At 52.8% G+C, this 230,686-nt stretch carries 212 protein-coding genes, 5 tRNA genes, 2 rRNA genes and 29 pseudogenes (2 of these 248 running past the window's edge); 64 read left to right on the forward strand and 184 right to left on the reverse strand.

Features of this window, described 5'->3' with window-relative positions; translation table 11 throughout:
• Both QSJ10_RS07980 and QSJ10_RS07985 read right to left on the reverse strand, forming a co-directional pair.
• Positions 1–39 carry the 5' portion of a DNA topoisomerase III gene (locus QSJ10_RS07980; RefSeq protein WP_049625997.1) on the reverse strand. Its footprint begins 2,118 nt before the window's first position, so the window shows 39 of its 2,157 coding nt (coding positions 1–39); its start codon is at positions 37–39; the stop codon falls past the left edge of the window.
• 12 nt (positions 40–51) lie between these two features.
• The gene (locus tag QSJ10_RS07985; RefSeq protein ID WP_053532841.1) at positions 52–942 is read right to left on the reverse strand and encodes an aldo/keto reductase; all 891 of its coding nucleotides are present in this window, start codon (positions 940–942) and stop codon (positions 52–54) included.
• Positions 943–1,031: 89 nt separating this feature from the next.
• Here QSJ10_RS07985 and pepF point away from each other — a divergent pair, with 89 nt between their 5' ends.
• Positions 1,032–2,888 carry an oligoendopeptidase F gene (gene pepF, locus QSJ10_RS07990; protein ID WP_053532842.1) on the forward strand — a complete coding sequence of 619 codons (1,857 nt, stop codon included), beginning with the start codon at positions 1,032–1,034 and terminating at the stop codon, positions 2,886–2,888.
• Between the two features lie 383 nt (positions 2,889–3,271).
• Here the strand turns inward: pepF and QSJ10_RS07995 are convergent, their stop codons facing one another.
• From QSJ10_RS07995 to QSJ10_RS08025, 7 genes and pseudogenes are all read right to left on the reverse strand, one after another.
• Positions 3,272–4,741 carry a nicotinate phosphoribosyltransferase gene (locus tag QSJ10_RS07995; RefSeq protein ID WP_015374911.1) on the reverse strand — a complete coding sequence of 490 codons (1,470 nt, stop codon included), beginning with the start codon at positions 4,739–4,741 and terminating at the stop codon, positions 3,272–3,274.
• Between the two features lie 80 nt (positions 4,742–4,821).
• Positions 4,822–5,373, reverse strand: a complete 552-nt coding sequence (locus QSJ10_RS08000) for a cysteine hydrolase family protein (RefSeq protein ID WP_053532844.1) — start codon at positions 5,371–5,373, stop codon at positions 4,822–4,824.
• A gap of 166 nt (positions 5,374–5,539) precedes the next feature.
• Entirely contained in the window at positions 5,540–6,289 is a 750-nt protein-coding gene (gene yidC / locus QSJ10_RS08005; RefSeq protein ID WP_033017024.1) for a membrane protein insertase YidC, read from the reverse strand.
• A 42-nt stretch (positions 6,290–6,331) separates the two neighbouring features.
• Positions 6,332–6,601 (reverse strand): hypothetical protein, encoded by a 270-nt coding sequence (locus tag QSJ10_RS08010; RefSeq protein WP_033016997.1) that lies wholly within the window; start codon positions 6,599–6,601, stop codon positions 6,332–6,334.
• Between the two features lie 81 nt (positions 6,602–6,682).
• A complete protein-coding gene (locus QSJ10_RS08015; RefSeq protein ID WP_053532845.1) occupies positions 6,683–10,843 on the reverse strand; it encodes a bacteriocin-processing peptidase family protein in 4,161 nt (1,386 codons plus the stop codon).
• A 146-nt stretch (positions 10,844–10,989) separates the two neighbouring features.
• Positions 10,990–11,340, reverse strand: a pseudogene (locus QSJ10_RS08020) (alpha/beta hydrolase); the annotation flags it as partial.
• Between the two features lie 34 nt (positions 11,341–11,374).
• Entirely contained in the window at positions 11,375–11,878 is a 504-nt protein-coding gene (locus QSJ10_RS08025; RefSeq protein WP_033017000.1) for a metal-dependent hydrolase, read from the reverse strand.
• 194 nt (positions 11,879–12,072) lie between these two features.
• Here QSJ10_RS08025 and QSJ10_RS08030 point away from each other — a divergent pair, with 194 nt between their 5' ends.
• From QSJ10_RS08030 to narI, 4 genes are read left to right on the forward strand one after another with little or no spacing between them, the layout of a single operon-like run.
• Positions 12,073–15,759, forward strand: coding sequence for a nitrate reductase subunit alpha (locus QSJ10_RS08030; RefSeq protein ID WP_033017003.1), 3,687 nt, complete (start codon positions 12,073–12,075; stop codon positions 15,757–15,759).
• Positions 15,749–17,218 carry a nitrate reductase subunit beta gene (gene narH, locus QSJ10_RS08035; protein ID WP_033017004.1) on the forward strand — a complete coding sequence of 490 codons (1,470 nt, stop codon included), beginning with the start codon at positions 15,749–15,751 and terminating at the stop codon, positions 17,216–17,218. The genes QSJ10_RS08030 and narH overlap by 11 nt, the downstream gene beginning before the upstream one ends.
• Positions 17,219–17,272: 54 nt before the next feature.
• Positions 17,273–17,848 carry a nitrate reductase molybdenum cofactor assembly chaperone gene (gene narJ, locus QSJ10_RS08040; protein ID WP_014195921.1) on the forward strand — a complete coding sequence of 192 codons (576 nt, stop codon included), beginning with the start codon at positions 17,273–17,275 and terminating at the stop codon, positions 17,846–17,848.
• Entirely contained in the window at positions 17,824–18,528 is a 705-nt protein-coding gene (gene narI / locus QSJ10_RS08045; protein WP_033017006.1) for a respiratory nitrate reductase subunit gamma, read from the forward strand. Before narJ ends, narI begins: the two co-directional genes overlap by 25 nt.
• A 218-nt stretch (positions 18,529–18,746) precedes the next feature.
• Here the strand turns inward: narI and QSJ10_RS08050 are convergent, their stop codons facing one another.
• The 5 genes and pseudogenes from QSJ10_RS08050 to QSJ10_RS08070 all read right to left on the reverse strand — a co-directional run bounded on the left by QSJ10_RS08050 (position 18,747) and on the right by QSJ10_RS08070 (position 23,434).
• Positions 18,747–19,274: a hemerythrin domain-containing protein gene (locus tag QSJ10_RS08050; protein ID WP_020278823.1), complete on the reverse strand. Its 528-nt coding sequence runs from the start codon at positions 19,272–19,274 to the stop codon at positions 18,747–18,749.
• A 111-nt stretch (positions 19,275–19,385) separates the two neighbouring features.
• A pseudogene (locus QSJ10_RS08055) lies at positions 19,386–19,487 on the reverse strand (pyruvate synthase alpha chain); the annotation flags it as partial.
• A gap of 171 nt (positions 19,488–19,658) precedes the next feature.
• Positions 19,659–20,453: a uroporphyrinogen-III synthase gene (locus QSJ10_RS08060; RefSeq protein ID WP_033017009.1), complete on the reverse strand. Its 795-nt coding sequence runs from the start codon at positions 20,451–20,453 to the stop codon at positions 19,659–19,661.
• 209 nt (positions 20,454–20,662) lie between these two features.
• A complete protein-coding gene (locus tag QSJ10_RS08065; protein WP_053532846.1) occupies positions 20,663–20,908 on the reverse strand; it encodes a hypothetical protein in 246 nt (81 codons plus the stop codon).
• A 159-nt stretch (positions 20,909–21,067) separates the two neighbouring features.
• Positions 21,068–23,434: an immune inhibitor A domain-containing protein gene (locus QSJ10_RS08070; RefSeq protein ID WP_053532850.1), complete on the reverse strand. Its 2,367-nt coding sequence runs from the start codon at positions 23,432–23,434 to the stop codon at positions 21,068–21,070.
• A gap of 270 nt (positions 23,435–23,704) precedes the next feature.
• On the opposite strand from QSJ10_RS08070, the gene QSJ10_RS08075 reads away from it, so the two are divergent.
• The gene (locus tag QSJ10_RS08075) at positions 23,705–25,009 is read left to right on the forward strand and encodes an ATP-binding protein (protein WP_033017012.1); all 1,305 of its coding nucleotides are present in this window, start codon (positions 23,705–23,707) and stop codon (positions 25,007–25,009) included.
• A gap of 162 nt (positions 25,010–25,171) precedes the next feature.
• A complete protein-coding gene (gene map, locus QSJ10_RS08080) occupies positions 25,172–25,921 on the forward strand; it encodes a type I methionyl aminopeptidase (RefSeq protein WP_033017013.1) in 750 nt (249 codons plus the stop codon).
• A gap of 174 nt (positions 25,922–26,095) precedes the next feature.
• Here the strand turns inward: map and QSJ10_RS08085 are convergent, their stop codons facing one another.
• Positions 26,096–26,497, reverse strand: a complete 402-nt coding sequence (locus QSJ10_RS08085) for a secondary thiamine-phosphate synthase enzyme YjbQ (RefSeq protein WP_033017027.1) — start codon at positions 26,495–26,497, stop codon at positions 26,096–26,098.
• A gap of 143 nt (positions 26,498–26,640) precedes the next feature.
• Here QSJ10_RS08085 and QSJ10_RS08090 point away from each other — a divergent pair, with 143 nt between their 5' ends.
• Positions 26,641–27,648: an MBL fold metallo-hydrolase gene (locus QSJ10_RS08090; protein ID WP_033017014.1), complete on the forward strand. Its 1,008-nt coding sequence runs from the start codon at positions 26,641–26,643 to the stop codon at positions 27,646–27,648.
• A 43-nt stretch (positions 27,649–27,691) separates the two neighbouring features.
• Here the strand turns inward: QSJ10_RS08090 and QSJ10_RS08095 are convergent, their stop codons facing one another.
• The 5 genes from QSJ10_RS08095 to QSJ10_RS08115 form a co-directional block, all read right to left on the reverse strand.
• The gene (locus QSJ10_RS08095; RefSeq protein WP_053532847.1) at positions 27,692–28,537 is read right to left on the reverse strand and encodes a TIGR03943 family putative permease subunit; all 846 of its coding nucleotides are present in this window, start codon (positions 28,535–28,537) and stop codon (positions 27,692–27,694) included.
• Between the two features lie 15 nt (positions 28,538–28,552).
• On the reverse strand, positions 28,553–29,419 hold the full coding sequence (locus QSJ10_RS08100; RefSeq protein ID WP_033017017.1) for a permease: 867 nt from the start codon (positions 29,417–29,419) through the stop codon (positions 28,553–28,555).
• 117 nt (positions 29,420–29,536) lie between these two features.
• Positions 29,537–31,405: a PTS fructose transporter subunit IIABC gene (locus QSJ10_RS08105; RefSeq protein ID WP_053532848.1), complete on the reverse strand. Its 1,869-nt coding sequence runs from the start codon at positions 31,403–31,405 to the stop codon at positions 29,537–29,539.
• Between the two features lie 24 nt (positions 31,406–31,429).
• Complete coding sequence (gene pfkB / locus QSJ10_RS08110; RefSeq protein ID WP_033017020.1) at positions 31,430–32,341, reverse strand: 1-phosphofructokinase; 912 nt, start codon at positions 32,339–32,341, stop codon at positions 31,430–31,432.
• Positions 32,338–33,090: a DeoR/GlpR family DNA-binding transcription regulator gene (locus QSJ10_RS08115; RefSeq protein ID WP_053532849.1), complete on the reverse strand. Its 753-nt coding sequence runs from the start codon at positions 33,088–33,090 to the stop codon at positions 32,338–32,340. The genes pfkB and QSJ10_RS08115 overlap by 4 nt, the downstream gene beginning before the upstream one ends.
• 229 nt (positions 33,091–33,319) lie before the next feature.
• Here QSJ10_RS08115 and QSJ10_RS08120 point away from each other — a divergent pair, with 229 nt between their 5' ends.
• Positions 33,320–34,507 (forward strand): IS701 family transposase, encoded by a 1,188-nt coding sequence (locus QSJ10_RS08120; RefSeq protein WP_289492945.1) that lies wholly within the window; start codon positions 33,320–33,322, stop codon positions 34,505–34,507.
• A gap of 233 nt (positions 34,508–34,740) precedes the next feature.
• Here QSJ10_RS08120 and QSJ10_RS08125 read toward each other — a convergent pair whose 3' ends face one another.
• From QSJ10_RS08125 to QSJ10_RS08140, 4 genes are all read right to left on the reverse strand, one after another.
• Positions 34,741–34,950, reverse strand: a complete 210-nt coding sequence (locus tag QSJ10_RS08125; RefSeq protein WP_033017032.1) for a hypothetical protein — start codon at positions 34,948–34,950, stop codon at positions 34,741–34,743.
• A 113-nt stretch (positions 34,951–35,063) separates the two neighbouring features.
• A complete protein-coding gene (locus tag QSJ10_RS08130; protein ID WP_080706570.1) occupies positions 35,064–35,210 on the reverse strand; it encodes a FeoB-associated Cys-rich membrane protein in 147 nt (48 codons plus the stop codon).
• A gap of 14 nt (positions 35,211–35,224) precedes the next feature.
• Positions 35,225–37,216 (reverse strand): ferrous iron transport protein B, encoded by a 1,992-nt coding sequence (gene feoB, locus QSJ10_RS08135; protein WP_033017034.1) that lies wholly within the window; start codon positions 37,214–37,216, stop codon positions 35,225–35,227.
• Entirely contained in the window at positions 37,217–37,438 is a 222-nt protein-coding gene (locus QSJ10_RS08140) for a FeoA family protein (protein ID WP_033017036.1), read from the reverse strand. It lies immediately after the preceding gene.
• 226 nt (positions 37,439–37,664) lie between these two features.
• Here QSJ10_RS08140 and QSJ10_RS08145 point away from each other — a divergent pair, with 226 nt between their 5' ends.
• Entirely contained in the window at positions 37,665–38,624 is a 960-nt protein-coding gene (locus QSJ10_RS08145; protein ID WP_033017038.1) for a bile acid:sodium symporter family protein, read from the forward strand.
• A gap of 163 nt (positions 38,625–38,787) precedes the next feature.
• Here QSJ10_RS08145 and QSJ10_RS08150 read toward each other — a convergent pair whose 3' ends face one another.
• The 5 genes from QSJ10_RS08150 to QSJ10_RS08170 form a co-directional block, all read right to left on the reverse strand.
• Complete coding sequence (locus tag QSJ10_RS08150; RefSeq protein ID WP_033017040.1) at positions 38,788–39,714, reverse strand: endonuclease I family protein; 927 nt, start codon at positions 39,712–39,714, stop codon at positions 38,788–38,790.
• Between the two features lie 63 nt (positions 39,715–39,777).
• The gene (locus QSJ10_RS08155) at positions 39,778–41,283 is read right to left on the reverse strand and encodes a Na+/H+ antiporter NhaC family protein (RefSeq protein WP_033017041.1); all 1,506 of its coding nucleotides are present in this window, start codon (positions 41,281–41,283) and stop codon (positions 39,778–39,780) included.
• A gap of 164 nt (positions 41,284–41,447) precedes the next feature.
• A complete protein-coding gene (locus tag QSJ10_RS08160; protein WP_033017042.1) occupies positions 41,448–42,296 on the reverse strand; it encodes a metallophosphoesterase in 849 nt (282 codons plus the stop codon).
• Positions 42,297–42,356: 60 nt separating this feature from the next.
• Positions 42,357–42,932, reverse strand: coding sequence for a YkoP family protein (locus tag QSJ10_RS08165; RefSeq protein ID WP_033017043.1), 576 nt, complete (start codon positions 42,930–42,932; stop codon positions 42,357–42,359).
• Positions 42,933–43,255: 323 nt separating this feature from the next.
• Positions 43,256–43,561: a MerR family transcriptional regulator gene (locus tag QSJ10_RS08170; RefSeq protein WP_033017045.1), complete on the reverse strand. Its 306-nt coding sequence runs from the start codon at positions 43,559–43,561 to the stop codon at positions 43,256–43,258.
• 181 nt (positions 43,562–43,742) lie between these two features.
• On the opposite strand from QSJ10_RS08170, the gene QSJ10_RS08175 reads away from it, so the two are divergent.
• Entirely contained in the window at positions 43,743–43,958 is a 216-nt protein-coding gene (locus QSJ10_RS08175) for a Fur-regulated basic protein FbpA (protein ID WP_080706572.1), read from the forward strand.
• Positions 43,918–44,055: a hypothetical protein gene (locus QSJ10_RS08180; RefSeq protein WP_011231352.1), complete on the forward strand. Its 138-nt coding sequence runs from the start codon at positions 43,918–43,920 to the stop codon at positions 44,053–44,055. Before QSJ10_RS08175 ends, QSJ10_RS08180 begins: the two co-directional genes overlap by 41 nt.
• Positions 44,056–44,161: 106 nt before the next feature.
• Here QSJ10_RS08180 and QSJ10_RS08185 read toward each other — a convergent pair.
• The 6 genes and pseudogenes from QSJ10_RS08185 to QSJ10_RS08210 all read right to left on the reverse strand — a co-directional run bounded on the left by QSJ10_RS08185 (position 44,162) and on the right by QSJ10_RS08210 (position 50,966).
• Positions 44,162–45,429: pseudogene (locus tag QSJ10_RS08185) on the reverse strand (molybdopterin-dependent oxidoreductase).
• A gap of 11 nt (positions 45,430–45,440) precedes the next feature.
• A complete protein-coding gene (nirD, locus tag QSJ10_RS08190) occupies positions 45,441–45,743 on the reverse strand; it encodes a nitrite reductase small subunit NirD (RefSeq protein ID WP_049626735.1) in 303 nt (100 codons plus the stop codon).
• Between the two features lie 221 nt (positions 45,744–45,964).
• On the reverse strand, positions 45,965–48,391 hold the full coding sequence (nirB, locus tag QSJ10_RS08195) for a nitrite reductase large subunit NirB (protein ID WP_053532762.1): 2,427 nt from the start codon (positions 48,389–48,391) through the stop codon (positions 45,965–45,967).
• A gap of 354 nt (positions 48,392–48,745) precedes the next feature.
• Entirely contained in the window at positions 48,746–49,150 is a 405-nt protein-coding gene (locus QSJ10_RS08200; RefSeq protein WP_014195972.1) for a DnaA N-terminal domain-containing protein, read from the reverse strand.
• 18 nt (positions 49,151–49,168) lie between these two features.
• Positions 49,169–49,568, reverse strand: a pseudogene (locus QSJ10_RS08205) (acyl-CoA thioesterase).
• A 222-nt stretch (positions 49,569–49,790) separates the two neighbouring features.
• Positions 49,791–50,966, reverse strand: a pseudogene (locus QSJ10_RS08210) (iron-containing alcohol dehydrogenase).
• Positions 50,967–51,073: 107 nt separating this feature from the next.
• Here QSJ10_RS08210 and QSJ10_RS08215 point away from each other — a divergent pair.
• Positions 51,074–51,292 (forward strand): hypothetical protein, encoded by a 219-nt coding sequence (locus tag QSJ10_RS08215; protein ID WP_033017050.1) that lies wholly within the window; start codon positions 51,074–51,076, stop codon positions 51,290–51,292.
• A gap of 95 nt (positions 51,293–51,387) precedes the next feature.
• On the opposite strand, the gene QSJ10_RS08220 is transcribed toward QSJ10_RS08215, so the two are convergent.
• The gene (locus QSJ10_RS08220) at positions 51,388–52,824 is read right to left on the reverse strand and encodes an aldehyde dehydrogenase family protein (RefSeq protein WP_033017052.1); all 1,437 of its coding nucleotides are present in this window, start codon (positions 52,822–52,824) and stop codon (positions 51,388–51,390) included.
• A gap of 420 nt (positions 52,825–53,244) precedes the next feature.
• Here QSJ10_RS08220 and QSJ10_RS08225 point away from each other — a divergent pair, with 420 nt between their 5' ends.
• Complete coding sequence (locus QSJ10_RS08225; RefSeq protein ID WP_033017055.1) at positions 53,245–53,895, forward strand: cyclase family protein; 651 nt, start codon at positions 53,245–53,247, stop codon at positions 53,893–53,895.
• Positions 53,896–53,954: 59 nt separating this feature from the next.
• Here the strand turns inward: QSJ10_RS08225 and QSJ10_RS08230 are convergent.
• Positions 53,955–54,499: pseudogene (locus tag QSJ10_RS08230) on the reverse strand (sugar O-acetyltransferase).
• A 51-nt stretch (positions 54,500–54,550) separates the two neighbouring features.
• Positions 54,551–55,930 (reverse strand): D-serine ammonia-lyase, encoded by a 1,380-nt coding sequence (gene dsdA, locus QSJ10_RS08235; RefSeq protein ID WP_033017061.1) that lies wholly within the window; start codon positions 55,928–55,930, stop codon positions 54,551–54,553.
• Between the two features lie 269 nt (positions 55,931–56,199).
• Between dsdA and QSJ10_RS08240 the strand changes: the two genes are divergently transcribed.
• Together QSJ10_RS08240 and QSJ10_RS08245 are read left to right on the forward strand one after the other, a co-directional pair.
• Positions 56,200–57,369 (forward strand): MFS transporter, encoded by a 1,170-nt coding sequence (locus QSJ10_RS08240; protein WP_053532763.1) that lies wholly within the window; start codon positions 56,200–56,202, stop codon positions 57,367–57,369.
• 329 nt (positions 57,370–57,698) lie between these two features.
• A complete protein-coding gene (locus tag QSJ10_RS08245; protein ID WP_033017062.1) occupies positions 57,699–58,178 on the forward strand; it encodes a GNAT family N-acetyltransferase in 480 nt (159 codons plus the stop codon).
• A gap of 210 nt (positions 58,179–58,388) precedes the next feature.
• Here QSJ10_RS08245 and QSJ10_RS08250 read toward each other — a convergent pair whose 3' ends face one another.
• Complete coding sequence (locus tag QSJ10_RS08250; RefSeq protein ID WP_289492946.1) at positions 58,389–59,756, reverse strand: ISLre2 family transposase; 1,368 nt, start codon at positions 59,754–59,756, stop codon at positions 58,389–58,391.
• Between the two features lie 151 nt (positions 59,757–59,907).
• Between QSJ10_RS08250 and QSJ10_RS08255 the strand changes: the two are divergent.
• The 3 genes and pseudogenes from QSJ10_RS08255 (at position 59,908) to QSJ10_RS08265 (ending at position 63,777) form a co-directional block, all read left to right on the forward strand.
• Positions 59,908–61,092 (forward strand): annotated as a pseudogene (locus QSJ10_RS08255) (IS701 family transposase).
• A 240-nt stretch (positions 61,093–61,332) separates the two neighbouring features.
• Positions 61,333–62,973 carry a PTS transporter subunit IIBC gene (locus QSJ10_RS08260; RefSeq protein ID WP_033017073.1) on the forward strand — a complete coding sequence of 547 codons (1,641 nt, stop codon included), beginning with the start codon at positions 61,333–61,335 and terminating at the stop codon, positions 62,971–62,973.
• A 3-nt stretch (positions 62,974–62,976) separates the two neighbouring features.
• On the forward strand, positions 62,977–63,777 hold the full coding sequence (locus QSJ10_RS08265; RefSeq protein WP_033017069.1) for an endonuclease/exonuclease/phosphatase family protein: 801 nt from the start codon (positions 62,977–62,979) through the stop codon (positions 63,775–63,777).
• Here the strand turns inward: QSJ10_RS08265 and ybaK are convergent.
• The 8 genes and pseudogenes from ybaK to QSJ10_RS08305 all read right to left on the reverse strand — a co-directional run.
• Positions 63,774–64,274: a Cys-tRNA(Pro) deacylase gene (ybaK, locus tag QSJ10_RS08270; protein WP_033017071.1), complete on the reverse strand. Its 501-nt coding sequence runs from the start codon at positions 64,272–64,274 to the stop codon at positions 63,774–63,776. The genes QSJ10_RS08265 and ybaK overlap by 4 nt on opposite strands.
• 141 nt (positions 64,275–64,415) lie before the next feature.
• Positions 64,416–67,022 carry a bifunctional acetaldehyde-CoA/alcohol dehydrogenase gene (gene adhE / locus QSJ10_RS08275; protein ID WP_033017072.1) on the reverse strand — a complete coding sequence of 869 codons (2,607 nt, stop codon included), beginning with the start codon at positions 67,020–67,022 and terminating at the stop codon, positions 64,416–64,418.
• A gap of 312 nt (positions 67,023–67,334) precedes the next feature.
• Positions 67,335–68,468 carry an IS4 family transposase gene (locus QSJ10_RS08280; RefSeq protein ID WP_287136219.1) on the reverse strand — a complete coding sequence of 378 codons (1,134 nt, stop codon included), beginning with the start codon at positions 68,466–68,468 and terminating at the stop codon, positions 67,335–67,337.
• 169 nt (positions 68,469–68,637) lie between these two features.
• Positions 68,638–68,919 (reverse strand): annotated as a pseudogene (locus QSJ10_RS08285) (tripartite tricarboxylate transporter substrate binding protein); the annotation flags it as partial.
• A 379-nt stretch (positions 68,920–69,298) separates the two neighbouring features.
• Entirely contained in the window at positions 69,299–70,207 is a 909-nt protein-coding gene (locus tag QSJ10_RS08290; protein WP_053532862.1) for an Rpn family recombination-promoting nuclease/putative transposase, read from the reverse strand.
• 724 nt (positions 70,208–70,931) lie between these two features.
• Positions 70,932–71,435, reverse strand: a complete 504-nt coding sequence (locus tag QSJ10_RS08295) for a PIN domain-containing protein (RefSeq protein ID WP_049625855.1) — start codon at positions 71,433–71,435, stop codon at positions 70,932–70,934.
• The gene (locus tag QSJ10_RS08300; RefSeq protein ID WP_230847164.1) at positions 71,428–71,724 is read right to left on the reverse strand and encodes a UPF0175 family protein; all 297 of its coding nucleotides are present in this window, start codon (positions 71,722–71,724) and stop codon (positions 71,428–71,430) included. The genes QSJ10_RS08295 and QSJ10_RS08300 overlap by 8 nt, the downstream gene beginning before the upstream one ends.
• A 480-nt stretch (positions 71,725–72,204) precedes the next feature.
• Positions 72,205–72,976 (reverse strand): annotated as a pseudogene (locus QSJ10_RS08305) (aldo/keto reductase family protein); the annotation flags it as partial.
• A gap of 219 nt (positions 72,977–73,195) precedes the next feature.
• Between QSJ10_RS08305 and QSJ10_RS08310 the strand changes: the two are divergent.
• A complete protein-coding gene (locus QSJ10_RS08310; RefSeq protein ID WP_033017100.1) occupies positions 73,196–73,723 on the forward strand; it encodes a YceI family protein in 528 nt (175 codons plus the stop codon).
• Between the two features lie 97 nt (positions 73,724–73,820).
• Here the strand turns inward: QSJ10_RS08310 and QSJ10_RS08315 are convergent.
• The 4 genes and pseudogenes from QSJ10_RS08315 to QSJ10_RS08330 all read right to left on the reverse strand — a co-directional run bounded on the left by QSJ10_RS08315 (position 73,821) and on the right by QSJ10_RS08330 (position 76,440).
• Positions 73,821–74,592 (reverse strand): annotated as a pseudogene (locus tag QSJ10_RS08315) (3-hydroxybutyrate dehydrogenase).
• Positions 74,589–74,894 (reverse strand): 4a-hydroxytetrahydrobiopterin dehydratase, encoded by a 306-nt coding sequence (locus tag QSJ10_RS08320; RefSeq protein ID WP_033017101.1) that lies wholly within the window; start codon positions 74,892–74,894, stop codon positions 74,589–74,591. The pseudogene QSJ10_RS08315 and the gene QSJ10_RS08320 overlap by 4 nt, the downstream one beginning before the upstream one ends.
• A 2-nt stretch (positions 74,895–74,896) precedes the next feature.
• Positions 74,897–75,484 carry a Uma2 family endonuclease gene (locus QSJ10_RS08325; RefSeq protein ID WP_033017103.1) on the reverse strand — a complete coding sequence of 196 codons (588 nt, stop codon included), beginning with the start codon at positions 75,482–75,484 and terminating at the stop codon, positions 74,897–74,899.
• Between the two features lie 131 nt (positions 75,485–75,615).
• Complete coding sequence (locus QSJ10_RS08330) at positions 75,616–76,440, reverse strand: lipase-like domain-containing protein (protein ID WP_230581411.1); 825 nt, start codon at positions 76,438–76,440, stop codon at positions 75,616–75,618.
• On the opposite strand from QSJ10_RS08330, the gene QSJ10_RS08335 reads away from it, so the two are divergent.
• On the forward strand, positions 76,426–76,785 hold the full coding sequence (locus QSJ10_RS08335) for a CBO0543 family protein (protein WP_230581412.1): 360 nt from the start codon (positions 76,426–76,428) through the stop codon (positions 76,783–76,785). The two genes, QSJ10_RS08330 and QSJ10_RS08335, sit on opposite strands and share 15 nt — an antisense overlap.
• Before the next feature lie 174 nt (positions 76,786–76,959).
• Entirely contained in the window at positions 76,960–77,778 is an 819-nt protein-coding gene (locus QSJ10_RS08340) for a rhamnogalacturonan acetylesterase (RefSeq protein ID WP_033017104.1), read from the forward strand.
• Positions 77,779–77,937: 159 nt separating this feature from the next.
• On the opposite strand, the pseudogene QSJ10_RS08345 reads toward QSJ10_RS08340, so the two are convergent.
• From QSJ10_RS08345 to QSJ10_RS08355, 4 genes and pseudogenes are all read right to left on the reverse strand, one after another.
• Positions 77,938–78,096, reverse strand: a pseudogene (locus QSJ10_RS08345) (bile acid:sodium symporter family protein); the annotation flags it as partial.
• Positions 78,081–78,179 (reverse strand): annotated as a pseudogene (locus QSJ10_RS15640) (MBL fold metallo-hydrolase); the annotation flags it as partial. The pseudogenes QSJ10_RS08345 and QSJ10_RS15640, both read right to left, overlap by 16 nt.
• Before the next feature lie 332 nt (positions 78,180–78,511).
• Positions 78,512–78,829: a hypothetical protein gene (locus QSJ10_RS08350; protein WP_033017107.1), complete on the reverse strand. Its 318-nt coding sequence runs from the start codon at positions 78,827–78,829 to the stop codon at positions 78,512–78,514.
• Positions 78,830–79,191: 362 nt separating this feature from the next.
• Positions 79,192–80,349, reverse strand: a complete 1,158-nt coding sequence (locus QSJ10_RS08355) for a CapA family protein (protein WP_033017108.1) — start codon at positions 80,347–80,349, stop codon at positions 79,192–79,194.
• 241 nt (positions 80,350–80,590) lie between these two features.
• On the opposite strand from QSJ10_RS08355, the gene QSJ10_RS08360 reads away from it, so the two are divergent.
• The 3 genes from QSJ10_RS08360 to QSJ10_RS08370 all read left to right on the forward strand — a co-directional run bounded on the left by QSJ10_RS08360 (position 80,591) and on the right by QSJ10_RS08370 (position 81,783).
• Positions 80,591–81,061: a hypothetical protein gene (locus QSJ10_RS08360; RefSeq protein ID WP_049625766.1), complete on the forward strand. Its 471-nt coding sequence runs from the start codon at positions 80,591–80,593 to the stop codon at positions 81,059–81,061.
• A gap of 73 nt (positions 81,062–81,134) precedes the next feature.
• On the forward strand, positions 81,135–81,527 hold the full coding sequence (locus QSJ10_RS08365; RefSeq protein WP_049625765.1) for a helix-turn-helix domain-containing protein: 393 nt from the start codon (positions 81,135–81,137) through the stop codon (positions 81,525–81,527).
• Positions 81,517–81,783 carry a transposase gene (locus tag QSJ10_RS08370; protein ID WP_230581423.1) on the forward strand — a complete coding sequence of 89 codons (267 nt, stop codon included), beginning with the start codon at positions 81,517–81,519 and terminating at the stop codon, positions 81,781–81,783. Before QSJ10_RS08365 ends, QSJ10_RS08370 begins: the two co-directional genes overlap by 11 nt.
• A gap of 101 nt (positions 81,784–81,884) precedes the next feature.
• Here QSJ10_RS08370 and QSJ10_RS08375 read toward each other — a convergent pair.
• The 4 genes and pseudogenes from QSJ10_RS08375 to QSJ10_RS08390 form a co-directional block, all read right to left on the reverse strand.
• Positions 81,885–82,577: pseudogene (locus QSJ10_RS08375) on the reverse strand (ABC transporter ATP-binding protein); the annotation flags it as partial.
• Between the two features lie 114 nt (positions 82,578–82,691).
• Positions 82,692–83,447, reverse strand: a complete 756-nt coding sequence (gene istB, locus QSJ10_RS08380; RefSeq protein WP_047817696.1) for an IS21-like element IS5376 family helper ATPase IstB — start codon at positions 83,445–83,447, stop codon at positions 82,692–82,694.
• Positions 83,444–84,646, reverse strand: coding sequence for an IS21-like element IS5376 family transposase (gene istA / locus QSJ10_RS08385; RefSeq protein WP_053532453.1), 1,203 nt, complete (start codon positions 84,644–84,646; stop codon positions 83,444–83,446). Before istA ends, istB begins: the two co-directional genes overlap by 4 nt.
• A 239-nt stretch (positions 84,647–84,885) precedes the next feature.
• Positions 84,886–86,376 carry a peptide MFS transporter gene (locus QSJ10_RS08390; RefSeq protein WP_053532254.1) on the reverse strand — a complete coding sequence of 497 codons (1,491 nt, stop codon included), beginning with the start codon at positions 86,374–86,376 and terminating at the stop codon, positions 84,886–84,888.
• A 451-nt stretch (positions 86,377–86,827) separates the two neighbouring features.
• Here QSJ10_RS08390 and QSJ10_RS08395 point away from each other — a divergent pair, with 451 nt between their 5' ends.
• Positions 86,828–87,037: a hypothetical protein gene (locus QSJ10_RS08395; protein WP_047818497.1), complete on the forward strand. Its 210-nt coding sequence runs from the start codon at positions 86,828–86,830 to the stop codon at positions 87,035–87,037.
• 391 nt (positions 87,038–87,428) lie between these two features.
• Here the strand turns inward: QSJ10_RS08395 and ilvD are convergent, their stop codons facing one another.
• Positions 87,429–89,108 carry a dihydroxy-acid dehydratase gene (gene ilvD / locus QSJ10_RS08400; RefSeq protein WP_049624951.1) on the reverse strand — a complete coding sequence of 560 codons (1,680 nt, stop codon included), beginning with the start codon at positions 89,106–89,108 and terminating at the stop codon, positions 87,429–87,431.
• 504 nt (positions 89,109–89,612) lie between these two features.
• Between ilvD and proB the strand changes: the two genes are divergently transcribed.
• Together proB and QSJ10_RS08410 are read left to right on the forward strand one after the other, a co-directional pair.
• Positions 89,613–90,737 (forward strand): glutamate 5-kinase, encoded by a 1,125-nt coding sequence (gene proB, locus QSJ10_RS08405; RefSeq protein ID WP_033017091.1) that lies wholly within the window; start codon positions 89,613–89,615, stop codon positions 90,735–90,737.
• Positions 90,734–91,978, forward strand: coding sequence for a glutamate-5-semialdehyde dehydrogenase (locus QSJ10_RS08410; RefSeq protein ID WP_033017089.1), 1,245 nt, complete (start codon positions 90,734–90,736; stop codon positions 91,976–91,978). Before proB ends, QSJ10_RS08410 begins: the two co-directional genes overlap by 4 nt.
• 91 nt (positions 91,979–92,069) lie before the next feature.
• On the opposite strand, the gene QSJ10_RS08415 is transcribed toward QSJ10_RS08410, so the two are convergent.
• The 12 genes and pseudogenes from QSJ10_RS08415 to QSJ10_RS08475 all read right to left on the reverse strand — a co-directional run bounded on the left by QSJ10_RS08415 (position 92,070) and on the right by QSJ10_RS08475 (position 104,102).
• Positions 92,070–92,474: a GtrA family protein gene (locus QSJ10_RS08415; RefSeq protein WP_080997625.1), complete on the reverse strand. Its 405-nt coding sequence runs from the start codon at positions 92,472–92,474 to the stop codon at positions 92,070–92,072.
• Positions 92,446–92,940: pseudogene (locus QSJ10_RS08420) on the reverse strand (glycosyltransferase); the annotation flags it as partial. The pseudogene QSJ10_RS08420 and the gene QSJ10_RS08415, both read right to left, overlap by 29 nt.
• Positions 92,933–93,111 (reverse strand): annotated as a pseudogene (locus QSJ10_RS08425) (glycosyltransferase family 39 protein); the annotation flags it as partial. The pseudogenes QSJ10_RS08420 and QSJ10_RS08425, both read right to left, overlap by 8 nt.
• 100 nt (positions 93,112–93,211) lie before the next feature.
• Positions 93,212–96,465 (reverse strand): annotated as a pseudogene (locus QSJ10_RS08430) (hypothetical protein).
• Positions 96,466–96,675: 210 nt separating this feature from the next.
• Complete coding sequence (locus QSJ10_RS08435) at positions 96,676–97,242, reverse strand: shikimate kinase (RefSeq protein ID WP_053532257.1); 567 nt, start codon at positions 97,240–97,242, stop codon at positions 96,676–96,678.
• A 6-nt stretch (positions 97,243–97,248) separates the two neighbouring features.
• Positions 97,249–98,286, reverse strand: a pseudogene (locus QSJ10_RS08440) (LacI family DNA-binding transcriptional regulator).
• Positions 98,287–98,459: 173 nt separating this feature from the next.
• Positions 98,460–99,194 (reverse strand): CaiB/BaiF CoA transferase family protein, encoded by a 735-nt coding sequence (locus QSJ10_RS08450; RefSeq protein WP_033017082.1) that lies wholly within the window; start codon positions 99,192–99,194, stop codon positions 98,460–98,462.
• A 24-nt stretch (positions 99,195–99,218) separates the two neighbouring features.
• Positions 99,219–99,992, reverse strand: coding sequence for a type I 3-dehydroquinate dehydratase (gene aroD, locus QSJ10_RS08455; protein ID WP_014196097.1), 774 nt, complete (start codon positions 99,990–99,992; stop codon positions 99,219–99,221).
• A 12-nt stretch (positions 99,993–100,004) separates the two neighbouring features.
• Positions 100,005–100,763 carry an IclR family transcriptional regulator gene (locus tag QSJ10_RS08460; RefSeq protein ID WP_121625905.1) on the reverse strand — a complete coding sequence of 253 codons (759 nt, stop codon included), beginning with the start codon at positions 100,761–100,763 and terminating at the stop codon, positions 100,005–100,007.
• Between the two features lie 594 nt (positions 100,764–101,357).
• Positions 101,358–102,158: an ExeA family protein gene (locus tag QSJ10_RS08465; RefSeq protein WP_289492947.1), complete on the reverse strand. Its 801-nt coding sequence runs from the start codon at positions 102,156–102,158 to the stop codon at positions 101,358–101,360.
• On the reverse strand, positions 102,151–103,404 hold the full coding sequence (locus QSJ10_RS08470) for an IS481 family transposase (RefSeq protein ID WP_061567316.1): 1,254 nt from the start codon (positions 103,402–103,404) through the stop codon (positions 102,151–102,153). The genes QSJ10_RS08465 and QSJ10_RS08470 overlap by 8 nt, the downstream gene beginning before the upstream one ends.
• Before the next feature lie 152 nt (positions 103,405–103,556).
• On the reverse strand, positions 103,557–104,102 hold the full coding sequence (locus QSJ10_RS08475) for a DUF6431 domain-containing protein (protein ID WP_049625295.1): 546 nt from the start codon (positions 104,100–104,102) through the stop codon (positions 103,557–103,559).
• 228 nt (positions 104,103–104,330) lie between these two features.
• On the opposite strand from QSJ10_RS08475, the gene QSJ10_RS08480 reads away from it, so the two are divergent.
• The 4 genes from QSJ10_RS08480 to QSJ10_RS08495 all read left to right on the forward strand — a co-directional run bounded on the left by QSJ10_RS08480 (position 104,331) and on the right by QSJ10_RS08495 (position 107,597).
• Positions 104,331–104,624 carry a helix-turn-helix domain-containing protein gene (locus QSJ10_RS08480; protein ID WP_080985650.1) on the forward strand — a complete coding sequence of 98 codons (294 nt, stop codon included), beginning with the start codon at positions 104,331–104,333 and terminating at the stop codon, positions 104,622–104,624.
• Positions 104,618–105,427: a hypothetical protein gene (locus QSJ10_RS08485; protein WP_289492948.1), complete on the forward strand. Its 810-nt coding sequence runs from the start codon at positions 104,618–104,620 to the stop codon at positions 105,425–105,427. Before QSJ10_RS08480 ends, QSJ10_RS08485 begins: the two co-directional genes overlap by 7 nt.
• Positions 105,420–106,613: a hypothetical protein gene (locus QSJ10_RS08490; protein ID WP_289492949.1), complete on the forward strand. Its 1,194-nt coding sequence runs from the start codon at positions 105,420–105,422 to the stop codon at positions 106,611–106,613. Before QSJ10_RS08485 ends, QSJ10_RS08490 begins: the two co-directional genes overlap by 8 nt.
• Before the next feature lie 108 nt (positions 106,614–106,721).
• Complete coding sequence (locus QSJ10_RS08495) at positions 106,722–107,597, forward strand: IS982 family transposase (RefSeq protein WP_289492950.1); 876 nt, start codon at positions 106,722–106,724, stop codon at positions 107,595–107,597.
• A 321-nt stretch (positions 107,598–107,918) separates the two neighbouring features.
• On the opposite strand, the gene QSJ10_RS08500 is transcribed toward QSJ10_RS08495, so the two are convergent.
• The 3 genes from QSJ10_RS08500 to QSJ10_RS08510 all read right to left on the reverse strand — a co-directional run bounded on the left by QSJ10_RS08500 (position 107,919) and on the right by QSJ10_RS08510 (position 109,922).
• Complete coding sequence (locus QSJ10_RS08500) at positions 107,919–108,602, reverse strand: hypothetical protein (protein ID WP_259463356.1); 684 nt, start codon at positions 108,600–108,602, stop codon at positions 107,919–107,921.
• 228 nt (positions 108,603–108,830) lie between these two features.
• Positions 108,831–109,682, reverse strand: coding sequence for an HAD family hydrolase (locus QSJ10_RS08505; protein ID WP_053532839.1), 852 nt, complete (start codon positions 109,680–109,682; stop codon positions 108,831–108,833).
• Positions 109,683–109,703: 21 nt separating this feature from the next.
• Positions 109,704–109,922 (reverse strand): hypothetical protein, encoded by a 219-nt coding sequence (locus tag QSJ10_RS08510; protein ID WP_147432153.1) that lies wholly within the window; start codon positions 109,920–109,922, stop codon positions 109,704–109,706.
• A 130-nt stretch (positions 109,923–110,052) separates the two neighbouring features.
• On the opposite strand from QSJ10_RS08510, the gene QSJ10_RS08515 reads away from it, so the two are divergent.
• Positions 110,053–110,466, forward strand: a complete 414-nt coding sequence (locus QSJ10_RS08515; RefSeq protein WP_023633522.1) for an EamA family transporter — start codon at positions 110,053–110,055, stop codon at positions 110,464–110,466.
• Positions 110,467–110,746: 280 nt separating this feature from the next.
• Positions 110,747–111,865 carry a Delta(10) desaturase DesB gene (desB, locus tag QSJ10_RS08520; protein ID WP_053532840.1) on the forward strand — a complete coding sequence of 373 codons (1,119 nt, stop codon included), beginning with the start codon at positions 110,747–110,749 and terminating at the stop codon, positions 111,863–111,865.
• 149 nt (positions 111,866–112,014) lie between these two features.
• Here the strand turns inward: desB and QSJ10_RS08525 are convergent.
• From QSJ10_RS08525 to QSJ10_RS08580, 12 genes and pseudogenes are all read right to left on the reverse strand, one after another.
• Positions 112,015–112,398 (reverse strand): annotated as a pseudogene (locus QSJ10_RS08525) (DUF302 domain-containing protein).
• 149 nt (positions 112,399–112,547) lie between these two features.
• Positions 112,548–113,330: a sulfite exporter TauE/SafE family protein gene (locus tag QSJ10_RS08530; RefSeq protein WP_033015458.1), complete on the reverse strand. Its 783-nt coding sequence runs from the start codon at positions 113,328–113,330 to the stop codon at positions 112,548–112,550.
• A gap of 71 nt (positions 113,331–113,401) precedes the next feature.
• Complete coding sequence (locus tag QSJ10_RS08535) at positions 113,402–114,538, reverse strand: MBL fold metallo-hydrolase (protein ID WP_033015460.1); 1,137 nt, start codon at positions 114,536–114,538, stop codon at positions 113,402–113,404.
• Between the two features lie 48 nt (positions 114,539–114,586).
• Positions 114,587–115,156: a sulfurtransferase TusA family protein gene (locus QSJ10_RS08540; RefSeq protein WP_033015461.1), complete on the reverse strand. Its 570-nt coding sequence runs from the start codon at positions 115,154–115,156 to the stop codon at positions 114,587–114,589.
• A gap of 21 nt (positions 115,157–115,177) precedes the next feature.
• A complete protein-coding gene (locus tag QSJ10_RS08545; RefSeq protein ID WP_033015463.1) occupies positions 115,178–115,474 on the reverse strand; it encodes a rhodanese-like domain-containing protein in 297 nt (98 codons plus the stop codon).
• 12 nt (positions 115,475–115,486) lie between these two features.
• Positions 115,487–115,852 carry a rhodanese-like domain-containing protein gene (locus QSJ10_RS08550; protein WP_033015466.1) on the reverse strand — a complete coding sequence of 122 codons (366 nt, stop codon included), beginning with the start codon at positions 115,850–115,852 and terminating at the stop codon, positions 115,487–115,489.
• A gap of 12 nt (positions 115,853–115,864) precedes the next feature.
• Positions 115,865–116,347: a DsrE/DsrF/DrsH-like family protein gene (locus tag QSJ10_RS08555; RefSeq protein WP_015375138.1), complete on the reverse strand. Its 483-nt coding sequence runs from the start codon at positions 116,345–116,347 to the stop codon at positions 115,865–115,867.
• 51 nt (positions 116,348–116,398) lie between these two features.
• On the reverse strand, positions 116,399–116,626 hold the full coding sequence (locus tag QSJ10_RS08560; protein WP_020278577.1) for a sulfurtransferase TusA family protein: 228 nt from the start codon (positions 116,624–116,626) through the stop codon (positions 116,399–116,401).
• Between the two features lie 103 nt (positions 116,627–116,729).
• On the reverse strand, positions 116,730–116,990 hold the full coding sequence (locus QSJ10_RS08565) for a metal-sensitive transcriptional regulator (protein WP_013145015.1): 261 nt from the start codon (positions 116,988–116,990) through the stop codon (positions 116,730–116,732).
• Positions 116,957–117,349 (reverse strand): hypothetical protein, encoded by a 393-nt coding sequence (locus QSJ10_RS08570; RefSeq protein WP_033015468.1) that lies wholly within the window; start codon positions 117,347–117,349, stop codon positions 116,957–116,959. The genes QSJ10_RS08565 and QSJ10_RS08570 overlap by 34 nt, the downstream gene beginning before the upstream one ends.
• An 89-nt stretch (positions 117,350–117,438) precedes the next feature.
• Complete coding sequence (locus QSJ10_RS08575; RefSeq protein ID WP_015375142.1) at positions 117,439–118,008, reverse strand: class I SAM-dependent methyltransferase; 570 nt, start codon at positions 118,006–118,008, stop codon at positions 117,439–117,441.
• An 88-nt stretch (positions 118,009–118,096) separates the two neighbouring features.
• Positions 118,097–118,225: a hypothetical protein gene (locus QSJ10_RS08580; protein WP_259463666.1), complete on the reverse strand. Its 129-nt coding sequence runs from the start codon at positions 118,223–118,225 to the stop codon at positions 118,097–118,099.
• Between the two features lie 429 nt (positions 118,226–118,654).
• Here QSJ10_RS08580 and QSJ10_RS08590 point away from each other — a divergent pair.
• Positions 118,655–119,290 (forward strand): annotated as a pseudogene (locus QSJ10_RS08590) (transposase); the annotation flags it as partial.
• A 64-nt stretch (positions 119,291–119,354) separates the two neighbouring features.
• Here QSJ10_RS08590 and QSJ10_RS08595 read toward each other — a convergent pair.
• The gene (locus QSJ10_RS08595) at positions 119,355–120,542 is read right to left on the reverse strand and encodes an IS701 family transposase (RefSeq protein WP_289492951.1); all 1,188 of its coding nucleotides are present in this window, start codon (positions 120,540–120,542) and stop codon (positions 119,355–119,357) included.
• A gap of 202 nt (positions 120,543–120,744) precedes the next feature.
• Between QSJ10_RS08595 and QSJ10_RS08600 the strand changes: the two genes are divergently transcribed.
• The 4 genes from QSJ10_RS08600 to QSJ10_RS08615 are packed head-to-tail and all read left to right on the forward strand — an operon-like array spanning position 120,745 to position 124,274.
• The gene (locus QSJ10_RS08600) at positions 120,745–121,863 is read left to right on the forward strand and encodes an ABC transporter permease (protein ID WP_094239823.1); all 1,119 of its coding nucleotides are present in this window, start codon (positions 120,745–120,747) and stop codon (positions 121,861–121,863) included.
• A gap of 13 nt (positions 121,864–121,876) precedes the next feature.
• Positions 121,877–123,175, forward strand: a complete 1,299-nt coding sequence (locus QSJ10_RS08605) for an ABC transporter permease (protein WP_287136191.1) — start codon at positions 121,877–121,879, stop codon at positions 123,173–123,175.
• 2 nt (positions 123,176–123,177) lie between these two features.
• On the forward strand, positions 123,178–123,867 hold the full coding sequence (locus QSJ10_RS08610; protein ID WP_062679206.1) for an ABC transporter ATP-binding protein: 690 nt from the start codon (positions 123,178–123,180) through the stop codon (positions 123,865–123,867).
• On the forward strand, positions 123,864–124,274 hold the full coding sequence (locus QSJ10_RS08615; RefSeq protein ID WP_094239821.1) for a hypothetical protein: 411 nt from the start codon (positions 123,864–123,866) through the stop codon (positions 124,272–124,274). The genes QSJ10_RS08610 and QSJ10_RS08615 overlap by 4 nt, the downstream gene beginning before the upstream one ends.
• A gap of 116 nt (positions 124,275–124,390) precedes the next feature.
• On the opposite strand, the pseudogene QSJ10_RS08620 reads toward QSJ10_RS08615, so the two are convergent.
• Positions 124,391–124,766: pseudogene (locus QSJ10_RS08620) on the reverse strand (transposase).
• Between the two features lie 125 nt (positions 124,767–124,891).
• On the opposite strand from QSJ10_RS08620, the pseudogene QSJ10_RS08625 reads away from it, so the two are divergent.
• From QSJ10_RS08625 to QSJ10_RS08645, 5 genes and pseudogenes are all read left to right on the forward strand, one after another.
• Positions 124,892–126,025: pseudogene (locus tag QSJ10_RS08625) on the forward strand (IS4 family transposase).
• A gap of 480 nt (positions 126,026–126,505) precedes the next feature.
• Positions 126,506–127,180 carry a GNAT family N-acetyltransferase gene (locus tag QSJ10_RS08630; RefSeq protein ID WP_015375151.1) on the forward strand — a complete coding sequence of 225 codons (675 nt, stop codon included), beginning with the start codon at positions 126,506–126,508 and terminating at the stop codon, positions 127,178–127,180.
• 15 nt (positions 127,181–127,195) lie between these two features.
• Positions 127,196–127,867, forward strand: coding sequence for a GNAT family N-acetyltransferase (locus tag QSJ10_RS08635; protein WP_033015477.1), 672 nt, complete (start codon positions 127,196–127,198; stop codon positions 127,865–127,867).
• Between the two features lie 133 nt (positions 127,868–128,000).
• Positions 128,001–128,360, forward strand: coding sequence for a bis-aminopropyl spermidine synthase family protein (locus tag QSJ10_RS08640; protein ID WP_289492952.1), 360 nt, complete (start codon positions 128,001–128,003; stop codon positions 128,358–128,360).
• Positions 128,276–128,629, forward strand: a complete 354-nt coding sequence (locus QSJ10_RS08645; protein WP_080706523.1) for an exosporium glycoprotein BclB-related protein — start codon at positions 128,276–128,278, stop codon at positions 128,627–128,629. Before QSJ10_RS08640 ends, QSJ10_RS08645 begins: the two co-directional genes overlap by 85 nt.
• 196 nt (positions 128,630–128,825) lie before the next feature.
• On the opposite strand, the gene tnpB is transcribed toward QSJ10_RS08645, so the two are convergent.
• The 5 genes and pseudogenes from tnpB to QSJ10_RS08670 all read right to left on the reverse strand — a co-directional run bounded on the left by tnpB (position 128,826) and on the right by QSJ10_RS08670 (position 134,720).
• Positions 128,826–129,938, reverse strand: a complete 1,113-nt coding sequence (gene tnpB / locus QSJ10_RS08650) for an IS200/IS605 family element RNA-guided endonuclease TnpB (RefSeq protein WP_053532577.1) — start codon at positions 129,936–129,938, stop codon at positions 128,826–128,828.
• 209 nt (positions 129,939–130,147) lie between these two features.
• Entirely contained in the window at positions 130,148–131,311 is a 1,164-nt protein-coding gene (trpB, locus tag QSJ10_RS08655) for a tryptophan synthase subunit beta (protein ID WP_053532579.1), read from the reverse strand.
• Positions 131,312–131,553: 242 nt separating this feature from the next.
• Positions 131,554–131,877 (reverse strand): annotated as a pseudogene (locus QSJ10_RS08660) (D-glutamate cyclase family protein); the annotation flags it as partial.
• Between the two features lie 61 nt (positions 131,878–131,938).
• Complete coding sequence (locus tag QSJ10_RS08665; RefSeq protein ID WP_053532581.1) at positions 131,939–134,386, reverse strand: DEAD/DEAH box helicase family protein; 2,448 nt, start codon at positions 134,384–134,386, stop codon at positions 131,939–131,941.
• On the reverse strand, positions 134,379–134,720 hold the full coding sequence (locus QSJ10_RS08670; RefSeq protein WP_289492953.1) for a nucleoside triphosphate pyrophosphohydrolase: 342 nt from the start codon (positions 134,718–134,720) through the stop codon (positions 134,379–134,381). Before QSJ10_RS08670 ends, QSJ10_RS08665 begins: the two co-directional genes overlap by 8 nt.
• Before the next feature lie 198 nt (positions 134,721–134,918).
• Between QSJ10_RS08670 and QSJ10_RS08675 the strand changes: the two genes are divergently transcribed.
• The 3 genes from QSJ10_RS08675 (at position 134,919) to QSJ10_RS08685 (ending at position 135,780) form a co-directional block, all read left to right on the forward strand.
• Positions 134,919–135,116, forward strand: a complete 198-nt coding sequence (locus tag QSJ10_RS08675) for a hypothetical protein (RefSeq protein ID WP_289492954.1) — start codon at positions 134,919–134,921, stop codon at positions 135,114–135,116.
• Positions 135,031–135,378 carry a CBO0543 family protein gene (locus QSJ10_RS08680; RefSeq protein ID WP_289492955.1) on the forward strand — a complete coding sequence of 116 codons (348 nt, stop codon included), beginning with the start codon at positions 135,031–135,033 and terminating at the stop codon, positions 135,376–135,378. The genes QSJ10_RS08675 and QSJ10_RS08680 overlap by 86 nt, the downstream gene beginning before the upstream one ends.
• A 69-nt stretch (positions 135,379–135,447) precedes the next feature.
• Complete coding sequence (locus QSJ10_RS08685) at positions 135,448–135,780, forward strand: hypothetical protein (RefSeq protein WP_015375207.1); 333 nt, start codon at positions 135,448–135,450, stop codon at positions 135,778–135,780.
• A 96-nt stretch (positions 135,781–135,876) separates the two neighbouring features.
• Here QSJ10_RS08685 and QSJ10_RS08690 read toward each other — a convergent pair whose 3' ends face one another.
• From QSJ10_RS08690 to QSJ10_RS08745, 12 genes and pseudogenes are all read right to left on the reverse strand, one after another.
• Positions 135,877–136,848 carry a sugar phosphate isomerase/epimerase family protein gene (locus tag QSJ10_RS08690; RefSeq protein WP_053532584.1) on the reverse strand — a complete coding sequence of 324 codons (972 nt, stop codon included), beginning with the start codon at positions 136,846–136,848 and terminating at the stop codon, positions 135,877–135,879.
• A 103-nt stretch (positions 136,849–136,951) separates the two neighbouring features.
• Positions 136,952–138,106: a Gfo/Idh/MocA family protein gene (locus tag QSJ10_RS08695; protein ID WP_053532586.1), complete on the reverse strand. Its 1,155-nt coding sequence runs from the start codon at positions 138,104–138,106 to the stop codon at positions 136,952–136,954.
• Positions 138,103–138,852: a ThuA domain-containing protein gene (locus QSJ10_RS08700; protein ID WP_053532588.1), complete on the reverse strand. Its 750-nt coding sequence runs from the start codon at positions 138,850–138,852 to the stop codon at positions 138,103–138,105. The genes QSJ10_RS08695 and QSJ10_RS08700 overlap by 4 nt, the downstream gene beginning before the upstream one ends.
• 495 nt (positions 138,853–139,347) lie before the next feature.
• Positions 139,348–140,427 (reverse strand): Gfo/Idh/MocA family protein, encoded by a 1,080-nt coding sequence (locus tag QSJ10_RS08705; protein WP_053532336.1) that lies wholly within the window; start codon positions 140,425–140,427, stop codon positions 139,348–139,350.
• Between the two features lie 141 nt (positions 140,428–140,568).
• On the reverse strand, positions 140,569–141,582 hold the full coding sequence (locus tag QSJ10_RS08710) for a LacI family DNA-binding transcriptional regulator (RefSeq protein ID WP_033017212.1): 1,014 nt from the start codon (positions 141,580–141,582) through the stop codon (positions 140,569–140,571).
• Positions 141,470–141,964: a MaoC/PaaZ C-terminal domain-containing protein gene (locus tag QSJ10_RS08715; RefSeq protein WP_230581417.1), complete on the reverse strand. Its 495-nt coding sequence runs from the start codon at positions 141,962–141,964 to the stop codon at positions 141,470–141,472. Before QSJ10_RS08715 ends, QSJ10_RS08710 begins: the two co-directional genes overlap by 113 nt.
• Positions 141,965–142,208: 244 nt before the next feature.
• Positions 142,209–143,036 carry a carbohydrate ABC transporter permease gene (locus tag QSJ10_RS08720; protein WP_033017210.1) on the reverse strand — a complete coding sequence of 276 codons (828 nt, stop codon included), beginning with the start codon at positions 143,034–143,036 and terminating at the stop codon, positions 142,209–142,211.
• A gap of 13 nt (positions 143,037–143,049) precedes the next feature.
• Positions 143,050–144,371 (reverse strand): annotated as a pseudogene (locus QSJ10_RS08725) (carbohydrate ABC transporter permease).
• A gap of 182 nt (positions 144,372–144,553) precedes the next feature.
• A pseudogene (locus QSJ10_RS08730) lies at positions 144,554–145,243 on the reverse strand (extracellular solute-binding protein); the annotation flags it as partial.
• A 37-nt stretch (positions 145,244–145,280) separates the two neighbouring features.
• Positions 145,281–145,685: a hypothetical protein gene (locus QSJ10_RS08735; RefSeq protein WP_033017209.1), complete on the reverse strand. Its 405-nt coding sequence runs from the start codon at positions 145,683–145,685 to the stop codon at positions 145,281–145,283.
• A gap of 13 nt (positions 145,686–145,698) precedes the next feature.
• On the reverse strand, positions 145,699–146,625 hold the full coding sequence (gene glsA, locus QSJ10_RS08740; protein WP_049624785.1) for a glutaminase A: 927 nt from the start codon (positions 146,623–146,625) through the stop codon (positions 145,699–145,701).
• Between the two features lie 136 nt (positions 146,626–146,761).
• Positions 146,762–147,337: a Uma2 family endonuclease gene (locus QSJ10_RS08745; protein ID WP_033017207.1), complete on the reverse strand. Its 576-nt coding sequence runs from the start codon at positions 147,335–147,337 to the stop codon at positions 146,762–146,764.
• A gap of 135 nt (positions 147,338–147,472) precedes the next feature.
• Here QSJ10_RS08745 and QSJ10_RS08750 point away from each other — a divergent pair, with 135 nt between their 5' ends.
• Positions 147,473–147,934 carry a Uma2 family endonuclease gene (locus QSJ10_RS08750; RefSeq protein WP_049624783.1) on the forward strand — a complete coding sequence of 154 codons (462 nt, stop codon included), beginning with the start codon at positions 147,473–147,475 and terminating at the stop codon, positions 147,932–147,934.
• A 225-nt stretch (positions 147,935–148,159) separates the two neighbouring features.
• A tRNA-Pro gene (locus QSJ10_RS08755) sits at positions 148,160–148,233 on the forward strand.
• Positions 148,234–148,385: 152 nt separating this feature from the next.
• On the opposite strand, the gene QSJ10_RS08760 is transcribed toward QSJ10_RS08755, so the two are convergent.
• A complete protein-coding gene (locus QSJ10_RS08760; protein ID WP_230581419.1) occupies positions 148,386–148,772 on the reverse strand; it encodes an aminotransferase class I/II-fold pyridoxal phosphate-dependent enzyme in 387 nt (128 codons plus the stop codon).
• Complete coding sequence (locus QSJ10_RS08765; protein ID WP_230581416.1) at positions 148,679–148,948, reverse strand: PLP-dependent aminotransferase family protein; 270 nt, start codon at positions 148,946–148,948, stop codon at positions 148,679–148,681. The genes QSJ10_RS08760 and QSJ10_RS08765 overlap by 94 nt, the downstream gene beginning before the upstream one ends.
• A gap of 206 nt (positions 148,949–149,154) precedes the next feature.
• Between QSJ10_RS08765 and QSJ10_RS08770 the strand changes: the two genes are divergently transcribed.
• On the forward strand, positions 149,155–149,337 hold the full coding sequence (locus tag QSJ10_RS08770; RefSeq protein ID WP_049624782.1) for a small acid-soluble spore protein H: 183 nt from the start codon (positions 149,155–149,157) through the stop codon (positions 149,335–149,337).
• On the opposite strand, the gene QSJ10_RS08775 is transcribed toward QSJ10_RS08770, so the two are convergent.
• The 6 genes and pseudogenes from QSJ10_RS08775 to QSJ10_RS08800 all read right to left on the reverse strand — a co-directional run bounded on the left by QSJ10_RS08775 (position 149,320) and on the right by QSJ10_RS08800 (position 152,236).
• On the reverse strand, positions 149,320–149,445 hold the full coding sequence (locus QSJ10_RS08775) for a hypothetical protein (protein WP_269057511.1): 126 nt from the start codon (positions 149,443–149,445) through the stop codon (positions 149,320–149,322). The two genes, QSJ10_RS08770 and QSJ10_RS08775, sit on opposite strands and share 18 nt — an antisense overlap.
• 1 nt (position 149,446) lies before the next feature.
• A pseudogene (locus QSJ10_RS15575) lies at positions 149,447–149,656 on the reverse strand (YhfC family glutamic-type intramembrane protease); the annotation flags it as partial.
• A 23-nt stretch (positions 149,657–149,679) separates the two neighbouring features.
• Positions 149,680–150,327, reverse strand: a complete 648-nt coding sequence (locus QSJ10_RS08785; protein ID WP_053532335.1) for an SdpI family protein — start codon at positions 150,325–150,327, stop codon at positions 149,680–149,682.
• Positions 150,314–150,598, reverse strand: a complete 285-nt coding sequence (locus tag QSJ10_RS08790; RefSeq protein ID WP_015375228.1) for an autorepressor SdpR family transcription factor — start codon at positions 150,596–150,598, stop codon at positions 150,314–150,316. The genes QSJ10_RS08785 and QSJ10_RS08790 overlap by 14 nt, the downstream gene beginning before the upstream one ends.
• Before the next feature lie 509 nt (positions 150,599–151,107).
• Entirely contained in the window at positions 151,108–151,467 is a 360-nt protein-coding gene (locus tag QSJ10_RS08795; RefSeq protein ID WP_049624779.1) for an AMP-binding enzyme, read from the reverse strand.
• A 253-nt stretch (positions 151,468–151,720) separates the two neighbouring features.
• A complete protein-coding gene (locus QSJ10_RS08800; RefSeq protein ID WP_033017197.1) occupies positions 151,721–152,236 on the reverse strand; it encodes a DoxX family protein in 516 nt (171 codons plus the stop codon).
• A 494-nt stretch (positions 152,237–152,730) separates the two neighbouring features.
• Between QSJ10_RS08800 and QSJ10_RS08805 the strand changes: the two genes are divergently transcribed.
• Complete coding sequence (locus tag QSJ10_RS08805; protein ID WP_434543315.1) at positions 152,731–152,982, forward strand: diguanylate cyclase domain-containing protein; 252 nt, start codon at positions 152,731–152,733, stop codon at positions 152,980–152,982.
• Positions 152,983–153,104: 122 nt separating this feature from the next.
• On the opposite strand, the pseudogene QSJ10_RS08810 reads toward QSJ10_RS08805, so the two are convergent.
• Positions 153,105–153,616, reverse strand: a pseudogene (locus tag QSJ10_RS08810) (sodium:solute symporter family transporter); the annotation flags it as partial.
• A gap of 158 nt (positions 153,617–153,774) precedes the next feature.
• On the opposite strand from QSJ10_RS08810, the gene QSJ10_RS08815 reads away from it, so the two are divergent.
• A complete protein-coding gene (locus QSJ10_RS08815; protein WP_033017195.1) occupies positions 153,775–155,016 on the forward strand; it encodes an aminopeptidase in 1,242 nt (413 codons plus the stop codon).
• Positions 155,017–155,118: 102 nt separating this feature from the next.
• On the opposite strand, the gene QSJ10_RS08820 is transcribed toward QSJ10_RS08815, so the two are convergent.
• The 8 genes and pseudogenes from QSJ10_RS08820 to QSJ10_RS08855 form a co-directional block, all read right to left on the reverse strand.
• Positions 155,119–157,932 (reverse strand): tetratricopeptide repeat protein, encoded by a 2,814-nt coding sequence (locus QSJ10_RS08820; protein ID WP_049626616.1) that lies wholly within the window; start codon positions 157,930–157,932, stop codon positions 155,119–155,121.
• Between the two features lie 153 nt (positions 157,933–158,085).
• Positions 158,086–158,397: pseudogene (locus QSJ10_RS08825) on the reverse strand (IS701 family transposase); the annotation flags it as partial.
• A gap of 504 nt (positions 158,398–158,901) precedes the next feature.
• Positions 158,902–158,978 (reverse strand) — tRNA-Arg (locus QSJ10_RS08830).
• A gap of 175 nt (positions 158,979–159,153) precedes the next feature.
• A tRNA-Gly gene (locus QSJ10_RS08835) sits at positions 159,154–159,224 on the reverse strand.
• Positions 159,225–159,324: 100 nt separating this feature from the next.
• Positions 159,325–159,398, reverse strand: a tRNA-Arg gene (locus QSJ10_RS08840).
• 10 nt (positions 159,399–159,408) lie between these two features.
• Positions 159,409–159,480 (reverse strand) — tRNA-Gly (locus QSJ10_RS08845).
• Between the two features lie 56 nt (positions 159,481–159,536).
• Positions 159,537–162,473, reverse strand: a 23S ribosomal RNA gene (locus QSJ10_RS08850).
• A 346-nt stretch (positions 162,474–162,819) separates the two neighbouring features.
• Positions 162,820–164,378 (reverse strand): 16S ribosomal RNA (locus tag QSJ10_RS08855).
• The 16S and 23S rRNA genes sit together here with 4 tRNA genes alongside, the layout of an rRNA operon.
• A 549-nt stretch (positions 164,379–164,927) precedes the next feature.
• Between QSJ10_RS08855 and QSJ10_RS08860 the strand changes: the two genes are divergently transcribed.
• The 3 genes from QSJ10_RS08860 to QSJ10_RS08870 all read left to right on the forward strand — a co-directional run bounded on the left by QSJ10_RS08860 (position 164,928) and on the right by QSJ10_RS08870 (position 166,539).
• Positions 164,928–165,386: a winged helix-turn-helix domain-containing protein gene (locus QSJ10_RS08860; protein ID WP_434543316.1), complete on the forward strand. Its 459-nt coding sequence runs from the start codon at positions 164,928–164,930 to the stop codon at positions 165,384–165,386.
• Positions 165,387–165,740: 354 nt separating this feature from the next.
• Positions 165,741–166,031, forward strand: coding sequence for a protein YoyC (yoyC, locus tag QSJ10_RS08865; protein WP_011231630.1), 291 nt, complete (start codon positions 165,741–165,743; stop codon positions 166,029–166,031).
• A 64-nt stretch (positions 166,032–166,095) separates the two neighbouring features.
• A complete protein-coding gene (locus QSJ10_RS08870; protein WP_033014044.1) occupies positions 166,096–166,539 on the forward strand; it encodes an Hsp20/alpha crystallin family protein in 444 nt (147 codons plus the stop codon).
• Positions 166,540–166,555: 16 nt separating this feature from the next.
• Here the strand turns inward: QSJ10_RS08870 and QSJ10_RS08875 are convergent, their stop codons facing one another.
• Genes QSJ10_RS08875 through QSJ10_RS08890 form a run of 4 tightly spaced genes read right to left on the reverse strand, consistent with a single transcriptional unit; the run spans position 166,556 to position 171,331 of the window.
• Positions 166,556–167,578 (reverse strand): LacI family DNA-binding transcriptional regulator, encoded by a 1,023-nt coding sequence (locus QSJ10_RS08875; protein WP_015375239.1) that lies wholly within the window; start codon positions 167,576–167,578, stop codon positions 166,556–166,558.
• A gap of 56 nt (positions 167,579–167,634) precedes the next feature.
• A complete protein-coding gene (gene galT, locus QSJ10_RS08880) occupies positions 167,635–169,161 on the reverse strand; it encodes a UDP-glucose--hexose-1-phosphate uridylyltransferase (protein WP_033014043.1) in 1,527 nt (508 codons plus the stop codon).
• A gap of 2 nt (positions 169,162–169,163) precedes the next feature.
• Positions 169,164–170,150, reverse strand: a complete 987-nt coding sequence (galE, locus tag QSJ10_RS08885; protein WP_049624914.1) for a UDP-glucose 4-epimerase GalE — start codon at positions 170,148–170,150, stop codon at positions 169,164–169,166.
• Positions 170,147–171,331, reverse strand: a complete 1,185-nt coding sequence (locus QSJ10_RS08890; protein ID WP_033014041.1) for a galactokinase — start codon at positions 171,329–171,331, stop codon at positions 170,147–170,149. The genes galE and QSJ10_RS08890 overlap by 4 nt, the downstream gene beginning before the upstream one ends.
• A 145-nt stretch (positions 171,332–171,476) precedes the next feature.
• Between QSJ10_RS08890 and QSJ10_RS08895 the strand changes: the two genes are divergently transcribed.
• A complete protein-coding gene (locus QSJ10_RS08895; RefSeq protein WP_049624916.1) occupies positions 171,477–172,259 on the forward strand; it encodes an EcsC family protein in 783 nt (260 codons plus the stop codon).
• A gap of 58 nt (positions 172,260–172,317) precedes the next feature.
• On the opposite strand, the gene QSJ10_RS08900 is transcribed toward QSJ10_RS08895, so the two are convergent.
• The 11 genes from QSJ10_RS08900 to QSJ10_RS08950 all read right to left on the reverse strand — a co-directional run bounded on the left by QSJ10_RS08900 (position 172,318) and on the right by QSJ10_RS08950 (position 184,023).
• Positions 172,318–174,507, reverse strand: coding sequence for an alpha-galactosidase (locus QSJ10_RS08900; RefSeq protein ID WP_053532460.1), 2,190 nt, complete (start codon positions 174,505–174,507; stop codon positions 172,318–172,320).
• An 89-nt stretch (positions 174,508–174,596) separates the two neighbouring features.
• On the reverse strand, positions 174,597–175,415 hold the full coding sequence (locus tag QSJ10_RS08905) for a carbohydrate ABC transporter permease (RefSeq protein WP_053532480.1): 819 nt from the start codon (positions 175,413–175,415) through the stop codon (positions 174,597–174,599).
• Positions 175,415–176,251: a carbohydrate ABC transporter permease gene (locus tag QSJ10_RS08910; protein WP_053532482.1), complete on the reverse strand. Its 837-nt coding sequence runs from the start codon at positions 176,249–176,251 to the stop codon at positions 175,415–175,417. The genes QSJ10_RS08905 and QSJ10_RS08910 overlap by 1 nt, the downstream gene beginning before the upstream one ends.
• 174 nt (positions 176,252–176,425) lie before the next feature.
• Entirely contained in the window at positions 176,426–177,667 is a 1,242-nt protein-coding gene (locus QSJ10_RS08915; protein WP_053532461.1) for an ABC transporter substrate-binding protein, read from the reverse strand.
• Positions 177,668–177,802: 135 nt separating this feature from the next.
• The gene (locus tag QSJ10_RS08920; protein ID WP_053532463.1) at positions 177,803–178,858 is read right to left on the reverse strand and encodes a LacI family DNA-binding transcriptional regulator; all 1,056 of its coding nucleotides are present in this window, start codon (positions 178,856–178,858) and stop codon (positions 177,803–177,805) included.
• 210 nt (positions 178,859–179,068) lie between these two features.
• Entirely contained in the window at positions 179,069–180,745 is a 1,677-nt protein-coding gene (locus QSJ10_RS08925) for a glycerol-3-phosphate dehydrogenase/oxidase (protein ID WP_053532464.1), read from the reverse strand.
• Between the two features lie 158 nt (positions 180,746–180,903).
• Entirely contained in the window at positions 180,904–181,458 is a 555-nt protein-coding gene (locus tag QSJ10_RS08930) for a glycerol-3-phosphate responsive antiterminator (RefSeq protein WP_053532466.1), read from the reverse strand.
• Between the two features lie 15 nt (positions 181,459–181,473).
• Positions 181,474–181,629 (reverse strand): hypothetical protein, encoded by a 156-nt coding sequence (locus QSJ10_RS08935; protein WP_162839629.1) that lies wholly within the window; start codon positions 181,627–181,629, stop codon positions 181,474–181,476.
• A 16-nt stretch (positions 181,630–181,645) separates the two neighbouring features.
• A complete protein-coding gene (locus QSJ10_RS08940) occupies positions 181,646–183,043 on the reverse strand; it encodes a HAMP domain-containing sensor histidine kinase (protein WP_049624922.1) in 1,398 nt (465 codons plus the stop codon).
• Entirely contained in the window at positions 183,040–183,714 is a 675-nt protein-coding gene (locus QSJ10_RS08945) for a response regulator transcription factor (protein WP_033014032.1), read from the reverse strand. The genes QSJ10_RS08940 and QSJ10_RS08945 overlap by 4 nt, the downstream gene beginning before the upstream one ends.
• 186 nt (positions 183,715–183,900) lie before the next feature.
• Positions 183,901–184,023 (reverse strand): hypothetical protein, encoded by a 123-nt coding sequence (locus QSJ10_RS08950; RefSeq protein WP_255350134.1) that lies wholly within the window; start codon positions 184,021–184,023, stop codon positions 183,901–183,903.
• Between the two features lie 258 nt (positions 184,024–184,281).
• On the opposite strand from QSJ10_RS08950, the gene QSJ10_RS08955 reads away from it, so the two are divergent.
• On the forward strand, positions 184,282–184,746 hold the full coding sequence (locus tag QSJ10_RS08955; protein ID WP_033014031.1) for an Hsp20/alpha crystallin family protein: 465 nt from the start codon (positions 184,282–184,284) through the stop codon (positions 184,744–184,746).
• Between the two features lie 84 nt (positions 184,747–184,830).
• Here the strand turns inward: QSJ10_RS08955 and QSJ10_RS08960 are convergent, their stop codons facing one another.
• On the reverse strand, positions 184,831–184,971 hold the full coding sequence (locus QSJ10_RS08960) for a hypothetical protein (protein ID WP_162839628.1): 141 nt from the start codon (positions 184,969–184,971) through the stop codon (positions 184,831–184,833).
• 116 nt (positions 184,972–185,087) lie between these two features.
• Between QSJ10_RS08960 and QSJ10_RS08965 the strand changes: the two genes are divergently transcribed.
• Together QSJ10_RS08965 and QSJ10_RS08970 are read left to right on the forward strand one after the other, a co-directional pair.
• Positions 185,088–185,273: a hypothetical protein gene (locus QSJ10_RS08965; RefSeq protein WP_033011257.1), complete on the forward strand. Its 186-nt coding sequence runs from the start codon at positions 185,088–185,090 to the stop codon at positions 185,271–185,273.
• A complete protein-coding gene (locus QSJ10_RS08970) occupies positions 185,273–185,527 on the forward strand; it encodes a sigma-G-dependent sporulation-specific acid-soluble spore protein CsgA (RefSeq protein WP_033011258.1) in 255 nt (84 codons plus the stop codon). The genes QSJ10_RS08965 and QSJ10_RS08970 overlap by 1 nt, the downstream gene beginning before the upstream one ends.
• Before the next feature lie 35 nt (positions 185,528–185,562).
• Here the strand turns inward: QSJ10_RS08970 and QSJ10_RS08975 are convergent, their stop codons facing one another.
• Positions 185,563–185,907, reverse strand: a complete 345-nt coding sequence (locus tag QSJ10_RS08975; RefSeq protein WP_049624923.1) for a YppG family protein — start codon at positions 185,905–185,907, stop codon at positions 185,563–185,565.
• Positions 185,908–186,104: 197 nt separating this feature from the next.
• On the opposite strand from QSJ10_RS08975, the gene QSJ10_RS08980 reads away from it, so the two are divergent.
• A complete protein-coding gene (locus QSJ10_RS08980; RefSeq protein ID WP_033011260.1) occupies positions 186,105–186,305 on the forward strand; it encodes a YppF family protein in 201 nt (66 codons plus the stop codon).
• A gap of 85 nt (positions 186,306–186,390) precedes the next feature.
• Positions 186,391–186,561, forward strand: coding sequence for a hypothetical protein (locus QSJ10_RS08985; RefSeq protein WP_162839627.1), 171 nt, complete (start codon positions 186,391–186,393; stop codon positions 186,559–186,561).
• 53 nt (positions 186,562–186,614) lie between these two features.
• Here QSJ10_RS08985 and QSJ10_RS08990 read toward each other — a convergent pair whose 3' ends face one another.
• Positions 186,615–186,857, reverse strand: coding sequence for a hypothetical protein (locus tag QSJ10_RS08990; RefSeq protein ID WP_033014029.1), 243 nt, complete (start codon positions 186,855–186,857; stop codon positions 186,615–186,617).
• A gap of 213 nt (positions 186,858–187,070) precedes the next feature.
• Here QSJ10_RS08990 and recU point away from each other — a divergent pair, with 213 nt between their 5' ends.
• Both recU and QSJ10_RS09000 read left to right on the forward strand, forming a co-directional pair.
• On the forward strand, positions 187,071–187,676 hold the full coding sequence (recU, locus tag QSJ10_RS08995) for a Holliday junction resolvase RecU (RefSeq protein ID WP_033010104.1): 606 nt from the start codon (positions 187,071–187,073) through the stop codon (positions 187,674–187,676).
• 33 nt (positions 187,677–187,709) lie between these two features.
• Positions 187,710–190,415, forward strand: coding sequence for a PBP1A family penicillin-binding protein (locus QSJ10_RS09000; protein WP_053532471.1), 2,706 nt, complete (start codon positions 187,710–187,712; stop codon positions 190,413–190,415).
• A gap of 102 nt (positions 190,416–190,517) precedes the next feature.
• Here QSJ10_RS09000 and nth read toward each other — a convergent pair whose 3' ends face one another.
• The 17 genes from nth to QSJ10_RS09085 form a co-directional block, all read right to left on the reverse strand.
• Positions 190,518–191,189, reverse strand: a complete 672-nt coding sequence (gene nth, locus QSJ10_RS09005) for an endonuclease III (protein ID WP_033010102.1) — start codon at positions 191,187–191,189, stop codon at positions 190,518–190,520.
• Positions 191,190–191,277: 88 nt separating this feature from the next.
• The gene (locus tag QSJ10_RS09010) at positions 191,278–191,982 is read right to left on the reverse strand and encodes a DnaD domain-containing protein (RefSeq protein ID WP_033014027.1); all 705 of its coding nucleotides are present in this window, start codon (positions 191,980–191,982) and stop codon (positions 191,278–191,280) included.
• Between the two features lie 63 nt (positions 191,983–192,045).
• The gene (asnS, locus tag QSJ10_RS09015) at positions 192,046–193,338 is read right to left on the reverse strand and encodes an asparagine--tRNA ligase (protein ID WP_033014026.1); all 1,293 of its coding nucleotides are present in this window, start codon (positions 193,336–193,338) and stop codon (positions 192,046–192,048) included.
• Positions 193,339–193,499: 161 nt separating this feature from the next.
• Positions 193,500–194,681 carry a pyridoxal phosphate-dependent aminotransferase gene (locus QSJ10_RS09020; protein WP_049624833.1) on the reverse strand — a complete coding sequence of 394 codons (1,182 nt, stop codon included), beginning with the start codon at positions 194,679–194,681 and terminating at the stop codon, positions 193,500–193,502.
• A gap of 21 nt (positions 194,682–194,702) precedes the next feature.
• Positions 194,703–195,182, reverse strand: coding sequence for a cell wall elongation regulator TseB-like domain-containing protein (locus QSJ10_RS09025; RefSeq protein WP_049624832.1), 480 nt, complete (start codon positions 195,180–195,182; stop codon positions 194,703–194,705).
• Between the two features lie 5 nt (positions 195,183–195,187).
• On the reverse strand, positions 195,188–195,358 hold the full coding sequence (locus tag QSJ10_RS09030; RefSeq protein ID WP_064502496.1) for a YpmA family protein: 171 nt from the start codon (positions 195,356–195,358) through the stop codon (positions 195,188–195,190).
• 306 nt (positions 195,359–195,664) lie between these two features.
• On the reverse strand, positions 195,665–198,418 hold the full coding sequence (dinG, locus tag QSJ10_RS09035) for an ATP-dependent DNA helicase DinG (RefSeq protein ID WP_053532472.1): 2,754 nt from the start codon (positions 198,416–198,418) through the stop codon (positions 195,665–195,667).
• A 50-nt stretch (positions 198,419–198,468) separates the two neighbouring features.
• Positions 198,469–198,852 (reverse strand): aspartate 1-decarboxylase, encoded by a 384-nt coding sequence (gene panD, locus QSJ10_RS09040; protein ID WP_033010095.1) that lies wholly within the window; start codon positions 198,850–198,852, stop codon positions 198,469–198,471.
• 15 nt (positions 198,853–198,867) lie between these two features.
• Entirely contained in the window at positions 198,868–199,737 is an 870-nt protein-coding gene (gene panC / locus QSJ10_RS09045) for a pantoate--beta-alanine ligase (RefSeq protein ID WP_033014059.1), read from the reverse strand.
• Entirely contained in the window at positions 199,737–200,573 is an 837-nt protein-coding gene (panB, locus tag QSJ10_RS09050; RefSeq protein WP_033010092.1) for a 3-methyl-2-oxobutanoate hydroxymethyltransferase, read from the reverse strand. The genes panC and panB overlap by 1 nt, the downstream gene beginning before the upstream one ends.
• Positions 200,574–200,838: 265 nt before the next feature.
• Positions 200,839–201,828: a bifunctional biotin--[acetyl-CoA-carboxylase] synthetase/biotin operon repressor gene (locus QSJ10_RS09055; protein ID WP_033014022.1), complete on the reverse strand. Its 990-nt coding sequence runs from the start codon at positions 201,826–201,828 to the stop codon at positions 200,839–200,841.
• Positions 201,786–203,000 (reverse strand): CCA tRNA nucleotidyltransferase, encoded by a 1,215-nt coding sequence (locus QSJ10_RS09060; protein ID WP_033014021.1) that lies wholly within the window; start codon positions 202,998–203,000, stop codon positions 201,786–201,788. Before QSJ10_RS09060 ends, QSJ10_RS09055 begins: the two co-directional genes overlap by 43 nt.
• Positions 203,000–204,133, reverse strand: a complete 1,134-nt coding sequence (bshA, locus tag QSJ10_RS09065) for an N-acetyl-alpha-D-glucosaminyl L-malate synthase BshA (protein WP_049624829.1) — start codon at positions 204,131–204,133, stop codon at positions 203,000–203,002. Before bshA ends, QSJ10_RS09060 begins: the two co-directional genes overlap by 1 nt.
• Positions 204,130–204,840 carry a bacillithiol biosynthesis deacetylase BshB1 gene (gene bshB1 / locus QSJ10_RS09070; RefSeq protein ID WP_033014019.1) on the reverse strand — a complete coding sequence of 237 codons (711 nt, stop codon included), beginning with the start codon at positions 204,838–204,840 and terminating at the stop codon, positions 204,130–204,132. The genes bshA and bshB1 overlap by 4 nt, the downstream gene beginning before the upstream one ends.
• 5 nt (positions 204,841–204,845) lie before the next feature.
• On the reverse strand, positions 204,846–205,280 hold the full coding sequence (gene mgsA / locus QSJ10_RS09075; protein ID WP_033014018.1) for a methylglyoxal synthase: 435 nt from the start codon (positions 205,278–205,280) through the stop codon (positions 204,846–204,848).
• Between the two features lie 30 nt (positions 205,281–205,310).
• Positions 205,311–206,108, reverse strand: a complete 798-nt coding sequence (gene dapB / locus QSJ10_RS09080) for a 4-hydroxy-tetrahydrodipicolinate reductase (RefSeq protein WP_033014017.1) — start codon at positions 206,106–206,108, stop codon at positions 205,311–205,313.
• Positions 206,105–206,440: a nucleotide pyrophosphohydrolase gene (locus QSJ10_RS09085; RefSeq protein ID WP_033014058.1), complete on the reverse strand. Its 336-nt coding sequence runs from the start codon at positions 206,438–206,440 to the stop codon at positions 206,105–206,107. Before QSJ10_RS09085 ends, dapB begins: the two co-directional genes overlap by 4 nt.
• Before the next feature lie 159 nt (positions 206,441–206,599).
• Between QSJ10_RS09085 and QSJ10_RS09090 the strand changes: the two genes are divergently transcribed.
• The gene (locus QSJ10_RS09090) at positions 206,600–207,472 is read left to right on the forward strand and encodes a YitT family protein (protein ID WP_033014057.1); all 873 of its coding nucleotides are present in this window, start codon (positions 206,600–206,602) and stop codon (positions 207,470–207,472) included.
• Between the two features lie 115 nt (positions 207,473–207,587).
• Here QSJ10_RS09090 and ypjB read toward each other — a convergent pair.
• The 26 genes and pseudogenes from ypjB to mtrB all read right to left on the reverse strand — a co-directional run.
• A pseudogene (gene ypjB / locus QSJ10_RS09095) lies at positions 207,588–208,377 on the reverse strand (sporulation protein YpjB).
• Positions 208,378–208,466: 89 nt separating this feature from the next.
• Complete coding sequence (gene lhaT / locus QSJ10_RS09105) at positions 208,467–209,090, reverse strand: lipoprotein heptaprenylglyceryl N-acetyltransferase LhaT (protein WP_033014015.1); 624 nt, start codon at positions 209,088–209,090, stop codon at positions 208,467–208,469.
• Positions 209,091–209,167: 77 nt separating this feature from the next.
• Positions 209,168–209,932 carry a menaquinol-cytochrome c reductase cytochrome b/c subunit gene (locus tag QSJ10_RS09110; RefSeq protein WP_033014013.1) on the reverse strand — a complete coding sequence of 255 codons (765 nt, stop codon included), beginning with the start codon at positions 209,930–209,932 and terminating at the stop codon, positions 209,168–209,170.
• A 49-nt stretch (positions 209,933–209,981) separates the two neighbouring features.
• The gene (gene qcrB / locus QSJ10_RS09115) at positions 209,982–210,656 is read right to left on the reverse strand and encodes a menaquinol-cytochrome c reductase cytochrome b subunit (RefSeq protein WP_011231676.1); all 675 of its coding nucleotides are present in this window, start codon (positions 210,654–210,656) and stop codon (positions 209,982–209,984) included.
• A gap of 3 nt (positions 210,657–210,659) precedes the next feature.
• Positions 210,660–211,169: a Rieske (2Fe-2S) protein gene (locus tag QSJ10_RS09120; protein ID WP_033014012.1), complete on the reverse strand. Its 510-nt coding sequence runs from the start codon at positions 211,167–211,169 to the stop codon at positions 210,660–210,662.
• Positions 211,170–211,314: 145 nt separating this feature from the next.
• Positions 211,315–211,770: a YpiF family protein gene (locus tag QSJ10_RS09125; protein ID WP_033014011.1), complete on the reverse strand. Its 456-nt coding sequence runs from the start codon at positions 211,768–211,770 to the stop codon at positions 211,315–211,317.
• Positions 211,771–211,856: 86 nt separating this feature from the next.
• Entirely contained in the window at positions 211,857–212,390 is a 534-nt protein-coding gene (locus QSJ10_RS09130; RefSeq protein ID WP_033014010.1) for a ReoY family proteolytic degradation factor, read from the reverse strand.
• Positions 212,391–212,446: 56 nt separating this feature from the next.
• Positions 212,447–213,703 (reverse strand): tetratricopeptide repeat protein, encoded by a 1,257-nt coding sequence (locus QSJ10_RS09135; RefSeq protein ID WP_053532474.1) that lies wholly within the window; start codon positions 213,701–213,703, stop codon positions 212,447–212,449.
• A 329-nt stretch (positions 213,704–214,032) separates the two neighbouring features.
• Positions 214,033–215,322, reverse strand: coding sequence for a 3-phosphoshikimate 1-carboxyvinyltransferase (aroA, locus tag QSJ10_RS09140; RefSeq protein ID WP_053532476.1), 1,290 nt, complete (start codon positions 215,320–215,322; stop codon positions 214,033–214,035).
• A gap of 28 nt (positions 215,323–215,350) precedes the next feature.
• On the reverse strand, positions 215,351–216,454 hold the full coding sequence (locus tag QSJ10_RS09145; RefSeq protein WP_033014007.1) for a prephenate dehydrogenase: 1,104 nt from the start codon (positions 216,452–216,454) through the stop codon (positions 215,351–215,353).
• Between the two features lie 89 nt (positions 216,455–216,543).
• Positions 216,544–217,641 (reverse strand): histidinol-phosphate transaminase, encoded by a 1,098-nt coding sequence (gene hisC, locus QSJ10_RS09150; RefSeq protein ID WP_049624825.1) that lies wholly within the window; start codon positions 217,639–217,641, stop codon positions 216,544–216,546.
• A 32-nt stretch (positions 217,642–217,673) separates the two neighbouring features.
• Complete coding sequence (gene trpA / locus QSJ10_RS09155) at positions 217,674–218,483, reverse strand: tryptophan synthase subunit alpha (RefSeq protein WP_049624824.1); 810 nt, start codon at positions 218,481–218,483, stop codon at positions 217,674–217,676.
• Positions 218,464–219,678 (reverse strand): tryptophan synthase subunit beta, encoded by a 1,215-nt coding sequence (trpB, locus tag QSJ10_RS09160; RefSeq protein ID WP_049624823.1) that lies wholly within the window; start codon positions 219,676–219,678, stop codon positions 218,464–218,466. Before trpB (QSJ10_RS09160) ends, trpA begins: the two co-directional genes overlap by 20 nt.
• 109 nt (positions 219,679–219,787) lie before the next feature.
• Positions 219,788–220,411, reverse strand: a pseudogene (locus QSJ10_RS09165) (phosphoribosylanthranilate isomerase); the annotation flags it as partial.
• On the reverse strand, positions 220,398–221,174 hold the full coding sequence (gene trpC, locus QSJ10_RS09170; RefSeq protein WP_053532478.1) for an indole-3-glycerol phosphate synthase TrpC: 777 nt from the start codon (positions 221,172–221,174) through the stop codon (positions 220,398–220,400). The gene trpC and the pseudogene QSJ10_RS09165, both read right to left, overlap by 14 nt.
• Positions 221,167–222,186: an anthranilate phosphoribosyltransferase gene (trpD, locus tag QSJ10_RS09175; protein ID WP_049624821.1), complete on the reverse strand. Its 1,020-nt coding sequence runs from the start codon at positions 222,184–222,186 to the stop codon at positions 221,167–221,169. Before trpD ends, trpC begins: the two co-directional genes overlap by 8 nt.
• Positions 222,180–223,706 (reverse strand): anthranilate synthase component I, encoded by a 1,527-nt coding sequence (gene trpE / locus QSJ10_RS09180; protein ID WP_033014003.1) that lies wholly within the window; start codon positions 223,704–223,706, stop codon positions 222,180–222,182. Before trpE ends, trpD begins: the two co-directional genes overlap by 7 nt.
• A gap of 230 nt (positions 223,707–223,936) precedes the next feature.
• On the reverse strand, positions 223,937–224,317 hold the full coding sequence (gene aroH, locus QSJ10_RS09185; protein WP_033010070.1) for a chorismate mutase: 381 nt from the start codon (positions 224,315–224,317) through the stop codon (positions 223,937–223,939).
• Positions 224,314–225,414, reverse strand: a complete 1,101-nt coding sequence (gene aroB / locus QSJ10_RS09190) for a 3-dehydroquinate synthase (RefSeq protein ID WP_033014002.1) — start codon at positions 225,412–225,414, stop codon at positions 224,314–224,316. The genes aroH and aroB overlap by 4 nt, the downstream gene beginning before the upstream one ends.
• 2 nt (positions 225,415–225,416) lie before the next feature.
• Positions 225,417–226,583 (reverse strand): chorismate synthase, encoded by a 1,167-nt coding sequence (aroC, locus tag QSJ10_RS09195; protein ID WP_033014001.1) that lies wholly within the window; start codon positions 226,581–226,583, stop codon positions 225,417–225,419.
• Between the two features lie 100 nt (positions 226,584–226,683).
• On the reverse strand, positions 226,684–227,454 hold the full coding sequence (locus tag QSJ10_RS09200) for a CheR family methyltransferase (RefSeq protein ID WP_033014000.1): 771 nt from the start codon (positions 227,452–227,454) through the stop codon (positions 226,684–226,686).
• Between the two features lie 72 nt (positions 227,455–227,526).
• Complete coding sequence (ndk, locus tag QSJ10_RS09205; RefSeq protein WP_033013999.1) at positions 227,527–227,976, reverse strand: nucleoside-diphosphate kinase; 450 nt, start codon at positions 227,974–227,976, stop codon at positions 227,527–227,529.
• A gap of 98 nt (positions 227,977–228,074) precedes the next feature.
• A complete protein-coding gene (gene hepT, locus QSJ10_RS09210; protein ID WP_033009740.1) occupies positions 228,075–229,037 on the reverse strand; it encodes a heptaprenyl diphosphate synthase component II in 963 nt (320 codons plus the stop codon).
• A gap of 15 nt (positions 229,038–229,052) precedes the next feature.
• On the reverse strand, positions 229,053–229,757 hold the full coding sequence (gene menG / locus QSJ10_RS09215) for a demethylmenaquinone methyltransferase (protein ID WP_033013998.1): 705 nt from the start codon (positions 229,755–229,757) through the stop codon (positions 229,053–229,055).
• A gap of 4 nt (positions 229,758–229,761) precedes the next feature.
• Complete coding sequence (locus QSJ10_RS09220; RefSeq protein WP_049624818.1) at positions 229,762–230,592, reverse strand: heptaprenyl diphosphate synthase component 1; 831 nt, start codon at positions 230,590–230,592, stop codon at positions 229,762–229,764.
• 61 nt (positions 230,593–230,653) lie between these two features.
• Positions 230,654–230,686 carry the end of a trp RNA-binding attenuation protein MtrB gene (gene mtrB, locus QSJ10_RS09225; protein WP_033013997.1) on the reverse strand. 192 nt of this gene lie beyond the right edge of the window, so only the last 33 of its 225 coding nucleotides appear in the window; the start codon falls outside the window, past its right edge; its stop codon occupies positions 230,654–230,656.

Consider the following 230,686-nt stretch of genomic DNA (forward strand, 5'->3'; position numbering starts at 1 on the left):
CGCCCCTTGGTCCGGCTTTTCCGCGATAATGACCTTCATCGTCCTCTCCCCTTACGGCACATCATGCCCCATGGAGCTTTGTAAGATAGCGAACCATTGCTCGCGGGAAAGCGGAAGCGACAACGCCCGCACCGCCCGCTCGATGCGTTCTTGTTTCCCCGAGCCGACAATCGGCATCATCCGCGCTGGATGAACGAGAAGCCACGCGTACAACACTTCGTCGATCGTCTCAGCGCCCACCTCACCCCGCACTTGTTCAAGCGTCCCGCGCAACCGCACCGCCCGGTCATCGTCAGCGGAAAAAATCACCCCGCCGGTGAGCGGCGACCATACCATTGGCGGAATGCGCTTCTCAAGGCAAAGGTCAACGGTGCCGTCTTCAAGATTTTCCAACTGATACGCCGATACTTCGATTTGGTTGGTCACGAGCGGAAACGGCAAATACGACTGAAGCATTTCCCACTGCGAACGTTTAAAGTTGGAAACGCCAAAATAGCGCACTTTTCCATCCTGCTTGAGTTGGAGAAACGCCTCGGCCACCTCTTCCGGGTTCATAAACGGATCCGGGCGGTGGATAAGCAATACATCAATATAATCGGTATGGAAGTGTCGAAGGGATTGCTCAACCGAAGCGATGATATGATTTTTGCTTGTATCGTATAATTTCATCCCGTACTTCGATGGCAGCTTGATGCCGCATTTCGTCACGATCTCGATCTGACCGCGCAAGCTTGGCTTTAACGCCAGGGCTTCGCCAAAGCGCGATTCACACGTATAGTCGCCGTAAATATCAGCATGGTCAAACGTCGTAATGCCGCGCTCAAGACAAAATTCAATGAGCCCGAGCAGCTGCTCGCGCGAATAGCCCCAGTCCGCAAGCCGCCAACAGCCGTGAATGAGGCGGGAAAACGTCAAATCGTCCGCCAACCGAATTCGTTCCATTGATTGTCTCCCTTTCTTTATTTTTGGCTAAAATCGTTCCGCTTGCGCATACTACCAACAAGAGGAAAAAACGGAAAGGACGTGATGATATGAAGCGCTGGCTTCTTGGGCTCGCCGCTGTGCTTCTTTTCGCCTCCCCATGGCCGGCATCAGCCGCCGAAACCGCATACGAATGGAACCTAGCCGACATTTATCCATCCGAAGCCGAGTGGATGCACGACTACAAGGCGGTGCAAAACGCCTTGCCGAAACTGGCGGCGTTTGAAGGAAAACTCGATGATGAAAAGACGATCGCCAAACTGTTCGCCCTCAACGAACAAACGGCCCGCAAGCTCGAAAAACTGGCGCTTTACACCCATTTAAAACGCGATCTGAACATTGAAGACGAGGCAGCGGCCCGGCTTGGGGCAAAAGTAGAAGCGCTCGCCGCCCAATATGCGGCGAAAACAGCGTTCATCGAGCCGGAACTGCTCGCCCTACCCGAGCGGACGCTCAAGAAGCTCCAAACGAGCAAAGAGCTGAAAGCGTACCGCTATTACTTCCATGAGTTGCGCGAGCAAAAGCCGCATACGCTTACGAAACGCGAAGAACGGCTGCTCGCGAAACTATCGCCGGTGCTCGGCGAGGCGGAGAACATTTATGACCACGCCGTCCGCGGCGATTACGAGCCGCCGTCTGTCACGATGCCGAATGGAAAAACAGTGACATTGACCGACGACCAATACGCCGCCATGCTCGAGCACCCGGACCGCCGCTATCGAAAGGCGGCGTTTGAAGCGAAAGCGAAAAGCTATGAGGCGCTCGAGCAGACCGCCGCGGCGACGTTGTACGCCTCGGTCAAAGCGGACGAATTGTATGCGAACGTGCGCCGCTATCCATCCGGCCTGGCCGCCGCTCTGGCCGCCGACGATGTCCCGAAGGAAGTGTTCGACAACTTAATCGCCGCCACCCGCCGCCATTTGCCGGCGCTGCACCGCTATATCGAATTGCGGCGGCGCGCGCTCGGGCTTGACCGCGTTCACAGCTATGATTTGTACGTGCCGCTTGTCGGCGAAACGGCGAAATCGATCCCAGTTGAAACAGCGAAAACGTTCATTGTCGAAGGGCTCAAGCCGCTCGGCGCCGACTATATCAAACAGGTGCACCGAGCGTTTCAAGAGCGATGGCTTGATGTCTTCCCGCGCCCGAAAAAATATACCGGCGGCTACAACACGGGAGCGTATGACACCCATCCGTTCATCTTGCTCAATTACAACGGTTCGCTTGATGGCGTATTGACGATGGCTCACGAGCTTGGGCACGCCATGCATTCCGTCTACACGAACCGCGCGCAGCCGTACCATTATTCCGGTCATTCGATTTTCACCGCCGAAGTCGCCTCGACCGCGAACGAATGGCTCATGCTCGATTATTTGTACAAACAGGCGAAAACAAAAGAAGAAAAACTCCGCCTGCTCGTCGAACAAATCGAGCAAATCCGCGGCACGTTGTACACGCAAGTGATGTATTCCGAATTTGAACGGATGATTCATGACAAAGTGCGCCAAGGCGGCAGTCTGACAGCGGACGAACTGAACCATCTTTGGCTTGGCCTGCTGAAAACGTATTACGGCCCGGCGTACGCCGCCGATCCCGGCGCCGCGCGCGGCTGGCTGCGCATCCCACATTTTTATGACGCCTTTTATGTATACAAATATGCCACTTCGCTCGCGGCGTCGTACACCATTGTGAGCGGCATCCAAACCGATGCAAGCGGCAAGGCGGTGAAGCGGTACACACAATTTTTGCGCTCCGGCGCATCCGATGATCCGATCCGTCTGCTCAAGCGAGTCGGAGTGGATATGACAAGCCCCGAACCGATCGAGCGGGTCTTAGGTCATTTCGCCGAACTCGTTGACGAACTCGATCGACAGCTGCCAAGCCAAAACCGTCAGCGGTCTATATAGATGCAATTTAAAGCTTTAACATTTTTTGTCTTTGCCGGTCATTGCATCCGACTGTCGAGTGACCGAACAACGCCGCTTAAAGACCCATATATGGGTCTGTGAAGCAGGTGGTTGTTCGGTCTTCCGTCACGCCTTGGCGTGACGGGGCAAGCCACACGCTTGCCTTCGACAGTCGAAAATGGACAAACCGCTTTTCCGTCAAGGATATGTTAAACTTCTTCGTTACATCTATATACATGAAAGAGGTGTCCCGCGCCGTTCGGGACACCTTTGTTATTGCGGCGGAAAAAAGAATATCGCTTTGCGTTGCAACGCGCGGGACCGGTTAAGGCGGTCGATCGCGTACAAAGCGACATCATGCGCTTGCCCCGCAGCCAAGACGGTTATTCACTTAAAGATGCGCCTGCAATTTTTTCTTTCACCTTGCGGATGTTTTCCATCTTATTGTCCCAACACGCTTGGCTCAAATCAACGGGATATTGCTCGGGATTGAGCGTCCGTTTGTACTCCTCCCAAAACAAGCGCAAGCTTTCTTTTGCGTACGCTTGAATGTCCGGAAGCGGCGGCGACGTATACACGAGCCGGCCGTTGTCGAAGATCGTCACATGCAAGTCACGCGCTTCGAAATTGGTGACGAATTTGCTGATGAACGTGTACACCGGATGGAACATTTTCAACCGCTCTTCTTGCTGCGGGTTTTCGCTCTCTAAGGCGATGTAGTCGCCTTCCGCTTTATGGTTGATTTTGTTGACGATGCGGTACACCCGCTTCAGCCCCGGCGTCGTCACTTTTTCCGGATTGCCGCTGATTTTGATCGTATCGACCATCTCACCGCGTTCGTTTTCGATCGCCACCATTTTGTACACGGCGCCGAGCGCCGGCTGATCGTACGCCGTAATGAGTTTGGTGCCGATCCCCCACACATCGATTTTCGCCCCTTGCGACTTCAAGTTTAAAATCGTATCTTCGTCCAAATCGTTTGAGGCGAAAATTTTCGCGTTCGGAAATCCGGCTTCATCGAGCATTTTCCGCGCTTCTTTCGACAAATAGGCCAAATCGCCGCTGTCGATGCGGATGCCGATAAAGTTGATTTGGTCGCCCAGCTCCTTCGCGACGCGAATGGCGTTTGGCACCCCCGACTTCAACGTATCGTACGTATCGACAAGAAAGACACAGTCTTTATGGCGGCGTGCATACTTCAAAAAGGCCGTGTATTCATCCTGATACGCTTGAATCATTGAATGGGCGTGCGTTCCGGCGACCGGAATGCCAAACAGCTTCCCGGCACGCACGTTTGATGTCGCCTCAATCCCGCCGATATACGCTGCGCGCGCGCCCCAAAGCGCCGCATCCATCTCCTGCGCCCGCCGGCTGCCGAACTCCAAGGCCGGCTCATCCCCGAGAATATGCTTAATGCGCGACGCTTTCGTGGCGATGAGCGTCTGGAAATTGATAATGTTTAAAATAGCCGTTTCGATGAGCTGCGCCTCGGCGAGCGGCGCCTCGATGCGCATAATCGGTTCATTGGCAAACACCACTTCCCCTTCGCGCATCGAACGGACCGTGCCGGTGAAGCGAAGCGTCCGCAAATAGTCTAAAAAGTCGTCGCGGTAGCCAAGTTCTTGGCGCAAATAGTCGATGTCGCTGTCAGAAAATCGGAACTGCTGCAAAAACTGAATGACGCGCTCCAACCCAGCGAACACCGCATAGCCGTTGCCAAACGGCAGCTTGCGGAAAAACACTTCAAACACAGCGCGGCGCTCATGCATACGATCTTCCCAATACGTCTCGACCATATTGATTTGATATAAGTCCGTATGAAGCATCAAGCTGTCATCAGCATATGTCTTCATGAATTGCTACCTCCAACACACGAATGACGGCGCCGCCGAATAAAACAATGTTCATCGTCTATTCTATCACGTTTTCTCCATTATTCCACTATTTTCGCGCCTAGCGTATGGCGAAAATGGCGGAGCGCCCATTCGTGTCCCGCCGCGTCGAAGCTCGCCACCGCCCGCCGGTGGACGACGATGCGAAATCCTTTGTTGTACGCATCGACCGCCGTATGGAGGACGCAAATATCGGTGCAGCAGCCGACCAAATGCACTTCCGTGATGCCTCTTTCGCGCAATTTCAGCTCCAAATCGGTCCCGGCGAACGCGCTGTAGTGCGTTTTGTCCATCCAGTAGACGTTGTCTTTATGCTTATTTGCTTGATACACCTCTTCGAGCTCCCCGTACAGCTTTCGCCCCTCCGTCCCTTCAATGTTATGCGGCGGAAACAACTTCGTTTCCGGATGATAGTCGTCTCCCGCCACATGTTTGTCAATGGCAAAGACGACAAAATCACCGTTGTCAATAAACTGTTTCGTCACCCGCACGAGCTCTTTTTCAATCGCCTGCCCCGGTTTCCCGCATGTAAGCGCGCCATGATCAGCGATGAAATCGACGGTGTAGTCGATGTTAATAAGCGCTTTGTTCATTCCCGTTCACTCCTTTTCCTCTTCCTGCATGGTCGGGTTGCTGTTTTTTCATCCCGCCTACATCTTGTTGGGCTTTTCTACCATTATACCATAGCAATATGGACAGCAGACAAGACAACAAATCCCCTGCCTGCTTTGAAGCAGACAGGGGATTGTCGAAGTCGTTTTAGCTGTTTTCCGCCGCTTTGGCCGCTTTCATTTGAGCACGCAAAATGAGCGACTGGATGATCGAGAAGCAGCCGCCGACGACCCAATAGAGCGACAGCGCCGATGGAACGGAGCTGGCGCCGATAAAAATCATAACCGGCATGATGTACGACATCATCGCCATTTGCGGCATTTGTTCTTCAGCCATCGACGGCGACAGGCGGAGCGAGATGAACGTCGTCAACGCCGCTAAAACAGGCAAAATGAAATACGGATCGCGATGACCGAGCTCGACCCATAAGAACGAATGCGTTTTAATTTCTTGCGTCCGCGAAATCGCGTAATACAGCGCCATAAAAATCGGCATTTGAATGAGCACCGACAGGCAGCCGCTCGCCGGGTTGACGCCGTGCTTTTGATACAGCTGCATCATTTCTTGCTGGAGCTTGCGCTGCGTTTCCGGGTCTTTGCTTTTATATTTTTCTTGCAGCTTCATAAGCTCCGGGCGCAGTTTTTGCATGGCGATCGATGCGCGGAACTGCTTCAAAATGAGCGGCAGCAAGCAAAAGCGGACGATGAGCGTCAGCACGATAATGGCGATGCCGTAATTGTCGCCAAACCAGTGCCCAAGCGTCAAAAGAAGCTTCGACATTGGATAGACAAAATAATGGTTCCAAATGCCTTGACTATGTTCGTCGATCGGTTCGTTGCGGTTACAGCCGGCAAGAAGCAAAACGGCGCCAAGCAGCACCAATACCCATTTTTTCATGAAAAGCCCTCCTTCAATATCATGTTGCAAAATCATGCCGTTTCAACATAAAGGAAAGGGCCTTCCATCCTCATCCGTTCGGCTTGTCCGTTCCCAAACGGGAATTTTCCGCCGCTGCGGCAAAAACAGCGGGCGCCATGGAAGCGCCGCCCGTTCGGCGCCTCCCTCTGCTTCATGCTCGCGAACCGCGGCCAACGCCGGTTCATAAAACAGCGAACCTGCCATCCGGCGCGCGCTCGTATGTCCTTTCATGATGATCCATAGCGCGCCGACAAGCGACATATACACAAGCAAATCAATAGGCGCTTCCATGCGTCCACCTCCCTTTCGCCTGTCGATTGTTCTCTTTCCATACAATAGCAAACTTTCAACCGAAAGAAAAGCAACAATTGATCACATCCGCTCCAAGCGGTGAAATGCCGGCTCGTCGGCTGCCAAGACGGCCAGCTCCCCGCTTTCATCGGCCGCCAGCGCCGCCCGAAGCTCTTCTTTCGCCTCATCGAAGCGTCCAAGCAGTGCGAGATAGCGGGCTCGTTCGTAGCGAAGCCGGGCATCGTTGGCCATATGGACGCACCGCTCGATGGTCGCGAGCGCCTGATCGATGCGCCCCGCTTCTTCATAAACAGCCGCAAGCTGCATATGGAACTCTTCATCCTCAGGATACCAATCAGCATAGCGCTCCCAAAGCGCCGCTGCTTCTTGATAGCGGCCCGTTTCCATATAATGCTCGCCAAGCAACATGAGCGCCTCACGGGCGAGCGGTTCTTCCGCCACAGTCTCCTCGAGCTGCCGCTCGGCTTTCTCGCGCTGTCCTTCTTGAAGCCAAACGACCGCCTGCAACACGCGCAGGTCGACATCATCCGGGTCATCAGCCAGCAGCCGCTCCAGCCAGCGCTTCGCTTCCTCGCGTTTTCTTTCCTCATCGGCGGCCAATAAATATTCCACAAATTCTTGCGCCAAAGACGGATCCCAAACGCGGGCGAGCGCTTTGCGCCACGTTTTCACGGCATCGCTGTCCAATTCGAGCGCGGCATATAAGCGGGCGAGCCGCCTGTAGGCTTCCGCATCGCTGCGGTTGAGGCGAATCGCTTCGTCGTAGAAATCGGTCACAATCGAAAACAAGACAACGGTGCCGACCCATTCTTTCGCTTTTGTCCACCATCGCACCGGTTCGTCATGCCCCCCCTTCTCCTCGCCAAAATACGGGAAAAGAGCCGAGGCAGTGTTCCGATACATCACGCTTTTCGCCTCGCGGCTTGCCTTCAGCCGCTCGAGTCGATGGCGCAGCTTCCCTAAGCCGCGCATCGTTTTCGGAAAGAGAGCCACATACAACGGGTACAACGATTCATCGTCCGGATGGCGCACCATCAACTGTTCGAGCAGTTTCGCCGCCTCTTTTTGGCTTCCTTCCGCGATCAGCACCATCGCCCAATGGCGGAGCACTTCAGGATGGTCCGGGTCAAGAGCAAGCGCCTTCTCGACGGCCGCCTTTTCTTGATCGCGGCGCTCAAGCGCTCCATAAACATATCCAAGGCTGTCGTAATACCACACCTCCCCTGCATGCGGACGGGCGTCAGCCAACGCGCGGAGAAGCGCGGAAGGCTCCGCGATCGCGGCAAGCTGCTCCATATCGATGCGCTTCGGGGCCAAGCGCACCGCCTGAAGCAAATGCGCGTGCTGCCGCTCTTCGTTTTCTTCCGCCTCATAGAGTGAAGCTAAGCGAAAATGGCAAAGGACAAACGATGGATCGGCTTTGAGACAAGCCTCATACTGTTGTTTCGCCTCTTCGTGGCGTCCAAGCGAGGCGCACAGCTCCGCGAGCCGGAAGAGGGAAAGCGCATGGCCCATGGCGGCAGCTTCTCGGTAAAACGCCATGGCCTTCGACGGCCGGCCTTGCCGTTCATAAAGGGCGCCGAGAGCGGAATGGGCCGAAGCGAGTGTCGGGCGAGCCGAGACAAGCTGCTCTAAAAACGCCCGGCCGCGTTCCTCTAAAGACGGCGTTGCCAGCTGATCAAGGTAAAACTCGTACGCTTCTTCCGCCTCAAACTCAGCCAGACGCAACCCTTCTTCCAACCACGACAGCGCCGTCTCGCGTCCTTCCCCCTCGTCGGCGAACCCATGGGCGACAAGCCATCTTCCCGCGTTCAGCCAATATTCGCTGTTGTTGGCAAAACGGGTGCGCTGCTTGATTACATACCGGCGCGCCGCTTCCACATCCCCGCGCTCCGCGAGGGCGGCCGCCAAGCCGAGATGGGCGAACACGTCATCGCTGTCATGGCGGATCGCCTCTTCGTAGCACGAAACCGCTTGTTCCGCCTCTCCTTCCTCCATATAGAGATCGCCAAGGCGGACGTAAAGCGGCGCCAACCGCCAGGCGGCGGCCAATCCCTCTTCCAACACCGCTTTCGCTTTTTCCCGATCACCGTCGTCATCATACAAGTCAGCCAACATCAAATACGGGTACGGTTCCTGCGGGTCGAGCGCTTTGGCGACGCAAAAGCCGCGTTCCGCCTTGCGCCTTCGGCCGAGCTCCCGATCGCAGCAGGCCCGCTCATACCAAAGCTGGGCATCCCGCCGCTCGCGGCGCACAAGACGATCAAACCAGTCGCGCGCTTCGGCAAACCGCTTCGCATGGAACAACAGCACACCGTGATTCGTTTCGATAAACAAATCGCCCGGATACAGGCTGACTGCCACGCGCGAAGAGATGAGCCCTTTTTCGATATGACCGGCGTACGCCGAGGCGAGCCCGAAATAGCTCCACACTTCCGGCTGGTCTGGGTCCAACTGGAGCGAGGTGCGAAAATAGCGAGCCGCCTCTTCATAGCGGCTGGCAAAAAAGGCGATTCGGCCGCGCAAATAATGGTAGAGCGGGCTTTGTGCCTTTCCTTTCACCCGTTTGAGCACCTCTTCAGCCTTCTCCATTTCTTGCGTGTAGACATACGCTTTCGCCGCCATCAGCAGCAAGTCGTTATGTTCCGGATACTCGTTCAAGACTCGTTCCGTATACTCCAATACAAGCGGCTTCGCCTCGTCGATGCCGAAATGCTTCATGACATACAGCCATGTGTACGGGATGTGCTCATGCTGGCGCAAAAAGGCGACAAAGGCGGCGAAATGCGCCTGTTCGTCCTCGTCCATCTTTTCAGCCAACGCGTGCAGCTCACGGAAATAGCGGTCCTCCTCCTCCGGAAGCTCGGCGGCGAGCGCCGCTTTTTCCCGGGGAAGCGCCACAATCGACAAATAATGCGTCCCTGCATACCACTTGGCAAGCTCGTCCTTGGAAACGACAAACGGATCAAACAGATTCGGGTCTTGCACATAAAACGCCTCGAGCCGTTCGTCATAGCCAAACAGCACTTGGACGTGTGATGACTGTTCGTAATCGACGCTTAACAGCACCGGAACGCCCTCATCAATGAGCCGCTTCCAGCGCGGCAGCGTGCCGATGAAAAAGCGGCAAACAAATCCAATATCTTCCAAATAATGTACGGTCGTGGACAGCTTCGATCCGCGCACATCAAAAATATGTTCGGCCACTTCATCCTGCGTGCGGGGGGAACCAAGCAATCGAAGCATCATTTCCAGACTCGCCGGCACGCAATAGTTGTGCTTTTGCACGACCGGCACAAGCGGCAGCGCCACCGACCGTTTCCCTTGCCGCCCAAGCGCGCGGGCGTACGGCGTTTTTTCAAGCTGCGGCTCCGCTTTCACAAGCGATTCAAGCTTCTCCCATTCCTCAAGCTGGTAATACAGTTCGGCGCGCAAATGGGCGAAATAACGGCGATGCATATGAAGCGGATTCAGGCGGTCAAGTTCCTCCATCGCCGCGAGCGCCTCGCGGTAGGCGCGCACATCGCGCAGGCGGCGCACGCGCTCAGCGTAAAACGCTAACACTTGCGGAAAACGCTGCTTTCCTTCTTCCAAAACGGCAAGCGCCTCGCGGTGGCGGCCATCGAGCGCATACAAATCGGCAAGAAGCAAATAGCACATATCGCCGCGCTCCGGGTCATCGAGACCGGCGCAAATCACCTGTTCGGCGCGCTTCCGGTCGCCGGTCTCGATATAAAAATAGCCCCACTTGTCATGCATCGGCGCCGTCTCATAGCGGGCAACCACATCCATCCATTCGTGCGCCTCATCGATCCGCTGCATATCCAATAAAGCGCGCACCAACGCAAACGCCGCCCGGGCGATCGCTTCCCTCGGCTCCTCCACCCGGCCATCGAGCGCGGCGGTCAGGCGCGGAGTGAGCGCCTCTTCCACATCGAGCGGCCGGCGTTGATCGAGCCATTCGTCGCACAACCACGCGAGCGTCTGCAGCGTGTTGAACTTCCGGTGGGCGTACCGGGCGACAAGCCCGCTATGCCGGTACATAAGCGCGTAGTCGAACAGGCGGACAAGCGTCCGAAACGGTTCGATCTCGTCCCACGAAGCCATGAGCGGCCGCCATTGAAACAATCCCATATTTTCTAAATGCGGCCGCACCTGGGCAAGGGCATCCACGATTCGTTTTTCTTCAACGAGCAATGCGATCGGTTTGATATGATTCATACAAAGAAAACTCCCTTATTCTTTTTCCAGCTATTTATTAAGTGTAGAACAAGCCCGGCAAAACAGCCACATATTTTTTCACAAAAATACCGACAAACAAAAAATGGCCTCTCCTTTGAACAGGATCAGCCATATACCGATTCGTTTTATCCGGCGTGCTTGGCGAAAAATTCGAGAGACCGTTCAATAATCATCGGTTGGTCGTAATCGAGCGTCGCCACATGGTAGCTGTTTCGGAGGCGGACGATCTCTTTCTCCGTCGATGAAATACCTTGAAAGATGATGTCGGCGTTTCCCGGCGGCACGACGTGATCTTCGTCAGAGACAAAAATCAACGCCGGACAGACGATGCGATCGAGTTTCGCTTTTGTCTGTGCCATCAGCCTAGCCAGCTGAAGAAGAGAAGCGGTCGGCATTTTCTCGTATGCCAGCTCTTTCACATCCGGATTTTTCAAGTCCGAACCGATCGAATCCAGATACCTCGGCAGCTCGCCCCCGCACCTCTTTTTTCCTTTTTTTGATCGGACGCCGTTACCACATCGACAACCATGACCACCACCATTCGTGAAACAAGCCGTTGACGCCAAAATAGACGAATGCGATCCAAGCGATGCCAACCAATGCTTTCTCCATCCCTTTTCCCGTCCGATAGAGCGGCACTTTCCACCGCTTGGACGAAAACGGCCAAAACAGCGGCACCCCTTGAACAGAAAAAAAGTCTTCCACAATATGAAACAAGTAGCCGAGCACGAGCCCAGCGGTAAACGGCGACGCCGAGTCGCGCCAGACGAGGGCGGCAAGCACCCCCCAAACGATGAGCGAATGCGTCATGCCGCGATGGCCGAACGCTTCTTTTACTTTCCCCGCGACGCCGAACGAACGGCGGCCGACGTATGACGACGGCTCGTCAATGTCAGGAAGAAGGCTGCCGATGACAAGCCCCACCGTATAGGCGGCGGTAAACGGCAGCTTTGTATGCGCGGCCGCCGCCGCGCCGAGGCATAATGTGGCAATGACATGGCTGGAGTATCGCAACGAAATCCCCTCAAACTTTTATCGTTTTCCCCATTATACCACATATCGTTTTCCCCATTATACCACAGAAAAGAATATTCGTTCGTTTTTTGACGGATTTGTGACAATGATGCCAAGTGTGACAAAGTTAACATCGCGTTATTAACATCATGGCTATAGTTAAAAGTACACAACGCTAATAAGGAGTGAAGCAAATGAAACGAAAACGATCTCCGTTCATCAACCGTTTCAAATATATTCGGCCGATCGAGCGCCAAGCCGACGGCCATAGCGAAACAACCTACGGCGACCGCGCCTGGGAAGATGCATACCGTCGCCGCTGGCAGCACGACAAAGTCGTCCGCTCGACCCATGGCGTCAACTGCACGGGGTCGTGCAGCTGGAACATTTACGTCAAAAACGGCATCGTCACCTGGGAAGGACAGCAGCTCGACTATCCGTCGACCGGGCCGGATATGCCGGACTTTGAACCGCGCGGCTGCCCGCGCGGCGCGAGCTTCTCATGGTATATGTACAGCCCGCTGCGCGTCAAATACCCGTATGTCCGCGGCATCTTGCTTGACATGTGGCGCGAGGCGCTCTCCCATCATCCAAACAACCCGCTTGAGGCGTGGAAAAGCATCGTTGAAGACCGCGAAAAAGCGAAGCGCTACAAACAGGCGCGCGGGAAGGGCGGATTCGTGCGCGTCAGCTGGGATGAAGCATTGACGCTTGTCGCCGCTTCTTTATTGTATACGGTCGTCAAATACGGCCCGGACCGCAACGTCGGCTTCTCCCCGATTCCAGCCATGTCGATGGTCAGCCATGCCGCCGGATCGCGCTTCATGCAGCTGATGGGCGGGCCGATGTTAAGCTTCTATGATTGGTACGCCGACTTGCCGCCGGCGTCGCCGCAAATTTGGGGCGACCAAACGGACGTGCCGGAGTCAAGCGACTGGTACAACGCCGGCTACATCATCACCTGGGGCTCGAACGTCCCGCTCACCCGGACTCCGGACGCTCACTTTTTAGCCGAAGTGCGCTACCGCGGCACGAAAGTCGTCTCCGTCAGCCCAGATTACGCCGAGTCGACAAAATTCGCCGACGACTGGCTGTCGGTGAAGCAAGGGACGGACGGCGCCTTGGCGATGGCGATGGGACATGTTATTTTAAACGAATATTACGTCAAACGGACCGTTCCATATTTTGAACGATATGCCAAAATGTACACCGATTTTCCGTTTGTCGTCACCTTAAAACAAAACGGCGGCACATGGACGGCCGGCCGCTTCTTGTTGGCGAAAGACCTTGGCAAACAAACGAACAATGCCGAATGGAAGCCGGTCATCTATGATGAAAACACCGACTCGTTTGTCGTGCCGAATGGAACGATCGGCGCTCGCTGGGAAGACAAAGGAAAATGGAACTTGCGTCTTGTTGATGAGGAAACAGAACAGCCGCTTGAGCCACGCCTGTCGTTTTTAGGGAGCGAAGATGAAGTCATCTCGATCCAGCTTCCATATTTCACCGCTGAGGGCGGAAAAACGATCGAACGCGCGGTTCCAGTGAAAAAAGTGCAAACCGTAACAGGAGACGTTTACGTCACGACCGTCTATGATTTGATTTTGGCCAACTACGGCATTGACCGCGGCATCGGCGGCACAGTCGCCCGCTCGTACGATGACGAGGTGCCATTCACTCCAGCATGGCAAGAAGCGATCACCGGCGTCGACCGCGAACTCGTCGTGAAAATCGCCCGTGAGTTTGCCGACAACGCGATCGACACAAACGGCCGGTCGATGATCATCGTCGGCGCCGGGATCAACCATTGGTTCAACTCCGATACGATTTACCGCGCCGTCTTGAACCTTGTCTTGTTCGTCGGCGCCCAAGGGGTGAATGGCGGCGGTTGGGCCCATTACGTCGGGCAGGAAAAGCTGCGGCCGGTGGAAGGATGGCAGACAATCGCCACCGCTCGCGACTGGGTCGGACCAGCGAAATTGCAAAACGGCACGTCATTCTTTTACTTTGCGACCGACCAATGGCGCTATGAAGAGCGGCCGGTCGATGAGCTCATCTCACCGCTGGCCAAAAAAGCGCGCTATTCACACCCTGGCGATTACAACGTCTTGGCCGCGCGGCTTGGCTGGCTGCCGTCGTACCCGACGTTTAACAAAAACGGCATCGAGCTGTATAACGAAGCAGTAAGCCATGGAGCCCGCACGCCGGAAGAGATCGGCGCCTACGTCGCGAAACAGCTGAAAAAGAAAGAATTGCAGTTTGCGATCGAGGATCCGGACAACGAGGCGAATTTTCCGCGCAACTTGATCGTCTGGCGCGCCAACTTAATCTCAAGCTCCGGCAAAGGGCACGAATACTTCTTAAAACATTTGCTTGGCACGACGAACGGCTTGTTAAACGATGACCGCGACAGCCTGCGCCCGGAAGAAATCCGCTGGCGCGATGAAGCGCCGGAAGGCAAGCTCGATCTGCTTGTCAACTTGGACTTCCGCATGGCCGGCACAGCGCTCTACTCCGATGTCGTCCTGCCGGCAGCGACATGGTATGAAAAACATGACTTAAGCAGCACGGATATGCATCCGTTCATCCATCCGTTCAATCCAGCCGTGCCTCCGCTCTGGGAAGCGCGCTCGGACTGGGATATTTTCAAATCACTCGCGAAAGCCGTATCTGATGTCGCCAAACAAGCCGGCTTAAAGCCAATGAAAGAAGTCGTCGCCACTCCGCTGTTGCACGATACGGCGCAAGAGCTGGCGCAGCCGTTCGGTGAAGTGAAAGACTGGAGCAAAGGCGAAACTGAACCGATTCCGGGCAAAACGATGCCGAACATTCACGTCATTGAACGCGACTATACCCTTCTTTACGACCAAATGACCGCCTTAGGTCCAAATGTCGCCCGCCAGCCGATCGGCACAAAAGGGATTGCCTGGTCAGCGAAAGACGAGTATGAACAGTTGAAACGCCGGCTCGGCACTGTCCGGCGCGCTTCCATCGCCGACGGCTGCCCGGATATCAGCGAAGCGAAAAAAGCGGCTGAAGCGATTTTGACGCTGTCATCAACTACAAACGGCAAAATGGCGGTGAAAGCGTGGGAGGCGCTTGAGAAAAAGACGGATTTGAAATTGGCCGATTTAGCGAAAGAACGCGAGGAAGAATGCTTTACGTTTGAACAAATCACCGCCCAGCCGAAAACGGTCATCACCTCACCGGCGTTCAGCGGCTCGGAAAAAGGCGGGCGGCGCTACTCGCCGTTTACGACGAACGTCGAACGGCTCATCCCGTGGCGGACGTTGACCGGCCGGCAGTCGTTTTACATCGATCATGAACTGATGCACGAGTTTGGCGAAACGATGGCGACGTTCAAGCCGGTGTTGCCGCACCGTCCGTTTTCAAACAAACGCCCGAAAGAAAACGGAAAGGAAGTCATCTTGAACTATTTGACGCCGCATAACAAATGGTCGATCCACAGCATGTATTTCGACTCCTTGCCGATGTTGACGCTTTTCCGCGGCGGGCCGACCGTGTGGATGAACAAAGATGATGCGGCCGAAGCCGGCATCAACGACAACGACTGGATCGAATGTTTCAACGAAAACGGCGTCGTCGTCGCCCGCGCCGTCGTCTCCCACCGGCTGCCGCGCGGCATGGCGTTTATGCACCACGCGCAAGACCGCCATATTAACGTGCCGGGCACGAAGCTGACAAACAACCGCGGCGGCACACACAACAGCCCGACGCGCATCCACGTAAAGCCGACGCATATGATCGGCGGATATGCACAGTTAAGCTACGGTTTCAACTATTACGGACCGACGGGCAACCAACGCGACCTGTACGTCGTCATCCGCAAACTCGAGGAGGTTGATTGGCTTGAAGATTAAAGCGCAAATCGGAATGGTGATGAATTTGGACAAATGCATCGGCTGCCATACGTGCAGCGTCACGTGCAAAAACACATGGACGAACCGCCCCGGCGCTGAATACATGTACTTTAACAACGTTGAAACGAAACCCGGAATCGGCTATCCGAAACAATGGGAAAACCAAGAGAAGTATAGAGGCGGCTGGGAGTTGAAAAACGGCGAACTGCGGCTCAAATCCGGCTCGAAAGCGATGCGGCTCGTCAACTTGTTCTACAATCCGTACCAGCCTACGATCGACGATTACTACGAACCGTGGAATTACGACTATGAAACGTTGACGAACAGCCCGCTAAAACAATACCAGCCAGTGGCGCGGCCGAAATCAAGCATCACCGGCGAATGGATGGAGCTGTCATGGGGGCCGAACTGGGAAGACGATCTGGCCGGCGTCCATATCACCGGTTTGCGTGATCCGAACGTTGTCAAAATGGAGCAGGCGATCCAAACGGAATTTGAGAATGTCTTTATGATGTACTTGCCGCGCATTTGCGAGCATTGCCTCAATCCGTCATGCGTATCGAGCTGCCCGTCAGGCGCCATGTACAAACGCGACGAGGACGGCATCGTCCTCGTCGACCAAAACGCCTGCCGCGCTTGGCGGTATTGCGTCACAAGCTGTCCGTACAAAAAAGTGTATTTCAACTGGCAAACGAACAAAGCGGAAAAATGCACGCTCTGCTTCCCGCGCATCGAAGCCGGCATGCCGACGATTTGTTCGGAAACGTGCGTCGGCCGCATCCGTTACATCGGTGTGATGCTGTATGACGCTGACAAAGTGAAAGAAGCGGCGAGCGTCACAGATGAGAAACAGCTGTACCACGCCCAGCTTGATATTTTCCTTGATCCAAACGATCCAGCCGTCGCCGCCGCCGCGAAAGAAGCGGGCATCCCAGACGAATGGATCGCCGCCGCACAGCGCTCGCCGATTTACAAAATGATCGTCGACTGGAAAATCGCTTTGCCGCTGCATCCGGAATACCGGACGCTGCCAATGGTATGGTACATTCCGCCGCTGAGCCCGATCATGAATACGATCGAAGGAAAAGGAAGCCAAGCGAGCGCCGATGACATCTTCCCGGCCATTGATGAAATGCGCATTCCGATCGAATATTTGGCGAATTTGCTGACGGCGGGCGATACGGCGCACATCCGCACGACATTGAAAAAAATGGCGGCCATGCGCTCATACATGCGGGCGAAACAAACGAACAAACAGCCGGACACCCGTCTCATTGAATCGCTCGGCTTAAGCCGTGAAGACATTGAAGAGATGTACCGTTTGCTCGCGATTGCCAAATACGAAGACCGCTTCGTCATTCCAGCATCGCACCGCGAAGAAGTCGCTGACCTCTACGCCGAACAAGGCAGCTGCGGGCTGGCGTTCGCCGGCGGCCCGGGCGCTTGCGGCACGCTGTAAAAGGAGAAAGAAGGCGAGCCCCGCCCCCTTCAATAATGAAATGGAGGATTTACGATGAACAGCGAACAACAACAAACGGTCTTTCTATGTGTATCGTATTTGTTGTCTTACCCGGACGAACAGTGGGCCGAATCGCTTCCTGACTGCCTAGACGCCATCCGCTCGCTTGACGATGAAACCGTCCGCGCGCCGCTTTTGGCAGTGGCCGAACAGCTCGCGGTCACCCCGGCTCGAGAGCGGATGGAGCAATATGTCGAAACATTTGATTTCGGCAAAAAAACGAATTTGTACTTGACGTATATGACAAACGGCGAGCAGCGGGAGCGCGGAATCGAACTCGTTGCCTTAAAAGCGCGCTACGAGGCGGCCGGATTCGCCGTCTCCGATCACGAGCTGCCCGACTACTTGCCGCTCATGCTTGAATGGATGGCCTATGCAGATCAAGAGCATACGACTGCCTTGCTCGCCGATTATGCCGGCCATATCCGCGAAATCGGCGACCGGCTGGCAGCGGCAGGCAGCCCGTATGCACAGTTGTTTGACGCGCTCAATCACACATTCACTCAACTCGGCGTGACGCCGCTCCCGAAAGGAGGTGCAACGGCATGGCCAGCCAATTTCTCTGGGTGATTTTTCCGTATTTGGCGCTTGTCCTATTTGTCGCCGGCCATATTTGGCGCTACCAGCGCGACCAGTTTGGCTGGACATCCAAATCAAGCGAACTGCTTGAAAAACGGCAGTTGCGCCTTGGAAGCCTTCTCTTTCACTGGGGCATTTTGTTCGTGTTTGTCGGCCACGTGATGGGCATTCTCATTCCCAAGCCGTTTTACGAGGCGCTTGGCGTGACAGAAGAGATGTACCACGCCCTCGCCTTGGCAGGCGGCATTCCGGCCGGCTTGGCGGCCTTCGTTGGTTTGTTGATCCTTTTTCGCCGCCGCTTGACGGTCAAGCGCGTACGGACGACAAGCAGCACCGGCGACTGGGTCGCGCTCGGATTTTTGCTTGTCGTGATCGCCAGCGGGTTGTCGTCGACGTTTCTGAACATCGATTCGCACGGGTTTGATTACCGGACGACAATCGGCCCGTGGTTTCGCGGCCTTCTTACGTTCCGTCCGAACCCAGCTTATATGGAAGCGGTGCCGCTTTGGTTTCAGATTCATATTCTCGCTGCATTCGGTTTGTTCGCCGTCTGGCCGTTCACCCGTCTCGTTCACGTATTCAGCTTCCCGCTCCGCTACTTGCAGCGCAGCTACGTCGTCTATCGAAAGCGAATGCCAAAACAAGCAGAGCCGGTCAACCGCGCCAAGTAAGCGAGCGGCGGGCGTCACATCAGGAACCCTAAACTGAACAGGCGGAGGGGGCAACCGATTGCCTGACAGCCGGCCTGTCAACTTTAACGGCGGCGGGAACGAAACAACGTGCGCTTCCGCATACCCTAACGATCATGCATAACAACCGGCCAACAAATGAACCAATAATAAAAAACAGGATGCCCGTCGTTTGGGGCATCCTGTTTTCCATTTGTTACTTAGTTAATGCGCGCAAACAGCTCCTCTTTCTCCGCATCGGACAACAACCGCTCGGCCATCGGGAAGAGCACGTTCTCCTCTTTCATGAAGTGCTCATCCAAAATATGATACGCCTCAATCACCGCGCCGGCAAGCGTCAACGCCTGCCTGCTGTCGATGTTCTCCGGCAGCTGGGCGGTCTTTTCTAAAAACATGGAAAGTCGCGTTTTCGCCTGTTCGTGTTCGTATTCCATAACGGCGATAGGGCCGGTCGTCCGCCCGATGTACCGAGCCATCATTGGGAACAATACGCCTTCTTCCCGCTCCGAATGCGGATCTAGGGCGGCGACGAACGATTCAACTTTTTCTCTCAAATCAGCGAGCGGCTCACGCCAGTTGCGGTCATTTTCCCCGCGGCCGATCGCCTCCGCTGCGGCAAGCAGCTGCTCCATTTGGGCGCGCAGCGGGCCGTGTTCTTGTTTTAATTGCGCCAGACCGGCGCATAATTTCACCCCTTCAGGGCCGCCCATATGGCAAAATGAATGCATCATCAATTCCTCCTTTTTATGACCCGTCCGTTGTTTCCATTATACTGTGTGCAGCATCTCCATCGTTGTGAGTCATATCACACCGCCGACAGACAAGCGCAAAAAAAACAGCACGCTCGCCCCCATGAGCGACGCGCCGTAGCAAATCCCCGCCGAACCGTGCTCGCCATCTGCTGGAATGAGCTTCGTTTCATGCTCGCCCCGCCCTTTCATATGAAAAATACATACCCAGTTTTATTATAAGCGGAAAATGTTCGAAAAACTGTGACAAAAAATAAACAGTTTAGCATTTTTGATGAAACACATAATATAAAACATTTAACAAAAAGATGGTCTCTTATATAGCAGGTTGGACAATTGATATAAAACAACCCTCAACAGGGCTTATTGTTGAAAATAACGGGCAAGCGTCACAATCATCGCTCCCATCCGCTCATGTTCCGGGGCGATGACGCGATCGACTCCCTCTTCTTCCAATGCTTCTTTTGTCACTTTGCCAACGGCGCAGGCCACGACATCGGTGCGAAACGCGTCAAAGAGCGGTGTGATCTCTTTTTTCTCGCGGGCGAACGAAAAGAAAAAGCGGACTTGCATCGCCGATGTAAAACAGACGGCATCGACTTCGCGCCCGACAATTTCTTTATACAATGTCGCCAGTGTCCCCTCATCCGGAGCGATATGCCGGTATGGCAACAATTCCGTATACAAAGCGCCTTGTTCAAGAAAAAACTGCTTCAAGGCTGGCGCGGTATCGCCGTACAGCTGTACAACAACGTTTTTTTCCGCAAAGTCGTGCCCATAAAGAGCAGCAATCAACCCTTTCGTCGTCCCGTCCTCGCTTGCGGCCACCGGGGTGACGCCGATTTGTTTCAACGCCGTCACCGTTTTATAGCCGCGGGCAGCCACGTTCGCTTCCTTGATCGTTCGATGCCATTGAGCAGCCATTCCCTCCCGGTCGGCCGCTTCCAACAGCGCCTCAAAGCCGATTCCCGTCGTAAATACGATCCAGTCCGGCCGCATGGCGATGACGGTTCGCATTTCCTCTCCCAGTTCGCTTCCCTTTGAAAAGACGGTCCCTTGCGCCGGACGAATGATGGCCGTTCCTCCTTGCTTTTCAATAAGCGTTGTCATTTCGTCCAGTTTGCGTGACGCGCATAAGGCAATCCGTTTGCCATGCATGTCCCTTCCCCCTTATGGTCAGTCGTTCGTCCTTTCCATTCTAAAAGATGGTCTTTGCCTATGCAACAAAAACCATTCCGCTCCCTGGCACATCGCAACGCGAATGCCGCCTTCATTGGGTATAGAGCCCAGCGCAACAGAACAGACCGCAGGCAGAAACAGCCGACCACCATCAAAAAAACACGCGCCCAAAGACGCGTGCCCTCCGTTCAACGAGTATGTACCATGGCCTCTTCTCCCCGACGGTCAAAGGAACCGATGATGCGCTTCGGCTCGACGGAAATGAGCCGGTCCAACGGAATGTTCATTAGACGCATTTGCCGGTTGTAAACAAACAGTTTGCGCGTGTCCTGATACAGCTTGACCGGCAGCACGACCGCTTCCCCTTGATAGGTTTTTACACGCACCGGCTGCTTCTCGGCAATCCACGCCGACAGCTGTTCATACCATTCCATTCTGATTGTTCCCCCTTCTCATCCGATCCTACTTATGATTATAAACGGAAAAAGCGAAAAAAAGGGGGAAAGAAAAATCAACAAATTCGACGAAGGGATGACAAACCGTGTCGATAAATGTTCAGCGCACGGAAACATTCCGTGCGCCTTTGGAGGTGGTCAGCGGTGGATCAACACACGCGCTGCCGTGCGGTCAGCGCTTTCACCGATGACGCGGATTTTTAGGCCATAGTTGGGCACGTTCCGCCCGGCGTCTTCCGCCCCTTTATTGTCATACGACCGGCTGTCGTCAAACGCCGGCGTCGGCGCTGTGTCGTTGTCGATCAGCTGTGAGCCATTGATTGCCACGCGGAATGGGGCTCCTTTTTGCAGGCTGAACGCCGCATCGTGCACTTGATAGAGAGTCGACGCTGTCGTATTGCCCGACCATTTCAACGTATGCTGGTCGGCATCCACAACGCCAAGAAACCCTTCGCCCGGATGGACGCCCGTCCAGTTGTTGTCATAGCCTTCATCCACATACCAGACGACAAGCCCTGGATCGTACGAAAGAAGCCGGTCGCCGCGCAAAATATGGGCGAGCCCTTCATCGACGCCGCGGTGGTTGCGCCATTCCAACAAATAGTAATGATCCGAATACCGCTTGCCATCGCTCTTTTCAAAGCCTTCCACCGCAAAGGCGCTGTCCCCTTCGGCGTCGTCGGCAAGCGCGGTTGTCCCATCAGCTGTCACTTGGATGTTGTCAATATACCAGCCGGCTTCCGACACCGCCGCATCAGTGATGTAATGGAAACGGAGGTCAATCGTTTGTCCTGCATAGGCCGACAAGTCAAATTCCGCCTTCACCCAGCCGTTTGACGTACCGGTAATGCCGTTGCCAGGGTTTTGCCTGTACGGATTGTCGGTCGTTGTAATGTTTCCTTGAATTGTTGTCCATTCGTTGCTGCCATGCGGTTTTACTTCTACCGCCCCATAATCCCAGTCTTTCTCAATCGCATACCATGTATCAAATGCCAGCGTCGCCTTGGACGCTTTCGTCAAATCGATCGTCGTTGCCATCGTATGATCTAAGTTGTTTCCGCTTCCAGAGAAATAGGCGTACGCACCGCTTGGCGGGGTCGTGATGATCGTTTCTTTGTCCGGCAAGTTGATGCGCACGGCATCGTTGTTCGTCCCTTTCGTGTTCGCTTCATCGAGCACGACTTCAACACCGTTTGGCGTTACTTCGTTCCACTCAACGGTCGTTCCGCTCAGCCAGTTGCTGCCGGGCATGGTCGACTGCAAAAACTGTTTCGCCCAGGCGCTGAAGCCGGTCGGCTCCGTGCCCGGAATGCGCCCCGCCCAACTCCCGCTGGACATAATCGACCAATAGGCAATGGGCTCGCCCAAGCCGGAGTAAATCGTATCATATTCATCCGGCAGCCCTAAATCGTGGCCGTATTCATGGGCAAACACCCCTGCCGCCCCATCGGCCGGTTCGATTGTGTAGTCGTACGCCGCCAGCTGGCCGCGCCAATACGGCACATCGGTTGTTGTGTTCGGGATGCGATAGACCGATCCTAAATTCCAGCGGTGCGACCAAATCGCGTCGCCGCCGAGCGAACCGCCGCCCGCCTCTTCACCGACGCTCGAGTGGATGATCATCAAATGATCGATCAAGCCGTCCGGCTCGCGGTAGTTGCCGTCGCCATCCAAATCATACCGATCCTCTCGGTCAAACTCGCGCAAATTGATGCTCGGGTCTTTCGCAGCCGCCGCCAGCGCCTCGCGCACAAGCGCCCGCGGATTGGCGTCATTGCCATCCGGGGTCGGCACGTTGCCGCCATAGTATTTAGCCGGATACTTCGCCTGATACCAGCCCGCCACTTTTCCTTCGATCGAATAGCTGCCGCCTGATTGCTCTTCATAATACTTTTTCACCGAGATGAGTTTTTCTCCGTTCGGTCCTGCGTAATAGCCGTCATCCCCGCCGAAAATCATGTCTTCATAATGTTCACGGGTATAATCTTTATAATACATATCCGTCTCATTCGGTTGAATGCGGTTGTGCGGAAAATCCGGGTATTCAATGAGCAAAACGAGCACGCGGTCCACCCGCTTGCCACCGTTCCATGCCTCTGGCTTGACAGACGGAACGGAATCTTTTTTCGTCTGGCCAAGCTTTTTTCCTTTCCCATTCAAAATACTGTTTTTCTGCCCCTTCTCGCGCAGCACATCAGCCCGCTTTGCCTCGTATTCGTGCAATTCTCCTTTTTCTTTCGAAGTGTGGGCCGCCTTTTGTTTTAAATAGGCGCGCACCGCTGCTTCCGCCTCAGCTGGGGTGGCGTCAGCGCGAAGCTTGCCGCTTTTTTTCAACATCTCCGCCAGCTTCTCTTCATTCGCCACCGCCAAATCGACCGGACCGCCGTGCCTGGCTGCCAAAGGTGCTCCCGAATTGGCGGCCTGCGGGGTAGCCGCCGGCACTGCCCATAGGCCCATTCCAAGCGACAGCGCAGCAACAAGTGATGTGATCGACCGTTTCTTCAAAAACATCCCTCCATATCAAATAAAATGTTGATAGAAAATATATACAATTAAAATATTATAGAATAATCCCAAAAAACGAAAGGGAATTTTTGACTAAGAACAAAACAGTTCTTTTTGCCTATATCTGTCGAAAAAACGAGATTTATAGCAAAAAAAGACTATCGATTTCACCTTAACAGACCCGTGATGTTCCAGTTACAATGTAATATATTCACGGTTTTTGTAGAAATTCTGGTTATGCATCTTGACGATGGGAAAGAAGGTGCCGCGATGCTGAATATTTTCAAAGACTTTTTGCTGAACTTGTTTTTTATTCTCCTGCCGGTGTTTCTTGTCCCGCTATGGACGGAGCAAGAAAAAGGGCCAAAGCGCCTCCGCCTGTATTTGCCGACCGCTTGTTACGCCATTGTAATCGTCCTATGCATCACTCTTCCGGTCGGAACAGAGAGCAATTTCATCTTCGACTTGCAGCAAATTCCTCTGTGGCTTGGCGGTTTGTACGGCGGAGCGGGGGCGGCGACGGTTTTAGCGTTTACGGCGATCGCCTACCGCTCGCTGTTCGGCGGAGCTGGCGTCTTCGTCACCGTCGTCGTTTCCATCGCCATCGCTGCAACAAGCAGTTTATTGACAAAACGGTTTGTCGAGCTGCCAACCAAACAGCGCACGCTGTTCGCTGCATCGCTCAGCTTCGGCTCTGGCCTATTGACCGTCGCCATAGCGGAGTGGATGGCTGCTGCGGTTTCTCCTCCGCCTTCCGTTGCGCTTATCTTTTTGTTTGTACAGCCCATCAGCATGCTCATCGTTTGTTCGTTTCAGGAAATGGTGCACCATAACATCGCGCTGCGCAAACGAGTGATTCGCGCCGAGAAAATGGAAGCCGTCACCCATTTAGCTGCTTCCATCTCTCATGAAATACGCAATCCACTCACCGCGGCGCGTGGGTTTATCCAACTGATCGAAGAGCAGCCGCTCGCTGCCGACAAACGACGCCAGTATGCGCGCATCGCCATTGAGGAGCTTGACCGAGCTGAAGCGATCATCACCGATTACTTGACGTTTGCCAAGCCGGCCCCGGAGATGCCGGAAAAGCTGAACGTCAAACTGGAAGTGAAGCGGGCCATCGACATCATCCGTCCGCTCGCCAATATGAGCTGCGTCGATATTCAAGCGACGCTTGCCCCATTTTCCGTCATCGGTGAGCGCGAAAAATTCCGTCAATGTTTGCTCAACGTAATGAAAAACGCCATCGAAGCGATGCCTAACGGCGGGACGTTGCAAGTATACGTCTCCATTGACAACGGACGTGTGCTCATCCGCATCGCTGATACCGGCGTTGGTATGACGAAAGAACAGCTCGAACGGCTTGGCGAACCGTATTTTACGACGAAAGGCGTCAAAGGCACGGGGCTCGGAATGATGGTCGTCTATCGCATTGTCGAATCAATGAACGGAACAATTCGAATTGAAAGCGAAATACATAAAGGAACGACGGTATCGATTTATTTGCCGCTCGCTCCGTCCCCATCCCTATCCACGATTTCCGATAAAGAAAAGCAGTTGTTTGCCGTCTTGTAAACGCCGCGGCCAAACCGGGGGAAGACAATAACCAGCGAAACAAAGGATGCCTGTTCGGGTGTCCTTTTTCTTTGTCCTATGTTCCCGACAGTTTATCACCACTGGCGTTTTTGTTACAATACTATAGGATGGAAACATACCAAAGGAAAAGGAGACAGTTGCATGATTCACGTCAAAACGGAACGAGAAATTCAGTTGATGCGTGAGGCGGGGAAACTCTTGGCCGCCTGTCATCAAGAGATCGCCAAACGCATCGGACCGGGCGTCACAACGATGGAAATCGACCGGTTCGTTGAAACGTTTTTGGCCAAATACGGCGCCAAACCGGAACAAAAAGGATACCGCGGCTATCCGTATGCGACATGCGCTTCCATTAACGATGAAATTTGCCACGGGTTTCCGCGCAATGAGCCGCTGAAAGAAGGCGATATCGTCACGATCGATTTTGTCGTCAATTTGCGCGGAGCGCTCGCCGATTCCGCCTGGACGTACGCCATCGGCGACGTCAGTGAAGACGTGCAAAAACTGCTTAACGTCACCGAGCAGTCGCTCTATAAAGGAATCGAGCAAGCCGTTCTCGGCAATCGGATCGGCGACATCGGCCACGCCATTCAAACGTACGTCGAAGCGCACGGCTTTTCCGTCGTACGCGATTTCACCGGGCATGGCATCGGGCCGACGATTCACGAAGAGCCGTACGTTCCCCATTTTGGTGAAAAAGGAAAAGGGATGCGCTTAAAGGAAGGGATGGTCATTACGATCGAGCCGATGGTTAACATGGGGGCATGGCAAAGCAAAATGGACGCAAACGGCTGGACGGCGCGCACCATTGACGGCTCGTATTCGGCGCAATATGAACATACGATCGCCATTACGAAAAACGGGCCGCTGATCTTAACGACGACGGCGTAAGGATACAGATATTTCTTGTTCTCAACAGCTTGATTTTTTCGACATTCGAAAAACCCGGGTACACGTTGGCCCGGGTTTTTCGTTCCCTTCTCTTTATTCTGGCCAGACTGTTGCGGCCGCTGTGTTGCCATTGCTTTTTCCTGCTATTTTGTTTACATAATATAATTATGGTTGCTACCCTTTCAGCACTTTCACGTAAAACGTCCGCTGGCGCGGCCCGTCGTATTCACAAAAATAGATGCCTTGCCAACGGCCAAGCAGCAGCCGGCCTTCATGAATGATAACATGTTGCGACGCGCCGACCGTGCTCGCTTTCATATGAGCGGCCGTGTTTCCCTCCATATGGCGGTCAAGCGGATGCTCCCACGGGTACGTTTCATCAAAGCGGCGCATCATATCGCGCTTCACGTCAGGATCCGCGTTTTCGTTAATCGTGATGCCGGCTGTCGTGTGCAGGCAATAAACGATCGCCACCCCCTCTTCTACCCCGGACTGGCGCACCGTTTCTTCGACAAATGACGTAATCTCCACCATTTCATCGCGCTTTGTCGTGCGAAGTGAAAAAGATTGAAGCAAGTCTTTCACCTCCTGAACAAATATTTTGTAGAACAACGCAAAATTTGCTACCATTTAATTATAGCATATGGAACGGCCTCCCACCTGCCATCCCTGCATGGAAACGGGAGTCTCCTAGCAAAGTCCATTGGGGTGAAACTGCCGTGCCGAAACGATACACGAATCTCGACAACGTCTCGACGCACAAAACATGGACCGATTTCCGCCGCTGGCAGCGGGAACGGAAACAAAAGCAAAAAGACTTGTCGTACGTCGTACCGCACGCCGTGCCGCCGCAATGGAACCGGCTTCATCATCCGAACGGACGGCCGCAGCTTTGTTGGATCGGCCATTCGACGTTCGTCGTGCAAATGAACGGCATCACGATCGTCACCGACCCGGTTTGGGCGAAGCGGATGGGCGCGGCCAAACGCTTGACGGCTCCTGGTGTTCCGCTTGACAAGATGCCGCCCGTGGACGTTGTGCTCATTTCCCACGGCCACTATGACCATTTGCATTTCGGCAGCCTCCGCCGTTTGCACGGTGACCCGCACATATTCGTGCCCGAGGGGCTCGGCCGCTTGTTCCGCCGCCGCGGCTATCGCCGTGTCACCGAACTGTCATGGTGGGAAACGGCCTCCTTTCACGGCGTATCGCTCACATTTGTTCCCGCCCAACATTGGACGCGGCGGACGCTGTGGGACACGAACACGTCGCATTGGGGCGGATGGGTGATCACATCAAACGGCGCCCCCACCATTTACTTCGCCGGCGACAGCGGCTACTTCCGCGGCTTTCGCGACATCGGCGAACGCTTTTCCATCGACTATGCGCTCTTGCCGATCGGCGCGTACGAACCGGAATGGTTCATGGGGCCGCAGCACACGACCCCGGAAGAAGCGGTGCAGGCGTTTTTGGACTGCCGGGCCCGCCTGTTTGTGCCGATGCATTACGGGGCGTTCCGCTTGGCCGACGATACGCCGAAAGAAGCGCTTGACCGCCTATGGGCTGAATGGCGGCGGCGCGAATTGGAAGAGGAGCGCTTGCTTTGCTTGAAGCTCGGCGAGGTGATCGATGCCGCCCAAGCGTTGACGGCCCTTTCCCCATTCGACAATTCGTTCAGCCAAACAAGCGCAATCACCACGGTGAAACAAGCGCGGCAAAAGGAATGAGCGCAACTTTATCCAAAAGAGCGAGCCAGTCCGCGGCTCGCTCTTATTCATTGAATTGGCGGTATACGTACGGCTCCTTCGGTTTGGCCACCCTCTCCCATGACGTCACTTTTACATACGGAAGCGTCATATGAAACGGCTGGTAATACATGGTGGATAGCGTACCTTTCACATGAATCCATTCATCATTTTGAAGCGGCACCGTCTTTGGAAACTGAAGGAGCAGCCCGTACACCCCTGAATCCGCAACACAATGAATGATTCCAAAGCGAAGGAGAAACGCCTCATTGGCGCGCGTCGTTTCCTCACGGTAAACAAACCCGGTGAATTCAATGTCGCGGGCGGCGAATGCACCGGGAAACTGATAAATCGTTTCCATGGCATTTAAATAGTTTTGATCATTCAACTCCAAGCGAGCAAGACGACCATATTTTTTCAGCTCTTTTTCCATGGCATTTTGATAATCGTCCCGCCCATAATACATGCTCGTATCCGGACGCAAAAACTGCCGCTGGGCAAACGGATCGCTGCCGTCAGCTGCCATCCCAGGAACATGAATCCCTTTCGCCTTTACGACTTCAGAATCCAGCGTCGCAACGGGAAACAAGAAGGCGGAAACAAGCGGAAAAACAAAAATAAGGTAATTCACCGCCCGCTTCCAGCGCGCGGACGGCTCATGATGATGACCGCAGCATTCTTCCCCATGATCGTGCGGTTCCTCGTTGCGGCTTGCCAGCACAAATTGCGCGATCGTTAAAAAAGCAAACACAAACATCGCACTAAACGAAATATACGAATACCGCATATTAATGTATTTGCTCAACTCTCCAGTAATATATAAATGAAAAAACAAAAACGCAAACCCAAGCAAAATATACATGCGAATCATGCCGCCACCTCCTTGCTAGATCAATAGCGATCCGGCAAACACAAACAACGTGATATAGGAAATCAGTTTCCACACAAACCGGGCTCGGAATGACTGAAACAACATGAGCGTATTTTTCACATCGAGCATCGGCCCGTAAACGAGAAACGCTGCCAGCGCGTGAAACGGAAATGTGCTTTGAAACGACGAGGCGATAAATGCGTCCGCCTCGGAACAGAGCGACAGCACGAAGGCGAGCGCCATCATGACCAAAGAGGCCGCCACTTTCCCATTGCCGATCGACACAAGCGCCGACGTTTTCACATACGTTTGCATCGCCGAAGCAATGAACGCCCCAATGATCAAATACTTCCCGGTCGCAAAAAATTCATCGATCGTATGGCGCAGGGTGCCAACGATTTTCTCTTTCCAAGTACGGGGCATCATCGGCATCTCGCGCCGTTCATGGCGCAACTCGCTGCCTTCATGCCGAATCGCCATCACGGCGCCGACAGTGACGGCGACGGCGCAAGCGAACAGCGCCCGGCACAATACCATCGTCCAACTGCTTCCGAAAGCGATATACGTCGAAAACAGCACAACCGGATTGATGACGGGCGCCGTTAACATAAACGGCACGGCCGCGTAAAGCGGCACCCCCTTGGCGACGAGACGGCGGGTGATCGGCACGATGCTGCATTCGCATGAAGGGAAAAACACTCCAAGCAATGTGGCATAAACAATGGCCAAAAGGCGGTTTTTCGGCACCCACCGTTGTACGGCCTCTTCACTGACAAACATTTGAATGACTCCGGAAACAAACACCCCGAGCACGACGAACGGCAACGATTCAATCAATATGCTGATAAAAATCGTATTCAGCTGCAAAAACGTGTTCATCATGGGTTCTCCTCTCATTTACAACCGTTCATTTTACCATGAGAAATGGCCATTGTCATGAAAATTTGGTAAGAAAAATCAAAAAGGCGCTTCGCCTTTGGCGAAACGCCTCTTCTTCTATTATTCTTCCACTTCTTTTTTCCACAGCCCGACCATCAATGCGGTCACGATGGAACCAATCAAAATAGCCAATATATAAAGCCATGCGCTGCCTTTGACGATCGGGATGACGAAAATTCCGCCGTGCGGCGCCGGAAGTCCGATGCCAAACAGCATCGTCAGCGCCCCGGCTACAGCTGAGCCGACGATAATCGACGGAATGACCCGCACCGGATCGGCCGCCGCAAACGGAATCGCCCCTTCCGTGATGAACGAAGCACCCATGACATAGCACGTTTTTCCAGCTTCACGCTCGGCTTTCGTAAACTTTTTCTTAAAGAACGTCGTCGCTAGCGCCAAGCCGAGCGGCGGCACCATCCCGCCGGCCATAATGGCCGCATGCGGCGCAAAGTTGCCCGCTTCAATCATGGCCAGCCCAAACGTATACGCCGCTTTGTTGATCGGTCCGCCCATATCAACCGCCATCATGCCGCCCAACACCGCACCAAGCAGCACTAAGTTCGCGGTTCCCATTCCGGAAAGCCAATGTTTCAACCCTTCATTCAGCGCTTTGACAGGATCGATGACCACATACATCATGATGACGCCAGTGAGAAAAATGCCGAATACCGGATAGAGCAGCACCGGTTTAATCCCCTCAAGCGACTGCGGCAGGCGGCTGAACAGTTTCCGTAATCCGACGACCAAATACCCGGCTAGGAAACCAGCAATCAATCCGCCGAGGAAACCAGCGCCGCCGTTGGCCGCCATAAAGCCGCCGACCATCCCCGGCGCAAACCCTGGTCGATCGGCAATGCTCATGGCGATGAATGCGGCCAGCACAGGAACCATCAACGCGAACGCATTGCCACCGCCGATGTCCATTAACAGTTTGGCAAACGGATGATACGACGGATCGTTCGGGTCAAACGCTTTAATGCCGAACGTGAAGGAAATGGCAATCAAAATCCCGCCGCCGACGACAAACGGAAGCATATTTGATACGCCGTTCATCAAATGCTTGTAAAAACCGGTGCGCGGTTTCGCCGCCCCCACGCTGCCCCGCGCCGCACCGCCTGCCCGATAAATCGGCGCGTCTTGGCGGAGCGCCTGCTCGATGAGCTTCTCCGGCTCGCGGATCGCACGAGCGACCGGCACTTGGATGACAGGTTTCCCGTCAAAACGGTCCATGTCGACTTGTTTATCGGCTGCGACAATGATCGCCGCGGCTTCTTCAATCTCCTGTGCGGTGAGAGCGTTTTTCACTCCATCTGAGCCATTGGTCTCGACTTTGATGGATACCCCCATTTCGGCTGCTTTCGCCTTCAGTGCATCAGCGGCCATATACGTATGAGCGATTCCGGTCGGACAAGCGGTTACTGCCAGCACTTTCCGCCCGTTCCCTGCCTGCACCGCTTGCTGTGGAGCTTCTTGCTCGCTTTCTTTCGCGGCAACCAAACGGATAATCTCCTCCTCGCTTGAAGCGGTTTCAAGCTGAGCACGGAACGATGCATCCATCAACATCGACGACAAGCGGGCGAGCGCCTCAAGGTGCATCTGCTCCCCGCCTTCTGGCGCGGCGATCATGAAAAACAAATGGCTTGGCTTGCCATCGAGCGACTCATAATCAATGCCTTCCACTGAACGGCCGAACGCCACCGCCGGGCGCTTGACCGCCGCCGTTTTGGCGTGCGGAATGGCGATGCCGTCGCCAACGCCGGTCGTGCTTTGTTTTTCCCGCGCCCAAATGGCTTGCTTAAACACTTCCACATCGCTGACCGCTCCCGCTTCGGCAAGCTTTTCAGCCAGTTCATCAATGACTTCGCCCTTTGTCTTCGCTTGAAGCGCGAGAATCATCGTTTCTTTTGTCAACAAATCTGTAATCTTCATTGGCCCAATCCCCCTTTATTTTCTTTATAAATGCACGATATGGACGCGGTCGACGAGCGCTTCCACTTCCTCTTTCGTACACAAATCTTCCGAAAACGCGGTCGCGCTTCCAGCGGCGACACTGTAAGCGAATGCTTCCTCAATCGATTTCCCATCCGCTTGAGCGGCCAAAAATCCAGCGACCATTGAATCGCCCGCCCCGACCGAATTTTTCACCGTTCCTTGCGGCGCTTCGGCAAACAACGCTGTTTCCTCGTTGAAGTAAAACGCCCCGTCGCCGCCCATTGACACAATGAGATGTTCCACTCCCTTTTCCACCAGTCGTCGGCCATACAACACGATGTCTTCTCTTGTCACCATCGCAACACCAAACAGTTCGGCCAGCTCATGATGGTTCGGCTTAGCCAAAAACGGGCGGCACGCAAGCAACGCCCCGAGCGCCGGACCGCTCGTGTCGACAACAAGGCGAACGCGCCGGTTCACCGCCCGAGCCGCTAATCGCTCGTACATGTCCGCCGGCAGCGACGTCGGCGCGCTTCCAGCAAGAACAAGCACATCACCGGCCGAAAGCGCTCCAATTTTCGCGATCAATTGCGCGGCATCGTCATCGGCAACCGCCGGGCCTTCGCCGTTAATTTCCGTCTCCCGCCCCGCTTTCAGTTTGACGTTAATGCGCGTTTGCCCTGGGACATGAACAAAATCGCAGGCAATGCCTTCTTTCCGAAGTTCGCTTTCAATGAACCCGCCGGTAAATCCGCCGATGAACCCAAGCGCCGTGCTGTCAACACCCAAGCGCTTCAACACACGCGACACGTTGATCCCTTTCCCGCCCGGAAATGTGAACGTTTTCACCGAGCGATTCAGTTCGCCAACATGAAGCTCATCGAGATGAACGATATAATCAACAGATGGATTCAACGTACATGTGTAAATCATGGAGCCACAACCTCTACTGTTGTTTTTGTTCGATACAAATCGTTCCACTCTTCATCCAATTCATCGGTGATCAACACCGCTTCATACAAATCCGCAATTTTTGCGAACGCGCTTTCATTCAACTTCGAATGGTCTGCAAGCACATACGCACGCTGCGCCAGCTGCATGGCCGTATATTTCACCAGCGCCTCTTCCGGGTCCGGCGTCGTATAGCCATAGTCGTAATGAACACCGTTTGCGCCGATGAAACATTGGTCGAAGCGGTACTGCCGCAGCGACTCGATGGCGCCGCGCCCGATTAACGCTTTCGTCTTCGGCTTGATCATGCCGCCGACCAAATACGTCGTGACGTTATGCTCAAGCAGCCGCTCGACATGCATCACGCCGTTCGTCGCCACAATGACCTCTTTGCCAGCCAAATGCGGAATCATTTCCCACGTTGTCGTTCCCGCATCCAAATAGATGCAGTTTCCTTTTTGTACCAAGCTGGACGCATAGACAGCGATCCGCCGCTTTTCTTCGATATATTTCAGCGATTTTTCCGACACGCTCAACTCTTCGCGCTTCTGCTGCAACAAGGCCGCCCCGCCGTGCACACGGCGCAGTTTCTTTTCGGTCTCAAGCTGTGTCAAATCACGGCGAATCGTCGACTCTGACGCCCCGGTCGCGTCAACGAGCTCTTGCAGCTTGATGACTCCTTTTTGCGCCAACAGGTCCAAAATGAGGCGGTGGCGTTCTTCGGTCAGCACACTCCCACCTCCGATCATCGGGGATATCGCTTACAACTCTATCATATCCCAAGACAACGAAAAAATCAATCAAAAACATTCATTATCACTCAATATTAATCAAAAATACTGTAGATGAGCAAATTCACTGACATAAATTGACAACTAAACAAAAAAGGAGACATGAACCGGACTCCTTGGGTAAAATAGATGTGTTCAAAACCCATTCACACAAGGAGGTTCATGTCTCATGAATAGATTAGCACATCACCAAGGAATCCACAAGTTTTTCTTCACGCTGGGGTTGACGCTGCAGCTTTCCAAACCGGTCATCAAGCATCTCATTCATATTGTCGATGCCTTGACCACCAAGGGATTCTCGGGAACATTGACTGATATTCATTACTGGAGCTTTCATCCGAATCATCGAACGACGCTCCGTCACTTTTTCACGAAAAGCCCTTGGAACGAGGAAAGGCTGCTTGGGAAGCTTCAAGAGTGGATCCTTTCCCAGGTCGAACGACTGGCCAAACGGAAGAATCAACCCCTTTTTGTTTCGATTGATGATACGATTTGCCAAAAAACGAAGCCTTCGTCACGGGCTGTGCACGCCATTCAAGGGTGCGACTGGCACTACTCGCATAAAGATCATCAATCGGTCTGGGGGCATTCGCTCGTTTGGCTGATGGTGCACACCTTCACGCAGGCGTTCCCATTTGCGTTCCGCCTGTATGACAAGAAAGCGGGAAAAAGCAAGATCGACCTGGCGATCGAGATGCTTTCCTCGCTCAAGGTGAAGCGGGCTCAGCCGGTGTATGTGCTCATGGATTCGTGGTATCCGTCCAAAAAGCTCATCGAAGCCTGTCTGAAACAGGGATTCCATGTCATCGCGATGCTCAAGACGAACCGGATTCTCTACCCGAAAGGCATCGCCATCCAAGCCAAGCAGTTTGCCCGCTATATCGAGTCCAAAGACACCCGCCTCGTCACGGTGGGGCAGGAGCGTTATCGCGTGTATCGCTATGAGGGGGCCATCCATGGCCTCGATGACGCGGTGGTGCTGCTGGCTTGGAAGGCGGATCAGCCGATGGCGCCGGAACATCTTCATTGCATCTTGAGCACCGACCGGGAACTCGGGGACGAAGACATCTTGCGTTACTACGCCCAGCGCTGGACGATCGAGTGCTTTTTCCGGCAGGCGCAAGATCAACTGAAGCTGGATGGATACCGCGTTCGCCACATTCGGGCGGTGAAACGGTATTGGGCGGTGGTGTTGCTCTCCTGCGTGTACAGCATCGCCGAATCCCGACAAAACCTCTCCACCAGGCTGGAGCTTCTTCGGTCGCGGAAAGACCACAGCGTCGTCGAGTTCATTTATGACGCTGCAAAGCAAGATATTCCCATTGATGTGATCAAAAAACAGCTCCGTATCGCGTAAGGAAGACCCTGTTTGTCTCTTAAGGCATGGGAATTATTGTAATGAAAAATGCTCATCTACAGTAATACACAAAATGCGGGCCAATTTCGGGTCAAGTTCAATTATTGCGTGAAATTCCATCGCCAACCCAGTAAACTTGGATGACAGGACCACAACGTCGTTTTTTGCTGCTTTGTTTTTACGCAACTGTGCGAACCTTGATCCAAAGACGCCTTTTCGCTATTCGCAGCTTTTCATACTTTTACCTTGCGGCAGGTATTGAGTATTGTCAAAAGTTTATCCTCCACACTCACGGTCTTCCCTTGAGTTTCAACGGTTGAACGAAAAAAGCTTTCTACCCCCGGTGTTTCGGCCATCATTGAGACAACAACACCCAACAGCCAAAACAAAGAGCGGCCTGATCTTTTGTCCTCCAGAGCCCGTTGAAACGAAAGTTTGCCCATTGCATCCCCGCTTATTTTTTGGCTATCCTACAACCATGGAAGCGAAAATCTTTCGTCGGAAAATGAAAAAACGGATTCCGATCATCGTCAGGAATCCGTTTGTCTTGAACGAATTATCTCTCCGTCCCGCAGCTGCCTCGGCAATGGTCCGCTGCATGGCATGACGCGCACGCCCCTTTGGCGCTTTTTTTCACGTGTCGGACCATCGTCCAGCCGGCGTAGGCAAAAATCGCTCCGCCAATGATGATATTCGCCATCATCATATTCTCTCCTTTCATGGAAAACCTACTATCTTTCCAGCTTGGTAGACAAGAAGTGAAATCATATAAGCAACCGTTAAGGAGATGCCAATCGACAACAGCGTCCATTTCCACGATCCGGTTTCTTTGCGGATCGCCGCCACGGTTGCCAGACACGGAGTGTAAAGCAGGACGAACACCATAAAGCTGAACGCCGACAGCGGCGTAAACTGGGCAGCAATCACTTTCTTCAGCCCGCTTGCTTCATGAACGTGGTAAATAATATTCATCGTCGACACCACAACTTCTTTCGCCAAAAAACCGGTGATCAACGCGGCGCCTGCCTGCCAGGCGCCAAAGCCAAGCGGCGACAACAACGGTGCGATCAACCCGCCGATCGCAGCCAGCAAACTGTCATCCATTGGAACGCCAACCCCACGCGGCCCGACATACGTCAGCAGCCAAATGGCGACCGAACCGCCGAAAATAAAGGTTCCTGCTTTGCGGATGAATCCTTTCCCTTTTTCCCATGTGCTTCGCCATAGTGTGAGCGCCTGCGGCACGCGGTATGGCGGCAATTCAATGACAAACAGCGAATTTTCGTTTTTCAAGAGCGTCGATGAGAACAACTTGGCAAGCCCCAAAGCCACTACAATGCCAAGCACGTAAAGCGAAAACACGACAAGCGCCTGCTCGCGGGCGAAAAACGTGCCGGCAAACAAGGCGTACACCGGCAAGCGGGCGGAACACGACATGAACGGCAGCGCCAAGATCGTCATGAGCCGCTCTTTCGGCTGCTCAATCGTCCGCGCCGCCATCACTCCAGGAACGTTGCAGCCAAAGCCAATGATCATCGGGATAAACGCCTTGCCGTTTAACCCGATCGCTTCCATCACCCGGTCCATCACCATCGCCACGCGCGCCATATATCCAGAATCTTCAAGCAGCGAAATGAAAAAGAACAAAATGAAAATTTGTGGCACAAACACCAACACCCCGCCGACCCCAGCAACAACGCCGTCCAAGACGAGCGCCTTGATAAACGGCGATGCCCCTGCCCAGTCGAGAAAACGGGACAACCCATCTGCCAGCGGACCGGAGAAAAACGCATCAAGCCGATCGGCAAGCGGCGTCCCCAGCCAGTTAAACGTCAGCATAAACACCACATACATCAGCGCCAAAAAAATCGGCAGCCCAACGTAGCGGTTCGTCACCACCGCATCGATTTTTTCCGTCCATGTCAACGGCTTATGTTTGAACTCAATGGCTGAAGCAGCGATCACCTCAGCGATCCAACGGTCGCGCGCCTCGTAAATATGCTTGGCGAGCGCGCCGCCAAGCGCCCGCTCCGTCTCCGCGCGAATCGCCGCGAGCGGCGAAAGGTTCATGCTATTATGCAAATACGCAGCCATGCGTTCATTTCCCTCAAGGAACTGCAACGCCGCCCATCGTTTGTTTCCAGGCACATCGTCCGGCAGCTGCTCGGCAATGCGTCTGATGGCGTTCTCCACTTCGGCGCCGTAATCGATTGTGATTGCCGGGTGCGGCTTATCTTTTGCCGCCAAAACGGCGTGAACCAATTCGTTCGTTCCTTTTCCGGTTCGGGCGATGACCGGGATAACAGGAACGCCAAGATACTTCGACAGTTTAGCGGCGTCCACTTTCACGCCTCGTTTTTCCGCCACATCAACCATGTTGAGCGCGATGACAACGGGACAGCCAAATTCCAGCAGCTGAACGGTCAAATGCAAATTGCGGCGCAACTGCGACGCGTCAACGATATTGACAATCGCTGAGCACGGCTCGGTCAATAAAAAATCAGTCGCCACTCCTTCATCACGGGACAGCGGCTGGAGCGAGTAAATGCCGGGCAAATCGACGACCGGCACACCGTGTTGGCGAAGCACTCCTACTTTCTTCTCGACCGTTACCCCACTCCAGTTGCCAACATATTCATAAGAGCCGGTTAAACAGTTAAACAATGACGTTTTGCCGGTGTTCGGATTGCCAAATAGAGCGACATACATTTATCTCACCTCAATCGACGCCGCCTCTTTGCGCCGCAAGCCGATTGCCTGCCCATCGACTTCGACCATCACCGGTCCGCCAAACGGCATCGCCGCTTTCAACCGCACCATTTTTCCTTCTTTCACCCCTAGATGAAGAAGACGCTGTTTCAGTGCCTCCTGCTCCACGGCCAGACGGACGACGACCGCTGTTTCCCCTTTATGCAAATCAGTCAGCACCATGATCATTTCCCCCTGTTTTTCTATCCGCTCTCCTGTGGTTCAATAATGATTCTTCTTCTCAATTTCAATCATACCATAAGCTAAGAAAAAAGGAGTGACATTTTTCACAATCATTCCTCATTGTCACCATTTCTTCAAAATTCGCCACCTCATCAGTTGAATTTTTCTGAAAAGTATATATAATTTTTTGTATATCTTTCCCATCTTTGCTCAAGGAGGAAGCTCAATGAACACACTAGGAAAAATCAGCAACTTTGTCGGCAACACCTTTGCCATCTGGGTGCTTCTGTTTGGAGCGCTCGCCTTTTTCGCTCCCAGCGCATTTACGTGGATCGCTCCGTATATCGTGCCGCTTCTAGGCATCGTGATGTTTGGCATGGGATTGACGCTGTCAGCGAACGATTTTAAAGAGGTGTTCAAGCGTCCGCTTGATGTGTTAATCGGCGTCGTTGCCCAGTTTCTCATCATGCCGCTTGTCGCGTTTTTGCTCGCTTATTTCTTGCCGGTTTCGCGTGAAGTGGCGCTTGGCATTATTTTAGTCGGCTGCTGCCCGGGCGGAACGGCGTCCAACGTCATGACGTATTTGGCGAAAGGGGACACGGCGCTGTCGGTCGCCGTCACCTCGGTTTCGACGATTTTGGCGCCGATTTTGACGCCTTCGCTCATCTTGCTTTTAGCTGGAAAATGGCTGTCCGTATCCGCTGCCGCGTTGTTTTGGTCAATCGTCAAAGTCGTGCTGATTCCGATTGTTTTAGGGCTCATCGCCCAGGCGCTGTTCCAAAAGCAAGTAAAAGCGTGCATCCCGGCGCTGCCGCTCGTTTCGGTCATCGCCATTGTAGCCATCGTCGCCGCCGTCGTCGGGCAAAACCAAGCCGCCATTGCCAAAAGCGGGCTTCTTATTTTTCTGATTGTAGTCGCTCACAACGGATTGGGGCTGCTGCTTGGGTATTGGTTTGCCAAACTGTTTCGCCTGTCGCCGCCAAAACAAAAGGCGATTTCCATTGAAGTGGGCATGCAAAACTCTGGGCTTGGTGCGGCCTTAGCGACCGCCCATTTTTCGCCGCTCGCCGCCGTTCCAAGCGCTATTTTCAGCGTCTGGCACAATATTTCCGGTCCGATGGTCGCAACATACTTCCGCAAACAAGCAGACCGCCACGCGGCGGACGAACAAACCATTTCCGCTTGATCTCTTTCACACTTTGTCTAGCAGCAAGGCAAAAAGCTGTCCCCGAAAGACGGTCGTTTATTTCGGGAGACAGCTTTTTTGCCATCACTCTTGTTTCTCCACTTCCAAGCGATTCAGATGCGCTTTGGAAACAAAAAAGCCGATATTCGCCTTCAACCTCATTTCACAACGCCCCCTCAAACGGAAACACCATCCTTCCCGCTAGTTCCGGGAAATCAATGAACGGATTGCGGTTGCCTTGGATGAAAAAAATCGCGCTGTTGCGATGATGCTCATACACTGTCGGCGGAAATTGTTCGTGCCAACGGACAAGGAGCGGAATATCGATTTTGCGCCGAAACGACTTCGCGATTGCCTTCGGGTAGCGAAGCAGAAAGTACAGCATCGCCCTTGCCGCCGTCCCTTTGCCGTATTCCGGCTCGAAATAGCCGTTATGGACGACGCCACAGCGGTTTTGGATTTGTTCGTCGGGATCTTCCGGATTGTAAAACGGGAAATCCGCGTACGGAAAATTCGACCGCATCGTATTGCACTCCGGCTGGCAGACGAACAAATGATGCAAATCGCCTTTCATCGGTTCACGCGCGCCAAACCATGACTGCGGGACAACATGTTCGGCATTGAATTTCCACTGCTGCTCGATCGTGTTCACCCGCTCGTGCACCTCGCCCGGCCCTTGTTTGGCTTTTTTCAGCAGCTGGCGGAATTCGTCATAACGCCGCTTCATCGTTTCCACATCTTGGACGATTAACGTTTTCGGATCTTTCCGCTCGCCCGAATACAAGCTGCGCACCGTTCCGTCCGGCTGCAAGTCGATCCATGTGTACAAATACTCATCCTTGCTGAAAAAATACGGCAGCCGTCGCTTATGGGTGCGCGCCGCTAATTCATGATAGCGGACAAACAACATCAATCCATCCCCTTCAAGCGGCAGACGGCGGTAATACCGTTCGCGCGCCCGCTCATCTTCTGCGGCCTGATGATACGCATCCTCCACCGCGAGCCGCTCATTCAGCTGCTCGAGCCGTTCTTTCGGATCTTCCTCCCGCCATTGGCCGAGCTCCTCAAGCCGCCGTTCCGCCTCTCCCATCAGCGTTCCCCTTTCTTTTTTCTTTTAGTGTATCACGGAAGACGAAAGAGGGCGATAACGGCGTTAATGCAAAAGAAACGATGTCGCGCCGAACAAAACGGCGGCGATGCCGGCGGCGATCAACGACGGAATCAGCTTCGTTCGCGCGTATTCCATCACCGGCAAATCCAAAATAGTGCAAAGCGTCACCGTATTGTCGCTAAGCGGCGACGCAAACGCCCCGAACGTCCCACTCGCAAACACCGCGCCGATGACCGGCAAAATGTTCGTTCCCGACTGGCTCGCGAGCGTCACACCAAGCGGCATCAACATCCCCCACGTCCCCCATGACGAGCCGATGAAGTAGGAAATGACGGCGCCAAGCAAAAACAAAATCGGGGCGACAAAAAACGGCGGAATCCATTGTTGCACATGGCTCGTAATGTATTGGGAAAACCCTAAGTCTTCCGCCACCGCCGACAGCGCCCAAATGAGCGCCAACATGACAATGACCGACATCAGCTCATTGCCGCCTTTCACAAAATGGGTCAACAAATCGTTCAATTTAAATCGTTGCCAAAGGAAAAAGGCGACAGCGATAATTACAGTAAACAACAGCGCCTCCAACATCGCGCCGAGCGCATCGCTCCGCAAAAAAGCATCCCAAAACGTCCGCGCTCCGCGATGGCCGTCCCACCAGCTTAAAAACAGCGTCAAAACAAGAACGACTGAAAGTGGAACGATCAAATTCCACGGTTTCACCGGCGTTTCTTTCTGATAGGCGCGCGGGCATGTCTGCATCGCGTCCCCTTCTTCCCCTTGCGCTTCGTTCGGCTCGCTGCCATCAGGCTGCTGTTCTTCCGCCATTTCGAGCGCCAACCGCTTGTTCCAGCGCCGAATCGGCTCCATTCCCCGCGCTTCGCTCACCGCCGCCTGCTTTCGCCGCGAATAAACAAAAAAACTATAGTAGAGCCCAACAGCGATAATCGCGTACGAGAAAAAGTTAAACGGAATGCTTCGGACGTACACGATGTACGGCTCCGCACCGATGCCGGCCGTATCAAGCGCCTTGTCGATGACCGACACCATATAGCCGACAAAGGCAGTGGCGATCGGAATCAAGGCAACGACCGGGTTGGAAGTCACCTCAATGGCAAAGCCGATTTGCTGGGACGACAGCCCGAGCCGTTTGCTCAGCGCCTTCATGATCGGCGCGACGGTGACGATGCGAAAATCGGGGTCGCTGAATGTCACCATCGTCGATATCCACGTCAAGAACATGGCGGTTTTCGCCGACTTCACTTTTTTGCTGACGAGATGGACGAATCCTTTGATTCCGCCGGTGTATTTGATCATGCTGACAAGGCCGGCGAACACATACAAGAACATGATGATGCGGATGTTGTTCGTCTGCATCAAGTTATCGACGACGTAATGAAGCATCGTCCGCAGCCCACCAAGCAAGGACGGGGTCATCAAATAACTGCCAACCAACAGCCCGACAAACAGCCCCGGGATGACTTGCTTCGTCCAAATCGAAATCGGGATGACGACGAAAAATGGCAAGAGAGCTTTCCACGACGGTTCCATTGGCCATTCACTCCTTTCTTTAAAAAGTATGGCGATTGTTTCCTCTGTCTATGCAATCCGCAGCGAATCTTCATCCAACAACACGGAAACAGCTGCGAAAAAAGTGCAAGAGGACATACATGAATGAAACCGCTTTCCTGCCCCGAAAATAAAAAAGCTGCCTATTAGACAGCTTTCACTGCTTCTTTTTGGGACGAGAGCGCCAACAAATGGAGCGTCATCTCCGGCTTCGAGCCGACTCGGATGTTTACCCCGGTTTGCCCGAGCCCTTCGTTAATGTAAAACGGTTTCCCGTCCCATTCGTGATAGCCTTTGATCATATCCCGTTCGGTGAGCGTTTTGCTCATTTTCGCCAAATGGTACGGCTTTGGCCAATGAATTTGTCCGCCGTGGAAGTGGCCGGACAACAAGTAGTCAAAATGATAGTCTTTCATATGCGGCACGATGTCTGGATCGTGCGTCAACACGAGGTTAAGGCCGTCTTTGACGCCCGCATACGCCTTTTCAATGTCGCTGCGCCCCGTGTAAAAGTCATCGATGCCAATGATATTGACGGTGTGACCGTTGACGGTAATCGTCTTCGTCTCGTTTTGCAAGACGACGCAGCCGTGCGCCTCAAGCGTCGCTTTCAGGCGCTCGAACGACTCGCCTTGCAGCACGTAATCGTGGTTGCCAAACACGGCGTACATGCCATATGTCGGATTCAACTGTTTCAACGCCGTCAAATACGGACCGAGTTTGACAATGCTTTCCTCACGGTCCAAAAAGTCGCCCGTTAAGGCGATCAAATCGATGCGCTCCCCTTTCAGCTTTTCATACACATCATCCGGGGAAATGGACAGCTTTTCCAAATGAAGGTCAGACAGCTGCAAAATGCGGATGGCGCGGTTCCCACCATCCAGACTGCCGACCTGAACTTTATGCAAAACCGCTTCATACGTGTTGCGGTGGGCTTTGCGAATGGCCAAAACAAGCAATAAAAAGATTGATAGAATAATGAAAACGAACGTCATTGTCTTCTCTCCTCCCTCCATCACTATTATAGTGAAACGGAGGAGAGAAGAAAGAGGGAGTTAGTGGATGAGATGGTAACCATACAATGAAAACAACTTTTCCTTCGACATCAACAAATATTTCGGCGGGCGAACAAGCGGCATGAGACGGTGTTGGGCCACTGTCATCATCGGCCAATGGGATGCCATTTTCAACCAACGGTAAAATGAATCCGCTATGTCAATGACATCAAATCCGAGTCTCTCACAACCTTTGTTTAACATCGTTACGCCGATAATCCCTTTTATGCAGGCGGACTGTTCGTGATGGTAAAGATAATGGGCAACATACGGCAAACTGGCCTTCACCTGTTCGAAAATATAACGTCCTTTTTGAATATCACCTCGATACTGCATCAGTTCGCGAAGCAGACGAACATTATGAAGGTGAATTTTCAACAGCCAGTCATTGGCCGCAATCGTCGTTCCGTCCGAAAGGCGAATGGTTTCACCCTTGTATCGAAGCAAACGGACGCGAAAAATGGAACGACAGCCGTTCTCTTTCCCACCAACATATTCGAGGCGTGAACATGCATAATAGAGCGGATCCATCAGTCCCCATACAGACAACAGCCACTGCGTCGCTTTGCTTCTCATTGGCGGCATCCTTCCCCTGTTCGTTCTATCCATTTACATTATGGAATCGATCGAGCGGCATTATAAATGGAGAAAAAAGGAGAAAAGATGGCTGCATGACCAGTCGGGAGACGTGCGTACTGAGGTCCAGTTCCATTTCGCCCCCTGCTCGAGGCTTTATCAAAAAAAGCGCGCACGAATCTCTATGCGCGCCAAACAACCATGCTCTTATGATTGGACAAACGCCACTGTGTTTACATCCTGTTGGCACACGGCCAGGCGGTTTTCCGCATGCTTTGCTTCCAAGCAGGGGATGCATCCAAAATTCGAATCTGCCCGCGCCCCTAGGAACGCATCCGAAAATGCGCATTCATTTGCCCTTTCAACATCCGCTCACGCAGCTCTTTCGTCATTTCCTGACGGATTTCCCACGTCGACACCCCTTCCTCGCGCTGATTGGCAATTTTCATCAACTGCTCCACATCGGCGAACGAATATTTGCGGATGCCTTTCGAACGGTCAGGGAACACAAGCTTCCGTTCCTCGTAATAACGAATTTGCCGCTGCGACAGCCCGGTCAGCTCGCTGACAATCCCGATCGAAATGACTTTTTTGTATTTGTAATGATCCTCTTGAGGATGATCTGTCATACTCCTCACCTCAATTCGTTGTATTTTCTAACGTAATTATACAAAAAATGATGTTAGCCCGCTAACTTTTGTAAATAAAATTAACATATTTTTTTAAATTTCCTGTAAATGTACTTAACACATTTGCTGTACACTGAAGAAAAAGATAGTATGGTAAAGGTAAAAACAGGGAGGGAATCGAATGGGGACATGGATGAGAAACGCCGTGCGGAAGAAAAAGCAATTTTATATTGAACAGCTCGTACGGTTCGGCTTAGCCGCTGACCGTGATCGGTTTGAAGAATGGACAATGGCCGAACTGCGACGCGAATACGAACGATTCCACCCCGCCCACACGATCGAAGGAGGACGCCGCCATGGACAAACAAGCGCTCGAACTGGCCAAACGCATCATTGAACTCGATCTTGAGCGCGACGCGATGTTTGAGCAACTGATCGCGCTCATCGGCAACCGAGCAGATGAACTGCTTCGATTTTTGCAAAATCGATTGTAAAACGATCGCAAATGAGAAAGTGCCCTGAATTTCTTCACGGGCACCTTTTTTCACCCTCATTCTTCAACAGAAATCCTTCCGAAATCAGCGCCAAGGCTGGAAAAACTTAAGAAACGCCGCGAACCCCCCTCTTTGTCAACCTAAAGAAAGGACTGTGTTCCCGACGGAGAACGGCTGACCCCCCCTTTCGCGGCAGCTCATCCGGCGCAACGCCCCATACGCTTGCGATATACCGCCGGTGTTGCGGATGCTCAATGCTTCGGTAGCCCGGCAGCTGATCGGCTTTTTGTCCATGCTCGCGCCCGCCCTGCCCGTTCCCTTGTCCGATGATCGAGCCAAACCCAGAGCCAGGACGGCCGATGTTTCCGGTTGCCAGCACGACGTTGATCCACTGTCTGACCGCCGCATAGCTGTCCGTCTGCTGCTCCAAGCCGCGCGCCGTGAGCACGATCGCATCGGCCGCCTCCCCGTACTTTCGCGCCGCTAAGCGAATCTTCTCTTCCGGCACGTCAGTCAGCCGGACGATCTCATCCATCTCCACTGCTTCTATGTGCTGTTTCCATTCGACAAACCCAACCGTCCGCTCGCGCACAAACGCTTCATCGATATATCCTTCGTCAAGCAGCACTTTCCCGATGCCGACGGCCAGCGCCGCATCCGTTCCGGGCTTGAGCGGCAGGTGCAGATCCGCCAACGCCGCCGTTTTCGTTTCCCGCGGATCCACCACGATGATAAAAGCGCCGTTCTTCTTCGCTTCATAAAAATACGGCATCAACTTCGGCTGGCATTCGGCGACATTGGTTCCAGCTAAAATGATCGTCTGGGCGAGTGGAATGTCGGAGAGCGGATTTGTCAACCCGCGGTCAAGACCAAACGCGTCGTTCATCGCGGCCGCGGTAGCCGGCATGCAAAAACGGCCGTTGTAGTCGATGTGCCGCGTCTTGAGCGCCACGCGGGCAAATTTCCCGAGCAAATACGCCTCCTCGTTCGTCAAGGATCCGCCGCCGTAAACAGCAAACGCATCGACTCCATCTCCTTCTGAATGGAGATGATTCGTTCCGCGATCAGCGAAAGCGCCTCCTCCCAACGGACCCGCACAAACCGGCCGCCCACTTTCGCAAGCGGAACCAACAGCCGCTCGGGATGCAAAGCGTGCTGGTAGGCGTTCATCCCCTTTAAACAAAGGCGGCCGTTGGACGTCGGGTTGTCGGTCGGGACCGCCTTGTAGCGGCGCCGCTCTACAATCCGCTCCTCCACCAGCTGAAGCGTGCACTGGACGCTGCAAAACGGACATTGCGTCGCGGCAGCCGTTTCTGACGCCCGTTCTTTTTCCTTGGCGCGAAAGTAGCGCAGCAATTCGTTCGTCATCGCCATTCCCCCGCTTCCTACAGCTCGACATATACCAAGCCGTCTTTCACCGCCGCGCGGTACGTTTTGACACACCCTTCATCCGGCGCCTGCACCCGGCCGTCTTTCAGGCAAATTTTCCAATCATGGAGCGGACAAAACACAAACTCGCCGCTCACAATACCTTGTGACAAATCGCCTCCTCGATGCGGACAGCGGTTTTCAACGGCAAATACTTGATCGTCACTCGTCCGGAACAACGCCAGCTCACGATTCCCGACCCGCACGCATTTTCCGAGCCGCTTCGGCAGCTGTTCCAATGTTCCCACTTCCACCTTCATCCTCTCTTCGTCCTCCCTCTGCATCGATGTCTGATCCTGTTTGGCCATTCCTTTACAAACTTTCATGAACAACAACGTAAAATCGTCGTTTCGCAAACGAAAACCTCGTTTCCGGCTGGACGATGGCCATCATTTCCCTCTCTTCGTTCCAGCATTGATCCTAACCCATGATCAATCCAGGCGGCGGAACATCAACTTTTTCCGCCCGCCGTCATCCCCCTTCATTCCACCGGCACCGGCTCTTTGTCGCCGATATCGCGGAACAACAGTTGCTGCACTCTCTCGTTTTCGACGATGTCCCGCCACGGATCTGTTGTCGTGGAAAGAGCTTTGTGAAGCCGCTCAAGCAGCGCGCGGCGCGTTTCCACATCGAACAACACTTCGCGGATATGCTCAAGCCCGACGCGCTCGACCCATTTGGACGTCCGTTCCAAATAATGCGCGGACTCGCGGTAATATTGCAAAAAAGCACCAGTCATCTCGATCACTTCGTCTTCCGTCTTGACCGTGCAAAGCAAGTCAGCTGCACGCAAATGGGTGCCGCCGTTGCCGCCGACATAAATCTCCCATCCGCCCTCGACGCCGACGACGCCGACATCTTTAATGCCCGATTCCGCACAGTTGCGCGGGCAGGCGGAGACGGCCATTTTCACTTTATGCGGCGTTTTCAGCCGCTCAAATGTTTGTTCCATCCGAATGCCAAGCCCGGTCGAATCTTGCGTCCCAAAGCGGCAAAACTGCTTGCCGACGCACGTTTTCACCGTCCGAAGCGCCTTGGCGTAGGCGTAGCCTGACGGCATGCCGAGATCGGCCCAAATGCGCGGCAAATCTTCTTTTTTCACCCCAAGCAAGTCAATGCGCTGCCCGCCGGTGATCTTAATCATCGGCACGTTGTATTTTTCCGCGACATCAGCGATGTTCCGCAGCTGTTCGGCTGTCGTCACCCCGCCATATATGCGCGGCACAACGGAGTACGTGCCGTCGGCCTGGATGTTGGTGTGCAGCCGCTCATTGACAAACAAGGATTCCGCTTCTTCATCGTACTCGCCCGGATACAACATGCCCAGGTAATAATTGAGCGCCGGACGGCATTTCAAACACCCTTCCTCGTTTTTCCATCCCAATACACTCATCACTTCTTTGACCGTCATCAACCGTCTTTGTTCGATGGCCTCGAGCACTTCCTCACGGCTTAAGTCCGTGCAGCCGCAGATCGTTTCTTTCGCCGCATACCGGTTCGCTTCTTCACCAAGCATATGCTCAAGCAGCTCGGCGACAATCCCTTTGCATCTGCCGCACGAGCGAGACGCGTTCGTATAGTCGCGCACCTCGGCGACCGTCTTAAGCCCGTGTTCGGCAATCGCCTGACAAATCGCGCCTTTTGTCACCCCGTTGCAACCGCAAACCACATCGGTGTCGGCCATCGCCGCCGCAAGGCTTCCCTTCCCGCCTAAAGCGGCTGGGGCAAACAGCGACAGCGAGAGCGCCTCAACCGAATCGCCGCGCTGGATCATATCGAACAGCTTTCGACCTTCGCTCGTATCGCCAAACAGCACCGCCCCAACGATTTTCCCTTGGCGAACGACGACTTTCTTGTACACCGAGCGCGCTTCGTCATACAGTTTGATCGACTCCGTCCCTTCGCCATCCATAAATTCACCAGCCGAGAACACATCGACACCGGACACTTTCAGCTGAGTCGCAACGACCGATCCTTCATACGGCTTTCCTTTTCGGCCGCAAATCGCCTCTGCCAGCACTTTCCCCTGCTCATAAAGCGGAGCGACGAGCCCATACACAACACCGCGATGTTCCGCGCATTCACCGACCGCGTAAATGTGCGGCACGCTCGTTTCCAAGTAGTCATTGACAACGATCCCTCGATTCACTTCAATGCCGCTTCTCCGCGCTAAATCAACATTCGGACGAATGCCGACCGCCATCACCACCAAGTCGGCGGCAATGGACGTACCGTCCTTAAACCGCACTCCTTCCACACGGCCGTTGCCGAACAATTCAGCCGTCTCTTTGCGAAGCAAAACGTTCATCTCTTGTTTCTCCAGCTCCCGCTGCAGCAGCTTGGAAGCGGTCGGATCAAGCTGGCGTTCCATCAAATAGTCGAAAATATGGATGACATCGACATCCATCCCTAAGTGAAGCAACCCGCGCGCCGCCTCCAAGCCAAGCAGGCCGCCGCCGATGACCGCCGCTTTTTTGTATGTCTTCGCATATTCGATCATCCGCTCGCAATCTTGGATATCGCGAAACGCCGTCACCCCGGGCAAATCCGCCCCCGGCACCGGCAAGATAAACGGATTCGACCCTGTCGCGAAAATCAATTCATCGTATTCGACTACCCTCCCACGGTCGGTCCGGACAAGCCGCCGCTTGATGTCGACTTCCGTCACCGTTTCGCCGACAAACAGCCGAATGCCGTTTCGTTCGTACCATTCCCAACTGTTCAACGTAATGTCATCAAGACGCGTATCTCCTTGCAGCACCTCCGACAACAAAATGCGGTTATAGTTCGGATGCGGTTCGCTGCCAAAAATCGTGATCTCAAACGCCTCGCGGTCAAGTTTCAAAATCTCCTCGATGCAGCGAACCCCCGCCATGCCGTTGCCGATTAACACGAGTTTTCGTCTCACGTCGCCATCCCTCCATCTTCGTTACTTTGTTTATCGTCATCGATGCAGCCAAAGTCGGATCGTCATCACCAGCAGCTCCCATAATCCGACTGTTTTTGTTCGCATCACCCTCACAATTTCCCCTTTGCCTTGGCTGTGCCCATCATATCACGTCAAACATGAAGCATGCATTTTTTTGTAAGATTATATAACACAATTTTAACAAGAAACATAATAATCATATAAAAATAAAAAATCAGATTAATATACGTATTTGTCGAAAAATGTAACTTTTTTATAACCATAAAAAAGCGACCTTCCGCTTGATGGAGCGGAGGCCGCTTCTTGTTGGAGGTTTACTCGTTAAGGGGATCATCAGTGAATCGGACGGGATTCCAGCAATTCATCGATAATGCGCGCGTAGTGGTCAATGCGCCGCTCCAGCTCCTCCATCTGCCGCTCAAGGCGGGTGACGTATTGACGGAAGGTCATCGGAGCGCCGAATCGCTGTTCGAGCCGCTCTTCGATTTTCTGCCGCTCGCCGTGGACAGAGACGAAGATGCGCATCTCGCGGCCGAACACTTCGCGGACGGTTTCACTGATGAGTTCGCCGTATCTTGTTTGCAGCCATTCACATTGAATGTCGTTGAGGCATTCAATGATGAGCCAATCGTCATCCACCGTCGCCGACGTCGAGGCAAACCACGTGTCAAACGACGGGCCGGGCAGCTTTTGCGCAAGCTTCGTTTTCACTTGTTCCCAAAGATGGTGCTCCTTCACACACTCACCTCCTTTCGTCTACTCGCCTGGCTGCCATACATGTTCGCGCAATTTCGCCCGAATGTCATCCGGAATCGGTTCAGGCCGCCCGGTGTCAAAATTGAAATTGACATACACCGCCCGCCCTTTCGCGCACACCACCCCGTTTTGGTGGATTTCTTCATAAATCGTGAGGCTTGTGTTGCCGATGCGCCCAATGCCGGTATACACAGTCACATCTTGCCCATAATACAGTTGGTTGACGTAGTCAACCTCCATGCGGATGATCACCATCCGCCAACGTTTGAATGACAAGTCAGGTGTAAACAGCTTGAAAATTTCATGCCGCCCTGCTTCAAACCAAACGGGCACTGTCGTATTGTTTATGGCCGACTCCGTCCGTTTCTGACACGCGCGGCGTAATGACAGTCGTAAACACGAACGCCCCTCCTCCACAAGAACTGGAATCGTCTTTTGTCGAATTTCGGCGGCTGATGTATATGTGTTCGCTTCACGACGTGGAAATTCCTGCTTCACCATCAAGAAAACATGAAAAACGTCGCCCCTTGAGCGGAAGGGGGATCCAACTTGAGAAGTGAGACCCTATTTCCAACAGCCAAAGAAAAAACAGGAGCCTGAAGCAGCCCCTGTTTGTTTCTCCTCACCCTTTATCCGGTTCGACGATCGTCCCTGTAAACGCTGCTTGATAAATCGCGCGGATGTCGGCTTCCGAAAGCGGCATCGGGCTGCGGGCGAGCAGCCGTTTTTGCTGGACGGCGTCTTTCGTCAGACTTTCTAATGCGCTTTCCGGAATGCCAAAACCGCTGAGCGTCTTCGGAATGCCGACATCGGCGACGAGGCGCTCAAGCTCCTCGACGCAGCGGTGCGACGCCTCCTCCTCTGATAAAAAGCTCGAGTTGCCGCCGAGGGCGTTTAAGATATCAGCCATTCGTTTCGTGCAGCTTTGGCGAATGTAGCCCATCACATACGGCAAGAGCACAGCATTTGATTCGCCATGGGCGATATGAAACTGTCCGCCGAGCGGATACGCAAGCGCATGCACGCCCGCCACGCCGGCGTTGAAAAACGCCAACCCAGCCAGGTAGCTGCCGTTCGCCATATCGATGCGCGCCTGTTGGTCCGCTCCATGTTCCACCGCCTTGCGCAATGAGGCGCATCGCCTGAAGCGCCAAGCCGTCCGACGTCGGGCTCGCATTGACCGACACGTACGCCTCGACCGCATGGGTGAGCGCATCGATCCCAGTCGCCGCCGTCACCCGCGGCGGGACGGAAACCGTAAGCTGCGGGTCGACGATCGCCACATCCGCCAACAAATAGTCATGCGTCACGACATCTTTCGGCGTGTCTAGCGACAAGACGGAGATGTTCGTCACCTCCGACCCGGTGCCTGATGTCGTCGGAATCAATATTTTCGGCAATCCTTTTTTCTCAAGCGTTCTCGTCCCCGTCAAGTTTAAATAATCGGCGACCGAACCTTTATGCACGGCCAAAACAGCGGCCAGTTTCGCCAAATCCATCGCGCTGCCGCCGACCCCGATGACGAGATCAAACTCTCCGCCGCGGGCAAACGCCACCGCCTTTTCCCCCGTTTCAAGCGGCGGCTCCGGCACAACATCCGTATACACATGCACGCTGCACCCTGCTTGCCGGAGCGGAGATGCCACTTGCTCGACGAGACCGAGTTTTTCAAGCGCTGGATCGGTGATCACCAACACGTGTGTACCCCCAAGCCTTTTTACTTCTGGAACCAACTGCGTAAGCGCCCCCCCCAGCCGACATAGCTGAGCGGCGGAAAGACGATGCGGGATGCGGTCATCAATACTGCCCCTTTCTTTCATTCGTAGTATCCTTCTGTGGATTTGCGAAATTGGCTAAATTGTTCTGCATCATGACCAAACCAAATTACCCGAGAAGCCCCATCCGTTGCGCGAGAAAGGTCGCTGGCCGCAAAATGCGGTCTTGACAGCAGAGCTTGCGAATGACCTCAAACCTCGGCACGGAGGACTGAAAACGTTCTTGCATACAAGCCGAAGCCTGCTTCTCGTGAAAAAAGCATGGTTCAGCAAACAGCTCGAGCATCAATACCACCTGTCTGTTCTCGCCTCGAACCGTTGGGGATATATTCTGGAAAAGCATGCTTAAACATACAGCCTTGGAGTGCCACTCTCTCCAAGGCTGCGCAACTATTCTTCTAGAATTTTAGGAACAAACTTTACTCCAATCTCTTCTCATCCCGCTTAATTCTGGTTAAAAATAATCAATTTCAACTCCGTCATTTCCTCGATCGCATAGCGGATCCCCTCGCGGCCAAACCCGCTTTCTTTCACGCCGCCGTACGGCATATGGTCGACGCGGAACGTCGGGATGTCGTTAATCAACACGCCGCCAACGTGCAGTTGTTTCGCCGCTTTCCACGCGGTATGGACGTTGTCGGTGTAGATGCCCGCCTGCAAGCCGTAGCGCGAGTCATTGACCAGTTCAATGGCTTCATCGATCGAACGGACGCGGTTGATCAAGACGATCGGGGCGAACACTTCTTGGCAAGACACTTTCATCGTCGGTTCGGCGTCCACAATGACCGTCGGAAGCAAGATATTGCCGTCGCGCTCGCCGCCGAGGACGACGTTTGCGCCGCCTTGTTTCGCCTCCTCGATCCAAGAGAGCGCCCGGTCGACATCGTTTGGCGTAATCAAGGCGGATACATCGGTGGTTGGATCCAACGGGTCGCCTGTTTTCAACTGTTTCGCGGCGGCGACAAATTTTTCGACGAACTCGTCATAACGATTCTCATGCACGTAAATGCGCTGGAGTGAAATGCACACCTGCCCTTGGAACGTGAACGCACCGAACACGCAGCGCGGGATGATGCGGTCAAGATCGACCTGTTCATCGACGATCACGGCCGAGTTCGAGCCGAGCTCGAGCGTCACCCGCTTTAAGCCAGCTTTATTGCGGATCGCGATGCCGACTTCCGGGCTGCCGGTGAAGGTGATCATGCTGATGCGCGGGTCGGTGACGATTTTGTCGCCGACCGTGCGGCCGCTTCCGGTGACGACGTTGAGCGCCCCTTTCGGCAAACCGGCTTTTTCGAACAGTTCGGCAATAAAGTAGGCGGACAGCGGCGTTTGGCTGGCTGGCTTCAACACAACGGTGTTGCCCGAGGCGATGGCCGGGCCAAGTTTATGGGCCACCAAGTTCATCGGGAAGTTAAACGGCGTAATCGCTCCAATGACGCCGATCGGCTCGCGGACCGTCAAGGCGATGCGATGTTCCCCGCCCGGCGCGGCGTCAAGCGGCAGCGTTTCCCCGTGAATGCGCTTCGCTTCTTCGGCGGCGAATTTGTACGTTTGGATCGTGCGGGCGACTTCCCCTTTCGCCGTGGTGATCGGTTTGGCTGCTTCCAGTGCGATCAACCTTGCCGCTTCTTCCTGCCGCGCTTTCAGCTGCTCGCCGACCCGCTCTAAAATGGCGGCTCGTTCATGCGCCGGCATAGCCGCCATCGTTTGCCGCGCGGCGTACGCCGCCGCGATCGCTTCGTCGACTTCTTGTTCGGTGGCCACAGGGATTTCGGCAATCGTCTCGCGTGAGTATGGCGATTTCAGCTCCGTGTACGACTTGGCTTCCCGCCATTTGCCGTTGATGTATAGCTTCTGTTTCTGCACCGCGATTGACATCTTTTCACCCTTCCCTTCTTTTAAGCACGCGGCCGAAAATTTCCCCTTCAGTATATGTCCCGCATGCCCTGTTTATTTGTTTCATTCGCCATCGCGCATGAAAATTCTTCCACTTGTCCTTTGTTTACGAAAGCCGTCCGTTGCCATGCAGCGCCATCATTCGCCTCTCTCGTTACGGGTGACGTTCCCCTCTCTATGATAACACTCCGTCGCTCGGTTTGCCGCCAAACTGCTTGCCCCTGTTCGTGGAAAGACAAGCAACATAGCCCTTGGTCACCGGATGCCCAACATCGGCGCAACATTTCCCCAGCTAACCGTCCAGCTCCGCAAGGCATGATGATGGCTTTCTAACTCCTCCTTCTCCTATGTTTTTGTTGTATGATAAAAGCAGCCAAAAATAGTGTAGAGGGAGATTTGGAAATGAACATCAAAACACTCATCGACCTCACCATGCCGATCACGGCCCAAACTCCGGTGTACCCGGGGGATCCGAAGCCGAAAATCGAACCGGCGGCGACGTTCGCCCAAGACGGCTATCACGTCAGCCGCCTTGTGCTTGGGTCGCATAGCGGCACGCATGTGGATGCGCCGTTTCACTTTTACGAACACGGTTGGCGGCTCGATGACGTGCCGCTCACGTATTTTCTTGGCCGCGGCGCCGTGATCAATGCCACCGGAAAAGCGGAAGGCGAAGCGGTGACGATGGCCGATGCCGCTCCGTATATCCCGAAGCTGTCGCCGGGAACCATTGTGTTGTTTCATACCGGCTGGTCGCAATACGCCGGAACAAAGCGGTATTTCCATCATCCGTACGTCGCGCCGGATGTGATTGAAGCAATGCTGGAGCGGGGCGTGCGGACGTTTTTCATCGACGCGCTCAACATCGACCCGCCGGACAGCTCGTCGTTCCGCGCCCACGAACTTATTCTTGGTGCCAACGGGGTGATCGGGGAAAATTTCGTGAACTTCGAGCGAATCGATTTTGATGACCCGTATATTATTGCCCTCCCCCTTTCCTTGCCTGGCTGCGACGGTTCGCCTGTTCGGGCGGTGGCGGTGCAGTGGGCGTAACAAAGAAGGATGATGCAACCAAACGCCCCGCACATGCTTTGCGCGGGGCGCGGCCTTGGCTATTTGAGCCATTTGATCACTTTCGCCGGGTTTCCGCCAACGACCGCGTTGGCGGGGACATCTTTTGTCACGACCGCCCCTGAGGCGATGACAGCGTTGTCGCCGATCGTGACGCCCGGGTTGATGACGGCCCGCCCGCCGATCCAGACGTTATGGCCGATCACAACCGGCTTTCCGTACCCCAACCCGGAATTTCGTTCGTGCGGATCGAGCGGGTGAGTCGCCGTATAAATGTGCACACCAGGACCAATAAAACAATGGTCGCCGATTCGCACTTCACATACATCCAAAATCACGCATCAAAGTTCATAAAAAAGTTTTCACCGACGTGAATGTTGTAGCCGTAGTCGCAGCGGAAGTTCGGCTCGATAAACAGCCGTTCTCCCGTTGAACCGAACAGCTCCTTCAGCAGAGCGGTTCGCTTTTCATATTCCGTTTCCAACGTTTCGTTATACAAACGAACGAGCCGCCGCTCCTTGACGAGCTCCGGATCAGCGGGATTGTACAAGTGTCCCGCTACCATCTTTTCTTTTTCGGTTTTCATCGAACCCCTCCAACATTTCATGCATTCGTTTCAAAACTCCATGGAATGATCTTATCGTCCTTCAGAAAAACCGTTCCCTGTCATCGTTTCGATGCGCACGCCTTCCCGATAATAGGCCTCCATCACATCCTTTGGCACCATGCTTCCACCCGTCGCCCAGCCAATATGGACGGCGTTTTTCATCTTTTCTTTCAAACCGTTTGCCTCTACGTACGTTTGCCCCGCCAAATCACGAAACAGCCGAACAGGCCCCGCCACCCCCGCCAAGGCGGACGGCTCTAAATAGATTTCCTCCGTTTCCACCATCGCCGCGAGCAAGCGGTAAAGCGTCGAATCGTCCACCGTATAGACGCCGCTGATGACGTTCTCAAGCATGTTCCCCACCAGCCGCGACGGCCGGCCCACCGCTAGCCCGTCCGCTTCGGTCTTATTGTCGAGGCCAAAATCTTGCACCGACACGCGGTCGTGCTCTCCTGTCATCAGGCCGAGCAGCATGCAAGGCGAATGCGTCGGCTCAGCGAAAAAGCAATGGACATGATCGCCGTACACGAGCTTCAGCCCAAACGTCACCCCGCCCGGACCGCCGCCGACGCCGCAAGGAAGATACACAAAGAGCGGGTGTTTTTCATCAACCGTGATGTTCATGTCCTCTAATTGCTTTTTCAGCCGAAACGCCGCCACCGCATAGCCTAAAAACAGATGGATCGAGTTTTCATCATCGATAAAATACGACGTTGGATCCTCGGCGGACTGTCTTCGCGCCTCTTCCACCACGTTGTTGTAATCAGTGAGATGTTCGATGACGGTGACCCCTTTGCTTCGCAATAAGTCTTTTTTCCATTGTTTCGCATCGGCTGACATATGAACGGTGACGCGGAACCCAAGCTTTGCCCCGATGATGCCGATGCTCAAGCCCAAGTTCCCTGTCGAACCGACGACCAGAGAATAGCGGGAAAAGAATTGCCTGAATTTCTCGCTGTCCATGACCGCATAGTCGTCTCCTATGGTGATCATCCCGTTGGCGAGCGCGAGGTCTTCGGCATGTTTCAGAACCTCGTAGATTCCCCCTCTCGCCTTGATCGACCCGGAGATGGGAAGATGGCTGTCGCATTTCAGCAACAGCTCCCCCTCAATGTTGGTCTGAAACATCTTTTCTAAACGCTGTTTCATGTTCGGAATCCGGACTAAAGGGGATTCGATGATGCCATAGGCCGGCCGCGTCTCGGGAAATGCCTTCGCGATGTAGGGGGCAAAGCGGCGCAATCGTTCTTCCGCCTCCTTGACATCGCGTTCGCGTAAAGGAATCGTTTGAATGGCTTGCGCAAACGCGTGATATTTTGGATTGCGCCAAAACACCTCTTCGGCCGCCATGATCATTTCAAGCAGCGGGAATTCCTTTACCCACTTTTGGATTTCGTTTTTGGTCATCATGCACCATCCTCTCCCATGCGTGTTTGTCGTTTCGCACCCTTGGCGGATGCCGGTCCAAAGTCCGCTTCATTGTTTGTCGAACCGTTTACCTCCAGTCTCGCGAAAACCGCTTCCATTGTCAATGGGGAGGAAGGAAAATGGGTTGTGGGCGACATTCAGGAGTGATCGCCAGCCTCGTCGGAACGGCCAAGCAAGGTGCGATCTGCTTGAAAAACGCCTGTCTTTCCATTATGATGAAAGAGGCAAACCATATCGTGGAGATGATGATCATGGGCAATCGCCGTGGTTTATCGCTTTTGTTTCTCGTGATGTTTTTGGTCATGGCCGGGTTTGGCATCATTATCCCTGTCCTTCCATTTTACGCAGAAAAAATCGGCGCGACACCAACGCAGCTCGGCTGGTTGATGGCCGTTTATTCGCTCATGCAATTTTTATTTGCGCCGATGTGGGGGAATTTATCGGACCGCTATGGACGAAAACCGATGTTGCTCATCGGTATTTCTGGCTTAGCACTTTCGTTTTTCTTGCTCGCCGTCGCGACAAAGCTTTGGATGTTGTTTGCCGCTCGCATCATCGGCGGATGTCTATCGGCGGCCACGATGCCGGCCGCTATGGCGTACGTCGCAGATGTGACAACGGAAGAAGACCGGGGCAAAGGAATGGGGATGATCGGAGCGGCCGTTGGGCTTGGATTCATTTTCGGACCGGGGATCGGCGGCGTGTTCTCGAAAGCGAGCTTAACCGCTCCGTTTTGGATGGCAGGCAGCTTGGCGCTCTTGACCGCTCTATTCGTTTTCGTTTTCTTGCATGAGTCGCTTCCGAGAGAAAAACGAACGAATATACGAACAAAGCGGCCCTCGCTTGCGGCCTCCCTCCAAGGGCCTGTAGCGCGCCTATACTTACTGCAGCTGATCACAACGTTTTCCCTCGCTGGACTTGAAGCGACGTTCGCCTATTTTGCCGCTGAACGTGCGGGGCTTTCGTCGACGGAACTTGGCTACATCTTTATGATCATGGGGCTTGCAGGGGCCATCGTCCAAGGAGGGTTGCTTGGAAAACTGATCCGCTCATTCGGGGAAGGAGCTGTCATTCGTGTCGGGCTGTTCTTGTCAGCAGTTGGCTTTTTTCTCATTTTATTCGTTCACAGCTTTTGGACAGCCGCGCTCTATTTAACGATTTTCGGCATTGGAAACGGCGTCATCCGCCCGTGCGTCTCCGCGTTGTTGACGAAATATACGGCGGATGGCCAAGGAAGCGCAACAGGCGTCTTATCATCGTTCGATTCGCTCGGCCGCATCGGCGGTCCGGCGATCGCCGGCTGGTTGTTCACCTTAAAGTCCAGTTTGCCATATATGGCAGGGATTGTGCTAACATTCATTTCCTTTGCTGTTTTTCACTCGTTTCAACGAACGATGATGCAAAAAGACTCGGCCCTTTGACACAAGAGGAGGACGGATGTGGACATCCCCTGTTACAGATCAGCGAGAAAGCCCACTCCTTGAGGGGTGGGATGAAAGCGAGCCCCGTCTAACCTAGCGCACTGGTCACAGGTGCGCCGCCCATTGGGGTACATCCTAACCCGATGGGACGGGGTGATGACACACCCCTGAATTTGGGCGTTGTCCGAACCAGAAATGGATGAGGACGCAAACGACCCAAGAATCCCACGCCTTTAGGCGTGCGGAGTGTCAAAATCACGCACGGAAGTGAACGTCTTATGCATTGGGGTGATCAAACATCATCATCTGCACAAAGGAGAAGGAGCGCCTTGAACATCGTTCCAACCAAACAGTTGGACCGCGCCATCGTCAACCAGTTTTTCACCAACCATTGGGGAAGTCCGCAAATGGTTGTTTCAACCGGCATCTATACCTGCAGCGAGCTGGATGGATTTGCGGCTGTTGAGAACGGTCAGCGGATCATCGGACTGATTACATTCATCATCCGTGGCAGCGAATGCGAGATCATCTCGCTAGACAGCATAATGGAAAACCGCGGCATCGGCAGCGCCCTTTTGCATGAGGCAGAGGCATGGGCGAGACAACAAAGGTGCACGGCTGTTCAACTGATCACTACCAACGACAACTTGCATGCCCTTCGTTTCTATCAAAAGCGCGGCTATCAAATTGTGAACGTCTTTCCCAACGCTGTCGACAAGGCGCGACAAATCAAGCCAAACATTCCGAAAACAAGTCCTGACGGCATTCCTATTCGAGATGAGTTGTTGCTGGTCAAACCACTGGTGTGACACGAGGTGATGATGACGCCGCATCGAAAAAGAAGCACCGGCCTTCTCCCAAGACCGGGAGTCAGTCAAGACTTTGTGGAGAACATTTTTTCGGTTCACTACGGGCGTTGTCAATCACTAGTTAGCGAACCATTTTCAGGAATTGATATCGTAAGCGCTTTCGGACTCTCATCCCTCATCTTGAAGTGATGATATTGTATTCCATTTTTTTTACACCCAACCACCATCCCGGAGCGCCGACAACGCTTGATGGATCGGCGTCCCGGATGACCGCTGCAGACACGGTAGATTCTGACGCACCACATCTGCCCATAACCGTCCGGCCTTCCGTTTGGCCTGTTCAACCCGCTTGGACTTTGTTGAGGCCGAGGCCGCCGTTCGGGTCTCTTCTTCCTCCACCAACTGCCCATTTCTCCGCCAAATCCCGTCGATTCGGGCCGCCATCGCCCTCAGAAACGCCCGAAGCCCTTGGTCTTTCCAGCTGCGGCGGGATTTCACCCGATGCGCAAACCGGCTCATCACGCTCTCGGCGTGGCCCATCGGACGCATGCCGGTCGTCTCCACCCCTTGCTCCGACAGCCACTCCCGATAGTCCCGGATGCATCCCGGCATCGACTCGATCCGGCGAATCAAGGCGGCCAGCTGTTGTTCTTTGCCTTCGTCCCCCAACGTGCCGACCGCGCTGTTCAGCTCGACCAAAAGTCCTTCTTCGTCTTGTTTCGCCAGCTTCCTCCGCACCTCCCGCCAACGCGGATGGCCGGACAGACACTGACGCAGCTCCCGCGCCACATGAAATCGATCCAGCTGAAAGCACGCCCGCTTCCCAAAATACTCCCGGCAGGCCGTGATCCACGACGCCGCGTCGCCGTTGATGATCAAAAGGTCCCGGCACGAATCATAGGCATATTCGTTCATCAGCCACTCTTCAAACCGTTCCCACACGTCTCCCGCCCCTTCATGGAGGTAGTGGCGCCGGTTCACGAGCTCGAGCTGCGAACCGTTTCGTTTCCATCCCTCGTGAACCGCCAGGATTTTCTCTTCTTTCGCCCGTTTCCCTTTCCCCTGGCGGGAAATAAACAGTCCATCCGCCTCCACAAACAGCACCCGGCCGTGCCGTTGGGAAACAGGGCGGTGCAGCGAGACAGGGGCCTCCAGCACCAGTTGGCGAATCGCCTCGTGGCTTAGGACCGCATACCCCACGATCGACTCCAACGTACGGGCCGCTTTGCGGTAGGAAGAGCACTCTACGGCCAACTCGACCGCCGTTTCCTCGAGGCAAGGGCTGATCGACTGCGCTCCATCAAAGCCCAGTTCGGCATCCAGCAAGAAGGTATACGCCCCCGCCTGCCGATCATAGTAGTAGTTCCGTCGGAACGTCACTTCTCCAAACAGCGTTTGGATCGTGGTCGGCCGTTTGTCTTTCAGCTGATACCGCCGCTTGTCCCGCGCTTCCGCCAGTTGTTGATCAATCTCCTCCAAAAGGGTCGCCAACAAGACAGCGAACACCTTTTGAAGAGTTCTGACTAATTGTTCCTCCAGCTCTTTTAATAAAGGCCATTCTGTGGTAAGATGTTTCATGGACTCTCTCCCTCCTGTTTTATGGATGTTGGTCATCACCATCATAGCAGGGAGAGAGTCCTTTTTGCATGACATTTGCTTTTTTCTACCGCGCTTCGCTTGGTGGCCCCGACGAGCGTCGCGAACAAAAGTTCGCAACCCTCGTCGGGGAATCATTCCGGAATGTCACCCACAAATATTTTACTCACACTTCACGCTGGGGTTGACGCTGCAGCTTTCCAAACCGGTCATCAAGCATCTCATTCATATTGTCGATGCCTTGACCACCAAGGGATTCTCGGGAACATTGACTGATATTCATTACTGGAGCTTTCATCCGAATCATCGAACGACGCTCCGTCACTTTTTCACGAAAAGCCCTTGGAACGAGGAAAGGCTGCTTGGGAAGCTTCAAGAGTGGATCCTTTCCCAGGTCGAACGACTGGCCAAACGGAAGAATCAACCCCTTTTTGTTTCGATTGATGATACGATTTGCCAAAAAACGAAGCCTTCGTCACGGGCTGTGCACGCCATTCAAGGGTGCGACTGGCACTACTCGCATAAAGATCATCAATCGGTCTGGGGGCATTCGCTCGTTTGGCTGATGGTGCACACCTTCACGCAGGCGTTCCCATTTGCGTTCCGCCTGTATGACAAGAAAGCGGGAAAAAGCAAGATCGACCTGGCGATCGAGATGCTTTCCTCGCTCAAGGTGAAGCGGGCTTAGCCGGTGTATGTGCTCATGGATTCGTGGTATCCGTCTAAGAAGCTCATCGAAGCCTGTCTGAAACAGGGATTCCATGTCATCGCGATGCTCAAGACGAACCGGATTCTCTACCCGAAAGGCATCGCCATCCAAGCCAAGCAGTTTGCCCGCTATATCGAGTCCAAAGACACCCGCCTCGTCACGGTGGGGCAGGAGCGTTATCGCGTGTATCGCTATGAGGGGGCCATCCATGGCCTCGATGACGCGGTGGTGCTGCTGGCTTGGAAGGCGGATCAGCCGATGGCGCCGGAACATCTTCATTGCATCTTGAGCACCGACCGGGAACTCGGAGACGAAGACATCTTGCGTTACTACGCCCAGCGCTGGACGATCGAGTGCTTTTTCCGGCAGGCGAAAGATCAACTGAAGCTGGATGGATACCGCGTTCGCCACATTCGGGCGGTGAAACGGTATTGGGCGGTGGTGCTGCTCTCCTGCTTGTACAGCATCGCCGAATCCCGACAAAACCTCTCCACCGGGCTGGAGCTTCTTCGGTCGCGGAAAGACCACAGCGTCGTCGAGTTCATTTATGACGCTGCAAAGCAAGATATTCCCATTGATGTGATCAAAAAACCGCTCCGTATCGCGTAAGGGGTACCCTGTTTGTCTCTCTAACCATGGAAATTATTGTAATGAAAAATGCTCATCTACAGTTAAAATTTTTTTACAAATCATCTCTTTCTATTGCATAATTTTACCCATTCAACTAAAATAGATAATGCAACCGGTTGCATTGAAGTTGATGAATTTGTTTGAAAATCACACAAGAAAATGTATTCACTTTCAACTAACCCCCTACCATTTAGAAGGGAGAGAGAAAAAATGAAAAAAATGAAATTGACATCATTCGATTTTTGGCAAAAGTTCGGGAAAGCATTGATGGTCGTTGTTGCTGTCATGCCTGCAGCCGGTTTGATGATTTCATTAGGAAAATTAATTGGCATGATGAGCGGAGATGTTTCATTCGTGCAATCGATTGCACGGATTATGGAGGATATCGGTTGGGCGATCATTGTCAATCTCCATATTTTATTTGCGGTCGCAATCGGGGGCTCTTGGGCAAAAGAGCGTGCAGGCGGAGCTTTTGCGGCACTTATTGCATTTATTTTAATTAACCGTATCACAGGAGCGATTTTTGGCGTCAATAATGCCATGTTGCAAGACCCAGAAGCAACTGTCGTCACCATTACTGGAAGCAAACTAATTGTTAAAGATTACTTTATCTCTGTTCTCGGAGCTCCGGCATTAAACATGGGGGTTTTTGTAGGAATCATTTCAGGATTTTTAGGAGCTTCCTTATATAATAAATATTATAACTTTGATCGTCTTCCAAAATCTCTTAATTTCTTTAATGGGAAAAGATTTGTTCCATTTGTTGTGATCGCTGGTTCAGTTATCACAGCGCTTATTTTATCGATCGTATGGCCGTCTGTTCAAAGCTTATTAAACGGATTTGGACGTTGGATCGCTACGTCTAAAGATACAGCGCCAATCATTGCACCTTTTATTTTCGGTACGTTGGAGCGTCTCTTATTGCCATTTGGCTTACATCATATGTTAACAGTGCCAGTGAACTATACAGAGCTCGGTGGAACCTATACGATTTTAACCGGTTCAAAAGCAGGACAAATCGTTGCTGGTCAAGATCCTTTATGGCTTGCATGGATCACCGATTTAAACAACCTGTTAGCTTCTGGAGACACAAAAACATACCATCATTTGCTTGAAACCGTTCATCCAGCACGATTTAAAGTTGGACAAGTGATTACATCGACCGCTTCTCTCATCGGTGTTGCATTAGCTATGTATATCAATGTTGATAAAGACAAGCGCGAAAAATATAAATCCATGTTTTTCTCTGCAGCATTAGCCGTATTTTTGACAGGCGTGACAGAACCGATCGAATTCATGTTTATGTTTGTCGCACCCGTTTTATATATTGTGTATGCGATTACAACTGGTTTAGCGTTTGCCCTTGCCGATCTAATCCATTTACGTATTCACGCATTTGGCTTTATTGAATTTTTAACAAGAACACCAATGATCATTAAAGCAGGACTTGTAAAAGATTTGGTGAACTTCGCTATTTCTTGCCTTGCATTTTTCGGCATCAACTTTGTTGTATTCAATGCACTGATTAAAAAACTGAACTTGCCAACACCGGGTCGAAACGGAAACTATATAGAAGCAGAAGAGCCAGCTCAATCTCAATCAAAAAATACAACCAATGACGATTCTTTAGCCGCTCATATTATTGAATTACTCGGCGGCAAAGATAACATTGAGGATGTCGATGCGTGCATGACACGTTTACGTGTAACGGTAAAAGATATTCATAAAGTGGCTTCTGAACAAGAGTGGAAAACAGCAGGAGCACTCGGATTAATTTTAAAAGATAAAGGCGTTCAAGCCATTTATGGACCAAAAGCAGATGTTTTAAAATCCAATATTCAAGATCTTTTAGGGGTTTAAGCCATGAAATTACTAACATTAAATTGCCACTCATGGCAAGAGGAAAATCAATTACAAAAAATTAAGTATTTAGCTGAAATCATAAACGAAAAAAAATACGATGTCATCGCTTTGCAAGAAGTAAGCCAATCGATTGAAGCTCCATACATCTATGAAAACATAAAAGAAGATAACTTTGCATTCATTTTATTAAAAAATCTTGAGCAACTCGGTTGTCGTGATTATTCTCTCGTTTGGGATTTTGCTCATATCGGCTATGAGAAATATGAAGAAGGATTAGCCATTTTAACAAAACATCCTATTATAAAGAAACATTCTTTCTATGTTTCTAAAAATCAGAATCCTTTATTTTGGAAAACTCGTAAAATCGTTGGGGCAACCATTCGTTGGCATGGACGCCCTCTCTCGTTTTATTCTTGTCATCTTGGTTGGTGGCATGATGAAGAAGAACCTTTCGGCGATCAGTTTGATACACTTCTTAAAAAAATTGAATATGAAGACGCTTTCTTCCTCATGGGCGATTTTAATAACGACGCCCACATTCGTGGAGAGGGCTATGATTACATGATGAGTAGAGGGCTTTATGACACATACGTACTAGCAAAAGAGAAGGATAGCGGTACTACGGTTCAAGGGAAAATTGATGGTTGGAATGAAAACGAAAAAAACTTACGCATTGATTTGATTCTATCAAACAAGCTTTTACACGTAAAATACTCTAAAACCATTTTTAACGGCCAAAATGGCCATGTCATTTCTGACCATTTCGGAGTAGAGGTAGAAATTGAAGACGGACTCGCCTAGTTGTGTCCGTCTTTTTCTTTTTCTTTTACAAGATCGACGAGCTTTGCACCCGTCATCTTCTGCAAATCATCGACGCACAGTTCGATTTGCATGCCAATCTTTCCTGCACTGACAATGATTTTTTTAAGTTGAAGAGCCGTTTCATCAATAAACGTGGCATATTGCTTCTTCATTCCAATCGGTGAACATCCGCCGCGAACATAGCCTGTGTGCTTTTCAATCTCATGAACAGGAAGAAGCTCTACTTTTTTCTCTTGTGCCGCTTTCGCTGCTTTTTTCAAATCAAGTTCCGCCTCTACAGGAATGACAAATACGTAAATCGTTCCGCTGCTTCCTTTTGTCACTAACGTTTTATAGACGGTTTTTGGGTCTTTTCCGATTTTTTTCGCTACGGATACCCCATCGATTTTTCCATCGTTGTTTTCATATGTCCACACATCATATAAGATGCCTTCTCGGTCTAATAGACGCATCGCGTTCGTTTTTGCTTGTTTCATCTCATTTCCCCTACCTATTAAGTAGCTTCATGTTTAGTTTACCTTAAACCGCTTTTCTTAACAACTTTTACGGACCAAGGGAAGCGAAGAAGTCTTTGATCATGATAAAAAGGGACATCCCCGCGGGACATCCCTGTTTCTTCATTCAACCCCTTTATACGCTTGGCGATAAATGTCGGCAAGGTCGCTGACTAATGGTAATTTTGGGTTGGCTGTTGTACATTGATCTTCAAAAGCTAGTTCAGCAAGTTGTTCGACTTTGCTTTCAAACTCTTCTTTGCTGACGCCTGTTTCCGCGATGCTTAATGGCATTTCAAGCTCTTTTGCAAGCTTGATAATCGCTTGAATGAGGCTTTCGACTCCTTCTTCCGTTGTGCGTGCTGGCAATCCTAAAATGCGTGCGATTTCCGCATAGCGTTTATCCGCGATAAAATGTTCATATTTAGGGAACGCTACAAATTTCTTCGGTTTTGTCGCGTTATAACGAATGACGTGCGGCATTAAAATCGTGTTCGCACGTCCGTGCGGAATATGGAATTCTGCGCCAAGTTTATGCGCTAAACTATGGTTAATGCCTAAAAATGCGTTCGCGAATGCCATACCGGCAATCGTTGATGCGTTATGCATTTTTTCGCGCGCCACTTCATCGTTGCCGTTTTTGTATGCGCGTGGCAAGTATTCAAAGACGAGTTGAATGGCTTTTAGTGCTAATCCGTCTGTGTAGTCGTTTGCCATGTTCGATACGTACGCTTCAATCGCATGTGTTAATACGTCCATACCTGTATCCGCTGTAATATGTTTTGGCATCGTCATGACGAATTGTGGGTCAACGATGGCGACATCTGGTGTTAACTCGTAGTCAGCAAGCGGATATTTGACGTTATTTTTCTTATCTGTAATGACCGCAAACGATGTCACTTCTGAACCTGTACCAGATGTTGTTGGAATCGCGACAAATTGCGCTTTTTGACCGAGTTTTGGATATTTAAATACGCGTTTACGAATATCTAAAAACTTTTGTTTTAAGCCATTAAAGTCGGTATTTGGATGTTCATAGAACAGCCACATCGCTTTCGCCGCGTCCATCGCCGAACCACCGCCGAGCGCGATGATGACGTCTGGCTGGAACGCATGCATCATGTCGGCACCTTTCATCACTGTTTCAATTGATGGATCTGGTTCAACTTCTGAGAAAATTTCGCAATGCACATAATCTGGACGTTTACGCAAATAGTATAACACTTTATCGACATAGCCGAGCTTCACCATACCTGGGTCTGTAACGATAAAGGCACGTGAGATGTTTGGCATTTTCGCTAAATATTGTGTCGCATGTTTTTCAAAATAAATTTTTGGTGGAACTTTAAACCATTGCATGTTTACATTCCTTCTCGCTAATTTTTTAATATTAATTAAGTGTGTCGCACCCACGTTTGTCGAAACGGAGTTGCCTCCAAACGTACCGCAACCGAGCGTCAATGACGGAATGTATGCGTTGTAAATGTCCCCGATCGCTCCTTGTGAAGATGGTGCATTAGAGATGATTCGTCCTGCTTTCATTCGCTTACCGAATTCAAGAATGACGTCTTGATTTTCCGAATGAATGACAGCGGAGTGGCCAAGTCCACCAAATTCAAGCATTTCTTCTGCTCGTTTTAACCCTTCTTCTGTGCTATTCACCTTATAGCACGCCAATACAGGACTTAATTTTTCACGAGAAAGCGGCTCTTGCGGACCGACGCTTTTTAATTCTGCGACAAGAATTTTCGTATCAACTGGAACGTCCACACCGGCCATTTTTGCAATTTCATATGCTGGTTTACCGACGATATTCGGGTTTACTGCACACGTATTTTCATTAATGACAAGCTTTTCGACTTTTTTCTTTTCTTCTTCATTTAAAAAGTAACATTTGTTTGCGATCATTTCGTTTTTCACCGCATCATATATTTCTTTATCAATAATGACCGCTTGTTCAGATGCACAAATCATTCCGTTATCAAACGTTTTTGAAAGAATAAGGTCGTTCACCGCGCGTTTAATATTTGCTGTTTTTTCAATATAACAAGGTACGTTACCAGGTCCAACCCCTAATGCTGGTTTTCCTGAGCTATATGCTGCTTTGACCATGCCTGCTCCACCTGTCGCAAGAATAAGCGAAACACCAGGGTGATGCATAAGTTGTTGCGTTGCTTCAACGGAAGGTGTTTCGATCCATTGAATACAATGTTCTGGCGCACCGGCCGCAATCGCTGCATCACGTAAAATGCGTGCCGCTTCACTGCTGCATTTTTGCGCGGACGGATGGAACGCAAAAATGATTGGATTGCGCGTCTTGATTGAAATAAGCGCTTTAAACATCGTTGTTGATGTTGGGTTTGTTACTGGTGTAACCCCAGCGATGACTCCAACAGGCTCAGCAATTTCAATAATACCTTCTTGTTCATTTTCGCGAATAACGCCGACGGTTTTATCATATTTGATGTTATGATAAATGTATTCTGTCGCAAAAATGTTTTTAATGATTTTATCTTCATACACGCCACGTTTTGTTTCTTCAATCGCTAACTTCGCTAAATACATATGTTTGTCAAGTCCAGCTAACGCCATTTGCTTAACGATATGATCAATCGCTTCTTGATCGTAATCACGAAACGCTTTTAACGCTTTTTGCGCATTCGCGACGAGCGTATCGATCATTTTTGTAACTTCTTTCTTTTGGTCTAATACTTTTTCATCAACAGCCATATAAGACCCTTCCCCTCCTGTATTGTCCTTGTGAAGTTTTTCACAAGTTAATTGAAAATAAAAATATGATTGTTTTCACATTCACATTATAACGAGGATAAGCCTGTTTGTGTGTGTCAGCTTTGTGAAATATTGAGCAAATATGTTGTATAAGAGAACCGCTTCTTATAAAGAAGGCGGTTACTCACACACTGGATTGCGTGGAATCTTTTCAAACGAAATATCGTTGTACATGCGCGTATTTCGCTTAACGATCACGACGTAGTTAGCCGTCCATATATAAGAAGGAATATCTTGATCCACGAGTGTTGATTATCCAAAATTATACATACGCCTTCCATAAATTTGGGCATACTCAAACAAAGCAGCGGCCCTCCCGGATTTCCAATCGAGAGGAAGCTGCCCAGAGAAAAAACGGCGAACGAACGAAATGAAGGAAAGAGAGACGTTCGTCTGTTTTTTGGTTTGATCATACAGCCATCGCAGCAACACATACGCGATGAACGCCGCAAACAGTTGGTTGTATACCGCATTTTCCGTCGTGCCAAACAAGGTCGGGACATTCAGATATTGCTTCACCCAACGGAAAAAGATCTCAACAGTCCAACGTTGTTGGTACATGTCGGCAATGGTTTCCGCAGATGCATGGAAGAGGTTCGTCACGACCCGAATGTCGCGGCCATTCGCATCTCGAAAGATCACCACCCGGTGACGCTTGGTGGAGCGGTATTGTTTCGTTCCCAACTGGCACGTGAAGTCGGCTTGAACCGATGAGGATGCGCTCGGAAGGCGGTTCAAGCTTTTTTTCTGATGAAGTTCGATGTTGTCCTTCATCCGAATGACAAACAGCTGATGCTGCTCTACAAATCGATCGAGGCGTTCGATTTTGAAATACGCCCGGTCTTCCACCAGCACTTGTTGAGCGTTCGTCAACTGTTCTCCCACCGGGCCATCGTGACGCAGCCCGGTCGTTTCCACCACGTCTGCCGGCAACGAGAATTCCGGCGAATACGCGACGTGCAGCTTCACTCCGGCGCGTTCGCCGTGATACGGCGCCCATGGCAGGCGGTTTTTCCCGACCGTGACGGTCGTCGAATCCACCACCCGAAGCGGTTTGGGAAACCGAAGCGAACGGCGGGTTTGGCGGTTGCACTTGGAAATGATCAACGCCAACAAGCGTTTCATGATGTCATAGGGAACTTCTTTCGCTTTCTTGTATACAGTTGAATAATGGAATCGCGGCAATCCATACAGAGGCCCCACATCGGCTCCGTGGCGAAAGCTTTTCCATTGATGCATGGCGGCCAGCAGGAAGAAGTGAATCAACTCGCGCAACGTAAAGGTTCGAGACGAATCACGATACCCAACCGCTTCGGCAATCAGTTGAATCTCTTCATCCGAAACAAGTTTTTGCATCAAATTCGGGAGTGTGGTATGCTTGTTCATAGAGAGCACCTCCTGGGTTTGTTTGTGTCGCTGCTCACATTCTACAGGAAAGGTGCTCTTTTTTCTATACCCTTTGGATTTTATTGGATAATCAACACGCCTGACTTTTTATATTGCCGCGGCGGCTTCTCATCTGCCGCATCTGAATAACTTCTTGTCTCAAACAACAGACCGCCCCGCCGCCGCCCGGTTTGTTTTCGACCGTCATTGTTTGTTTGACGAGCCCCGTCTCATCGAGCACTTTCGTAATGGCGCGGGCCGTTAAATCCCAACCGCCGCCCGCCCCAGACGGAGCAACAATCGTAATCGGCTTCGTCGGATAGTTTGAGGCCGATGAGCCAGAGTTCGAACCGGATGATTTCGCCCCCGCCGATTCATTGCCCCCACAGGCCGCCAAAGCCAGTGTCATCATCCCTGCAGCGAGCAATCCCCACCATTTCGTTTTCTTCATTTCTCCCTTGCCCCCTTGTTTTTGATAACGTTTTCAATCACAACCTTACCATGCCGTGGGATGAGTGTGAAGTTTTTGAAAATAAAATGAATTTTGTGCATTTTGTTCATGGACATATAGCCGACATGATCTCATATGGCCAAGACGCCTAGCGGAACGCCGGAGCCCCATAACAAAAAAAGACCGCCAGCCTTCAAGGCCGACGGTGCATAAAACGTTGGCACGGTACATACTTTCTGATTTTTGTTCCTCCTCTTTCATGTGACCGGACGATCATCCGTTTTCTACAATCGATCACTTACGAATCAGTGATTTCCTCTACCTCTTTTGCCACCGCCAACTGTCCTCGTTAGATGGCCGCCTTTTGTATTGGATTCCCCTACTCTTCAAGCAATTCCCAAACATCTTCCTCTGGAAGATCCACCAACCTAGCAATGTCTTCCGCCTTCATTCCTTTGCGCGCCATGTTGCGGATCAGCTGTTTCATTCCTTGTTTCATTCCTTGTTTCATTCCTTGTTCCATTCCCTGTTTCATACCTTGTTTGATCCCTTCTTCCAACCCCTGTTTCCTTCCCTTTTGCTCATAGGAAATGATCAGCTCCAACACTTTTTCTCTTTCTTTCGTTTCCATCGCCTTCACCTCTCTTTGCAGTTGTTGCTCTTCCTCCTCCGACAGCTTCACATATGTTTCAAAAAAGCCCAACAAGAGCCGCTGCCTCGCCTCATCCAGCTCCAATCGCACCAACATGCGCAAAAACTCTTTTTTTAACTCGATTTTCTCACTTTCAGTATACCCCATTTTGCCAAGGAGGGCAGCCGCGATCGGATTGTCATGCCGGATATAGTCTCTCCAATGTTTCTTGCGCAGCTCCACGGGGAAAAAGCGAAACTGCAGCACGTCGCCAAAGGGAAACTCGATTGAGAACACGGACGGTTCCTCGCGAAGGGCCTCATAGCTGAAGACAGCGATCGGAACGATGCGGGTGCGGTATTTTTCAAACAAACGGCTGAAATAGATAAACATGCGCTCTGGAAACGATGGCTGCACGTAGCTTTGATTCTCCACATGAACGATGATCAGCCCGTCTTCCCCTTTCAGCTTCGTCTCGACCAATAGATCGACGCGGTATTTTTCACCTGCCGTGACATCGGTAAACAGTTCTTCGGACAAAAAGGACAAATGGCGGAAATCGATATGCTCGTGGATGTCGGGGAAAAAGAGAAGGAGAAACTCTTCGAAGAACGTTTGAATCAGCTCTTTGAACAATCGGTCATGGTCAATGGCCATTCGATCACCCCTCTTTGAACGTGTTCGATTCTATCCATTCGCAAACAGGGGGTGAAAATCCATACCCATCAAGTTAAGAATTTTGGTCTTTGTGCATCGTCAAAAACACGGTATCCTTTCTAACGAACACTCCACGTTAGAAAGGATTTTTTTCATGGAAAAACAAATGAAAGCATGGATTCAAACCATTCGTCAACTCTTTTCTCCCGAAGAATGAACCCGTCTCGCACAGAAAACAGGCTTTATCCGGCGGCAGCGTTCGTTAACGGCGGAAGCCTTTCTGACTCTCTGTGCATGGGGATGTTTCAAGCTCGGATGTATTGGCATCAAAAGGAAGACATTGAAATCAGTGAACGGAAAGCGCTCGATCTTCTCCAATCGTATTGGCACCAGTTGCTTTTGCGTTCGCATATGGCGGAAATCAACCTTTTCTCTCTCCTTTCCCTGTTACGAAAACATGCCAAGAAAGGTCGAAGGAAAGGGGAAGAAACGGCATCAGATATCGTAACGAAATTAGAGATATGGTAGAATTAGATATGGATATAAATACCAAACACCCCTCTTCTGGAGGGGGATTTGGTATGCCCAATAATGGATGTGATCCCCATCATTCACTGCGGGGATGAACACGAGTATCGTCTTAAAAATTTTATACCGCTAAACTTGACGGGTATGGGGTTGTTGACAGGGGTTAAAAAGGAAAAGCCGAGCGCGGCGGGCGGGGTTACGGCGTTTCTTCTGCCAACGACAACGCCTCTCGATAGAGACGTTGGGAGAGATAAAATCCATTTTCAAGCAAAGTGTCTAACAGCGGCTTGACTTCCGCTATTTTCCTGTTTTTCTTTCCCAGAATCAAAACTCCGATTGTACCGATAGGCCGTAAAAGGAATTGTTTCGACAATGATCTGGCAGCATGCTCATCCATCACAACGACTTGAGCACCAAGTTCTTTCGCTCCAATAATAACTTCTAACTCCCCGGCATGGAATTTTCCATATAAACTTTCAACAAGGCTGCGATTTTTTACATGGTATAGTCGAAACACCCCCTCGCTGACCAATCGTTTGAGCTCCTCTTTTCCATAATGGCGTGGGGCATGGTTATGAACAATTTCTTGATAGACAGCTTCCGGAACATATACTTCATCAAATAGTTCAGACAAAAGAGTCAATTGACCAACGATCGACAGACCTATAATCGGTGTAGAATTAACCGTAACCCTACTCATTGTGATCCCTATTTTCTTTGCTCAATTTTTGCACCGTGTCCCAATCATCTTTGATGTGTTCCTCCGTATATTCCATCCAAGGAATCGCCTTCGAACGCAATACATCGATAAATTCCCCTAAGGGTTTTCCTGCCAATTCAGCCGCTTTCGCCAACGTCACCTGTTTTCCAACAAACAAACCAATCGCCAATGAAAGCTTTATTTTTGCCTCAACTGTGTTGCCTTCCAATTCATTAATGGCGGACAAAAACTCTTTCGGCAAGTTCACCTGAAAATAGTCCATGGCCATCGAACTCACACCCTTTTTTATTTTATTCTATCACACTCTGCTCCTTTTGGATGCAGTCACGGAACGAATAACATTCCCTAAATTTTTACTACATACTCAATACGCCGGAAATGAAACCGACTCAATTGAACACTCCTCACCCGCGCTCACGTAGAGAAGTAGGGGATTCTCGGGAACACCCTAACATACGGTAAGCGGTCAGCTAAGCCATCCCTGTGCATCCTACCGTTAAGCTTCCTCAAAAAGATCGCAATCGAAGCCCTTCCTTTGTTCTTTTGGTGCAAGGGGAAGATCGTTGGTGGAAGACGCCGGTTCATCCCCCACTTACACTCATGCTTGGAAGTTAAGGCCTTCTCGGTTCGAGGTGATAAAAAGGGGACTGACCCAAAAGGGTAATTTTCCTTAACAAAACACAACATATTGTCTATATACGGTAATAAGAAAGGGTGTCCCGATCCTTTTGGGACACCCTCACCTCTTTTACGCCAAAATCCCCTCAATTTTCTCGAGCACATCTTCGCTGAGCACGACATCGACCGCTTTGACGTTCTCTTCGACTTGTTCCGGGCGGCTGGCGCAGCACCCAAGCGAGGGCAAGCTGGGACAACGTAATGCCAAGCTCAGCCGCGATTTTTTCGAGTTGTTCCACTTTCGTTAACACTTCGTCATTGAGCAATCCTTGGATAAACGTATTCGCTCTTGGATCAGCGGCGCGGCTGTCAGCCGGCAACGCTTGACCTCGTTTGTATTTGCCGGTCAGCACCCCTTGGGCGAGCGGCGAAAAGACGATTTGACTGATGCCGTTTTGTTCGCACACCGGGATGACTTCCTTTTCAATATAACGGTGAAACATGTTGTATTGCGGCTGATTGACGACGATCCGATCGAGCAAGTAGCGGTCGGCCACGCCGAGCGCCTCTTGAATTTGCTGGGCCGTCCATTCGCTCACGCCGACATACAGCACTTTTCCTTGGCGGACGAGATCATCGATCGTACGCAACGTCTCATCGACCGGCGTTTCTTTGTCATAGCGGTGGCAGTAGTAGATATCGACATAATCCAGTTGCAGCCGCTTTAAGCTCGCATGGAGCTGCTCAAACACATGCTTGCGCGACAGGCCGCGGTCGTTCGGGCCGTCGCCCATCGGCCAAAACACTTTCGTCGCGATGACATACGATTCGCGCGGATATTTGCGCAGCGCCTCGCCGACGATTTTTTCCGCTTCCCCGCGCGCGTAGACGTTCGCTGTGTCTTCCGCCGGTGAAAACCGTTCCATTTGCTGTTTGATTTTCGCTAAAAGGCCGATTCATTCATCTTATTCTCCCTTTCCGCACATCATTTTTCTTTCATCTTATCATGGAAAGCCCCCTGTGCTCCATACTAATAATCTTTAATAAAAAATATTTGATTTCGAGATATACATTTGTTATGATAGTGATGCGAATATGAATCATAAAGAGGAGGAAAAGCGATGACAACATTCCAACTCGACAAAGCGCACAGCTCTGTCGCCTTCCAAGTAAGACATATGATGATCTCCAAAGCAAAAGGGGAATTCACCAACTTTGACGTTGAGGTCGAAGGCGACATCAACGAACTCGAGTCGCTGAAAATCAAAGCGACGATCGATGCCGCCTCGATCGACACGAAAAACGCCGACCGTGACAACCATCTCCGCTCGGCCGACTTTTTCGATGTCGAGAACTATCCAACCATTACGTTTGTCAGTGAATCCGTGCGCAAGCTGTCCGACACGGAATATGAAGTGACCGGGAAGCTGACGATCCGCGGCGTGACGAGAACGGAAACGTTCAAAGTCGAATACAACGGCCAAGTGAAAAACCCGCTCACCGGCGGCATCTCGGTCGGTTTTGATGTCGAAGGAACGATCAACCGCGAAGACTACGGATTGGTATGGAACGTCGCACTCGAAACCGGCGGATTCCTTGTCGGGAAAGAAGTCAAAATCCTAGCCAGCTTCGAATTTGCCTTGAGCTGAGCGACTCGAATCGAAACGCCCGTGGCATGTGCCGGGGGCGTTTGATCATCATCCCGAAAGGAAGGCTCTCGCTTCAAGCAAGGCGAAGAGAGGGAGTTTACTGCGCCGTATACCCGCCATCGATCACCACCGCCTGGCCAGTGATGCCTTTTGCTTGTTCGCCCGCCAAAAAGAGGACATAATGGGCGACTTCTTCCACTGACAGCAGCCGCCGCTGCGGCACAAGCGGGTAAATCACTTCCTCAAGCACCTTCTCAAGCGGCACGTTGCGGGTTGCCGCCAAGTCCGCGAGCTGGCCGCGGACGAGCTCGGTGTCCACATAGCCCGGGCAAAGGGCGTTCACCGTAATGCCGTATGGCGCCCCTTCTAACGCTGCCACTTTCGTTAAGCCGATCACCCCGTGCTTCGCGCTGTTGTACGCCGCTTTACCGGCAAACCCGACGAGTCCGTTGATCGATGCCATGTTGATGATGCGGCCATATCGCTGCTGTTTCATAACGGGAAACGCATGCTTGATGGCCAAAAATGGGCCGACAAGCATGACGCGGATGAGCTGTTCAAATTTTTCCGTCGGGAAATCCTCGATGTTCGCCACATGTTGCAATCCGGCGTTGTTCACGACAACATCAAGGCGCCCCGGTTGACGGCCTTGTTGATCGCTTGCTTACCTCTTGTTCAACCGTCACATCACATTTCACGCCGACCGCTTCATAGCCCAACTCCCGAAGCGAACGAGCAGCTTGCTCGACTTCTTCCTGACGCAAATCAACGAGCACCACGTTTGCACCATGTTCCGCCAGCGTTTTCGCCACTTCATACCCGATTCCCCGTGCTGCGCCGGTGATGAGTGCTGTGCGATGTTCCATCATTCCCCTCCCCCCTGCTTCATCTGTTCGTACACCTCATCATACTGCTTCGTCAAGTCAAAATCGAGCTTCGTCAGCCCTTTCGCCCGCCATGAAGACAGTTTCACGGTAATGAGCTTGTAGTCGATCGAAATGAACGGGTGGTGGTTGGCGTTTTCCGAAATCGCGGCGATGCGCCGGACGAATTCAATGCCTTGCAAGTAGTCTTGGAAACGGTATTTTTTCACAATCCATCGTTCATCCGTCAACTTCCAGCCGTCCGCTTTTTCAAGCAGCGCTTGCACTTCCTCTTCCGCTAGCCGCATCGTTATCCCTCACCCTCTATATTTTGAAATATGCCAGCCAGCGAAACCGTCAAATCAGCGAACAAAAACGAGACGAGCACATCGCCTTCGCCAAAGACGCTCCGCTTCTCATACCCTTTCTCACCGCGGCCGTACACTTCCACCGTCCGATGCAGCGGGTCGACGATCCAATATTCCTTGACGCCAAACTGTTCGTACAGCTTATATTTTTCGTTCCGATCTTTCAGCGCAGTGCTCGGCGAAAGCACTTCCACCACCAAGTCAGGCGGCCCATCGCAGCCTCGGCTGCCGATTTTGCTTTGATCGCAAATGACGGAGATGTCTGGCTGCACGACATGCTTGGTTTGTTCATAGTCGGCCTGTTCATCGAACCGCACATCAAACGGCGCCATGACAACCGCACATCCTTTTTCACGACAAAATGCCCGCAAAGCGACATACCATTCACCGACGATCGACTGGTAGACAAATGAAGGGGCCGGTGCCATGTTGTAAGGTACGCCGTTGATCAGCTCCCACCGTCCGTCCCACTTGACATAATCTTGATACGTATATCGTTCCTTTTGCCGCTCAGGCGGCTTCACGTCCATTCCCCCATCCGCTTGCTTTGCCCCTATTATACCATCGGACATCCGCAGCCGTCATACAACTCAAGAGCTTGCTCCTCAAAAAAAAAAAAAGAGCCATCCGATCGAGAGGGCTTTTTCGCAAAATACTCGTTTTAAGGCCGCAAACTCGCCAGTTGCTCGGCAAGCCGCAAATAAAAGGCGCGGATATCAAATGACGGATTCGGGTCAACGCCGATGATTTCCAAATGGTCGACGTTGTACGTCCCCATATCATTCCAAACTCCTTTTTTCAACGCCCCGTCATACGGTACGATCCGATCACTTGATCCACGTTTTGGACCGTTCATGGAAACCGTATTGACAATGCCATCGTTTTCAAGCCAGCGGTCGTCAATGCCAAGCGCCGCATTGCGGTACGAACCGAGAAACGGGGCGCAGACAATCGCGCTGAATGCGTTCATTCCGAGTTCGGGATAATAGTTGCCTGTCAGAGCTCCTCGATACGTCCGTTCGGTAGAAAAGCTCAAATAATACGTATTCGGGCTGGCTTTCACCCATCGATTCAACGTCTCAGCCCCGGGAACGGATAAATCGTAGCGGGCGGTATCGGTCGATGTCCAGACAGGGGAGCGCTTGAGCCGTTCAAAATAATGGTCGAACGATTCGCCTGGCTGGCGGCGCAGTCCCCATTGGTCGAGCTTAAAATCGTATATTTCGCTTGTGTACGGCGCGTTGCTGGCGACAGCCACCGCTTCCAGCACCGCTTTTTGCAAGTCAAAAAAGCGATTGGTGAAATCAACCATGTTGACAAGCGTCGTTCCGTCATGAGGGGTGGCGATGGTCGTCACGCTCAACACAAAACGATGTCCGCCTTCAAACAACGGCGACAACGACACGTTGTGCTCCTTGGCGTACTCCCGCTCTTCTTGGCTTCCGTTCTCCAGGAGTGACTGCACTCTGGCATGGCAGCGTTCCATCACGGCCTCGTACGGATGGTGGGCTATTCTTCTTTCATGCGCGCTAGCCGCCGCGCCTACGTGACTTCAGCGCTGCTTGCGTCTTGGACGGGGACGTATTTGGATTTGTATTTCGTGGGAAAAGGGCTGTATGCGTTCCCGAAACGGCCCTTTCCTTCTGTCTTTTCGATCGATATTTTCTTTACGGCCGTCGTTCTTCCGCTCGGCACCGTCTTCTTTCTTGCCCTCATGGAGCGGCTTAGCCGCCTTGGGCGCATGGGGCTCATCGCTGCATTGTCGGCATTGGCGGCCGCATTGGAGGCCAAAGCCGAGACGTACGGTTTGTTCACCCACACGGCCGAATAGAGCCATTGGTATTCAGTTGCCGGTTACGGTCTTTTTCTTTCAATAATATGGGAATTTTACCGCCGATTCCAAACGGTGGACTAGCCCAAATGGCGCATAAAGACAATGGCAGCGAGCAACGATAACGGGGAACAAACCGAAAAGACGAGCAGCTGCCGGATAGGAGGAATCCGATTGAGAAGAAAAAAAGCCGCATTCCTTTGCTTGGCTGTTATCGCCGCCAGCGTTGCCCTCATCGCCCAACCGGACACGGATGGAAAAGCATCCAAAACGGGCGGACGGGCCGTCATAACGATCTACTTGGCAGGCGATTCGACCGTCGCCGCCGCCCCCCGCTCCCGCGCTCCTCGGGCCGGATGGGGTGAAATGCTCGATGATTGGTTTGATGACAACGTCATGGTGAAAAATATGGCCGCTTCCGGCCGCAGCGCGAAAAGTTTTGTCGAAGAAGGACGGCTCTCCCGTATTTTGCGGGAAATGAAAAAAGGGGATTACTTGTTCATCCAATTCGGTCACAACGATGAAAAGGTGAACGATCCGGCACGCTACACCGAACCATTCACCTCCTACCAATCATACTTGAAACGGTATATTGACGGCGCCCGCACGAAAGGAGCAACCCCTGTCCTCATCACTCCGGTCGAGCGGCGGCGCTTTTCTGCCGACGGACGAGCGCTCAACTCGCATGGACTTTATCCTGCAGCCATGAAGGCGCTTGGGGAGAGAGAGCACGTTCCCGTCATCGATTTGACGGCAAAAAGCAGACAACGGTTTGAACAGCTCGGCCCGGAACAGACGAAACAGCTGTTTCTATGGCTTGCGCCCGGCGAGCATGCAAATTATCCGCACGGAATCGAAGACAACACGCATTTTCACAAACGAGGAGCGAAAGAAATCGCCCGGCTAGTCGTCGAGGGGATTATGGAGCTCAACCTCCCCCTCCGCCGCCACCTCATCCGTTCACCGGAACGGGAACATGCGCCAAGCCGCTAGGCCGGCTCAGCCCTGTCCCTCCACCGCAGCAGATCCATCGCCCATCCGCGAACTGCTGCCGCCGGCAACGCCTTTTTTTGGATTGCTGCCGGTGCCCGTCCGATCCCGGATGAGCAATCTTTTTGGCCCTTCACTCCCTCGCCCGACGCCGCTGACCGCCTACCGGGCGCTTTCGACAAACGACGCCTGACGGCCCGACGACAAATGATACGTTTTGTCCAGCAGGCGATGGTACATCGACGCGAGCACTTGCTGAAACAGCATGCCAAGCACGACCGGCACGCTCACCGGCGGCGGAAAGTACGACATACATAACAATACACATATTTCATTGGGAAGGGGACAGGAATCGGAACACGATATACCCCATCCCCCACCGCTTCAATGTTGACATGCGCCATCTCTTTCCCCTCTCCCTTGATTCTTTCCCTCAATCGACGACTACCGTTCAAGCTGCTCGCCAACAGACTCCAATATCTTTATATTCCGAATTTTCTTTTATTATGGTGCAAATTTCCTTGTTTTTCAAGAGAAAATGCCAATGACTGCCGCAAAAAAACAGAGCGCCGGCCGCCTTTCCCCTTCTTTTTACCACGCAGTTTACAAACTGGCGCTTACCCCTTTGCTTTTTCCAAAAGCAATGACGCATGATCAAAACACAAGGCGGGCCGCATGCGGCAAGGAACAAGCTGTTAAGCGCCGCACTGCCAGCCCGCAAAAAGAATAAAAGCCGTTACTGATTCCCTTGGCCGTCTCGCTGCCAAGGAGCCATTTCTTCGGCAAACTCCGCCGGAGCAACACGCGTCGTGCCCATTCGCCGCCCCATCCAGCGGTTTAGGCCGCGGATCATATTTTGCATCGGTCCTGCCGTCATCCACCCTATGCCCGATCTCCTTCTAGCGCCAACCATCGCGGCGGCCGCCGCACCTACCCCTAAGCTGACAAGCGTCCAGATGGCGCCATTGTTTCTCCGCCGTCCGGTAAGCGCCAACCATGAATTCCAGAAACGGTGGTTGCGCCGGATGCGAAACCATTGAAACAGGCGATTCATTCGACACACACCTCCTTCGCCTAACGACTTCCGTTTCAACGGTTAATATACGTTGTTAAGGGGAAGTCATACACGGAAAACGTTAACGCACGAAGGCTTGCTGCCAAAAAAAGATAAAAGCAGAAGAGCATGCGCATCCATCGTTCCGTAAAGCCTAAAACAGACGAAGGGATGGCCCAAAAAGGTGTTTTTCCTTAGAAGAGCGGCGAAAAATGATTGGTTTCGTTGAAACAGGGCGTTTGCCAACAGAAAAGCTGGTTTTGGGTTGCTTTTTCATCAAACCGCCAGCCTTTTTCAACAAATACAACATAGTTCCATCAATAAGAAAAGGTGTCCCGCCCTTTCGAGACACCCTCCCTTTTTCATTTGACCTCGTACGCGGTCCAAGTCGGCTTTTTGATTTTAGCCGACAGCGAAACAATTTTCCGTTTCACTCGGGCTGCTTCCCCTCCCGCTAACGGCATCGGCTGGTAGTTGTTCCTTGTCGTCACCGATGAAATGCGAAACGGGATGACGCGGATTTCTTTTTTGGCTGTCCGCTTGCCGTTTTGAAAAGAAAACACCTGCTGGAAAACAAACGTATCTTTGTCGCTCGGGTTTTTGTTTCCACCAAACATAAAATTCCCTAAACTGTAGACAATAAATTTGCCTTTGTACTCCTCGATCCCTTGCACGACGTGCGGGTGATGGCCGACGACCAAATCGGCGCCGCTGTCAATCGCAAAGCGGCCGAGCACCTTTTGCGTGCTGTTTGGCACATAGCTTCGTTCCACTCCCCAGTGGAAATGGACTAGAATGATGTCGGCTCCTTGTTTCCGAAGCGTGCGAATATCGTTGGCGATTTGCTTGCGCAACGTGCTGGTATTGCTCCAACCTTCATAGCCGAGCGCCCCGACTTGAATGCCTTTGACCGTTTTCATGAGCCGAAGCGTACGGCCGAAATAACCGATCTTTTCTTTTTTTAGACTGGCGATCGTATCGTTATATCCTTTTTGCAAATAATCGTATGTATGATTATTGGCCAAATTCACCGCCTCAATGCCGCCATAAGTTAAGATTTTCGCATAACTCGGGTGGCCGCGGAAACGAAATGTCTTGCTTGCCTTGCGCGTCGAGGTCGTCAGCGTCGTTTCCAAATTGACGGTCGTAAAATCGTCCTTTTTGAAGATCGGCTCAATGTATTTCGTAAAATAGCGCAAGCCGTGCTTCTTCGCTTCTTCATCAAACGAATACGCATAGCCATAATTTTCATCGCGCCCGAGCGTCACATCGCCCGCCGCGCTGATGGTGATGCGCACTTCGTTCGGGTTCGGCGCCGCTTGTTTGGCAGAGGCTGACGCTATCACCATCTTATCGATCGGACTCGGCAGCGGTGGATGCTCGATGGTTTGCCCCGCCAGTTCGTTTGGCGCTGCCAGCACTTCCTCGATGCCGCGATCAGCCGCATTGCTGCAGGAAAATAAAAAGACGGACGCCATACACAGAAGCGCCGCGTTTTTCCCCTTCGTCCATCCGTTCATGCTCCCTCTCCCATCCATCTATTTTCTTCAAACTACCACAACTTCTGCTAATGACGTATTCAACACACCTCCTCTTTATCCCTTTTCTTTTCCTCAATTTAGGAGTGATGACCTAGCCAAGCCATGATATAATGAGCTTGTAGGCGTTTCCTCTCCTATTTCCACATCTTGGACTCCTCACGTTTCATGGTCGAAACGCCCCAAGTGAATCCCATCTTTAATAATGTAAGGAGGTTTCTTCATGGAAGAGCTGTTGCGGCAGTTAACGACGCTTGTTCAAGGACTTGTCGATGACATGTCCGTCCTGAAGCAAGACATGCAAACGGTGAAGCAAAAATTGGGCCAACTTGAACAACGAATGGACAAACTGGAACAGCGGATGGACAAGCAGGAAGAAGAGTTGCGCAGGCTGAAAGAGCAGATGAAAGAAAACACGGACATGATCAAAGCGATCCGCGACAATCAACTCGAACAGCGCAGCATTCAAGACGGCATGCGCCATGAAATCGCCAACCTCCGCGGAGAAATGGCCGGCATTCGCGAGCAGATGGCAACAAAAGACGATCTTTCCCGCCTTCGCGAGCAAATGGCGACAAAAGAAGACATCTCCCTCATTCATCAGCGGCTTGATTATCAACTTGGCCGCATCGCGAAAGTGGAGGAGGAGATGTATTTGCTGAAGAAAGTATATACATGCTCATTGAAAAGTTAACCTTCGCATAAGCGGTGCCCACTCCGGTTATACTGCTCCTAAGGAAAAGCATGGGAAAGGAGCGGAATTCTGCATGAAACGTCTCAACATCACCGACAACCATGGATGGACGCCCTGGAAACTCCGCAAGCAGGAACGGAAGATCAAAAACGCCCATCTCCGCCAACGTGTGATGGCCGTCCGCCTGGTCATGGAAGGCTATTTGGGCAAAGACGTGGCCTCCATGGTCAACGTGTGCCGCCAAACCGTTTCCCATTATGTGTCGCTGTTTAACGAAGGGGGCCTGGAACTCCTGCTTCATCGGGATTTTGCCCCTGGGCGAGAGCCGTTTCTCACCGAAGAACAGCAGGAAGAGATCAAACACCTTGTGTTGACCACGACACCCGCGGAGCTGGGCTGGGACATCGCTTCGGCGGATTCTCAAAGAGCGTTACCCGGATCGTCTCATCGTCTTGGTGCTGGATAACGCCCGAATTCATCATGCCAAAATGGTGAGAGAGTTTTTGCGGGAAGAAGGACGGAGTTTTCACTTCATTTACCTTCCTCCGTATTCTCCGCAACTGAACCCGATCGAACGCTTGTGGAAATGGCTGAAAGACACTGTCATTGCCAATGTGTTTCACAAAGATCAAAACGATATCGCCCAAGCCATTGCCCGGTTTGTGGACTACATCCATGAACGCCCGAAGGAAGTGCTACAACGCCTAGGGTGTGCAGTGTAATCCAGAAGTTAACTTTTCAAGGTGCATCTATATAGTTTAGATTAGCTTACCCAAGTTTAGGGACATCTACGACATCGAATATTATTCGTATCAGGTCAAGGGACAAACGTGTTATCTGGGCTATTGTATACATCAAGCGGACTGCCGATTTGTTGCGGACGGCCGTCATGCAAAATCATCATCCGGTCAGCCATGGTCATCGCTTCCGTCTGATCGTGCGTGACATAAATCACAGTCATGCCGAGCTGACGTTGCAAACGTCGAAGCTCGCTCCTCATTTTCGCACGCAGCTTGACATCTAAATTGGAGAGCGGTTCATCCATCAAACAAAGCGGAGTCTGCGCGACAATCGCTCGCCCTAAGGCAACGCGTTGACGCTGCCCCCCTGACAATTCCCGCGGCTTCCTATGCAGCACATCGGTCAATCCAAGCAATTCCGCCGCTTCCATGCAATGTTTCACTTGTTCTTCTTTCGGCACCTTTTGCGCCTGCAAGACAATCCGCATATTTTGCTCCACCGTCAAATGGGGATATAGCGCATAATTTTGAAAGACCATCGATAACCGGCGGGCGTGAGGGGGCCAATCATTCGCCACCTGCCCATCGATCAGCACATATCCTGATGTCAGCGGCTCAAGGCCAGCGATCAGCCGCAAAATCGTGCTTTTGCCGCATCCCGATGGGCCAACAAGAACAAAAAACTCCCCTGATTCAATCGCGACATTCACATTCTCGACCGCGCTCTTTTTGCCTCCATACGATTTCGTCACCTCGACCAGCTCAAGAAACGCCATCCGCTTTTCTCCCCTTTCCTCTTTTTATATTCCATCGTAATCCATTTTTGTAAATGTCAAGGCCGATTATTTTTTCCCCAAAATCGCCGGTTTAAAATTCCCCAGAAGGACCTTTCATTGATCCTTCTGTTTTTCTTCTTGGAGCCTCTTTTCCCGTAATCGATAGCTTTCCCCCTTTAGGTTGAAAATGATGGAATGATGCAGTAATCGATCTAACATCGCTGTCGCCAAAACCGAGTCTCCCACGATTTCTCCCCATTCCCCAAAGCTTTTGTTGGAGGTGAGGATAATCGGGGCATGCTCGTACCGCCGGGCGATCACTTGAAATAAGTAATGAGCGCTGTTCGGGTCCAGTTTTAGATACCCCATTTCATCAATAATGAGAACGGTTGGCTTCACAAAGACACGAAGCTTTTTCTCCAACTTTCCTTCCTGGTCGGCTCTTCTTAACTGATTGACCAAATCGTGAGCGGTAATAAAATACGTTTTATATCCTCTTGCGATCGCCTCCATTCCAATCGAAATTGCCAGATGTGTCTTCCCAATACCCGGTGGACCGAGAAAGAGGATATTTTCTTTCCGGTCAATAAAGGACAACGTAAGCAGTTCTCGAATCCGGCGCTCATCCACCGAAGGCTGCGCGGTAAAATCAAACGTATCGATCGTCTTGCGATACGGCAGTTTGGACAGCTTGATGAGCGTTTGGATCGATCGTGCCTGTTTTTCGACGATTTCTGCCTCTAATAAGCGGAATAAAAACTCTGAATATGATATATTATGAGTAGAGGCGTATTCTGCCATGGCGGACCATCGTTCCGCCATGACAGGCAAATGGAGTCGGTGGCAATACTCGTGTATTCGTTCTTTCATGAGCTTTCCCCTCGCAGGAATGCGTCATAAACGGACAATGGACGAGTATCCACTTCCACCGAAACAGGCGAAATGGTGGCGGCCATTTCCGTTTGTTTCTTTTTTATTTTTTCGGCGAATGAAATCACTTTTTTCTGTTGGTCCACGTGAGAAATCTCCTCCCCTCGAAAGTACAATCGAATATCTCCATTTAATCGCTCCTTCACCAGAATTTCTTTGCCCGCATACTCCGCCGATAAGAGCCATTGTTCCCCTTTGTAGGAGAAACTGCCATCCCAATGCACCTTCCGATAGGAAAGATAGCTCGTATCGTAATCTTTCAACGGAAGAGGCTTGAGTGACTCCTCGGCCCAACGCTCTTGCGGAGAAATACCGGTAGTGGCGTTTGGCTTCCGATTCGCCACTTGATCGAGCCAACGATGGAGAAGGAAATTTAATTCCTCGATGCTTTCAAACGCTGTCCCCACATAGAAGTGATCCATGATATACTGAATGGCTCGTTCGACTTTTCCCTTTGTCTGGGCCCGGTAAGGCCGGCATACTTTTGGAATAAATCCATAGTAACTCGCAAATTCGGAAAATCGTTGATTCCATTTCACCACTCCTTGTTCTCGCCCGTCTGTAACGGTCTTCATATTGTCAAATAACACCTTCTTCGGAACCCCGCCAAAGTACTTGAAGCTCTGAATCAGGCATTCCATTAAGTGTTCCTGATCCTGGCTGGTCGTAAATACCGCGTATTTCATCCGCGAATAGCCTAACGTGGCCACAAATAGCGATAACTTGACTTTTTTCCCTTCGATCACGACCTCCCCAACTTCTTTCCAATCGACTTGCATTTGTTCGCCAGGAAGCGTTTCATAACGAACGGTGTATTTCTTTTTCGCCGTCTCTCGGAAAGGTTTCATATAGTCTTTTAAAATCGTCTTTCCTCCCGTATAGCCCTGTTGTCGAATTTCAAAAAACAACTTTTCGCTATTAAACACCCCATCTTCTAACATTCGTTTTTGAAGATACGGCTTAAATGGATCTAACTTGCTTTTTCTTTGTTTTCGCTTGGATTTGGAAGGAGGATTGGGGGAGTGAATATATTTTCGGACGGTTTTCCGATCGATCCCCAATTCCCTCGCAATATCGGAAATACTCATTCCCCTTTCATACATCTCTTTGATCATAAAAAATTCCCCTCTCGTAATCATGAACCATAGCTCCTCTCGTTGACACTATGGTTCTATTGTAAGTGGGGAATTTTATTCCGGCTATATTGGGGATTTTATCATCGGCTTTAACAGTAAACAACATCTGAACTTATTTTTTGATTTATGTAAATATTTTTTTGAATAAAAAAAGAAGCTCTGCCAACGCAGAGCATCCTGTCACAGATTTGTAATCTTTTGGATCATCTGTTTTCCCTGTTGATACAAACATCAGCGTGATATTAACGAACACCCTTCATGAGCCGCTGAATGCTCGGGGCGAGCAAAAACAAGATGACGCTTAACACAACCGCCGCCCCGCCGATCGTGCCGAAATAGGCCGTTTCGTTTTCGGGCGTATAGAAGCGCACAAGCTGGGCGTTGATCGCTTGCGCGGCGGCGTTCGATAAAAACCAAAGGCTCATCGTTTGCGCTGAGAAAGCGGCAGGGGCAAGTTTCGTCGTCGCCGACAGGCCGACCGGCGACAGGCAAAGCTCCCCGAGCACGGCGATGAAGTAGCTTAACACGAGCCAAATCGGATGGACAAGCCCTCCGCCGCTCAAATGCCCCGGCACGAGGATGACGATGAACGACAGGCCGGCGAACAACAAGCCGAGCGCGAATTTTTGCGGGATCGTCGGCTGCCGTTTGCCAAGCTTCACCCACATCCACGCGAACACCGGCGCTAAGAGGATGATAAACAGCGGGTTCAGCGATTGGAACCAAGCCGGTGAAAGGTGAATGCCGACGACATCCAGCTGTGTCCGCTTGTCCGCATAGTTCGCCAAAATGGTCGATCCTTGTTCTTGAATGGCCCAAAACATCGCTGAAGCGATGAACAACGGAATGTACGCGATCACGCGCGACCGCTCTTCAGCCGTCGTTTTCGGGCTGCGGTACATGACGACAAAATAGATGATCGGGATGATGATGCCTAAGATGCCGACAAGAGAAATAAACGTTTCCACAGTGAACCAGCCGTTTGGAATCAAGATGGCTAGCAGCACGGCAATCACGACCGCCCCTACGGCCATGATGGAAGCCGCTTTTTTCTTTTCCGCTGGCGTCAATGGATTCGGCACATACGTCCCGGCCAACCCGAGGTTTTTCTTTCTTGTCGCGATGAAGACAATCAATCCGAGAAACATCCCGACGGCCGCAAGTCCGAAGCCGAGGTGGAAGTTATACTTCATCCCCGCGGTACCGACAACAAGCGGAGCCAAAAAGGCGCCAAGGTTAATCCCCATGTAAAAAATGCTGAATCCGGCGTCGCGGCGGTCATCGCCAGGCTTGTACATATCGCCGACAATGCTCGAAACGTTCGGTTTTAACAACCCAGTTCCCAAGACAATGAGCGCCATGGACACAAACAGCGCCGCCACCCCGCCTGGAATCGCCAAGGCGATATGACCGGCCATAATGAGAAGGCCGCCGTAAAAGACCGCGCGCGACGTGCCAAACACCCGGTCAGCAAGCCAACCGCCAATGATTCCGGACATGTACACCAGCGCCCCATAAATCGACATAATCGCGAGCGCCAGATGCTCATCAAGCCCGAGCCCGCCTTTCGATACTTCATAATACATGTAATACACTAAAATGGCGCGCATGCCGTAATACGAAAAGCGTTCCCAAAATTCCGTGAAAAAGAGCGTAAACAACCCTTTCGGATGGCCGAAAAAGCCGCGCTGGGGAACGCTAGCAGCGATTTGTTGCTTGTCAATGGATGACATAACCACTACTTACCTCCTTTAAATTCTTTTAATATAATAATTCATTATGTTTATATTGTCAAAAAAATTTTGCATGATTCATAATTTCACATTATAATAAAGAAACATCAAGAAAAAATAATATTATTCAAATAAAAAATACATCTTTTCATCGTACAGAAAAAACCTTTTCCGCGTCTTGTTGATTCATGTATAATCAATGACAGGGAATCGTCGCTTCCGCAACAGCACCATTTCCTCTCTTCCATTTCACCTGCATCTTTGCGCCCACCGCAAATTCCTTATCTTCATTGCCAATGCAGAACGGATGTTGCCAATGAGCGAACCGTGGCGTCTTGTTTTGGACAAGATTGGGTCATACAGCAAGAAATGTCAGAGATGAGAAACAATCTGGCGACCAAGCAGGAGCTCGAGGACATCAAAACCAATGCGGCGACAAAAGCAGAGCTGAATGAAGTCAAAGCTGAAATGGCAAAAAGGAGTTGCCGCTGTTCATCAAGCCATTCAGGAAATCGATGTGATCGTCAAACGGCTTGAACAAAATCAAGAGCAACAAATGCAGCTATGGCTGCGCCAAGAACGGATCATCGATATGTTATGCCGCCGATCGATTGAACACGAAGCGGCAATTGCAGATTTGCGCCTTGCCATCAAAGGATGACGACCGCCTCATTGCCGCTTTTGCTCGCCCCGTAAGGCATTGGTACATGAATGGATGGTTCTTGGCAGCGGAAAAGATATCGTGCATTGTGTGAGTAAAATATTTGTGGGTGACATTCCGAAATGATCCCCGACGAGGGTTGCGAACTTTTGTTCGCGACGCTCGTCGGGGCCACCAAGCGAAGCGCGGTAGAATAAGCAAATGTCGTGAAAAAAGGACTCTCTCCCTGCTAGGATGGTGATTGTCAACATCAACCGAAAACAGGAGGGAGGCGATGGACGCTCCTTTCCAAAATAAATGAAAGAGGCGGAAAAACCGCCTCTTTTGATTCTGATCGTCTAATGGCGTCCCTCGAGCGCTTAGAAGGGGACAACGCTCTTACAGAAATCCGCTAAATCCTCATAATCCCCCCCGTGCTCGCCGAGGTGACGTGTTTCGAGTAGCGGGCGAGATAGCCGGTTTTCACTTTTGGTTCAAAGCCTTTCCAGTTCGCTTTCCGGCGTTCGAGCTCTTCATCGGACAGCTTGACGTTGATCGTTCGTTTCACCGTATCGATCTCGATGATATCGCCGTCTTGGATGAACGCGATCGGTCCGCCTTCGGCCGCTTCCGGTGAAACGTGGCCGACGGATAGGCCGCGCGAGGCGCCGGAGAAGCGGCCGTCAGTGACAAGCGCCACTTTGGTGCCGAGCCCCATGCCGACGATTTGCGACGTCGGCGCCAGCATTTCCGGCATCCCTGGGCCGCCTTTTGGCCCTTCGTAGCGGATGACGACAACATGTCCCGGCTTGATTTTCCCGCTGGCAATGCCCTCGAGCGCTTCCTCTTGGGAGTCGAAGACGATCGCGGGCCCTTCATGGCGAGTGATGCCGCCTTGCACCGCCCCGGTTTTAATGACGGCGCCGTCCGGCGCCAGGTTGCCAAACAAAATGGCGAGCCCTCCCGTTTCCGAATACGGGTTGTCAATCGGCCGGATGACGTCATAGTTTTTCACTTCGCAGCCGGCGATGTTTTCCCCGAGCGTTTTGCCCGTGACGGTGAGCGTATCTAAATGAAGCGTACCTTCTTTTTTCGCCAGCTCGTTCAACACGGCCGAAACGCCGCCCGCTTCATGCAAGTCTTCGATGTAATGGATGTCCGACGCCGGGGCGAGTTTGGCCAAATGCGGCACGCGCGCCGCCACTTCGTTGATGCGCTCAAGCGAGTACTCGATGCCGGCTTCGTTGGCGATCGCCAGCGTATGCAGCACCGTATTCGTCGAGCCGCCAAGTGCCATGTCGAGGGCAAACGCATTGTCGATCGCTTTTTCGGTGACGATGTCGCGCGGTTTGATGTCATGCTCGATCAAATACATGAGCTGTTTCGCCGACTGGCGGACAAGTTCTTTGCGCGCTGGGTCGACCGCCAAAATCGTGCCGTTGCCCGGCAGTGCAAGCCCGAGCGCTTCAGCGAGACAGTTCATCGAGTTGGCCGTAAACATGCCCGAGCACGATCCGCACGTCGGACAGCCGTACCGTTCGAGTTCTTCAAGCCCTTTCTCATCGAGCGTTCCCCCTAAATACGCCCCGACGCCTTCAAATACAGATGACAGTGAAATTTTCCGCCCATCCTTCGTCACGCCGGCTTTCATCGGTCCCCCGCTGACGAAAATCGTCGGAATGTTAAGACGCATCGCCGCCATCATCATTCCCGGCGTAATTTTGTCGCAGTTCGGAATGCACACCATGCCGTCAAACCAATGCGCCGAGATAACCGTTTCGATCGAATCGGCGATGATTTCCCGGCTCGGCAGCGAATAGCGCATCCCGATATGGCCCATCGCAATACCGTCGTCAACGCCGATCGTGTTCATTTCAAACGGCACGCCGCCCGCTTCGCGAATCGCTTCTTTCACGATTCTCCCAAACTCTTGCAAGTGAACGTGCCCCGGAATAATGTCGATGTATGAATTCACCACCGCAATAAACGGTTTATCAAAGTCTTCTTCTTTTACGCCCGCCGCTCGCAATAGGCTTCGGTGCGGAGCACGGTCAAATCCTTTTTTGATCATGTCGCTGCGCCGTTTTTTCATCATCGGTCCCTCCATCATGCGGTTTGATTGATTGCTAGTATTGTACCACTTTTTCTAATAGAAAGACAATTACCTTTATTATGAATGCGATTTCAAAATCCACTTCGAAAAAACAAGTCAGAAAAATCAGCCTTTCCTCTTGACAACCGGAGCATTTGGCGTCATAATTTCTTACAAATTGCACTCCTTGACAAGAAAACAACAGGAACGGCACGGGACTAGTAAACCGAGGGAACGCGCCAGAGAGTGGAACCCATAGGCTGGAAGGTTCCTCGCGGGAAGCCGGTTGAACCTGCCCTAGACGGCCGCTTATGCAAACATAAGCCGCACGCCTGCGTTACAGGCTCGAGGGGGCGCTTTAGGCGCCAAAAAAGGTGGTACCGCGGAACGCTTTTCCGTCCTTTTGCGAAAGGAGGAAAAGCGTTTTTTATTGGCCGGCCGCTTCGCAGGACGGCTAGGCAATCCAACTCATGCCATTCAACACGCAAAGGAGGGAGGAACGCGATGAAACGGCAGCGCGTAGTGGTCAAAATCGGCAGCAGCTCGCTCACCGATCCGAAAGGTGGCCTTTGCCGCGACAAGCTGCACGGCCATGTTGAAGCCATCGCCTATCTGAAACAGCTCGGCCATGACGTCATTCTCATCACGTCCGGCGCTGTCGCCGCCGGGTTCGGGCCGCTCGGCTACCCGGCGCGGCCGACGACGATCTCCGGCAAACAGGCCGCGGCTGCCGTCGGGCAAAGCTTGCTCATGCAGGCGTACAGCTCGGCGTTCGCCCAATTCGGCTTTACGGCCGCTCAGCTGTTGTTGACGCGCAGCGACTTTTACAGCCGCGAACGGTTTCGCAACTTGTTCGCCACGATGACGACGCTGCTCGAACACGGGGCGATCCCGATCATCAATGAAAACGACTCCGTTTCCGTTGAAGAATTGACGTTTGGCGACAACGATATGCTGTCGGCGCTTGTCGCCGGCTTTTTGCACGCCGATGCGCTCATGTTGCTTACCGACATTAACGGGCTGTATGACGCCAACCCGAAAACGAATCCACAAGCGAAAAAATACACCTTTTTGCCGCACATTACCGACGAAATGATCGAAGCGGCCGGCGGCAGCGGCTCGGCAGTCGGCACCGGCGGCATGCGCTCAAAGCTTCTCGCCGCTCAAAAAGCGTTGTCCTTCGGCGTCAGCGTCTTTATTGGCACCGGGCGAGGCAAAGAAGCACTCGCCGATATTTTAGCCGGAAAAGGTGATGGGACGTACATCGGCGCCCCATTTCCGAAGCAAATGCAAATGCACAAGCAATGGATCGCGTATCACGCGCCTGTCGCCGGCACGATCACCGTCGACAGCGGCGCGGAGGAAGCGCTCCTTGCGCGCGGCAAAAGTTTGCTTCCCGCCGGCGTCACGGCCGTTTCCGGCGACTTTCATGCGATGGATGTCGTCGATGTTGTCAATGAGAAAGGGATCACGATCGGCCGCGGCCAAGTGTATTATGCCGCCGCCGATTTAGAAAAAGTAAAAGGACTTCCGAGTGAGGAAGCGCGGCAATACTCTTACCTTCACCGCCCGGAAGTCATCCACCGCGACAATTGGGTCACGTTGCGAAAGGAGAGTGTATCGAAATGAGCGAACTGCTCGAAAAAGCCGAACGGTTGAAAACGGCGTCACAAACGTTAGCCATGCTGTCTACGAAAGAAAAAAACGCAGCATTGGAACAGATCGCCAAAGCCATCGACCGCGAACGCGCCTTCATTTTGCAAGAAAACGAAAAAGATATGGCCCAAGGCCGCGAGCAAGGGCTGTCACCGGCTCTGCTCGACCGGCTGCAGCTCACCGACAAACGAATGGATCAAATCATCGACGGCGTCCGCCAAGTCGCCTCGCTGCCTGACCCGGTCGGAGAAATCATCGCAGAGTGGACGCGGCCGAACGGGCTTCGCATCCAAACGGTGCGCGTGCCGCTTGGGGTCATTGGCATGGTGTACGAAGCGCGCCCGAACGTGACGGTCGATGCGGCGAGCCTTTGCTTGAAAACGGGCAACGCGGTTTTGCTTCGCGGCAGCACATCAGCGCTTCATTCGAACAAAGCGCTCGTTCGCGTCATGAAAGAAGCGCTCCGCACGACGACCGTTCCGGAAACGGCGATTGAACTGCTCGAAGACACGAGCCGGGAAACGGCGCAGCGTATGTTCCGTCTCAACAACTACTTGGATGTGCTCATCCCGCGCGGCGGAGCCGGGCTCATCCGCTCGGTCGTCGAAAACGCCACCGTGCCGGTGCTTGAGACCGGCGTCGGCAACTGTCATATGTTCATCGACGAATCAGCCGAGCGGCAAATGGCGATCAACATCGTCCTGAACGCCAAATTGCAGCGTCCGTCCGTCTGCAACGCCATCGAAACGGTGCTCATCCATGAGCGTTGGCCATATGCCGCCGACTTGCTTGAGGCGCTGCACGCCCGCGGTGTGGAGCTGCGCGGCGACGACCGCCTCGCGTCATCGCACCCGTTCATCAAACCGGCGACGGAAGACGACTGGCATGCGGAATATTTGGCGCCGATTTTAGCGGTTAAGCTCGTTGCCGATGTCGATGAGGCGATTGCCCATATCCGCCGCTACGGGACGAAGCACTCAGAAGCGATCATCACCGAAAACGAAGCGAACGTCCGCCGCTTTTTCCAAGCGGTCGACGCGGCGGTCTTGTACCATAACGCCTCCACCCGCTTCACGGACGGCGAACAGTTCGGCTACGGAGCGGAAATCGGCATCAGCACGCAAAAGCTGCACGCCCGCGGTCCGATGGGGCTTGTCGCCATCACGACAACGAAATCGCTCGTGTACGGGACGGGGCAAATTCGGGAGTCATAACGATGGCTGCAACGAAGACGGCTTCCTTTTTCACTAAGTTTCTAAAGCATAAAACGATCCGGACCCAACGCATGGCTTCCGGATCGTTTTCTTATTTTTCCATTTCCACAAACACCCAATAGCGGCTGCCGATAAAGTTCACCGCCATCCCGGCGATTGTCGCCGCCAGTTTCGCCAGCCAGAGCGATGCAAACCGTTCCGCGGCCAGCAAAACGGCAAGCGATGCACCGAACGACAGCCCGTTGACGACAAGAAAGCGCAAAACTTCCTTTATATTGGCTTTCCGTTTGACTTGAAACGTCCAACGCCGATTCCAAATGTAGCTGTTCGCCATCCCGGCGCCGTAGGCAATGGCTTGGGCAACCGCCGCCTTAGCGCCTGCAGCAGTCAACAAAAAAAAGACGGCGAAGTCCACCGCGGTATTGCTCACCCCAACGAGGCCAAACCGCCATACGGCTTGTTTTTCTTTACGGAATATACGAAGGCTTTCGTTCATGTTTCGTTCCGACTCCCCACGTTTCATTGACAATATAGAGCGGACGCTCTTTCACTTCATCGTAAATCCGGCCGATATATTCGCCAATCGCGCCGAGCATGAGCAGTGTCACCCCGTTGCCAAGCAGCACGGCCATCAACAATGACGCCCAGCCAGCGACCGTTGAATGAGCAAACCATTTAAGATAAAGGACAACGAGCATCTCTACCACACTGGCCGCCGACAACAAGAACCCAAGCCAACTCGCCAGCTTCAGCGGCTTGTATGAAAACGAGGTGATGCCATCAAACGAAAACCGAATCATCTTTTTGAGCGGGTATTTCGTCTCGCCGGCGAAACGCGGCTCCCGCTCGTATTCAACCGCCGTCTGCCGGAAGCCGACCCAACTTACCAGCCCCCGAACAAACCGGCTTCGCTCTCTCATATAGCGTAACTGATCGCACACTTTCCGGTCAATAGCAGGAAAACACGAAGCTTGCCCAGCGCGCCGCTATCCGCCCGCCCACGGCTTGACGATCACGTACATCATCCACGTCGAGGCAACCCCCGCCAACGCTTCCGGAAGAAGCACGCTAAAATCGCTCACTCCGAACACTTTCACGCTCAACGCCTGCAGCCAAAGCGCCGCCGGCACTTTCCTGCTTGACGATCGGTTTGGCTTCTGCCTTCTGTTGTTTGAACAGGCGCCTGCTTTGATGAATGATCATGATGTCGAGAGGAGGCAAGCCCTTTTCTTTTTATTCCACTCCCTGCTGCTTTGCGATGTCCACGCGTGAAAACGCCTCTTTCATCACCTCATACGACTGCTTCAGCCGCTCATGATAGCGCGGCGCCTCCCACACCGGCCACGTGTACTCATAAAATCGCGCGGCCGGCAGCACATTCCCGTTCATCGCCGGGAAAGAAAACGAATCGTCTCCATCCTCAACGTACAAACCAAGACGAATGCCTTCAACGATGACACGGCTTTTGAGCCCGCCTTTCGACCACATGTCGCCCATCACCTCGCGCCGGCTCGGATCGGTCACGTTCAAAAGCGCCCATGGCAGGCGGATTTCGTACATATCGCCATCGCGGCTGACGCTGATATCCGTGAGTGAATCGTATGCCTCATCGTCGGGTTGGCCGTGCCAAACCGCAACACCCCTGTTTCATATGAGTCGAACGGCACAGCCTTGCCGCGGACTTCCTCCAATTTTTTGTTCAACGTCAGGCGAATCGGGTGGTAGACACCGTTATCTTTGCGATTGGCGTACGGGGCCGCCGGCATCATATGCAGCTCTTTTCCGTAATGGAAGTAAAACGTGTCATAGTAGCTGTCGACAAGCAGCCGGGCGCTCTGTTCTCCATGAATGACCAAGGCAAAGTCAATTCCCGCTGTCCGGACGCCAGACAGGCCGGGCAGGAGCGATTGCCCTTGGTTCGGAATCGTGTCAAACGCCATGTAGACCGTCGTCCGATCGGTGATGCGTCCGCTGTCAAGCCGCACATACAAATACCCTTCATCGCTTGTGACGTACAGCGCCCGCTTGCCCTCTGTCCAAGCCGGCCGGATTCCGTTGAATGTCCAATCGTCTTTTCGGCCGTCGACCTTCATCATCGCGGCTGCGCTTGGACCTGGCTCAAACCGAAGCAATCCAAATTGTTGTTCGTTCGTCTGCACGTTCAGCCAAAACGGGCGGCGGTCCCGGTTGTCATAATCCATTGTGTTCCATGTCCGCTTGAACCATTCATCCTGCCAGGAAAACAACAGCCCTCCCGCCATCCACTCATGGACGATGTCCTCAAACAACTCCCGGTCGATCGTTCCTTGTTCTTGTTCCGACAAAAACCCCTGATTTTTCCCGTATACATTTCGATGCGCCATGCCGCGCGAAGAAGGAACGCCAAATTCAGCGACCAAAATCGGCATCCGGTGCGCCGCCTTCATGTCATGCAAGTAGGCGGCATAGCTGTTCTGCTCGCCGCGTTGGTCAACATAGCTGACGTATTTTTCCTCACGATTCAAAAAGTCAGGGTAATACGGATAAATATGGTATGACGCAAACAGCCCGGCCTGCAGCTCGTCAGTGGCGTACATGACATTCGGGTTGACGGAAACAAAATCTTCTTTCACAAACGGTTCGGCCGGATGGCGGAGGAGGTCGGTCGTCACCCAATTCGTAAAACTGACCGGCCGCTGCCAGCCGTATGTTTCCGTTTCATACGCCACCGCTTCGTCGATCATACGGGCCAGCCATGCCTCAAACGGGCTGGCTCCTTTCGTGTATACGTATTTGCCGCGGTAGTCGCCCTGCTTCGGGTGTTTTTCGTTCGTCGCCGCCACAACGTCCGGATCCCACTCGACACCGAAAATCCAGCCGAGAACATACGGAGAAAGGTCGTATCGGTACATCCCGCCGGCATGCCCAGGCCGTTTTGCAATGCGGGCCTTGCCATGAACGAGGTCAATCGTACGGCGAATGTCCGTGCGAAACGCCTCACTCACCTCAGGCGCCCACACATCCTTCGTCCGCAGCATCGTCCTTTCATCGATCCAGACGCCATGGAACAAATAAAGCGGCTGCTTCGCTATTTGGTTGTACTCGTAAAGCGCCTCGTAAAACGCCGGCGGATGGATCGTATAGACGCGGATGGCATTCGCCCCCATCGCCCCGATGTACTGCAGCCAGCGGAAATATTCTTCCTTCGTAATCTTCACCTCTCCCGGAAACGCGCCGGGTTTGCTGATGCCGAGGTTGACTCCTTTGATGAGCAGCGGCTCCCATCTCCCGTTGCGGTATACTTGCAAATAGTCGCGCCCGACCGTTCCCGCCAAGCGGACGCCGCTTTGTTCCACCGTTTGAACGGCGTCCTGCAGCTTGCCATCTTCCTTATATGCCTTGATTTCCCGCAAAATCGCTTTCATCATCGGCACGTACGCCTTCCAGTAAAAGGCCGCGCCGTTGTCCGAGCGGCCGTCCTCCGTCCATTTGCGCCATACATCCAGCCCCACGGTCTGATAAACGGAAGGCAGTTCCCCTTGATCAGCGTAATCGCCGCAAAAGTAATACGACTGATACGTCTTTGTCTCATAGCGGACAACGGCCGGAAAGGAAAACGGCAGCCCGATCGCCCGCAGCTTCTCTTTCCCGCGCTCAGACAGCGACAGCGTGTACGTTGCGAGCACCATGCGCTCATCAAGCGGCTTGACGATGTCAAACCAATACGAATACGATGTGCGCATCTTGCCGCCCCAACGGGCTTCCCCCGCTTTTGTGGAGGAAAACATGACGCCACCGCCGCCAAGGTCGCGCCGATCGAGGACAAGAAGCCGATCCGACTCATCGACCAACACCATACCCGGCCCGCGGAACGAAAACGCCTTTCCGTATTGCGCTTTGTAGTTTTCTTTCACCCACACTGGCACTTCCTGGCTGTTCAAATCAGGAAAATAACGGCCGATCCAGCCGGTCCACTCAAGGCCGAACAGCTGGGCAAACGAGGCGCGCACTTCTTTTTCTGTCGGATGGGCCATCGAATTGAACTCGGCGATCAACGTTTTCCCGCCTTGGCGGGCAAACCGCCAAAGCGACTCCATCTCCTGCCGCTCAAGCCCGCCGTACACTTTCGCCCGCGCGCCGTCCGTTTGCTTGTGGACAAACTCTTCCTCATATACCCCATATGTGTCAACGATATAGACCGCATCGTACCGTGCCATCTCCTTTGGCAGCGGCCGCACCTCGTACGTTTCATCCTGTTTCGGCGCAAACCCGGCGTAATCGCGCGCAGCTTTGTATCGCTTTCCGTTGCCGTGGACGTATTTTTGCTGATTCAAGACCCAAACGAGCCCTTGATGCTCGTGATACGACCGATCGGGCACCGTTTTGTCGACAATGAGCAAATCAAGCTTTGTTTCTGGTTTCAGCCACCAAAGCCAATAGGGCGCGAACAGAACCAGCACTGCCAAGACCATATACACATAAAGCCAGCTGAACACCCGCTTCTCCATCTCCCCACTCTCTCAATCTTTCACCTATTTCCCCTATTTATAACACACGAAACGATTGTCCGGCAAGAACAGGCGGATGCGGCATTCGAAATTTCTTTTTTGGTCAACCGAAGTCCATTTCCAATCAAGTGGCGGCAACCCTTGCCAATGAGGAAATCAAAAAAGCAAGCCCCTTTGCCTAGGAGCTTGCTTGCCCGCGGCTAAATCCTCTCAACGGTTCGGCTCGTACACATCCCATGTCCATTTAATCGACTGAACAATTTGGTCCGCCGCCTGTTCAGCCTCGAGCTCATTGATAATGACGCGGGAATGATGGAGCGCATAGGCTGATTGGCGCTGGAAAAAGAGCTGCTCCACTTCTTCCAACGTTTTGTTTTTCAACACCGGCCGGCTGTCGGCAATAAGCGGCAGCCGCTCTTCCTTCCAATGCTCCCACGACAAGTCAAGGAAAAAGACGATGCCGTGGGCCAAACAGGCGCGCCGCACGTCTTCCTGCAAATACGCACCGCCGCCAAGCGAAAGGATTTTCAACCTCGTATTCGTACATAAATCAACGATCAGCTCCCGCTCAACCTGCCGAAAATACGCTTCCCCTTTTTGCGCGAACATCTCCGGAATCGACATCCCGTGCCGCCGCTCGATTTCCGCATCGACATCGATAAAGTCGCGGTATAACTTCTTTGCCACGAGCTGCCCGATCGTTGTTTTCCCCGCTCCCATAAAGCCGATCAAAATGATATTTCGCTCGCGAAGCGGGATGACCGTCTGCCTCTCCACGCTGCTTCACCTCTTTTCCTCTCTCTTCCCAGAAGACTGGCGAATGACAAGCTCTGGATGCAAAATCGTCCGTTTCGGTGCACTCGCATCCCCTTTCATGCGTTCATGCAGCTGCTTGGCCGCATAGGCGCCGATCTTCTCAGGAAACGCGGCGACAGTTGTGAGCGGCGGCTGAAACAGCGCCGATTCTTGAATATTGTCAAACCCGACGACCGCGATGTCGCGCCCTGGAACGATCCCTTCCTCTTTTAAGCCAAGCATCGCCCCAAACGCGACGACATCGTTGTAACAAAAGAGCGCTGTCGGCGGGTTCGGGTGCTGCAACAGGCGTTTGACCGCCATCCGCCCGCCTTGCCTTGTCGTCGCCGATGGCACAAGCAGCGTGTCATCCATCTCGATGCCCGCCGCACGCAACGCTTCACTGTACCCCGACCGGCGCGCTTTCCATACGGACGATTGCGGAGACCCACCGATAAAGGCGATGCGCCGATGGCCGCCTTCGAGCAAATGCTCGACCGCCATCCGCCCGCCGGCTATATTATCGATCCCAATATAATCAAACTGTCCGGCCGGAAGTTCATCACGGGCAAACAATACAACAGGAATATCCCACTGCCGCAGCCGCTCGAGCATCTCTGCCGAACATCCAGGAACCGGGCTCATGATCACACCGCCCACCCGATGCTCCAGCATCGTCGACAATAAGGCGTCTTGTTTTTCCGGCCGGTCAAACGTCGTGCCTAAAATGACCGTATATCCTTCCTGATCGAGCGCCTCATGGACGCCAACGAGCAATTCGAAAAAAAAACGGGTTGTCAAGTTCGGTGATAATAAGACCCACTGTCGACGAACGCTGCGAACGCAAATTGGCCGCCACGCGGTCATAGACGTAGCCAAGCTCTTTCATCGCTTGGAGCACTTTTTTCTCGTTTCTTTCGAAATATTCGGACTCTCACGGACGACAAGAGAGGCGGGCGCCCGCGACACGCCGGCGTGTTTGGCGACTTGTTCGAGCGTCACGCGGGAACGCTTTTTATCTGACACCGTTCGAATCACCTGCTTTACCGTCGCTTTCACCTATCAAAAGTATAAAGGCTGGCGGCAAGCAGTGTCAATGCAAGTCGTGGGCTACCGGGAAAACAAACTTCGAAACAAAAAACCCGGCAGCCTCGCACAAGGCAAGGAGCCGGGAAGACGGCAAGCCGCCGTTCGTTCATTCATATGATCTCGTTTTCTCGCAGCCGCTCAATGTCTTCCTTGGACATGCCAAGCATCGTTTGCAAAATCTCTTCGGTATGCTCGCCTAAATCCGGAGCAGTGCGGCGGATGGCGCCTGGTGTTTTTTCGAATTTCGGCACAATGCCGGGCATTTTAATTTTGCTAAGGCGCGGATGGGCGACTTCGATGATGTTTTCCCTTGCTTGGTAATGCGGATGCTCAAAAATATCTTTAATGCTCAAAATCGGGCTGACCGGCGGACGGTCCGGATACCCTTGCAAATACGTAAACCCGCTGAACGCCGTCGCCGGCGTGCCGAATCCGGCTTTCTCGCGAAACGGACCTGTTTGCCCGTAGCCCGAGACGCGAATCATCACCAGCTTCGGATTGATCCGCTTCAGTTCTTCATATCCGCCGCCCCATTTTTCGAGCTTGCCGGGGCGGAAATTTTCGATGACAATATCGACGTGGCGGACAAGCTCTTTAAAAATATTCATTCCTTCTTCTTTGCGCAAATCCAACGTGAGCGACCGTTTATTGCGCGCCAGTCCGGGCCAGCGGAGCGGCTCCCCATCCTTGAACGGCCCGACATGGCGGAGCGTATCCCCTTTTCCTGGCAATTCCACCTTGATGACATCGGCGCCAAAATCACCGAGCAAAACCGCCCCAAACGGCGCCGCGATCATTGTCGACACATCGAGCACTTTGACGCCTTCCAGCGGCAAACGCGCCATGACAATCTCCTCCCCCATTTCGATTTATTGTCCGTATGTCATGATGACCGACAACGCGGTCCGGACGTCTTCAATCGGAATTTGCCCCGGCGCCGAGCTTTGCCGTCCGACTGCAAAGGTGACGGCAGAGCCGAACAATCCGCCTGCCAGGCGGGTGATGGCGCCCAATGCCCCCATCGACATCGTGATCAGCGGGATGTCCACCTCTTTTCGCGCTTCTTCCGTCGCCTGCAGCAGCGTGAGCACATCCCCCCGCGTTTTCGGCATCACAGCTGCTTTCGCGATGTCGGCGCCGCATTGTTCCGCTTGACGCATTTTCGCGACAAGCTCTTCCTTCGATGGCGTATGATCAAAATTGTGGTAAGACAACACAAGGCGCACTCCATAGCGGCGCGTCAGCTCCCGGACGATCGGGATGCGCGGCCCATGGGCAAGCTCGTAATCAAGCAAATCGATCGCCCCGCTTTCACAGACGGTTTCAAACAACCGAATCTTTTCCTCTTCCGTCAACGAAATCGGTTGCCCGCCTTCCTGTTCGGAACGAACCGTAAACAAAATCGGGATGTCTCCGGCAATCGCCCGCATCTTTCTCGATGTGGCCGCCACTTCCTGTTCGTCCCGAATCGCCTCGAAAAAGTCCGCCCTCCATTCAATGAGATGCGGCTTTTTCTCCGTGATTTGCCTTGTTTCCTCCAACACTTGCTTCGCGTCCGCTCCGACGACCGGGGCGCAAATGCACGGTTCGTCTCCCCCGATCAAGACATTGCGCACACGGACAGCACGCTTTGCAATCGCCATATGCTCTCCCCCTTATGGTCGATAACCTAGTTTTTCGGAAATGGCTTGTGCTCCTTCTTTTACGAGCCTCTCGAACTGTTCCATCACTTCCCGTGTAAATCGATGCGCCGGCCCAGAGACGGACAAGCAGGCGCCCACTTCCCCGCGGATGTCGAAAATGGGCGCCGCAACGGCCGCAGAGCCGACTTCCCGTTCATCGACGCTGGATGCCACACCGCGCTCGCGAATCGCCTCAAGCTCCGCCGTCAGACGATCCAATCGTTCCTTTGTCGGCACTTGCGCAAAAATCCGCTCTTGAACTTCGGGCGATTGATAGGCCAACAATACTTTTCCCCCCGCCCCCGCCCAAAGCGGCAGCCGCTCGCCGATTCTCACCATATGGCGCAGCGCCTGAAGCCCCTCGCACTGTTCGACGCAAACGCGGGCATCTTGTTCCAGCACGTATAAGTTCACCGTCTCCCGCGTCTCGTCGCGCAGCCGCTCCATCACCGGCCGCGCGATTTCCCGCACTTTAATCGATTTGCCGGCAATATATCCTAAATAGTACAATCCTTGTCCAAGACGGTACTTTAACGTCTCCGGATCTTTGACGACCAAGCGGTTTTGCTCCAGCGTGGCGAGCAGGCGCGTCGTCGTCGATTTGGCGAGCGAAATCTTTTTCGCAATTTCCGTGAGTGATAGCTCTTGTTCCTCGAGGGTAAAACAATACAAGATGTCAATGGCCCGCTGCACCGTGCGCAAGCCGGCTTCGTGTTTTTTTTCTTCCTGCACCTGTTTGTTTCCCCCCTTCCTTATGTTCCGTTCAACGGAATTTCATTTCTTTCAGTGGAACATTACTCCCATTTTAGCATCTTCATTCACCGCCGTTCAAGCTTTTTTTCGCGTTTCTTTCCTTTTTGCTTTCAACAAGAGAAAGGGCGGCGAAGCCTTTTTTCATTTAAACGTCTGTGTGAAGGGACATATGCTGCGTTAGGCCTGTCTTCCTGCCCGTCCATTGTCTGAACGGATTGCATAAACAGTTCAAATTTTTCAGTAAGTTATGGACAAACGAAAGCGAACTTTGTTATAATCCATTCAATAATTCCGTTTAAAGAAAACAAGTTACATACAATGGAACAAAAAAGAGGGGGGATGATCAGCGAACATTTGAGAACCGATTGTAAACTAGCACATTATTTCAGAATCCCTTTTTCAAATTATTTCAGGCGGATTCGGAAATAATGTGCAAAATTTTTGCGGATTGTTCCGGATTTTGCACATTCTTTCGGAACGTTTGCACGCTCTTTCAGATGAAGATTTCCAGCGCGCCTGATGGACCGATGGAAAAGAAAAAGCACAAAAGAGGCCGATTCGGCCCCTTTCATGCTAATACCCCATTTCCTCTGCGGCCATGCGCACCACTTCTTCGTCAATGGCGTCCTTTTTCAGCTGATACCCGTATAACAGGCACGTCGTGGCCAACGTGTTGATCACCCGAGGCCATCCCCGCGACTGCAGTGCAATCGCCTCTAACGCCGATGGAGTGAAGATCGGATGCTTCGCCCCGGCCTGTTTCATCCGATGTTCGATGTAGCCCGCCACCTCTTCCTTCTCCAGCGGCCCCATCCGGTATCGCATGATGATCCGCTGGTCGAGAGGGCGGTGCTGATTGAGCCGCAGCTTCCCCTGTAAATGGGGCAGCCCGGCCAACATCAAGACAAATGGGTTGGTCGAATCCATCTCAAAGTTGAACAAGATGGCGATGTCTTGTAAAAAGGCATCCTTGGCCAAATGCATCTCGTCCAAAATGAACACCGGCGTGATCCGTCGTTCATGATACAATCGCTCGATCGCCTGCTGGATTTGGCGGAAGAGATCTACCTTGCGATACTTCGGTTCCTCTCCTAATCCCAAGGCCAGTCCACGGTAAAAATCCATCACGCCTCCGGTGGATAACGGAAAGTAGACGACATGATACAATGATGGATTCAATGACTCTTTCAGCGCCCGAAGGGCGAACGTCTTGCCCGCCCCCGGCTCTCCGATCAACAGCCCGATCCCCCGGGTTCGTTTCACGTACTCCAGCGCCCGCAACGCTTCCTGAAATGACGCCCCTTGATACGCCTCGGACGGGTCTGTTTCTTTCGCAAACGGCTCCCGCGAAAGGGAGTAAAACGATTTATACACCGTGTTCTCCCTCCTTCGCCGGAATCGCCGCAAAAGGGGACCGATGGCGTTTTACATAGGCGTTGTCCTCCAAACGCACCCGAACGGCCTCCGCCACCCGTTTGCCATCTTCGTACACATAGACGCCTCGTTCGTCATAGCGGAGCTCAATCGATTGCCCAATGAACCGAGGCGGCACTTCGTATAGCTGTTTATTCAGGGTGATCGTGCCATCGGCTTTCACCTTGCGGTGCTCCCGTTTCAGAAAAATCGCATCCAGCCAATCGCCATCTTCGATGAACGACACGAGATGCACTTGCGATTGAAACACCTCATGCGGCGTTTTTCCGTCCAGGGAGGCGTGCGGTTTTCGATGATACTCCTCTTCAAGCCACTTCCAAAAACGCTCGTTCAACTCGTCAAGCGATTTCGGCGGATTCAGCCCCAACAGTGGATAAAACCGCGTCTGTACGGTGCGGAAGAACCGTTCGATTTTTCCCTTGCTTTGCGGGTCATACGGCTGGGTGTGGATGAGTGTAATCCCCATCTCGGCGCACGCATACTGCAGCACCTCGGACCGATAAATTTTCCCGTTGTCCGAGTAAATGCGCTTCGGCTTCCCGCAGCGAAGCACCGCTTCCTTCGTGACGATCCGCAGCCCGTCAAACTTCTCCGAAGGGAAAAATTGGGCATATGGCACTAACCGCGAGCAGTCATCGATATACGCGATCAAAAACGTTTTCTGGGCTTTCCCATGGACGCGAATCGTGGGTCCATGGGATAAGTCCCCTTGCCATAGCTCATTGATCTGGTCATACGCAAAACGCTTTCGCTCCGGCATCGGCAAGATTTCTTTTCCCACCAGGTTGTGTTTTTTCAACAATCGGTATATAGTAAAGTAAGAGGTATGATTTTCTGGGATTTCCCCCTGCTCGATCAGGTGTTCGTAGAACACCGTCACGGGCATGGTGGGATGTTCTTTTCTTAGGGCTAAAATATGATCCTCATCATCGGGCGACAGACGCCTTGAGTGGCCGCGGTCCGAACGGCGCTTCGGCTTTAAGGCGTCAAAGCCCCCTTTTTTGTATCGGGTGCACCAATCGAGGATCGTCTTGGCTGCGATTCGTTTGTCGCCCTGGTGGGGAACATGGTGCACTCGCTCGCTCACCTCTTTCAGATACGTCTTCGGTTCCACCTGCCCATTCACCAACGGAGCGATTAGCCCGTACCGAAACAGGGCAATGTCGTGTCTCATCGACTCATCCATTCGAATCTCCTCCTTGTCTCACTTGGAATCAGGACCGTTCCGGTCCGTCTGCCCTTATCGTACCGGATCGCTTTTTCTCCGTCGATAGGAAAGGTTTGTGGGAACCTCAACTATTTCCAATTTAGGATATATATGTAAAATAAGGATCCCATTTAATTCGCAAAAGGGTGTCGGAATCCGTCCTCCCACATGTCTCTGATGACCGAATCAAGACCGTGTTTCTCCAACGTCCGGATCCACCAGGAAGCCCGTTCCTTTTCTTTTTTCACGATAGGGCCTATGATCCTCCACCGCCTCGCAAAAAAGCTATGAAGGCTTGATAGGTTTCGGTAGAACCGTCGGACATAAAAGATGATGCCGTCCTTTGTCAGGAGGAACGGAGCCCGGTTCGTCCCCTCGGTCAATCCCAACTGCTCTTTCACGACTTGCCATATGGCGGACAACGTATACTGAAAATACGGGAGGAGAAAGGAAGGCAGCACACTCACCGTCTTCAAGCATTCCCGACAGCGATACCGGACAATCCAAATGCGATCATCACCATGTGGGGTCAATGCGTTTCGCTCATCGTAACCGTGGCGGTGCAACGGGCGCTTGGCCCGGCAATGCGGACACTGTGTCAGAAGAGGGAAGTCGTTTTCTTTTCCACGCTCTGCATACGTTTGGACGTCAATGCCAAAGTCATGAAATTGAATCACGTCCTCCTCCCCTCCTCTGAACCGATGGATTTTCTCTTCCGAAATAATTCACAAAAAATTTAGCACATTCTTTCAGAAAAGGGGAGAGGGCTTTCTGAAGGAATGTGCAAAAAAATGGCTCTTTTGTTCCGAAATAAAGTGATAATTTACATTAACCTTCGCATAAGCGGTGCCCACTCTGGTTATACTGCTCCTAAGGAAAAGCATGAGAAAGGAGCGGAATTCTGCATGAAACGTCTCAACATCACCGACAACCATGGATGGGTGCCCCGGAAACTCCGCAAGCAGGAACGGAAGATCAAAAACGCTCATCTCCGCCAACGTGTGATGGCCGTCCGCCTGGTCATGGAAGGCTATTTGGACAAAGACGTGGCCTCCATGGTCAACGTGTGCCGCCAAACCGTTTCCCATTATGTGTCGCTGTTTAACGAAGGGGGCCTGGAACTCCTGCTTCATCGGGATTTTGCCCCTGGGCGAGAGCCGTTTCTCACCGAAGCATTGCGGGAGTGTCGTTTATGTTAAAGTTTAAGCGTCATTTATTATTGGTTTCTTCTTTTATGATTTTTAATTTTTTCCTTTTTTTCATTCACCCTTTTTTTGCTTATGCAAAATCTATTTCCACACCTTATGGAGTGTTGACGGATTTAGGTCCTAAGGTGCGCAATATCTCTGTTAATACTTCACGTGCCGCCATGGATAAAAAAGGAAATTGTTATTTGTATATGATTTTGCACGGAACACCTACAGTACTAGCTGTTTTAGACCTCAATACGGGAAAGGTCAAGAAAACATTTCCACTCTTGGATTCCACTGCTGCTTGGGCCATGGACATAGATGAAGGGGGAGTTTTATGGATTGGCGGCACGAATAAAGGCAGTATTTATCGCTTTGATCCTAATATGTTTTCATTCAAGAATTTTGGTAATCAATTAGGCGGTTCTAAAGAAGTAGCTATTCAAGATATTACACATTCTAATCAAAAATTATTTGCAACAACCGCATATGGGGCTAATTTCTTTAGTTTTAGTAAAGCTAAAGGAAAACGTGTCAGCGGCTTATCACCTTTAGAACCGGGTAAGAAATTCGCAAAATCAATTGTGTATGATCAAGGTTCCAATACTTTGTTTATTTCGCTCGGAGCAAAAGCGAATTTGCTTAAATGGAATCTATCGACAGGTAAAAAAGAACATATTTTACCGCTTAAATATCAGTCCGAAACATATATCTATAAGATGAGAATTGTGAACCAGTATTTGTTTGCCCGCATGTATCCGAGCGAGAAAATTGCCGTGTATGATATGAAAAAAAAACCGTTTCGTGGCTGAATTTCCTGCAAGTTCAATCGTATCTAACAAGAATCCTTTTAAGAATGAGGTCTATTATACATATAAAGGGAAGTTTTACCGTTTTGATTTGAAAACGTTAAAAACTTATAGAACTAACCTTTCGTTGCCTCCATTTACCGAAGCGATTTCTTTGGACTTCGTGAAAAAGAAAAATGGAGAAACGGTCTTAACAGGTCTTGTAGATAATGACGGGCGTTATTATGAGTTGAATCCGATTCGGAATAGGCTTGTCATTCGTAAACCTACTTTACCGGCTCAACCCGTTAATTTATACACAATGACGCAAAGTTTAGATGGGAGCAAAATTATTATTAACGGTTATATGTCAGGTGGCTTGTGTATTTACGATGTGGATACGAAAAAAGAAATTGAGTTAAAACCTGTTAGTCAATTAGAAACGATACTTGTTACACCTGGAAAAATGTATTTAGGTGCTTATCCGAAAGCTCGATTGCTTGAGTACGATTTAGCATCGAAATGGAAAGGATATCCAATAAATCCCAGAAAGTTACTAAATCTTTTGTCATATGGTCAGACAAGAATTACAGCTTTAATTAAAAAAGATAATACTCTCTTGCTTGGAACATATCCGGAGAATTCAACCGGAGGTGGTGTGCTTGCCCTTTATGATACGGTTTCGGGCAAATCAACAGTTTATCCAAACTTTATCAATAATCAGAGTATTATATCTCTTTTAGCGTATAAAGATGGCTATATTTATGGGGGAACATCTCGTCACGCCAACTATAAAGTGTCAAAAGAGCCGGCAAGATTTTTCCGTTTTAAACTTGATAATCCAAAGCGGGTCGAATTTTTACCAATACCGTTAAACAGTGTCATGATATCTTCTTTAATTGAGGGACCTGATGGAAACATATGGGGAATGGCTAATGGGACACTGTTCCAATACAACCCTTCGACGAATTCATTTAAAACTAAGCAAATTTTAAAAGCGATTTCTGGTCGCTTCAAAAATGCCGTTTTAGTAAACGGAAAAAATGGTTTATTGTACGGTACTGTTGAAGGGAAGCTTTTTGAAGTTGATCCATCTACTATGAAAGTAACTATTTTGCTTGATCATAATGCTTGGGATTTAGCAATAGATAAAAATGGTACTCTTTATGTAAGAAACTTGGAGAGATTATATTCTTTTCAGAGAAAATAGCAGTATACCCGTGGTGCTAGATAAACTTGAGCAAGCATAAAAATAGCCCTTGCTGGCGGATCTCCTGTAGAATGAAAGTGCGACCTGCCATTCGAAAGGAGAACCCCCATGCAAGAGCACTTTCATTTTACTACAGATCGGGCCAAGATTCAAAAGCAATATGCCGCCATTTTCGTTTTTGTTTCTGCTCAACTTTCATGCATTCAGGTGCATCTTCATCGTCGAAATCGCCATTTGGTCAAGCAAGAGGACGTTGTCATCATCGCCATTCATCTTTTAGGAAAGCTGCTCGGTTTTACTTCACGGGCATGGCATCGTTTTGTCACGGGAAATTTGTTCACAAACGGCTCGTTTCTCGAACGTTCCCGGTATAACCGCCGTTGCCGGGCGCTTGGTTTCGCCATCAAATGGATCCGTCATGAGCTGGCAAAACGCGGTCAACATCATGCCTATGCCGTCGTGGACAGCTTGCCGCTCCCATTGTGCCATACGGCAAGAATGCATCGCGTCAAACGGTTTCAAGAGATCGCCGACATCGGGTATTGCGCTTCCAAAAAGCAATGGTACTACGGGTTGAAGCTGCACCTTCAAGTGACCGATCAAGGGCTGCCAATGGGGTATGTGGTGACGGAAGCATCTTGCCACGATCGAATCGCAGCCGAAAGCGTGATGACCCAAATTCCCCACCCGTATAACTTTGGGGACAAAGGATTCATTAGCCGTGACTTGCAAAAAAGGCTGTACGAAGAATACCAAATGGCGCTTTGGACTCCGTCTCGAAAAAACCAGAAACATCGTGCGTCTGAGACATGGGAGCAGTGGATCCAACAAAAACGCAAAGTGATCGAGACGGTGTTCTCGGTTCTGGTTGATCACTATCGCATCACGGGGATCCGAGCCAATTCGATTATCGGATTTGAAGTGGCACTAGACGGTATATTGTTAGCTTATTCCCTGGTTACACTTGGGCTAGTTGAGCGATAAAGCTCAACTAGCACCACGGGTTAAATAAAAAATCCTTTGTTTTGACCTTGTTAGGGTGCGAAATGTGAGATATAAAACAAAAGAATGAAGATTAGATCGATCTAAAAACCTCCAGAACAAATCTTCTTTGTTTCCATTTTTAAGCAGACGATCCCGAGCGCACCAACTAGGCACGCCTATTTATTAGATCGATCTAAAAAAGAAATGACAAACAATTCAATCGATTCGATCTCATTATATCGTTCTGCTGAAAACGCTGTCAACCTAAAAATCTTCTTTCTTTGAAAAAAAGAAGGAAACGACCCCACAACGCCATAGATATCAGCCGAAAAACAGCCGCTCCGCCAACAGCGCAATGCCGATTCCTCCGGCCATATAACCGAGCGCAAACGGAACATTCCTCCTGCCGATCCGATACGGATTGTCCCCCAGCTCCTCCGCCAGCAAAGAAACAGAAATATTGTACGGGCTGTACATGACCGTCGCCAAACTGCAACAAACGAGCACAATCGACAACGGCACCGCCGGAACAAGCAGCGGCATGAGCAGCGTCAAGTTGACCAACGGATGAAACCCAACAAACGACGTCGCGAAAAAATAAACGGCAATCATTCCATACAGCCAGACGGAATGTTCCGCCCCGACGCGAAACCAGCCTCCAAGCCCAGCGAGCAGCGGAGACCGGGCCAGCATCTCGACAAACAACCCGGCTCCTAAAAACATGAAAAAATAGTTTCCCAATCCCTCTGTCCGCTCTTTCCAATGGCAGAGCGCCATCACCGCATACCGCTTCACCCGGCGCACAAGCAGCGCCCATCCGAAACAAAACAATCCAACACCAAATGCAAAAAACAGAGCTCCCGACACCTGGTACACCCCGCGGGCGAAAAACGTGGACACAATAAACGCTGACAGCGCTGCAGTTCCCATAGCATCGTGAACGGGGGCCGTCTCGACAAACTGGACCACCATATACAGCGCCACCGCCGCTGTATACACCGGCACCCACCACATTCCAATTCAGTCTTGAATGCGATCGTGCGTCATTGTTCTCCCCTTTCGTTGCCATACGTTGAGATGATGATGCGACTGTTGTCCATAAGCGGCGAAAACGATTCCCCTCTCCGACAGCACACATTCACGTTTCAGCAGACGGGGCAAGCACCGGAAACCTGAGCCTCTCTACATCCAAAGCGATGTGGTGAACGTCCAATCGAAAAAAAACGGGTGCCGCTACACCCGTTTCGCAAGCAGCCGCTCAAGCCCCGCCGCCACCCCATCTTCTTCGTGGGAGGACGTCACCATGTCGCAGATGGCTTTCAGCTCCGGCTCGGCATTGTCCATCGCCACGCGATAGCCTGCGACCTTAAACATCGACAAATCGTTATGGCTGTCGCCAAAAGCGACCGTGTCGCGCACATCGATGCCGTAATGGGCGGCGAGCTGTTTGAGCGCCTCGCCTTTTGTCGCCCGTTCGTTGTTCATCTCAATATTGTGCGGGTGCGACGAGGTAACCGTGACACCACGGAGCGCGGCGAATCGCGACGCTGCATCACGCAGCCGCTCGCGGTCGAGGGCGAAAATCAGCAGCTTATACATCACCGTCTGCGGGTCGTCCCACACCGTGCGGATGTCATCAACATACATCACCCGCGCCTGCTGGAACTGCTTGTTCACGAGCCACTTCACCTCTGGCGCCGCATCGGCCATCCCGGAAGCGAGCGCCTCCCATTGGGCGCGGTTGTGCAGGCCGACATAGACCGCATCGCCCGTGTACGTTTCGCAATACAAATCGGACTGTTCGCGCACCCACTCAAGCGTCGGACGGACGATTGTCCGCTCGAGCGGCGCCTCGCTGATGACCGTGCCGTCTTCGAGCGAAACGACCGCGCCGTTTAAGCTGGCAATCGGGCAGATAATGTCCGCCTCGCGAAGCGGGGCGAGCGCGTCTTTGCGCGCCCTCCCTGTCACGACGGCGACAATGTGGCCCTGCGCCTGCGCTGCGGTGATGGCCGTCCGGTTTCGTTCACTGATTTTTCCTTCCCTGTTTAATAGCGTTCCGTCCATATCGAGTGCAATCAACATCTCTGATCCCTCTTTCTTTCGTCATGCCAAAAGCGGCTGGAAAAACGGTGTTCCGACAGAAGCCGGGGCTAGTGGAAAGTTGGAAATATCCACCCTCTTCTCTCCGTACGTCAGCGCCTGACTCCATCTGCTCTTGTTCTGCAACGCTTCCTTTTTATTCTGATAGCTGTCGGGTTCTTCGATCACAAACGGTGCGAACCATTGGCGCACTTCATCAGAACGAGGGGGATTTGTGCTCATCTTAACGCCCAGCTCGCAAAAGTGGTGCTTGCCCTCCATTATAACAAACGAACGGAAAAATGGCGAAATGTTCTTCCTTCTCATAGTATAATAGATGAGAAAAATTCTCAGCGAAAGCGAAGGGATCGATATGTGGATCGTGTATGCTTTGTTGGCGGCGGTGTTTGCGGCGCTGACATCGGTGCTGGCGAAAATCGGCATTGAAAACGTCAATTCCCATCTCGCGACCGCCATTCGCACCGCCGTCGTGCTTGTGCTCGCATGGATGATCGTCTGGATGACAGGCGCCCATCAAGGCGTCAAAGCGATCTCAACGAAAAGCTGGGTGTTTCTCTGCCTCTCAGGAGCAGCAACCGGATTGTCGTGGCTTTGTTTCTACAAAGCAATCCAAATCGGCGATGTCTCGCGCGTCACCGCCATTGACAAGTCGAGCTTGGTGCTGACGATCTTGTTTGCGGCGATGTTTCTCGGCGAACCGCTGTCCGCGAAAGTGGTGATCGGGGTGCTGCTCATTACCATCGGGACATTGATCATGATGTTTTAGCCAGCCGCCTTCTCAATCGTTTAGCCTGTTCTTCTCGAAATATTGCCGTCATACTCAATTTTGGCAGTTTTCCATCAAGCCTATAGACAGGACAAGCCAAAAGATATTATGATAAATTTTATAGTGACCTAGAGCTTTTCTCCGCCCTCCGCATCATTTCGGCATAGATGACAGCTTTGGGGATCACCTTATGAAATAAGGTCTTCGTTGCGACCAAGAGTGTGTGAATGGCTTCACCGCTGCTTGTCAAACGGAGAGTAGCTTGAAAGGAGATCACTGAATGAATGATTTTCACCCGTTCGGCTGGTACGCGGCGAAAATGGCCCCGTATTTGCCGAAAAAAGCGTTTCAACCCGTGAAGTCCCGCTTGTTTGGAGGTCTGGCTTATGTAGGGCTCGTCACCGCCGGCATCCTCGCTGTGTCCCTTTTCCACCTCCATCCTATATGGAACCTCCTCATCTCGGTTGTGCTTGGTTTCAGTTTTGCTGCGTTAGGATTTTTAGGACATGAAATTTTGCATGGCACCGTCGTCCGTACACCATGGCTGCGCGATCTTCTCGGAGCGATCGCCTTTTGGCCGCTTTGCACCGGTCCGAAGTTGTGGAGAAAATGGCATAACGCCAGCCACCATGTGCATACCCAGCATGAAGAAAAAGACCCGGACGCGTGGCCAAGCATGGAGAAATTAGCGAAAAGCCGCCTGCTCTCTTGGGTATACCGCATCCCGTTTCCGATTCGCGCGTTTTTCTCGTTTAGCTCCTTGTCGGTGATGTTTACCCTTCATTCGGTGCGGATGCTTTTTTACTTTTTCAAAGACTTTCGCCGGAAGAACCGCGCGGTTGTCCTGTTTCAATTTTTCTTGCCTTGGGCGACATGGCTCGGGCTGTTATGGCTTGTCGGCTGGGAAAAATGGCTGTTCGCCTTTTTGCTTCCGCTGCTCGTCGCCAACACGATCGTCATGAGCTATATCGCAACCAACCATCGTCTCAATCCGTTAGTGCCGGTCAACGATCCGTTGGCGAACAGTTTGTCGGTCACCGTGCCAAAGTGGGTGGATATCCTTCACTTCCACTTTTCGCACCATACTGAACATCATCTCTTTCCAGCGATGAGCTCGAAGTACTACCCGCTCGTGAAAAAACACATCAAACAAATGTGGCCCGACCGCTACCACGAAATGCCGATGGGAAAAGCGTTGGCCGCCCTTTGGAAAACGCCGCGCGTCTACTACGAGCACAACGAGCTCATCGAGCCGAAGCAAGGCCATGTGTACGGCACGCTCGGCAATGGGCTCAACCCCGACCGGATTGTGCATCGCGAGCTGGAAACGGAAAAACAGCCGCGCGCAGCCAAAAAACGGGCAAAAACAAAAAAAGCGGCGGGGAAAGAGAATTTGTAGAAAGGATGGGCTTTGCGGCCGTCCGCCTCCTATGTGGATCAAATAGCAGCGAAGAGGGGAAAAGAGCGCTTTTCTTTCGGCAAACCTGCGTTTCCGTTTATATGTGCACAACCAAAAGGTGCCCCGTCTGCGGGACACCTTTTTCCTTTTCACTGACGGCATTGGTCAATGCAAGCGACCAACCTTTTCTCAATATCTTCCGAGATTTCCTTCAACGCCGGCTCGTTCACCATGCCAACAAGCATTGTCGGCTTCGGCATGCCGATTTTCGTTGTGCCGTTCTCTTGATAGACGAGTTTGCACGGCAAAAAGTAACCGACCAACAAGTTTTCATTTCACACCCGCGCCGCTTCTTGCGGGTTGTACACTTCGAAAATGACCATCGGCGTGGAAAAATCAAGCCCCTTTTCTTGCAGCTTTTCGGTCACGCTGAACCGCCAGAGCACGCCAAACCCTTCTTGTTTCAAGTTCTCTTCCAAACGCTCGATCGTTTCGTTCATGCCCGTTGACACGTCAACCGTGTAATGGAACATCGTTCCTTCTTCCCTTCGTTATGTTTTCCCGTTGTTTAGCATGCTCAAATCGATCGCTCACCATCACGCAGAAAACGGACGGCGACACATGATCAGTTCCAGCATTCACATGTCTTTTCCCGTGACCCGTCGCCTTTCAAGTGCTTCGATCATAAAATATCCACCCAAATTTTCACCGCCGTCGCCAAAATCAACACGGCAAGGATGACTTGCAGCACTTTCGTGTTCATTTTTTGCCCCGCTTTCGCCCCTAGCGGAGAGGCAAGCAAGCTCGCGACGACCATGATGAGCGCCGGGATGTAATCGACTTGGCCGGTGGCGATTTTCCCGAACGTAGAGCCAATGGAGGAAATGAACGTAATGGCCAAAGACGTAGCGATCGTCATTCGCGTCGGGATTTTCAGGACCACGAGCATGACCGGCACAAGCAAAAACGCCCCCGCCGCCCCGACGATGCCGGACCCGACGCCGATGAGGAACGCCAAGGCGGCCGCCACCCCTTTGTTGAACGTCACTTGGTCAAGCGGAATGTCATCGATCCCTTTTTTCGGCACAAACATCATGATCGCGGCTAATGCCGCCAAGACGCCGTAAACGACGTTAATCGTTCCCTCGCTCATCAGCTTCGAGCCGTAACCGCCGACAAAACTGCCGACAAGAATGCTTACCCCCATATACAAAATGAGCGATTTGTTCAAATAGCCGCTTTTTCGATACGCCCACACGCCGCCGATCGTGGCGAAAAACACTTGCACCGCGCTGATTCCCGACACTTCATGGGCGCTGAACGCCGCCAGTCCAAACAACGGCGGAAGATACAGAAGCATCGGATATTTAATAATCGATCCGCCGATCCCCACCATCCCAGAAATAAACGAACCGACAAAACCGATGAAAAAGATGACAATGAGAAACGCGAGCGAAACATCCATCGATCATCCTCCCTTTTCGTTTCAAAAGGGACGGGGCACGCCCCCGCCCCCTGTCAATCTGTGCCGCTTCTTTAGGCATGGGCATGATGCAGCGCGCAGCGGTTCGGGCCGATCTCAAGCTCCCGCTCTGTTTCGATATCCACGGTTTTGAGCCCGCGGTTGATGGCGACAATGTCTTCAAAGTTCGGCGGGGTTTCCGTCTTGGCGCTTTGGATGACAAGATCGATAAATTCGTCTTTCGGTTTGTTTTGCATCATCTCATTGCGGGCGCGGATGCGGCCCAACGTATCGCCGACATACCCCTCCGCGTTGATTTCTTCATCCAAGTTCGCGTAGTGAGCCGGCAAGACGATCACATCATCCGCCATGGCCGCGACTTTTTCGTACACGGTGTCATACAAATCCGCCGCCCATTCCGCCACTTTGCCGCCAAGGTCCGGCCGCCCGAGACCGCCGACAAAAATCGTGTCACCCGAGAACAGCCATTTGCCGTTGACAAAGAACGAGACGCTGCCTGGCGTATGGCCTGGCGTTTTCACGGCCAACACTTCCAAATGAACGTTGGCAAAGTCGATCGTGTCATGTTGCTCGAGCGGCTCGAAATCAAACACCGCTCCCTCGCTTTTCATCAAGTAGTACGTTGCCCCCGTTCGTTCGGCCAGCGCCTTGCCGCCGGAAAGATGGTCGGCATGCAAGTGCGAGTCCACGATATGCGTGATCTTCACCCCTTCTTGTTGGGCGGCTTGTTCGTACACGTCAATAAATCGCAACGGATCGACGACAAGCGCTTCGCTTCCGGAGATGACCATATACGACAGGCATCCTTTGCCGACGCGGATGAATTGGTAAATTTTCAACTGATCATCTTCGTATACTTTCGCTTGATGGAGATGCTCACTCCACGCCTGCATCCCGCCAGCGAGCGTATAAACGTTGTCAAACCCGGCTTCCGTCAGCTGTTCGGCGACAAACGCCGCCGATCCGCCCTTCGCGCACACGACGACGATGTCTTTGTCTTTCGGAAGACGGTCGACAATCGAGTCAACCCCATCAATCAATTCAAAATACGGCACGTTCAAATAGTCAAAGTTTTTCCCTTCGATTTTCCAATCGCGAAAATCGCTTTCGTTGCGGACGTCCAAGATGAACAGCGATTCTTTGTTGAACACCTTTTCCGTCATTTGTTGCACGGTCATTTCTTTCACCATATCAACATACCCCCTAATGTATATTTGATTGTTAAAAAAGGCCGCTCATTACGATTGAGCGGAATCAAGCGGCCCGTTCCATTGCGACATGCCGGGAACGACGTTGCGCACACGGTCAAATCCTTTTTCGGCCAGCTTTTGCGCAGCCAAATCGCTCCGTGTCCCTGTGCGGCACACGACATAAATCGTTTTGTCTTTCGGAAGTTCGGCCATCCGATTCTCGAGCTCCCCAAGCGGAATTGAAACGGCGCCCGGAATATGGCCAAACGCATACTCCGCCGGTTCGCGGACATCCAAAACAAACGAATCAGGATCGTGAAGTTTTTCTTGCAATTGTTCATTCGATACGACATGAGGGAATGCCGTTTCGTTGCGTGTTTCATGTTCCACTGACTTGCGGATATAATGTTTCAAAACCCCATTTTCTTCAATTGTTCCTACATATTGATGCCCTGTGCTTTCCGCCCATGCTTTGATATCGGCTTTGGATCCCTTATCCGTCGCCTGCACTTCCAGCACTTGGCCTGGCTGCAGCTCATTGATGGCTTTTTTCGTGCGAACGATCGGCATCGGGCAGGACAGTCCTTTCGCATCAACGGTCATATCAACTTTAATCATGAACGAATCCCTCCTTACAGCTTATTCGACAGGCCCTTCCCAGGCGAGCATGCCGCCTGTCATGTTGATGACGCGGTAACCGCGGCTGTCAAGAAACTCCGCGGCACGGCCGCTGCGGCCGCCGGAACGGCAGACGAGAATGTATTCCTCATTTTTGTCCAATTCATGCATGCGAAACTCGATCAAACCGAGCGGAATATTGACCGCTCCTGGAATTTTGCCTGCAGCGACTTCCTCCGGCTCGCGCACATCAATGATATGAAGTGATTCTCCAGCGCGAAGCCGTTCTTCTACCTCTTTTGGCGTGATCGTTTTCATCATCATCCTCCTCTACTGCCAGGCGTTTAGGCCGCCTTTGACGTTCGTCACGTGCTGAAATCCCATTTTCTTTAACAGTCGGCTTGCTTTTTGGCTTCGCATCCCGCTTTGGCAAATGACAATCACTTCTTTCTCTTTCGATAGTTCGTGAGCACGGGCTGTCAATTCGTGCAGCGGGATGTTCCGAAACCCTGGCAGATGGTAAGACTGAAACTCCAAAGGGGTGCACACATCAATATATTGCACCCCAGGTTCTTTCAACCGGCGTTTCAATTCCGCCGCCGTCATCATCCGCACCCCTTTCGGCGAGATGAAGCGGCTGGCAAAAAACCAAACAAGCAAAACAAACAGGATGATGTTGATGATGGTTTGCGACATATGATTCCCTCGTTAAATAAATAAGTTCACGTTCCCTTCCGACGCATCAGCCAAATACGCGGCGACGCCAGCAAACTCAACGCCGTCGATCAATTCCTCCGGCTTCAGCCCAAGCAAATCGACCGTCATTTGGCAAGCGACGAGTTTCACGCCTTGCTCCTTCGCCATCTCGATCAACTGCGGAAGCGGCATGGCGTTATGCTTTTTGATGACCTTTTTGATCAACTTCGGGCCGATGCCGGCAAAATTCATGCGCGACAGCCCCATGCGGTCCGCGCCGCGCGGCATCATTTTCGCGAACATCTTTTCAAGAAACCCTTTTTGCACTGGAACCGACGCCTCTTTCCGCAAGGCGTTCAGCCCCCAGAACGTATGAAAGATCGTCACGTCATGGTCGTAGGCAGCGGCGCCGTTGGCGATGATGTAAGCCGCCATCGCCTTGTCATAGTCGCCGCTGAACAAAATGATCGTCGTCTTTTTCTTCGGCTGTGTCATCTGGCTGCCTCCTTCCTTTCATACCTGTATGGGTATAAAAATGTGCACACATTATCCTTTTTGGATCCAGAACATCAACACACCGTTGTCTTCTTTCATCTCAAGCACCGTATGGCCGCTCGCTTTCGCCCATGCCGGCAAATCGTTTTTCGCCCCTTTATCGGTCGTGTGCACCTCGAGCACTTGACCTGATTGCAATTCGTCCATCGCTTTTTTCGCTCTCACCACCGGCATCGGGCAGGCCAATCCTTTTGCATCCAATACTTTCGTTGCGTTCATTTTGATAACCTCCTTGATATCATACGTTTTATTACCATTACCCCTATGGGTATATTACTACGAGAAAAAGAACGTTGTCAACACCTTTTTGTTGAGCAACGCATTAACGGCTTTTCACAAGCAGTTCCACTGCTTCTTTGACAAGACTGTCTGTGCTTTCCCCTTTTTCCATGCTTTCACGAAGACAATGTTCCAAATTGGTGCTGACGATGACGGCAATGGCGCGGTCAATGGCATTGCGCGCCGCCGACAGCTGGGAAACGACGCTCTTGCAGTCTTTCCCTTGTTCCATCATGCCAAGGACGCCTTTAATTTGTCCTTCAATCCGTTTTAAGCGGTTTTTGATCTCTTTGTTATATTCCATCGGCTCGTTCGCCCCCTTTCTTGACAATCGCAAGCCGTGATCGAATAGCTGTTCACCTCATAGCCATAGCGGCGCAACAGGCGGATGCCGACGTTTTTTTCGATGTCATCCTGAACGATGATATGAAGCGGCTTTGGCGGAATATCCCGCGCATGCCGTTTCAAATACGCCACCGGAATATGCAACGCTTGGCCAAATATGGAGCCGTTGCTTTCATTATAATCGCGCAAGTCAAGAAGAAGCAAGCCGTCCGGCACCTCTTCTACCGGAAGGCATGGGATATGTTTTACAGGATAGTAGCGTCGATACAACGCCACGGCGAAAAGAATGAGAAAGAAGAACAAACTGCTAACGATCAACGGTTCACCCCCTCTATTCACCCTATGCATGATCATTATATACCCTATACGGTATAATGACAATGAGAAATATTTTCCTCAACAATTGGTTATTCCCAGCGAATCAAAAGACCATAGACAGCCGGGTGAAAACGGACAAGTTCCACGTTGCCCGCCTTTTGCTTCACATAGGAAAACAGTTCCTCCGACGGAATCCGCTCATGGAGCGGCGGCCCCATTTCGCTTTCCATCGTCTCCCATTCGATCAACAGAAACTGCCCGTTTGGCCTCATCACACGGCGAATTTCGTCAAGGGCGGCTTCTTTTTGTTCCACCTCATGAAAGACAAATGCCATGATCCCTTTGTCCACCGAATGCGAAGGCAAGGCGGTCGAAGCGACATCCGCCACCCGATATTCGATGTTGGTGACCGCTAGTTTCGCGGCTCGCTGTTTTAGCAATTCAATCATTTCTGGCTGCACATCGACCGCATACACTTTTCCGTTTGTCGCCTGCGCGAGAGGAATCGTGAAATAACCATTCCCGGCGCCAAGATCGACGACCGTGTCATCCGGTTTCACGGACAACATCGAAATGACCCGTTGCGGGTCGATCCATTCCTTGCGCTTCGGATCCAATAATCGTTCAGCATGTTCGTAATGAAAACGATGCCCTGTCATCCTTTTCTCTCCTATTCCTCACTTCCATTTCATTATACTCGCAAAGAGAGGAAAAAAGCCGGCATTGGAAAATGCCGGCTTTCTCTCTTTACCGAACGGCGCACCGGTTTGGACCGATTTCCATCTCCCGTTGTTCCTCTTCCGTAGGATGCAATTTCCCCATGTTGGTCTGCCGAATTTCCTTGTAAGCCGGATCGAGCTCGACATTCACTTTCATGAACCTCTCCCACTTACAGAAGTGGGAGTTTCCTGTTTCCCCTTCGGGGTGGATGCGTGATAGGTTGGTCGGCAGCCTATCTGCAGGCAACGCCTGGCATCCGTCCCGTTGGGAGCGACAGGCAACATGAGTATCATCGATACTCAAGGGCGGGAACTCGCCATCTACGACTTCTTGATTATGCAATCCGTCGATACGTAAACGGTTTGACCGTAAATTCCAACGGGCGAATTTCGCCATAATATACTTTGGCAAATAAATTCATCGCTCCGTGGATGTCACGGTGTTGTTTGTATCCGCATTGACATGTATAATTTCTAGAAGAACAGGCGTGTTGATTATCCAATAAAATCCAAAGGGTATAGAAAAAAGAGCACCTTTCCTGTAGAATGTGAGTAGCAACACAAACAAACCCAGGAGGTGCTCTCTATGAACAAGCATACCACACTCCCGAATTTGATGCAAAAACTTGTTTCGGATGAAGAGATTCAACGGATTGCCGAAGCGGTTGGGGATCGTGATTCGTCTCGAACCTTTACGTTGCGCGAGTTGATTCACTTCTTCCTGCTGGCCGCCATGCATCAATGGAAAAGCTTTCGCCATGGAGCTGACGTGGGGCCTCTGTATGGATTGCCGCGATTCCATTATTCAACTGTATCCAAGAAAGCGAAAGAAGTTCCCTATGACATCATGAAACGCTTGTTGGCGTTGATCATTTCCAAGTGCAACCGCCAAACCCGCCGTTCGCTTCGGTTTCCCAAACCGCTTCGGGTGGGGGATTCGACGACCGTCACGGTCGGGAAAAACCGCCTGCCATGGGCGCCGTATCACGGCGAACGCGCCGGAGTGAAGCTGCACGTCGCGTATTCGCCGGAATCCTCGTTGCTGGCAGACGTGGTGGAAACCATCGGACTGCGTCATGATGGCCCGGTGGGAGAACAGTTGACGAACCCTCAACAAGTGCTGGTGGAAGACCGGGCGTATTTCAAAATCGAACGCCTCGATCGATTTGTGGAGCAGCATCAGCTCTTTGTCATTCGGATGAAGGACAACATCGAACTTCATCACTGTAGATGAGCATTTTTCATTACAATAATTTCCATGGTTAGAGAGACAAACAGGGTACCCCTTACGCGATACGGAGCGGTTTTTTGATCACATCAATGGGAATATCTTGCTTTGCAGCGTCATAAATGAACTCGACGACGCTGTGGTCTTTCCGCGACCGAAGAAGCTCCAGCCCGGTGGAGAGGTTTTGTCGGGATTCGGCGATGCTGTACACGCAGGAGAGCAGCACCACCGCCCAATACCGTTTCACCGCCCGAATGTGGCGAACGCGGTATCCATCCAGCTTCAGTTGATCTTTCGCCTGCCGGAAAAAGCACTCGATCGTCCAGCGCTGGGCGTAGTAACGCAAGATGTCTTCGTCCCCGAGTTCCCGGTCGGTGCTCAAGATGCAATGAAGATGTTCCGGCGCCATCGGCTGATCCGCCTTCCAAGCCAGCAGCACCACCGCGTCATCGAGGCCATGGATGGCCCCCTCATAGCGATACACGCGATAACGCTCCTGCCCCACCGTGACGAGGCGGGTGTCTTTGGACTCGATATAGCGGGCAAACTGCTTGGCTTGGATGGCGATGCCTTTCGGGTAGAGAATCCGGTTCGTCTTGAGCATCGCGATGACATGGAATCCCTGTTTCAGACAGGCTTCGATGAGCTTTTTGGACGGATACCACGAATCCATGAGCACATACACCGGCTGAGCCCGCTTCACCTTGAGCGAGGAAAGCATCTCGATCGCCAGGTCGATCTTGCTTTTTCCCGCTTTCTTGTCATACAGGCGGAACGCAAATGGGAACGCCTGCGTGAAGGTGTGCACCATCAGCCAAACGAGCGAATGCCCCCAGACCGATTGATGATCTTTATGCGAGTAGTGCCAGTCGCACCCTTGAATGGCGTGCACAGCCCGTGACGAAGGCTTTGTTTTTTGGCAAATCGTATCATCAATCGAAACAAAAAGGGGTTGATTCTTCCGTTTGGCCAGTCGTTCGACCTGGGAAAGGATCCACTCTTGAAGCTTCCCAAGCAGCCTTTCCTCGTTCCAAGGGCTTTTCGTGAAAAAGTGACGGAGCGTCGTTCGATGATTCGGATGAAAGCTCCAGTAATGAATATCAGTCAATGTTCCCGAGAATCCCTTGGTGGTCAAGGCATCGACAATATGAATGAGATGCTTGATGACCGGTTTGGAAAGCTGCAGCGTCAACCCCAGCGTGAAGAAAAACTTGTGGATTCCTTGGTGATGTGCTAATCTATTCATGAGACATGAACCTCCTTGTGGATAGTTGGTGGTACATCTATTCTAACCAAGGAATCCGGTTCATGTCTCCTTTTTTGTTTAGTTGTCAATTTATGTCAGTGAATTTGCTCATCTACAGTGAGTATATTTACTCATTTATGTTTGCTCGCTCTTTTTTTGAATGACTATTAGTGCCTTAGCTTCTATGAGAGAAGGTGTATCTGTGATTTTCTATTCTATCAAAAATCAATTAAAAGCACATCCCATTACCACTTTTTTTATTGTGTTAGGTTTGTCGTTGTCGGTGTTGATGATTTCAGTAGGAATTTCCAGTATTAACTATTCTCAGCTTCTTGAGCAAGAACAGGCGCGTTACCAACCGCGGCATGCCGTAAGTGTAGACATTACCTTTGCCAAAGAACCGAATTGGCAGCATATCTTGGAACTATTTGAAAGTATCGATCCACAAACAGGGGTTATTTTGGAAGATGTCACATTGCCCCATCGTGATGCTATGATGGCGGTTACGCCGGAATATTGGACAAAAGAAGTGGTAGAACGTTTTCCTTTAATGCAAGGGCGGTATTTTACGATCAAAGAGGTAAGAAGAGGAGAAAAAGTAGCGCTTGTTGGGAAAGAAAGAATGGAAGATGTTATTATCGAAGGTAGCGAGCAATATCTCATGGCAGGGCGTGACAAATACAAAGTAATTGGAATCATTGGTGTTAAAGGAAAAAAGACAAGGGCGATTGATTATCAAGTGGTTATTCCAATGACGTCTCTTCCTGCTGATACAATTAATAAATTAACAAGTACGAAACAGCTACATTTGACCATTCATAACCCGGTTAAGGATACGTATCCGGATGAAAAAATTATTCGAAACAATATGGAACAGTTGTTTCCTGAAGCACAAATGGACGTTTCGCCTTACATGAGTAATACAATGTTCCATGTTGAGCTAAGTGAACGACTCTCGTTGATGGTAATGATTTATTTATTAGCCATTGTGAATGCCATTAATCTTACTTCTTATTGGATTCAAGAAAGAACGTATGAAATTGGTATTAAAAAGGCGTTTGGTTATAGTAATTATGATATTGTTTCCATGCTTTTCTGGGAGATGTGTTTAATTTCCAGTACATCCGTTATTATTGGATATACGATACAGCTGGCGTTCAACCGTGTTATTGAACAATGGATTGATTATCCTATCAATATTTCCATCACCCATCTATCTACAGCAGTTCTATTTGTTGTGCTTTCAGCCGCGCTAACTATTATTATTCCGGCGATAAAAGCGATTAAAATACAACCTGTTGATGTGATGAATAGAAGATAAAGGCGGTAGAACGATGAAATATACGAGGATTGCTTTTGCATCCATTGTAAAAAGAAAACTATCAATCTTGTTGATGGCACTCCAGCTTGTCGTCTCATTTTGGATGATTAACCATGCGTTAATTACCATAGATACGCTCAACTATCAAGAAAAACAGCTTTTTTCCATCTCTAAGATGGATGAGTATAAGACAGTGAAGTTGACGATGCCGGATGGGGATGATACTCAGTGGTTTGCGGAGCGGTTTCGGCAATTAGAAACATACATAAAAAGTTTACCAGAAATCAAAGGATACGGATCATTTAACACAACTAGCATCGTACCTCAAGATTTTCCTAAATGGCAAAAATATCAGCAGCGGAATAAGCAATTGTATGCGGGGACAAGAAGAGAAGATGATATTGAGAGTTCAGGCATTATTTATTTCGATTATGATATATATCGCCTGTTCACAAAGTTTGTCGTTATAAAGGGAAGAATGTTAGAAGAAGCAGATTTCCAAAAAGAAAACAACGATGTGATCCCTGTTTTAGTGGGATACGATTATCGTGATGTTTTTCGCATCGGGGACCGTTTTAAAGCTGAAACCGGTGCAGGAGAAAAAACTATTAAAGTGACGTATGAAGTAGTCGGGATACTTGAAAAGGGAAGTAGATGGCTGTCAGGAAATGACTATTTTGTCAGTCCCGCTGACAACTTGGATCATTTTTTTGTCGCTCCTTTTTTTCCAGAGCAAAGAGAGGGCCGACCGATCAGTGTTGCCGTGCGATTACATAATACGTTCATCCAGCTTCATTCTGAAAAACAATTTAAGGACGTTAAAGCAGCTATTATGAAAAAGGGGAAAGAATTAGGGATTTCTCCTGTTTTGCAAACTGTTCGAAAAGATGTTGATGCTTATCAAGAGAATACCCGTAAAAGCAATCATTATGCTTTAGCTATCGGAACATTTTTTCTCGTAGTGACCTTGATCGGTGTGATTTCTGTAACAATTTCATCGATTCGTGCACGAAAATATGAATTCGGTGTGATGATGGTGACAGGGGCGAGTAAACGAGATATTTCGTTCATGCTGATCATGGAACTGTTTTTCCTTATAGGAATTTCCGCCGTCATCGGTGTCATCGTCAGCTATCTGACCGAAGTCAATAATGATTTTTTAGGCTATAACATCCGGTTAGAGGCCTTTACATGGTGGTTGTATGGGAAAGTAGCGATCATCGCTATATTCATTATACTATTTTCAGCCATTATTCCATTATGGAACATTAAAAAGTTGGAATTACGGGAGTTGGTGGAAGGGAGAGAGTAACGATGGCTCTCATTGAGTTGGAGAAGATTTCGAAAAAGTACGGGAAAGATGAGTACACAACCGTTGCGTTAAAAGGCATTGATCTAAAGGTGCATAATGGTGAATTCGTTTCTATTATGGGTCCTTCCGGATCAGGAAAATCTACGTTATTAAATATTATTGGCTGTATGGATGTGCCAACGGAAGGCATTTATCGTCTTAATGGGATTAATGTAACAACATTGCGTGATAAAGAACTCAGCCAAATTCGAAACAGAACGATCAGTTTTGTCTTTCAGCATTTTGCTCTCATGCATAACTTCACCGTTTTTGAGAATGTCGCTCTTCCGCTGTTTAAGCGGGATATAAGTAAAAAGGAGATAAAAGAAAAAGTGGATTATTATTTAGAGAAACTTGGTATTGCCGATTTAAGAAAAAAGAATGTCTCGAAGTTGTCAGGAGGGCAAAAGCAGCGAGTGGCCATTGCACGCGCAATGGCGGCAGAAACCGATATCGTGCTTGCAGATGAACCAACAGGTGCATTGGATCAAGAAAACGGAGCGAGGCTGATGGAACTTCTTTGCCAAATGAACGAAGAAGGGAAATGCATTATTGTCATCACACATGATGAAAAAGTTGCTTCTTATACGAAACGAATCGTTCGAATTGTCGATGGACAAATCCAATCAGACACGAAGGGGGAAAGACAATGAATAAAAAAGGAATTTGGTCTGTCATTGCGGTCATTATGACAGCGATTATACTTAGTGGATGGTATTATGCTTTTTACAATAAGCAAAATTTTGAATCATCAGCCGAGGGAACATTTCTCCCAGAGGAGTACGAACCACAATACCATGTGTTTGAAGCGACCATTAATGTCGACGAAAACAAATTTGATCAACTGCTCATCGAACATCGTATTGACTTGCGGGAAGGAAGCTTGAAGTATGCATTATATAACCCTAACGGCAAACTGGTTGAAAAAGGGGAAGTGAAGGCGGGGACTCCTTTTGCTAAAACGCTGAAGGTGAAACCTATCAAAGGAGAATGGATGGCAAAATACTATATCAATAAAGAAACGGATGGACACTATCTTTTAAGAATGAAAAGTAGCTAGACTGCTTTTGCAATGCATTAAGAGCATGTTCACAAACGCATAGCGAATGCATAATGCACATAAACAATCCATCATCTTAAGTGATGATTATAATTACCCGTGGTGCTAGTTGAGCTTTAGCGCTCAACTACCCCAAGTGTAACTAGAATAGGCTAACAATATGCCATCGAGCGCTACTTCAAATCCGATCATTGAATTCGCTCGAATCTCTGTGATCCGGTATTGGTCAACCAGAACCGAGAACACCGTCTCGATCACTTTGCGTTTTTGTTTGATCCACTGCTCCCATGTCTCAGGAGGACGATGTTTCTGGTTTTTTCGAGACGGAGTCCAAAGCGCCATTTGGTATTCTTCATACAGCTTTTTTTGCAAGTCACGGCTAATGAACCCTTTGTCCCCGAGGTTATGGGGATGAGGAATTTGGGTCATGACGCTTATATTTATGATCGTTTTGTCGATGCTTTTGCTTATTGTCACTTCATTATTAATTATTTCGAATTTTGAAGTGTTTTTACAGGCGTGTTGATTATCCAATAAAATCCAAAGGGTATAGAAAAAAGAGCACCTTTCCTGTAGAATGTGAGTAGCAACACAAACAAACCCAGGAGGTGCTCTCTATGAACAAGCATACCACACTCCCGAATTTGATGCAAAAACTTGTTTCGGATGAAGAGATTCAACTGATTGCCGAAGCGGTTGGGTATCGTGGTTCGTCTCGAACCTTTACGTTGCGCGAGTTGATTCACTTCTTCCTGCTGGCCGCCATGCATCAATGGAAAAGCTTTCGCCATGGAGCTGACGTGGGGCCTCTGTATGGATTGCCGCGATTCCATTATTCAACTGTATCCAAGAAAGCGAAAGAAGTTCCCTATGACATCATGAAACGCTTGTTGGCGTTGATCATTTCCAAGTGCAACCGCCAAACCCGCCGTTCGCTTCGGTTTCCCAAACCGCTTCGGGTGGTGGATTCGACGACCGTCACGGTCGGGAAAAACCGCCTGCCATGGGCGCCGTATCACGGCGAACGCGCCGGAGTGAAGCTGCACGTCGCGTATTCGCCGGAATCCTCGTTGCCGGCAGACGTGGTGGAAACCATCGGGCTGCGTCATGATGGCCCAGTGGGAGAACAGTTGACGAACGCTCAACAAGTGCTGGTGGAAGACCGGGCGTATTTCAAAATCGAACGCCTCGATCGATTTGTGGAGCAGCATCAGCTCTTTGTCATTCGGATGAAGGACAACATCGAACTTCATCAGAAAAAAAGCTTGTAACGCCTTTCCAGCACATCCTCATCGGTTCAAGCCGACTTCACGTGCCAGTTGGGGACGAAACAATGCCGCTCCACCAAGCGTCACCGGGTGGTGATCTTTCGAGATGCGAATGGCCGCGACATTCGGGTCGTGACGAACCTCTTCCATGCGTCTGCGGAAACCATTGCCGACATGTACCAACAACGTTGGACTGTTGAGGTCTTTTTCCGTTGGGTGAAGCAATATCTGAATGTCCCGACCTTGTTTGGCACGACGGAAAATGCGGTATACAACCAACTGTTTGCGGCATTCATCGCGTATGTGTTGCTGCGATGGCTGTATGATCAAACCAAAAAACGGACGAACGTCTCTCTTTCCTTCATTTCGTTCGTTCGCCGTTTTTTCTCTGGGTAGCTTCCTCTCGATTGGAAATCCGGGATGGCCGCTGCTTTGTTTGAGTATGCCCAAATTTATGGAAGGCGTATGTATAATTTTGGATAATCAACACTCGTGTGCACTTTCCTTTTTTTGCTGGTAAACAAAGAAATACATACATGAAAGATAATGAGGAAAGCAATAAGTTTTATAATTAGACGCGAAAAACCAACGGACAACCATCTTTATGAAAGAACCGCTGTCCGTTGGTTTTTCTGTATATGCGTTGATGACTGTTGATGGAGTCCCGAAAATGGCGTAAAAAGAAAAACGGCAAAAAAGTGCTTTTGTTTTCCAGTGATCCAAGTTCACTGGATGGAGAATGGATTTTACACAATAATGTGGACTAGGCATGGCTGTTCGAATGCGAGGAAGGTCTGGAAAAAATATTCCGAATTTCTTTTTTTATTTTTAGGTATAATTTTTCACACTATGTAACACGAAAGTATCTACTTGTTAAATGGAATGATGTGCCTAATAATATCAGTATCGCCACATGAATGGGCGATACGTTGCTAGATGGATAATGAGAGAGGAGGGGTAAGAATGTATCGAAAGGAGTTTTATGTCTTTGACCAAGATCGTCCTGTTCCAGCGGTGATCCGAAATTATGAAGAAAAGGACTTTCCTGGATTAATCCGCATTCAACAGGAAAGTTTTCCTCCGCCATTCCCGTCTGAATTATGGTGGAATACGGAACAGCTGAAAAACCATGTGACACTCTTTCCAGAGGGAGCCTTATGTGTTGAGGTGAATGGCGAAATTGCGGGGTCAATGACAGGGCTTATTGTCGACTTTGACCCCAGCCATCCGGACCATACATGGGAAGAGATCACGGATCATGGATATATCCGTAACCATAACCCAAACGGGAATACGCTTTATGTCGTTGATATTGGCGTGCGCCCTGCCTACCGCAAATGGGGGCTGGGAAAATGGCTGATGCTATCCATGTATGAAGTGGTTGTTCATTTGGGACTAGAGCGGCTGTTAGGCGGAGGGAGGATGCCTGGCTATCATAAAAAAGCGCATGAGATGACAGCGGAGCAATATCTCGAAGCGGTAGTAAAAGGCAAATTGAAAGATCCTGTTATTACCTTCCTGCTTCGCTGCGGCCGCACACCTGTCAAAGTGGTGGCGAACTATTTAGAAGATGAAGAATCGTGCAATTATGCTGCACTGATGGAATGGAAAAATCCTTTTTATCGCGCAAAATCTTAAAGGAGAATGATGAAAATGGAGTATCGCAGAATTACGAGCATTGAAGACCCTTTGTTTAAGAAAATGCATCAATTGATGCAAAATGTATTTCCTCCGGAAGAAGTATTGGCATTTGATTTGTGGAAAGAGCCTCTGGAAGATCCGGGAATTCGTGTGTGCGTTGCTGTTCACGAAGGAGAGGTAGTAGGCGCAACGGAGTACCGTTATTATGAAGATTTAAATGTCGCGATGACAGATTTCACCATTATCGGCCAAGCAGGACTGGGGATCGGCCGGTTTTTAGCCAAAAAGCGGCTGGAGGATTTGCAAAATTGGGCCGCTGCAAATGGAAAGCAGTTGTATGGCATGTTCGCCGAGATTTATGATCCTTATCGGGTGAAGCATTATGAATTTGGCGGGATTAAGCCGATGGATCCATATGTTCGTCGTGAGGTATTATCTCATTTGGGATATAAGCGGCTTGACTTCCCTTATGTCCATCCATCTTGGAACAATGATGGAGAAGCCGTAACCGGGCTTGATCTTTGTTTCCTTCCGATGGACGATAGCGTGAATGAACTTCCAGCGGATCTTGTTGTGAAGTTTTTGAAACGTTATTATTCTGTCTTATCGAACAAACCAAGGGATTGGTATGAAATGATGGAAAAACTAGAGGCGAAAAACACCATACCGCTATTACCGATTTAAACCTTAATAAAAACACCATGCTTATGGAACCTTAAAAAAATTCTTCCAACTTCAGCGCGTCTTTTATCGTTTCCCTATCGAAAGCAGCAAAAATGCTATTTCGCTGCTGGAAAGGGGTATGGGCCTAGAACGGGTGGCCGAACAGCGCTGTGAGGTTTGCGCGGGGCGCGGTATTGTTCTGAGGCCGCCTTTTGACAGCGTCCTTGCTGCTTTTCAAGATATCGCAGCCATGCGGCCCAAGGCGACGCCCGACTTTGACCAAGGGTATGTGACGCCCGAGACAACCGTTCGGCGGCTGGCACTGATGGCCCAACAGGGAGATCTGATGGGGCGAGACTGCCCGCCTTCTGCAGCGGGAATACCCGTTGCCGAGGGCGGGCGTTTTGTTCGCCGTTTCCTGACATCTGCATGCGGAGTTGCGTTCTTCAAGGTTCAGGAATCATTACTGCTGTCGCAGCCAATTTTTCCGCCACAACGGGCACAGCGCTTTTAGGAACGGCTACGATCCGCGCTCAATTGTATATCGCCACTTCTCCATCCAGCAACGTATTTTCGCCTATTCCAGGCACGCTCATTACATTAACGCCATCAATCACCTTTCCCATCTCCCTAGCCCAAAACGACAGCGGCATCATCACAGGATTAAACGTGCCTGTCAATACTGGCGACCGGCTGCTCATGGCGTTTTTCATCACCACTTCCGGCCTTTCAATCGCCGCTTCCGTCATGGGGTATGCGAGTGCAGGAGTGGCGATTAGTTAGCGCCTCACTGTGATACCAAGGATGCGCTCATTGGAGCGCTCAACTAAGGCCGCTGCAAACAAGCGGCCTTATAATCCCTCTCCGTTCAGTTGAACGCTCTCCCGCCCGCATTTCGAGGTGGGAGATTCTTGGGAACACCCGCCCCGCGGCAGGATGTCCGCCAAGCCATCCCCGTGCGTCCCACGGTTCAGCCGCCCTACAACGACAGCAGTCGAAGCCCTTCATTTAGAATATTCCGGGCAGCGTTATGGTCCCGGTCATGTTCGGCTCCGCAGGCGGGGCACACCCACTCGCGAATGCCAAGCGATTTCACCTCGACGTGCCGATGCCCGCAGCACGAGCACAATTGACTCGAGGGAAACGTGCTCGCAACACGAACCACCGTCCGCCCGTACCATGTCGCTTTATACTCGAGCATGCGAAGAAAACTCCCCCACGCGGAATCGGAAATGGATTTAGCCAGCTTGCGATTCTTTTGCATGTTCCTAACACGCAAGTCCTCCACGCACACCACTTGGTTTTCGCGGATGAGGCGGGTGGACAGTTTGTGCAGGAAATCGTTCCGGCAGTTGGCGATTTTTTCATGAAGCTTGGCCACTTTCAAACGGGCTTTCTCCCAGTTCGAACCGCCTGGCTTTCGACGAGCCATCACCCGCTGCCAGTAGGCGAGCTTTTCTTCATACCGGCGCCAATACCGGGGGTGTTCGATCGTTTCGCCTGTGGAAAGCACTACGATCTGTTTCAACCCCAAATCGACGCCCACTTTCTTGTCGGTTTGGGGCAATGGGGGAATATCCGTTTCCACGAGAATGGAGACGAAATACTTCCCCACTCGATTTCGACGAATCGTGGCGGAGAGAATGCGGCCTTCCACCTCGCGGTTTTTGGCGAACTTCACCCATCCGAGCTTGGGAAGTTTCAACCGATGGCCGTCCACTTCGATCGTAGGGCGTCCGTTCTTTGGGTAGTTGCACTGGGCGGTGTACGATTGGTTCGGGTGTTTTTTGCTTTTGAAGCGGGGAGCGTTCGCCGTTCCCTCGAAGAACCGGTCAAACGCCTCGGCCAACTGCTGCAGTGCGTTTTGCAAGGCGGTTGAATCAGAGGTTTTCAGCCATGGAAGGGTTTTCTTCAAAACTGTCAATCGTTTGGAACACTCGTTGTAGCCGAGTCCTTTTCCCGTGGTTTCATACGTCTCCTTCCACTCGGCCAAAAAGTGATTGTACACAAATCGGCAGCACCCAATCGTCTCGTTGAGGAGTTTTGCCTGTGTTCGGGTGGGATACAGCCGAAAGCGATAGGCTTTGTGCATAGCCCTCCCTCCTCAAAAAGAACGTTTGTTCTATTTACATCCATTGTATACTTTTTGCCCATTGGGGGCAATAGGGAGATTCGCAAAGGAAGCCCGGATTCATCCCGACTTACATTTACGGGTAAAAGCGAGATTTTCTCGGCGGAAGATGATTACAAATAAGCAGGCGGCTTCACGCGAACACCGTCGTGAACAACCGCCTGCTTTCTTCACGATTGCAACATGGAAAACACTTGCTCAACATCCTTATCCCCGCGCCCCGACAAATTCACAATGATGATTTGGTCTTTGCTTAACGTCGGCGCAAGCTTGATAGCGTACGCCACCGCATGGGCGCTCTCGAGAGCTGGGATGATTCCTTCTGTTTTAGACAGCAGTTGAAACGCCTCAAGCACTTCTTCGTTCGTGACCGTATAATACTCAGCCCGCCCGGACACTTTCAAGTAGCTATGTTCCGGACCAATGCCCGGGTAATCAAGCCCGGCGGCAATCGAGTATGTCGGCTGCAGGTTTCCATTTTCATCAAGGAGCACCAAACACTTGAATCCATGCAACACGGCCGGAACGCCCTTCGTTAGCGTCGCTGCCTTCTCCGGCTCGACACCGATGAGCCGCACGCTCGGTTCATCCAAGTAGTGGGCGAACGCCCCGATGGCGTTGCTTCCCCCGCCGACGCAGGCCACTACCGCATCCGGAAGACGTCCTTCCTTCTCTACAATCTGCCGCTTGCTCTCTTCGCTAATAACCGACTGAAAATGTTTCACCATCGACGGGTACGGATGCGGACCAACCGCCGAACCAAGCAAGTAAAATGTAGTCTTATAGTTTTGCACAAGATCGTTCAGCGCCTCGTCCACGGCATCCTTCAATCGTCCTTGACCTTTCGAGACCGACACGACTTTCGCCCCTAACAGCTCCATGCGGAACACATTGAGCGCCTGGCGCTTCGTATCTTCTTCTCCCATATAAATGGTACAATCGATGCCAAACATGGCGCATGCGGTAGCGGTCGCCACCCCGTGCTGGCCTGCGCCTGTCTCCGCAATGACCCGCTTCGCGCCCATCCGCTTCGCCAATAAAATTTGCCCGATCACGTTGTTGATTTTATGCGAACCGGTATGGTTCAAATCTTCGCGCTTCAAATAAATCTTCGCCCCGCCGAGCCGCTCCGTCAACCGCGCCGCAAACGTCAGCGGACTCTCACGGCCGACATACTCCCGCAAATAGGTTCGAAACTCCTCATTGAATTCCGGGTCATCTTTATATTTCAGAAACTGCTCTTCCAAGTAGTCAAGCACTTCCTGCAGTTCAGGCGGAACAAAGTTGCCGCCAAACTCGCCAAAATACCCTCTTCTTTCCTGCGCTACACTCATTGCTCATCTCTCCTCTGCTTCCTAAAAGTCGTAACAGTAACAGAATAGACTGTTTTGACAGGCAAGTCAATCAATAATTTTTACTTTTTGAAACATTAAAAAAAGGAGCGGCCCACCGCACAACCAGACGCCAAGCATTCACTGCTAGTGCGGTGAGCATGTGCTGCTGCAAAGCCGCCGTACAGCCGCACCCTCACAGCTTCCCACTTCGGATATTCACCAACCAGAGCAGGCAGTTCAGCTTATAAAACCCCAAGCTGCTCATCGCGCAGATCGGTAATAAACATATGTCCTGGGGCATGCGTAATCATGATATCCGGCTTTACTTCCATAGCAACCGCTTGGGGGGTGACCCCACAGGCCCAAAATACCGGGGTTTCCTCCTCACGGATGGTGACCGGATCCCCAAAATCAGGCTTATAAATATCATGAATCCCTATAAGTTTCGGGTCGCCAATATGAATAGGGGCACCATGAACAGACGGGAAGCGGCTCGTGACTTGAACCGCCCTGACAACATCCTTATGGGGAATCGGGCGCATGCTTACAACCACTTGCTCGAATCTGATGCCCGACAGTATTTTCTTGCAATCACCGTAAACTACCATAAAAAAGAGAAGAGTTCTCTCATCCCCCCTTCCTTTCAAAATACACATGCAATCGATACTCGCAAATCTCTTTTGTCCAGTTGTGCAATATTTCTTGATGCTCGTCCTCAATGGCAAATTGGAGCGCAAAAACGTTGTTTGCAAAGGAAATCAGCCCATTCGAACTGCCGCTCCATTTCGTCATCGGCATGCGGGCGATCAGTTTGCTCACCTTTTCCTCGTCGTACTGCCAAAGGCGTTTCGTTTCCCCATCGGAAAAATCAATGCGCTTCCGATATTCTTTTTCCGTTAAGTACCGGTGAAAGAACGCCGCCGCTTGTTGCGGGGTAATTGGCTCATGCCAGCCCGATGACCCGCGCTCCAGCATAGCTTTTAGGACCACCATTTTGTAGCTTTTCGACATCACCGTGCGCTCCACTTCAACAAGCCATGGTTCGTATTTTCGGAACACTTCCTTTTCCAGCTCCGACAACTCCCCTGCCCAATATAAAAAGCCGACATAAGATCCGAACTCTTGTTTGTATTCCGCTGCTTCACTTCGGCCATGGAGATGCAGTTCCAAATACGTCGGCCGTCTGCCAAGCTCCTGTTTCAGCTCCCGATAATCAGCAAGCAGCCGTTCTTTGCGTGGCTGGCGTTTTTTCTGCATCTCTTCGAGAAGATGGATGGCTTGTATATCAAGATGCAGTTCGCACGTTTCTGGAACGGTTGGCACAATGGGTTCCCGCGCCGTTTTCTTTGTCTCATCTCGCCACGTATCAAACAGACGCAGTTTGACATCCGCATTGCGGTAGTTTCCGATTAAATCGATAATGACGCAATAGTCTTTCCCTTCATACAGCCGCAGCCCGCGCCCCACTTGCTGGGTGAAGACAGTTAAGGATTCCGTTGGCCTTACAAATAAGAGCGTATCAACGGAAGGAATGTCCACTCCTTCATTGAATAAGTCCACGGTGAAAATAGCATCCAATTCACGGCGCTCCAACATGGCAATGGCCTGCTGGCGCGAAATGGCCGTCTGCTTCGAATGAAGGCTGACCGTCCGGTAGCCGTGACGCTGGAAATATTGGGACAGGAAATCAGCTTGCCTGATCGATGAACAAAAGACAAGCGTCCTTGTTTTCTTATACTTCTCCCACGCTCGCAAAATCTTCTCCGCCATCTCCTCGCGAAGCTGCACTTGAAGCAGCTCTTCCTCATCATAGCGATTGCCAAGCCACTTGATTTGCGAATAGTCTGTGTCGTCGTAGACCCCGTAATAATGGAAGGGAGCCAACCAACCGCGCTGCACCGCTTCGATAAAATCGATGCGATACGCGACATTTCCGTCGCAAAGGGCGTATACGTCTTTGTTGTCGCTCCGATCTGGAGTAGCAGTGATGCCAAGCAAAAATTTCGGCTGAAAATAACAAAGGACGCGTTCGTACGAGCGGGCTGCCGCATGGTGGAACTCGTCGACAATGATCAAGTCAAATGCGTCGGGACGAAACGAATGCAAATGTTTTTTCATGCTCAACGTAAAGATCGAGGCAAACACCATGTCGGCATTTCCTTCTTTTTGATTGCCATCGTACAGTCCTGCTGTTCGATCAGGAATCACGCGTTCAAACGACTGCTTCGCCTGGCGAAGAATTTCTTCGCGATGGGCGATAAACAGCACCCGCGAAAAACGGCGGGCAAAAAAAGCGGCCAAGTATGTTTTTCCCAGCCCGGTCGCCATGACAACCATCGCTTTGTCGTACCCTTCTTCATAGGCAGCTTCCAACCGCTCCAACGCCTCAACTTGGGCAAAGCGCGGCTGGATCGTTCCATATGGCGCCGCCGTTTCATGGACAACATCGATCTTGTCCGCCGTCTCCTCCTCTTGCTTCTTCTCCGTTTCCGTCGGAAGCATCAACTCGATTTCCTCATTCTCCGCCCATATGCGGGCTAAATTGGGGTGCCGCTGATGATAGTCTTGATGCTGCTTTTCATAGTCAGCGGCTGTTTCGGCATTGACCGGCACCGTTTCCGGAGCGTAAAACAGCTTTAAAAACTGCTCCATCGCTTCCGCAAATACATCCTCATCAACGCTCTTATCCAGTCCAAGGTTCCATTCGACACCGTCAGTGAGCGCCGAACGGGACAAGTTGGAAGAACCGACAATGAAGTAGCCGCCTTCTGCATCTTCAAATAGGTACGCTTTTGGATGAAAGGAAATTCCCTCACTCCGATACAAGCGGACCTCGATGTCCGGGTGGATGGATATGAGCTCGCGCAACGCCTCTGGCTGAGTGACAAACAAGTAATCACCAACGCAAATTTTGATATCCGCCCCCCGCCCTGCAGCTGCCCGCAAACTGTCCTTCAATAAGCGAACCCCGGACTTCATGGCAAACGATGTCAGTATGTATATCGTCGACGAGCGTCCTATCTGTTCCTGCAGCTTGTCAAGGAGGCGTTTGGAAATCAACTCCACCTTACTCATCGTGAACCTCAATCAAGAAAATTTTCTCCCGAAAGCCGCCGCGCTTCTCTGCCTTTTTGGCGCGGATTTGTTCCACTTGCTCGATCGAAGCGCCATGGCATTCAGCCAAAGCATGGATAATTTCCAACACGTCTGCGAGCAACACGTCTGCGAGCTCTTCAAGAGCCGCCTCATCCGTTTCCGCTTGGACGTATTCCTCAAGCTCCTCAAACGCTTTTTTCTGCAGTTCTTTCCTATACTCTTCATCGTCAAGTATGCGGGTTGTGAACGTTTTTCCCGCTTGTTCAATAATGGTTGGAATGCAGTCGCGAACGAGTTTGTTGTATATCGGCATGTCCATTCCTCCATTTACAAAACTATACTACCATTTTACAAAATTTCGCCTTTTTTTCATAGGAAAGAACACACAGAAGACCGTCGTTTCTAAGGCCTATTGCCTGTTGCAAAATGAAAACACCAAAAATTTCACATACTCCCCCCTCTTTCATTCCATACTAAGAAAAATCGACATCATTCGCGCTTGGGGGCTATGATGGAACACTCGATCCTTTGGCTTCTTGCTGCGGTGGGCATCGGTTTGCTGGGGCTCAGCTTCCGCGTTTTTTCACCAAGGGAAGTATGGCTTTCGTTTTTGCTCAATTCATATGCGGCGAGTTTTTTCGGTTCGATCGTGGCGGGGGCCGGGCTGCTCGAGTATCCGGTCCGTTTTTTTTGCTTCTTATACAAATAACAGCGTCATTTTTGAATATCTTCTCTATCCGGTTGTCAGTGTGTACGTCTATGCCACCTCGCGCCGGGCGCGCTGGCCGGGTGTGGCGGCGCAATGCGCGGGGTATGCGGCGGTGCTGACAGCCCTTGAGGTTGTCTTTGAACGGCATACGGATTTGATCGAATATCATGGTTGGAAGTGGGAATACTCACTCGTTACAATGTTTCTGTTGACGTTGGCCGTTCGGTTGCTCGCAGGGCGAATGCTGAGACGAAATGAGTGAGCCAGCATGTCTATTTTTGCCCGTTTGGCGCTATACATATAGTATCATGTCCAAAAGGAGGCAAACGGGATGGTGCTGTTTGACATCAAACACCGCCTGTATTATGAAGCCATCAATTCCGCGCGTCCAAAAATGGCGCCGATCCGCCAAGACCGGGCGTGGGGGTATGTATGGAAGAACGTAAATGGCGAGGCGGTGAAGTTTTGGATCGATTTCCGGCGCGGGCGGTACATGTATTTTGAGTACGGGCGCAAGTGGTACCGGGTCGCGTACTTGCAGGCAAACGGAAAAAAGTCAGGCGATGATGTGTTGGATGGCGCGATGATCGATTTGACGGTGGACGGGCACCGGCTGCTGTTCATGAAAGGGCGCGTTGGCCGCGAGACGGCGCAAGTGGTCTAAAGCAGGTGCGCCTCTTGGCAGGCGTTGGAGGGGCTTTTTCACGCTTACGCTGGAACGGCGGGCGGCAAGGGATCATTTTCCCTTGCCGCCTTCTTTTTACGCCCACCACATCTCGGGCAGTTCTTCTTTGAACAGCACCTTTTTCAAAAGCGCGACGGCTTTGGACAGCCCTTCATCGATCGAAGCGAGCATGTCTTCATGTTCGATCGACAGCACGTAGTCGTAGCCGACGGCGCGCAGGGCGCTGACGATGTCGCGCCACATTTTTTCGCTTTGTCCGTAGCCAACGGTGCGGAACACCCACGAGCGGTCGAGGATTTGGCTGTAATGTTTCGTATCGAGCACGCCGTTTTTGCGGATGTTCGCTTCGTCTAGGTACGTGTCTTTCGCATGGACATGGAAAATCGCTTTTTCGCGGCCGAGCAGTTTGATCGCCTCAACCGGGTCGATGCCTTGCCAAAGCAGGTGGCTCGGGTCGAAGTTGGCGCCGATCGCGTCGCCGACATGTTCGCGCAGTTTGAGGAGCGTTTCCGGGTTGTAGACGACAAAGCCCGGATGCATTTCAAAGGCGATTTGCGTGATGCCGTGCTCCTTGGCGAACGCGGCTTCTTCGCGCCAGTACGGAATGACGACTTCTTCCCATTGCCATTTTAAAATTTCCAAGTAATCCGGCGGCCAGGAGCATGTGACCCAGTTCGGGTATTTGGAGCCGGGATGGTCGCCCGGGCAGCCGGAGAAGGCGTTGATGACCGGGACTTCGAACTGCTCGGCGAGCCTGACCGTTTTCCGCCACGTGTCATGTGACTGTTTCGCGAACGTTTTGTCCGGATGAAGCGGGTTGCCATGGCAGCTTAACGCGCTGATGACGAGGCCGCGGTCGGCGACAGCTTTTTTCAGCGCTTTGATGTTTTCCGGCTGATCCAACAGCGCGTCGGGATCGCAATGGGCGCTGCCCGGGTAATTGCCGGTGCCAAGCTCAACGGCTTCGATGCCCATGGCGGCGACTTTGTCCAGCATTTCCTCAAACGGCAGCTGTTGATACAAGACGGTGAATACGCCTACTTTCATTTTGTCATTCTCCCCCTTTTGACGGCGCGCAACGGCCGGACGGCCGCCGCGCCGCGCTGTTGTTGCTTCTCGTCGGATGAGCGGATCGAACGAACTCCCACGCTTATTCCGCCACCCGCACCCATTGTTTTGTGCGATGGCTTTCCAAAATGGCGTCGACGATCCTCATCGTATGGTGGCCGTCGGCGATCGTCGCAAACGGCAGTTCCCCAAGCGCCTCGCCGCATTGTTTCCGGATGATGGCACCATAAAAATCACGGAACAAATTTTTCAGCCCGTCCGGCCAGCCTTCTTCATGGCCGCCCGGGTAATGGGCGTAAGCGGCGGCTTGCGGCGACAAAAGCGCCGGGTCGCGGACGATTTCTTCGTTCGGGCCGCTGCGGCGCCCGACCCAGAGGCGGTTCGGGTGCTCTTGGTCCCAGGCGAGCGTCATCTCATCGGCGGCGATTTCAAAATAGAGTCGGTTTTTCCGGCCGGCGCTCACTTGCGAAATCGTAAACGCCCCGTGGGTGCCGTCGTCAAAATGGACGAGCACGCTGCCGCCGTCTTCCGTGTCAATCTGGACGGGCTCGGCGTCTTGAGCATGCCCGGATGCAAACGTGCTCCCTTCCTGCTTCGGCTTGTAGCGGACCGGATGGACAGTGCGCAAGTCGGCGAACACTTCGACGATTTTCTTGCCGAGCACGTATTGCACCGTGTCGCACCAGTGCGAACCGATGTCGGCGATGGCGCGCGACGGGCCGTTTTGCGCCGGGTCGAGCCGCCAGTTGTAGTCCGTGTCATACAAGAGCCAGTCTTGCACATAGCCGCCGTACACGAAATGAACGCGCTTCGCCTCACGGGCGAGCCGCTCTTTCGCCTCGACAACGAGCGGGTAGTGACGGTAGTTGAAGCAGACCGCGCTAAGGCTTTCGCTTTGTGCAGCGAGCCGCTTTAATTCCGCCGACTGTTCGCTGTCCATGGCGAGTGGCTTCTCCGACAACAAATGTTTCCCTGCCTCGAGCGCGGCCTTGTTGATCGGGAAATGGAGGACGTTGCGCGTGCAGTTGTGCACGGCTTCGACGTCCGGGTCGTCAATTAAAGCGCGGTAGTCGCCGTACGCTTTCGGAATCCCGAATCGGCGAGCGGCTTCCTCCGCTTTTTCTTGGCTGCTTGAGGCGATGGCGACGATGTTCACAAACGGCAGGCGGCGGAGCGCCTCAATATGGGAAGAAGCGGAAAAGCCGGTGCCGATAATACCGACGTTGATCTGGTTCATGGCGTCACCCCTCTTTGTTTCGCTTTGATCGGCTCAAGCGGCTTGACGTTGCCGAAAACGATTTCCCCGCGGTTGACTGGCGCGGCCCAGCGGACGGCGTTGGCGATCACTTTCAGCACATCCGGGTGATGGTACGTCGGATACGTTTCATGGCCAGGGCGGAAGTAGAAAATTTTCCCTTTCCCGCGCGTGAACGTGCAGCCGCTGCGGAACACTTCTCCACCTTCAAACCAGCTGATGAAAATCGTTTCGTCCGGCTCTGGGATGTCGAAAAACTCGCCGTACATTTCTTCCTGCTCAAGCTCGATGTACGGACCGATTCCTTCGACGATCGGATGGCCCGGGGCGACGACCCAGAGACGCTCTTTTTCATCCGCCTCGCGCCATTTCAAATTGCATGTCGTCCCCATCAGCGTTTTGAAAATTTTCGAGAAATGGCCGGAATGAAGGACAATGAGCCCCATTCCTTCGAGCACGCGGCGGTGGACGCGTTCGACCACCTCATCTTTCACTTCGTCATGGGCGATATGCCCCCACCAGACGAGGACGTCGCACCGGTCGAGCACCTCGTCGGTCAAGCCGTGCTCCGGTTCGTCCAAGACAGCGGTCGCGGCGTCAAATCCCGCTTCAGCCAGGTAGCTCGCGATGACAGTATGCATGCCTTCCGGATAAATCGCTCTTACTTGTTCATTTTTCTTTTCATGGCGAAATTCGTTCCAAACGACGACGCGAATGGGTGTAGTCATTCATGGATCCCCCTTGTTTTTTTCGGATTGCGTTCATCCTATCTCGCGCAGGAGACTCCCACTTCAACGACCAAAGGGAGTAAGTGGGAGAGGAATGCGCGTTCCCCTTTTCTTTTGTGTATGATATAATAAAGGCGTGGAGAAAACCGTTTAATAAAGGCACTCCAATAACTGCTACTCGATGTATGGAGTTGGTTACAGGAAACGTTGTAACCGTAAAACATCGAGCGTAGATCCGTCTGTTGTGTGTGGAAGCCAAGTACTGCCAACAGACACACCGAGAGAATCGGTAACGATGCAGGCATGACCTGCGTCGTTGGGTAGTTGTCAACCTGCCCTGATGCAACCCCAAGTCAAGGAAGGAGGACGAAGTCCGCTTGTACTTCTGGGGAGTTGCAAGCCCCCCACTTCAAGCGTTAGCTAAGTGGGGGTAGTTGACAAAGGCAAGGACGGCTTGTTTTTGGTTCACAGCTCGCGGGAAGCCAGCACCGCTTCTCACCATTCAATGCGGACTTGCCGTCCTTGTTCGGACGACTCGTAAATCGCTTCCAACACTTTAGCGATCATAAGCCCTTGTTCCGCCGTGCAAAGCGGTGCCGTCTCCTCCGTGATGCTCGTGACAAAGTGGTCAAGGAGCGCCACCCGTTCGCCCTGGTCCTCAAAATGGAGCGTGACATCGGCCGAAACGCCGTGTTCGTTGCGGAACCATTTCACTTCTTGGCGGTTGCCGGCGATGTTCCACTCCCAGCGCACGCCGCCTTCCGTGCCAAGAAATTCGACATATGCCCGCTCTTCTTCAATGTGCGACGCCCAGATCGTCTCCAGCAGCACCGTCGCGTCATTTTCGAGCTGGATGAACGCCGCGGCGAAATCTTCGACCGTATAGGCGGCATCAGGCGAAAACGTCGTTCCCGGCCATGCCCCTTGGCGACGCGGGCCAAACTTCGCGTACGTTTTCCCTGTCACGGCAACCGGGTTCGGATTGCCGAGTAGCCAAAGGGTCACATCGAGCATATGGACACCCAAGTCAATGAGCGGACCGCCGCCGGAGCGCTCGCGGTCAAAAAACCATGCCCCCCATGCGGGAATGCCGCGGCGGCGCACCCAGCCCGTTTTCGCGTAATAAATCTCGCCGAACGCACCGGATTGAATTCGCTCATGCAGCCATTGCGCTGCTTGGCGGAAGCGGTTGTTCAACGACACCATAAACTGTTTTCCCGACTCATCACGGGCGCGGATGATGGCGTCGGCCTCTTCCGCTTTCGTCACCATCGGCTTTTCGCAAAGCACGTGTTTCCCGGCCCGCAAGCTGTCGACTGACACTTGGGCGTGCAAAAAATTCGGCACGGTAATGATGACGGCATCGACATCTGGTGAGGCGAGCAGTTCCTTGTAGTCGCGATACACTTCACGGAAGCCGTACGTTTTCGCTTTCTCCGCGGCCGCTTGTTCATTGACGTCGCAAATCGCCTGCAAGACGACGCGCTCGGAAAGGTTTAGCGCCGCCTTGATATGTTCTTTGGAAATGCCTCCAGCTCCAATCAAGCCGAGGCGGATTGGAAGTGTGTTTCCCATGTCCTTTTCCCCCTTGCGCTCATTTGTTTTCTCTGTCCCATATGCTCCACCGATTCGCCGTCCGTTTTCTAAGTGATGTAATCGATTACATCACCGTGCAAAAAAATCCGCCCGTTCCCCCGCACCGGACAGAGAGCGCTGTCAGCCCCTTTGCCCAGAGCGCTCTCCTCCACACGAATCGCGAATGACGAGCCGATCGGGAAGAACAAGCTGACGCCGCCGCGCGCTCGTTCCTTCAATGAGCGCAAGCAGCAATTCCATTGCTTTTTGCCCGATCTCAAACATCGGCTGGGCGATCGTTGTGAGGCTCGGTTCAAAAATCGAGGCCATTTGAATGTCGTCAAATCCGACAACGGCCACATCGTCGGGAACGCGTCCGCCTCGATGGCGAACCGCTTTGATCGCCCCAATCGCCATCTCATCGTTGGCGGCGAAAATCGCGGTCGGCGGCTTCTCAAGAGCGAGCAGCTTGAGCGTCAAATTATATCCGGACTCATAGGTAAAATCGCCTTCCTGCACGAGCGCAGCGTCCGCCTCAAGCTCATGCTGGGCCAGCGCCTGTTGGTAGCCGCGCAGCCGATCGCGGCTTAAAATGATGTTCATTGGCCCGGACAGGTGGGCAATGCGGCAATGGCCGAGGCGGATCAAGTGTTCTGTCGCCTTGCGGGCGCTGCTGATGTTGTCGATCGAAACGGTCGGGATGTCCGCCCCTTCCAAATATTCGCACGCCAAGACGATCGGAAACTGGCGCGCCATCTCTTCCATCAGCTCTTTGCGGATGCGGGCGGTCAAAAAAATCATCCCGTCGACTTGCCGCTGCGGCAATACGTTCAAATATTGCTCCTCAAGCCGCGCGTCATTTTGCGTATCGCCAAGCAGCACTTGATAGCCGTGCTTGAGGGCGACCGCTTCAATGCCGCGCAGCACTTTCGAGAAAAATGGATTCATAATATCGGGCACGACGACGAGCACCGTCTCGGTCTCCATCCGCCGCAAATACCGGCCGAGCACGTTCGGCTGGTAGTTCAGCGCTTCAATGGCTTCAAGCACGCGCTGCCTTGTCTCCTCGGTGACGTTGCCCGTGTTGCGCAACACGCGCGACACGGTCGCCGTCGATACGTTCGCCCGTTTCGCCACATCTTTTATGCTTGCCATTGGTCGTAGTCCTCTCGCTTATGTAATCGATTACATTACCATCATATTGGAAAGACAGGACGGTTGTCAAGCCCGATTCCACGTAAATCGTATCACCGATCTTGACGGGACGAACGAAACAAAGTGAATCGATGCCATAAAACGCCAGGACCACTCCCGGCTCCATCATCCACAGCCCTGTCGCCGCTGACAGCGTCAACATCCCATGGGCGATGCGCTCGCCAAATGGCGTCCGCTTGGCGTATTCCTGATCCATGTGCAGCGGGTAAAAATCGCCGGAAACGCCGGCAAACCGCACAATATCCGCTTCGGTAATCGTTCGCCCGCGCGAGCGGTGGCGTTCGCCAAGCGCATACTGTTCAAACGGACGGTCAAATCGCACGCCTTCCCCTCCCCTTGGTTGGTGCAAAAAAGAGTAAAAACAAATTCCACCCCCTTTCACGGCTGCCACTGTATATTTTGTTAATATTCTGAATATTAATCATATCATCTTTGGCCTTTACGCATCCCTCCCCGTTAGCCCGTCTGTCATTAACATATGAACGGAGTGGAGCGGATAGAACTGCCCCTCCGTGCTTCATGTTTCCAAAAACAAAAGGATGCCGGCCGGCACCCTTTGTTCTTCCTTATTCTTTTACCGAACCGGACGTGAGCCCGGAAACGATGCGGCGCTGGAACAACAGCACCATGATGACGAGCGGGATCGTCACAATCACGGTGGCCGCGGAAATTTCGCCCCACGGGATCGTATACTGGCCTTGGAACATGGCAATGCCGACCGGAACGGTTTTGTATGTTTCCGCTGTGTTGATCGTCAAGGCAAATAAAAATTCGTTCCATGCGGCAATGAAGACGAGAATGGACGTCGTAAACACCCCCGGCACAGCGAGCGGCAAAATGATTTTAAAATACGTCTGCATCGGCGTCGCCCCGTCCATTTTCGCCGCTTCTTCCAAATCAAACGGAATCTTGCGGAAAAAGGTGACCAACAGCCAAATCGAGAGAGGCAAGGCAAACGTCGTATACGGAATGATCAATCCCAAGTAGCTGTTCGTCAACCCGAATTTTTTCACAAACATGTAAATCGGAGAAATGATGGCAATTTGAGGAAACATGGATACAGCCAACACCAAGCCGAGAATGACCGTCTTGCCCTTAAACTCCAAGCGCGCAATCGCATAAGCCGCAAACGCGGCGACAAAGACCGTATACACCGTCGTAATGGTCGCCACGACCGTGCTGTTCCATAAATAGCGCAAAAACGGGTAATTGACAAAGACCGACACATAGGATTTTAAGGTCGGATGGCTCGTAAACCAATCGAACGCTTTGTCGCCAAACAATTCGCTAAGCGGCTTAATGGAACTGAGCAAAACCCATAAAAACGGAAACATCACAAAGAACACAAACAGGGCCAAAAACACGTAAAAGAGCGGACCTGCTTTTTTCGTCATGATCCCACCTCGCTTATCGTTTCACACTCGCGCTGTCAGACAGCAAATCCTTTCCAAGCCACTTAATATAAATCATCGAAATGATGGCTACGCAGAGAAATACAACGACCGCCAGCGCCGACCCCGCGCCGAAATTCGTCTGCGAGAACATGACTTTATACGCTAAAATGGAAATCGTCTCCGTCGAGTTCGCCGGCCCTCCGCCGGTTAAGACATAAATCAAGTCGAACACGCGGAACGCATCGAGCGTGCGGAACAACAATGCGACTAAAATGCTTGATTTTAACAGAGGCAGTTTAACAGAGGCAGCGTGATTTGGGTGAATTGCTGCCATTTGGTAGCCCCGTCGATCAAGGCGGCCTCATACAACGAATTCGGAATCGTTTGCAGCCCGGCCAGCAGCAAAAGCGCCATATAAGGGGTTGTCTTCCATACATCGGCAAAAATGACCGCAAACATCGCCCCCGCTTCCGTCGTCAACAAATCTCCCATCCGGTCGACCAAACCGATTGTTTCAAAATAATGGGCGACAATGCCGTTTTGTCCATCGTATAAAAATTTCCACATAAGCGCGGATACGGCGGTAGGAATCGCCCACGGAATCAAAATCGTCGCCCGCACAAGCCCGCGGCCAAAAAAGGCCTTATTGATGAGCAACGCAATTCCGAACCCTAACACCAGCTCAATGGCGACCGACACCACCGTAAAGAACGTCGTATTCCATAACGCTTTCCATAAGCGCATGTCGCTGAAGCTGTCCTTATAATGCTTGAGGCCGACAAAGTTCGGCTCGATCACGACCCCTTCGAGCCCTTCGGCCAAGCCGACGACTTTATCCGCCTGCTGCAGTTCGCCCGCTTTTTTCATCTCCTTGAGCGTCTTTACGACATCATCAACCGTGTCGGTCAGCCGCTCGGCCGTCTGTTTGTCCAGCTCGGCGATCTTCAGCTCGTCGCTTGGCGTCTCGAAATTGTCGAGCATTTCCTTCACTTTGTCATATTGCTTCGCCACTTGATCGTTGGAACGGATCGCCGCGTCCACTTTCGCGAGTTTTTGTTCGATTTGCGCCAACGTTTGTTTCGTTTGTCCATCCGCAGCCGCCATTTCCTGCTTAAGAGCGCTTTTGAGGAATGGATAGTTTTGTAGATATCCTTCCAGATCGAGGCTGTAACTCCAGTGAATCGACGATTTGGTCGGGTCGTTGAGCCGATAGTTGAACAAGCTGTAATAAAAGGACTGGATGACAGGCCAAATGGCAATCGCCAAAATGAGCAGCATGGCCGGCGCGACAAGCGAATAGCCTAATAGGCGCTCCATTCGCTTTTCATTCCTCATCGCTGTTCTCTCCCTTCTGCTTGGAAAAGGATATTAGCCTTCAGCACCGGGCAGATGGCGGCCTGAAGGCTAATGAACCGAAAGTGGTCAAACAAAATTGCGTTCTTTGTTTGGCTGATGGGGCATTGGCCGGCGTTAGCCGGATTCGGATCGGCTGCGGCGCGCCGGCCCAGTCATTCTCCTTACTTATTCAAGGCTGCTTTCATTTCTTTTTCCATATTGGCCACAGCTTGTTCGACCGTCATCTCCCCGGCCAGCGCTTTGGATACGTTAATTTGGATGATTTCCGAAATTTCCGGGTAGTTCGGGACGACCGGGCGCGGCACAGCGGCGTTCAACGCATTGACAAATCCTTCTTCCGCAAAGAACGGATTGGCTTTCAACACTTCCTCATCCTTGAACAACTCAGGCAATGTCGGCGCCAAACCGCCATAAATCGCAGAAATTTTTTGCCCCTCCGGCCCCGTCATAAATTTGACAAATTCCCATGCTTCTTTCGGATGTTTCGAATATTTGTTGATCGCGGTCATCCAGCCGCCCAGCGCAGCAGCCGACCCTTTGTCGCCGGCTGGAAGCGGCGCGACGCCGACTTTGCCAACGATTTTCGATTGCTCTTGATCGTTGGCTAAAGCGTACTGGTATGGCCAGTTGCGGATAAACGGCGACTGCCCTTCAATGAGCGCGGTATGGGATTCCGGTTCCATAAACGTTGTCACGTTGCTCGGCACGACATCCGATTGAACGATTTCGACCATTTTTTTCACCATGACATCGATTTCCGATGACTGCGCATTTAACATCGTAACGTAAGCATCATGCTGCTTCCCGGTGTCAGCCGGCATTTCACGAAATTCAACATCGATGTTCGGATAAACAAAGAACCCCAAGCCGTTTGGCTTGGGATATGCCTCACACCTCCACCGTCTTCCCTTCCTCAACGATATGATAAAGCAAATGCGCCAGGTGGTGGATCGGTCCGTATTCCTCTTCGCCGTCTTCCGTCATTTCTTCTTCGTCGGCGAATTCAAGGTCGTTTAAGTAGAGCGCCATAAATTCGTAAAAGTCTTTCAGCTCAAAGCTGTAGCACGCGCTCGGGTCTTCGCTGTCTTCTTCGTATTGAAGCATTAAATACGATACGTTGCCTTCGTTGTCCTCAGCGTCGAAAAAGACGAAATAGCCGATATTGGTGTCAAGGTCAAACAAATGCCGCGTCCCGCCTTCGGTCGCCTTGTCAAAATCCTCTTGGCTCAACTTGCCGACGTTCATCGCTTCGACGTCGTCTTCGCGGTGAAACTGGACCGTAAATGTTTTCATCGTGATTTCCTCCTTAGAAAATGCTTAATGAATACGTTTTTGACAGCCGCTCGAGCAGTTTCACCCCGGTCACGCTGTTCCCTTTATCATCGAGAGCCGGGCCGAAAATACCGATGCCGCACCGGCCCGGGACGGCGGCGAGAATGCCGCCTGAAACGCCGCTTTTCGCCGGGATGCCGACTTTGATGGCAAATTCGCCGGATGCGTTGTACATGCCGCACGTGACCATAAATGTTTTGCAAATGCGGGCGACATCAAGCGGCATGATCGGCTCGCCCGAATGCGGGTCGCGCCCGTCAAGCGCGAACACCAAGCCGATGCGCGCCAAGTCGATGCACGTCATTTCAATGGCGCACTGCTTCGTGTACAAATCCATCAGCTCTTCGACATCTTCGTCAATGATACGATGCTGCTTGAGAAAATAGCAAAGCGAACGGTTCAAAAACGCGGTTTCAAATTCGGAGCGGGCCACTTCCTCCGAATACGCGATCTGTTCGTTGCCCGCCAATCGGCGAACAAACGCCAACAGCCGTTCTAGCCGTTCGGACACCGAGCCGCCTTGAATCATCGACGTGACGACAAGCGCGCCGGCATTAATCATCGGATTCAGCGGCTTGGCAGGCTTTTCCTCTAATTTGGCAATGGAATGAAACGGATAATCCGTCGGCTCCATGCCGACTTTATGGAACACTTCATCTTCTCCGTGATCCATCAACACAAGGGCCAGGGCAAGAATTTTGGAAATGCTTTGCAGCGTCACTTTCACCGTCACATCCCCGGCGCTTGCCACTTTGCCGTCCGGGGTGTAGACGGCGACGGACAGTTCATTCGGATTCGCTTTGCCTAAAGCGGGAATGTAATCGGCCACTTTGCCGTAGCGGGCGTACAGCTTCGCTTCTTCGACAAACCGGGCCAGTTCTTCTTCGTTGTACACAGGCATCACCGATCGTTAGTATCGCCTGTTTTTTCCGTTTCTATGCCCAAATATGGCAAACAATCACCTCTTCCCCCGCGAAATGGATCCGTCCCAGCAAACAAACAAGGGGAGCATGCGATTTGAACAGTAGCCGTTTTTCTTATTCTTCTTCGGCAAATACGTTTTTTAATTCGATCGCCAGTTCAGGAAACAGGCGAACGGGAATCGTATCATCGCGGACGTACATTCCTTGATGGCGGAATCTCCCTTCTTCAAGCACATAGACATCAATCGTCTCATTCATCGGATCGACAATCCAATATTCTTTCACCCCTGCCCGCTCATAACGATGAAATTTGACAATTTTGTCCTTGCGCACCGTCGATTTTGAAATAATCTCCACAACGAGATCCGGCACGCCAACAATTCGTTTTTCGCGAATTTTGCTTTTGTCACAGACAATGACAAGATCCGGCTCAACCCATTCGCGAATTTGTTCCGGATCATCCCGATCCGCCAAACAAACGTCGATCGGAGCGCCAAATACGGTGCATGTTTTCCCACGCAAATAGGCCGCAAATTCCACCAGCAATTCACGTTGCACGGCCTGATGTTTCGGCGTTGGAACGGGAGACATGTTGAAGACTTGGCCGTCAATGACCTCATAGCGTGCATCTTCGTCAAGCATCATATATTGCGCATAAGTAAACGGCGGCCCTTTTTCCGGCGCTGGCATGAAAACGGTCTCCTTTCCTCTTTTCTTTTTAGTATACTTGAATACCGCCTGGCAACCTAGCGTTTTCTTTTTCTCCACAACCCGTTGTAGGCAAGAGAGACCGGTTTCAAGTATAATGAAAAAGAGGTGAGGAGCATGCAAGAAGCCATCAACATGTCCCCGTCCCCGTCATGGGAACATCAAATCGTTTGCGACAATCTTGTTTCCATGATCAAAGGAAAAAGCCCATGTCAACCGATTTCAAACTTGTCCGTGAAACTCGAAAAGAACGGAAACGTGATGAACGAGTTTATCCAGCCGGATGTCGCTGTCTATTGCGAACGGCCTGAAAAAATCATCGGCGGCTATAAGGGGCGGCCGCTCATTGTCATCGAAGTTGTCAGCCCGTCAACCTACAAAATCGATGTGACGCTGAAAAAAGATTTGTACTGCGCCTACGGAGTGGAAGAATACTGGATCGTTGACCCATACAACAAAACGATCCGTCAGTGCACACTCGAACATGATCGATACGCCGAGACGATCATCGCCTGCGGAGAAACGTTCGATTCTGTGATCGGAACGATTGACACCGCGCTCGTTTTCCAAGGCGTGTAGAAGACGGGGAAAACCATTCTTTTCGGCCTATCGGCAGTTTTTGTGGCGGAAGGACAGACAGAGGAAGATACGTTCAAAGGAGCATGAAAACAGAAAAAAACAGACTTGTCAGCAACAAAGATGCTGCTAGTCTTTCAACGGCATCCTTTTCCAACTCAACGCAAAATTCGCCATTGATTTTGTCCTGCTTTTCTTGTATAATCGAAAATGTCTCACCATCCATTTCGGGATGTAGCTCAGCTTGGTAGAGCACACGCATGGGGTGCGTGGGGTCGCAGGTTCAAATCCTGTCATCCCGATCGAAGGAAACCAGCCGAAAAAACGTCCGGCTGGTTTTTTTTGTTCTCTCACGCGTTTCCTCCTCGTGACGCCGTTTTTCCCTATGAAATCAATCCAATCTGCCTTCCTGCCCAAGCGATACGGTCAATCGCCATATCAATGTCTTCTTCCGTCATCGCGGCGGTGATGGAAAAGCGAATGCGCGCCGTTCCCTCAGGGACGGTCGGCGGCCGGATGGCGTCGCGGGCGGAGATTGCTTCAACAATGATTCCAGCTGATCGATGTCATTATGTCGATAGCGGAAACAGGCTGCTTTGCTCAAGCGGATGCCATCAATTAAACTCGCATGGTTCCACTCATCGCTAAAGACAAGATCATCTCGGCCAATTAACGCTGTCAACACGCCGATGTTGGCCGTGTAGCCGCTGTTGAAAATAAGAGCCGCCTCTGCTTTTTTCCATTGTTTCAACGCGGCTTCCGCCCGCTCATAGAGCGGATGATTGCCGACGACGAGCCGCGACGCGCCCGCTCCGGCCCTATATGCCTCATCGCCTCGCAGCCCGCTTCGATGAGCCGCCTATCATCCGCCAACCCTAAATAATTATTGGACGCTAAATTCAACATCGGCTTTCCGTTCAGGATGACCGTAGCGCCTGAAGCCTCTGCCCGGCGCAGCTGGCGTTTTTGCGCTTTTTGTTCCCATTCGAGCAGTTGGGCAGTTAGTTCGGTTTTCATCCCCATCCCCCTTATATGTAAACTATTTTTAAAAAACAGTTTACATTAAAACGTGTGAATCGGCTAGGAAAAGATGGTCGGTTTTGTTGATTGATTATTTAGCACATTGTTTTGGAAATTATTCTTTCCGATCTCAGCCACATGCATAGTTCAATCGCACACCTGTCATACTATGCGTGTTATCGGCAAATAAGGAGGTGTTTCAGATGGATGTCCGTCGGGCGCAAGAAATCGCGTCGTCGCCGGTGATGGCAAACGTCACGTACAACGGCCAGCGCATTTACATTGAGCATGTCGACCAGCAAAAAGGCGTAGCAACGATCCACCCGCTTGACAACCCGAAGCAAAAACAAAGCGTGCCGGTCGCCAGCTTAGAAGAGCATGCTTAACCGCAAAAAAGCGAGAGAAAGGAATCGCCCTTTCTCCCGCTTTTTGATTGAATCGGCCGTCAGCTCTTCCCGCTCTTTGTAGGCCTCTTGCACCGTTTGTTCCTTCATCGCTGTCCGTCCCTTTCAGCGCCGGACGCCCCGGTTCGAGCACGGCAATGTGGAGCGCTTTTTCCAATACTTGTGAGAAAACGAGAAACACAACTGCCCCGACGCCGAGCGCTTTCCATGAAAGCCATCCTTTTTTTCTCCCGTACCATGCGAGACCAACTGGAACAAACAATGAAATGGCAAGCTGCACAGCCGCACCGATCATTCCCACGTCCCTCTCCCCCTGCCGCTTATTTATGAACGGTCGCGCTGTTCTTGCTGCTCATAAAGAAACGATTGAACGATGAGATACAAATTGCCGACAACGATGATGACGAGAAACAAAACAACCCTCATCTCCCCGCGCCAAAACGCGGTGAGCATCGACAAAATCCCCATCGCGATAAACACCTTGCCGCCAAGGCGGTGCGTTTTGTTCCAAACGGCCTCGCTTTCCAACGCCCACGGCGTGCGGATGCCGATAAAATAATTCGGTTTGATTTTCGGCATGTAGTTTCCCAACACGATGAACAGCACTCCAACACCAACTGGCACAAGCCGTCCAATATCGACCGGAACTCCGAGATTGTACGCCAACGTTACAATATGCAAAAGCAAGAAAAAGCAGGCAAGCGCCGCGTTGACAATACGATAGCTTTTTTGAAAGCGGCTGTAATTGGCTTTTTTCGGGTCGAGCTTCGGCAGCACTCCCATCAATATGATGAGAAATGTCATCAATAAGGGTGGAAGGAAGGCACCCAACCATTTGTTGCTGAAGCCGTCGGCTTCACCCGCTGCGTTCCAGTGAATGGCCACTTGATCCGGCAAATAAGGAATGGCAGCCAGACTGATGACATAGGCGAAAACTGTAAGCATGATCGCAAGCCGATTACTCTTCCACATGTTTCTCTCCCCTTTCGACAAAATCGTAAAACCAGCGCAGCAAATCTTGAAACACCGTCGTGTTCAGAGAGTAGTAGATATGCTGTCCCTCACGCCGGTCTTGCACCAAATCAGCCTGTTTGAGAATTTTCAAGTGATGCGAGACGCTCGGTTTTTGCATATCAAAATGCGAAGCGATCTCCCCTGCTGTCAACTCCCCGTTCCGCAACAAGGATAAAATTTTCCGGCGCGTCGGGTCGGCGATCGCTTTAAACGCTTCGTTGAATGACAATGGCGATCCCACCTTGCAAACGAGTTTTCGTTGGATGAACCGCTAAAGGGGCATCTTTCGTTTATCACAGCTTCGTACGCGGCACATGCAAACGATTTTTCATGCCGGTCTATAGTTAGACATTTAGGAAATTATCTAAATACGGACAAAAACATTCGATATTTAGACATCTTTCTAATTAAAGAATATTCCATTTCCATTGGATTGTCAATGTATTTTTCGACTTTTCACCTCTCACATGCGGCATCCGACCGCTGCCCCTCGATGAAAGAGAAACAGCCCAGCGCCACCCCCTCCGCCACTGGCGGAGGGGGATTCCCCATTAACTTCCATTAACCCCCCGTCGGCCAAGCGGCGAGCAGCCGCTCGCTTTTTTCGCCATCAGTTCGTCTGTTAATTGCCGCAAATTGTCCACCGTGATCCCCCTTTTTTCGGAAAAGGCGGGGCGGCCCGCGCCAAACTCCGCCGCTATATTTATTCTCTTGGAAGCAGCTTTCGCAATACTTTATTTATTCTCTTGGAAGCAGCTTTCGCAATACTTTGCCTGACGGCGTCGCCGGCAATTCATCGATGAATTCGATATAACGCGGATACTTGAACGCCGCCATATGCACTTTCGCCCATTCGATCAACTCAGACGGCGCCACCTTTCCTTTTTCCACCCCTTTTTCCCGCAAATAGCGGGCAAAACGGTGAACGTGATCGAGCAAGGTTCCCCACGTGATCACCTTGTTATAGAAAATGTACGCCGGCTCGTTTTCCTCGCGTTCGCCGCGATGGCGCAAATAGCCATAGAGCGGCTGTTCGCCGAGCTCATAGCGGAGTTCCTTCGGCAGCCCGCTCGGCCAGTATGGGCGTGTTTCATTCATTCGTTTCACCATCCCTTATAAAAAAATACTGAATGGTTAGTATGTTACCTTTCAGAAAACGATTTCAAATACTTGTTCATGTCTCCTGCTTCATCCATATGCATATCATTTCGCCGTCATTCGCCAAATTCCTTTCTCGAACAGCCAATCATTTTATCCGACGCGGCAAACGACCACCCCCTTCCACGTTGGAGAAGGAGCGGCCGTTCGGAAAAGGAGGAAGCCTGAAGCAGCGCATGCGGCTTGGTGACGGTCATTGATGCGATGAGGCCGGTCGGTGTGGACGATGCGTTTTATCCCTCCACCAGTGGCGGAGATATGGCAGCACCCAATGATCCAAGCCATATCGTCCCGCATTGGCCCCGGCGACGAGGAGAAAGACGGTAAGAAGCACCATTTGCGGGTTCGTGCTCGTCGTGCCTGAGAACATGAAGGCGAAGTTCATCACAGCTCCCATGAGGGCGGCAAACGTCGTAAACAATCCGAGAATGAGCGCGATCCCGACGAGAAATTCACCCCATGGCACAAGAACGTTGAACAATCCGACATTCGGCAACGCCACGTGTTCGATAAACGCCGCCCACCAGCTTTGCACGGCCGGATGTTCCCCAGCGGCTTTCGCCAACGCTCCTTTTAAAAATCCGGTGGCGTCAAACCCTTGCGTGATTTTTTCCCACCCTGCCGTCATCCATTCATATCCTAAATACAAGCGGAATACGACCATCAACACCGATGCCGTGACGTGTTCGCGCAACCATTTGACAACCATCGTGTTTCTCCCCTTTCGTTTTGGAAGATGTTCCTTACACTTTTATCTTAATCGTTTTTTCGCCTGGCGGCGCAGAGTTGCTCACTATTTCACAATATCTTCAAAAAGTTATGACGGAATGATAAATGCAAGATTCGTTCCATCGCAGTAGGCCTTTCCTCACAGGAAAAAGGATTGGCGCCTTGCCTCTCATACCGGAAAATAAAATAAACAATGTTAATTTTTAGAGAAAAGGAACGATTCAATGGAGGGGAAAAGAAAGAACATGCTACTAAGACAAATGGATCACTTGTACGAGCAAATTGTCGAACATACGAGCTAAGGGATTATGGTGACTGATGCCGACGCCCGCATTCGTTCAAACGGTTCAACGACACGTACGGCCATCAATGCGGAGACGACTGTTTGCGCAAAGTCGCCTTGTCGCTGAAGCAAACAGCCAAGCAATACGGCGGGACGGCAGCGCGCTATGGGGGGAGGAATTTGCCGTTATTTTGCCGCACACTTCGCCGTCCGAAGCAGCGGCTGCTGCTGAGGCCATACGGGCAAACGTCGAGCGGCTCGCCATTCCGCACGGTTCCTCGCCCGCTGCTTGTGTCGTCACAGTCAGCGTCGGAGCCGCCGTCGCCGTCCCGCAACCAAATGAGAGCGCGGAAACCGTTCTTTCCCTTGCCGATCAGGCGCTTTATCGAGCCAAACAAAACGGGCGCAACCGGATGGAAATCGCCTGTCCCGCTCGTGGATGAACCTCCTCCTTTTCTCAAAAGAAGCGAGATATCGTCAAGCGTTCAGTGCAGATACGCAACAATCAGAAAGGGTGCCCCGCTTCTTTCGGGACACCCTCATGTTCATGTACTGACGTTATCGGTTACATCGTCCGTTGCCGGTCAGGGAACAACAGGCTAAACAGCACCCCGGCCGCCAGCGCAATGGCAAATGTCGTAAACCGCGAGCTAACGATGGCCTCAAGCGGAGAAGAAATCCAAATGACCGTGCTGACAAAACCGGCCACAATCGTTTCGATGACGCCGACGCCGGAATACCGCTTCCAGAAGAAAGAGAGCAAAATCGCCGGCGACAACGTGCAGCCGATCCCTGCCCATGCCCAACTGACAATGAAATACACAAGCGACTCCGATGTCATCGCCAGCACCAAGCCAAGCAGCCCGGCGATGACCACTACCGCGCGGGAAAGCGCGACAAGCTGTTTTTCCGACAGGCGAAGGCGCAGCGAGCGGCGGACAATATCTTCGCTGATGGAGCTCGTGATCACGAGCAGCTGCGAATCGGCCGTTGTCACGATGCGGCCAAAATGCCGGACAAAAGCACTCCCGCGAGCCACGGCGGCAGCAAGTCGAGCGCCATGTGCGGCAACACCGTTATGTGTCAACCCATCCTGTTATTCCAACATGAGGCGCGTCCTACATCGGAATGTTTCGCTCTCGTCCGGACAGCGTCCACATGTAAAGTTCCCTAAGTTGCAAGGCGGTGGGAATTATAATAAAGTGGAGATGAATCCAAAAAAAGGAGTGAACAAGATGAACCGTTGGGAGAAGGAATTGGACAAATACGCCGAACTGGCGGTGAAAGTCGGGGTGAACATTCAGCCCGGGCAGACGCTGTTCGTCAACGCCCCGCTCGAAGCGGCGCCGCTCGTCCGCAAAATCGCCAAAACCGCGTACGAAACCGGGGCGAAACACGTGTATGTCGAGTGGAACGACGAGGCGCTTACATACATTAAATTTCACCACGCCCCAGAAGAAGCGTTTTCCGAATATCCGATGTGGCGGGCAAGAGCGATGGAAGAACTCGCCGAACAAGGCGCTGCCTTTTTATCCATTCACGCCCCGAATCCGGACTTGTTAAAAGACGTCGATCCAAAGCGGATCGCGACCGCCAATAAAACAGCAGCGCAAGCGCTCGCCAACTACCGGAGCGCCATTATGGCCGACCGGAACTGCTGGTCGCTCATTTCCGTCCCCACACCGGCGTGGGCGCAAAAAGTATTTGGCGATCTGCGCGATGAAGAAGCCATCGACAAATTATGGGAAGCGATTTTCCGCATCACCCGCATCGACCAAGACGATCCGATCGCTGCCTGGCGCGAACATAACGACCGGCTCGCCCGCATCGTCGATTACTTAAACAACAAGCAATACAAACAGCTCGTTTACGAAGCGCCAGGCACCAATCTCACAGTCGAGCTCGTCGACGGGCACGTCTGGCACGGCGGCGCGGCGACGAGTCAAAGCGGCGTGCGCTTCAATCCCAACATCCCGACCGAAGAAGTGTTTACCATGCCGCATAAAGACGGCGTCAACGGCACAGTGCGCAACACGAAGCCGCTCAATTACAACGGCAACGTGATCGATGGTTTTACGCTCACGTTCAAAGACGGGCAAGTCGTCGACTTCAGCGCCGAACAAGGATATGAGACGCTTAAGCACTTGCTTGACACCGATGACGGCGCGCGCCGCCTCGGGGAAGTCGCCCTCGTGCCGCACCAATCGCCGGTGTCGCTGTCCAATCTCATTTTTTACAACACGCTGTTTGATGAAAACGCCGCTTGCCATTTGGCGCTCGGCAAGGCGTATCCGACCAATATCGAAAACGGCGCCTCTCTTTCCAAAGAGGAGCTTGACCGCCGCGGCGTCAACGACAGCCTCGTCCACGTCGACTTTATGATCGGCTCAGCTGATCTGAACATTGACGGCGTGACGAAAGACGGGAAGCGCGAGCCGATTTTCCGCAGTGGCAACTGGGCATTCGAACTGGCGTAATCGGTTTCGCCAGCTCTAAACAATAAGGCTGCGCCAAACGAGCGGCCAGACCCGACCGTTGGCGCAGCCTTATTCCGTTCAAGCACGGTTTGCACGGAACCATTAGACCGAACGGATTGATTTGTTTTCGTCCTGTAGCAATTGCACAGCGGCAGATGCCGCCTGCGCCAGCTGCTCGCATTGCCGCAAACGAATGTCAAAGAGCACGAGCGGGTCGCGGTACGCCTCAGGGTTTTTGCGCATATGTTTGAGCTCGCCTTCCTGGGCAGCGATCTCCAGCTCCAGCCGTTTCAACGTTTCATCGAGCGCCGTCAATGGCGCATGGAAAAATTGAGTGACATCACGCTCAAGCGATTTGGCAAACCATTCAAACGGCAGCAACAACTGCTGGATGATCGCCTCCACCACCTCAGCGTAATCTTGCGTCTGGATCAACTGCTTATACTTTTGCGCCAGCATCGCCTTGTTTTGCGCAAAAGCACCGAGCAGTTTGCCCGCCCCTTTCAACAGCAGCTGGCTTGGCGTTCTCCGCAAGAAAACGTTCACCTTGCCCACTTGCACCCCGTTGATCAACCGATCCGTATCGCGCCGCCAATCGGCGAGAAGGTGAAAATCGCATTCGAGCTTGAGTCGTTCCTGGCCGAACATGGCGTTAAACCCTTCGCCCATTTCATGCAAAAACACCTGGCATTCGTTGAATTCGTCTTCCGTCGCTGCAATCCACTGTTCCATGGCGCGGCGCAGCTTTGGCAGCGCCTCTTCATCAAGGTAAGCGCGAAGCCGTTCGTTCGCTTTGTCGTTCAGTTCAAGATGCAAGCGGGAAAAATCGCTGTCTTCGCTCACAAGATCCGCCATGCTGCGCAACAGATCGGAAATCGCCGTCAACAGCTCGCCCCGCATTTCCGCCAAGACGGTGTGGAACAACTTTGCCGTTTTGGCCGTTTTCTCCTCTTGCAGGTCGCCAAGCTGATGAATGGCGCCGCTCAGTTTGGCCGCCATTTCTTTTTTCCATACGACCAGCTCCGCCAGTCGACTTTCCGCCTCGGCTCGCTGCTGGAACAAATGAGCGATGAACTGGCGGATCGTCGTTAAAATCGCTTCCTCGCGGCGGACAGGGGACACGCATCGGCGCATCTCCTCAAGCCAGCCGACGAGGGCTTGCTGCTGCTTGCGGCTTGGCGCATGCGGCGAATAGACCATGACATTGGCTTCCGGAACGATCGTACGAACGTGCGCTTCCACTTCCTCAACGATTCTCGCCGTCTCCTCTTCATCCACCATCCCGTCGCCCGGAGGAAGCAAAACGCACATCGGCGCAGACGGCGCCCGCTCGCGAAGTTGCAACATCAACTGTTCATCGGCGCTAGAAAACGGATCCTCGCCGTTGAGAAGAAAAAGAATGCTGTCAGCAAGCGAAAACGACACAAGCGCTTCATGGTCGGATGAAGCGCTCCCGCCGAGCGGGCCGATATCCAACAAGACAATCCCTTGCGGCACGAGTGAAAACGGCGCCGTGCATTCAATGACAGCGTCATCGGAGAATCGGCTTCCGCGGCCGCCCGTTGCTTGTTGAAATTCGTCAATGCTCGAAAAAACGGTAAACTGGTCGTCGCTGATTTTCGCGACTTCCATCTCCCCGCCGTTTCTCCATGCCAGCACCGGCGCAGATGGCGCCGCCAACGCTGCCTCGCCGACCAACGTCCGCAAAAACGCCAACCGCTCATGGCGCGACGCCCCAGCGACCAAAACGAAATGCGTCCGCGAATCAGACAACTGCCGCACGAACCAGCGGAAGCGGAAATGCGAGCCCGCCCGCTGCTCTTCCGCCCAATCGGCAATTTCTTCAAATAGCGACACACCCGTTTCCCCAGCTTGCCGTTTCGCATGGACGAGCCGCTTAGCGGCGTCGTTGACCGTCTCTTCTTCAAACGCCTCAGGAAATTTCTCACTCCACGCCAACAAGGCAGCCGCGGCCACCGCTGTCTCCGGACCGTCGGCTAAACTTACCCAGCTTTTGACAAGCGGTGGCACCACTTCCACCAACTCTTTCAATCGGTACGGGCCTTTCATCAATCCTGCATAGGCTTCCCCTAAAAGGCCAGGAATTCGCTTCCAGTCGTAGTCGCGGCCGATCGACAACTCATCATAGAGGCGATTCCACTCCGCGAGCCACGAAAAATAGAGGTCACCATCCCGATACCCGTTCCATAGCGCCTGCACAAGCCGTTCAAACTTCACCCGATCCGTTTCGTACAACAGCGCCAGGCAGCGTGAAAACCGCGCAGGCGCCATCGTTCGCGCATGTCCTTGTTCCACATAACCGGTCAAGATGTCCACCCAGCGGCGCGCCGACGTCCGCACCGCCTCTCCTAAAGCAAGCTCGACGGCGCTTTCCCAATCACCTTGCTCCTCGAAAAAGGCGCGCGCCCATTCGGTCATGTTCGGATAATCCGGATACAACGTCACACCGCGCTTAATCATATCATCCGCTTTCGCGTTTTCCCCCAACTCACGGTAGAGCGAAAACAGGCGCAAAATGATTTCCGCATGCAACGTTTCGCTTTCCGTCTCAATCGAACGGTACAGCTCCTCGGCCAGCTCGAGCCGTCCAAGCTCATAGTAGCTGTCGGCGATATTTTTTTGCGCCCACGGGCGCAAATCGTCGTGATGGACTTGTTCCCATTTAAAAATCGCCGCTTCGTAGTCGCGGCGGTGGAAATACACTTCCCCTTGGGCAAAGCGAATCGACGACAAATCAGCGCCATCCCGATGCGCCGTGAAAAAAATATCGCCAAGCGCGCTGACAACGTCGCGTTCCCCCGCCTCGACGAGCGTCTCGTAAAATGTTTTATGAACAAGTTGCTGTTCAAACCCCATGTCGATCACCTGACTCGTATATTTGCCATGCATGTTCATTGTATGGCACGTTTTCTAATTTTATTTCTATCCTATACATTTTAACAAACTTTCGCCGCCATGAACGTTTCAATTTGTTTTCATTTGCGAGACAAAATTCGACCCAATAGGCGATGAGGCCAATCAAAGGAACTTTCAATGGTGGTTACGCCCACGAGCTTGTCGAAAAAAACATTCGCTCGACCAGCGTTGGGCATAGTGGCGCAAGATGTCTTCATCGCTTAGCTCCCGGTCGGTGCTCAAGACGCAGTGAAGATGTTCCGATGTCATCGGCTGATTGGCTTTCCAAGCGAGCAGCACCACCGCATGGTCGAGACCGTTGAGCGCTCCTTCGTAACGATAGACGCGATAATGCTCTTCTCCCACCGTGACGAGGTGAGTGTCATTCGGTTCGATGGAGCGGGCCAACTGCTTCGCTTGGACGGCAACGCCGTTCGGATAGAGAATCCGGTTCGTCTTGATGATGTGCTAATCTATTCATGAGACATGAACCTCCTTGTGAATGGTTTGGTAGCACATCTATTCTAACCAAGGAATCGGGTTCATGTCTCCTTTTTTGTTTCGATGTAAATTTATGTTAGTGAATTTGCTCATCTACAGTCAAGAAGTTATTCTGAAAAATGAAATAAAAAATCCTTCGTTTTGACCTTGTTAGGGTGCGAAATGTGAGTCATGTGCAAAATTTTTACGGATTATTCTGGATTTTGCACATTCTTTCGGAACGTTTGCACGCTCTTTCAAATGAAGATTTCTACTCTCACATCATAGACGAGAAGGAAAAAAAGAATCGCGGCAGGTAGATCAAACCATGATGGAACTCTATAATGCCCTGTGATCACCGCGCAAAATTCGTGCAAAATTTTTTCGGATCCTATCGTTTTTTCGAGATTCCCAAAAAATGAAAAACGACCGCAAACGCGGTCGTATCAAGGGCTTTGAGGATTTTAACCCGAACGAATCGTATGTAAGTGGCGTCCCAGGAGAGACTCGAACTCCCGACCGACGGCTTAGAAGGCCGCTGCTCTATCCTACTGAGCTACTGGGACACAATCCATTAGGAAACTCCAATATCCTCGCTGTCCCTTCCTCTACAAGCCGATTCGAAGAAGCCCGATGCGTCGGGGCAACTCGTAGCCATTTCAAAGATGACTTTGCTCGTTGCTCTATCCTGCTGAGCTGCTGGAACAATATCCATACGATATTCACGATAAAATAAAGGAAAGCGGGTGATGGGAATCGAACCCACGACTTCAGCTTGGGAAGCTGAGGTTTTACCATTAAACTACACCCGCATGATCAATATCATTAGGACTTGTCTTAGAAACGACTGCAATAAAAATATAATCGCTAATTGTTTTTTTGTCAATATCTTTTTTGAAGTTAGTTAATAAACGCGCTCGAGAGGATTCGAACCCCTAACCTTCTGATCCGTAGTCAGATGCTCTATCCAATTGAGCTACGAGCGCATGATGGAAAAGCGGAAGACGGGACTCGAACCCGCGACCCCCACCTTGGCAAGGTGGTGTTCTACCACTGAACTACTTCCGCATCATGAGAAGAATTCATTCCTTCAAAACTAGATAACCGTCGGAAGAAGCCGCTTATAGGTCAAGCCCTCGATCGATTAGTATCCGTCAGCTCCACGTGTCGCCACGCTTCCACCTCGGACCTATCGACCTCGTCATCTTCGAGGGATCTTACCCGCCTGACGCGGTGGGAAATCTCATCTTGAGGGGGGCTTCACGCTTAGATGCTTTCAGCGCTTATCCCGTCCGCACATAGCTACCCAGCGGTGCCCCTGGCGGGACAACTGGTACACCAGCGGTGCGTCCATCCCGGTCCTCTCGTACTAAGGACAGCTCCTCTCAAATTTCCTGCGCCCGCGACGGATAGGGACCGAACTGTCTCACGACGTTCTGAACCCAGCTCGCGTACCGCTTTAATGGGCGAACAGCCCAACCCTTGGGACCGACTACAGCCCCAGGATGCGATGAGCCGACATCGAGGTGCCAAACCTCCCCGTCGATGTGGACTCTTGGGGGAGATCAGCCTGTTATCCCCGGGGTAGCTTTTATCCGTTGAGCGATGGCCCTTCCATGCGGAACCACCGGATCACTAAGCCCGACTTTCGTCCCTGCTCGACCTGTCCGTCTCGCAGTCAAGCTCCCTTGTGCCTTTGCACTCTCCGAATGATTTCCAACCATTCTGAGGGAACCTTTGGGCGCCTCCGTTACCTTTTGGGAGGCGACCGCCCCAGTCAAACTGCCCGCCTGACACTGTCTCCCACCCCGCTAAGGGGTGCGGGTTAGAATTTCAATATCGCCAGGGTGGTATCCCACCGCCGCCTCCACCGAAGCTGGCGCTCCGGCTTCCCAGGCTCCCACCTATCCTGTACAAGCGATACCAAAATTCCATATCAGGCTGCAGTAAAGCTCCACGGGGTCTTTCCGTCCTGTCGCGGGTAACCTGCATCTTCACAGGTAGTATGATTTCACCGGGTCTCTCGTTGAGACAGTGCCCAAGTCGTTACACCTTTCGTGCGGGTCGGAACTTACCCGACAAGGAATTTCGCTACCTTAGGACCGTTATAGTTACGGCCGCCGTTTACTGGGGCTTCGGTTCGCACCTTCAGCCTTGCGGCTTAAGCGCTCCCCTTAACCTTCCAGCACCGGGCAGGTGTCAGCCCCTATACTTCGCCTTTCGGCTTCGCAGAGACCTGTGTTTTTGATAAACAGTCGCTTGGGCCTTTTCACTGCGGCTCTCTCGGGCTCATCACCCAAGAGAGCACCCCTTCTCCCGAAGTTACGGGGTCATTTTGCCGAGTTCCTTAACGAGAGTTCTCCCGCGCACCTTAGGATTCTCTCCTCGCCTACCTGTGTCGGTTTGCGGTACGGGCACCTCTCACCTCGCTAGAGGCTTTTCTTGGCAGTGTAGGATCGGGGACTTCGGGACCGATGGTCCCTTCGCCATCACGGCTCAGCCTTTATGCCAGACGGATTTGCCTATCTGGCAGCCTAACCGCTTGGACAGGCTATTCCAGCAGCCTGCTCGCCCTACCTTCCTGCGTCCCCCCATCGCTCAAACGGTGAGGAGGTGGTACAGGAATCTCAACCTGTTGCCCATCACCTACGCCTTTCGGCCTCGGCTTAGGTCCCGACTAACCCTGAGCGGACGAACCTTCCTCAGGAACCCTTAGGCTTTCGGTGCAGAGGATTCTCACCTCTGTTTTCGCTACTCACACCGGCATTCTCACTTCTAAGCGCTCCACCAATCCTTCCGGTCTGGCTTCAACGCCCTTAGAACGCTCCCCTACCGATGACCAACGGTCATCCCGCAGCTTCGGCGGCACGTTTAGCCCCGGTACATTTTCGGCGCAGAGTCACTCGACCAGTGAGCTATTACGCACTCTTTAAATGGTGGCTGCTTCTAAGCCAACATCCTGGTTGTCTTTGCAACTCCACATCCTTTTCCACTGAACGTGCACTTTGGGGCCTTAGCTGGCGATCTGGGCTGTTTCCCTCTCGACCACGGATCTTATCACTCGCAGTCTGACTCCCGGGCATAAGTCGTTGGCATTCGGAGTTTGACTGGGTTCGGTAACCCGATGAGGGCCCCTAGCCCAATCAGTGCTCTACCTCCAACACTCTCCATCCCGAGGCTAGCCCTAAAGCTATTTCGGGGAGAACCAGCTATCTCCAAGTTCGATTGGCATTTCACCCCTACCCACACCTCATCCCCGCACTTTTCAACGTGCGTGGGTTCGGGCCTCCAGCCGGTGTTACCCGGCCTTCACCCTGGACATGGGTAGATCACCTGGTTTCGGGTCGACGACGACGTACTTTTCGCCCTGTTCAGACTCGCTTTCGCTGCGGCTCCGCCTCTTCGGCTTAACCTCGCACGCCATCGTCACTCGCCGGTTCATTCTACAAAAGGCACGCCATCACGCATGAACGCGCTCTGACTACTTGTAGGCACACGGTTTCAGGTTCTCTTTCACTCCCCTTCCGGGGTGCTTTTCACCTTTCCCTCACGGTACTGGTGCACTATCGGTCACTAGGGAGTATTTAGCCTTGGGAGATGGTCCTCCCTGCTTCCGACGGGATTTCCCGTGTCCCGCCGTACTCAGGATCCGCTCGGGAGGGAACGAAGTTTCGACTACAGGGCTGTCACCTTCTCTGGCCGGCCGTTCCAGACCGGTTCGTCTACCCCGTTCCTTTCTCACTCCCACAATGAGCGGTCCTACAACCCCAAGAGGCACGCCTCTTGGTTTGGGCTGTTCCCGTTTCGCTCGCCGCTACTCAGGGAATCGCGTTTGCTTTCTTCTCCTCCGGGTACTAAGATGTTTCAGTTCCCCGGGTGTGCCCTCCATGCCCTATGGATTCAGGCATGGATACTGCCCCATTACGGACAGTGGGTTCCCCCATTCGGACATCTCCGGATCAACGCTTGCTTACAGCTCCCCGGAGCGTTTCGGCGTTTGCCCCGTCCTTCATCGGCTCCTAGTGCCAAGGCATCCACCGTGCGCCCTTTCTAGCTTAACCTACAGCGCTCTCGGCTTCTTCCTTATTGTCTAGCGTCGGCTCGCCGCCGCTCGGGGTCAAATAACCTTCACCTTCCGGGTGCAAGCACCCTTGCAGGCGAAGAACATTTGCCCATCGCGGCGAAACACTCGCCTCCGCTTTTCCGGTTATCTAGTTTTCAAGGAACGAGACTACTTCTTGAATTTGCTTCTCTGCAGTCTTGCGTCGAGGAATCCAGCTTCTCTGAATTCACTTGTAGACGCAGACGCAAAGCAACTGAAGGAATTTCTCATTCCCTCAAAACTGAACGAAACGAAAGCGCTGTGTATCGACAGTTGGCCATTGCGGCCTTCGCTTTTTCCCTTAGAAAGGAGGTGATCCAGCCGCACCTTCCGGTACGGCTACCTTGTTACGACTTCACCCCAATCACTTGCCCCACCTTCGGCGGCTGGCTCCCGTAAGGGTTACCTCACCGACTTCGGGTGTTGCAAGCTCTCGTGGTGTGACGGGCGGTGTGTACAAGGCCCGGGAACGTATTCACCGCGGCATGCTGATCCGCGATTACTAGCGATTCCGGCTTCATGCAGGCGAGTTGCAGCCTGCAATCCGAACTGAGAGCGGCTTTTTGGGATTCGCTCCCCCTCGCGGGTTCGCAGCCCTTTGTACCGCCCATTGTAGCACGTGTGTAGCCCAGGTCATAAGGGGCATGATGATTTGACGTCATCCCCACCTTCCTCCGACTTGTCGCCGGCAGTCCCTCTAGAGTGCCCAACCGAATGCTGGCAACTAGAGGCGAGGGTTGCGCTCGTTGCGGGACTTAACCCAACATCTCACGACACGAGCTGACGACAACCATGCACCACCTGTCACCCTGTCCCCCCGAAGGGGGAACGCCCAATCTCTTGGGTTGTCAGGGGATGTCAAGACCTGGTAAGGTTCTTCGCGTTGCTTCGAATTAAACCACATGCTCCACCGCTTGTGCGGGCCCCCGTCAATTCCTTTGAGTTTCAGCCTTGCGGCCGTACTCCCCAGGCGGAGTGCTTATCGCGTTAGCTGCAGCACTAAAGGGTGTGACCCCTCTAACACTTAGCACTCATCGTTTACGGCGTGGACTACCAGGGTATCTAATCCTGTTTGCTCCCCACGCTTTCGCGCCTCAGCGTCAGGTGCAGGCCAGAGAGCCGCCTTCGCCACTGGTGTTCCTCCACATCTCTACGCATTTCACCGCTACACGTGGAATTCCGCTCTCCTCTCCTGCCCTCAAGTCCCCCAGTTTCCAATGACCCTCCACGGTTGAGCCGTGGGCTTTCACATCAGACTTAAGAGACCGCCTGCGCGCGCTTTACGCCCAATAATTCCGGACAACGCTCGCCCCCTACGTATTACCGCGGCTGCTGGCACGTAGTTAGCCGGGGCTTTCTCGTGAGGTACCGTCACTGCGCCGCCCTCTTCGAACGACGCTCCTTCGTCCCTCACAACAGAGCTTTACGACCCGAAGGCCTTCTTCGCTCACGCGGCGTCGCTCCGTCAGGCTTTCGCCCATTGCGGAAGATTCCCTACTGCTGCCTCCCGTAGGAGTCTGGGCCGTGTCTCAGTCCCAGTGTGGCCGGTCACCCTCTCAGGCCGGCTACGCATCGTCGCCTTGGTGAGCCGTTACCTCACCAACTAGCTAATGCGCCGCGGGCCCATCCGCAAGTGACAGCCCAAAGGCCGCCTTTCAACCGAAGACCATGCGGTCTTCGGTGTTATCCGGTATTAGCTCCGGTTTCCCGGAGTTATCCCGGTCTTGCGGGCAGGTTGCCCACGTGTTACTCACCCGTCCGCCGCTGACCGAATCAAGGCAAGCCCCAATCCGGTCCGCTCGACTTGCATGTATTAGGCACGCCGCCAGCGTTCGTCCTGAGCCAGGATCAAACTCTCCAAAGAAAGTTGATTGGCTTTTGCTTCGGCCCATGCGGACCTCCGCTTTTCGTCGCGCTTCGTTTCGTTCAGTTTTCAAGGAACGACAGTTACTATTATAAACAATCTTTCAAAAATGTCAACTACTGATTCTCTTCTAACTTATTACCGCGTTCATTTCGTCGCGGCAATTATTCATTATACGCAGTGTTAACTATTTGTCAATAGTTTTTTTATTTCATGATTGTTCGATCGTTGCACTCCGACATTCCGTCGAAGCGCGATTTTTATTTTATACACTATCTCACCTTATGTCAACTACTTTTTTATATACATGCTCATTGAAAAGTTAACCTTCGCATAAGCGGTGCCCACTCCGGTTATACTGCTCCTAAGGAAAAGCATGGGAAAGGAGCGGAATTCTGCATGAAACGTCTCAACATCACCGACAACCATGGATGGACGCCCTGGAAACTCCGCAAGCAGGAACGGAAGATCAAAAACGCTCATCTCCGCCAACGTGTGATGGCCGTCCGCTTGGTCATGGAAGGCTATTTGGGCAAAGACATGGCCTCCATGGTCAACGTGTGCCGCCAAACCGTTTCCCATTATGTGTCGCTGTTTAACGAAGGGGACCTGGAACTCCTGCTTCATCGGGATTTTGCCCCTGGGCGAGAGCCGTTTCTCACCGAAGAACAGCAGGAAGAGATCAAACACCTTGTGTTGACCACGACACCCGCGGAGCTGGGCTGGGACATCGCTTCGGCGTGGAATACGAAGATCCTTCAATCCTATGTACACCACCATTATGGCATCTCCATGTCCCGCGAAGCCTTGCGAAAACTCTTGCATCGAAAAGGGCTTTCGTGGACCCGGCCGACTTACACGTTGGCGAAAGGAGATCCGGATCGGCAAAAACACTTCGATCGAACGCTTGTGGAAATGGCTGAAAGACACTGTCATTGCCAATGTGTTTCACAAAGATCAAAACGATATCGCCCAAGCCATTGCCCGGTTTGTGGACTACATCCATGAACGCCCTAAGGAAGTGCTACAAAGCCTAGGGTGTGCAGTGTAATCCAGAAGTTAACTTTTCAAGGTGCATCTATATAGGTTGAACGCTCTCCCACCTACGCTAACGCTTAGAGGTGGGAGATTTTGGGGAACACCCGCCCCACGGCAGGCTGTCAACCAAGCCATCCTCGTGCGTCCCACGGTTCGACTGCCTTACAACGACAGCAAACGAAACCAGCCCCCACTATCTTATCTACATTCGACTTGGCCTCCCGAATCGCTTCGACTGCTGTATGATATAATTTCTTAAAAAGAATATGTTGCAAGGAGCAGACCTCGAGGATCGCTATGTATATTTTAAGGAGGGGAGCAGCCGTGACCTATCCATTTTCTGCACTGCTTGACGGCTACCGCCGCCTTTGGCCGAACCGATCGCTGGCGGCCGGACCGCTTGATGAACAAGAAAGCCAAACTCTTTTGTATGAAACGATAAGGCAAGAGCTGCGCGATGAATGGACGCATCCGCGCGTGCGGCAATCGTCCGAAGTGAAGTTTTATTACGCCGTTAAGCGGGTGGCCGCTTCTGACTTGCCGGATGGCATGAAAGTAGCACTCATTCAAGCGTATTTGACGGTGATGGAACAATTGCAAGCCAATCATACATAAAACAGACGAATTCGGTTCACACTACTGAGCGAAAAAACATTTCTTGTTAAGGAGGATGGCAGTTATGGCGTTAATTCCGTTTGACCCGTTCCGGCACTTGGAATCGATTCGCCGGGATATGAACCGCTTTTTTGCTAGTGATTTTCCATCGCTGTTCACTCATATGGATGAGCAGCACTGGATGCCGCGCATCGACATGCATGAAACGGCCAACGAATACGTCGTTTCGTGCGATTTACCGGGGCTGGAGCGGAAAGAGGATGTGCACATTGACGTGCAGAACAACATGTTGACCATCAGCGGCACGATTCAACGCCATCACGATGTCAAAGAAGAACAAATGCACCGGCGCGAACGCTTCTTTGGTCGCTTCCAGCGTTCGATCACCCTGCCGGCGGATGCGGCGACGGAAAACATTCGCGCGACGTACAAAAACGGTGTGCTTGACATTCATATCCCGAAAACAACGACAGGAACGAAAAAACGCGTTGATATCGAGTTCCATTAATGCAGAAGGGAGCGGCTTATCGACCGCTCCCCTTTTCGTTGCCCTCGCTGCTTGAGCGGATGACGAGCTCTGTCGGCACGACGACCTTTTTGCAAATCGCTCGTTTCGTCGTCAACCGTTCGATGAGCAGCTCAACCGCTGTTTCACCCATAAATTCTGTGTATACTTTCACCGTCGAAAGCGGCGGGTGAAGAAATGCTGCCGTCGGAATATCATTGAATCCGACAATCGCCGCCTCTTCCGGAACAGCGATCCCGGCTTCATGCAGCGCACGCAGGGCGCCAATCGCCATCGAATCACTGGCAATGAAAAACGCCGTCGGCAAGTCGCCGCCTGAAACAGCCTCTTTCATCAGCCGATAGCCATCTTCAGCAGTGAAGGCACCGATCCATACATAGCGGGAATCATACAGCCCTTTGACATACAAATATTCGTAAAACGCCGCTTCGCGCTCATCGCGGATCGGCGTTTCCCCGTCGACATATTCACGGCCGCCGATATAACCAATTTTCGTATGCCCCAACCGAAGCAAATAATCAAGCACTGTCACCGTCGCTTGACGCAAGTCGATGACGACTGAATCAAACCGATGCTCATCAGGCGAACAGTCGACAAACACAATTTGTTTGGCCCCGGCGGCAAAAACCTCGACTTCCTTCGGCCCGAATTTTCCGACAGCGATGATGCCATCGAGCGCCTCCATCCGTTCAATCGGATAGGCACCGTTTTGTTTAAACAATTTGACGAGTTCAATGCCGCGGTCAAAACACTCTTTTTCCACTCCGAGGCGAATCGCCATATAATACGGGTCATCGATTTCCTGGCGCTCCGAATACCAGTGAATGAGCCCGAAGCGAAACGATTCGCGCGCTTGCTGGCTTCGCTCCCGCAATGTTTTGTAGTTCAGCTCTTGGGCGACTTCAAAAATGCGCCTTCTCGTTTCATCGGAAACGGACAGCGTTGCATCGTAATTAAGCACGCGCGACACCGTCGCGACCGAAACGCCGACTTTTTCCGCGATTTCTTTTAACGTAGCCATCGTCTGTTTGCGATCCCTTCCTTATGTTTCATATGAAACGCGTTTTTTCGCCGCATTTAAACAAGAGACGACATGCGCTCCACAGCGTGCTGCAGAAAGCGGCGAAACGCGTCCTTCCCTCGCTTGTCCCGCTTAAACACCCCGGCATGTTCCAACACGGTCACAAACCGTTGTCCGACTTCGTGCCGCAAAATGTCATGGACGTTGTCCTTCGTGATGTCCGGATAGGCCGAGTGAATGGCTTCGCACCAATCCCAATGTTTATGCATCGACTCGTCCCAGTCTTCTTTTTTTGTCCGATGCACGAGATAATCGGCCAGCGTCTCCAGTTCCACGGCAAGCCGTGCCGGCAGCACCGCCAGCCCCATCACTTCGATCAAGCCGATATTTTCTTTTTTAATATGATGCAATTCTTCATGCGGATGGAAAATGCCGTACGGATGTTCCGCTGATGTCCGATTGTTGCGCAACACGATGTCCAACTCAAACAAATCGCCGCGCCGCCGGGCGATCGGGGTGATCGTGTTGTGCGGAACATCGCCGCTGTAGGCCATAATCTCGACGCTTGGGTCGCTGTACGTCCGCCATGTTTCATACAAAAAGGCAGCCGCATCCAACACGTCCTCTTTTGGTCCAGTCAAACGGATGACGGACATCGGCCAGCGCACAATGCCGGCTGTGACCGACGGAAACGATGGCAGCGGGATACACTCTTCGATCTCCGCCTTTTCCATCGCAAACGGATAACACCCTCCTTGGAAATGGTCATGCACTAAAATCGAGCCGCCGACAATCGGCAAGTCGGCGTTCGAGCCAATGAAATAGTGCGGGAACTTTTCGACGAAATCGAGCAAGCGCTCAAGCGTCTTCCGCTCCATTTTCATCGGCACATGTTCGGCGGAAAAGACGATGCAATGTTCATGATAGTACACGTAGGGAGAATATTGGAAATACCACTGTTCATCCAATAACGTGATCGGGATGACACGGTGATTGGAACGGGCGGGATGACGCCACGTTCCTTCATACCCTTCGTTTTCTTTGCATAATACACATTTTGGATACGAGGATGACGGCATCTCTTTTAATTTGGCGATTTCCTTCGGGTCTTTTTCCGGCTTCGCCAAGTTAATGGTGATATCCAATTCTCCATAGATGGTTGACACTTTCCAGTGCTGATTGTTGGCGATGCGCGCCGTTTGAATGTAATTGGACGCTTGGCTCAACGAATAAAACCAGTCCGTCGCCTCCTGCGGGCTGCGGCGGTATCGCTCGTAAAAGGCGCGGATCACTTCCGACGGCCGCGGCATGACGCAGTCCATCAGTCTCGCATCCCATATATCGCGCTCGGTTGTGGTATTCGTTTCCAACAATCCTTGTTCATACGCCCAATCAATCATAGCGTCCAATACCGGGGCCGGCGAGGCCAAGGGAACGTCCTTGACCTCGGCCGGCTGCCATTCCGTGAGTCGGAGCGTTGCCAGCAGGCGGTTGCGCGCGTACACCACATCTTCCGGCGCTAAAAGGCCGCGTTGCTCGGCATAACGGATCAGTTGTTCAATCGCCGCAAAAATCGTTTCCATGTTTACACACCCCGATATCCGTTTGGCCGCGCTTTGTGCCACTCCCACGCCGAGGCGACGATATCCGTAATGGACAAGTATTTCGGCTCCCAGCCGAGCTCGCGCTTTGCTTTTTCCGATGAAGCGACAAGCCGCGCCGGGTCGCCCGGCCGCCGCGCCACGACGCGGGCAGGGATCGGGTGTCCGGTCACTTGCCGCGCCGCTTCGATCACTTCTTTGACGCTGAAGCCGTTGCCGTTGCCGAGATTGTACACGTCACTGGACGCTCCATTCCGCAGTTTTTCAAGCGCCAACACGTGGGCATCGACGAGATCAAGCACATGGATGTAGTCGCGGATGCACGTGCCGTCGGGCGTGTCGTAGTCATCGCCGAAAACGGAAATTTCCTCGCGCTGGCCAAGCGGCACTTTTAAAATCAATGGAATCAGATGCGTCTCCGGGTTGTGGTCCTCACCGATTGTCGTGCCGTACGCCCCGGCGACATTAAAGTAGCGGAGCGAAATCGAGCGGATGCCGTAGGCGCGGTCCGCCCATTTCATCATTTTTTCCATCGCCAGCTTTGTTTCTCCGTACGCGTTTGTCGGTTCGGTCGGATCGGTTTCGATGATCGGGATTTGTTTCGGCTCCCCATACACGGCGGCGGTTGAAGAAAAGACGATTTGCTTGACGCCAAATTCCTTCATCACTTCAAGCAGCACTTGTGTCCCGTACACGTTGTTGTCGTAATACTTCAGCGGCTCTTCCATGCTTTCACCGACCAATGAGTTCGCCGCAAAATGAATGACCGCCTCAATGTCATGCTGGCGAAACACCTTGCGCAAAAAATCGCGGTCGCGAATATCGCCTTGGCAAAACACAGCATCACGGTGAACCGCCTCCCGGTGCCCCGTCTGCAAGTTATCCACCACGACCACGCGCTCCCCTTTTTCAAGCAGACGGTACACCGCATGGCTGCCGATATACCCTGCCCCTCCGCAAACCAAAATCATCGGCTCATCTCCTCCAGTTCCGTGAGTTCTCTCGCCCCGTCACCAACGTCAACGACATAAAAGCTTGCTTCATAACCGATTTTTTCGGCATACGCGTTTCCGACCCGTTCAATGAAATCTTGAACGCATGCCTTTTTCACAATGTTCACCGTGCAGCCGCCGAATCCGGCTCCGGTCATGCGCGCCCCGACCGTTCCTTCGTGCGACCATGCGGCCTCCACGAGCGTATCAAGTTCGGCTCCGGTTACTTCATAGTCATGGCGCAGCGACAAATGCGACTGTTTCATCAACTCGCCAAAGCGGACGAGGTCTCCCTGCTCAAGCGCCTGGGCGGCTTCAAGCGTCCGCTCGTTTTCCGTCACCGCATGGCGAGCCCGCTTTCGTTCAAGCGGAGAAAGAAGATGTTCATAACGGGCCAGCTCTGCGCTTGTCAGCTCGCCGAGCGAGGCGATGTTCCGCACGCTTTGCAGCTTCGCGAGCGCCGCCTCGCACGTCGCCCGCCGCTCGTTGTACGCCGAGTCCGCCAGGCCGCGCTTTTTGTTTGTGTTCGCGATGACAATCGAACAATCGTTGAGCACGAGCGGCAAATAGCGGTGCTCGAGCGTCTGGCAGTTTAACAGAATGGCGCAATCTTGTTTCCCCATGCCGACGGCAAACTGATCCATAATGCCGCAATTGACGCCGATGTATTTATTTTCTACGGTTTGGCTCATTTTCACAAGCTCTAGCTGATCAAGCCCGCGCCTGAACAGTTCGTTGAGCATCACCGCGGTCACAAGCTCAATCGACGCGGATGACGACAGTCCTGCGCCGTTCGGGATCGTGCCGTAATACAAAATGTCCAATCCGGTCTCAAGCGGACGTAACGCTTGAAACGCGGCCAAGATCCCTTTCGGGTAGTTCGCCCAACCGTGCTCGCTCTGGTATGACAAGTCATCGTAAGAGACCGTGATCACTCCCGTTTCCGGGAAGTTTTGCGAATAAAAGCGGACAAACGGCTCATCCGTTTGCCGGACAAGCGCATACGTGCCGATCGCAAGCGCGCACGGCAGCACATGCCCGCCGTTGTAATCCGTATGCTCACCGATCAAATTGACGCGGCCGGGGGCGAAGAAAGCGCGGATGCCTTCGCCCAAGCCGCCGAAAAGTTCGATAAATTGCTGTTTTAAGATGGGGATCATGAGAGGGCCTCCTTCAAGTCTTTATAGTAAATATTCTAGTTAATAATTTACTAAAAATCAACAGCAAAACAAAATCTTTTTTAATACGTATAATCGTTTGAGCATTTATTCACCTTAATAAATATAGGAAGGAGGCGGAGCGGAGATGGAAACGCGACAGATGTTGAAACAAGAACTCCAAACCATCACCCACTGGGAACACTCCCAAAAAGACCTATGGTTTTGGGAAAAGCTCGGCCGCTTGCCGTTTCAAGTGCTCGATAAGCTGACGCCAAAAGCCGTCCATCGAAAACTCGGGCAGCTGCTTGATGAATTGGGCAGCTATATTCAAAGCGGCGGGCAATACTTAGTGAATGAAGGAAAGGTATTGGACAAGCTTGGCGTATCGTCGTTGGCCGAAGTGCCGCACTTGCCGCTTGCGACGATGGATCGCGTTTGCGACGAGTTGATCGATGAGCGCGTCACGTTCGCCCAGCTGCAAGGGGCGGCGACTGGAATGGGCGGGGCGCTGACGCTGGCGGTGGACATCCCAGCGCTTCTCGGCTTAGCGCTGAAAACGCTGCAAGAGATCGCCATCGTGTACGGATATGACCCGAAGGAAAAAGAGGAGCGCGTGTTTGTCGTCAAATGCCTGCAGTTTGCCACGGCGGACATCGTCGGGAAAAAAGCGATTTTGGACGAACTTTCGTCGTTCTCCAATGAACGCGGGCGCGTCTTTTCCGAACTGCAAGGCTGGCGGGAAGTGATGATGACGTTCCGTGACCAATACGGGTGGAAAAAGCTGTTTCAAGCCGTTCCGATCATCGGTGTCATTTTCGGTTCGCTGTTTAACAAATCGTTTATGGAAGACATCGCCGAAACCGGGAAGATGCTCTATCGGAAGCGTCGCATCATCGAGAAGCTCAAACAGTTTGAACCCGGCATCTAAGACACCGGGTTCAATTCGTTTATGACTGGTGCATAGGCTCGAGCGACAGCATCCCTTCTTATCGTTGAACAGCTTTCAATCGCCACATCATGCTGATAAAATCGCCCAAGCGGTGCGGCACCGCCACTCCGGCATACATCAGCTCGTCGCCGCCGTAGACGCCAAGGCCTTCGATTTCATAGTCTTGATTCGGGTCAAGCCCTTTTAAGCGCAAGTGCGACAGCGGGGCGTTCGCTTCGGCCAGAACGCGGAAGTAGGCGACGAGCGCTTCCGACTGATCTTCCGAGACGAACATCCATGCCGCCTCGTTGCCTTCAAACGGGCTGAGCAGCCGATAAAACGTGCCGAACTGGACGAGGCGGCGCACATCTTTGTAAAACGCGACTTGTTCCTTAATGATTTGTTTTTCTGTTTCCGTCAATTTCGTGATATCGAGCTCATAGCCGAAGTTGCCTGACATCGCCACATGGCCGCGCGTCTTGAGGGACGTCACCCGCCCGACTTGATGGTTCGGCACGGCCGAGACGTGGGCGCCCATGGCGCTCACTGGGTAAACGAGGCTTGTACCGTACTGGATTTTCAGGCGCGAGACAGCGTCAGTGTTGTCGCTCGTCCATGTTTGCGGCATATAATAGAGAATCCCCGGGTCAAACCGCCCTCCGCCTCCGGAGCAGCTTTCAAACAAAATGTGCGGAAAACGCGCGGTGATCTCGTCCATCACGCGATAGAGCCCAAGCATATAGCGGTGCGACGTTTCGCGCTGGCGCTCGGGCGGCAGGGCGGCCGAACCGATTTCCGTCATATGGCGGTTCATGTCCCATTTCACATAAGTGATGGGGGCGCTCGCAAGCACGTTCGAGATCGTTTCAATCATATAGTCGCACACGTCTTGGCGGGAATAATCGAGCACAAGCTGGTTCCGTCCTTCAGAGCGCGGGCGGTTCGGCACATGGAGACACCAGTCGGGATGTTTCCGATACAGCTCGCTGTTTGGCGACACCATTTCCGGTTCGATCCATAAGCCGAACTGCAGCCCGAGTTCGTTCACTTGTTTCACCAGTCCGTTCAGGCCGTTGGGGAGTTTGCGCCGATTGACCACCCAATCACCGAGGGAACGGCGGTCGTCATCGCGTTCGCCAAACCAGCCGTCGTCAAGCACAAACAGTTCGATGCCAAGCTCCGCCGCTGTTCGGGCGATATTCATGATCTTTTCTTCATTGAAGTCAAAATACGTTGCTTCCCAGTTATTGATCAAGATCGGGCGTTCGCGGTCGCGGAACGCGCCGCGCGCTAGGCGGGTGCGGTACAGTTCGTGGTACGTTTGCGACATTCCATTTAACCCTTGATCGGAGTAGACCATAACGACTTCCGGCGTTTGGAACGACTCGCCCGGTTCCAATAGCCACGTAAAATCAAACGGATTGATGCCCATCGAGACGCGGGCAGTGCGGAACTGGTCCACCTCGACTTGGGCGAGGAAATTGCCGCTGTACACCAAGCTGAACCCGTACACTTCGCCTTGGTGTTCATCGACGTTTTTGGCAGCGAGCGCAATAAACGGATTTTGTTGGTGGCTGCTCGCGCCGCGGCGGCTTTCCGCCGCTTGCACGCCGGTCAGAAGCGGGAGCCGCTCGATCCAGCGCTCGCGCCCCCACGCTCCGGGGAGATGGATCCAATCATAGTCAGCAGTTGGGAAATCGACGCTCATACTGAGCGCGCGCAGTAGCTTTAACCGCTCGCCGCCTTTGTTTTCAAAATGGGCCGCACGCGTGATGACGTTCCATTTTTTATACGCCGTATACTGCAACGTGACTTCTAGACCGATCAGCGCATCTAAAAGGACAATTTCGAGCGTCTCCGCTTCCTGTTCATGCTCCACGTATGTCGCCGGCAGCCCGTTCAGTCTAGGCTTCCCTTTGTAAATGCGGTGCGTTTTGTAGCGCAAATCGGTCACCGTCGAGCCATTCTCAAGCTGCACTTGATACGCCGGAGCCCGGAAATCGGTATTCCCATAGGCTGGGTATTCTTGTGGCAGCGTATCGAGCGAAAACGTGCGGTCGGATGGGTCGGGGCTAGGGGAAAACGCGCGATCGAGCCGCGGAAACGCCTCCGCGCCCCGAACAGCGCGCACCGCTTTTCCCCAATAAACATGCGCCAAATAGCCGGAGCGAACGATCTGCATGACATATGTTGTGTCATTGGCTTTGAGATAAAACGTTTTATTGGTTGGATCAAATACAATTGCCATATCGTTATCCTCCTAAACAAGATTCTTCACTCTGTGAACACAAACGTAAACGGACAAATACGCGCAAACCGGCTTGTTCTTATGCACGTTTACTTGATTGCCCCTCTTGTGACACCGCCAATAATCCATTTTTGGGCAAACAAGTAGACGATGATCATCGGAGACAACGCCATTAAATAGGAAGCGAACGCTAAGTTGTAGTCCGTGCCGAACTTGGACTGAAATACATATTGAACCAACGGAAGCGTCATATCGGACTGGTCGCTCAGCACAATCAACGGCAATAAAAAGTCATTCCATGCCCATAGACAAGTCAGAATGGCAACGGTAGCGTTAATCGGCGCCATAAGCGGGAAAACCACGCGCCAAAACACGCCCCATGTACTGCACCCATCCATAATCGCCGCTTCTTCCAACTCCTTTGGAATCGAACGGATATACCCGACGTAAATAAAGATATTAAACGCAATACCATAGACGACATACAGAAAAACGAGTCCGCTGGGATTATTCATCCCGAATGCGGATGTTTGCTTGACAATCGGCAACATAATAATCGGAAACGGAATAAACAAGGCGCTGACAAAGTAATAATATAAAAACCTAAAAAATTTCCGGTGCATATTGCGAGCAATGGCATAAGCGACCATCGAATTCGTTATAATGGTCAAAACAACGGTGGTTACTGTGATAAATGCGCTGTTTTTAAACGCTTGAAAAAAGTTCGTGGCCTCGATCGCTTTTGCAAAATTTTCCACATGCAGGCCGACCGGCAGCGACAGCACTGAGTCTGCCAACTCCTCCGGCGTTTTTAACGCGATGGACACCGTCATGTACAAAGGAAACAAAATGAACAGCGCCCCGACCGCAATCAACAATGTGGCAACCCAGTTTGTTTTCTTGGCCATCACATATCCACTTCCCGTTTTTGTAAAAATTTAATCTGCAGAATCGATACCGCCATAATGACAATAAAGTAAATGACCGAGTTCGCAGATTGGTAAGCAAACTCCCCGCCCTGAAATCCGCCGTTGTAAATGAGCAATGAAATCGATTCAGTAGCCCGTCCGGGCCCCCCACCTGTCAACGCCACAACTTGGTCAAATACCATTAAAAAGTTTTTCATCGCCAACACCATATTGATCGTAAAAAACGGCGCAATCATCGGAAACGTAATATGCCGGAAATTTTGCCATTTACTCGCTCCGTCTAGGCTAGAAGCCTCATACAGCTCTGAGGGAACCGTTTGCAGTCCCGCCAAATATAAAATCGTATTAAGGGCGCACGCCTGCCATACGGCGACAATGACAATGCCGACCCATGCCCATTTTTCGCTTCCTAAAATATTCGTCGAAAGCGCCTCAATCCCCAGTTTCTCTCCCCATAAAGGGAGCACGTTAGCAAACAAGTAGTTGAAAATATAGCCTACAATCAGCACGCTTAAAACATTCGGCAAAAAATACACGGCGCGGAAAAAATTTTTGAACTTAATTTTTTCATTCAACCCTATAACGATCGCTAAACTGAGCACATTGACGAGCACGGTCGACACAATGGCAAACTGAAATGTAAACAAGTACGAATGCCATACGTTTTCGTCCCGAAACAAGTAGTAGTAATTTTTCAATCCAACAAAGTCGTACGTTAAGCTTAATCCGTCCCAATTGGTAAAGGAATAGAAAATGCCTTGGAGGGCCGGAAAGGTGTGAAATACCGCAAATAACACGACAGCCGGTACGGTCATCAAGTAAATCGCGATGTTTTTCGGTTTTTTGATTTTCTTGAAAATAGGCAATGAAACGCTTCGTTCCCTTGTCACGACAACCTCTTTCCGCATCGTATCACCTCCTAATGATAAGAGGGGGAGAAAAACCGAGGGACTCCCCCTATTTTCTTCCCGTTTCTCCTTCTTGCCTAATTACTTACGCTCTTTCACTTTTTCCCACTCGGCGTCCATTGTTTTTAAAAACTTCTCCACATCTTGATCATGCGTCAACTGTTGTAACAAATTGGCCAAATTGATGCTCGGCGGAATATAATGGTCTGGAAAATCAACGAGCGCCCCCTTGGCAAAGCTTTCTTTTAATCCTTCCAACATCGGATCCTCCTGCGTTAATCCCTTGATGGCCGAGAGCGCATTTTGTTCAGCCATGTACGCCTTTGCATTTTCCTCTTTTAATAAGAAGTCGATAAATTTCTTTGCTTCTTTCGGATGTTTTGATGTTTTCGAGATCGCAAAAAGAAGATCAACACCGGATACTAATTTGGTTTGTTCCGGATTATTTGTTACAGGATACGGGAATACGCCAAGTTCAATGTTCGGATTGGCCTTTTTAATTTCCGGAATCGCCCAGATGCCTTGCAAGTACATCGCCGACTCGCCTTTGGCAAACGCCACGTTGCCATCCGCATATCCTTTGCCAAATTGATCTTTATGCCCGTACTTCAACAGCTCCACAAATTTTTCCGTTGCTTCTTTATACCCTTTTTCAAAGCTTGTTTTGCCTTTATTTAAATCTTGGAAAAACGTTTCCCCTTGCGTGTTGGCTGCCAAAGCGTTGTAAGCAGGCAATGTCGTCCACGCATCTTTAAACGTAAAGTAAAACGGCGTTTTTCCGGCTGCTTTGATCTTTTCGGCTGCAGCTATAAACTCATCCCATGTTTTCGGAACACTCAAACCAAGTTCTTTGAAGATGGCTTTGTTGTAAATGACGGCATCCGCATTGGCCGCATAAGGAATGGCATACACTTGTTCCAGTCCACTGACGTCTTTTACCATTTGAATATACGAAGGTTGAATGTTGTTCAGTTCCGGCGCTTTCGTGACATCTTCAAACATCCCCGCTTTGGCGAGTTCCGCAAATGTCGTATCGGCGCCAACCCCAACGATATCTGGCATGTCTCGTTTAGCGGCGCGGGTTTTTAATACTGTTCCTGCATCGGGCGGATTGGCGTTGACAACATCAATGTTTGGGTTTTCTTTTTCAAATTTTTCAATCAGTTTATCGAATGTTCCCCTTGCTTCGGGTTTGTAATGGAAAAACTCAATTTTGACTTTTCCGCCTGATTCGCTTGCGTTTTGTTCCGTTTTGTTTCCGCATGCGGTAAGCAGCGAAAAAGTTAATGCACTGGACATGACGAGTGCGAGTGCTTTTTTCATCTTCCATGTTCCCCCTTTTCCCTTTGCTAACATGTACGGCTTCATTCAACAGCCATCCGTTTTTTTGTTAAGTTGTCAGCGCTTACTTTTTTTTGTTACATAGCTTCCTGCTATGATTCTCGCCGCTCACCCCCTTTATGTATTTTGACCGCGTTTTGCACAGCTTTCCCGAATGATAAGTTCCGCCGGAGTGACGATTTTAACCGGAATGTTCCGGTTCCCCGTCCTCCGCTCATGCAGCGCGTTTGCAGCGAGTCTCCCCATTTCATGCGCGTATATTTTCACTGTTGAAAGGGGCGGGTTCAAAAATGCTGCGGCGTCAATGTCATCGAAACTAATGATAGATATGTCTTCCGGAACTTTAAGGTTTGCCTGGTGAATCGCGTGTAGAGCCCCGATCGCCATCGGGTCGCTAGCGATCACAAACGCGCTTGGCAAATCACCAGAGTCAATCGCCGTCTTCATCAATTCGTATCCGCCCGCCGGCCCCCAGTCGCCGACAAATACATGGTACGGCTCATAAAGTCCAAGCGCTTTCATTTTTTTCTCAAATGTCCGTTTCCGTATATCATCAACTTCGTAACTTTTTCCGCCATTAAACTTTTTGATCGTTTCCGATCCGCCGATATAGCCAATTCGCGTATGGCCAAGGGCGATTAAGTAATCAATGATTTTCTCTGTAGCCGCTTCCAAATCGGAGCAAACCACATCGTACCCGTCTACATCAATAACTTGGGTTATGAATATGATAGGGCGTTCCTCTGGAAAATGGCGCTGAATGTCGTCGGGATCAATACCGCCAATCACAATTAGCCCGTCAAACTGGCTTAAGTCTTGTATATCTGTTCCGCTGTTTACCCGGATGACGGAAGAGACGTGCAACGGCAATTGTTTGCACTGCTCTTCAATCCCGTAGCGGATAGAACTAAAATACGGATCTGTCGTTTCCTCATGCTGGGATACCGCGAGCAACAAAGCAATGTTATAACATTCAGACTCCTTCGTTTTCGGCGGATTAGCCCGGTTCGTACTGCGTCTCCGCACCGGTTTATAATTAAGCTCTTTAGCAATCTCAAAGACACGCTGGCGCGTTTCCTCGGAAACGGAGAGAGTGGCATCGTTATTTAAAATTCTTGATACCGTTGCGATTGATACATTCGCTTTTTCGGCAATATCTTTCATCGTAATCATTATGCATTACACACTACCTTTTAGTTAAATTAACTTATTTATTTAAGTAAAATATAACAAACAAAATAGTAAAAGTCAATAAAATATTTAAATTTACCCAAAATTTACCTCAATTTAGTTTTGGAACACATACATATTCGACCACTATTTTACTGAAATTAACCCCCAAAAAAGGCGCTCAAAATCGAGCGCCGATACCCTCTAAACCCTCTATTTATTCATGATCCTCCGGTCATCATCTTCTGCTACCAACACCGCTTGACGCAGCGCTTGTTCCAGTTCTTTCGTGTACGTTGCCTTCTCTTCCCCCGTCCACCCCAAATGCCGCGCCATAAACGCGATAACCGCTTCTTTTTCCCGCCGGACGGCGTCGATGTCAAACAGCAGCGCCCCGGTGCGGCGGATGAAGTAGTCGACTGGTTTGACCGCCATTTCTTCCTCGATGGCGTAGACGAGGCGGACGAACGTTTCGCGCGTTAAGCCGGACGAGCGGTCGTACTCGCTGCTTAACGCAAACAACCGGTCGACATTTGTGCCGTACTGTTTTGCCAGCCGCGCCCCTTGTTCTTCTGTCAGCCCATAGCGCGCCGCTTCCTTCGCCTTTTCGGCGATGAAGGCCGGCAGCCGATGCGAGCCGCCGACATCGCCGCCGGAAATTGGCAGCTGTTTCGTTTGGCACGGGCGGAACGTTTTTCCCTCTTCTTTTTCCAATTGTTTGGCGACGAGGTCAACGACCGTTTCTGCCATTTTCCGATAGCCGGTCAGTTTGCCGCCAGCGATCGTGATGAGGCCGGATGGCGATGTCCAAATCTCGTCTTTGCGGGAAATTTCCGACGGGTCTTTCCCTTCTTCATAAATGAGCGGACGGACGCCAGCCCAGCTCGACTCGACATCATCAGCGGTGATGCCGACGGACGGGAACATGTAGTGAATCGCCTGCAATAAGTAATCACGGTCTTCTTCGGTCATGGCCGGATGAGCAGGATCATCGTCATAAAATGTATCGGTCGTGCCGACATACGTTTTCCCATCCCGCGGAATGGCAAACACCATCCGGCCGTCCGGGGTGTCAAAATAGACGGCCTGCTTGAGCGGAAAACGCTTTTGATCGATGACGATATGGACGCCTTTTGTTAGCCGAAGCCGCTTGCCGGTTTTCGATCCGTCTTTGTCGCGCAGCGCATCAACCCACGGTCCGGCGGCATTGACGACTTTTTTGGCGCGGATGTCATATACTCGTCCGCCGAGCAAGTCGCGGCAGCGGGCGCCGGTGATGCGGCCGCGCTCGTCATACAAAAACTGTTCGGCTTTGACATAGTTGACGGCGTCGGCGCCAAGCTCGACCGCTTTTTTGATCACTTCGATCGTCAAGCGGGCATCGTCGGTCCGATACTCGACGTAATAGCCGCCGCCGATCAGGCCGTCGCGCTTTAAGAGCGGCTCTTTTTCCAACGTCTGTCGGGCATTAAGCATCGTGCGCCGCTCGCTTGGCTTGACGCCAGCCAGCCGGTCATACAGCCAAAGGCCGACCGACGTGCTCCATTTGCCGAACGTTCCGCCGCGGTAAATGGGCAGCAGCATCCACTCCGGTGTGGTGACGTGCGAGCCGTTTTCATACACAATCGCCCGTTCGCGCCCGACTTCCGCGACAAGCTTCACCTCGAACTGCTTTAAGTAGCGCAAGCCGCCGTGAACAAGCTTCGTCGACCGGCTTGACGTGCCGGCGGCGAAATCTTGCATCTCGACAAGCGCGACCGTCATGCCGCGCGAGATGGCATCCAAGGCGATGCCGCACCCGGTGATTCCCCCGCCGATCACCAACAGATCGTATGGCTTTTCGCTCATCGCTTCGAGAACGTTGTTCCGCTGTTTGCTTGAGAATGTCATGCATGATTCCTCCTTTTAAAAAAGACAAAAAGAGACCATTGCAAACACGATAAGCCTTCGCCTACCATGTGTGCATGGTCTCTCCTTGTCTCCTGACTGATGATTAACTTGTTGCTTTTATTATAGCAGACTGCGGCCGATTTGGCCAGCTCAACGCATTATCCATTGTAGTGGCGCCATAATGTTTCGTTGGACGTGGTCACCGCCACCGCCCCAGCTGCAAGCGCCTGCTCGACATCGTCGACCGTGCGGATGAGGCCGCCGGCGTAAATCGGTTTTCCCGTCCGTTCTTTCACTTCGCGGATGATGTGCGGCATGGCGCCCGGGATGACTTCGATGCAGTCCGGATTCGTTTTGACGATCAGCTGGTAGCTTTTCTCTAAAGCGTGGGAATCGAGCAAAAAGATGCGTTGCACGGCCAAGACTCGTTTTTGCCGCGCCTTCATAATGACGCCCGCTTTCGTGGAAATGAGGCCATGAGGGCGGAACTCTTGGCAAAGGTATTCCGCCGCATGTTCATCATGGCTCAGCCCTTGCACCAAGTCGACGTGAATGAGCAACTCCTTGCCATGCCGGCACGCATAGGCAAAGATGCTTTTTAACTGGGCAATATGTACCTCAAGCAATACACCGACCGTGTACCCGCTTGACAAAAAGGCGTCAAATTGCTTCATCGTTTTAATGGCCGGAATGATGCGCTGTTTCGCTTCCATTTTCTTTTCTTCGATTCATCCTCTCATTTTGTCGATCTCATCTAGGCATGACAGTGACATCATTGTCCGCGGTTTGCATGTCGCGATTTTCACCCCGCGCTTGCGGAACTTCTCGACAACGTAATGAATCGCTTTTTTGCCTGCCGTCTCTTCGCCATGGGAATGTCCCATGTCTCTCACTCTCCTCCTATTCCGCTTTCGGAATGGCCAGTTCGACCGTCGTTCCTTGATCGATCTCGCTTTCCACTGTAATTTGCCCGCCGTATTTATCGATGATTTCCTTGGCGATGGAAAGCCCGAGCCCGGCGCCGCCTTGTTCGCGGCTGCGCGCCTTGTCGACGCGATAAAAGCGCAAAAAAACGTTTTTCAGCTCGTCTTTCGGAATGCCAATGCCATGGTCGCGGACGGCGACCGTCACAAATGGCCCTTCCTCTCGCAGAGAAATGGCGATTTTTTTCATCCGTTGAGAATATTTTACCCCATTGTCAAGCAAAATGAAGAGCAATTGTTCAAAATGATGCTTGGCCATCGCCAGACGCGGCAGCGGCGTTTCCGGCTGATCAACAAGAAACTGAAAATCGGGATGCAAAACGCGGAAATTTTTCACGATTTGCCCGATGGCCGCAGCAGCGTCAATAGGAGCAATCTCTTTTGGAATCACGATCGCCTCAGCGCGCGACAAGTCAAGCAGTTCAAGGACGAGGCGCTTGAGCCGCTCCGCCTCTTTCATCGCCGCCTCAAGCGATTCTTCCAAAATCTCCGGGTTGTGCTTCCCCCACCGTTGCAGCAACGAAAGATGGCCTTGCAAAATGGCAAGCGGCGTGCGCAATTCATGGGACGCATCTTCGACGAATTGCCGCTGCATGGCAAAGGTGCGCTCAATGTCATCCATCATGCTGTTGAACATTATCATCAGCTCGGCCATTTCATCGCGCGCCGGGGGCACATCAATCCGCTGTTTCAGCCCGTTGTTTTTGATGTCGGCCATCGTTTCCGCCAACGTTTTTAGCGGTTTGACGAACCGTTGCGCCATAAACCGCCCGGCGAAGGCGCTCGCCGCCATCGCGCCAAAACCGATCACCGTCATAATAAGGAAAAGCATGTTCGTTACTTGTTGAAACTTCGTCAACCGGCGGACGATTTCAATCGTTCCGCGCAAATGTCCGATATGAAGCGGCTTGCGCAGCAGCAAAAACCGTTCGTTGTTGACGAAATGCTCATCCATTTTCAACCGGTCGGGCATATCGCTTGGCGAGAGCGAGACGGCGGCGCCGTTTGACACCGAGACGACGACGTTTCCCTTCTCGTCGGTGACACGGATGAGCTGATAGCGCTCATTCAGTTTTTCCAGAAACGAACGGCGGCGGCGAACATCTTCCCATGATATATTACGTTTTTCCGCGTAATACGTTTCAATTTCCGCCACCGTTTGTTCCATTGTTTTTTTTTCTTCGTTCAGCAGCCATTGCTTGACAATGTGGTATTGCAAAAAGGTAAAGACAAAGTACGTAATAAAAATCGCTCCGGCAGACAAGATGGTCAGCTTCCCCTTCAACGAGAGCTCGCGGGGGCGGAATCGCTTCATGGCCGCATCACATATCCAGCGCCGCGCACTGTTTGGATATATCGTTCCTTATCGTGTTCATCGAGCTTTTGCCGCAAATAGCGGACATAGACATCGACGACGTTCGTCTCCACCTCGGCGTCAAACCCCCACACTTTGTCAAGCAGCACATCGCGCGTCAAGACGACGTTGATGTTTTGCATAAAGGCGACGAGCAAATCGTACTCGCGCTTCGTCAGCTCGATAAACTCGTCCCCCTTTTTTACCGTGCGCGCCTGCGTGTCAACGACCAAATCTTTAAACGCCAACACTTGCCCGTCGGCTTCAGAATGAACACGGCGGAACAAGGCGCGGATGCGGGCCAGCAACTCCTCAATGGCAAACGGCTTGACAATATAGTCATCGGCCCCGTTATCGAGCCCCATGACGCGGTCAAACACGCTGTCGCACGCCGTGATCATCATGATCGGCGTCGATTTCGCCGCCCGAATGCGGCGGCATACTTCCATGCCGTTTAAGCGAGGCAGCATGACATCGAGCAAAATCAAATCCCATGATTCCGACAAGGCGAGTTCAAGCCCTTCACGCCCGTCGCCGCACACGTGCACATCAAAGCCTTCATGCGTTAAATCCAGCTCCAAAAACCGGGCCAAGCCGGCTTCATCTTCAATTAATAAAATCCGTCCGTTCACGGTCTCCGTCCCCTTTCTTGCTTCTAGTTCTTGTCCTCCATCCCGGAGCAAGGACCCGCCTTGCGCCGCTTCCACACTTTCATTTTACTACAGACAAAGAAAAAGCCAATCGCCAACGGGGCGATCAGCAGCCAAGCGAAAGCGGACGCCGCCCCGCAAGCTTCCCGCACATCCAAAGGCAGCCGCTCACGAGTGGCGGTTCACAAACGAGTGGACAATCGCCTGAACAATTTCAAACGCTTGGTACGAAAGAAGCGATACAGCCGTTCCAGAAAAAAACAACATCACCAGCCAATGAATCCAATGCATCACGCCATCCTTCCTCGCGCTGCCGGTGGGCGGCAGCGGTATTTGTGTGCATGACCATAGATGGTGGTGTCATTATATTCCAAACGGGTTAAAACCGCATGAGAAATCGCTAAAAAAAGCGGAAAGTGACTTTTTTTCCCGTCCGTACATACATTGACAATAAAGAGGATCTCCTCTATGGCTGCCGGCCGTCCAAGCGGCGGAAACGGCGGGCGGAGGAACCTTGCCACTTTTCGGAATGGAAAGAGAGGGAGTGTAATGAACGGACCGTTTCAACCGCCTGCAAACGGAGACGGCAATCACCCGTTCCATCATTTGCGGAAACTCGTGAACCAATGGTTCGATGAACGACCATTGCAAAAACTGTTTGAAACGCTTGACGATTACTTCGCCCAAACATTTGCCGCGGCGTACATCCCGATCGAGGTGAAAGAAACGAAGCGCGACTATCAAATCATCGTCCGTCTGCCGGACATCAAGCGGGATCAAATTAGCCTGCAGTGGCATGAAGACGGGCTGCAACTTGTCATCGATCACCATGAAACGATCGAATCGTCCGACGACAGCGGCCATGTATACGAACGGCGCCAGCAGCGGCGGCGCGTGGCGAGGATGATTCCGTTTCCGTATCCGGTGGCCGAACATGAAGTGAAAGCTTCATTCCAAAACGGTACACTCGTCATTCGCCTGCCGCAAAAACGGAAATACATCGGTATCGATTAAAATCCAAAGAAGCGCCTTCCGTCCACCCAAGCCATTAAAAAGGCCGTTCCCCATGTCGGGAGCGGCTTTTTTCCCATCGGGCTTCTATTGTTTATGCGAAGGGCTTCCATACCGGTTGTTGTGTTCCGGCGTCGGATCTTTTTGGATGTCCCATTCCTTGGCGATTTCTTCACGATTGTGTGGATACTTATTTTTCCGTTCCCGGTTGTCGTTGCGGTTGGTCACTGTCTGTCACCTCCTTGCCGTCTGCGATTAGGTTGCGCGTTTTTTTCGGAACATAACCGCGCCATACATACTTTCTACACTGCTAAGCTACGCTACTGTTAGGAGGTGCAAAACGAATGGCCAAACTGCCCGATTTCAAACAGTTGAACGACCGGCTGATCAATGAGCCGTCCGCTGAGCCGCGGCTTGTCATCAAAACGAATCTCGATCCAGACCGCGTCACAGAAGAAAACCCGTATGCGGAAGGCAAACCAAACGTCAGTCGAACGTTTGTCTCGTTTTTTGAAGGGGGCGGATCGTGATGGAACAAACGCTCGCCTATTTGCGGGAAATTTTGTCCAATTATTTGGACTGCCATGATGAGACGCCAAAGCGTATTTACAAAAAGCTGATCAGCAAACCGTACCGGGGCGAGGGCGAGTTTGTCCGCGACTTGACGCAAGAAGAGAGCGCCTTTTTGGATCGCATTTTGCCCCATGAAATCCGCTACGCGATGGATGAGCGCGATTATGAGCGCGTCTACCAGCTGAATGAAGTGTACGAGCTGCTCATTTGACAGGGCAAAGCCGCTCCGCTGGGGGAGCGGCTTCGTTACTCTTTAAACGTGCTGAGCAGCCCTTTTAACATGCCGTTGACTTGATTGACGACATTGATCATCTGCCCCATCGTGTTCATCATTTTGTTAATATCATACGTCCCGTCACTGTTTTTTAACTGGGCGAGAAAAGACGGGCGCGGCGGCGGCAGCAGCGACCCTGGTTTCGGGTATGGCATCGGGTGCGAAGGCGCGGCAGCGTGGAATGGCGAAGCATATGGCCAATGAATGGGCGCCGACGGAAGGTGGAAGGGCCAGCCGTATGAGTAGGGCCAATGGCCGCCGAAGCTGTATGGTCCGTGGGCGGGCGGCGGCGAAATTTGTCGCGGATAACGGTGCATGTGTATCCTCCCCATCTTTGATCATCGATTCCCCCAGCGAAAACAGGGGATCAGCTGCCACTAATATATGTGTGTATACTGGGCCGCGTGCGCGCGGACATGTAACCTCTTGTCGGAAGTTTTAATTTTCGGAAATCGCCCTTTCCTCCTATTTTCATGGTACGATGTAAAAAAAGGGGGAAGGGGGAAAAGCATCAATGAGCATCACGGAATTGAAACATAAGTTCATGGCGGTCAAACATTGCGAGCCGGCTGAGGCGAACGAACTGCTCGATTTCGCCCGTCGCCTTTATTTGCGCGGGGAAATTTCGCTTGCCCAATATCGCGACTTAGTGCGCGAGCTGGAACAAGCCGGCGCCTGTCAGCCGGACGAAACGGAAGAATACGCTGGACTTTAGGTCTCGAGGGAGTTTTTCCCTTCTTTTTTTTTGCATACTTTCGGCCTGAAATCCCCATCGTAATAAGCAAGGGGGGTGTTGGGCAATGGGCCGAGGCGTCCATTTCAACCATAAATTGAAAGGACATGACCACGAAAAACCGAAACATGGCGAGCCGGCGCCGCCGAAGCATACCGAGCGGGTCGAATATGAAATCAACACAGTCGCGACGGCTGAAGGCGGCCCTGTCTCGATCACAACAGGAAAAGATACGTAAAAGGAAAACGCTGTCCCCGCAGCCGAGGGGACAGCGTTTCTGCCGCCGGCTGTTTACACAAAATACAGTTTTGACGGCAACGGTCGCTCCGCGTTCGCTTTTTTCCCATCAAGCCGCCGTTCGACGCCGGCGATCCGCCCTTCAAGATGCGCGAGGTGCTCTTTGTTTTGGGCGTACCGCTCCTCAATGACATCCGCGATCACCTTTTCCATTTTCGCGTCCACCTGCTCGATGAGCGCGACAATTTCCTGAAGCTGCTTTTCAATCTCTTCTTTTTTCACTAACCGTTTTTCCATTTCCTCTCCCCCATTTCTGGCGTGATGATATTCCATTCGCGTCCAAGGGGATCACTCCCTGCTGCAGCGACAAAAGTAGAACAGATTCGGCAAAGAAAGCGGGATGCGGCCGCCATTCGACAACAAGAGCAGGCGCAGCCGTGGGGAAGAAAAAAAGGCGCATCTTTTCCGAGCGTATGGTATAATAAAAACCATTCAAAGGAGATGAACGCGATGGCACTCAAATATCCAGGAGGAAAAGAATACCGCGGAAACGGACCGAGCGCGGTGCGACCGCCGGCGGCAGCCGGCTATGCCAACCGCGGCATGACGCTCGAAGACGACTTAAACGCGACGAATGAATATTATCGGGAGCACGGCATCGCTGTCATCCATAAAAAGCCGACTCCGGTGCAAATCGTCCGCGTCGATTATCCGAAACGGAGCGCCGCCGTCATCAAAGAGGCCTATTTCCGGCAGGCGTCGACGACCGACTACAACGGCATCTATCGCGGCAAATACATCGACTTTGAGGCAAAGGAGACGAGAAACAAAACGTCGTTTCCGCTGAAAAATTTCCATGCTCACCAAATCCGCCATATGGCGCAAGTCATGGCCCACGGCGGCATTTGCTTTGCGATTTTGCGTTTTTCCCTGCTCAATGAAACGTATTTGCTTGACGCCTCCCACTTAATTGCCCGCTGGAATGAGCAAGAAGCCGGGGGAAGAAAGTCGATCCCAAAACGGGAGATCGAACAATACGGGCATTATATCCCGCTTGGCTACCAGCCGAGAATTGATTATATTAGTGTAATAGAAAACGTGTACTTCACCGCTTAAGGTGAAAACTTGTAAGAAAGGCAGGATTTGCTTATGTCTGGTGAATATCGTTCTCGTGTGGAACGAAAGCAGGCAGCGAAACAGACGAAACAAAAAAAGGCGAAAAAGAAAAGAGGGAGGTCCTGGTTGAAAGCGATCGCCATTGCGATAGTGCTGATGATCGCCCTTGGCGCCATCGGGGGGGTGGCTGCGTTCGCCTACTTTGTCAAGGACGCCCCTCCGCTCGATGAGGCGAAAATTAAAGATCCGCTCTCGTCGACCGTGTACGATATGAGCGGAAAGAAAGTCGCCGAGCTGGGCGGTTACAAACGGACGTACATCTCATACAAGGACGTGCCGAAAGTGCTGGAAAATGCGGTATTGGCGACCGAAGACGCCCGCTTTTACGAGCATCACGGCATCGACATCGTCCGTCTAGCCGGCGCGGTCATCGCCAATATTCGCGAAGGGTTCGGCGCGGAAGGCGGCAGCACGATCACCCAGCAAGTCGTGAAAATGACGTTCCTCTCATCAAAGAAAACGTTGGAGCGGAAAGCGCAAGAAGCGTGGCTCGCCTTGCAGCTTGAGCAAAAGTATTCGAAGCACGAAATTTTGGAAATGTACTTGAACAAAATTTATTACTCAGACGGCATTTATGGCGTCGCCCGGGCGGCGGAATATTACTTCGGCAAAACGAACTTAAAAGAGCTGACGCTCCCTGAGGCAGCGCTCTTGGCCGGCATGCCGCAAAGCCCGAACCGGTACAACCCGTACGATCATCCGGAGGCGGCGAAAAAACGGCGCGACACTGTCTTGTCGCTCATGGTGAAACATGGCTTTATCAGTGCGGAAGAAGCGGAAAAAGCGAAGCAGGTGCCGATCAAATCGATGCTCACCGAGCGGAAAAAGCCGCAAAATTCCGTGCCATACGACGCCTTCATTGACGAAGTGATCAAAGAAGTGACGGACAAAGCCAATGTCAACGTCTTTGAAGACGGGCTGAAAATTTACACGACGCTTGATCAAGAGGCGCAGTCGTACGTTGAAAAGCTATTAAACTCCGATCAACATTTTACCGCCAAAAAAGATTTGCAGTCGGGAATCGCCCTCGTCGACACGAAAACGGGCGCCATTCGCGCATTAGGCGGGGGACGCCACCGCGACAACATCGAGTTCGGTTTCAACTACGCAATTCAGCCTGTCGGCCAGCCCGGTTCAACGATTAAGCCGATTTTGGACTACGGGCCGGCGATCGAATATTTAAAATGGTCAACCGCGCACATTCTTGTTGACGAGCCGTATACGTACTCCGACGGCACCCCGATCCGCAACGCCGGCGGACGCTACGCCGGACCGGTGACGGTGCGCAATGCCCTCACATGGTCGCGCAACATCCCGGCGTTAAAAACGTTCCAAGCGGTCGGCAAAGAGCGGGCGAGAGAGTTTGCCAACCGGCTCGGCATGGGCTTTGACGAAGTATATGAGCCGTACGCAATCGGCGGCATATCGCGCTACGTATCGCCGTTGCAGATGGCCGGCGCCTACGCCGCCTTCGGCAACAACGGCGTTTACACGAAGCCGTATGCGGTGACGAAAATCGTCTTCCCAGACGGCACGGAAATGGACTTAAAGCCAAAACCGAAGCGAGTCATGCATGATTACACCGCATACATGATTACCGACATGCTTAAATCGGTCATCCGCTCTGGCACTGGGCGGTCCGCCTATGTTCCAGGGTTGGAGCTCGCCGGCAAGACCGGAACGACAAACTACGGCAAAGACGGCGCGAAGTTTGGCCTCAAACGGGACGATGTGCCGGACAGCTGGATTATCGGCTATACGCCAAACTACACGGCGGCCATTTGGGTCGGCTTCAGCAAAAAAAGCGAAACAGCTACATTAGGGAGTCGGGAGCAGCGCATTCCGAAGCTCTTGCTGAAAGATCTGATGTCCCATCTCGACGATGGCAGTGGAGAGTTTCAGCGGCCGGACAGCGTCGTCAAACTGCCGATCAAAAAAGGCACGAATCCGCCGAAACTTGCCGGCAAATACACGCCTGAAAGCAACATTACGTATGAATTGTTCGTGCGCGGCACCGAACCGACAGAAGTCGCAAAAGATGAGCCGGAAGAGCTCCCGGCTGTCAAAGGGTTGGCCGCTTCGTACGACCAAGCTGCCAACATGATTTCCGTCTCTTGGTCGTATGATGAGAAAACCGACGACACGCTGTTTGAAGTGCGCATCAAAGACGAGCAAGGGCATACGGAAACGGTCACGACCAAAGATTTAGGCGTGACAGTTACGAACGTGGCGCCAGGGGCTTCGTACACGATCGCCGTCTATGCCAAGGAAGGCGAGCGGATGAGCAAGCCGGCGATCACGAGCATCCGCATCCCTGGCGGCGAGCAGCCGACGGCGCCGGGCAATGGAGCGAACGGTGATGGCAACAACCGTGGCGCCGGAAATGGCGGCACGAACGGGGATAACAGCGATGATCATGGGGGCAATGGAAACAATCAAAATAACAACAATGGCGGAAATAGCGGAAACAACGGCAATGGCAACGAAGATCGCGATGATGGCGGCGAAGAGGACAACGGCGGCAAAGACAATGGCGGCGAAGACAACGGCGGCAAAGACAACGGCCAAGGGGATGGCGGCGCAACAACGCCAACGAAACCAACAACCCCAACGACGCCGACCAATCCACAATCAGGAAACAGCGGCAATGCTGGCATGAGAAATGGAAGCCGCCAGTGAGATCACCTGCCTCAAAAAAGCGGATGGCCCGATAAGCCATCCGCTTTTTCATGGCGACTTGCCTAGAAATATGCCCGTCCGGGAAAAAGCGGGCGAGCCCATTCAGTCGGCACGCGCACGTTTGTTTTCCCTCTTTCGCATCCGCTTTTTTCCCTCGCGACATAAATGAAGAAGCGGGCATACCGGGCATTGCGGCGCCTGCGCCTTGCAATGGTAGCGGCCGAAAAAAATCATCCGGTGGTGGGTGATCGACCATTCTTCCTTTGGAATGGTTTTCATCAACGTTTGTTCCACTTCCAGAACTGACGCGTCCCAACGGCAAAAGCCGAGCCGCTTGCTGACCCGCTCGACATGCGTATCAACGGCGATGGCCGGAACGCCAAATGCCACGGAGACGACGACGTTGGCCGTCTTCCTTCCGACGCCCGGCAGCTTCATCAATTCATCGCGGTCGCGCGGCACCTCACCGTTGTACTCCTCAATCAGCATCGCGCACAACTTTTGAATATTTTTCGCTTTGTTCCGGTATAATCCGATCGATCGGATGTCTTGCTCCAGCTCTTCAAGCGGCACCGCGATGTAATCGTGCGGCGTTCGGTATTTTTCAAACAAATGTTTCGTCACCTTATTGACGAGCGCATCGGTGCATTGCGCTGACAAAACGACCGCGATCAACAGTTCGAACGGATTGCGGTGCACAAGTTCGCAATGGGCATTGGGAAACATGTCCGCCATCACGTCCAAACAGCAGCGGATTTGCTGCTTCGTCAGCATCCCTCTTCTCCTCCTTTCGCGATGTTTGGCCATCCATACGAGCATTTCGCGATTTTGGCCAAACAAAAACGAGAGACTGCGCTCTCGTTTACGAGTCAAGCCAGTTGAAAAACGGAATCGTCTGCTTAAATTCTCCTGTCTCCTGTTTCGCCGGGCGGGCGAGCGGTTTCGGCTTGCGGAATTTTTTGCCGTAATCGTGCGCCTGCTCGATCGTGCGGATGCCGTTCTTTTTCCACTCAAACAAAATGCGGTCGATGTAGCGAAAGTTCAGTTTTCCCGACAGCACCGCCTCGCGCAGCGCAGCTTTAATGATGGCCGGTTCATGGCCGTCTTGGTCGATCCACATCGCGAGCGTTTCACACTCAAACGGGGAGAGCGGGCGGCCAAATTCTTGCTCAAAAACCGTATATAGGCTTTCCTCCTCCTGCTGGCCGCCGCACTCATCCTTGGCCGCTTCTGCATACAAATGGTGAACCAGCTGCTCCCAAAGCGGTTCGAGCGTATACTTTTCGCTGCGGATGCCGCGTTCGTCCGTATGCTCCTCAATGGCCACCATCCCCTTTCGCAAAAGGCGGCGCATCATTTCCATGCACTCCGCCGCCGGAACCGTCATTCTCTCGGCCAGCTCCGCCGGCGTCGGAAAGGTGATCCCTTGCTCAAAAAACGACTGCATATGCAAAAGCAGCACGAGTTCCGCCTCGCTCAAGCCAAGCTGTTTATAATGGTTCAATAACAGCTTTGGAACGGCGACGCTTCCTTGCGCCAGCCATTCGGCCACCTTTTTCTTTTCCATGCCGATGCACCTCAACTATAGTATAACATGCCGGCGGCAAAAAAACCCCCTTTTTGCAGGGGGTTACGGATACAAACGGTTGAGAAGGCGCGGGAATGGGATCGTTTCACGCACATGCTCGACGCCGCAAATCCAAGCGACCGTGCGCTCAAGGCCGAGCCCGAACCCAGAGTGCGGCACCGATCCGTATTTGCGCAAATCCAAATACCATTCATACGCCTCAAGCGGCAAATGGTGTTCCTCAAGGCGTTGCTTTAACAAGTCATAATCATGGATACGCTCCGAGCCGCCGATAATTTCCCCGTACCCTTCCGGGGCAATGAGGTCGGCGCACAACACAACGTCCGGCCGCTTCGGATCCGGCTGCATATAAAACGGCTTTAATGACGTCGGGTAATGAGTGATAAAGACCGGCTTCTCGAAACTTTCCGCAATGGCCGTCTCATGCGGCGCGCCGAAGTCGTCGCCCCACTCGATGTCGGTGAACCCTTTGTCGTGCAAAAGCTTGATCGCTTCGTCATACGTCAGGCGCGGAAACGGCGGCGTGACCAACTCAAGTTTGGACACATCGCGCTCAAGCCGCCCAAGCTCGAGCCGGCAGCGGCTGAGCACCGACTGCACAAGATAGGAGACGTACTCTTCCTGCAGCCGCAAGTTGTCTTCAAACTCGTAAAACGCCATTTCCGGCTCGACCATCCAAAATTCAATCAAATGGCGGCGCGTTTTCGACTTTTCAGCGCGAAACGTCGGGCCGAATGAAAATACTTTGCCGAGCGCCATCGCCGCTGCCTCCATATACAGCTGGCCGCTTTGCGACAAATACGCGTCTTCATCGAAATATTTCGTGTGGAACAGCTCGGTCGTTCCTTCCGGCGCGCTGCCGGTCAAAATCGGCGCATCGACTTTGACGAACCCGCGGTCGTTGAAAAACTCGTACGTTGCCCGAATGACCTCGTTGCGGATTTTCATAATGGCATGCTGACGCCGCGACCGAAGCCATAAATGGCGATGGTCCATCAAAAATTCGACGCCGTGCTCCTTTGGCGTAATCGGGTAATCGACCGCTTCATCGATGACTTGCAAGTCCGTAACCGACAGTTCGTAGCCGAACGGCGAGCGCTCGTCAATGCGCACTGTTCCGGTCACATACAGCGATGTTTCTTGCGTCAACGTTTTCGCGCGTTGGAATACTTCCTCTGAGACGTTCGCCTTTTCGACGACGCCTTGAATGAAGCCCGTCCCGTCGCGCAGCTGCAAAAAGACGATTTTTCCGCTCGAGCGCTTATTGGCCAGCCAGGCACCGATCGTGACTTGCCGGCCGACATATTGGTTTACTTCCGCAATCGTCGTTTTCACGTACTTATTCCCTCCAATGATTGACACGTCCATCATTCGCTATTATACCGTTGCGCCAACACGGCAGCAACGGCCAGGTCGGGGCGGCGAAATGCGGCGCTTTGTACTGCACCGGCCGTTGCCGCCTGACAGCATATCCACCCTGCCCCGTGTGGATTTGGTTACGCGCGCGCTTCCATGAATCGGCGGATGCGTTCCACCGCCGTTTCCAGCGCCTCAAGCGAAGTCGCATACGACAGGCGGACATTGTCCGGCGCTCCAAACCCGGAGCCGGGCACGAGGGCGACTTTCGCCTCTTCGAGCAAGACGGCGACGAACTCGTCGACCGTGCGGCAGCCCGCCATCTCCGCCGCTTTGCGGGCGTTCGGGAACAAGTAAAACGCCCCTTGCGGCTTGACGCATGTAAACCCTGGAATTTGCACAAGCTTGTCGTAAATGATATGGAGCCGCTCTTCAAACGCTCGGCGCATTTCTTCTACCGGATCCTGCGGGCCGCTGTACGCGGCGATGGCCGCGTATTGGGCGATTGACGTCGGGTTGGATGTACTGTGGCTCGCCAAGTCGGTCATCGCTTTGATGATTTCTTTTGGACCTGCTGCATACCCGATGCGCCATCCCGTCATCGAATGCGACTTCGACACCCCGTTGATGATGACGGTCTGCGCTTTCAGCTCCGGCGCCAGCTCAGCGATCGAGACATGCTTCGCTCCGCCGTAAATCAGCTTTTCATAAATTTCGTCGGAGACGATCAAGAGGCCGTATTCTAAGCAAATGTCACCGAGCGCCTTCAGTTCTTCGGCCGTGTAAATCATGCCGGTCGGGTTGCTCGGCGAGTTGATGATGACCGCCTTCGTCCGCGGCGTGATCGCCTGCTTCAGCTGCTCTGGCGTAATTTTGAAATCGTGTTGTTCCAGCCCTTCCACATAAACGGGAACGCCGCCGGCGAGCTTCACTTGTTCCGGGTAGCTGACCCAATACGGCGTCGGGATGATGACCTCATCGCCCTCGTCGAGCAGCACTTGAAAGAGGGTGTAAAGGGCGTGCTTCGCCCCGACGCATACAATCACTTCCGCCGGCTCATACTCAAGCCCTTGATCGCGGGCAAACTTTTTGATGATTTCCGCCTTCAGCGCCGGCAGCCCGCCCGAGGGCGTATATTTCGTATGCCCTTCGTTCATCGCTCTTACCGCTGCATCGAGAATGTGCCGCGGCGTATTGAAATCCGGCTCTCCGGCCCCGAGGCCGATCACGTCGTATCCAGCCGCTTTCAATTCTTTCGCTTTCGCCGTAATGGCCAATGTCGCCGATGGCGTCAGCGACGCCACCCGTTTTGCCAGTTTCATCGCTTCTTCCCCCTCATGTCCTCATCGTTGAAAACTGTACCTCTTCAAGAACGCGCCATCGGTGAAATGAAGGTAATAAAACGAATACCTTCCTTCCGAATCGATATATGTCAACTCCCAAAGAGGCACGCCTTTTTCCATGCCGAGCGTCGCGTCAATGATCTGCTGCGGGCGGCGGTCGCGCTCTAAAATGGCGCGCGCTTTTGCTTCGCTGATGCCGCTGTCCGCCCGCTTGACGACGACATTTCCTCCTTTTTCCGGCACCCAAACGACGACGTCCGTTTTTTCTTGCTTCGTCCGGCCGATGAATACAGTGTACGCTTCATCCCCATAATATGTATAGACTTTCTTGACGTCAATCAATCCGACTGCCTCCCTCGCCCGCGCAAGCGCGTGTTCCGCCATGGACCGTTTGGGCGCCATCGCCTCTCCATAAATCAACCATGCCTGCCAAATGAGGAAACCAAAAAAAAGGAGAGCCAACCATCCCCATTTTTTCATCGCGATCACGTCCGGTAAATCGTGAAGACGGCCTGTCGTTTGTCGTTCTCATCCAAAGCAAGGCCAAACATTAAATTGTTGCGCTTCAGCGTCCGGTTCAAGCAGTCGACAATTTTGTACAAATCGTCGGAATGCTGGACTTTGACGGTGGCGAGCACTTCAATTTTGCTTTCCATTTTCGTCGCTTCCTCCTGTGCGGCGCAAATTTTGTTACTTATACAGGCCGGCGGCTCCGGCAACAATACAAATACAGCAGATCTGCAGCCAGGCAGCGAAAGCCGCAGGCTGCCAGCATCGCAGTTGTGCTTCTTCCCTATTATAGCAGGTTTGTCCGACCATTTCATAACAAATTTGCCCGCCTACACCGCCAACGCAAATTTGCTTCCTTCCGCCCCGCTCGATGCGGGGAATTTTTTTGCTGCCTGCCATCTTTAGATTGCACCGTTTCCCCTCTCTTTATGAGAAGGAAGCGACGACATGCCCTAAACGCCATTGGGCCGGCGGCCTTGCCAAAGCCAGGCGTCCGCCGCATCGAGCAGCTCCAAAAGTCCACCCTCATGCACAGGAAACGGCGGCAGCGACGCGAGAAAGTCCGCTCGGTACGGAGCGTTCGTCAACCGGCGGTCAAGGACGAACACCAATCCCTTGTCGCGCTCGGTGCGGATGAGACGGCCGACGCCTTGCTTCAATCGGAGGACGGCCTCGGGAAGCGACAGCTCATAAAACGGATCGCCTCCCCGTGCACGAATGCGTTCGCTTTTCGCTTCCATCACCGGATCGTCCGGAGGAGCAAACGGCAAACGCGCGATGATGAGCGCATCAAGCGCATCCCCCGGCAAATCGACCCCCTCCCAAAAACCGCTCGTCCCAAACAGCACAGCGCGCTCAAACTGCAAAAACGTCCGGATGAGTTTGGCCGGACTGCCGCTTTGCACCCCTTGAGCGATCAAGACAAATGGTTCGTCCGCCTCGTCGTTTTTTAACGCCTCGACGGTCATTTTCAACAATTCGTACGATGGAAACAACACAAGCAGCCGCCGGCCGACGCGCCGGGCGACTGCTGTGATGGCCGCCGCTGCCGCCTCGGCATACGTCTCGACCGAAACAGCGGAAGCGAGCGGCATGTCCGCCGGCACAAAGAGCGCAGCCTGTTCCTCGTAGCGAAACGGCGCCGGAAACGAGCGGCACAGCGGATAAAACTCGTCCAACCCGAGGCGCCTCGTCATATACGCGAAACGCCCGCGAACCGTAAGCGTTGCGGAAGTCAAAATGACGCTCCGCTTTTTCATAAACAGCCGGTCCGCAAAAAAATCGGCGAGGTCGACCGGCTGGGAATAAAGGCGGACGGCGTTCGCCGCCCCTTTCTCATCCGCTTCGATCCAGCGGACGGCGCTGGGATCCGTTTCCGTCAACAGCCGGACAAGCGTTGCCAGCTGTCGCTCCAACGCCGCCAAATCCGCTGCCAGCGAAGCAGGCAACGGAGAACCATCCGCGGCGGGCGCTGACACAAGCGGCATCGCGGCACCGCATAGCGCCGCTGCCGAGTCGCGCAGACGCCAGCATAACTCCGTCGCTGCCTGCCACGTCCGGCCGCCCTCGTCAGCCGGGGAAAAACGGCAGCGGCAACGGCCGGCCCGCGCCGGCTTTTTCGCAAGCGCATAGCGGCGCAGCAAACGGAACAGCTCGTCCCCTTCAAATTGCAACTCTTCCAAACGCCGTTGGCAGCGGGCGATCGCGTCTTCCGCTTCACCGTGCTCCGCTTCCGGCCATTTTCCAAGCGTTTGCGCTATTTTGGCCGTCAGCAGACGAAAAGACACGTAGTCAATCCGTTCGCCAAACGAATGGGCGGCAGCGTCCTCGAGCCGATGGGCCTCATCGATGACAAGATGGCGAAACGGCGGCAAAAGCGGCGAAGAAGCTGTCAAATCATGAAGCAAAAACGCGTGGTTCGTAATGACAATATTCGCCCGCTCGGCGCGTTGTTTCGCTTGGGCGAAAAAATGATGCCTCCCGCCGTCTTCCCCCTCGCCAATGGCCAGCTCTGACAACAAAAGACGGGCGCCGGACGACACATTCAATTCGTCCAAATCGCCGCTGTCTGTCTCAAGCAGCCAGACGAGCAGCTGGCACTTCAACAGCGCCGCATCGTACGTATCGCACGGTTCAGACAAAAACGAAACGAACTTGTCGAGGGAAAGGTAGTTTTGCTTCCCTTTCAAGACGGCGACCCGAAGCGGAAACGGCACGACTTGCCGCAGCACGGGCAAATCGCGGCGGATGAGCTGCTCTTGCAGCTGAAGCGTATGCGTGCTTACCACGACCCGCTCCTGGCGCTCACCGGCAAAAAAGGCGGCGGGAATCAAGTAGGCGAGCGATTTGCCGAGCCCGGTTCCCGCCTCAATGAGCGCATGCTGGGACGTCGACAGCGCCTCATAGACAAGCCGCATCATCTCCCACTGCCCTTCACGTCGTTTGTAGCCAGGAAGAGGAAGGGGCGGCGCCTGTTCATAAAAAGCAGCGAACGAGGCGGAAGGGGAATGCCGTCTGCCGTCATCCGGCTTTGGCGCCGGTTTTTTCAGCGCAATGCCGCGGTATACCGCGACCGTGTCATCCACTGGCGCTTCTTTTCGTTTTTCCGCAATGACGGCGTCCAAGAGCGAATAAATGTCGCTTTTCAAATGGCGGGCGAGGCGGCGCAGCTGTTCAAGCGTCAACAAGGGCAGGCGGTGCAGCCGTCCGAGCAGGGCAATGAACAGTTTGGCGGTCACTTCCGCATCGCTGTCCGCCTGGTGCGGGCGATCATGGCGAAGGCCGAGCTGTTTCGCCAAATCGCCAAGCTTGTAGCTTTCCGCCGACGGCAGCACGATGCGCGCAAGTTCCACCGTATCGATCGTCGGACCGGCAAACGGCGGACGCCCGGCCCGCTCGAGCTCCGCCTGCAAAAACGGCAAATCAAAATCGACGTTATGCGCGACGAAATACGCCCCCTTCATCATGGCGGCAATCTCGCCCGCTTTATCGGCAAACAGCGGCGCCTCTTCAACGGTCTGCTCGTCAATATTGGTCAGCTGTTGGATGAACGGCGGGATCGGCTGTTCAGGGTTGAAAAAGCTGGCAAACCGCGCCACGATCGAGCGGCCTTCCACCACCGCCATGCCGAGCTGGATGATCCGGTCGCCCTTTTTCGGCCCGTTTCCGGTTGTCTCCAAATCAATAATGACAAAGCGCATTGCCATAAACGATCACCTCAAAACGAAAAGGGGCGGAAAGCCCCTTTTTGACCACATTATAAAATCGTATGTGCCGGCTCTTCGGCGATAAGCTGCGCGATCCGGTTGTGTTCGTCCATAATGGCGATTTTCGGACGATGCGCGGCGACTTTTTCTTCCGGAACGAGCGCATACGAAATTACGATGATGATATCCCCTTTTTGCACGAGGCGGGCGGCCGCGCCGTTTAGGCAAAAGACGCCGCTGCCGCGCTCCCCGGGGATGATATACGTTTCAAAGCGGGCTCCATTATTATTGTTGACCACCTGCACTTTTTCATTAGCCACCATGCCGACGGCGTCCAAAATATCTTCATCGATGGTAATGCTGCCGACGTAATCCAGGTTCGCTTCCGTCACACGGGCGCGATGAATTTTGGCGTTCATGAGCGTACGAAACATGGACGATCCCCCCTTTTACTCCCCTCGCCTGTCCGCTGCAGGCAACTCGACCATGATGTTATCGATCAAGCGGGCGCCCGCAAACCGGACGGCAACCGCAATGAGAACCGTTCCGGCGAGCGCCGAAAGCGGCGTTAAATCGGGATATGAGCATACTTCAACATAATCGATTTCCGCATGCGTATGCGCCTCAATATGCTCCCGCACGAGGCGGCGGATGGCTTCCGCGTTCCGCTCCCCGCGGTCAACAGCCGCTGCTGCGGCCTTAAGCGCCTCGTAGAGCGCCGGCGCTTCCTTTCGCTCCTGCGGCGATAAATAAACGTTGCGCGAGCTTTTCGCCAGCCCGTCGGTCTCGCGCACCGTCGGCACCGGCACGAGCTCGATCGGAAAATTAAAGTCGCGGATTAAGCCGGCGACAACGGCCACCTGCTGGGCGTCTTTCATCCCGAAATAGGCGCGGTCCGGCATGACGATATTGAACAGCTTAATGAGCACGGTCGCCACGCCGTCGAAATGACCGGGCCGCGACCGCCCACACAACACATCGGTGCGCGCCTTGACGACCGCTTGCACCGAGAGCGGCGCCGGATACATTTCGTCCACCTCCGGGTGAAACAATACGTCCACGCCATGCTGGCCGGCGATGCGCCGGTCGCGCTCAAAATCGCGCGGGTAGCGGGCAAAATCTTCGTTCGGTCCAAACTGAAGCGGGTTAACAAAAATGCTGAGCACAACGATATCGTTCTCTTCGCGCGCCCGGTCGATGAGCGCGGCGTGCCCATCGTGCAAATAGCCCATCGTCGGGACGAACCCAATCGTTTTTCCTTCGCGGCGATATTGGCGCATCAACGCCTGCATTGTCGCAATGCGGTCGACAACGATCATCATTGCTTTCCTCCGTATAACGCCACCCATTCTTCTTCCTTCATGGTAAACGCGTGCGCCGGCTCTGGAAACTGTCGCAGTTTGACATCGGCGACATAGTTGGCCAATGCCTGGACGACGGCATCTTGAATGACGGCGTATTGTTTGACAAACTTCGGCACACGGTCAACACCGTAGCCGAGCACATCATGATACACGAGCACTTGGCCGTCCACCTCGGCCCCGGCGCCGATGCCGATGACAGGAATATGAAGCTCCCGGGCAATGGCGGCGCCAAGCTGCCTTGGCACGCATTCGAGCACCAAGGCGATCGCGCCCGCTTGTTCGCACTGTTTCGCATCATCCATAAGCTTTTTGGCGCTTTCCGCATCTTTGCCTTGCACTTTGTAGCCGCCGAGGACGCCGACCGACTGCGGTGTCAGCCCGAGGTGGGCGACGACCGGCACGCCGGCTTTCGTCAGCGCGGCGATGACGCCGGTAACTTCATCGGCTCCTTCCACTTTGACGGCGTTCGCCCCCGATTGCTGCATGATGCGCCGGGCGTTTTGCAACGCTTCCTCTTTCGACGCATGGTAGGACATAAACGGCATGTCCGTGACGACAAACGTGTTGGGCGCGCCCCGCCGCACCGCCTTCGTATGATGAATCATGTCCTCAACCGTCACCGGAATCGTCGAGTCATAGCCGAGCACGACCATGCCGAGCGAGTCGCCGACCAAAATCATGTCCACCCCGGCTTGCTCCGCGAGCTTGGCCGATGGAAAATCATAGGCGGTCACCATGACGATGGGCTCGCCTGTCTGTTTCATGCGAAAAAAATCCGTTTTCGTCTTCACATTGACTCCCTCCCCTTTTGTTGCAGAGGAGGTGACGCGACCGAAACAAAACGTCCTTCTTTCCCGCCTTGAGAAAGAAGGACGCCATAAACCGCCGTCGGTTTCGTTCACCCCTCTGTCCCAGTCCTTCGAGTAAGGATCAAGGCAGATCGTCTCAACCATTTATTCATGTTGCCAGCCTCGGTGCAGCTCTTTCTTGACAAAGATACTGCCCTTTCCTCGCCTTGTATTTTAATAAAATTATCACAATTTTTCTAGTGGCAATTTACAACTGAATATCGGCTGAGTGAATATAATGGGTGTTTTGCTCCTCATCTTCGAGAATGAGCAGCCCGTCTTCGGTGATGCCGCGGGCGATGCCGCGAATCGTTCCGCCCAGCGTTCTTGCCGTCACCGGCTTGCCGATCGAAACCGCATACCCTTCCCAAAGAAGCTTGATGGGGCGGAAGCCGTGCGCCAAATATTGCTTATACAGCCGCTCGATGCGGAGCAAAATTTCTTGAATGAGCGGCGCGCGCTTGATGCGTTCGCCTTTTTCAATGGCAAGCGACGTGGCGATGGCGCGAATGTCCTCGGGAAATTGTTCCGCTGTTTGATTGACGTTAATGCCGATGCCGACGATGACCGAGCGGACGCGGTCGGGATCGGCCTGCAGCTCGGTTAAAATGCCGACGCCTTTTTTGCCGTGAAGCAAAATGTCGTTCGGCCATTTAATATCCGGGACAAGCCCGGTCACTTCTTGAATGGCTTGGCTAATGGCCACCGCCACAAGCATCGTCAATTGCGGCACCCGCTGCGGAGGGATGGGCGGGCGCAAAATAAGGCTCATCCAAATGCCGGTTCCTTTCGGAGAAAACCATTTCCGATCGAGGCGCCCGCGGCCGGCTTTTTGCTCTTCCGCGACGACCAGCGTCCCCTCCGGCGCCCCTTCGTACGCCAGCTTGGCGGCGATGCGCTGCGTGGAATCGACTTCCTCGAAAAAATGGATCGTATGGCCGAGCGTTTCCGTTTTCAGGCCGAGCTGGATTTCATTCGCCGTCACCTTATCCGGCGTGCTTACGATCCGATAGCCAAGGCGGCGCACCGCTTCGAGTTCAAAGCCTTCTTTGCGCAGCTCCTCGATGTGTTTCCATACGGCCGCCCGCGAACAGCCGAGCCGTTCGCTGATTTTTTGTCCCGACAAAAACTCGCCGTTCGCTTCTGCAAACAGCTCTAACAGTTTTTTTCGCGTGTCCGATTGCGCTCCATGAGCCATGCGTAAATCCGCTCCTTCTCGTTCTCGACTTCTCCGTTGACGACCGCCCGCCATATGGCGTCAAGCGCCTCTTTCACCCACGGGCCGGCCGGTTTCCCGACCCACTCGATCACGTCTTTTCCGTTGACCGCCAGCTCCCCTTTCGTTTTGATCGGCAAGGAGGCAAAGCGGCGGCGCAGTTTCTCATGCCATGGCCCAGGCGGCGCGCCGGTGAAGGCGGCGCGCACTGTTTCCACCGAGAGCGCCCGCTCAAGGCCGGCGGAAAACAGCTGTTCGTTCGTCCATGCTTCCGGCCGTGGAATGTCAGCCAACGCCGTCAAAATGGCGCCCGCTTCGTCGACCACTTTGTTCGGGAGCTTCCACGCGCGCAAAAACGGCCGGCTTTCCTGCACACCAAGCGCATGGCACAAAAGCGCCCACCGTTCTTCGCGCGCGGCAAGCCATGGCCAACGATAAGCCGCCGCCAGACGCAGTTGCTTCTCTTTCCCTGCCAAACCAGGCAAGTAAGCGTTCAATCCGGTTTCGGCCAACAGCGGCAGCGCCCTGGCGGCAAACGGACCGCCGAGCAGCTTTTCCATCTCCATCGTCATCCGCTCGACTGAAATGTGGGCCAAAAGCGGAGCGTTTTGGACGATCGCCTGTTCCGTATCCGGCGCAAGCGCAAATCCGAGCTGGCTGACAAAGCGAACGGCCCGCATCATGCGAAGCGCATCTTCACGAAACCGCTTTTCCGCCTCTCCGACGGTGCGAATGATTCGCCGGCGAATCGCCTCTCGCCCTCCAAACGGATCAATGATAGTCCCATATTCGTCCATGGCGATGGCATTCATCGTAAAATCGCGCCGTTTTAAGTCTTCCTCAAGCGAGCGGACAAACGTCACCGACTCCGGACGGCGGTAGTCCTCATAGTCGCCGTCCGTGCGAAATGTTGTCACTTCATACGCTTTTCCTTTATGGACAACGACGACCGTGCCGTGTTTCGAGCCGACATCGATCGTCTTTGGAAAAATCGCCATAACGTCTTCCGGCAAGGCGCTTGTCGCAATATCCACATCGCCGATCGGGCGTCCAAGCAGCAAATCACGCACCGCTCCGCCGACGAAATAGGCGTCATAGCCATGCTGTTTCAGCTGTTGAATGATGCCGAGCGCCTCTTGAAACGGCGGTTTCATCATTTCACCTTCCTTGCGGCGAGCGAAATGTACAGCTGTTCATATTGCCCGACGATGTCGGACGAACGAAACTTTTGCTCGACCGTTTGCACGGCCTGGCGCGCCATCTCTTGATGAAGGCGGCGGTCGGTCAGCAGCATAAGCGTCCGCCGAGCCGCTTCTTCAACATCGCCAAGCGGACATAAAAACCCGCTTTTTCCGTCTTCGATCACTTCCGGAATGCCGCCGATGGCGGTGCCGATGCACGGAACGCCGCACGCCATCGCTTCGAGCAGGACAAGCCCGAAGCTTTCTTTTTCCGACAAGAGCATCATCACATCGCTGATCGAGTACAGCTCTTCGAGTTTGTCCTGTTTCCCCAAAAATCGGACATCGCCGTTGAGCCCGAGCTCTTTGACAAGCCGGCAGACGACGGTCATTTCTGGGCCGTCGCCGACAAGCAAGAGCTTGGCCGGCATATGGCGGCGGACGATGGCAAACGCCCGCACGACATCGGGCACGCGCTTCACTTTCCGAAAGTTGGAGACATGGATCACGACCTTTTCCTGTTCACTGATGCCGTATTCCCGCCGCAAATGGCCGGCCTCCCGACGGCGGTACACGCGTTCGTCGACAAAGTTGTACACCGTATAGATCGGTTTTTGCACATCGAGCAACTCGTACGTCTGCCGCACGAGGGCGTCAGACACCGCGGTGACGATATCGGACTGCTCAATGCCGAACTTGATCATGTCAGACAGCGACGGATCATAACCCAAGACGGTAATATCGGTGCCGTGCAGCGTCGTGACAATCGGCAGCTCGCCGACCATTTGTCGCGCCAGCACGGCGCAAACGGCGTGCGGGACGGCGTAATGGGCATGAAGCACATCGAGCCGTTCGCGCTTAGCCACCGCCGCGATTTTGTTGGCAAGGGCCAAATCGTACGGCGGATACTGAAAGACCGAATACTGATTGACGTTCACTTCATGGTAATAAATGTTTCCATATACTTTGTTCAACCGAAACGGCATGCTCGAGGAAATAAAATGGATCTCATGCCCTTTTTCGGCCAGCAGCTTGCCGAGCTCGGTGGCAACGACCCCTGAGCCTCCGACTGTCGGATAACAAACAATCCCGATTTTCAGCTTCATCGCGCCTCCTCGAATAAATCAAAAAGATGAATCGGCGTTTTGGACAAAAACCCTTCGGCATAGGCGGCGCCAATTTGCTGGCCAAACCAACGCTCGCGGCTTTCCACCGTCTCGATGTAGCCGTTTGTCAGCGGCGTGTCCACCGAACCGGGCCGCTTTTCAAATTGGCTTTCATACGCGCGCAGGCTCGCCAGCTTGTCGCCGACCGTCTCGCTAATATCGATCAGAAAATGCGGCCGTTCAAACGCATTGATCATGTAATAATACATAGCGCGGACGCGGTGGGCGTCGCCAAGCTCCCCGGCGCCGTAGCGGCGGATGCCGGCAGAAAAGACCGCCTCCTCGACAAGGCGGGCGCATTGCCCGTGGTCGGGATGACGGTCGACCCAATACGGAGCAAAGACGACGCGCGGGCGGTAGCGGCGGATGACCGACACGATGCGGCGAATCGCCTCTTCCCTGATCAAAAGGCCGCGATCCGGCAGCCCGAGGTTGAGGCGAAGCGCCACGCCAAGCCGCCGGGCCGCCTCGGCCGCCTCTTTCTGCCGCTCGTCGACCGTGCCGTTGGACGACAGCTCCGCCTTCGTCAAATCGCAAATGATCACCCGAAAACCGCGGCGCGTGTATTTGGCGATCGTTCCGCCCATGCCGATTTCAACATCATCCGGATGGGCGCCAAACGCCAATAAATCACACGTTTCCGTCATCGCTGTCACCTTTCTGTTTTCGATTCCTCCCCGCCTTTTGTTCGGCCGCGCACAATGCTGCGCCATGCCAAATCGCCGCGCTCCAACGCACGGATGAGCAGCTCGGCCGTACCGATGTTCGTCGCCAACGGCACGGCATAGACGTCGCAAAGGCGCATCAACGCGCTGATGTCCGGCTCGTGCGGCTGGGCGGTCAGCGGGTCGCGGAAAAAAATGACAAGGTCCATTTCATTGCGGGCGATCATCGCCCCAATTTCTTGGTCGCCCCCGTACGGTCCGGACTGGAAGCGGTGGACGGCAAGGCCGGTCGCCTCCTGAATGCGCAGCCCGGTCGTGCCGGTGGCATACAGTTCATGGTTGGCCAGCACGGGCGCATAGGCGGTCGCAAAGGCGACCATGTCCTCTTTTTTCTTGTCGTGGGCAATCAAGGCGATTTTCACGTTCCCCCTCCCTCGTTTGCGCAAGCCGCGCTATTCTAAAATATGTTCAAGCCCATACACAAGCGTATGTAAATGCATGACCGTCTCGACGGCAAGCTTCACCCCGGACATAAATGAACTCCGATGAAACGAGTCATGGCGGATCGTCAACGTCTGACCGTCGCCGCCAAAAATGACTTCTTGATGGGCGACAAACCCCGGCAGGCGGACGCTGTGGATCGGAATGCCGTCGTACGCGGCTCCGCGCGCCCCTTCAAGCGTTTCTTTTTCGTCCGGATGACCTTGCTTTTTCGACGGACGGACCTCGGCGATGAGCTGCGCCGTTTTCAACGCCGTTCCGGACGGAGCATCCAGCTTTTGGTCATGGTGCAGCTCGATAATTTCTACATCCGTGAAATATTTGGCCGCCATGCGGGCGAATTTCATCATCAGCACCGCGCCGATGGCAAAGTTGGGCGCGATGATGGCGCCGATGTTGTTCGCCTCAGCGAGTTCGGTCAGCCGCTCGATCTCTTCCGGCGTGAATCCCGTCGTGCCGACAACCGGACGAACGCCGTAACGCAGCGCCAGCTCCGCATGCCGCTTTCCAACTTCCGGCGTCGTCAAATCGATGAGCACATCCGGCTTCACCTCGACAAAGCAACGGGCGGCATCGGTGTAAATGGGGGCATTGACGCCGGCAAACCCTTCGATGTCAGCCAAATTTTGGCCATCATAGCGGCGGTCAATGACCGCAGCCAGCTCGAAATGATCTGTTTTTTGCACGAGCGCCACCGCCTCGCGGCCCATGCGGCCGCGCGGCCCCGCGATGACGATGCGAATCGTCATGATTGTTCCTCCTTCCGCGTCCAGCGGTCGCGGTCGCGGGTGCGAAACTTGTCCATCACCCGATCGTGCGCCGCCTGCAAATCAATGCCGAGCGAATTGGCAAAACAAATGAGCACAAACAGCAAATCGCCCAGCTCTTCTTCCACCGTTTTTTCTTGTTCGGTCGCCTTTTTCGGTTTTTCCCCGTAGTAGTGGTTCACCTCTCGCGCCAGTTCGCCGAGCTCTTCGGTCAGCCGCGCCAGCATGGCGAGAGGGCTGAAATAGCCTTCCTTAAACTGGCTGATGTATTCGTCTACTTCACGCTGCATCTGTTTCATCGTTTTCTCCTGCATGGCCATCACCTCGCCTGTTTCCATGTTAACGAAAAGCAGCGCATTTGACAAATGTTTTCGCCTTGTGCCAAATCATCGCGCTTCCGCGCCATCATTGCCTGGGCGGACAAGTTCCTCTATAATGAAGACGCCGACTATTTTTGCGGACGGAGGGACGATATGGTTTTCGGCTTAAAGATCAAAAACAGTTTGTTTATTTTGCTCGGCGCTGCCATTTTTGCCTTTGGGCTCGTCCATTTCAACATGCAAAACAACTTGGCGGAAGGCGGCTTCACCGGCATTACGCTTCTTCTTTATTTTTTGTTTGGTTTTGATCCGGCCATCACCAACCTGGCGCTCAATATTCCGCTCTTTTTGATCGGTTGGAGGTTGCTCGGCCGCCAGACGTTTCTTTATACTGTCATCGGCACGGTCGCGGTTTCCATTTTTTTATCGATCTTCCAACGCTACATGATCCATATGCCGCTCCGTCACGACATGACGCTGGCAGCGCTGTTTGCCGGCGTGTTTATCGGCGTCGGCCTCGGCATTATTTTCCGCTACGGCGGCACAACCGGCGGCGTCGACATTATCGCCCGCCTCGTCCATAAATACAAAGGCATCAGCATGGGCAAAACGATGTTTGCCTTTGACGCCGCCGTCATCACGTTGTCGCTTCTTCTTTACCTGTCATACCGCGAGGCGATGTATACGTTGGTCGCCGTCTTTATCGCCGCCCGGGTCATTGATTTTCTGCAGGAAGGCGGCTATGCGGCAAAAGGGGCGACCATCATCTCAGAAAAAAGCGAAGAGATCGCCAACCGGATCTTGACAGAGATGGAGCGCGGCGTCACTGTGCTCAAAGGGCGCGGCTCGTATACGAAACGCGACCGTGACGTGCTGTATTGCGTCGTGGCCAAAAACGAATTGCCCCGCCTCAAAAGCGTCATTATGTCCGTCGATCCGCACGCCTTTGTCGCGGTCACCGATGTGCACGACGTGCTCGGCGAAGGGTTTACGCTAGATGAGCACAAGCGGCCGCTGGAGCAATAAGGACTGAGTCCCTGTCCTCAACATCTCGGGGCATGCCCGGCTTGCCAGGTGCCGCGCAGCCGTCAAAATAAAAAAGAGGGGGAAACCATTCCCCCTCTTGAAAGCAAGCCGGCTCCTATTCTTCCGGCTGCCGCGCCCGCTTCGCCTCTTTTTCTCCTCTGTACTTCCGCCAGCCGACATACGTCAACGTTAAGACGATCATTCCACCGGTCGAAATCATGACCCAAATGAGCGACGGGTCGGCTTCGTCCTTTTTCACCCCGTCAAACAACGCTTCTATATTGCGGCGCGCGGCAGCAAGCTGCTCGCGCTGCTCGCTTTGGCCAAGCCGCCAAAACGAAGCGCCTTGCAGCACTTCGAGGTCATGGTCGACCTTTTTCGCTTCTTCCGGAGGCACATCGATTTTCACGCTCGGCTCAATCAAGGCATAGCGATCCATAAACTGGCGAAGGGCAGCCGCATACGCCTTCCTCTCTCCGCGCTCCGCCGCCTGTTCCATCACGGCAAACGCCTCCATGACGGCGGGTTCCATCTCGGACCAGAGCGGTTGATAGGTGGAGTGAACAGCATCGACGACAAGGCGGAACTGTGTAAGAGCAGCGACCTTGCCCTCGTCTGGAATCGGCGCTGTCATGGCTTTGACGGCATGTTCGTGCGTGACAGTCACCGCCCGCAGCTCATCGGCCGTTTTCAACCGTTTTTTTCGCCTCAAGGGCAAAAAATCGTTCAGAAAAATAGAGGAGCACCTCTTTTGCTTCGGCAAAACGCTCGTTTTTCCCTAACTGCAGCGCCTCGTCGGAAATATCGTCCAGCTGCTCCCAACCGCTTGGTCGTCCGGCCGCGCCAACGAGCGCTGGCCATAAAAAGATGAACGATAACAACATGGCCAGCCCGATTCGTTTCATCATCGTCCCTCCCTCATTCATTACTACAATGTATGAAGGAGTGGACAAGAGTAGACCAAGGAACCGCCATCAAGACGCGGCTGAATTTTCTATTCCGCTTTCGGACGGAAATCGATGCGGCCGCCTGGCAAAAGCGGCTGCCGCCGCACGCGGATGCCAAGCCAATACGCAGCGGCAATGGAAGCCATGCTCAACCAAAAGGTAAAATAGCCAATTTGATCGGCGTATCGTTCCAACATATGGTAACGAGGCATCATGCCAAACACGTAATCGATGACATCGTTATGCAGCGTCCAAACCGCCGCCAAGGCGAGATGGACGGAGCGAAATCGATAAAACGAAGCGTACAGTGCGCCTTCGACCGCCATCGCCCCGTGCGACACAACGAGCATCCAGCCAGCCCAATCGAGCGTCCCCGTGACGCGCCAAACGAGCACGTTCATGACGACGGCCCAAATCCCGTATTTGACAAGCGTCACCAACGCGAGCGCCTCAAACAGCGGCGAGGATCGGCCCAGCAGCCAAGCGGCGAGGACGAGCACAAAAAAAAGGCTCGCCGTCGGGCTGTCGGGAACAAACGGCAAAAAGACGGGCGGCGTCTCCGCAAGTTGATAGCGGTACCAATAATAGCCGTAAACGGTGCCGGCGGCATTCACGAACAACAGCAACCAAACAACCGGCCGGGCGGCCAATATTGCATAAAGCCATGCCATCATCTGCACCTCGCCTCGGTTTCATGTTAGCACGAAAAAAGCTGACTAACGCGAGTCAGCTTTCCGTGCCGAACGAATTATTCCGCTTTTAAGCCGGCGATGAATTCCGCCATTTTTTTCAGCTCTTCATCCGTGCCTTTAAAAATGCCACCTGGCATGTTGCCTTTCCCTTCTTTGGCGATCTTCGCGATCTCTTCCGGCGTCAAGCCGGTGCCGATGAGCGACGGGCCGGCGCCGCCGGACAAGTTTTGTCCGTGACACGATGTACATGTGTTCGCTTGGGCGATTTTATAGCCTTCCGCGTTCGTATCAATTTCCACTTCCGCGCGAATTTTCCCTTGCTCAGCTGCTTTTTTCCAGTCGTGTGTAACGACCGCCTCCCATGTCAAATAAACAATAGATGCGAGCGCCAACAACATCATGCCGGTTGCCACCGGGCGCTTCCAAGGACGGCGCTCCGGACCGCGATCCAAAAACGGCGCCAGCAGCAAAGCGGCAAACGCCAGCCCCGGCATGACGATCGCACCGATAACCGTATACGGACCGGACGCATACGAGTATTTGAGCAATTGGTATAAGAACAAGAAATACCAGTCAGGCAGCGGCACGTACGTCGTGTCCGTCGGGTCAGCGATCCGCTCAAGCGGCGACGGGTGGGCGACCGTCAAGCATAAGAAACCGACGAGAAAGACCGAACCGACCAACCATTCCTTGAGCAGGAAGTTCGGCCAAAACACTTCCGTTTTCCCGGGATATTCTGAATAGTCCTTCGGAATATTCGGTTTTCTTACCGCGGGAACACGGGAATCGCCGACGAATTTCATTCCTTTTCCGCGATGCATTGCGTGATTCCCTCCTTTTTTCTATCGCCTCGAAACGCGGGCCGACCGATCATAGCGGACCGGAAATGCCTTGTCTACGAATCATTAAAAAGTGCGCTGCCATTAAGCCGAGCAAAGCGGCCGGCAAGAAGAAGACGTGAATGGCAAAAAAGCGCGTCAACGTTTGCGCGCCGACAATTTCCGGATCTCCAGCCAACAGCGTTTTGATCGCCGGACCGATAAGCGGCGTCGCCTCCGCGATTTGCAAACCGACTTTCGTCGCGAACAGCGCTTTCATATCCCATGGCAACAAGTAACCGGTAAAGCCAAGACCCATCATCACCATAAAGATCAATACGCCGACGATCCAGTTCATCTCGCGCGGCTTTTTATACGCCCCTTGGAAAAAGACGCGCAACGTATGTAAGAACATCATGACGATGACAAGGCTCGCCCCCCAGTGGTGCATGCCGCGCACAATTTGGCCGAACGCTACTTCGTTTTGCAAATAATACACCGATTCCCATGCGTTTTTAATATCCGGGACGTAGTACATCGTCAAAAACATGCCCGACAAAATTTGAATGACCGTGACAAAAAACGTCAGTCCGCCGAAACAATAGACAAAGGCGGAAAAATGGTGGGCCGGGTTGACGTGCTCCGGAACTTCGTGATCGGCGATATCCCGCCATAAAGGCGTAATATCTAAGCGTTCATCAACCCAGTCATACAGCTTGTTTAACACGCATTACGCCTCCTTTCTTGGTTTCGCCTTGCCTAAATACAGCTTTCCGTCTTTAACTTTGTACTCGTAACGGTCAAGCGGCGCTTGCGGCGGCGTCCCCGGAACGTTCGTGCCGTCTTTCGTGTAGAGACCGTAGTGGCATGGACAGAAAAAATGGTTCGGATGCTCTTTATCCGTGTTCCAGTCAACCGTACAGCCAAGGTGTTTGCAAATCGGCGACAGGGCGATAATGTCCCCCTTTTCATCCTTGTACACCCAAGCTGATTTCGGCTCTTCCGACTCGTACCAAGCGTCTTTCACCTTCACTTTAAAGTCGAAGCGCTTCGGTTCGGTCGTAATTTCTTTGACGTCCGCCACCGCGACCATCTCCGTCCCTGCTTCATCCTTCAAGACCGGATCGAAAGCAAAACGGAGCATCGGCATCAGCATTCCTGCCGCCATAAAACCGCCGACGCCGGTCAGCGTGTAGTTTAAAAACTGACGTCTCGTTACACGATGTTTGTTGTCGCTCATCGTCTTCCCCCCTCTATGCAAAATCAAGTCCGCACCAGACGATTGTATGTATAACAACATATAAAAAACTAGGACATTCTAATGATAGCTCAATTGCTAGACAAGGTCAATATCGCAGGCGGCAAAACGTCGGACTTTGCCCAGCTTACCTTTTTGTCCAGCAGCTGACGAAAAAGCGGATCAGCTCAGCCGCCTGCTCCTTGACGAGTTCGTGCCTGTACGATTCCTCCATGTTCTCGAGCGGAACGTCCGGAACGAGCCAAACGCGGTCAGCTTCTTCGCCCTCTTGCCACGCCGGGTCACACGTCACGTAAAACACATGCTTCATCCCCTCCTGTCCAAGCCGGCTTGTCCAGCCCGCCAGCCGCTCTGCCAGCGATGGCCGCGGCTCATCGGCAAAATACACAAACGCCGGCAGCAAAAACACACGGCCTCTCAGCTGCCGCTCAGCCTCGGCGGCCACAAGCCCGACGAGCTCCCCGCCCGAGGCGAGCCGCCTCGCTCTTTGGTCGATGGCCACCGGCAAAAGCGGAACGAGTGCCGTATCAATGTAGTCGCGCTCTTTTTCGTAGATGGCGACGTCCCCGCTTGTCCATTTCATCGTTACTCCCCTTTGCCATAAAGTTCGTTCCTTATCACCATACCATATTTTTCGACAAAAGAAAAACCTTGCCGGCGGCAAGGTTTTTACAATTTGTTTAATTCATCGGTCAGGCGGCGGAACGCCTCTTCATCATGGCGGTCGAGCGCCTCGTCAATCAGCTTCATGAGCCGCCCGCGCCGGAATTCGTAAATGGAGCGTTCCAAAAACTGCTCGGCGAGGCGCTGGTCGTTTTCGCTCACTTGCGCCTGTTTGGGCGCGTGCGGATTTTCCTCAAGCACGGCGACATATTGCGGCGAATGAAAAGAAGCGCGGAAATTCAGTTGAATGTAAATATCTTCGTCGCGGTTTAAACGGATGTCATGGAACGATTTCTCTGCATCGGTTGTCATCACATTCCCTTTGTAGAAGCGAAACGGCACGTCATCCACGCAATGGGTCGACATCACGATGCCGCGCGGGCAATATTGGGCGTTCTCGACAAAGTGCACCTTTTGCATCAATTGGTCGTGGCTCATCAAATAGTTTAAAATCCAGACGCATTCGCGCCGTTTCAACTGATAGTGGCTTAAAAACCAACGGATGAATTCTTTTTTTTCATTGACGGATACGTGCGTCATTGTGCGCTTCCCCCTCGATCGGTTTCCAAGAAAGAGGTTCGATCACCGCTTCTCCCCTACTCCTCGAGCTCAAGCAGCATCTCGGCCGCTTCCGTATGGCTTGGGTCGAGAGCAACAATTTGTTGAAATATTTCTCTCGCTGCGGCCCGATTTCCTTCTTCGATGAGAAAATATCCGTACTCTTCGAGAAAATCGACGTTATGCTTAAAGAAATTATATGCCTCGGCGTAATGGTTTAATGCATCATCATACAGCTCCAACCGGTGTTTGGCGCGCCCTAAATCCCACTCAAACTGCGGATCATACTCGCCGTCGGCCATCGCCCGCTCGAGGAGCGACACGACGTCCTCATAGCGTTGCTCATGAAGCCAAAGCGCCGATAACACCGTCAGCGCCTCGACATAGCCATTGTCGATTTCAAGCGCCTTTTGCAATTGCTCTTCCGCTTCGGCCGGTTTGTTCAGTTTCAGCGCGAGCTTGCCGGCATACAGGCGGAGCTCTTTGTTCCATTCATCGATGTTGATGCCTTCCCGCACCGTTTCGTAGCTTTTTTGAAGCTGGCCTTCCTGTTCATACGCTTTGGCCAAATATAAGTAAAGCGGAGCATAGTCAGGATCAAGCTCTTTTAAGGCGCCAAGCTTGTCAATGGCCGTTTGCGTATAGCCGGCCTGCAAGGCGGTGAACCCATAGGCGAACAGCGTCCGGCTGTCCGTTTTTTCGTTAAGCGCCGCCTCATAGTGCGGAAGCGCCGCCTCAAACTCCCCGATGCGGCTGAGCGACTCGGCGAGCCGTTCAGCGACCAAAACGCCGGCGATCTCCCGGTTCGTTTTCCTCACTTGTTCATAAAGCGGCACGCTTTTGGCGTACTCGCCGAGCGAAAAGTACAACTCCGCTAAGGCGAATTGCACGACTGGTTCATCCGGCGCTTTCTCGTACGCTTGTTTTAGCTTCCGTTCGCTGACTTCGGTCAGCCCTTGCATTTCATACAGGTCCGCCGCAAGCAGGCACGCCCGGACGAATTGCGGATCGTCTTCGCTGATGTCCATCAAAATGGCGAGCGCTTCGTCTTCAGCTTCAAGCTCGGTATACACTTCCGCCAAAAACAGACGGACGTCGCCATCGTCCGGATAGCGGCTGGCCAGTTCCTCGAGCAGCTCTTTTGCCTCCTCGAGCATCCCCCATGAGTATAGACAGTCGGCCAGCGTATATTTTTCCTCATCACTGCTGTACTTTTTCACTTTTGGCACAAGCGCCAACGCTTCGTCAACATTTCCGTTTTCCACTAGACGAATGATTTGTTCAACACGTGTCATGGTTTCGAAACCTCTCTTACAACGACAAGTAGGTTGCCTGACAGGGCGGCGCTTCCCGCCCTCGCTGTCCGCATTGGTATGTACCGGCACAACGGGAACATGTTTTATCATAATCGACAATCGCCGTTTCGGCAACCGATCCGCTCGCCAACCGCGCCGCACCAGCTGCTGGGTAATGTATCCGCTTTCAAAAAGCGGCGCCAATTATTCCTCTTATTGACAACATATGAACGGACAATGCAAAATATGACCGCCCGCCCGCTTGGGGCGGGGGCATCAACAGCCGGCGGGTTCACTCCCGCTTTCGCTCCATCCTTGGACGTTCGTTCTCACCCGTTTACTAAAGAGCGCAAATCAGAGAAAAACGCCGGGTACGAGACAGCGACCGCCTCCGGACGCTCAAGACGGACCGTGCCTTTGGCGCAGCAGGCGGCGATGGCGAGCATCATGCCGATCCGGTGGTCGCCATGGCTGTCTACGACGATCCCATCGGCCGCGAGCGGCGTTTTGCCGCGGATGATCATGCCGTCATCGGTCGCTTCAATATCGGCGCCGAACTTTTTCAGCTCCGTAACAACTGTATCGATTCGGTTCGTCTCTTTTACTTTCAATTCACTGGCGTCTTTAATGACCGTCGTCCCCTCGGCTTGCGTCGCGAGCAAGGCGATGATGGGGATTTCATCGATCAACCTTGGAATCAAGTCGCCGCCAATTTCGACGGCGCCAAGCGCCGACGTGCGGACCGTGATGTCGCCGACCGGCTCTGTGTCCTCATGGCGGACATGTTCAATTGCAATCTCAGCGCCCATTTGTGTGAGCACGTCAATAATGCCGGTCCGCGTCGGATTTAGGCCGACGTTTTTCAGCGTAATTTCGCTGTTCGGCACAATGGCCCCTGCGGCAAGGAAAAAGGCGGCCGAGGAAATGTCGCCGGGAACGTAAACGTGCGTTCCGCGCAAACGCTGCGGACCGGCGACCGAGACGGTCAAGCCATCCACTTTCATCTCGCCGCCGAACAGCCGAACCATCCGCTCCGTATGATCGCGCGAGCGGTGCGGCTCGGTCACAGACGTCACCCCGTCGGCAAACAAGCCGGCAAGCAAAATCGCCGATTTCACTTGAGCACTTGCGATCGGCGAGGTGTAGCGAAGCGGACGAAGAGCACCGCCGCGGATGGAAAGCGGCGTATAATTCCCGCCATCGCGCCCGTCAATGTGCGCTCCCATTTCGCGAAGCGGCTTCGTCACTCGCGCCATCGGCCGCTTGGCGATCGACTCATCGCCGATGAGACAGGCGTGAAACGGCTGCCCGGCCAAAATACCTAAAAGCAGGCGCGCCGTGGTGCCGGAGTTGCCGACATCAAGCACAGCACTTGGCTCACGCAGCCCACCCGGCCCCGCTCCTTCAACCACAACATGCGTCCCGTCCCGGCGGATGTCGACGCCAAGGCGGCGGAAACAATCGATCGTGCTTAAACAATCGGCGCCGGACAAAAAGTGATCGATGACCGTCCGGCCGGAAGCGAGCGCCCCAAGCATGACGGCGCGGTGGGAAATCGATTTGTCGCCGGGCACTTCAAGCGTCCCCCGGAGCGATGACACGTTCGTTGGCAGCTGCATGCAACATCCCTCCATTGTTTTTTCGTTGCTATCCTTCATATGTCGCATAGTTCGTATGCTTAGCGAGGCACGCCTTCGCCCGCGCCCGGTCGTCTTCGCTTTGGAAGCTGAGGCGGAGCACCCCGTAAATTTCTTCGCGCGTCTCAATAATGCGAATGTTAGTAATGCTGATGTTTTCCTGCGCCAAATAGCCGGTCACCTCGGAAATGACGCCCGGGTAGTCCGGCACATCGACATACAAATCGTAAAACGACGGGATCGCTCCTTTCGTCCGCGCCGGCAGCCCATCGCGAAACTGCTTGGCTTCGAGAAAGTAATGGTAAATGGCGATGCTGTTTTCTTCCTCGACAAACGAGCGCAGCCGCTCCATCTCCGCCATCCAGCGGTCAAACAGCGCGAGCATCTCGCGTTTATTATGAATGAGAATATCGCGCCACATTTCCGGATTGCTCGATGCAATGCGCGTAATATCGCGAAAGCCGCCGGCCGCAAGCCGGCTGACAAGAGCGTTTTTGCTTTCGTACTCGCGCGCCTGATGGACGAGGCTGGCGGCAATCAAGTGCGGAAAATGGCTGATCACCCCAGTGATGCGGTCATGCTCTTCCGGCGTTAACACGACAAACTGCGCCTTCGTCCCGGAAAGCCATTGTTTTAGCGTTTCCACCCGTTCGAGCGGCACATCATCCGTCGGCGTCAAAATGTAAAAGGCGTTTTCAAACAAATGGGCGCGGGCGGCCGCCACCCCGCTTTTATGCGATCCGGCCATCGGATGGCCGCCGATAAACGCCACGCCCGCCTCCAACAGACGGCGCGCGCCTTGGACGATGCGCTGCTTCGTGCTGCCAACATCGGTGACGATCGCACCGCGCTTCAGCTGCTCAATCGGCATGGCGGCTAAAATCGATTCGGTCTGCATGACCGGAGTGGCAAGAACAATCAAATCCGCGGCGGCAAACCCATCCTCAAGCGTGCGAGCTGTTTCGTCAATCATCTTAAGCGAACGCGCCAAACCAAGCTGATGGCCGTTGACATCGTAGCCGATGACGACTGCTGCTGGATGCGCCTTTTTAATGGCTAAGGCGATCGACCCGCCGATTAAGCCGAGGCCGACGATAAACACGTTTCCTTCCAATGGTCTCACCTTCTTTGTATGTAAACATACGCCCGCTGCTTCTGAAAAGCAACGGGCTCATCGTTCCGCCTGGGCGGCCGCGAAGCCGGTCAGGCGAGCTGTTTTTCCCGCAGCATGCTGGCAATCGTTTCAAACACTCGGTCGTTTTGCTCTTTCGTGCCAATCGTGACGCGCACACCGGTCGGCAAACCGAGGGCCCGGCCGGAGCGGACGATCACGCCCCGCTCGAGCAAATATTGAAACACCTCATTGCCATCAATGCCGAAATCGATAAATACAAAATTTGTTTGCGACGGATAGTACTTGAGGCCGTGCTCGTCGCAAAAGCGGTAATACCGCTCGAGTTCGGCGCGGTTTCGTTCGACGCAGGCGCGGAGGAACGCCTGGTCATCGAGCGCAGCCGCCGCGGCCGCTTGAGCGACGGTTGACGTGTTAAACGGCTCGCGCGCCGGTTCAACGGCGCGGATGAGCGCTTCGCTGGCGATGCCGTAGCCGATACGGAGCGCGGCGAGCCCGTACGCCTTTGAAAACGTGCGCATCACCACGAGCTGGCTGTATTCATTTAAAAGCGGCACCGTCTGTGGATAATCGGGAGCCGTGACGTATTCATAATACGCTTCATCCAACACGACAAGCACATGCGGCGGCACGCGGTCCAAAAAGGCGCGCAATTCCGTTTCGTTCACATACGTGCCGGTCGGGTTGTTCGGGTTGCAAATCCAAACGAGGCGCGTCCGTTCATCGATGGCAGACAGCATCGCCTCTAAGTTATGGCGCCCGTCGACAAGCGGCACTTCGCGCACTTCCGCCCGCTCGATGACCGCGTTATGGCGATATTGCGGAAATGTCGGCGCCGCCATCACCGTATTCGTGCCCGGCTCCAAAAAGGCGCGGCAAAAAATTTGCACAACTTCATCCGAGCCGTTGCCAAACAAAAGCTGCGTTTCCTTGACGCCAAGATGCGTTGCCACCTTTTCGCGCAGCGTGCGGGCGTAGCCGTCCGGATAAACGGCAAGACGGTCAAGCTCGGCGGCGATGGCCGCTTTGGCCGCCGGCGACGACCCATACGGATTTTCATTGGAAGCTAGTTTAATAATATCAGAAAGGCCGTATTCCCGCTTCACTTCCTCAATCGATTTTCCCGGCTGGTATGGGGGAAGTCCCCGAAGCTGCTCTTTCACTTGCATTCGCGTTGCCAACTCCTTCATCATCGGAACTTTTAGCGCAAAGAACACGGCGCGTGAAGCGGCGCGGCGAGCGAGCGGGCGTAGGCGGCAAACTCGGCGATGGCCGCTTCTTTTTCTTCCGGCGCCAGCAGCCGTTCCCCCAACTGTTCCACTTTTTGCACAAGGGCGCTGCCGATGACGACGCCATCGCACACCTCTTTCAGCATCGCCACTTGTTCGGGCGTGGAGATGCCGAACCCGACAGCGACCGGCACACGGCTATGCCGCTTGACTTCACTGACAAAATCGCCAAGCGACTCCGGCAACGTTTCGCGCACACCGGTGACGCCAAGCGAGGAAACGCAATACAAAAACCCTTGCGCTGCCGAAGCGATCCGCTCAATCCGCTGCTTTGACGTCGGCGCGACGAGCGAAATGAGCGGAAGGCCAAACCGCTCGCCCAGTTCGCGGAGCGGACCGCTTTCTTCAAACGGCAAATCGGGAATGAGCACGCCGTTGGCGCCATTTTCCCGCGCTAAAGCAAAAAAGGATTCTTCTCCTAATTGTAACACAGGATTGTAATACGTAAAGAGAATAATCGGAATGGTTACCCCCTTTTTTCGCATTTCGGCGACGAGATGAATGGCTTTCGGCAACGTCATGTTCCCGGCAAGCGCCCGGGCGGCGGCGCGCTGGATCGTCGGTCCGTCGGCGAGCGGGTCGGAGTACGGCACGCCAAGCTCCAATAGATCGGCGCCGGCCTCCTCAAGCGCCAAGGCCAAATCCATCGTCACCTCAGGCGACGGGTCGCCGGCGACAATAAAGGGAATAAACAGCGGCGGATTAACGGATAGCAGCAACATCTTCACCTTCTTTCGCGCCAAGATGGCGCATCATCGTTTGCACGTCTTTATCGCCGCGGCCGGACAGGCAAATGAGCACCGTTTCATCCGGCGACATCGCTTGGGCGAGCTCCACGGCTTTCGCCACCGCATGGGCCGACTCAATCGCCGGAATGATGCCTTCTGTTTGCGCCAGCAGCCGAAACGCCGCGACCGCTTCCTCGTCGGTCACGCTTTCGTAGCGGACGCGGCCGATGCTCGCTAAATAGGCATGCTCCGGACCGACGCCGGGGTAATCGAGGCCGGCTGAGATCGAGTACGGCTCGACAATTTGCCCGTACTCATCCTGCAGCAAGTACGTCATCGCCCCGTGGATGACCCCTTTCGTCCCTTTCGTGATCGTCGCGGCATGGTAAGGGGTGTCAATGCCTTTGCCGGCGGCTTCCACCCCGACAAGGCGGACGTCATCTTGCAAAAACGGGTAAAACATGCCGATGGCGTTGCTGCCGCCGCCAACGCAAGCGACGATGACATCGGGCAGCTTCCCTTCGCAGGCGAGAAACTGCTCTTTCGCCTCATCGCCAATGATGCGTTGAAACTCGCGCACCATTTTCGGGTACGGGTGCGGGCCGACCACCGAGCCGATCATGTAAAAATGGTCGTCGCAATGGGCGACCCAATAGCGAATCGCCTCGTTTGTCGCGTCTTTCAACGTCCGGTTGCCGCTTGAGACCGGCACCACTTCCGCGCCAAGCAGCTTCATGCGAAATACGTTCAACTCTTGCCGCTTGATGTCTTCCTCTCCCATAAAGACGATGCAGTCCATCCCGAAATGGGCCGCCACGGTCGCGGCCGCCACCCCATGTTGGCCGGCGCCGGTTTCCGCGATCAGCTTTTTCTTGCCCATCCGTTTCGCCAAAAGCGCCTGGCCGATGGCATTGTTGATTTTATGGGCGCCGGTATGGTTTAAATCTTCGCGCTTTAAATACATTTTCGCGCCGCCAAGCTGCCGTGTCAAATTCGGCGCGAACGTGAGCGGAGTCGGCCGCCCGGAGTAGTGCTGCAAAATGCGGATATATTCTTGTTTGAACGATTCGTCCGCCAGCGCTTTGTCAAGCTCTGCTTCGATTTCCTCAAGCGGAAGCATGAGCGTCTCCGGGATAAACTTGCCGCCGAAATCGCCAAACCGCCCATGTTCATTCGGAACGCGTTCCATCACTCATCCCCACCTTCTTGTTTCCAAACGTGAAACATGCTCCAACGTTGTCTGGGCATGTGTTCGCTGCGGTTTCGAAAACATCCTTTGTTTCTTTAGCCCAATATGTTATTTTTTCTTCAATCTGTTTCATCTTTTTCGGATCTTTGCGCCCGTCCGTTTCAATGCCGCTGCTGATATCGATGCCATCCGGGCGGTAGAGGAGCAGTCGCTCAATATTGTCCGGTGTGACGCCGCCGGCGATGAAGCAGGGCACGCCTTGGCGCGCCGCTTCTTCCAAATAGCGCGGCACCGCCTCCCAGTCGAACGCGACGCCGGTCCCGCCCCACAAGCCGGCGACGCGGCTGTCGACAACATAGCCATCAGCCACCCCAGCGTACTGCTTCATCGCCTCAAGCGCTCCATCGTCGTGATGGATCGCCTTCCAAACAGCGCGCCGTGTCACTTCTTTCACAGCAGCCACCTCATTTGGCGTCTCGCGGCCATGGCATTGGATGATATGAAGCGGCAATTCAGCAGTGACAGCGGCAATCTGCTCCGCCGCGGCATTGACAAACACCCCGACGAGCTGTTTGCCGCCAAGCGGCGCTGACGCCAGCCAGCGCTTCACCTCAGCAGGCGAGACGCGCCGCTTGCTGTCCGCAAAAATAAACCCGAGGTAGTCCGCCCCGCTTGCCAAGGCGGCCCGCACATCTTCGGCGGAGCGGTTGCCGCAATATTTAAGCCGGATCATGGCCGCCATCCTCCCCGAACAGCCGGTAGACAGCCCGCTCGACGTCCGCCTGGCGCATGAGCGACTCGCCGACGAGCATCGCCTGCGCCCCGTACGAGCGGACCGTTTCGACGTCGCGCCAAGAGCTGATCCCGCTTTCGCTGACGATAACGCATGACGGCGGAATAAGCGGCGCCAGCGCTTTTGTCGCCTCAAGCGCCGTCACAAACGTATGCAAGTCGCGGTTGTTAATGCCGATCACTTCCGGAGTGAACCGGTCAAGCAGCCGCTCGAGCGTCTCTTTTGCGTGCACTTCGACGAGGCATTCCAACCCGATGTCGTACGCCTCGCGGTAAAGCGCCTCGAGCGTTTCCGGCGCCAGCGCCTCGCCGATCAATAAAATCGCGTCAGCCCCGAGCCGGGCGCTTTCTTCCACTTGCCGGCGGTCGATGATGAAATCTTTGCGCAGCACCGGAATATCCACCGTTTCTTTCACAAGGCGCAAATAGCTGCGGTGTCCCTGGAAGTAACGTTCATCCGTCAACACGCTGATCGCATCGGCTCCGGCGCGCTCGTATGCTTTGGCGATGGCCGCCGGATCAAAATCGGCGCGAATGAGGCCTTTTGACGGCGACGCCTTTTTCACTTCAGCGATCAAACCGAGCGCCCGCCGCGGCCGCCGGAGCGCCGCGGCGAACGGCCGGCGCTTCGGCTCCGGCAGCGGTTCTGGCATGGTCAATGTTTCGAGTTCTTCCCGTTTGGTTGCCAAAATTTGCTCAAGCACCGTGGACCACTTCCTTTCGGCGCAGGCGCTGCAGCTGCTCGTACGCCGTTTTGACCAAAATGGCGTCTTTCGCCATCGCCACCCCAGCGGCGATCGTCTCCGCCTTGCCGGCTGCGTACAGCGCAACGCCGGCGTTGAGGGCGGTGATATCGATCGCGCTCGCCGGCGCCGTGCCGTCCATGACGGCTTCAAGCAGTGCGGCGCTTTCCTCCGAACTGCGCACTTGCACGTCAGCGAGCCCGCCGCGCCGCAGGCCGACGCTTTCCGGAGTGAGGACGAAACGGCGAATGTCACCGTCTTTCAGTTCCACAACATCCGTCTCAGCGGCGATGCTGCACTCATCGAGCCCGTCGCGGCCGGTGACAAACACCACGTGCTCAGAGCCGAGACGGCGCATCGTTTCCGCCAGCTTCTCGGCGTAGCGGGTCGAATAGACGCCGATAACTTGCCGCTTGCAACGCGCCGGATTGGCCAGCGGGCCGATCAAATTGAAGATCGTGCGAAACCCGATCTCTTTCCGCGGGCCGGCAGCATATTTCATCGCCGCATGATACAAGGGGGCGAACAAAAACGCCAATCCTTTTGTTTCGAGCGCCTGTTTGGCGGCCTCAGGCGACGCGGGAATGTCGATGCCGAGCCGCTCGAGCACATCGGCGCTTCCGCTTTTCGAGGAAACGGCGCGATTGCCGTGCTTGGCGACTTTGACCCCGAGCGACGAAACGACAATGGCCGCCGCTGTCGAGACGTTGAACGTCGCCGCCCCGTCGCCGCCCGTCCCGCACGTGTCGATGACGTCATCGCCGGCGTCGATCGTGGTCATCCGATCGCGCATCGCCCGCACAAACCCGGCGATCTCATCGACCGTCTCGCCGCGCACGCGCAAGATGGATACCAAACTCGCAATCTGGCTGTCCGTCGCCTCGCCGGACATCACGGCATTCATGGCTTCGTACGCTTCCGCTTCCGTCAATGTTTCCCCTTCCGCGCATTTGGAAAGCAACCGCTTTAACATACGATCTGTTCCCCTTTCGCAAATAATCGTTCCGCTTGTTCGATGGCGTAAATGAGGGCGCTCGCCTTGTTGCGCGTCTCTTTCCATTCAAGCTCCGGAACCGAGTCGGCGACAATGCCGGCGCCGGCCTGCACGTACGCATAACCGTCTTTAATGACCGCCGTCCGGATGGCGATGCACGAATCAATGCTGCCGTCAAAGCCGATGTACGCGATCGCTCCAGCGTACAATCCTCGGGCGGTCGGCTCGAGCTCCTGCAAGATTTGCATCGCCCGCACTTTGGGCGCCCCGCTCACCGTTCCAGCCGGAAAAGCGGCCAAGAGCGCGTCGATCGGGTGGATGTCGTCGTCAAGCACGCCGACGACTTTGGAAATTAAATGCATCACATGAGAGAACTTGCCGATTTCCATCAACACCGGCACCTCGACCGTTCCGTACTTCGCCACCCGGCCGATGTCATTGCGCGCCAAATCGACGAGCATATAATGCTCCGCCCGCTCTTTCGGGTCATGGTACAGCTCGTCGGCGAGCTTTTCATCCTCCGCCGGTGAGCGTCCGCGCCGCCTTGTTCCGGCGATCGGGTCGATCTCGGCGCGCCGGTTGCGCACTTGGATGAGCTTTTCCGGCGAACTACCGACAATTTCAATGCCGTCAAGCCGAAAATAAAACATGTACGGCGACGGGTTGATGTGGCGCAAGATGCGATAAATGGCAAACCCACCCGCTTGCACCGGGACGGAGAACCGCTGCGACAGCACCGCCTGAAACACATCGCCGGCCGCAATATACTGTTTCACCGCCTCGACGTCACGCAAAAATTGCTCTTTTTCGTAATTGGACGACGCTTTCGAGAACAAGGCGGCCCGCTCGGCCTCGTCTTCGGCCGGCAGCAGCGGCTGTTCGGCCCGGGGGCGCGACGCTTTCGCTGCCAGCGCGGCGATGCGTTCTTCGGCGGCTCGGTATATCGCGATTTTCTCCTGCATCGTTTCATGACCCTTCAACCGGATATAATGAATGAGAGACAGCTCGCGTTTTTCGTGATCAAAAGCGAACAGCGACTCGCAAAACACAAAATGCCCGGCTTTCATGGCTAGGTCGGGGGCACGATGGCGCGGCACCTTTTCAATGGCGGAAATGAAATCATAGCCTAAAAAGCCGACCGCGCCGCCCGTAAACGGCGCCGCTTCGGCGAGCGGCTTAACGCAAAGCGCCCGCTCGACCGCTTGAAACGCTTCTTTCAACGTCGACGCCGTCATTTGGACATTTCCGTTCTCGTCTTTGATCAAAAACGTTTCTCCTGTCTCGCTCTCAAGCGTCAAAAATGGGGCCACGCCGATAAACGAATAACGCGCCCATGGCGATTCGTCGTCTTTGCTTTCAAGCAGAAACACCGCTTCCTCGCGCAAATTGGCAAACACTTGCAACGGTTCGATGACATCGGCTAAAAATTTGCGCATGATCGGGATGGTGCGAAACTGGCGAGCATCCGCTAAAAAAGCGGCTAGCCGATCAATGGACATCCCTTTCTCCTCCCTTTCTGATTCATCGGGCGGAGAATGAGAGTTTATGAGGCGAAAATGGGGAAAGAAAACGCCCAAAGACCATCGTCTTTGGGCAGATGCAAGCGAAAGGGAACCAATGCTCACCTCAGCTAAACTCGCTCATTCTCATCTACCCTGCACTCGTTCTCAGCTCTTGCTCGGCTTCTGGCAGCCCGCCGGCGGCGGGCAAAGAAGTTATTTTAACTATATTACATTTCTGTTTTTTTTGTCAACGACAAATCCGGCCGCAGCATGGCTGCATCCTTTAAATAGACGTGGCAAATCTCATCTTGCCGTTTGTCTGTCTCCACCGTCATCATGACGCGGATGCAGCGCGGCAGCGAACCGGGCACTGGAATTTCTCGCGTGCACATGACAGGCACGTACGTCCAGCCATCAAGGCGGCGCAAAGCTTGAGCCGGAAACGCAGCCGTGATGTCGTCAGTGACGGAAATGAGCACGAACGAAACGTCATGGGCGGCAACATCGTTGGCGCGGACCATTTCGCGCAGCAACGTTTCCGTTGCCGCTATAATTTCTCCGGCCTCGTTTCGCTCCACTGTAATCGCCCCGCGAATGCCGCGGATCATCGCTCTCCCCCCTGTCCAGCAAACTCGCACAGCCACGCGAGCAGCTTGTCATCTTCGAGTTCCACGACTTCCACATCGCCGATTTCACGCAAAAGAACCATCCGCACCGTCCCAGCGTACGCCTTTTTGTCGCCTTTCATTTTCTCGAGCAACCGGTGAGGCGCCAGCCCGTCGGGGAGCGAAACCGGAAAGCCGTACGCAGCGAACCATTCGGCAAAGCGGTGCTCGGCAAATGACCGGCCGTAAAGCCGCTCGCTGACCAAGATGGCAAACAGCATGCCGACCGCCACCGCCTCCCCATGGGTCAGCACGCCGTAGCCGAGCTCGCTCTCGAGCGCATGGCCGAGCGTATGGCCGAAATTCAAATGGGCGCGCACCCCGGTTTCTTTTTCATCTTCACGCACGACGGACGCCTTAATATCAATGCCCTTTTCAATGCAATAGGCGAGCTTGCCGCCCTGCAAGTCGGCGAGCGTCTTGATTTCTGCGCGCAGCCAGTCGTAAAAGCGGCGGTCGCGGATGAGCGCATGTTTGATCACCTCGGCAAATCCTGAACGGAGCTCGCGCTCAGGCAGCGTGCGCAAAAAGGCGGTATCATAGACGACCGCTTCCGGCTGGTGGAAAGCGCCGATCATATTTTTGCCAAGCGGATGATTGATGGCGACTTTGCCGCCGACGGCGCTGTCGTGGGCCAAAAGCGTCGTCGGCATTTGAATGTAGCGGATGCCGCGCATATAGGTGGCGGCCACAAATCCGGCCAAATCGCCAACGACGCCGCCGCCAAGCGCGACAATGAGCGAGCGGCGGTCAAGGCCGCACTGAAGAGCCGCCGTCTGGCAGGCGTAATAGTTGTCAAACGACTTCGCCGCCTCGCCGTTTGGAATGATGTAGGCATACACATCATAACCGGCAGCGGCAAGCGTGGCGCGCACTTCATCCAAATAAAGAGGCGCCACCACATCGTCGGTGATGATCAACATCTTCGTCCCCGGCGGGCAGGAGAGCGCCCGAAGCAGGCACGGCAACGCGCGGACCGCTCCGTCGCCTAAGAGGAGCGGGTATTGCTTCGTCGCCGTTTCAATCGTCCGTTCGATCATCGTTAAAACTCCTTTGCATAGCGGCGGGCGCGCTCGATGTTTTCTTTAATCAAATCGATCCGGTCTTGCCCGAACTGGCTGACGATCGCCGCCGCCACTTCCCAGGCGACGACCGCTTCGGCGACGACGCTCGCCGCCGGCACAGCGCAGCTGTCCGACCGCTCGATGCTTGCCGCAAACGGTTCTTTCGTGTCGATGTCGACGCTTTGCAGCGGTTTGTACAGCGTCGGAATCGGCTTCATTACACCGCGCACGACGATCGGCATTCCCGTCGTCACCCCGCCTTCAAAGCCGCCCGCCCGGTTCGTCCGGCGCGAAAAGCCTTGTTCCGGGCTCCAAATGATTTCGTCGTGCACTTCGCTTCCCGGGCGGCGCGCCGCTTCAAACCCGATCCCGAATTCGACGCCTTTAAAGGCGTTAATGCTGACGATCGCCGCCGCGATTTTCGCATCGAGCTTCCGGTCGTAATGAACGTAGCTGCCGACCCCGGCGGGAACGCCTTCGACAATCACTTCGACGATGCCGCCGATCGAATCACCGTTTTTCTTTGCCAAATCGATCGCTTCCATCATTTTTTGTCCCGCTTCCGGATCAAAACAGCGCACCGGCGACTCTTCTGTCACATTTTGCAATTCCTCCAGGGAGCGGTAATCAAGCTTCTCGGCGCGCACCCCGCCGATTTCGATGACATGCCCGGCGACGCGGATGCCCACTTCCTCCAAAATGCGCTTCGCCACCGCTCCGGCCGCCACGCGCACCGTCGTTTCCCTTGCCGATGAGCGTTCAAGCACATTGCGCATATCGCGATGTCCGTATTTCAGGGCGCCGTTTAAATCGGCATGACCCGGGCGCGGACGCGTCACTTTTCGTTTGATCTCCGTTTCATCATCGATCGGTTCAACGGCCATAATCGTTTGCCAATGTTTAAAATCACGGTTTTCCACAACCAGCGCAATCGGCGAGCCGAGCGTTTTCCCGTGCCGGACGCCGGCGGTGATATTCACCACGTCCTTTTCGATTTGCATGCGCCGCCCGCGCCCATACCCTTTTTGCCGGCGCGCCAGCTCCTTGTTGATATGCTCGGCGCGCAGCTCAAGCCCAGCCGGCACTCCTTCCAAAATCGCCGTCAATTGCGGCCCGTGCGACTCCCCTGCTGTCAAGTAGCGCATGTTTGTCTCTCCCTTCAGCTCTTTAACGCGTTTATGTAAAAATATATCATAAATTTGAAAAATGAAAATAGTTTCTGTAAAAAAAAGAGCGCGGCACCCGCTATTTTCTCCGATAAAAAAACGTCTCCTCGACTTCGAAACCGTATAAGGACGGGTTAAAAATTTGCTCCGTGCTCCCCACAAACAGCACGCCCCCGGGCCGGAGCGCATCATGAAATTTCCGATACAGCATCCGCTTCGCCTCTTCAGTGAAATAAATGAGCACGTTGCGGCAAACGATTAAATCCATGTTGCGCGGAAACGGATCCGTGAGCAAGTTGTGCTTTTGAAACTTGACCGTTTGTTTCAGCCTTTCGTCTATTTTATAATACTCGCCTTCTTTCGTAAAAAACTTTTTTCTCATTTCCTCGGGCAACTCTACAAGCGACCGTTCGCTGTACAAGCCGAGGCGCGCGCGGGCGAGCGCATTATCATCAATGTCGGTCGCCAACACCGACACGCGGTGAAGCGGCAATCGTTTTGCGAGCACCATCGCGAGCGTGTACGGCTCCTCGCCGGTTGAGCAGGCGGCGCTCCACACGTTCGGGCGCGGATGTTTCGTCAACAGCCGCGGCAAAATGACGCGTTCAAGCACCTCCCATCGTTTGGCGTTGCGATAAAACTCGGACACGTTGATCGTCATCCGATCAAGACATTCATGCCAGAGCGACAAGTCTTTTTCCATCGCTGCAAACAGCTCGGCAAAGCTCTTTAGCCCTTTTTTCATGTACAACGACGCCAAACGCCGCCTCATCTGGGCTTCCTTATATAGCGATAAGTCAATGCCGGTTTTTCGCTTCACTTTAGCAATGAATTGCGCATAATCGTCCATCTTCCCCTGTTCCTCTCTCCTGTCAATGTACAAAAACGGCAAAAACCGGCCGATGGGCGGCCGGTCTTTTTGTTAATAGAGCCATTCGTTCAACAATTTTGTATAGTTGAGAAGCTCTTCTTCTTTGAAAAACAGGTTGATCTCGCGTTCCGCGCTTTGCGGCGAATCGGAGCCGTGAATGACGTTTTTGCCGACCGTCAAGCCGAAGTCGCCGCGAATCGTGCCCGGTGCGGCTTCCTGCGGGTTCGTTTTCCCCATCATTTGCCGGGCGGCGGCGATTACATTTTCGCCCTCCCACACCATCGCAAACACCGGTCCGGATGTAATAAAGTCGACAAGCTCGCCGAAAAACGGACGCTCTTTATGTTCGGCATAGTGCTGCTCAGCCAGCTCGCGCGACACTTGCATCAGCTTCGCGCCAACAAGCTGGAAGCCTTTTTTCTCAAAGCGCGAAACAATTTCGCCGATCAAATTGCGCTGAACCCCGTCTGGCTTTACCATTAAAAATGTCCGTTCTGCCATTCATTCTCCCCCCCTACTGTCGTATGTACTAGGAAACGGATTCCCAACCACCATAGTATCATTGTTTCGCGCCATTAGCAACAACGTCCTTGAAAGCGTTAATAATCCCTTTTCCCGATGTAAAGGGCGAGGTCGCGCAACAGGCCGCGCGCCTCATTCATCGGCAGTCCGTCAAGAAGGTGAAGCGCCTTGTCAAGGTAACGGTCGCTTAACGCATACGACCGCTCAATGGCGTCCGTCCGCTTAATGGCGGAAATGACCGCCGCCATTTCCGCAACGTCCGTTTCCGGACCGACAGCTGCAATGGCCGCCTTCACCCGCTCATCGCTCAAGGCATACAGCACAGGAAGGGTGACGTTTCCTTGTAGCAAGTCGCTTCCGGCCGGTTTGCCGAGCTGTTCCTCCGTCCCAGTGAAATCGAGAATGTCGTCGGTAATTTGAAACGACATGCCGACATAATGGCCGAACCAGTACAGCCGCTTCACAATCGGCTCCGGCGCGCCGGCAGCGAGGGCGCCAAGCTGGCAGCTCGCGGCGATGAGCAGCGCCGTTTTCCGACGGATGCGCCGCAAATACGTGCGCAGCGGCTGATCAAACCGGTACTTGTCTTTAATTTGCTCAATTTCCCCGCGGCACACTTCCACGATCGTTTTCGCCAACACTTGATGGGCGCGCGGGTTGCCGAGCTCCGCCATCCGTTCGAGCGAGCGGGCAAACAAATAATCCCCTGTGTACATGGCGAACCGGTTGCTCCATTTCGCCTTGATCGTCGGCCGGCCGCGGCGCAAATCGGCGTCGTCGATCACATCGTCGTGGACGAGCGAAGCCATATGAATGAGCTCGAGCGCAACGGCAACATGCTTCATCCGCTCAAGGTCATATTGGCCGAAGCGGGCGGCAAGCAAGACAAAAACGGGACGGATCCGCTTTCCGCCCGCCTGCAACAGATGGAGCGCCGCTTCCCCAAGCGGCCCGTATTCCGACTGAACCGCCCGCTCAAGCTCCTCTTCGACCGCCGCTAAATCATCGCTTAAAAACGAATACATCGCCTTTAACTTCATGTTGTTCACCTTAACTCACCGTTTATAGCCCAAGTGCATCGCCGCCACGCCAAACGTGTACGGTTTGACCTCGACATCGACAAAACCGGCGGCGCGGAACATCTCGGCCAGCTCGTCCCGCCCCGGAAACTCGCGCGCCGATTCCTGCAGCCACGAGTACTCCTCATAGCTTTTCGCCAGCAGCTTGCCAAACAGCGGCATAATAAACCGGAAGTAAAAATAGTAAAGCTGGCGAAACCCGAACAGCGTCGGCTGCGACGTTTCCAGGCAGACGGTTATGCCGCCCGGCTTCGTCACCCGGTGCATTTCCTTAAGCACGGTCATATAGTCAGGGACGTTGCGCAAACCGAAGCCGATCGTCACATAATCGAACGAATTGTCAGGAAACGGCAGCTGCATCGCATTGCCGTGAATGAGCTTCACATTATGCAACCCGCGCGCTTTTACCTTCTGTTCGCCGACTTTCAGCATGTTTTCGCTGAAATCAAGGCCGTACACTTTCCCTTCCGGACCGACCGCCTCCGCCAAGGCGATCGTCCAGTCAGCCGTCCCACAGCACACATCGAGCGCTTTTTTGCCTTTTTGCACATTCATCCGCCGCATCACGTCTTTGCGCCACTTCAAGTGGCGGCGGAAGCTGATGACGGAGTTCATCCGGTCATAATGCGCAGAAATGTTTTCAAATACGCGATGGACTCGCTCTTCTTTCGATTGATGCATCGTTCTACCCTTCTTCCACCGTCTTTTTGGCGATGGCTTGAAACCCGCCGGAAAGCTCGGCCACGCGGAGCTGCAGCAGGCCGTTGACCGGCAGTTTCGCCGCAAACAGCGCCTCCCGGCAGCCGTCGATATAGCGGCGGCAAAAGCGGAGCAAATGCCGCTTTTGCTCTTTCGTCAACGTTTTCGCGCGCGGGAACGCGATTTGCGCCATTTGCTCAAAGAGCACCGAAGCTCCCGTGCGGATGAACGCTTCCTGCTCGAGCAGCAGGCGCCGCATCAGCAAATACGAATAGGCAAACTGCCCCCACTGCGGCGCCGCCATGCGGTCGGCGAGCTTGACAAGCAACGCCGATTCGATCGTGCCGACCGCCGCAAACAACGACTCGATCCGCTCTACTTTTTTTTCGTAAAGCCGCACTTTTTGCTCGTTAATATCGCGGACCGCCTCGGCGAACGAGCGGATGAGCGCCGTTTCGCCCGAACGCGCCAACAACTCATAGTACAGCCCGCTGTACAAGTCGCCGGCCAGGACGACAAGCTGCCGCGCCCGCAAGTCGCCGCCGTCATCTGTCACCTCATCGTGGGTATCAAGGGCGATCTGCATGAGCATCATGGCGATGATGCACCGCTCCGCCTCACTCGGCGCCGTTGAAGCGCCATCGAGCATTGACAGCGAGAGCAGCAGGCGATCTTCATCGATCGCCGGCGCCGGCAAATGCTCGCGCAAATATGGGTGATGGAGCAGCTGCTCAATTTGTTCTTTCAATGACGCCAATTTCACCGTGATGTCATCCACATGAACCACCCTTGTCCCCGAAAATATCCGCACCACCATAACGGACTCATTATAACATAATTTTGTCGAAAACGCTCTAGTTTGCTAGACATTTGCCAACTTACTTTTTCCCTTCCGACTCAATGACGCCATG

It is taken from the genome of Geobacillus stearothermophilus ATCC 12980, from assembly GCF_030369615.1.
In the GTDB taxonomy this organism is placed as follows: domain Bacteria; phylum Bacillota; class Bacilli; order Bacillales; family Anoxybacillaceae; genus Geobacillus; species Geobacillus stearothermophilus.

Coding starts and splice junctions, on each gene's coding strand:
- QSJ10_RS08050 (WP_020278823.1), bottom strand. CDS start 19,274: ATGCATTCATTTTGCCATATGGGCGGCCCTGAAGGGGTGAAATTATGC.
- QSJ10_RS08990 (WP_033014029.1), bottom strand. CDS start 186,857: ATGGAAAAACGGTTAGTGAAAAAAGAAGAGATTGAAAAGCAGCTTCAG.
- QSJ10_RS08630 (WP_015375151.1), top strand. CDS start 126,506: ATGTATCGAAAGGAGTTTTATGTCTTTGACCAAGATCGTCCTGTTCCA.
- QSJ10_RS08170 (WP_033017045.1), bottom strand. CDS start 43,561: ATGACAGATCATCCTCAAGAGGATCATTACAAATACAAAAAAGTCATT.
- QSJ10_RS08980 (WP_033011260.1), top strand. CDS start 186,105: ATGAGCATCACGGAATTGAAACATAAGTTCATGGCGGTCAAACATTGC.
- dinG (WP_053532472.1), bottom strand. CDS start 198,418: ATGGCAATGCGCTTTGTCATTATTGATTTGGAGACAACCGGAAACGGG.
- QSJ10_RS08595 (WP_289492951.1), bottom strand. CDS start 120,542: ATGAATAGATTAGCACATCACCAAGGAATCCACAAGTTTTTCTTCACG.
- hisC (WP_049624825.1), bottom strand. CDS start 217,641: ATGCAAGTGAAAGAGCAGCTTCGGGGACTTCCCCCATACCAGCCGGGA.
- QSJ10_RS08075 (WP_033017012.1), top strand. CDS start 23,705: ATGCTGAATATTTTCAAAGACTTTTTGCTGAACTTGTTTTTTATTCTC.
- QSJ10_RS08325 (WP_033017103.1), bottom strand. CDS start 75,484: ATGGACGTGAAGCCGCCTGAGCGGCAAAAGGAACGATATACGTATCAA.
- lhaT (WP_033014015.1), bottom strand. CDS start 209,090: ATGGCATGGCTTTATGCAATATTGGCCGCCCGGCCGGTTGTTTGGTTG.
- istB (WP_047817696.1), bottom strand. CDS start 83,447: ATGAAAGAACGAATACACGAGTATTGCCACCGACTCCATTTGCCTGTC.
- QSJ10_RS08330 (WP_230581411.1), bottom strand. CDS start 76,440: ATGGAACGCTGCCATGCCAGAGTGCAGTCACTCCTGGAGAACGGAAGC.
- QSJ10_RS09055 (WP_033014022.1), bottom strand. CDS start 201,828: ATGGCTCATGGAGCGCAATCGGACACGCGAAAAAAACTGTTAGAGCTG.
- istA (WP_053532453.1), bottom strand. CDS start 84,646: ATGATTACGAGAGGGGAATTTTTTATGATCAAAGAGATGTATGAAAGG.
- dsdA (WP_033017061.1), bottom strand. CDS start 55,930: ATGATGACCAAAAACGAAATCCAAAAGTGGGTAAAGGAATTCCCGCTG.
- QSJ10_RS08705 (WP_053532336.1), bottom strand. CDS start 140,427: ATGGGAAACACACTTCCAATCCGCCTCGGCTTGATTGGAGCTGGAGGC.
- nth (WP_033010102.1), bottom strand. CDS start 191,189: ATGCTGACGAAGCAGCAAATCCGCTGCTGTTTGGACGTGATGGCGGAC.
- QSJ10_RS08260 (WP_033017073.1), top strand. CDS start 61,333: ATGAAATTGACATCATTCGATTTTTGGCAAAAGTTCGGGAAAGCATTG.
- QSJ10_RS08150 (WP_033017040.1), bottom strand. CDS start 39,714: ATGGGAGAGGCGGAACGGCGGCTTGAGGAGCTCGGCCAATGGCGGGAG.
- QSJ10_RS08310 (WP_033017100.1), top strand. CDS start 73,196: ATGACAACATTCCAACTCGACAAAGCGCACAGCTCTGTCGCCTTCCAA.
- QSJ10_RS09030 (WP_064502496.1), bottom strand. CDS start 195,358: ATGGAAAGCAAAATTGAAGTGCTCGCCACCGTCAAAGTCCAGCATTCC.
- QSJ10_RS08985 (WP_162839627.1), top strand. CDS start 186,391: ATGGGCCGAGGCGTCCATTTCAACCATAAATTGAAAGGACATGACCAC.
- QSJ10_RS08800 (WP_033017197.1), bottom strand. CDS start 152,236: ATGGTTGTCAAATGGTTGCGCGAACACGTCACGGCATCGGTGTTGATG.
- QSJ10_RS08320 (WP_033017101.1), bottom strand. CDS start 74,894: ATGCGGCTAGCGGAAGAGGAAGTGCAAGCGCTGCTTGAAAAAGCGGAC.
- QSJ10_RS08795 (WP_049624779.1), bottom strand. CDS start 151,467: ATGAATGAAACACGCCCATACTGGCCGAGCGGGCTGCCGAAGGAACTC.
- QSJ10_RS08685 (WP_015375207.1), top strand. CDS start 135,448: ATGGTGCTGTTTGACATCAAACACCGCCTGTATTATGAAGCCATCAAT.
- bshB1 (WP_033014019.1), bottom strand. CDS start 204,840: ATGACGGAAACGTGTGATTTATTGGCGTTTGGCGCCCATCCGGATGAT.
- QSJ10_RS08560 (WP_020278577.1), bottom strand. CDS start 116,626: ATGAACGCAACGAAAGTATTGGATGCAAAAGGATTGGCCTGCCCGATG.
- QSJ10_RS08160 (WP_033017042.1), bottom strand. CDS start 42,296: ATGACGTTCGTTTTCATTATTCTATCAATCTTTTTATTGCTTGTTTTG.
- QSJ10_RS09120 (WP_033014012.1), bottom strand. CDS start 211,169: ATGAGCGACAACAAACATCGTGTAACGAGACGTCAGTTTTTAAACTAC.
- QSJ10_RS08555 (WP_015375138.1), bottom strand. CDS start 116,347: ATGACACAGCCGAAGAAAAAGACGACGATCATTTTGTTCAGCGGCGAC.
- QSJ10_RS08060 (WP_033017009.1), bottom strand. CDS start 20,453: ATGCATGGCAAACGGATTGCCTTATGCGCGTCACGCAAACTGGACGAA.
- QSJ10_RS08565 (WP_013145015.1), bottom strand. CDS start 116,990: ATGGAATATAACAAAGAGATCAAAAACCGCTTAAAACGGATTGAAGGA.
- QSJ10_RS08695 (WP_053532586.1), bottom strand. CDS start 138,106: ATGAACCAGATCAACGTCGGTATTATCGGCACCGGCTTTTCCGCTTCT.
- menG (WP_033013998.1), bottom strand. CDS start 229,757: ATGCATCAATCGAAAGAAGAGCGAGTCCATCGCGTATTTGAAAACATT.
- QSJ10_RS09090 (WP_033014057.1), top strand. CDS start 206,600: ATGGTTTTCGGCTTAAAGATCAAAAACAGTTTGTTTATTTTGCTCGGC.
- QSJ10_RS08680 (WP_289492955.1), top strand. CDS start 135,031: ATGCGGCGAGTTTTTTCGGTTCGATCGTGGCGGGGGCCGGGCTGCTCG.
- aroC (WP_033014001.1), bottom strand. CDS start 226,583: ATGCGCTACTTGACAGCAGGGGAGTCGCACGGGCCGCAATTGACGGCG.
- QSJ10_RS08895 (WP_049624916.1), top strand. CDS start 171,477: ATGGAAACGCGACAGATGTTGAAACAAGAACTCCAAACCATCACCCAC.
- panD (WP_033010095.1), bottom strand. CDS start 198,852: ATGTTTCGTACGCTCATGAACGCCAAAATTCATCGCGCCCGTGTGACG.
- QSJ10_RS08900 (WP_053532460.1), bottom strand. CDS start 174,507: ATGGCAATTGTATTTGATCCAACCAATAAAACGTTTTATCTCAAAGCC.
- QSJ10_RS08095 (WP_053532847.1), bottom strand. CDS start 28,537: ATGATTCGCATGTATATTTTGCTTGGGTTTGCGTTTTTGTTTTTTCAT.
- QSJ10_RS08250 (WP_289492946.1), bottom strand. CDS start 59,756: ATGAAACATCTTACCACAGAATGGCCTTTATTAAAAGAGCTGGAGGAA.
- map (WP_033017013.1), top strand. CDS start 25,172: ATGATTCACGTCAAAACGGAACGAGAAATTCAGTTGATGCGTGAGGCG.
- QSJ10_RS09125 (WP_033014011.1), bottom strand. CDS start 211,770: ATGAAATGGACAAGCGGGGACGTCGCCATCTACGAAAAAGAGCGCGAC.
- QSJ10_RS07995 (WP_015374911.1), bottom strand. CDS start 4,741: ATGAAGACATATGCTGATGACAGCTTGATGCTTCATACGGACTTATAT.
- QSJ10_RS08665 (WP_053532581.1), bottom strand. CDS start 134,386: ATGAGTAAGGTGGAGTTGATTTCCAAACGCCTCCTTGACAAGCTGCAG.
- QSJ10_RS09220 (WP_049624818.1), bottom strand. CDS start 230,592: ATGGTGGTGCGGATATTTTCGGGGACAAGGGTGGTTCATGTGGATGAC.
- QSJ10_RS08365 (WP_049625765.1), top strand. CDS start 81,135: ATGAAACGTCTCAACATCACCGACAACCATGGATGGACGCCCTGGAAA.
- recU (WP_033010104.1), top strand. CDS start 187,071: ATGGCACTCAAATATCCAGGAGGAAAAGAATACCGCGGAAACGGACCG.
- trpD (WP_049624821.1), bottom strand. CDS start 222,186: ATGTTAAAGCGGTTGCTTTCCAAATGCGCGGAAGGGGAAACATTGACG.
- QSJ10_RS08925 (WP_053532464.1), bottom strand. CDS start 180,745: ATGACATTCTCAAGCAAACAGCGGAACAACGTTCTCGAAGCGATGAGC.
- nirD (WP_049626735.1), bottom strand. CDS start 45,743: ATGAAGGTGGAAGTGGGAACATTGGAACAGCTGCCGAAGCGGCTCGGA.
- QSJ10_RS08550 (WP_033015466.1), bottom strand. CDS start 115,852: ATGTCGCAAACCATCATCAACATCATCCTGTTTGTTTTGCTTGTTTGG.
- QSJ10_RS08860 (WP_434543316.1), top strand. CDS start 164,928: ATGGTCAACGTGTGCCGCCAAACCGTTTCCCATTATGTGTCGCTGTTT.
- QSJ10_RS08480 (WP_080985650.1), top strand. CDS start 104,331: ATGAAACGTCTCAACATCACCGACAACCATGGATGGGTGCCCCGGAAA.
- QSJ10_RS08920 (WP_053532463.1), bottom strand. CDS start 178,858: ATGATTACGATGAAAGATATTGCCGAAAAAGCGAATGTATCAATCGCA.
- QSJ10_RS08505 (WP_053532839.1), bottom strand. CDS start 109,682: ATGTTGATTGCACTCGATATGGACGGAACGCTATTAAACAGGGAAGGA.
- QSJ10_RS08735 (WP_033017209.1), bottom strand. CDS start 145,685: ATGAAAACATTTACGGTCCAGTTTCACCGCGAAGACGACGTCGAAGCG.
- QSJ10_RS08065 (WP_053532846.1), bottom strand. CDS start 20,908: ATGGAATGGTATGAACAGCTGTCGGCGTGGATTGCCGAGAAGCAGCCG.
- yidC (WP_033017024.1), bottom strand. CDS start 6,289: ATGAAAAAATGGGTATTGGTGCTGCTTGGCGCCGTTTTGCTTCTTGCC.
- QSJ10_RS08410 (WP_033017089.1), top strand. CDS start 90,734: ATGAGCGAACTGCTCGAAAAAGCCGAACGGTTGAAAACGGCGTCACAA.
- QSJ10_RS08300 (WP_230847164.1), bottom strand. CDS start 71,724: ATGGCCATGGACTATTTTCAGGTGAACTTGCCGAAAGAGTTTTTGTCC.
- aroH (WP_033010070.1), bottom strand. CDS start 224,317: ATGATCCGCGGCATTCGCGGGGCGATTACAGTGGAGCGAAACGAGGCC.
- QSJ10_RS09200 (WP_033014000.1), bottom strand. CDS start 227,454: ATGGACGATTATGCGCAATTCATTGCTAAAGTGAAGCGAAAAACCGGC.
- feoB (WP_033017034.1), bottom strand. CDS start 37,216: ATGTATGTCGCTCTATTTGGCAATCCGAACACCGGCAAAACGTCATTG.
- QSJ10_RS08905 (WP_053532480.1), bottom strand. CDS start 175,415: ATGGCCAAGAAAACAAACTGGGTTGCCACATTGTTGATTGCGGTCGGG.
- QSJ10_RS08470 (WP_061567316.1), bottom strand. CDS start 103,404: ATGGATGAGTCGATGAGACACGACATTGCCCTGTTTCGGTACGGGCTA.
- QSJ10_RS08220 (WP_033017052.1), bottom strand. CDS start 52,824: ATGTCAATCGCGGTGCAGAAACAGAAGCTATACATCAACGGCAAATGG.
- QSJ10_RS08700 (WP_053532588.1), bottom strand. CDS start 138,852: ATGACTACACCCATTCGCGTCGTCGTTTGGAACGAATTTCGCCATGAA.
- QSJ10_RS08240 (WP_053532763.1), top strand. CDS start 56,200: ATGGGCAATCGCCGTGGTTTATCGCTTTTGTTTCTCGTGATGTTTTTG.
- trpE (WP_033014003.1), bottom strand. CDS start 223,706: ATGTCCATTGATCGGCTAGCCGCTTTTTTAGCGGATGCTCGCCAGTTT.
- aroA (WP_053532476.1), bottom strand. CDS start 215,322: ATGCAGCTGCCAACGAACGTGTCATCGCTCCGGGGGACGCTTGAAGTG.
- galT (WP_033014043.1), bottom strand. CDS start 169,161: ATGGAAACGATTTTTGCGGCGATTGAACAACTGATCCGTTATGCCGAG.
- QSJ10_RS08450 (WP_033017082.1), bottom strand. CDS start 99,194: ATGGCGCGTTTGCCGCTGGAAGGCGTCAAAGTGCTCGATGTGTCGACA.
- QSJ10_RS08930 (WP_053532466.1), bottom strand. CDS start 181,458: ATGGAAGCGAAACAGCGCATCATTCCGGCCATTAAAACGATGAAGCAA.
- QSJ10_RS08970 (WP_033011258.1), top strand. CDS start 185,273: ATGGAACAAACGCTCGCCTATTTGCGGGAAATTTTGTCCAATTATTTG.
- QSJ10_RS08280 (WP_287136219.1), bottom strand. CDS start 68,468: ATGAACAAGCATACCACACTCCCGAATTTGATGCAAAAACTTGTTTCG.
- QSJ10_RS07985 (WP_053532841.1), bottom strand. CDS start 942: ATGGAACGAATTCGGTTGGCGGACGATTTGACGTTTTCCCGCCTCATT.
- QSJ10_RS08360 (WP_049625766.1), top strand. CDS start 80,591: ATGGAAGAGCTGTTGCGGCAGTTAACGACGCTTGTTCAAGGACTTGTC.
- QSJ10_RS08100 (WP_033017017.1), bottom strand. CDS start 29,419: ATGATGAACACGTTTTTGCAGCTGAATACGATTTTTATCAGCATATTG.
- QSJ10_RS09010 (WP_033014027.1), bottom strand. CDS start 191,982: ATGGAAAAGAAAAAGGTGGCCGAATGGCTGGCGCAAGGAAGCGTCGCC.
- QSJ10_RS08510 (WP_147432153.1), bottom strand. CDS start 109,922: ATGAGCACAAATCCCCCTCGTTCTGATGAAGTGCGCCAATGGTTCGCA.
- QSJ10_RS08815 (WP_033017195.1), top strand. CDS start 153,775: ATGAACCGTTGGGAGAAGGAATTGGACAAATACGCCGAACTGGCGGTG.
- QSJ10_RS08030 (WP_033017003.1), top strand. CDS start 12,073: ATGAAACGAAAACGATCTCCGTTCATCAACCGTTTCAAATATATTCGG.
- QSJ10_RS08645 (WP_080706523.1), top strand. CDS start 128,276: ATGCGGAGTTGCGTTCTTCAAGGTTCAGGAATCATTACTGCTGTCGCA.
- QSJ10_RS08180 (WP_011231352.1), top strand. CDS start 43,918: ATGGACAAACAAGCGCTCGAACTGGCCAAACGCATCATTGAACTCGAT.
- QSJ10_RS08975 (WP_049624923.1), bottom strand. CDS start 185,907: ATGCACCGTTATCCGCGACAAATTTCGCCGCCGCCCGCCCACGGACCA.
- QSJ10_RS08355 (WP_033017108.1), bottom strand. CDS start 80,349: ATGAACGGATGGACGAAGGGGAAAAACGCGGCGCTTCTGTGTATGGCG.
- QSJ10_RS08875 (WP_015375239.1), bottom strand. CDS start 167,578: ATGGCTACGTTAAAAGAAATCGCGGAAAAAGTCGGCGTTTCGGTCGCG.
- QSJ10_RS08530 (WP_033015458.1), bottom strand. CDS start 113,330: ATGGATGTTTCGCTCGCGTTTCTCATTGTCATCTTTTTCATCGGTTTT.
- QSJ10_RS09000 (WP_053532471.1), top strand. CDS start 187,710: ATGTCTGGTGAATATCGTTCTCGTGTGGAACGAAAGCAGGCAGCGAAA.
- panC (WP_033014059.1), bottom strand. CDS start 199,737: ATGATCGTTGTCGACCGCATTGCGACAATGCAGGCGTTGATGCGCCAA.
- QSJ10_RS08295 (WP_049625855.1), bottom strand. CDS start 71,435: ATGAGTAGGGTTACGGTTAATTCTACACCGATTATAGGTCTGTCGATC.
- QSJ10_RS08495 (WP_289492950.1), top strand. CDS start 106,722: ATGCAAGAGCACTTTCATTTTACTACAGATCGGGCCAAGATTCAAAAG.
- QSJ10_RS08910 (WP_053532482.1), bottom strand. CDS start 176,251: ATGACCGTACCGGCTGTCGTGTTATTTGCGGTATTTCACACCTTTCCG.
- QSJ10_RS08145 (WP_033017038.1), top strand. CDS start 37,665: ATGAACACACTAGGAAAAATCAGCAACTTTGTCGGCAACACCTTTGCC.
- QSJ10_RS08545 (WP_033015463.1), bottom strand. CDS start 115,474: ATGAAAACGATCACGCCAAAAGAGGTAGAAGAACGGCTTCGCGCTGGA.
- aroB (WP_033014002.1), bottom strand. CDS start 225,414: ATGATCGAACGGACGATTGAAACGGCGACGAAGCAATACCCGCTCCTC.
- QSJ10_RS08000 (WP_053532844.1), bottom strand. CDS start 5,373: ATGAACAAAGCGCTTATTAACATCGACTACACCGTCGATTTCATCGCT.
- QSJ10_RS08675 (WP_289492954.1), top strand. CDS start 134,919: ATGGAACACTCGATCCTTTGGCTTCTTGCTGCGGTGGGCATCGGTTTG.
- QSJ10_RS08720 (WP_033017210.1), bottom strand. CDS start 143,036: ATGACGAAAAAAGCAGGTCCGCTCTTTTACGTGTTTTTGGCCCTGTTT.
- desB (WP_053532840.1), top strand. CDS start 110,747: ATGAATGATTTTCACCCGTTCGGCTGGTACGCGGCGAAAATGGCCCCG.
- tnpB (WP_053532577.1), bottom strand. CDS start 129,938: ATGCACAAAGCCTATCGCTTTCGGCTGTATCCCACCCGAACACAGGCA.
- QSJ10_RS08140 (WP_033017036.1), bottom strand. CDS start 37,438: ATGGTGCTGACTGATTTGCATAAAGGGGAAACAGCGGTCGTCGTCCGT.
- QSJ10_RS09085 (WP_033014058.1), bottom strand. CDS start 206,440: ATGCAGGAGAAAACGATGAAACAGATGCAGCGTGAAGTAGACGAATAC.
- QSJ10_RS08415 (WP_080997625.1), bottom strand. CDS start 92,474: ATGAACGAAAGCCTTCGTATATTCCGTAAAGAAAAACAAGCCGTATGG.
- QSJ10_RS08935 (WP_162839629.1), bottom strand. CDS start 181,629: ATGGGACATTCCCATGGCGAAGAGACGGCAGGCAAAAAAGCGATTCAT.
- QSJ10_RS08870 (WP_033014044.1), top strand. CDS start 166,096: ATGGCGTTAATTCCGTTTGACCCGTTCCGGCACTTGGAATCGATTCGC.
- bshA (WP_049624829.1), bottom strand. CDS start 204,133: ATGAAGCTGAAAATCGGGATTGTTTGTTATCCGACAGTCGGAGGCTCA.
- QSJ10_RS08950 (WP_255350134.1), bottom strand. CDS start 184,023: ATGCATTGGATTCATTGGCTGGTGATGTTGTTTTTTTCTGGAACGGCT.
- narI (WP_033017006.1), top strand. CDS start 17,824: ATGGCCAGCCAATTTCTCTGGGTGATTTTTCCGTATTTGGCGCTTGTC.
- QSJ10_RS08820 (WP_049626616.1), bottom strand. CDS start 157,932: ATGAACATGCATGGCAAATATACGAGTCAGGTGATCGACATGGGGTTT.
- QSJ10_RS08670 (WP_289492953.1), bottom strand. CDS start 134,720: ATGCCGATATACAACAAACTCGTTCGCGACTGCATTCCAACCATTATT.
- QSJ10_RS08890 (WP_033014041.1), bottom strand. CDS start 171,331: ATGATCCCCATCTTAAAACAGCAATTTATCGAACTTTTCGGCGGCTTG.
- QSJ10_RS09130 (WP_033014010.1), bottom strand. CDS start 212,390: ATGACGCACGTATCCGTCAATGAAAAAAAAGAATTCATCCGTTGGTTT.
- QSJ10_RS08615 (WP_094239821.1), top strand. CDS start 123,864: ATGAATAAAAAAGGAATTTGGTCTGTCATTGCGGTCATTATGACAGCG.
- ybaK (WP_033017071.1), bottom strand. CDS start 64,274: ATGAAACAAGCAAAAACGAACGCGATGCGTCTATTAGACCGAGAAGGC.
- trpB (WP_049624823.1), bottom strand. CDS start 219,678: ATGGAACGCGTTCCGAATGAACATGGGCGGTTTGGCGATTTCGGCGGC.
- QSJ10_RS08710 (WP_033017212.1), bottom strand. CDS start 141,582: ATGGCAAGCATAAAAGATGTGGCGAAACGGGCGAACGTATCGACGGCG.
- ndk (WP_033013999.1), bottom strand. CDS start 227,976: ATGGCAGAACGGACATTTTTAATGGTAAAGCCAGACGGGGTTCAGCGC.
- QSJ10_RS08770 (WP_049624782.1), top strand. CDS start 149,155: ATGGATGTCCGTCGGGCGCAAGAAATCGCGTCGTCGCCGGTGATGGCA.
- pepF (WP_053532842.1), top strand. CDS start 1,032: ATGAAGCGCTGGCTTCTTGGGCTCGCCGCTGTGCTTCTTTTCGCCTCC.
- QSJ10_RS08515 (WP_023633522.1), top strand. CDS start 110,053: ATGTGGATCGTGTATGCTTTGTTGGCGGCGGTGTTTGCGGCGCTGACA.
- aroD (WP_014196097.1), bottom strand. CDS start 99,992: ATGGCGATTGCAAAGCGTGCTGTCCGTGTGCGCAATGTCTTGATCGGG.
- QSJ10_RS08540 (WP_033015461.1), bottom strand. CDS start 115,156: ATGATTAAAGTTGATATGACCGTTGATGCGAAAGGACTGTCCTGCCCG.
- QSJ10_RS08745 (WP_033017207.1), bottom strand. CDS start 147,337: ATGCCAGCGCCGGAAAAAGGGCCGCCGTTTACTTATGCGCAATATATG.
- galE (WP_049624914.1), bottom strand. CDS start 170,150: ATGATTTTGGTTTGCGGAGGGGCAGGGTATATCGGCAGCCATGCGGTG.
- QSJ10_RS08395 (WP_047818497.1), top strand. CDS start 86,828: ATGAAGTCAAAGCTGAAATGGCAAAAAGGAGTTGCCGCTGTTCATCAA.
- QSJ10_RS09020 (WP_049624833.1), bottom strand. CDS start 194,681: ATGAAACTGGCAAAACGGGTGGCGTCGCTGACGCCATCGGCGACATTG.
- narJ (WP_014195921.1), top strand. CDS start 17,273: ATGAACAGCGAACAACAACAAACGGTCTTTCTATGTGTATCGTATTTG.
- QSJ10_RS08390 (WP_053532254.1), bottom strand. CDS start 86,376: ATGTCATCCATTGACAAGCAACAAATCGCTGCTAGCGTTCCCCAGCGC.
- glsA (WP_049624785.1), bottom strand. CDS start 146,625: ATGCCTGTGTACAACGAAGAAGAACTGGCCCGGTTTGTCGAAGAAGCG.
- proB (WP_033017091.1), top strand. CDS start 89,613: ATGAAACGGCAGCGCGTAGTGGTCAAAATCGGCAGCAGCTCGCTCACC.
- QSJ10_RS08765 (WP_230581416.1), bottom strand. CDS start 148,948: ATGAAAACCGAACTAACTGCCCAACTGCTCGAATGGGAACAAAAAGCG.
- QSJ10_RS08105 (WP_053532848.1), bottom strand. CDS start 31,405: ATGAAGATTACAGATTTGTTGACAAAAGAAACGATGATTCTCGCGCTT.
- QSJ10_RS08915 (WP_053532461.1), bottom strand. CDS start 177,667: ATGAAAAAAGCACTCGCACTCGTCATGTCCAGTGCATTAACTTTTTCG.
- trpB (WP_053532579.1), bottom strand. CDS start 131,311: ATGAGTGTAGCGCAGGAAAGAAGAGGGTATTTTGGCGAGTTTGGCGGC.
- QSJ10_RS08120 (WP_289492945.1), top strand. CDS start 33,320: ATGAATAGATTAGCACATCACCAAGGAATCCACAAGTTTTTCTTCACG.
- QSJ10_RS08125 (WP_033017032.1), bottom strand. CDS start 34,950: ATGGGCAAACTTTCGTTTCAACGGGCTCTGGAGGACAAAAGATCAGGC.
- QSJ10_RS08175 (WP_080706572.1), top strand. CDS start 43,743: ATGGGGACATGGATGAGAAACGCCGTGCGGAAGAAAAAGCAATTTTAT.
- QSJ10_RS08955 (WP_033014031.1), top strand. CDS start 184,282: ATGAACGGACCGTTTCAACCGCCTGCAAACGGAGACGGCAATCACCCG.
- QSJ10_RS08635 (WP_033015477.1), top strand. CDS start 127,196: ATGGAGTATCGCAGAATTACGAGCATTGAAGACCCTTTGTTTAAGAAA.
- QSJ10_RS08155 (WP_033017041.1), bottom strand. CDS start 41,283: ATGGAACCGTCGTGGAAAGCTCTCTTGCCATTTTTCGTCGTCATCCCG.
- QSJ10_RS08165 (WP_033017043.1), bottom strand. CDS start 42,932: ATGAGAAGCAAAGCGACGCAGTGGCTGTTGTCTGTATGGGGACTGATG.
- pfkB (WP_033017020.1), bottom strand. CDS start 32,341: ATGATTTACACATGTACGTTGAATCCATCTGTTGATTATATCGTTCAT.
- QSJ10_RS08575 (WP_015375142.1), bottom strand. CDS start 118,008: ATGACAGGGCATCGTTTTCATTACGAACATGCTGAACGATTATTGGAT.
- trpA (WP_049624824.1), bottom strand. CDS start 218,483: ATGTTGCTGCTATCCGTTAATCCGCCGCTGTTTATTCCCTTTATTGTC.
- QSJ10_RS08690 (WP_053532584.1), bottom strand. CDS start 136,848: ATGAAAGTAGGCGTATTCACCGTCTTGTATCAACAGCTGCCGTTTGAG.
- QSJ10_RS08225 (WP_033017055.1), top strand. CDS start 53,245: ATGAACATCAAAACACTCATCGACCTCACCATGCCGATCACGGCCCAA.
- QSJ10_RS08130 (WP_080706570.1), bottom strand. CDS start 35,210: ATGATGGCGAATATCATCATTGGCGGAGCGATTTTTGCCTACGCCGGC.
- QSJ10_RS08785 (WP_053532335.1), bottom strand. CDS start 150,327: ATGTGGAAGAGTAATCGGCTTGCGATCATGCTTACAGTTTTCGCCTAT.
- hepT (WP_033009740.1), bottom strand. CDS start 229,037: ATGAAGTTAAAGGCGATGTATTCGTTTTTAAGCGATGATTTAGCGGCG.
- QSJ10_RS08750 (WP_049624783.1), top strand. CDS start 147,473: ATGCAAGAAGCCATCAACATGTCCCCGTCCCCGTCATGGGAACATCAA.
- QSJ10_RS08605 (WP_287136191.1), top strand. CDS start 121,877: ATGAAATATACGAGGATTGCTTTTGCATCCATTGTAAAAAGAAAACTA.
- QSJ10_RS08485 (WP_289492948.1), top strand. CDS start 104,618: ATGTTAAAGTTTAAGCGTCATTTATTATTGGTTTCTTCTTTTATGATT.
- QSJ10_RS08010 (WP_033016997.1), bottom strand. CDS start 6,601: ATGGAAGCGCCTATTGATTTGCTTGTGTATATGTCGCTTGTCGGCGCG.
- QSJ10_RS09060 (WP_033014021.1), bottom strand. CDS start 203,000: ATGAAACCGCCGTTTCAAGAGGCGCTCGGCATCATTCAACAGCTGAAA.
- dapB (WP_033014017.1), bottom strand. CDS start 206,108: ATGACGATTCGCATCGTCATCGCGGGGCCGCGCGGCCGCATGGGCCGC.
- QSJ10_RS08335 (WP_230581412.1), top strand. CDS start 76,426: ATGGCAGCGTTCCATCACGGCCTCGTACGGATGGTGGGCTATTCTTCT.
- QSJ10_RS09135 (WP_053532474.1), bottom strand. CDS start 213,703: ATGACACGTGTTGAACAAATCATTCGTCTAGTGGAAAACGGAAATGTT.
- QSJ10_RS08265 (WP_033017069.1), top strand. CDS start 62,977: ATGAAATTACTAACATTAAATTGCCACTCATGGCAAGAGGAAAATCAA.
- QSJ10_RS08015 (WP_053532845.1), bottom strand. CDS start 10,843: ATGAATCATATCAAACCGATCGCATTGCTCGTTGAAGAAAAACGAATC.
- QSJ10_RS08350 (WP_033017107.1), bottom strand. CDS start 78,829: ATGAATCGCCTGTTTCAATGGTTTCGCATCCGGCGCAACCACCGTTTC.
- QSJ10_RS08535 (WP_033015460.1), bottom strand. CDS start 114,538: ATGGTGAAAGAAATGACCGTGCAACAAATGACGGAAAAGGTGTTCAAC.
- QSJ10_RS08610 (WP_062679206.1), top strand. CDS start 123,178: ATGGCTCTCATTGAGTTGGAGAAGATTTCGAAAAAGTACGGGAAAGAT.
- adhE (WP_033017072.1), bottom strand. CDS start 67,022: ATGGCTGTTGATGAAAAAGTATTAGACCAAAAGAAAGAAGTTACAAAA.
- QSJ10_RS08965 (WP_033011257.1), top strand. CDS start 185,088: ATGGCCAAACTGCCCGATTTCAAACAGTTGAACGACCGGCTGATCAAT.
- QSJ10_RS09110 (WP_033014013.1), bottom strand. CDS start 209,932: ATGCATCGCGGAAAAGGAATGAAATTCGTCGGCGATTCCCGTGTTCCC.
- QSJ10_RS08580 (WP_259463666.1), bottom strand. CDS start 118,225: ATGAAAGTGAATGTCGAGCTCGATCCGGCTTACAAGGAAATTCGGCAG.
- QSJ10_RS09025 (WP_049624832.1), bottom strand. CDS start 195,182: ATGAAAAAATGGGGATGGTTGGCTCTCCTTTTTTTTGGTTTCCTCATT.
- QSJ10_RS08940 (WP_049624922.1), bottom strand. CDS start 183,043: ATGAAGCGATTCCGCCCCCGCGAGCTCTCGTTGAAGGGGAAGCTGACC.
- ilvD (WP_049624951.1), bottom strand. CDS start 89,108: ATGAAAAAACGGCGCAGCGACATGATCAAAAAAGGATTTGACCGTGCT.
- QSJ10_RS08775 (WP_269057511.1), bottom strand. CDS start 149,445: ATGAAGGAACAAACGGTGCAAGAGGCCTACAAAGAGCGGGAAGAGCTG.
- QSJ10_RS08290 (WP_053532862.1), bottom strand. CDS start 70,207: ATGGCCATTGACCATGACCGATTGTTCAAAGAGCTGATTCAAACGTTC.